At 58.9% G+C, this 201,664-nt stretch carries 205 protein-coding genes, 1 other RNA gene and 1 riboswitch; of the genes, 121 read left to right on the plus strand and 85 right to left on the minus strand.

Going from position 1 to position 201,664, the window contains the following annotated elements; translation table 11 throughout:
- Positions 1–196: 196 nt before the first annotated feature.
- On the minus strand, positions 197–1,477 hold the full coding sequence (locus J7416_RS17395) for a cytochrome c peroxidase (RefSeq protein ID WP_348540291.1): 1,281 nt from the start codon (positions 1,475–1,477) through the stop codon (positions 197–199).
- Between the two features lie 3 nt (positions 1,478–1,480).
- Between J7416_RS17395 and J7416_RS17400 the strand changes: the two genes are divergently transcribed.
- The gene (locus J7416_RS17400; protein WP_209226608.1) at positions 1,481–1,951 is read left to right on the plus strand and encodes a tetratricopeptide repeat protein; all 471 of its coding nucleotides are present in this window, start codon (positions 1,481–1,483) and stop codon (positions 1,949–1,951) included.
- A gap of 4 nt (positions 1,952–1,955) precedes the next feature.
- Here the strand turns inward: J7416_RS17400 and J7416_RS17405 are convergent, their stop codons facing one another.
- The 7 genes from J7416_RS17405 to J7416_RS17435 form a co-directional block, all read right to left on the minus strand.
- A complete protein-coding gene (locus J7416_RS17405) occupies positions 1,956–2,660 on the minus strand; it encodes a phytanoyl-CoA dioxygenase family protein (protein WP_209226610.1) in 705 nt (234 codons plus the stop codon).
- Between the two features lie 69 nt (positions 2,661–2,729).
- Positions 2,730–3,797 (minus strand): TRAP transporter substrate-binding protein DctP, encoded by a 1,068-nt coding sequence (gene dctP, locus J7416_RS17410; RefSeq protein WP_209226612.1) that lies wholly within the window; start codon positions 3,795–3,797, stop codon positions 2,730–2,732.
- A gap of 24 nt (positions 3,798–3,821) precedes the next feature.
- Entirely contained in the window at positions 3,822–5,111 is a 1,290-nt protein-coding gene (locus tag J7416_RS17415; RefSeq protein ID WP_209226613.1) for a TRAP transporter large permease, read from the minus strand.
- Positions 5,112–5,699, minus strand: coding sequence for a TRAP transporter small permease subunit (locus J7416_RS17420; protein ID WP_209226615.1), 588 nt, complete (start codon positions 5,697–5,699; stop codon positions 5,112–5,114).
- Between the two features lie 52 nt (positions 5,700–5,751).
- Complete coding sequence (locus J7416_RS17425) at positions 5,752–6,267, minus strand: flavin reductase family protein (protein WP_209226894.1); 516 nt, start codon at positions 6,265–6,267, stop codon at positions 5,752–5,754.
- Positions 6,267–7,157, minus strand: coding sequence for an aldo/keto reductase (locus J7416_RS17430; RefSeq protein WP_209226616.1), 891 nt, complete (start codon positions 7,155–7,157; stop codon positions 6,267–6,269). The genes J7416_RS17425 and J7416_RS17430 overlap by 1 nt, the downstream gene beginning before the upstream one ends.
- A complete protein-coding gene (locus J7416_RS17435) occupies positions 7,157–8,311 on the minus strand; it encodes an LLM class flavin-dependent oxidoreductase (protein ID WP_209226618.1) in 1,155 nt (384 codons plus the stop codon). Before J7416_RS17435 ends, J7416_RS17430 begins: the two co-directional genes overlap by 1 nt.
- Before the next feature lie 106 nt (positions 8,312–8,417).
- On the opposite strand from J7416_RS17435, the gene J7416_RS17440 reads away from it, so the two are divergent.
- From J7416_RS17440 to J7416_RS17460, 5 genes are all read left to right on the plus strand, one after another.
- Entirely contained in the window at positions 8,418–9,128 is a 711-nt protein-coding gene (locus J7416_RS17440; RefSeq protein WP_209226619.1) for a GntR family transcriptional regulator, read from the plus strand.
- A gap of 12 nt (positions 9,129–9,140) precedes the next feature.
- Positions 9,141–10,238, plus strand: coding sequence for a Gfo/Idh/MocA family oxidoreductase (locus J7416_RS17445; protein WP_209226621.1), 1,098 nt, complete (start codon positions 9,141–9,143; stop codon positions 10,236–10,238).
- A gap of 159 nt (positions 10,239–10,397) precedes the next feature.
- A complete protein-coding gene (locus J7416_RS17450; RefSeq protein ID WP_209226622.1) occupies positions 10,398–11,552 on the plus strand; it encodes a phosphoserine transaminase in 1,155 nt (384 codons plus the stop codon).
- Between the two features lie 58 nt (positions 11,553–11,610).
- Positions 11,611–13,206, plus strand: a complete 1,596-nt coding sequence (serA, locus tag J7416_RS17455) for a phosphoglycerate dehydrogenase (RefSeq protein WP_209226624.1) — start codon at positions 11,611–11,613, stop codon at positions 13,204–13,206.
- A 117-nt stretch (positions 13,207–13,323) separates the two neighbouring features.
- Positions 13,324–14,061 carry a metallophosphoesterase family protein gene (locus tag J7416_RS17460; protein ID WP_209226625.1) on the plus strand — a complete coding sequence of 246 codons (738 nt, stop codon included), beginning with the start codon at positions 13,324–13,326 and terminating at the stop codon, positions 14,059–14,061.
- On the opposite strand, the gene J7416_RS17465 is transcribed toward J7416_RS17460, so the two are convergent.
- The 3 genes from J7416_RS17465 to J7416_RS17475 all read right to left on the minus strand — a co-directional run bounded on the left by J7416_RS17465 (position 14,048) and on the right by J7416_RS17475 (position 17,733).
- Entirely contained in the window at positions 14,048–15,565 is a 1,518-nt protein-coding gene (locus J7416_RS17465; protein WP_209226626.1) for a malonyl-CoA synthase, read from the minus strand. The two genes, J7416_RS17460 and J7416_RS17465, sit on opposite strands and share 14 nt — an antisense overlap.
- An 80-nt stretch (positions 15,566–15,645) precedes the next feature.
- The gene (locus J7416_RS17470) at positions 15,646–16,350 is read right to left on the minus strand and encodes a GntR family transcriptional regulator (RefSeq protein ID WP_209226896.1); all 705 of its coding nucleotides are present in this window, start codon (positions 16,348–16,350) and stop codon (positions 15,646–15,648) included.
- Positions 16,351–16,377: 27 nt separating this feature from the next.
- Positions 16,378–17,733 carry a formimidoylglutamate deiminase gene (locus tag J7416_RS17475; protein WP_209226627.1) on the minus strand — a complete coding sequence of 452 codons (1,356 nt, stop codon included), beginning with the start codon at positions 17,731–17,733 and terminating at the stop codon, positions 16,378–16,380.
- An 81-nt stretch (positions 17,734–17,814) separates the two neighbouring features.
- Here J7416_RS17475 and hutI point away from each other — a divergent pair, with 81 nt between their 5' ends.
- The 5 genes from hutI (at position 17,815) to serB (ending at position 24,002) form a co-directional block, all read left to right on the plus strand.
- Positions 17,815–19,020 carry an imidazolonepropionase gene (gene hutI / locus J7416_RS17480; RefSeq protein ID WP_209226629.1) on the plus strand — a complete coding sequence of 402 codons (1,206 nt, stop codon included), beginning with the start codon at positions 17,815–17,817 and terminating at the stop codon, positions 19,018–19,020.
- The gene (hutH, locus tag J7416_RS17485; RefSeq protein WP_209226630.1) at positions 19,020–20,555 is read left to right on the plus strand and encodes a histidine ammonia-lyase; all 1,536 of its coding nucleotides are present in this window, start codon (positions 19,020–19,022) and stop codon (positions 20,553–20,555) included. Before hutI ends, hutH begins: the two co-directional genes overlap by 1 nt.
- Positions 20,555–21,373: an N-formylglutamate deformylase gene (gene hutG, locus J7416_RS17490; protein ID WP_209226634.1), complete on the plus strand. Its 819-nt coding sequence runs from the start codon at positions 20,555–20,557 to the stop codon at positions 21,371–21,373. Before hutH ends, hutG begins: the two co-directional genes overlap by 1 nt.
- Positions 21,370–23,052, plus strand: coding sequence for a urocanate hydratase (hutU, locus tag J7416_RS17495; protein ID WP_209226636.1), 1,683 nt, complete (start codon positions 21,370–21,372; stop codon positions 23,050–23,052). The genes hutG and hutU overlap by 4 nt, the downstream gene beginning before the upstream one ends.
- Before the next feature lie 68 nt (positions 23,053–23,120).
- On the plus strand, positions 23,121–24,002 hold the full coding sequence (serB, locus tag J7416_RS17500) for a phosphoserine phosphatase SerB (RefSeq protein ID WP_209226637.1): 882 nt from the start codon (positions 23,121–23,123) through the stop codon (positions 24,000–24,002).
- A 32-nt stretch (positions 24,003–24,034) separates the two neighbouring features.
- Here the strand turns inward: serB and J7416_RS17505 are convergent, their stop codons facing one another.
- The gene (locus J7416_RS17505; protein WP_209226639.1) at positions 24,035–24,862 is read right to left on the minus strand and encodes a hypothetical protein; all 828 of its coding nucleotides are present in this window, start codon (positions 24,860–24,862) and stop codon (positions 24,035–24,037) included.
- A 141-nt stretch (positions 24,863–25,003) separates the two neighbouring features.
- On the opposite strand from J7416_RS17505, the gene J7416_RS17510 reads away from it, so the two are divergent.
- The 3 genes from J7416_RS17510 to J7416_RS17520 are packed head-to-tail and all read left to right on the plus strand — an operon-like array spanning position 25,004 to position 26,093.
- Entirely contained in the window at positions 25,004–25,333 is a 330-nt protein-coding gene (locus tag J7416_RS17510) for a metalloregulator ArsR/SmtB family transcription factor (RefSeq protein ID WP_209226640.1), read from the plus strand.
- Positions 25,321–25,749 (plus strand): SRPBCC domain-containing protein, encoded by a 429-nt coding sequence (locus tag J7416_RS17515; protein WP_209226642.1) that lies wholly within the window; start codon positions 25,321–25,323, stop codon positions 25,747–25,749. Before J7416_RS17510 ends, J7416_RS17515 begins: the two co-directional genes overlap by 13 nt.
- A gap of 23 nt (positions 25,750–25,772) precedes the next feature.
- Positions 25,773–26,093 carry a YciI family protein gene (locus tag J7416_RS17520; protein ID WP_209226644.1) on the plus strand — a complete coding sequence of 107 codons (321 nt, stop codon included), beginning with the start codon at positions 25,773–25,775 and terminating at the stop codon, positions 26,091–26,093.
- 3 nt (positions 26,094–26,096) lie between these two features.
- Here the strand turns inward: J7416_RS17520 and J7416_RS17525 are convergent, their stop codons facing one another.
- Positions 26,097–27,095, minus strand: a complete 999-nt coding sequence (locus tag J7416_RS17525; RefSeq protein ID WP_209226645.1) for an asparaginase — start codon at positions 27,093–27,095, stop codon at positions 26,097–26,099.
- A gap of 178 nt (positions 27,096–27,273) precedes the next feature.
- Between J7416_RS17525 and J7416_RS17530 the strand changes: the two genes are divergently transcribed.
- The 4 genes from J7416_RS17530 to J7416_RS17545 all read left to right on the plus strand — a co-directional run bounded on the left by J7416_RS17530 (position 27,274) and on the right by J7416_RS17545 (position 30,394).
- Positions 27,274–27,807, plus strand: coding sequence for an invasion associated locus B family protein (locus J7416_RS17530; protein WP_209226646.1), 534 nt, complete (start codon positions 27,274–27,276; stop codon positions 27,805–27,807).
- A gap of 82 nt (positions 27,808–27,889) precedes the next feature.
- The gene (locus tag J7416_RS17535; protein WP_247744363.1) at positions 27,890–28,267 is read left to right on the plus strand and encodes a lysozyme inhibitor LprI family protein; all 378 of its coding nucleotides are present in this window, start codon (positions 27,890–27,892) and stop codon (positions 28,265–28,267) included.
- A 79-nt stretch (positions 28,268–28,346) separates the two neighbouring features.
- Positions 28,347–29,534 carry a 23S rRNA (adenine(2503)-C(2))-methyltransferase RlmN gene (gene rlmN, locus J7416_RS17540; protein ID WP_209226649.1) on the plus strand — a complete coding sequence of 396 codons (1,188 nt, stop codon included), beginning with the start codon at positions 28,347–28,349 and terminating at the stop codon, positions 29,532–29,534.
- A gap of 233 nt (positions 29,535–29,767) precedes the next feature.
- The gene (locus J7416_RS17545; RefSeq protein WP_209226650.1) at positions 29,768–30,394 is read left to right on the plus strand and encodes a cytochrome P460 family protein; all 627 of its coding nucleotides are present in this window, start codon (positions 29,768–29,770) and stop codon (positions 30,392–30,394) included.
- Positions 30,395–30,401: 7 nt separating this feature from the next.
- Here J7416_RS17545 and J7416_RS17550 read toward each other — a convergent pair whose 3' ends face one another.
- Positions 30,402–30,746, minus strand: a complete 345-nt coding sequence (locus J7416_RS17550; RefSeq protein ID WP_209226652.1) for a hypothetical protein — start codon at positions 30,744–30,746, stop codon at positions 30,402–30,404.
- A complete protein-coding gene (locus J7416_RS17555) occupies positions 30,743–31,660 on the minus strand; it encodes a J domain-containing protein (RefSeq protein WP_209226654.1) in 918 nt (305 codons plus the stop codon). The genes J7416_RS17550 and J7416_RS17555 overlap by 4 nt, the downstream gene beginning before the upstream one ends.
- 147 nt (positions 31,661–31,807) lie before the next feature.
- On the opposite strand from J7416_RS17555, the gene J7416_RS17560 reads away from it, so the two are divergent.
- Positions 31,808–32,191 (plus strand): hypothetical protein, encoded by a 384-nt coding sequence (locus J7416_RS17560; protein ID WP_209226656.1) that lies wholly within the window; start codon positions 31,808–31,810, stop codon positions 32,189–32,191.
- On the opposite strand, the gene J7416_RS17565 is transcribed toward J7416_RS17560, so the two are convergent.
- Complete coding sequence (locus J7416_RS17565; RefSeq protein ID WP_209226657.1) at positions 32,192–33,292, minus strand: cystathionine gamma-lyase; 1,101 nt, start codon at positions 33,290–33,292, stop codon at positions 32,192–32,194.
- 3 nt (positions 33,293–33,295) lie between these two features.
- A complete protein-coding gene (locus J7416_RS17570; RefSeq protein ID WP_209226659.1) occupies positions 33,296–34,138 on the minus strand; it encodes a TIGR00730 family Rossman fold protein in 843 nt (280 codons plus the stop codon).
- A 79-nt stretch (positions 34,139–34,217) separates the two neighbouring features.
- On the opposite strand from J7416_RS17570, the gene J7416_RS17575 reads away from it, so the two are divergent.
- The 3 genes from J7416_RS17575 (at position 34,218) to dapD (ending at position 36,715) form a co-directional block, all read left to right on the plus strand.
- Positions 34,218–35,135: a threonine/serine dehydratase gene (locus J7416_RS17575; protein WP_209226661.1), complete on the plus strand. Its 918-nt coding sequence runs from the start codon at positions 34,218–34,220 to the stop codon at positions 35,133–35,135.
- A gap of 44 nt (positions 35,136–35,179) precedes the next feature.
- The gene (locus J7416_RS17580; protein WP_170427608.1) at positions 35,180–35,779 is read left to right on the plus strand and encodes a GntR family transcriptional regulator; all 600 of its coding nucleotides are present in this window, start codon (positions 35,180–35,182) and stop codon (positions 35,777–35,779) included.
- Positions 35,780–35,887: 108 nt separating this feature from the next.
- A complete protein-coding gene (gene dapD, locus J7416_RS17585) occupies positions 35,888–36,715 on the plus strand; it encodes a 2,3,4,5-tetrahydropyridine-2,6-dicarboxylate N-succinyltransferase (RefSeq protein ID WP_209226662.1) in 828 nt (275 codons plus the stop codon).
- 48 nt (positions 36,716–36,763) lie between these two features.
- Here the strand turns inward: dapD and J7416_RS17590 are convergent, their stop codons facing one another.
- Positions 36,764–37,102: a cupin domain-containing protein gene (locus J7416_RS17590; RefSeq protein WP_209226663.1), complete on the minus strand. Its 339-nt coding sequence runs from the start codon at positions 37,100–37,102 to the stop codon at positions 36,764–36,766.
- 113 nt (positions 37,103–37,215) lie between these two features.
- Here J7416_RS17590 and J7416_RS17595 point away from each other — a divergent pair, with 113 nt between their 5' ends.
- Positions 37,216–37,560, plus strand: a complete 345-nt coding sequence (locus J7416_RS17595; protein WP_170388822.1) for a hypothetical protein — start codon at positions 37,216–37,218, stop codon at positions 37,558–37,560.
- Here the strand turns inward: J7416_RS17595 and J7416_RS17600 are convergent.
- Positions 37,557–38,615, minus strand: a complete 1,059-nt coding sequence (locus J7416_RS17600; RefSeq protein ID WP_209226665.1) for a transporter substrate-binding domain-containing protein — start codon at positions 38,613–38,615, stop codon at positions 37,557–37,559. The genes J7416_RS17595 and J7416_RS17600 overlap by 4 nt on opposite strands.
- Before the next feature lie 209 nt (positions 38,616–38,824).
- On the opposite strand from J7416_RS17600, the gene dapE reads away from it, so the two are divergent.
- Genes dapE through rnr form a run of 3 tightly spaced genes read left to right on the plus strand, consistent with a single transcriptional unit; the run spans position 38,825 to position 42,848 of the window.
- On the plus strand, positions 38,825–39,964 hold the full coding sequence (gene dapE / locus J7416_RS17605; RefSeq protein ID WP_209226667.1) for a succinyl-diaminopimelate desuccinylase: 1,140 nt from the start codon (positions 38,825–38,827) through the stop codon (positions 39,962–39,964).
- Positions 39,965–39,967: 3 nt separating this feature from the next.
- Entirely contained in the window at positions 39,968–40,543 is a 576-nt protein-coding gene (locus J7416_RS17610) for a TIGR04282 family arsenosugar biosynthesis glycosyltransferase (protein ID WP_209226668.1), read from the plus strand.
- Positions 40,544–40,589: 46 nt separating this feature from the next.
- Positions 40,590–42,848 (plus strand): ribonuclease R, encoded by a 2,259-nt coding sequence (gene rnr / locus J7416_RS17615; RefSeq protein ID WP_209226669.1) that lies wholly within the window; start codon positions 40,590–40,592, stop codon positions 42,846–42,848.
- Here the strand turns inward: rnr and J7416_RS17620 are convergent.
- The gene (locus tag J7416_RS17620; RefSeq protein WP_209226671.1) at positions 42,839–43,225 is read right to left on the minus strand and encodes a DUF1801 domain-containing protein; all 387 of its coding nucleotides are present in this window, start codon (positions 43,223–43,225) and stop codon (positions 42,839–42,841) included. The genes rnr and J7416_RS17620 overlap by 10 nt on opposite strands.
- Complete coding sequence (locus J7416_RS17625; protein ID WP_209226672.1) at positions 43,222–43,920, minus strand: glutathione S-transferase family protein; 699 nt, start codon at positions 43,918–43,920, stop codon at positions 43,222–43,224. Before J7416_RS17625 ends, J7416_RS17620 begins: the two co-directional genes overlap by 4 nt.
- Positions 43,921–44,003: 83 nt before the next feature.
- Here J7416_RS17625 and J7416_RS17630 point away from each other — a divergent pair, with 83 nt between their 5' ends.
- Entirely contained in the window at positions 44,004–44,717 is a 714-nt protein-coding gene (locus J7416_RS17630; protein ID WP_209226673.1) for a YafY family protein, read from the plus strand.
- Between the two features lie 63 nt (positions 44,718–44,780).
- Positions 44,781–46,079: a lytic murein transglycosylase gene (locus J7416_RS17635; protein ID WP_247744364.1), complete on the plus strand. Its 1,299-nt coding sequence runs from the start codon at positions 44,781–44,783 to the stop codon at positions 46,077–46,079.
- 191 nt (positions 46,080–46,270) lie between these two features.
- On the opposite strand, the gene J7416_RS17640 is transcribed toward J7416_RS17635, so the two are convergent.
- The 3 genes from J7416_RS17640 to J7416_RS17650 form a co-directional block, all read right to left on the minus strand.
- Positions 46,271–46,873, minus strand: a complete 603-nt coding sequence (locus J7416_RS17640) for a MarC family protein (RefSeq protein WP_209226675.1) — start codon at positions 46,871–46,873, stop codon at positions 46,271–46,273.
- Between the two features lie 186 nt (positions 46,874–47,059).
- Positions 47,060–48,457, minus strand: a complete 1,398-nt coding sequence (locus J7416_RS17645; protein ID WP_209226676.1) for an aspartate aminotransferase family protein — start codon at positions 48,455–48,457, stop codon at positions 47,060–47,062.
- Positions 48,458–48,532: 75 nt separating this feature from the next.
- Positions 48,533–49,216: a GntR family transcriptional regulator gene (locus tag J7416_RS17650; protein WP_247744365.1), complete on the minus strand. Its 684-nt coding sequence runs from the start codon at positions 49,214–49,216 to the stop codon at positions 48,533–48,535.
- A 140-nt stretch (positions 49,217–49,356) separates the two neighbouring features.
- On the opposite strand from J7416_RS17650, the gene J7416_RS17655 reads away from it, so the two are divergent.
- From J7416_RS17655 to J7416_RS17675, 5 genes are all read left to right on the plus strand, one after another.
- Entirely contained in the window at positions 49,357–50,442 is a 1,086-nt protein-coding gene (locus J7416_RS17655; protein WP_209226677.1) for a polyamine ABC transporter substrate-binding protein, read from the plus strand.
- A 69-nt stretch (positions 50,443–50,511) separates the two neighbouring features.
- On the plus strand, positions 50,512–51,639 hold the full coding sequence (locus J7416_RS17660; RefSeq protein ID WP_209226678.1) for an ABC transporter ATP-binding protein: 1,128 nt from the start codon (positions 50,512–50,514) through the stop codon (positions 51,637–51,639).
- Positions 51,639–52,529 carry an ABC transporter permease subunit gene (locus J7416_RS17665; RefSeq protein WP_209226680.1) on the plus strand — a complete coding sequence of 297 codons (891 nt, stop codon included), beginning with the start codon at positions 51,639–51,641 and terminating at the stop codon, positions 52,527–52,529. Before J7416_RS17660 ends, J7416_RS17665 begins: the two co-directional genes overlap by 1 nt.
- A complete protein-coding gene (locus J7416_RS17670; RefSeq protein ID WP_209226681.1) occupies positions 52,526–53,344 on the plus strand; it encodes an ABC transporter permease in 819 nt (272 codons plus the stop codon). The genes J7416_RS17665 and J7416_RS17670 overlap by 4 nt, the downstream gene beginning before the upstream one ends.
- Positions 53,341–54,651, plus strand: a complete 1,311-nt coding sequence (locus J7416_RS17675) for an FAD-binding oxidoreductase (RefSeq protein WP_209226682.1) — start codon at positions 53,341–53,343, stop codon at positions 54,649–54,651. The genes J7416_RS17670 and J7416_RS17675 overlap by 4 nt, the downstream gene beginning before the upstream one ends.
- Here J7416_RS17675 and J7416_RS17680 read toward each other — a convergent pair.
- Genes J7416_RS17680 through J7416_RS17690 form a run of 3 tightly spaced genes read right to left on the minus strand, consistent with a single transcriptional unit; the run spans position 54,648 to position 57,415 of the window.
- Positions 54,648–55,514 carry an aminoglycoside phosphotransferase family protein gene (locus J7416_RS17680; protein WP_348540292.1) on the minus strand — a complete coding sequence of 289 codons (867 nt, stop codon included), beginning with the start codon at positions 55,512–55,514 and terminating at the stop codon, positions 54,648–54,650. The genes J7416_RS17675 and J7416_RS17680 overlap by 4 nt on opposite strands.
- A gap of 60 nt (positions 55,515–55,574) precedes the next feature.
- Positions 55,575–56,234 (minus strand): flagellar hook capping FlgD N-terminal domain-containing protein, encoded by a 660-nt coding sequence (locus tag J7416_RS17685; RefSeq protein ID WP_209226683.1) that lies wholly within the window; start codon positions 56,232–56,234, stop codon positions 55,575–55,577.
- A gap of 2 nt (positions 56,235–56,236) precedes the next feature.
- Complete coding sequence (locus J7416_RS17690; RefSeq protein ID WP_209226685.1) at positions 56,237–57,415, minus strand: flagellar hook-length control protein FliK; 1,179 nt, start codon at positions 57,413–57,415, stop codon at positions 56,237–56,239.
- Between the two features lie 111 nt (positions 57,416–57,526).
- Here J7416_RS17690 and J7416_RS17695 point away from each other — a divergent pair, with 111 nt between their 5' ends.
- The 6 genes from J7416_RS17695 to J7416_RS17720 all read left to right on the plus strand — a co-directional run bounded on the left by J7416_RS17695 (position 57,527) and on the right by J7416_RS17720 (position 61,213).
- Positions 57,527–57,814, plus strand: coding sequence for a rod-binding protein (locus J7416_RS17695; protein ID WP_209226686.1), 288 nt, complete (start codon positions 57,527–57,529; stop codon positions 57,812–57,814).
- Positions 57,792–58,151: a flagellar export chaperone FlgN gene (locus J7416_RS17700; RefSeq protein WP_209226687.1), complete on the plus strand. Its 360-nt coding sequence runs from the start codon at positions 57,792–57,794 to the stop codon at positions 58,149–58,151. The genes J7416_RS17695 and J7416_RS17700 overlap by 23 nt, the downstream gene beginning before the upstream one ends.
- A 209-nt stretch (positions 58,152–58,360) precedes the next feature.
- Positions 58,361–59,572 carry a flagellin gene (locus J7416_RS17705; RefSeq protein WP_209226689.1) on the plus strand — a complete coding sequence of 404 codons (1,212 nt, stop codon included), beginning with the start codon at positions 58,361–58,363 and terminating at the stop codon, positions 59,570–59,572.
- 77 nt (positions 59,573–59,649) lie between these two features.
- Complete coding sequence (flaF, locus tag J7416_RS17710; RefSeq protein WP_209226690.1) at positions 59,650–60,024, plus strand: flagellar biosynthesis regulator FlaF; 375 nt, start codon at positions 59,650–59,652, stop codon at positions 60,022–60,024.
- Complete coding sequence (gene flbT, locus J7416_RS17715) at positions 60,024–60,425, plus strand: flagellar biosynthesis repressor FlbT (protein ID WP_209226691.1); 402 nt, start codon at positions 60,024–60,026, stop codon at positions 60,423–60,425. The genes flaF and flbT overlap by 1 nt, the downstream gene beginning before the upstream one ends.
- Positions 60,422–61,213 carry a DUF1217 domain-containing protein gene (locus tag J7416_RS17720; RefSeq protein WP_209226693.1) on the plus strand — a complete coding sequence of 264 codons (792 nt, stop codon included), beginning with the start codon at positions 60,422–60,424 and terminating at the stop codon, positions 61,211–61,213. The genes flbT and J7416_RS17720 overlap by 4 nt, the downstream gene beginning before the upstream one ends.
- 51 nt (positions 61,214–61,264) lie before the next feature.
- On the opposite strand, the gene J7416_RS17725 is transcribed toward J7416_RS17720, so the two are convergent.
- The 3 genes from J7416_RS17725 to J7416_RS17735 all read right to left on the minus strand — a co-directional run bounded on the left by J7416_RS17725 (position 61,265) and on the right by J7416_RS17735 (position 63,899).
- Positions 61,265–62,836, minus strand: coding sequence for a DUF427 domain-containing protein (locus J7416_RS17725; RefSeq protein WP_209226694.1), 1,572 nt, complete (start codon positions 62,834–62,836; stop codon positions 61,265–61,267).
- 105 nt (positions 62,837–62,941) lie between these two features.
- Positions 62,942–63,643, minus strand: coding sequence for a helix-turn-helix domain-containing protein (locus J7416_RS17730; RefSeq protein ID WP_209226696.1), 702 nt, complete (start codon positions 63,641–63,643; stop codon positions 62,942–62,944).
- On the minus strand, positions 63,615–63,899 hold the full coding sequence (locus tag J7416_RS17735; RefSeq protein WP_209226697.1) for a hypothetical protein: 285 nt from the start codon (positions 63,897–63,899) through the stop codon (positions 63,615–63,617). The genes J7416_RS17730 and J7416_RS17735 overlap by 29 nt, the downstream gene beginning before the upstream one ends.
- Positions 63,900–64,076: 177 nt before the next feature.
- Between J7416_RS17735 and J7416_RS17740 the strand changes: the two genes are divergently transcribed.
- The 4 genes from J7416_RS17740 to J7416_RS17755 all read left to right on the plus strand — a co-directional run bounded on the left by J7416_RS17740 (position 64,077) and on the right by J7416_RS17755 (position 68,007).
- A complete protein-coding gene (locus J7416_RS17740) occupies positions 64,077–64,544 on the plus strand; it encodes a hypothetical protein (protein WP_209226699.1) in 468 nt (155 codons plus the stop codon).
- Positions 64,545–64,654: 110 nt separating this feature from the next.
- Positions 64,655–65,272, plus strand: coding sequence for a ribonuclease HII (locus J7416_RS17745; RefSeq protein WP_209226700.1), 618 nt, complete (start codon positions 64,655–64,657; stop codon positions 65,270–65,272).
- A 107-nt stretch (positions 65,273–65,379) separates the two neighbouring features.
- Positions 65,380–66,480 (plus strand): site-specific DNA-methyltransferase, encoded by a 1,101-nt coding sequence (locus tag J7416_RS17750; protein ID WP_209226702.1) that lies wholly within the window; start codon positions 65,380–65,382, stop codon positions 66,478–66,480.
- A gap of 144 nt (positions 66,481–66,624) precedes the next feature.
- Positions 66,625–68,007, plus strand: coding sequence for an adenylate/guanylate cyclase domain-containing protein (locus J7416_RS17755; protein WP_209226704.1), 1,383 nt, complete (start codon positions 66,625–66,627; stop codon positions 68,005–68,007).
- Between the two features lie 80 nt (positions 68,008–68,087).
- On the opposite strand, the gene J7416_RS17760 is transcribed toward J7416_RS17755, so the two are convergent.
- Together J7416_RS17760 and mutY are read right to left on the minus strand one after the other, a co-directional pair.
- The gene (locus J7416_RS17760; RefSeq protein ID WP_209226705.1) at positions 68,088–69,224 is read right to left on the minus strand and encodes an alkane 1-monooxygenase; all 1,137 of its coding nucleotides are present in this window, start codon (positions 69,222–69,224) and stop codon (positions 68,088–68,090) included.
- A gap of 58 nt (positions 69,225–69,282) precedes the next feature.
- On the minus strand, positions 69,283–70,338 hold the full coding sequence (gene mutY, locus J7416_RS17765) for an A/G-specific adenine glycosylase (protein ID WP_209226707.1): 1,056 nt from the start codon (positions 70,336–70,338) through the stop codon (positions 69,283–69,285).
- Between the two features lie 81 nt (positions 70,339–70,419).
- Here mutY and J7416_RS17770 point away from each other — a divergent pair, with 81 nt between their 5' ends.
- Positions 70,420–70,926, plus strand: coding sequence for a DciA family protein (locus J7416_RS17770; protein WP_209226709.1), 507 nt, complete (start codon positions 70,420–70,422; stop codon positions 70,924–70,926).
- A gap of 14 nt (positions 70,927–70,940) precedes the next feature.
- Complete coding sequence (locus tag J7416_RS17775) at positions 70,941–71,603, plus strand: DsbA family protein (RefSeq protein WP_209226710.1); 663 nt, start codon at positions 70,941–70,943, stop codon at positions 71,601–71,603.
- A gap of 35 nt (positions 71,604–71,638) precedes the next feature.
- On the opposite strand, the gene lpxK is transcribed toward J7416_RS17775, so the two are convergent.
- The 4 genes from lpxK to J7416_RS17795 are packed head-to-tail and all read right to left on the minus strand — an operon-like array spanning position 71,639 to position 75,992.
- A complete protein-coding gene (gene lpxK, locus J7416_RS17780; RefSeq protein ID WP_209226712.1) occupies positions 71,639–72,640 on the minus strand; it encodes a tetraacyldisaccharide 4'-kinase in 1,002 nt (333 codons plus the stop codon).
- Complete coding sequence (locus J7416_RS17785) at positions 72,627–73,862, minus strand: glycosyltransferase N-terminal domain-containing protein (RefSeq protein WP_209226713.1); 1,236 nt, start codon at positions 73,860–73,862, stop codon at positions 72,627–72,629. The genes lpxK and J7416_RS17785 overlap by 14 nt, the downstream gene beginning before the upstream one ends.
- Positions 73,859–74,659: a 3'(2'),5'-bisphosphate nucleotidase CysQ gene (locus J7416_RS17790; RefSeq protein WP_209226715.1), complete on the minus strand. Its 801-nt coding sequence runs from the start codon at positions 74,657–74,659 to the stop codon at positions 73,859–73,861. The genes J7416_RS17785 and J7416_RS17790 overlap by 4 nt, the downstream gene beginning before the upstream one ends.
- Positions 74,646–75,992 carry a TldD/PmbA family protein gene (locus tag J7416_RS17795; RefSeq protein WP_209226716.1) on the minus strand — a complete coding sequence of 449 codons (1,347 nt, stop codon included), beginning with the start codon at positions 75,990–75,992 and terminating at the stop codon, positions 74,646–74,648. Before J7416_RS17795 ends, J7416_RS17790 begins: the two co-directional genes overlap by 14 nt.
- 211 nt (positions 75,993–76,203) lie before the next feature.
- Here J7416_RS17795 and J7416_RS17800 point away from each other — a divergent pair, with 211 nt between their 5' ends.
- On the plus strand, positions 76,204–76,884 hold the full coding sequence (locus J7416_RS17800) for an FkbM family methyltransferase (protein WP_209226718.1): 681 nt from the start codon (positions 76,204–76,206) through the stop codon (positions 76,882–76,884).
- A gap of 39 nt (positions 76,885–76,923) precedes the next feature.
- On the opposite strand, the gene J7416_RS17805 is transcribed toward J7416_RS17800, so the two are convergent.
- Positions 76,924–78,447: a DUF2125 domain-containing protein gene (locus tag J7416_RS17805; RefSeq protein ID WP_209226720.1), complete on the minus strand. Its 1,524-nt coding sequence runs from the start codon at positions 78,445–78,447 to the stop codon at positions 76,924–76,926.
- A gap of 138 nt (positions 78,448–78,585) precedes the next feature.
- On the opposite strand from J7416_RS17805, the gene J7416_RS17810 reads away from it, so the two are divergent.
- Genes J7416_RS17810 through J7416_RS17820 form a run of 3 tightly spaced genes read left to right on the plus strand, consistent with a single transcriptional unit; the run spans position 78,586 to position 80,668 of the window.
- Positions 78,586–79,329, plus strand: a complete 744-nt coding sequence (locus J7416_RS17810) for an SDR family oxidoreductase (RefSeq protein WP_209226722.1) — start codon at positions 78,586–78,588, stop codon at positions 79,327–79,329.
- Positions 79,326–79,934, plus strand: a complete 609-nt coding sequence (locus J7416_RS17815; protein WP_209226724.1) for an enoyl-CoA hydratase/isomerase family protein — start codon at positions 79,326–79,328, stop codon at positions 79,932–79,934. The genes J7416_RS17810 and J7416_RS17815 overlap by 4 nt, the downstream gene beginning before the upstream one ends.
- Complete coding sequence (locus tag J7416_RS17820; RefSeq protein WP_209226725.1) at positions 79,931–80,668, plus strand: VOC family protein; 738 nt, start codon at positions 79,931–79,933, stop codon at positions 80,666–80,668. Before J7416_RS17815 ends, J7416_RS17820 begins: the two co-directional genes overlap by 4 nt.
- Here the strand turns inward: J7416_RS17820 and J7416_RS17825 are convergent, their stop codons facing one another.
- The gene (locus J7416_RS17825; RefSeq protein ID WP_209226727.1) at positions 80,669–80,965 is read right to left on the minus strand and encodes an HNH endonuclease; all 297 of its coding nucleotides are present in this window, start codon (positions 80,963–80,965) and stop codon (positions 80,669–80,671) included.
- A gap of 48 nt (positions 80,966–81,013) precedes the next feature.
- Between J7416_RS17825 and J7416_RS17830 the strand changes: the two genes are divergently transcribed.
- Complete coding sequence (locus J7416_RS17830; protein ID WP_209226729.1) at positions 81,014–82,198, plus strand: TIGR03862 family flavoprotein; 1,185 nt, start codon at positions 81,014–81,016, stop codon at positions 82,196–82,198.
- On the opposite strand, the gene holA is transcribed toward J7416_RS17830, so the two are convergent.
- From holA to J7416_RS17850, 4 genes are all read right to left on the minus strand, one after another.
- The gene (gene holA, locus J7416_RS17835; protein WP_209226730.1) at positions 82,195–83,223 is read right to left on the minus strand and encodes a DNA polymerase III subunit delta; all 1,029 of its coding nucleotides are present in this window, start codon (positions 83,221–83,223) and stop codon (positions 82,195–82,197) included. The genes J7416_RS17830 and holA overlap by 4 nt on opposite strands.
- Positions 83,220–83,711: an LPS assembly lipoprotein LptE gene (gene lptE, locus J7416_RS17840; protein ID WP_170427471.1), complete on the minus strand. Its 492-nt coding sequence runs from the start codon at positions 83,709–83,711 to the stop codon at positions 83,220–83,222. Before lptE ends, holA begins: the two co-directional genes overlap by 4 nt.
- Positions 83,698–86,250 carry a leucine--tRNA ligase gene (gene leuS / locus J7416_RS17845; RefSeq protein WP_209226731.1) on the minus strand — a complete coding sequence of 851 codons (2,553 nt, stop codon included), beginning with the start codon at positions 86,248–86,250 and terminating at the stop codon, positions 83,698–83,700. The genes lptE and leuS overlap by 14 nt, the downstream gene beginning before the upstream one ends.
- A gap of 72 nt (positions 86,251–86,322) precedes the next feature.
- Complete coding sequence (locus tag J7416_RS17850) at positions 86,323–86,811, minus strand: DUF3576 domain-containing protein (protein WP_209226733.1); 489 nt, start codon at positions 86,809–86,811, stop codon at positions 86,323–86,325.
- Positions 86,812–87,092: 281 nt separating this feature from the next.
- Between J7416_RS17850 and J7416_RS17855 the strand changes: the two genes are divergently transcribed.
- Both J7416_RS17855 and J7416_RS17860 read left to right on the plus strand, forming a co-directional pair.
- Positions 87,093–88,112, plus strand: coding sequence for a porin (locus tag J7416_RS17855; protein WP_209226734.1), 1,020 nt, complete (start codon positions 87,093–87,095; stop codon positions 88,110–88,112).
- A gap of 102 nt (positions 88,113–88,214) precedes the next feature.
- Positions 88,215–88,874, plus strand: coding sequence for a YggS family pyridoxal phosphate-dependent enzyme (locus J7416_RS17860; protein WP_209226736.1), 660 nt, complete (start codon positions 88,215–88,217; stop codon positions 88,872–88,874).
- On the opposite strand, the gene J7416_RS17865 is transcribed toward J7416_RS17860, so the two are convergent.
- Positions 88,858–89,358, minus strand: a complete 501-nt coding sequence (locus tag J7416_RS17865; protein ID WP_209226738.1) for a L,D-transpeptidase family protein — start codon at positions 89,356–89,358, stop codon at positions 88,858–88,860. The two genes, J7416_RS17860 and J7416_RS17865, sit on opposite strands and share 17 nt — an antisense overlap.
- Positions 89,355–90,449: a GTP cyclohydrolase II gene (gene ribA, locus J7416_RS17870; RefSeq protein WP_209226740.1), complete on the minus strand. Its 1,095-nt coding sequence runs from the start codon at positions 90,447–90,449 to the stop codon at positions 89,355–89,357. Before ribA ends, J7416_RS17865 begins: the two co-directional genes overlap by 4 nt.
- A 160-nt stretch (positions 90,450–90,609) precedes the next feature.
- On the opposite strand from ribA, the gene J7416_RS17875 reads away from it, so the two are divergent.
- Positions 90,610–91,296 carry a response regulator transcription factor gene (locus J7416_RS17875; RefSeq protein WP_058272567.1) on the plus strand — a complete coding sequence of 229 codons (687 nt, stop codon included), beginning with the start codon at positions 90,610–90,612 and terminating at the stop codon, positions 91,294–91,296.
- A 181-nt stretch (positions 91,297–91,477) separates the two neighbouring features.
- On the opposite strand, the gene J7416_RS17880 is transcribed toward J7416_RS17875, so the two are convergent.
- Positions 91,478–91,993 carry a DUF805 domain-containing protein gene (locus tag J7416_RS17880; protein WP_209226742.1) on the minus strand — a complete coding sequence of 172 codons (516 nt, stop codon included), beginning with the start codon at positions 91,991–91,993 and terminating at the stop codon, positions 91,478–91,480.
- A gap of 122 nt (positions 91,994–92,115) precedes the next feature.
- Between J7416_RS17880 and J7416_RS17885 the strand changes: the two genes are divergently transcribed.
- The 5 genes from J7416_RS17885 (at position 92,116) to J7416_RS17905 (ending at position 95,389) form a co-directional block, all read left to right on the plus strand.
- Positions 92,116–92,565, plus strand: coding sequence for a phosphate-starvation-inducible PsiE family protein (locus J7416_RS17885; RefSeq protein WP_209226744.1), 450 nt, complete (start codon positions 92,116–92,118; stop codon positions 92,563–92,565).
- A gap of 190 nt (positions 92,566–92,755) precedes the next feature.
- Positions 92,756–93,544 (plus strand): exodeoxyribonuclease III, encoded by a 789-nt coding sequence (locus J7416_RS17890; protein WP_209226750.1) that lies wholly within the window; start codon positions 92,756–92,758, stop codon positions 93,542–93,544.
- 76 nt (positions 93,545–93,620) lie between these two features.
- Positions 93,621–94,538 (plus strand): thioredoxin, encoded by a 918-nt coding sequence (gene trxA, locus J7416_RS17895; protein WP_209226752.1) that lies wholly within the window; start codon positions 93,621–93,623, stop codon positions 94,536–94,538.
- 27 nt (positions 94,539–94,565) lie between these two features.
- The gene (locus J7416_RS17900) at positions 94,566–95,207 is read left to right on the plus strand and encodes an LON peptidase substrate-binding domain-containing protein (protein WP_209226753.1); all 642 of its coding nucleotides are present in this window, start codon (positions 94,566–94,568) and stop codon (positions 95,205–95,207) included.
- Entirely contained in the window at positions 95,204–95,389 is a 186-nt protein-coding gene (locus J7416_RS17905) for a Trm112 family protein (protein WP_209226755.1), read from the plus strand. The genes J7416_RS17900 and J7416_RS17905 overlap by 4 nt, the downstream gene beginning before the upstream one ends.
- Here J7416_RS17905 and J7416_RS17910 read toward each other — a convergent pair.
- A complete protein-coding gene (locus tag J7416_RS17910; RefSeq protein WP_247744366.1) occupies positions 95,386–96,648 on the minus strand; it encodes an FAD-dependent monooxygenase in 1,263 nt (420 codons plus the stop codon). The genes J7416_RS17905 and J7416_RS17910 overlap by 4 nt on opposite strands.
- A 54-nt stretch (positions 96,649–96,702) precedes the next feature.
- Between J7416_RS17910 and J7416_RS17915 the strand changes: the two genes are divergently transcribed.
- From J7416_RS17915 to J7416_RS17930, 4 genes are all read left to right on the plus strand, one after another.
- Positions 96,703–98,031, plus strand: coding sequence for an amidase family protein (locus J7416_RS17915; RefSeq protein ID WP_209226759.1), 1,329 nt, complete (start codon positions 96,703–96,705; stop codon positions 98,029–98,031).
- Positions 98,032–98,139: 108 nt separating this feature from the next.
- Positions 98,140–99,321, plus strand: a complete 1,182-nt coding sequence (locus tag J7416_RS17920; RefSeq protein ID WP_209226761.1) for an aminotransferase class I/II-fold pyridoxal phosphate-dependent enzyme — start codon at positions 98,140–98,142, stop codon at positions 99,319–99,321.
- Between the two features lie 14 nt (positions 99,322–99,335).
- Positions 99,336–102,224, plus strand: coding sequence for a DNA translocase FtsK (locus J7416_RS17925; RefSeq protein ID WP_209226762.1), 2,889 nt, complete (start codon positions 99,336–99,338; stop codon positions 102,222–102,224).
- A gap of 40 nt (positions 102,225–102,264) precedes the next feature.
- Positions 102,265–102,861, plus strand: coding sequence for an outer membrane lipoprotein carrier protein LolA (locus J7416_RS17930; RefSeq protein ID WP_209226764.1), 597 nt, complete (start codon positions 102,265–102,267; stop codon positions 102,859–102,861).
- Positions 102,862–102,873: 12 nt separating this feature from the next.
- On the opposite strand, the gene J7416_RS17935 is transcribed toward J7416_RS17930, so the two are convergent.
- Both J7416_RS17935 and J7416_RS17940 read right to left on the minus strand, forming a co-directional pair.
- Positions 102,874–103,455 carry a lytic transglycosylase gene (locus tag J7416_RS17935; protein WP_170427439.1) on the minus strand — a complete coding sequence of 194 codons (582 nt, stop codon included), beginning with the start codon at positions 103,453–103,455 and terminating at the stop codon, positions 102,874–102,876.
- A gap of 60 nt (positions 103,456–103,515) precedes the next feature.
- A complete protein-coding gene (locus J7416_RS17940) occupies positions 103,516–104,397 on the minus strand; it encodes an AEC family transporter (protein WP_209226768.1) in 882 nt (293 codons plus the stop codon).
- An 80-nt stretch (positions 104,398–104,477) separates the two neighbouring features.
- Between J7416_RS17940 and hspQ the strand changes: the two genes are divergently transcribed.
- Positions 104,478–104,804 carry a heat shock protein HspQ gene (hspQ, locus tag J7416_RS17945; protein WP_170427435.1) on the plus strand — a complete coding sequence of 109 codons (327 nt, stop codon included), beginning with the start codon at positions 104,478–104,480 and terminating at the stop codon, positions 104,802–104,804.
- A gap of 34 nt (positions 104,805–104,838) precedes the next feature.
- Here the strand turns inward: hspQ and J7416_RS17950 are convergent, their stop codons facing one another.
- The 3 genes from J7416_RS17950 to J7416_RS17960 form a co-directional block, all read right to left on the minus strand.
- Entirely contained in the window at positions 104,839–106,416 is a 1,578-nt protein-coding gene (locus J7416_RS17950; protein WP_209226770.1) for a gamma-glutamyltransferase family protein, read from the minus strand.
- A 209-nt stretch (positions 106,417–106,625) separates the two neighbouring features.
- Positions 106,626–107,069, minus strand: coding sequence for an ATP-binding protein (locus J7416_RS17955; protein ID WP_209226774.1), 444 nt, complete (start codon positions 107,067–107,069; stop codon positions 106,626–106,628).
- 27 nt (positions 107,070–107,096) lie between these two features.
- Positions 107,097–107,435, minus strand: coding sequence for an STAS domain-containing protein (locus J7416_RS17960; protein ID WP_209226775.1), 339 nt, complete (start codon positions 107,433–107,435; stop codon positions 107,097–107,099).
- Positions 107,436–107,536: 101 nt separating this feature from the next.
- Between J7416_RS17960 and J7416_RS17965 the strand changes: the two genes are divergently transcribed.
- Positions 107,537–108,709 carry an acetyl-CoA C-acyltransferase gene (locus tag J7416_RS17965; protein WP_209226777.1) on the plus strand — a complete coding sequence of 391 codons (1,173 nt, stop codon included), beginning with the start codon at positions 107,537–107,539 and terminating at the stop codon, positions 108,707–108,709.
- A gap of 53 nt (positions 108,710–108,762) precedes the next feature.
- Entirely contained in the window at positions 108,763–109,215 is a 453-nt protein-coding gene (locus tag J7416_RS17970) for a GAF domain-containing protein (RefSeq protein WP_209226778.1), read from the plus strand.
- 47 nt (positions 109,216–109,262) lie between these two features.
- On the opposite strand, the gene J7416_RS17975 is transcribed toward J7416_RS17970, so the two are convergent.
- Together J7416_RS17975 and J7416_RS17980 are read right to left on the minus strand one after the other, a co-directional pair.
- On the minus strand, positions 109,263–109,652 hold the full coding sequence (locus J7416_RS17975; RefSeq protein ID WP_209226780.1) for an SHOCT domain-containing protein: 390 nt from the start codon (positions 109,650–109,652) through the stop codon (positions 109,263–109,265).
- A gap of 109 nt (positions 109,653–109,761) precedes the next feature.
- Positions 109,762–110,064: a DUF1294 domain-containing protein gene (locus J7416_RS17980; RefSeq protein WP_247744367.1), complete on the minus strand. Its 303-nt coding sequence runs from the start codon at positions 110,062–110,064 to the stop codon at positions 109,762–109,764.
- A 96-nt stretch (positions 110,065–110,160) separates the two neighbouring features.
- Between J7416_RS17980 and J7416_RS17985 the strand changes: the two genes are divergently transcribed.
- The 10 genes from J7416_RS17985 to rarD all read left to right on the plus strand — a co-directional run bounded on the left by J7416_RS17985 (position 110,161) and on the right by rarD (position 121,240).
- Positions 110,161–110,730 carry an XRE family transcriptional regulator gene (locus J7416_RS17985; RefSeq protein ID WP_209226781.1) on the plus strand — a complete coding sequence of 190 codons (570 nt, stop codon included), beginning with the start codon at positions 110,161–110,163 and terminating at the stop codon, positions 110,728–110,730.
- A complete protein-coding gene (locus J7416_RS17990; protein ID WP_209226783.1) occupies positions 110,730–111,353 on the plus strand; it encodes a LysE family transporter in 624 nt (207 codons plus the stop codon). Before J7416_RS17985 ends, J7416_RS17990 begins: the two co-directional genes overlap by 1 nt.
- Positions 111,354–111,357: 4 nt before the next feature.
- Positions 111,358–111,738: a GFA family protein gene (locus J7416_RS17995; protein ID WP_209226785.1), complete on the plus strand. Its 381-nt coding sequence runs from the start codon at positions 111,358–111,360 to the stop codon at positions 111,736–111,738.
- A gap of 15 nt (positions 111,739–111,753) precedes the next feature.
- A complete protein-coding gene (locus J7416_RS18000; protein WP_209226786.1) occupies positions 111,754–114,204 on the plus strand; it encodes an FAD-dependent oxidoreductase in 2,451 nt (816 codons plus the stop codon).
- An 18-nt stretch (positions 114,205–114,222) separates the two neighbouring features.
- Positions 114,223–114,699 carry a cupin domain-containing protein gene (locus J7416_RS18005; RefSeq protein WP_209226787.1) on the plus strand — a complete coding sequence of 159 codons (477 nt, stop codon included), beginning with the start codon at positions 114,223–114,225 and terminating at the stop codon, positions 114,697–114,699.
- A gap of 3 nt (positions 114,700–114,702) precedes the next feature.
- Complete coding sequence (locus tag J7416_RS18010) at positions 114,703–115,755, plus strand: alcohol dehydrogenase family protein (RefSeq protein ID WP_209226789.1); 1,053 nt, start codon at positions 114,703–114,705, stop codon at positions 115,753–115,755.
- A 12-nt stretch (positions 115,756–115,767) separates the two neighbouring features.
- A complete protein-coding gene (locus tag J7416_RS18015; RefSeq protein ID WP_209226790.1) occupies positions 115,768–116,661 on the plus strand; it encodes a homocysteine S-methyltransferase family protein in 894 nt (297 codons plus the stop codon).
- Positions 116,662–116,671: 10 nt separating this feature from the next.
- Positions 116,672–117,646: a helix-turn-helix domain-containing protein gene (locus tag J7416_RS18020; RefSeq protein ID WP_209226792.1), complete on the plus strand. Its 975-nt coding sequence runs from the start codon at positions 116,672–116,674 to the stop codon at positions 117,644–117,646.
- An 89-nt stretch (positions 117,647–117,735) separates the two neighbouring features.
- Complete coding sequence (locus J7416_RS18025; RefSeq protein ID WP_209226793.1) at positions 117,736–120,189, plus strand: FAD-dependent oxidoreductase; 2,454 nt, start codon at positions 117,736–117,738, stop codon at positions 120,187–120,189.
- A 145-nt stretch (positions 120,190–120,334) separates the two neighbouring features.
- Positions 120,335–121,240, plus strand: a complete 906-nt coding sequence (gene rarD, locus J7416_RS18030) for an EamA family transporter RarD (RefSeq protein WP_209226794.1) — start codon at positions 120,335–120,337, stop codon at positions 121,238–121,240.
- Here the strand turns inward: rarD and J7416_RS18035 are convergent.
- Together J7416_RS18035 and J7416_RS18040 are read right to left on the minus strand one after the other, a co-directional pair.
- Positions 121,231–121,941 (minus strand): SGNH/GDSL hydrolase family protein, encoded by a 711-nt coding sequence (locus tag J7416_RS18035; RefSeq protein WP_209226796.1) that lies wholly within the window; start codon positions 121,939–121,941, stop codon positions 121,231–121,233. The two genes, rarD and J7416_RS18035, sit on opposite strands and share 10 nt — an antisense overlap.
- 2 nt (positions 121,942–121,943) lie before the next feature.
- Positions 121,944–122,354 (minus strand): nuclear transport factor 2 family protein, encoded by a 411-nt coding sequence (locus tag J7416_RS18040; protein ID WP_209226798.1) that lies wholly within the window; start codon positions 122,352–122,354, stop codon positions 121,944–121,946.
- A gap of 96 nt (positions 122,355–122,450) precedes the next feature.
- Between J7416_RS18040 and J7416_RS18045 the strand changes: the two genes are divergently transcribed.
- On the plus strand, positions 122,451–123,098 hold the full coding sequence (locus tag J7416_RS18045; RefSeq protein ID WP_209226799.1) for an RluA family pseudouridine synthase: 648 nt from the start codon (positions 122,451–122,453) through the stop codon (positions 123,096–123,098).
- A 2-nt stretch (positions 123,099–123,100) separates the two neighbouring features.
- Here the strand turns inward: J7416_RS18045 and J7416_RS18050 are convergent, their stop codons facing one another.
- Positions 123,101–123,286 carry a hypothetical protein gene (locus J7416_RS18050; protein ID WP_209226801.1) on the minus strand — a complete coding sequence of 62 codons (186 nt, stop codon included), beginning with the start codon at positions 123,284–123,286 and terminating at the stop codon, positions 123,101–123,103.
- 103 nt (positions 123,287–123,389) lie between these two features.
- Between J7416_RS18050 and J7416_RS18055 the strand changes: the two genes are divergently transcribed.
- The 4 genes from J7416_RS18055 (at position 123,390) to J7416_RS18070 (ending at position 126,365) form a co-directional block, all read left to right on the plus strand.
- On the plus strand, positions 123,390–124,079 hold the full coding sequence (locus J7416_RS18055) for a YafY family protein (RefSeq protein ID WP_209226802.1): 690 nt from the start codon (positions 123,390–123,392) through the stop codon (positions 124,077–124,079).
- A gap of 108 nt (positions 124,080–124,187) precedes the next feature.
- A complete protein-coding gene (locus tag J7416_RS18060) occupies positions 124,188–124,859 on the plus strand; it encodes an OmpA family protein (RefSeq protein WP_209226803.1) in 672 nt (223 codons plus the stop codon).
- A 113-nt stretch (positions 124,860–124,972) separates the two neighbouring features.
- Positions 124,973–125,515, plus strand: a complete 543-nt coding sequence (locus J7416_RS18065) for an NAD(P)H-dependent oxidoreductase (RefSeq protein ID WP_209226804.1) — start codon at positions 124,973–124,975, stop codon at positions 125,513–125,515.
- Between the two features lie 49 nt (positions 125,516–125,564).
- Positions 125,565–126,365, plus strand: coding sequence for an acyl dehydratase (locus tag J7416_RS18070; protein WP_209226806.1), 801 nt, complete (start codon positions 125,565–125,567; stop codon positions 126,363–126,365).
- Here J7416_RS18070 and J7416_RS18075 read toward each other — a convergent pair.
- Positions 126,357–127,397 carry an FAD-dependent oxidoreductase gene (locus tag J7416_RS18075; RefSeq protein ID WP_209226807.1) on the minus strand — a complete coding sequence of 347 codons (1,041 nt, stop codon included), beginning with the start codon at positions 127,395–127,397 and terminating at the stop codon, positions 126,357–126,359. The genes J7416_RS18070 and J7416_RS18075 overlap by 9 nt on opposite strands.
- Before the next feature lie 49 nt (positions 127,398–127,446).
- On the opposite strand from J7416_RS18075, the gene mnmD reads away from it, so the two are divergent.
- Positions 127,447–128,112, plus strand: coding sequence for a tRNA (5-methylaminomethyl-2-thiouridine)(34)-methyltransferase MnmD (gene mnmD / locus J7416_RS18080; protein ID WP_209226809.1), 666 nt, complete (start codon positions 127,447–127,449; stop codon positions 128,110–128,112).
- On the plus strand, positions 128,109–128,978 hold the full coding sequence (locus tag J7416_RS18085; protein ID WP_348540294.1) for a DMT family transporter: 870 nt from the start codon (positions 128,109–128,111) through the stop codon (positions 128,976–128,978). The genes mnmD and J7416_RS18085 overlap by 4 nt, the downstream gene beginning before the upstream one ends.
- Here J7416_RS18085 and J7416_RS18090 read toward each other — a convergent pair.
- Positions 128,952–130,916 (minus strand): lytic transglycosylase domain-containing protein, encoded by a 1,965-nt coding sequence (locus tag J7416_RS18090; RefSeq protein ID WP_209226810.1) that lies wholly within the window; start codon positions 130,914–130,916, stop codon positions 128,952–128,954. The two genes, J7416_RS18085 and J7416_RS18090, sit on opposite strands and share 27 nt — an antisense overlap.
- A gap of 133 nt (positions 130,917–131,049) precedes the next feature.
- Here J7416_RS18090 and dapA point away from each other — a divergent pair, with 133 nt between their 5' ends.
- Positions 131,050–131,922, plus strand: a complete 873-nt coding sequence (dapA, locus tag J7416_RS18095) for a 4-hydroxy-tetrahydrodipicolinate synthase (RefSeq protein ID WP_209226812.1) — start codon at positions 131,050–131,052, stop codon at positions 131,920–131,922.
- A gap of 129 nt (positions 131,923–132,051) precedes the next feature.
- Here dapA and J7416_RS18100 read toward each other — a convergent pair whose 3' ends face one another.
- From J7416_RS18100 to J7416_RS18125, 6 genes are all read right to left on the minus strand, one after another.
- Positions 132,052–132,924, minus strand: coding sequence for a DmsC/YnfH family molybdoenzyme membrane anchor subunit (locus J7416_RS18100; RefSeq protein WP_209226814.1), 873 nt, complete (start codon positions 132,922–132,924; stop codon positions 132,052–132,054).
- A complete protein-coding gene (locus tag J7416_RS18105; RefSeq protein ID WP_209226816.1) occupies positions 132,924–133,673 on the minus strand; it encodes a 4Fe-4S dicluster domain-containing protein in 750 nt (249 codons plus the stop codon). Before J7416_RS18105 ends, J7416_RS18100 begins: the two co-directional genes overlap by 1 nt.
- 91 nt (positions 133,674–133,764) lie before the next feature.
- Complete coding sequence (locus tag J7416_RS18110) at positions 133,765–136,578, minus strand: molybdopterin oxidoreductase family protein (RefSeq protein WP_209226817.1); 2,814 nt, start codon at positions 136,576–136,578, stop codon at positions 133,765–133,767.
- A gap of 78 nt (positions 136,579–136,656) precedes the next feature.
- Positions 136,657–137,679, minus strand: a complete 1,023-nt coding sequence (pta, locus tag J7416_RS18115; RefSeq protein WP_209226818.1) for a phosphate acetyltransferase — start codon at positions 137,677–137,679, stop codon at positions 136,657–136,659.
- A 4-nt stretch (positions 137,680–137,683) separates the two neighbouring features.
- Positions 137,684–139,462, minus strand: coding sequence for a sulfoacetaldehyde acetyltransferase (gene xsc / locus J7416_RS18120; protein ID WP_209226820.1), 1,779 nt, complete (start codon positions 139,460–139,462; stop codon positions 137,684–137,686).
- Positions 139,463–139,586: 124 nt separating this feature from the next.
- Complete coding sequence (locus J7416_RS18125; protein WP_209226821.1) at positions 139,587–141,047, minus strand: PLP-dependent aminotransferase family protein; 1,461 nt, start codon at positions 141,045–141,047, stop codon at positions 139,587–139,589.
- Between the two features lie 134 nt (positions 141,048–141,181).
- On the opposite strand from J7416_RS18125, the gene J7416_RS18130 reads away from it, so the two are divergent.
- Both J7416_RS18130 and J7416_RS18135 read left to right on the plus strand, forming a co-directional pair.
- Positions 141,182–141,490 (plus strand): metalloregulator ArsR/SmtB family transcription factor, encoded by a 309-nt coding sequence (locus tag J7416_RS18130; protein ID WP_209226822.1) that lies wholly within the window; start codon positions 141,182–141,184, stop codon positions 141,488–141,490.
- A complete protein-coding gene (locus J7416_RS18135) occupies positions 141,483–142,514 on the plus strand; it encodes a permease (protein WP_209226823.1) in 1,032 nt (343 codons plus the stop codon). The genes J7416_RS18130 and J7416_RS18135 overlap by 8 nt, the downstream gene beginning before the upstream one ends.
- A 37-nt stretch (positions 142,515–142,551) precedes the next feature.
- Here J7416_RS18135 and J7416_RS18140 read toward each other — a convergent pair whose 3' ends face one another.
- Entirely contained in the window at positions 142,552–142,941 is a 390-nt protein-coding gene (locus J7416_RS18140; RefSeq protein WP_209226825.1) for a hypothetical protein, read from the minus strand.
- Positions 142,942–142,993: 52 nt separating this feature from the next.
- Positions 142,994–143,755 (minus strand): DUF1013 domain-containing protein, encoded by a 762-nt coding sequence (locus tag J7416_RS18145; RefSeq protein WP_209226827.1) that lies wholly within the window; start codon positions 143,753–143,755, stop codon positions 142,994–142,996.
- Between the two features lie 130 nt (positions 143,756–143,885).
- On the opposite strand from J7416_RS18145, the gene J7416_RS18150 reads away from it, so the two are divergent.
- Positions 143,886–144,527, plus strand: coding sequence for a ribonuclease T2 (locus tag J7416_RS18150; protein ID WP_209226830.1), 642 nt, complete (start codon positions 143,886–143,888; stop codon positions 144,525–144,527).
- Here J7416_RS18150 and J7416_RS18155 read toward each other — a convergent pair.
- A complete protein-coding gene (locus J7416_RS18155) occupies positions 144,524–145,012 on the minus strand; it encodes a hypothetical protein (RefSeq protein ID WP_209226831.1) in 489 nt (162 codons plus the stop codon). The genes J7416_RS18150 and J7416_RS18155 overlap by 4 nt on opposite strands.
- Positions 145,013–145,207: 195 nt before the next feature.
- Here J7416_RS18155 and J7416_RS18160 point away from each other — a divergent pair, with 195 nt between their 5' ends.
- A complete protein-coding gene (locus J7416_RS18160; protein ID WP_209226832.1) occupies positions 145,208–145,705 on the plus strand; it encodes a lactoylglutathione lyase family protein in 498 nt (165 codons plus the stop codon).
- 70 nt (positions 145,706–145,775) lie between these two features.
- Here J7416_RS18160 and recR read toward each other — a convergent pair whose 3' ends face one another.
- From recR to J7416_RS18180, 4 genes are all read right to left on the minus strand, one after another.
- Positions 145,776–146,369 carry a recombination mediator RecR gene (gene recR / locus J7416_RS18165; RefSeq protein ID WP_209226834.1) on the minus strand — a complete coding sequence of 198 codons (594 nt, stop codon included), beginning with the start codon at positions 146,367–146,369 and terminating at the stop codon, positions 145,776–145,778.
- Between the two features lie 61 nt (positions 146,370–146,430).
- Positions 146,431–146,775, minus strand: a complete 345-nt coding sequence (locus J7416_RS18170; protein WP_209226835.1) for a YbaB/EbfC family nucleoid-associated protein — start codon at positions 146,773–146,775, stop codon at positions 146,431–146,433.
- A 10-nt stretch (positions 146,776–146,785) separates the two neighbouring features.
- Positions 146,786–147,073, minus strand: a complete 288-nt coding sequence (locus tag J7416_RS18175) for a hypothetical protein (protein ID WP_247744368.1) — start codon at positions 147,071–147,073, stop codon at positions 146,786–146,788.
- Between the two features lie 86 nt (positions 147,074–147,159).
- The gene (locus J7416_RS18180; RefSeq protein WP_209226837.1) at positions 147,160–148,911 is read right to left on the minus strand and encodes a DNA polymerase III subunit gamma/tau; all 1,752 of its coding nucleotides are present in this window, start codon (positions 148,909–148,911) and stop codon (positions 147,160–147,162) included.
- 146 nt (positions 148,912–149,057) lie between these two features.
- Between J7416_RS18180 and J7416_RS18185 the strand changes: the two genes are divergently transcribed.
- The gene (locus tag J7416_RS18185) at positions 149,058–149,555 is read left to right on the plus strand and encodes a protein-tyrosine phosphatase family protein (RefSeq protein ID WP_209226839.1); all 498 of its coding nucleotides are present in this window, start codon (positions 149,058–149,060) and stop codon (positions 149,553–149,555) included.
- A 7-nt stretch (positions 149,556–149,562) separates the two neighbouring features.
- Here J7416_RS18185 and J7416_RS18190 read toward each other — a convergent pair whose 3' ends face one another.
- Positions 149,563–149,970, minus strand: a complete 408-nt coding sequence (locus J7416_RS18190; protein WP_209226840.1) for a hypothetical protein — start codon at positions 149,968–149,970, stop codon at positions 149,563–149,565.
- Positions 149,971–150,053: 83 nt separating this feature from the next.
- Positions 150,054–150,274: riboswitch (cobalamin riboswitch) on the minus strand.
- Between the two features lie 143 nt (positions 150,275–150,417).
- Between J7416_RS18190 and J7416_RS18195 the strand changes: the two genes are divergently transcribed.
- A complete protein-coding gene (locus tag J7416_RS18195; RefSeq protein WP_209226841.1) occupies positions 150,418–151,287 on the plus strand; it encodes an alpha/beta fold hydrolase in 870 nt (289 codons plus the stop codon).
- Here the strand turns inward: J7416_RS18195 and rsgA are convergent.
- The 3 genes from rsgA to J7416_RS18210 all read right to left on the minus strand — a co-directional run bounded on the left by rsgA (position 151,284) and on the right by J7416_RS18210 (position 154,430).
- A complete protein-coding gene (gene rsgA / locus J7416_RS18200; RefSeq protein ID WP_209226843.1) occupies positions 151,284–152,312 on the minus strand; it encodes a ribosome small subunit-dependent GTPase A in 1,029 nt (342 codons plus the stop codon). The genes J7416_RS18195 and rsgA overlap by 4 nt on opposite strands.
- Positions 152,313–152,471: 159 nt before the next feature.
- Positions 152,472–152,570, minus strand: an RNA gene (gene ffs / locus J7416_RS18205) — signal recognition particle sRNA small type.
- 39 nt (positions 152,571–152,609) lie between these two features.
- Positions 152,610–154,430: a bifunctional 2',3'-cyclic-nucleotide 2'-phosphodiesterase/3'-nucleotidase gene (locus tag J7416_RS18210; RefSeq protein ID WP_348540295.1), complete on the minus strand. Its 1,821-nt coding sequence runs from the start codon at positions 154,428–154,430 to the stop codon at positions 152,610–152,612.
- Between the two features lie 201 nt (positions 154,431–154,631).
- On the opposite strand from J7416_RS18210, the gene nudC reads away from it, so the two are divergent.
- Genes nudC through J7416_RS18225 form a run of 3 tightly spaced genes read left to right on the plus strand, consistent with a single transcriptional unit; the run spans position 154,632 to position 156,620 of the window.
- Positions 154,632–155,612 (plus strand): NAD(+) diphosphatase, encoded by a 981-nt coding sequence (gene nudC / locus J7416_RS18215; RefSeq protein WP_209226849.1) that lies wholly within the window; start codon positions 154,632–154,634, stop codon positions 155,610–155,612.
- Positions 155,613–155,652: 40 nt separating this feature from the next.
- The gene (locus J7416_RS18220) at positions 155,653–156,120 is read left to right on the plus strand and encodes an SRPBCC family protein (protein ID WP_209226850.1); all 468 of its coding nucleotides are present in this window, start codon (positions 155,653–155,655) and stop codon (positions 156,118–156,120) included.
- Between the two features lie 32 nt (positions 156,121–156,152).
- Positions 156,153–156,620, plus strand: a complete 468-nt coding sequence (locus J7416_RS18225) for a GNAT family N-acetyltransferase (RefSeq protein WP_209226851.1) — start codon at positions 156,153–156,155, stop codon at positions 156,618–156,620.
- A gap of 12 nt (positions 156,621–156,632) precedes the next feature.
- Here J7416_RS18225 and J7416_RS18230 read toward each other — a convergent pair whose 3' ends face one another.
- On the minus strand, positions 156,633–157,466 hold the full coding sequence (locus J7416_RS18230) for a prephenate dehydratase (RefSeq protein ID WP_209226853.1): 834 nt from the start codon (positions 157,464–157,466) through the stop codon (positions 156,633–156,635).
- A gap of 120 nt (positions 157,467–157,586) precedes the next feature.
- On the opposite strand from J7416_RS18230, the gene J7416_RS18235 reads away from it, so the two are divergent.
- The 5 genes from J7416_RS18235 to J7416_RS18255 all read left to right on the plus strand — a co-directional run bounded on the left by J7416_RS18235 (position 157,587) and on the right by J7416_RS18255 (position 163,950).
- Positions 157,587–158,093, plus strand: coding sequence for a cytochrome c family protein (locus tag J7416_RS18235; RefSeq protein WP_209226854.1), 507 nt, complete (start codon positions 157,587–157,589; stop codon positions 158,091–158,093).
- A 176-nt stretch (positions 158,094–158,269) separates the two neighbouring features.
- The gene (locus J7416_RS18240) at positions 158,270–160,174 is read left to right on the plus strand and encodes an extracellular solute-binding protein (protein WP_209226856.1); all 1,905 of its coding nucleotides are present in this window, start codon (positions 158,270–158,272) and stop codon (positions 160,172–160,174) included.
- Positions 160,175–160,183: 9 nt separating this feature from the next.
- The gene (locus J7416_RS18245; RefSeq protein WP_170427380.1) at positions 160,184–161,269 is read left to right on the plus strand and encodes a microcin C ABC transporter permease YejB; all 1,086 of its coding nucleotides are present in this window, start codon (positions 160,184–160,186) and stop codon (positions 161,267–161,269) included.
- The gene (locus tag J7416_RS18250) at positions 161,270–162,376 is read left to right on the plus strand and encodes an ABC transporter permease (protein WP_209226857.1); all 1,107 of its coding nucleotides are present in this window, start codon (positions 161,270–161,272) and stop codon (positions 162,374–162,376) included.
- Complete coding sequence (locus J7416_RS18255; RefSeq protein ID WP_209226858.1) at positions 162,373–163,950, plus strand: ABC transporter ATP-binding protein; 1,578 nt, start codon at positions 162,373–162,375, stop codon at positions 163,948–163,950. Before J7416_RS18250 ends, J7416_RS18255 begins: the two co-directional genes overlap by 4 nt.
- A gap of 20 nt (positions 163,951–163,970) precedes the next feature.
- On the opposite strand, the gene J7416_RS18260 is transcribed toward J7416_RS18255, so the two are convergent.
- Entirely contained in the window at positions 163,971–165,899 is a 1,929-nt protein-coding gene (locus tag J7416_RS18260) for an elongation factor G (protein ID WP_209226859.1), read from the minus strand.
- A 178-nt stretch (positions 165,900–166,077) separates the two neighbouring features.
- The gene (gene hemN / locus J7416_RS18265; RefSeq protein ID WP_209226861.1) at positions 166,078–167,433 is read right to left on the minus strand and encodes an oxygen-independent coproporphyrinogen III oxidase; all 1,356 of its coding nucleotides are present in this window, start codon (positions 167,431–167,433) and stop codon (positions 166,078–166,080) included.
- Positions 167,434–167,497: 64 nt separating this feature from the next.
- On the opposite strand from hemN, the gene J7416_RS18270 reads away from it, so the two are divergent.
- Together J7416_RS18270 and J7416_RS18275 are read left to right on the plus strand one after the other, a co-directional pair.
- A complete protein-coding gene (locus J7416_RS18270; protein ID WP_209226862.1) occupies positions 167,498–168,238 on the plus strand; it encodes a transcriptional regulator FnrL in 741 nt (246 codons plus the stop codon).
- 64 nt (positions 168,239–168,302) lie between these two features.
- The gene (locus J7416_RS18275; protein WP_209226863.1) at positions 168,303–168,557 is read left to right on the plus strand and encodes a GlsB/YeaQ/YmgE family stress response membrane protein; all 255 of its coding nucleotides are present in this window, start codon (positions 168,303–168,305) and stop codon (positions 168,555–168,557) included.
- 37 nt (positions 168,558–168,594) lie between these two features.
- On the opposite strand, the gene J7416_RS18280 is transcribed toward J7416_RS18275, so the two are convergent.
- Positions 168,595–169,434, minus strand: a complete 840-nt coding sequence (locus J7416_RS18280; protein WP_209226864.1) for a universal stress protein — start codon at positions 169,432–169,434, stop codon at positions 168,595–168,597.
- Positions 169,435–169,631: 197 nt separating this feature from the next.
- Here J7416_RS18280 and ccoN point away from each other — a divergent pair, with 197 nt between their 5' ends.
- The 10 genes from ccoN (at position 169,632) to nusG (ending at position 178,702) form a co-directional block, all read left to right on the plus strand.
- Positions 169,632–171,239, plus strand: a complete 1,608-nt coding sequence (gene ccoN, locus J7416_RS18285) for a cytochrome-c oxidase, cbb3-type subunit I (protein WP_209226865.1) — start codon at positions 169,632–169,634, stop codon at positions 171,237–171,239.
- A 14-nt stretch (positions 171,240–171,253) separates the two neighbouring features.
- Entirely contained in the window at positions 171,254–171,982 is a 729-nt protein-coding gene (ccoO, locus tag J7416_RS18290; RefSeq protein WP_209226867.1) for a cytochrome-c oxidase, cbb3-type subunit II, read from the plus strand.
- Positions 171,983–171,993: 11 nt separating this feature from the next.
- Entirely contained in the window at positions 171,994–172,179 is a 186-nt protein-coding gene (locus J7416_RS18295) for a cbb3-type cytochrome c oxidase subunit 3 (RefSeq protein WP_170468069.1), read from the plus strand.
- The gene (gene ccoP / locus J7416_RS18300; protein WP_209226868.1) at positions 172,176–173,039 is read left to right on the plus strand and encodes a cytochrome-c oxidase, cbb3-type subunit III; all 864 of its coding nucleotides are present in this window, start codon (positions 172,176–172,178) and stop codon (positions 173,037–173,039) included. Before J7416_RS18295 ends, ccoP begins: the two co-directional genes overlap by 4 nt.
- 429 nt (positions 173,040–173,468) lie before the next feature.
- Positions 173,469–174,896, plus strand: a complete 1,428-nt coding sequence (ccoG, locus tag J7416_RS18305; protein ID WP_209226869.1) for a cytochrome c oxidase accessory protein CcoG — start codon at positions 173,469–173,471, stop codon at positions 174,894–174,896.
- Position 174,897: 1 nt separating this feature from the next.
- On the plus strand, positions 174,898–175,356 hold the full coding sequence (locus tag J7416_RS18310) for a FixH family protein (protein WP_209226871.1): 459 nt from the start codon (positions 174,898–174,900) through the stop codon (positions 175,354–175,356).
- A 3-nt stretch (positions 175,357–175,359) separates the two neighbouring features.
- A complete protein-coding gene (locus J7416_RS18315; RefSeq protein WP_209226872.1) occupies positions 175,360–177,537 on the plus strand; it encodes a heavy metal translocating P-type ATPase in 2,178 nt (725 codons plus the stop codon).
- Between the two features lie 5 nt (positions 177,538–177,542).
- A complete protein-coding gene (gene ccoS, locus J7416_RS18320; RefSeq protein WP_209226875.1) occupies positions 177,543–177,701 on the plus strand; it encodes a cbb3-type cytochrome oxidase assembly protein CcoS in 159 nt (52 codons plus the stop codon).
- A 68-nt stretch (positions 177,702–177,769) separates the two neighbouring features.
- Positions 177,770–177,967, plus strand: a complete 198-nt coding sequence (gene secE, locus J7416_RS18325; protein ID WP_170427365.1) for a preprotein translocase subunit SecE — start codon at positions 177,770–177,772, stop codon at positions 177,965–177,967.
- 201 nt (positions 177,968–178,168) lie between these two features.
- The gene (nusG, locus tag J7416_RS18330; protein ID WP_170533167.1) at positions 178,169–178,702 is read left to right on the plus strand and encodes a transcription termination/antitermination protein NusG; all 534 of its coding nucleotides are present in this window, start codon (positions 178,169–178,171) and stop codon (positions 178,700–178,702) included.
- A gap of 109 nt (positions 178,703–178,811) precedes the next feature.
- Here the strand turns inward: nusG and J7416_RS18335 are convergent, their stop codons facing one another.
- The 3 genes from J7416_RS18335 to J7416_RS18345 all read right to left on the minus strand — a co-directional run bounded on the left by J7416_RS18335 (position 178,812) and on the right by J7416_RS18345 (position 181,890).
- Positions 178,812–179,576, minus strand: a complete 765-nt coding sequence (locus J7416_RS18335; protein WP_209226877.1) for a hypothetical protein — start codon at positions 179,574–179,576, stop codon at positions 178,812–178,814.
- Positions 179,573–180,430, minus strand: a complete 858-nt coding sequence (locus J7416_RS18340) for a hypothetical protein (protein ID WP_209226878.1) — start codon at positions 180,428–180,430, stop codon at positions 179,573–179,575. The genes J7416_RS18335 and J7416_RS18340 overlap by 4 nt, the downstream gene beginning before the upstream one ends.
- A 218-nt stretch (positions 180,431–180,648) precedes the next feature.
- On the minus strand, positions 180,649–181,890 hold the full coding sequence (locus tag J7416_RS18345; protein WP_209226879.1) for a peptidoglycan-binding domain-containing protein: 1,242 nt from the start codon (positions 181,888–181,890) through the stop codon (positions 180,649–180,651).
- Between the two features lie 386 nt (positions 181,891–182,276).
- On the opposite strand from J7416_RS18345, the gene rplK reads away from it, so the two are divergent.
- Together rplK and rplA are read left to right on the plus strand one after the other, a co-directional pair.
- The gene (gene rplK / locus J7416_RS18350) at positions 182,277–182,726 is read left to right on the plus strand and encodes a 50S ribosomal protein L11 (RefSeq protein ID WP_010440985.1); all 450 of its coding nucleotides are present in this window, start codon (positions 182,277–182,279) and stop codon (positions 182,724–182,726) included.
- Between the two features lies 1 nt (position 182,727).
- Positions 182,728–183,426 carry a 50S ribosomal protein L1 gene (rplA, locus tag J7416_RS18355; RefSeq protein WP_209226881.1) on the plus strand — a complete coding sequence of 233 codons (699 nt, stop codon included), beginning with the start codon at positions 182,728–182,730 and terminating at the stop codon, positions 183,424–183,426.
- Between the two features lie 137 nt (positions 183,427–183,563).
- On the opposite strand, the gene J7416_RS18360 is transcribed toward rplA, so the two are convergent.
- On the minus strand, positions 183,564–184,565 hold the full coding sequence (locus J7416_RS18360; RefSeq protein ID WP_209226882.1) for a Hint domain-containing protein: 1,002 nt from the start codon (positions 184,563–184,565) through the stop codon (positions 183,564–183,566).
- 195 nt (positions 184,566–184,760) lie between these two features.
- Entirely contained in the window at positions 184,761–185,735 is a 975-nt protein-coding gene (locus J7416_RS18365; protein WP_209226883.1) for a phosphotransferase, read from the minus strand.
- Positions 185,736–186,136: 401 nt separating this feature from the next.
- On the opposite strand from J7416_RS18365, the gene rplJ reads away from it, so the two are divergent.
- From rplJ to J7416_RS18395, 6 genes are all read left to right on the plus strand, one after another.
- On the plus strand, positions 186,137–186,655 hold the full coding sequence (rplJ, locus tag J7416_RS18370) for a 50S ribosomal protein L10 (protein WP_170375385.1): 519 nt from the start codon (positions 186,137–186,139) through the stop codon (positions 186,653–186,655).
- Positions 186,656–186,734: 79 nt separating this feature from the next.
- Positions 186,735–187,109, plus strand: a complete 375-nt coding sequence (gene rplL, locus J7416_RS18375; protein WP_155142436.1) for a 50S ribosomal protein L7/L12 — start codon at positions 186,735–186,737, stop codon at positions 187,107–187,109.
- 249 nt (positions 187,110–187,358) lie between these two features.
- A complete protein-coding gene (rpoB, locus tag J7416_RS18380; protein WP_209226884.1) occupies positions 187,359–191,495 on the plus strand; it encodes a DNA-directed RNA polymerase subunit beta in 4,137 nt (1,378 codons plus the stop codon).
- A gap of 50 nt (positions 191,496–191,545) precedes the next feature.
- Positions 191,546–195,787, plus strand: a complete 4,242-nt coding sequence (gene rpoC / locus J7416_RS18385) for a DNA-directed RNA polymerase subunit beta' (protein ID WP_209226886.1) — start codon at positions 191,546–191,548, stop codon at positions 195,785–195,787.
- A gap of 67 nt (positions 195,788–195,854) precedes the next feature.
- Positions 195,855–196,349, plus strand: a complete 495-nt coding sequence (locus J7416_RS18390) for a macro domain-containing protein (RefSeq protein WP_209226889.1) — start codon at positions 195,855–195,857, stop codon at positions 196,347–196,349.
- Between the two features lie 87 nt (positions 196,350–196,436).
- Positions 196,437–197,306, plus strand: coding sequence for a DMT family transporter (locus J7416_RS18395; RefSeq protein WP_209226891.1), 870 nt, complete (start codon positions 196,437–196,439; stop codon positions 197,304–197,306).
- Here the strand turns inward: J7416_RS18395 and J7416_RS18400 are convergent.
- Complete coding sequence (locus J7416_RS18400; RefSeq protein WP_209226914.1) at positions 197,291–198,097, minus strand: putative rhamnosyl transferase; 807 nt, start codon at positions 198,095–198,097, stop codon at positions 197,291–197,293. The genes J7416_RS18395 and J7416_RS18400 overlap by 16 nt on opposite strands.
- 386 nt (positions 198,098–198,483) lie before the next feature.
- On the opposite strand from J7416_RS18400, the gene rpsL reads away from it, so the two are divergent.
- The 4 genes from rpsL to J7416_RS18420 form a co-directional block, all read left to right on the plus strand.
- Positions 198,484–198,855: a 30S ribosomal protein S12 gene (gene rpsL, locus J7416_RS18405; protein ID WP_005621086.1), complete on the plus strand. Its 372-nt coding sequence runs from the start codon at positions 198,484–198,486 to the stop codon at positions 198,853–198,855.
- Between the two features lie 15 nt (positions 198,856–198,870).
- Positions 198,871–199,341, plus strand: coding sequence for a 30S ribosomal protein S7 (gene rpsG / locus J7416_RS18410; protein WP_039529242.1), 471 nt, complete (start codon positions 198,871–198,873; stop codon positions 199,339–199,341).
- A gap of 18 nt (positions 199,342–199,359) precedes the next feature.
- The gene (gene fusA / locus J7416_RS18415) at positions 199,360–201,477 is read left to right on the plus strand and encodes an elongation factor G (protein WP_209226892.1); all 2,118 of its coding nucleotides are present in this window, start codon (positions 199,360–199,362) and stop codon (positions 201,475–201,477) included.
- A 60-nt stretch (positions 201,478–201,537) separates the two neighbouring features.
- A partial coding sequence (locus J7416_RS18420) for a GTP-binding protein (RefSeq protein ID WP_231739787.1) occupies positions 201,538–201,664 on the plus strand: 127 nt, incomplete at its 3' end.

Genomic DNA, 201,664 nt, shown 5'->3' on the forward strand with positions numbered 1-201,664 from the left:
GGGACCGCCCCTACACCCGCGAACAGGCCTGCTTCCCCCCAGGCTCCATGGGCGTCGACAAATACTGGTCCCCCGTCAACCGCGTCGACAACGCATACGGAGACAGAAACCTCATCTGCACATGCCCCCCAATGGACGCATACCAAGAAGCCGCTGAGTAAACCAAAACCCCCGCCAAAAAAGCGGGGGTTTTTTCTTAGGGCACGAAGCTTTCGGGCACGCCGAATGGCGGGGTGTCCACGCTGGTGCCGGTCAGAGCATGCATGAAAGCGACAAGGCTATCGATTTCGGCGTCTGAAAGATCCAGCGGAGCGATGTCGATCTTGTTGCGCACCCTCTGCATCTCGATCTGGTCCTGCCAGATGACGAAATCGGCCTTCTGCAACCAGGGAACATCGGGCAAAGCGGCGGTCTGGGGTGCCCAGTTCATAAAGCTGCCTACAGGGTCCAGGTGGTGACGGATCATGCTGTCCAAGTCCGGGAACGCGCCGTTATGGCCATAGGGTGCCGTCAGGGCCACATTGCGCAGCATGGGTGTACGGAAGCGATAGGCATCCTCGAGCCGGTTGCTTTCACCCATACGGCCAACGTCACGTGCATAAGGATCCCACTGCCGGGTTCGACCCGGACCAAATGGCGGCAAAGCCAAGGCGTGGAATTCCTGATCCGACATCAACGGGCCGGAATGGCAGGTGGCACAGCGCGCCTTGCCATAAAACAGATCCATTCCGTCCTTTTGTGCTGGGGAAAGCGCACTGTCATCGCCTGCAAGGTATTGGTCGAACGGGCTGTCTGTGCTGCGCCATTCGACTGCCATGAAGGCGGCCAGAGCGTTCGCGATCTGCGTGATCGTGATGTCTTCGGTCGTTTCGACCCCGTCAAAGGCCGCTACGATTGCCGGGCCATAGCGTGGGTCAGTGCGCACGCGTTTGGCCAGAATTGGCCAACCCTTGTCGATACGATCATGGACGGCACCGGTGACCTGGTTTTCGGCTACATTCCCGGCCATCTCGAACTGAGCCGTCAAAGGGAACAACGCCTGCGCGGCGAGCAGAGAATTCAACCCCTCGGGCAGCCACTCCTGTGCTGGGGAGTTGAATCCGTTGCCATAGACATCCGAGATGCTTAGCCGCCCATCATGAAAGACGGTGTGAATGTCCCTGGCTCCAAGGTTCCACAGCCCCGGAGAGTTGCGGGGGATGCGCTTGCGGATCTTGTCCGCGCCAACCCCCGGCGTGCGGTCGGGACCAAGCCCCTGACCTCCTTCGCCGATCCCCAGCGATAACCCGTCCGAAGTGCCGAAATCCGGATGGTGGCAATGAGCGCAACTGATGTTCTGATTTCCCGACAGGATCGGGTCGTAAAACAGTTGATGACCGATGGCCGCCTGTTCCATATCAAAGGGGATGAAGTCACTATCGGTTAACGGGCGCGGCACATCCTGCGCGGCCGCCGTTCCCGCCAACAAGAAGGCCACCCCATGCGTCAGATTGTATTTGCCCTTTTTTGTCTTGCGACCCCCGCTTTGGCCGAGTTGGAAAAAGCCCGCGACATGATGGAGGCCGGAGAGTTCGAAGCCGCGCGTGAAGAACTGCTGCCAGCCGCCCGGTCGGGCAATGCCGAGGCCGAAGAATTGATCGGAGTGATGTATGGTCTTGGGCTGGGTGTCGAGCAAGATTACGAAAGGGCGTTCGAATGGTACCTGCGCGCCTCGATGAAAGGGCATCCCGGGGCGCAGTCCGGCGTCGGCTGGTATTATGAGTTGGGTCTGGGCATGCCTGCGCCCGATCTGGTTCGGGCCTATATGTGGTACACGCTCAGCGCCATTGGTGGCGATCCCGATGCGGCGATCAGCCTTGAGGAAGTGGTCAAGAAGATGTCGCCGGAGCAGATTGAAAGGGCGCATGTTCTGGTCAGTGATTACAAAGGGTGGATGTACCCGTTTAGATGATCGGTCAAACCTTCAACGGTTTTGCGAACCGCTTGGGGGCGTTGGTTGCAGGGTCGATAATCGGACCAGACGAATACTGGCACACAAATGCGCGGCGCGGGTTTTGCGTTGTATTGGCACCCGAACTGTGCAGCGTCAGGCTGGAAAAGGCCACGATAGTGCCCGCCTTGCAGGTCATCGGCGTTCCCGTCTCGGATCCGAAATACCCGTTGAGTTCGTTGCTGTCGTCCTGCCATTCGTGCCGGTCCAGGCCGGGCTCGGCGTCCAGGTCGCGCGGCAAGATATAAACACAGCCGTTTTCTTCGGTGGCGTCGTCAACGGCGATCCAGACGGTCAGATAGGGTGTGTGGTCAAATCCGACGTAAGCCCCGTCCTGATGCCATGCGAAACTGGCCCCTTTGCCCGCGCCTTTCACCACAAACTGTTCGTTGAACAGCATCGGGTCAGCGATCCCGCACGCGGACGTGATCTCGGCGATTTTGTCGCCCAGCAGAAACTCTTCGAGCGATGGGAATTCCGCGTGTCTGTGGCGCAGGAAACGGCGCGCATCCCCAAGTCCGATCTTGTGCACGTCTCCGCCCCCATCATGGGCAGGTTCTTCCAATAGCGTGTCGCAGGTGCTGCGCAGCATCTGCAAATCTTCCGCGTTCAGTGCGTTCTCAAAGATCAGATAGCCTTGGCGGCGAAATGCATCGGTCTGGTCGAGCATGTGGATCACTCCGGCGCGGTTGGGTTGAGTGCGCGCGACACAGGCCGCGCGCAACTGTTTCAGGCTGGCTTACTGGGTTTCAGCAGCACGGGTTGCGGCAATCTCGGCCTCTGCCTCGGCAACGGCTGCAACCAAAGCGTCATAAGCAGCTTCGCCGCCGTCTACATTCGCTTTGAACCAGTCATAAACGGGTGCTGCGGCTTCTTTGAACGCTGCTTTTTCTTCTGGTGTCGGCACGTAAAGGTCGCCGCCTTCGGCCACGAATTCCTCATAAGCTTGGATCGACTTGCGCTTGGGCGAGGCGAACGTGGCCTGCTGCAGCTGATAGAACCCGTCGACTACGACATTGCGCAGCTCGGGCGGCATCGACATGAACTTCTCGTTGTTCATAAACCACAGCGCACCCATATAGGCGTGCCCGTCAAGCGTGACGTATTTCAGACCGGCATCCGGGAACTTCATACCCATGATGTCGGTGATCCCGTTCTTGGAGCCTTCGACAACACCGGTCTGGAAGCTGGTGAACAGCTCTGGCCACGGGATCGGGGTAGGGGATGCACCAAGTGCCTTCACCAATTCCTGCGGCAGGTCGGCGACCACGGTGCGGATTTTCAGGCCTTCCATGTCCTCGGGGCTGGTCACACGGCGCTGGGTGTTGGCAAAGTTGCGCCAGCCGCCGGTGTTGCCGATGGTCATCAGACGCAATGCACCGCCCGAGTTTTCGGCGACCATTTCCTGCATCTTGGTCACAAAGGGCGACCCGTTGGCCAGTGCGGCCTCGGCGACGCGGTCATCGGACATCAGATAGGGCAGGTCGAGCACCTGAACGAAGGGGAAGATGCCCGACGTGCCGCCCGAGGTCTGGATCACGATATCGATCTGACCCTCAGCCACACCCTGCAGACACTCGGCCCCGTTCGAGCACAACTGCGTACCGATGAACAACTCGACCTCGATTGCACCGTTAGATGCGGCCTCGACATAGTTTTTGAAGACGACCAGACCGTCATAGTCCTCGTCGTTTTCGTTCGAGTTTGCAGTTGCGCGCAGGGTATAGTCGGCGGCTGTCGCGGCCATGGCGGACGCGGCCACCAGCGACGTGGCCACCGCTGCGGTTTTGATGAAAGATCTGAGCATGCGTTTCCTCCCTTTGGGTCTCAGTCAGTTTGCAAATCCCGTTATCCTCGGGATCGTCATGGATATTGCGGGGACATAGGTGATCAGGAAGATCACTATGATTTCGACAGCCAGGAACGGCAGGATTGCCTTGGCGATGGTTTCCACTTTCTCGCGTGACACGGCGGCGGCTACGAACAACACCAGACCCATGGGCGGTGTGGCCAGACCAACGGTCAGGTTGACGCTCATGATAATGGCGAAATGGATCGGGTCCACGCCGAGGCTGGTGAAGATTGGACCAAGGATCGGACCCAGGATGATGATCGCAGGGCCAGCGTCCAGGAACATGCCGACGATGAAAAGCAACAGGTTGATCAGGAACAGCAGGATCAGCGGGTTTTCAGACAGGCTGAGGATCAGCGAAGCCAGCTGCTCTGGCGCGTGGCTGAGGCTGACAACCGTTTTGAAGGCCATCGCAGCACCGACGAGCAACAGAACAACAGCCGAAGTCAGGCCTGCGTTGCTGAGAATTTCGGGCACCTCTTTCAGGGTCAGCGTCCGAAGGACAAAGAACCCGATGATAAAGGCATACCCCACGGCAACCGCAGCTGCCTCGGTCGGGGTGAAGATACCGCCCAGAATACCGCCCAGAATGATGACCGGAGTCATGAGCGGGAAAAAGGCCTTGAGGCTGGCCTGGCGACGTTCGCCCCAAGTGTACTTTCGGCTGGCGACGGGGAAGTCATATTTGTCGGCCATAAACTTGATCATCAGCATCAGGCCAACGCCCACCATCACGCCGGGTACAATTCCGGCAAGGAACAGCGCCGCGACGCTTTCGCCCATGACATAGGCGTAGATGATCATTATGCCCGAGGGCGGGATGATCGGTCCGATCACCGAACTTGCTGCCGTGATAGCGGCGGCGAAGCGACGGGTGTATCCCTGTTTCTCCATCGCCGGGATCAGCATCGACCCCAGCGCCGAGGTGTCGGCCACTGCCGAACCGGACAGGCCCGCAAACAGGATCGAGCTGAGGACGTTCACATGCGCCAAACCACCGCGCAGGTGCCCCATCAGGGCCTGACTGAACTCAACCAGCCGCAGCGTAATACCGCCGCGGTTCATCAGCTCTCCGGCCAGCATGAAGAAGGGGATCGCCATCAGTGGAAAGCTGTCCATACCGTTGTAGACATTGCGATACAGAAGCGTGATGTCGTTTGTCTGACCGTTCAGCCACAGCAATATGCCAGGGGCTGCCAGCAACGCGAAAAAGACCGGCAGGCCGATCAGCAGAAACACCAGAAACGTGGGCAGGAACCATATCAGCATTTATTCGGCCCCCACTGGTGCGTCCGCAATGTCGGGCAGCAGATGACCGCCGCCCAAAAGTGTTATGAAGGCGCGCAGGATCAGTTCGATATTCACGGATATCAGCAGGATCACCCCGACCAGCAACGAGGCCATCATCCAACTGCGCGGAATGCGGTACCATTCGTCAAAGCCGAAGGATGTGGGCAGATACAGCGCAGCAGTGGCAAATTTTCCGCCAAAGCCCGTGACCTCGGCCCAACCGATGTTCGCGGCGACCAGAAGGACGGCCAGTGATACCAGCAAAAGCAGAATGTTCAGAATCTGCCCAATAGCGCGCGGCAGCATAAGCGGCACCATGTCGATGGCGACAAACCCGCCGCGCCTGAAGGCTGTGGGGGCCATCAGGCCGGTCATCCATAGCATGCAGAACCGAGCCGCCTCATCCGGCCAGGGCAATGCGTTGCCCAGAACGTATCGGAAGAAGACTTGAATCAGAATTGCGACCACCATGAGTGCAATCGCAACGACACCAACCGCGCGGCCCAATCGCAGCACGGTTTCATTAACAAACGCAATCGGCGCAAGCACCGACGTCAATCCGCCCATGCGGATCCTCCCTTTTCAGCCGCGGGTTTTCCCCGCGACAGTTATCCCGCGCTTATTGATGCGCGAATTGGCCGAGCTTTCCGGCATAGAAGGTCAACGCGTCTCCGTCCGCCATACTGGCACGCAGGACCTTTCCAACAACAATGACATGATCGCCCGCATCGTGATAGGCGTGCTGTTCACATTCAAACCGCGCCAGACAGTCCGGCAAAAGCGGCGTTCCGTTTTCGCAGCGGTCGTGCGTGATCTCTTTCAGCGCATAGGCATCTTTCGAGCATCCAAAGCACAACTCGGCCTGTTCAGCGGACAGGACGTGAACGCTGAAATGGCGCGCTTCGTGGAAATAGCGGAACCGGCGCGAGTTGCGGTCGCCCGCCCACATGATCAGTGGCGGATCCAGCGACAGCGAGGAAAAACTGTTCGCCGTGATGCAGATCGGGCCGTCGGCGCTGTCACAGGTGACGATGGTGACGCCGGTGGCAAAGCGGCCAAAGGCGTCGCGCAGGGTGCGGGTGTCGTCCTTGTGGGGGACGAATGTATGGGTCATGTCCTTTGAGATTGCATTCATCATGGTACCTCTTGCCCCAGCGCCGCCTCATACAGGCGGAACCAGCTCTCGCGATCCAATTTGACTTTCAGCGCATCCGAGATCCGCTTGATGCGGTCCAGATTGTTGGTGCCCAGAACCGGCAGGATGCCCGCGGGATGCGCCAGCAGGAACGCAATCGCAACGGCTGCGCGGTCTACACCGAATTCTTCCCCGATCTCATCCGCGACAACGCCGACCGGAGGGTTGCCGGCCATCAACAGCCCGCCGCCCAGTGGCGACCAGGCCATCACCGGCTGGCCGTGCTGCTGGTGAAACGCCAGATCGCCGTTTGTGAAGGGGCTGATCTCGCCCAGCGAAATCTCGATCTGGTTGGTAACCAGAGGGGTCTTCATTGCCGATTGCAGCAGGTTCCAGTCCCATGGGCGGAAATTGGAAACACCCACCGCGCGCACCTTGCCGCTAGCGACCACTTCGTCCAAAGCAGCGCCGGTTTCATTGTGGTCCATGAACGGGTCAGGGCGGTGGATCAGCAGCAGGTCAATGTGATCGATGGCCATCTCCGACAAAGAGGTTTCGACCGATTTCAGGATATGACCCCGCGACGTGTCATAGTATTTGACCTTCGCATGCGAGTACCGGCCGCAAGGGGCAACGATATCGCACTTGGTGACGATCTCCATATTCTGGCGCAGCGCGGGGTTATCCCGCAATGCAGCCCCCAGAACGGCCTCGGCATTGTAGTCGCCGTAGATGTCGGCCTGATCGAAGGTGGTGATACCCTGATCCAGACAGGCCTGAATCTTGGCCTCGACATGGGCCGCGGATGTATCCGTGTCGTCGCCCAAGCGCCACATGCCATAGACAAGGCGGCTCATTTCCAGCGAGTCAGAAAGTTTCACACGTTGCATCAGCGACGAACTCCGTTGCCCAGCGGCGTGGCCGGGGTATTTGCAGGGACCCTTCCGTAAGCTTCGGGAAGGGAGCAGGTTTTCAGGTTTGGCAGGACACGGCTGCCGAAATGGCGGGCTTCGTCCATGTGCGGATAGCCCGAGAAGATAAAGGCGCGAATGCCCATCTTCTGATATTCTTCGATCTTGGTCATCACCTGATCGGTCGACCCGACCAGCGCCGCGCCGCAGCCTGAACGCGCCCGACCGACACCGGTCCAGAGGCCGGGTTCGACATAACCATACTCATCCGCCAGATCGCGGTTCTTGGACTGGTGCGCGACGCCCAGCGACGTCGAATCCAAAGCCCGCTCGCGAATGGCGCGGCCGTATTCATCATCCAGCTTCGAGACAATGTAGTCGGCGTATTCCTGCGCCTCGGCTTCGGTGTCGCGGACAATCATGTGCACGCGCAGGCCGTAATCCAGGGTCCGGTTGTAGTTCTCGGCCACCGCGTGCACGGCCTTCATCCGCTCAGCCAGTTGATCCTTGGTCTCGGGCCACATCAGGTAGACGTCGCAATGCTCGCCACACAGGTCCAAGGCGGATGGGGAGTAGCCACCGAAATACAGCAACGGGCCGCCGGTCTGATACGGTTTTGCCGGGTCTGTTGTCAGACCCGAGAAGTTATAGACCTCGCCCGCATGGTTGATCTCATCCTGAGTCCAGGCCTGTTTCAGAATCTCAACCACTTCGCGCGAACGCTGATAGCGGAAGGCGCTGTCGGCTTTCTCGCCGGGGAAATCGGAGGAGATGATGTTGACCGTCAGCCGCCCCTTCAGCATGTGGTCCAATGTTGCGATGGTACGCGCCAGCATGATCGGCTGCATCTCGCCGCAGCGCACAGCGGCCAGCATGTTGATCTTTTCGGTGATCGGTGCGCACCCCGCGACAAAACTCAACGTGTCCTGACCAACCTGATAGGAAGACGGGCAGAGGATGTTGCGAAAGCCTTGCGCCTCGGCCTCTTTCACGATGCCCGAGCAGTGGTCCCAGCTGGATCGCAGATCGCCATCCGGCACGCCCAGAAACTGATAATCGTCCGAGCACAGCGCCGCGAACCACGAAACTTCGGCCGCGTCCAGATCGGGGGAAGTGATGGGGACGATGGTCATTTGATTCGTTCTCCGGTCGGCTGTGACTTTCCTCTTGCGTAGCAATCACATTGATGTAGATCAATGGTGTATCAATTTTTCCTGCGACTGAGTGAAGCGCCCGAAGATGTCCTCTGCCAACCGAAACCCGAACGCCTTGCCGGTTTACGTTCAGATCGCCGAGCTGCTGATCCGCGACATCGCTGCCGGGCGTTTGATTTCCGGCGAGCGTCTGCCGCCCGAGCGGGAGTTGGCAGCAGACCTGAACGTGTCTGTCGGGACGTTGCGAAAATCGCTCGCCGAGCTTGAGAAAAAGGGCATGCTGGAGCGTATTCAGGGGTCGGGCAACTATGTCCGCGACACCGGGACGCAAAATAGTGTCTATGGGATGTTCCGGCTGGAACTGCCCGAAGGCGGTGGCCTGCCGCGCGCGGATATCCTGTCCGTCGACCAGGTGAAAAAACCAATCGACCTGCCCGAATTTGGCGCGTCAGACAGCGGGTCCCGCGTGCGTCGGATGCGTTATCTGAATGACACAATTATCGCGGTCGAGGAAATCTGGCTGGACGATTCCGCCGGACGCATCGATCAGCATCTGTTGTCCGACTCGCTCTATCGGTACTACCAACATCAGTTAGGCTTCTGGATTACCCGTGCGGAAGACAGGGTCTCGCTTGGGGCGTTGCCAGACTGGACGCCCCCTGATTTCACCAAACCGGCCGGTGAAACGGTCGGTTACATCGAACGGTTCAGCTGGTCGGAACGACCTGAACCTGTTGAGTTTTCAAAAACATGGTTCGACCCGGATCGGGCCACCTATGTCCAACGACTGAAGTAAAAGGAACTGCGCATGACCCGGACCATTCACTACGGGCTGATCGGATGCGGTATGATGGGGCAGGAACATCTGCACAATATTGCCTTGCTGGACGACACGCGCGTTTCGGCGATTTTTGAGCCTGATGCCGAGATGGCCCAGGTCGCACAAGAGATCGCGCCAGACGCAGTGATGGTGTCGTCAGTGGCCGAATTGCTGGCAGTCGAAGACCTGGATTGCATCGTCATCGTCAGCCCCAACCATGTGCACGTCGATCAGATCGAAGAAATCGCCCGCGCGCGTCCATTGCCATTGCTGGTCGAGAAACCTCTGTTCACCGACCCCGCGGACGCAGAGCGGCTTGAAGCGATCCAGCGCGATTATCCGCACCCGATCTGGGTGGCGATGGAATACCGCTATATGCCCCCCATTGCCGCGCTGATTGCTGAGGCGCAGGCGACAGGCGGTGTAAAAATGCTGTCGATCCGCGAGCATCGGTTCCCGTTTCTGGAAAAGGTCGGGAACTGGAATCGGTTCAACCGCAACACCGGGGGCACCTTTGTCGAGAAATGCTGTCATTTCTTCGACCTTATGCGCCTGATCCTGCAATCGGACCCGGTGCGCGTCACCGCAAGTGGCGGGCAGGCGGTGAACCATCTGGACGAGGCGTATGAGGGCGAAACGCCAGACATCCTCGACCACGGTTACGTCATTGTCGATTTCTCCTCGGGCGCACGGGCGATGCTGGAGCTGTGCATGTTCGCCGAAGGATCGCGGTATCAAGAGGAGATCTCGGCCATCGGTCCCGATGCCAAGATCGAAGCGCTGGTTCCGGGGCCGGGTAGGTTCTGGCCGGAACATCTGGGTGAACCGCCGGTGCCACAGGTGATCGTCAGCCCGCGCGATCCCAAAGGGCCGATCACCAAGGATATTCCCGTCGATCCGCGCCTGCTGGCCGCCGGGGATCACAACGGTTCGACCTTCTATCAGCATCAGGGGTTTTTGGCGGTTCTGCGGGGTGAGAAAGAACAACCGGACGTAACCCTTCAGGATGGGCTCTGGGCTGTTCGCATCGGGCTGGCCGCGCAAGAAGCGCTTGAGACCGGAGAGACCGTCCGCTTCAATTCATGAAGCGGATAGGAAACTCACGTTCCAGATACGCACAGGATCGGGTGTCGTTTTTGGCGCCCGATGCGTCTTTTCCGCTTGCTGAGCGTATTCCGACGCAATAGCTCTGTTTGTGGGACACCCCTCCCCAACGAGGGGCGTGTATCTGGAAGGGTAATACAGATGAGTATTCAACAACCGGCAACGCGGCCGGCGAATCCGCGTTTTTCCTCTGGCCCCTGCGCCAAGCCCCCCACATTTGATCTGACCAAACTGGCCGATGCCGCGCTGGGCCGGTCGCACCGTGCGGCTGTCGGCAAGGACAAGCTGAAGGCGGCCATTGAAGGCACGCGTGAGGTGCTTGGCATTCCGGCAGATTACAAGATCGGCATCGTTCCCGCCTCAGACACCGGCGCGGTAGAGATGGCTCTGTGGTCGCTGCTGGGCGAGCGCAAGGTCGAGATGCTGGCTTGGGAAAGCTTTGGCTCCGGTTGGGTCACCGACGTGGTCAAGCAGCTAAAGATCGACGCCGAGGTGAAAACCGCGGATTACGGTCAGCTGGTTGATCTGGCCTCGGTCGATTTCGCCAATGACGTCGTGTTTACGTGGAACGGCACAACCTCGGGCGTGCGGGTTCCAAACGGCGACTGGATTGCCGATGACCGTCAGGGTCTGACGATTTGTGACGCGACATCGGCAGCTTTTGCGATGGACCTGCCTTGGGACAAACTGGATGTGACCACCTTCAGCTGGCAGAAAGTGCTGGGTGGAGAGGCGGCCCACGGCATGCTGATCTTGTCGCCCCGCGCGGTGGAGCGGCTGGAAAGCTATACCCCCGCATGGCCCCTGCCCAAGATTTTCCGCCTGACCAAGGGCGGCAAGCTGATCGACGGTATTTTCACCGGCGCAACGATCAACACACCCTCGATGCTGGCGGTTGAGGATTACCTGTTCGCGCTGGACTGGGCGCGCTCGGTTGGTGGGCTGCAGGGCCTGATCGCGCGGGCCGACGCCAATGCCGGTGCGGTGCATGCGTTCTGCGATCAGAACGATTGGATCGCCAACCTGGCCGAGGATGCAGCGACGCAGTCGAACACATCCGTATGTCTGAAATTCACCGACACGCGTATTCAGGACGGTGCGACATTCGCCAAGGCCGTAGCTAAGCGGCTTGAGGCCGAGAAAATCGCGCTGGACATCGGTGCCTATCGCGACGCGCCTGCGGGTCTGCGTATCTGGTGCGGCGGCACGGTCGAAACCTCGGATATCGAGGCGATGTTGCCGTGGCTCGCCTGGGCCTTCGAGGCTGAAATTGCGGCACAATCCGAAGCCGCCTGATCTTTTTCACCGGGCCGCGCGGGCCCGGACCTTTCATACAATTCAAGGACCAGAGAATATGGCCCCCAAAGTACTCGTATCTGACAAGCTCAGCGAAACCGCCGTGCAAATCTTCCGCGATCGCGGCATCGACGTGGATTTCATGCCCGATCTGGGTAAGGACAAAGACAAGCTGGCTGAGGTGATTGGTCAGTATGATGGCCTAGCCATCCGGTCGGCCACCAAGGTCACGCCGAACATTCTGGAAAAAGCCGACAAGCTGAAGGTCATCGGTCGCGCCGGGATCGGCACCGACAATATCGACAAGGACGCGGCGTCGAAAAAAGGCGTGATCGTGATGAACACGCCGTTCGGCAACATGATCACCACCGCCGAACACGCGATCGCGATGATGTTCGCCGTGGCGCGGCAGATCCCCGAGGCCAGCACCTCGACCCATGCGGGCAAATGGGAAAAGTCCAAGTTCATGGGGATTGAGCTGACCAACAAGACCCTCGGCGTCATCGGTGCGGGCAACATCGGCGGTATCGTCTGTGAACGTGCTTTGGGCCTGAAGATGAAGGTCGTTGCCTACGATCCCTATCTGGGTGAGGAGAAAGCCGCGCAAATGGGCGTGGAAAAGGTCGAACTGGACGAGCTGTTGGCCCGGGCTGACTTCATCACCCTGCACGTTCCGTTGACCGACCAGACCAGCAACATCCTGAGCCGCGAAAATCTGGCCAAAACCAAGCCCGGTGTGCGCATCGTAAACTGCGCGCGTGGCGGGCTGGTCGACGAAGAAGCGCTGGCCGAGATGCTGCAATCCGGCCACGTGGCTGGCGCGGCCTTTGATGTGTTCAGCGTGGAACCGGCCAAAGACAACCCACTGTTCAACCTGCCTAACGTGGTCTGCACCCCCCACCTGGGCGCTGCAACGACCGAGGCGCAGGAAAACGTGGCGCTGCAGGTGGCCGAGCAGATCTCGAACTACCTGCTGACCGGCGCGGTGGAAAACGCGCTGAACATGCCCAGCGTAACGGCCGAAGAGGCCAAGGTCATGGGCCCGTGGATCAAGCTGGCAGGTCACTTGGGCAGCTTCATCGGCCAAATGACCGATGAGCCGGTCAAGGCGATCAACATCCTGTATGACGGTGTCGCGGCCGAGATGAATCTGGCCGCCCTGAACTGTGCCGTCGTTGCCGGGATCATGAAAAAATTCAATCCCGAAGTGAACATGGTGTCGGCCCCGGTTGTTGCCAAAGAACGTGGCATCCAGATTTCGACCACCAATCAGGACAAATCCGGCGCGTTCGAAGGGTATATCAAGGTGACTGTTGTGACCGACAAACGCGAACGCTCGATCGGTGGCACGGTGTTCAGCGATGGGAAACCCCGGTTCATCCAGATCAAGGGTATCAATATCGACGCCGAAATTGGCGCGCATATGCTCTACACCACCAACGAAGATGTCCCCGGCATCATCGGTGCGCTGGGTCAGACCATGGGCGAAAACGACGTCAACATCGCCAACTTTACGCTGGGCCGGGCCGAGGCGGGCGGCGAAGCAATCGCGCTGCTCTATGTCGACGAACCGGTGCCCGCCGAAGCCCGCGCGAAACTGGCAGAAACGGGTCTGTTCACGCAGATCAAACCGCTGCAATTTGACGTAGCCTGAGTTTGGCCTGATAATTGTGACTTGAACAATGCCCGCGCAAAAAATGCGCGGGCATTGTCTTTTCTCTGCAATCGAGTTGTTGCACAAAGCGCTTATTGATTTCAGCGAGGCTTTGCTTTGAGCACTCCGATTTACGCAGTTGGCGATATTCACGGTCAGTTGGGCATGCTACACACGGCCCTCGCCGCGATCGAGGCAGATGGCGGCCCGGACGCGCGGATCGTGTTTTTGGGCGATTACGTGGATCGCGGCCCGAACAGTCGCGAGGTGCTGGACCTGCTAATCGAAGGACAACGCGCCGGGCGGAATTGGGTCATGGTCAAAGGCAACCACGACCGCATGATGGCCCGCTTTGTTGAGCGTTGTGAGATCGCGGACAAACATTTGCCGATAACTCTGAACTGGCTGCACCCGCGGTTGGGCGGGCGTGAAACACTGGCCTCTTACGGCGTCGAAGTAACCGACACGGACCGCATCTTTCAGGTCCACGAACGCGCGCTTGCGGCCGTTCCACAGGCTCACATCGAGTTTGTGAATGGTTTGTCCAACTTTCATAAGGAAGGTGAGCTACTGTTTGTCCATGCGGGGATCAAGCCGGGCGTTCCACTGGATCAGCAGACCGAAGACGACCTTGTCTGGATAAGACAGGAGTTCCTGCGCGATGCCCGCCCGCATCCCTGGTTGATCGTGCACGGCCATACCCCCGTGGACCGGGCCGAACATTGCGGCAAACGTATCAATCTGGATGCAGGCGCGGGCTATGGCCGACCCCTTGCAACGGCGGTCTTCGAAGGGCGTGAGTGCTGGCTGCTAACCGATGCAGGCCGGGTCAGATTAGAGCCTAATTTGAGGTAAAACGCGCTTTGTAGCGGTCCCGCAGGGCGTTTTTCTGCACCTTACCCATCGTGTTTCTGGGCAGCTCGTCCAGCAAAATCAGCTCGCGGGGGTGCTTGAATCGAGCCAATTCGTTTTGAACGGTCGACATAATTGCCTCGACGTCCGGAGACTGATCCGGCTCGGCCACCAGAATACCCAGGACTGTTTCGCCAAAATCCGGGTGTGGAACGCCGATCACCGCGCTTTCCAGCACGCCGGGTTGGTCGTCCAGCACCAGCTCAATCTCTTTGGGATAGATGTTGAACCCGCCCGAGATGATCAGATCTTTGCCGCGCCCGACGATATGGACATAGCCATCTTCGTCCACGCGCCCCAGATCGCCTGTGATGAAAAACCCGTCTTCGCGCAATTCCGCGGCTGTTTTCTCGGGCATTTGCCAATATCCTTCGAAAACATTGGGCCCACGCACTTCAATCATGCCGATTTCGCCTTGCGGTAGGGTCTCGCCTGTCTCGGGGTCGGTCACCTTCAGATCAACATCGGGCAAGGGGAACCCCACGGTTCCCGCGCGGCGTTCGCCGTCATAGGGGTTCGAAGTGTTCATGTTGGTTTCCGTCATGCCGTAGCGTTCCAGAATGCGGTGGCCGGTTCGGTCTTCGAACCTTTCATGGGTCTCGGCCAGAAGTGGGGCCGAGCCCGAGATGAACAGCCGCATATGGCGCGTCAGATCGCCCGTGAACTGTTCATCCGCCAGCAATCGGGTGTAGAAGGTCGGCACTCCCATCATCGATGTCGCGTTGGGCATCAGGCGCAGGATGTCATCCAGGTCAAATTTCGGAAGAAAGATCATCGATCCACCCGACGCCAGAATGACGTTCGTCGCCACAAACAGCCCGTGGGTGTGAAAGATCGGCAAGGCATGCAGCAACACGTCATCCTTGGTGAACCGCCATTCCTGCACCAGAGTTTCGGCATTGGACAACAGGTTGGCCTGCGTCAGCATCGCGCCCTTGGACCGACCCGTTGTGCCCGAAGTATAGAGGAATGCGGCCAGATCATCTTCGGATCGCTTTACGGGCTCGAACGCGGGCAGCATCCCCAATGCACGGCGCATCAGACTGCCGGACCCGTCGGCGTTTAGTGTCTCTAACCTTGCGTTTTGTGCCTGTGCGATCGGGGCAAGATCAGCTTGATTGGCGGCATCACACACCACCAACGCCGCGCCGCTGTTTTCGATGAAGTAGCTGAGTTCGGCGGACTTATAGGCGGTGTTCAATGGCAGAAAGATCAACCCGGCTTGCGCGCAGGCGGCATAGAGTGCCAGCGCTTCTGGAGATTTTTCGACCTGAACGGCGACCCGGTCTCCGGGCTGCAGTTCGAAACCGTTCAGGGCGTTGGCGATCCGTGACGCCATGTCCAGAAAATCCGCATGACTCAGTGTTTGGCCGTCCGGCAGATATAAAAACGGTGTGTCCTGACCCGCGTGAATGCCAAACAGTTGATCATAGAGAGGGTTGCCCATCCCGCCATTCCTTCGCGCCGAACCAAATTGCGCTGAATCTGGCGCGGATTAGCAGCACGGTAAAGCGGAAAACGTTCAAATCAGAACTGAGTGGTCATGCGGTACCCGGCGGCGAAGTACATCTTTGCAAAGGTAACCGGCTGCTCCTCAAGCCACGTGATCCGTTCACCCGTAAACACCGGTTCGCCGACCGGAAGGTCCAGAAAGCCGGCGACTGTCTCATCGGCGCGACTTGCCAGAAAACTCAACTCGACATTGGTGAAAGGCACCGTCTGGATCAGCCACTCATTAGGGCCTATTGCGGCAAAATCAGCGTCGATGACTTGCGGGACCGAGGCTATGACGATCCAGCGATCCTCGAATTGGAACGGCGTGTTGCCGTTGAAATGCATGCAGCGCACATGCATGACGTTTTGATCCGATGTCAGCGCCAGGCGCGCGCGCAACCAATCAGGCGCAGGTTCCACACCCGAGGACACCAACGCATAGCGATAGGTGCCGCCCATAGCCTCGACCTCGTCCCGAACCATGGGGATTGTGAAGCGGGCTTGCCGCTGCGGTGCGCTTAGAACCCGCGTTCCGGCCTTGCGACGACGTTCCAGATAGCCCTCATCCGCCAGCTCGCGCAGCGCGCGGTTCACGGTTGTTCGGGTGCAGGAAAACTCGACTGCCAGTTCCTGCTCATTGGGCAACAGGGACTCCGGCTGCCACTGGCCCGACCGGATGCGTGCCAGAACGGTTTCTTTGATGTCCCTGTAGCTGGTGTTGTCACTCGATTGGGTCATGCGGCCTTTTTCCATGGTTCTGTCCGTTTAGACATCGGCCAGAAGATCGGCAATCGCAGCTTTGTAGGCAGGGATAATGCTGTCCCGTTCGATGTGGCGACCCTGCTGCACCATATGCCGCCCCGCCGACCACAGATCGGTCACCAATCCGTCGGGGGCAGCAAAACACAGCCCGTCTAACAATTGCTGATCAGTCAGGGCGTAGAGCGTGGGGTGGGAGCGGTCAATCGCGACCAGATCGGCCAGTTTGCCGACCGCGATTTCGCCCGCATTTCGGTCCAACGCCTGCGCGCCGCCACGGGCCGCTCCGGTATAGAGTGCGTGGCCAACCGAGCCTTCGTCCTTGACCAGCACGGTGCGCGCGTGATCGCGCAGGCGTTGAGAATACTCTAGGGTTCGCAGCTCTTCGGGTAGAGAAATGCGTATATTAGAGTCTGATCCGATCCCAAATCGCCCACCTGCGTCGACATAAACAGATCCGTTGAAGATCCCGTCGCCCAGGTTGGACTCGGTGATCGGACACAGGCCTGCAACCGCATCGGATTGTGCTACTGCGCGCGTCTCATCATCGGTCATGTGCGTCGCGTGGATCAGGCACCAGCGATGATCGACGTCGAAATTACCCATCAGCCACGCCACAGGCCGCTGACCCAGCGCGGCCTCGACATCGGCCACCTCTTTGAGTTGTTCAGCGATGTGGATATGGATTGGGCCTGTCGGCGAAGCCTCCAGCGCCCTTTGCAAATCCGTGGGAGATATTGCACGCAAGGAATGCGGAGCGATCCCGATGGCCGAATCCATGTGGGGCAGGGTCGAGCGGCACTCTTCGACCAAATCCAGGAACTCATCCACCGAGTTGCCAAAGCGTAACTGGCCGCCCGCCAAGGATTGCTGTTCGACACCGCCATAGGTGTAAAGCACCGGAAGGTGCGTCAGTCCGATTCCGGTTTGTGCCGCGGCGGCGAAGATGCGCTGGCTTAACTCGGACGTCTGCGCATAGCGCGCCCCGCCCGGCCGGTGGTGGACATAATGGAACTCTCCGACCGAGGCGTAGCCAGCTTCTTGCATCTCAAGGTAAACCAACGCGGCTATGGCTTCGATGTGCTCGGGCGTCAGCCGTTCGAGGAATCGGTACATCAGGGTGCGCCAGGTCCAAAAGCTCTCGCGCCCGGCGGCGCGCACTTCGGTCATACCGGCCATGGCCCGCTGAAACGCGTGGCTGTGCAGGTTTCCAAGCGCGGGCAGTAGCACATCAACCTGCGTGTCAGCGGGCTGTGCTGAAACCCCGATATCAAGTGTCTGTATGTGTCCCTTGTCGATTTCCACCCGCAGGTTGCTGACCCAGTCAGAACCTAACAAAGCGGTTTTGGCGTGGATCGTCATCGTGTTCCCAATTTGTGTAGACTTTAACTTTTTATACGTATACGAAAAATCCAATCGCAAAGGGAGCCCAAAAGAATCGGCATGGCAAAAAAATCTGTCCTCTTAGGCAAGCAGGTGGCGACCATGAGTGGTGGGTCGCAACCTTATGGGATGGTTCAGGACGCGGCGCTGGCCGTTGATGGTGACAAGATTGCCTGGGTCGGGCCACGCAGCGCGTTGCCCGCCGAATATTCTGATTGGTCTGTTGAGGATTTCGGTGACAGGCTGATCACACCTGCCCTGATTGATGCACACACCCATGTCGTCTTTGGTGGAAACCGGGCGGTCGAGTTTGAGATGCGCCTGAACGGAGCATCTTACGAAGAGATCGCGCGTGCAGGCGGCGGAATTTTGTCTACGGTCAAGGCAACTCGTGCGGCCAGTGAAGATGCGCCGCTGAACGATGCTCTGACGCGCGTCGATGCTTTGCTGGCCGAGGGTGTGGCCTGTATCGAGGTCAAGTCGGGCTACGGCCTCGACGTCGAAACCGAACTCAAAATGCTACGAGTGGCCCGCCGGATCGGGCAGGCACGCCCTGTTCGCGTGAAAACCAGCTTTCTGGGTGCCCATGCGGTGCCGCCCGAATACGCGGAACGCGCGGACGACTATATCCGCGATGTCTGTATCCCGACCCTGCGGCGGGCGCATGAAGAGGGGCTGGTGGACGCTGTCGACGGGTTCTGCGAAGGCATCGCGTTCAACACCGCGCAGATCGCTGAGGTCTTTGATGTCGCGAAAGAACTGAACCTCCCGGTCAAACTGCACGCCGAACAGCTTTCGAACCTTGGAGGGGCGGCATTGGCGGCCTCATACGGCGCGCTGTCCGCGGATCATATCGAGTATCTGGATGAGGATGGCGTCTCTGCAATGGCGCAGGCGGGTACCGTCGGCGTACTGTTGCCGGGGGCGTTCTACACGCTGCGCGAAACGCAGGTTCCGCCGGTCGATTTGTTGCGCCAATACGGGGTGCCGATTGCGCTGGCAACGGACTGCAACCCTGGGTCTTCTCCGCTGACCTCGTTGTTGCTGACGATGAATATGGCCTGCACGCTGTTCCGCCTCACACCCGAGGAGGCACTGGCTGGCGTCACCTGCCATGCGGCGCAAGCCCTGGGGTTGGAGGACACTGGACTATTGGCTGCGGGCCAGCGCGCGGATCTGGCCGTTTGGGACGTCTCTCACCCGGCCGAGCTGTCCTACCGCATCGGCTTTAATCCCCTGCACAAACGCATTTTCGGAGGCGTGTGATGAAAACCCTCTCGCTGATGCCCGGTCAGGTGACGCTGTCGGAATTGGCCGAAGTCTATTGGTCAGAGCCCCCCGTGTCGCTGGATCCGCGGTGCAAACCGCAGGTCGACGCCGCGGCCAAACGGATTTTGGAGGCCGCTACAGGCGAACAGCCGGTCTATGGGGTCAATACAGGCTTCGGCAAACTGGCCAGCCACAAGATCGCGGCCAAAGATACCTCGACCTTGCAGCGCAATCTGATCCTCAGCCATTGTTGTGGCGTCGGACCGGCCGTGACGCGCCGCGTGACGCGCCTGATGATGACGCTGAAGCTGCTTTCGTTCGGGCGCGGGGCCTCTGGCGTCCGGTGGGAGCTGATTGAACTGTTGCAACAGATGTTGGCCAAAGGCGTGACCCCGGTGATCCCGGCGCAGGGATCGGTGGGGGCATCTGGCGACCTTGCACCTCTGGCACATATGACGGCGGTGATCATCGGTGAAGGTGAAGCAGAGGTTGACGGCACTATCCTGCCTGGCGCGCAAGCGCTGAATTCCGCTGGATTAGAGCCGATTCAATTGGGCCCCAAGGAAGGGCTGGCCTTTATCAACGGAACGCAATTCTCAACCGCTTTTGCCCTGGCCGGATTGTTCGAAGCCTGGCGTGCCGCGCAGAGCGCGCTGGTCATCTCGGCCCTTTCCACAGATGCGATCATGGGGTCTACGGCCCCGTTGCAACCCGAAATCCATACGCTGCGTGGCCACCGTGGACAGACCGAGGCCGCCAGTGCCATGCGCGCTGCACTGGCCGGGTCTGAGATCCGCGAAAGCCATCGGGATGGCGACACGCGTGTGCAGGACCCGTATTGTATCCGGTGCCAGCCACAGGTCACGGGCGCAGCCATGGACGTCATGCGGCAGGCCGCGGCAACGCTGGAGGTCGAGGCGAACGCCGCCACCGATAACCCTCTGGTTCTGACCGAGGCCGGGAAGATTGTCTCCGGTGGTAATTTCCATGCCGAGCCTGTGGGTTTTGCCGCTGACATGATCGCGCTGGCTGTGTCTGAGGTCGGCGCAATTGCGCAACGGCGTATTGCTTTGATGGTGGATCCGGCGCTCAGCTTTGATCTGCCGCCGTTCCTGACGCCGGACCCGGGTCTGAACTCGGGCCTGATGATTGCCGAGGTGACTACGGCCGCGCTGATGAGTGAGAACAAACATCTGGCCAACCCCTGCGTGACGGACAGCACGCCGACGTCAGCGAACCAAGAGGACCACGTGTCTATGGCCGCGCACGGTGCGCGACGGCTGACGCGAATGGTCGAGAACCTGACCTATATCCTGGGGGTCGAGCTGTTATGCGCCGCGCAAGGTGTCGAGTTCCGCACGCCATTGGAGACGAGTACGCCGTTGCAACAGGTCATTAATAGGTTGCGAGCGGACATTCCCGCCTTGACCGAAGATCGCTATCTGGCCCCCGAACTTGAGACCGCAAAACGGTTAGTGGCCGAAGGCGATATCCTCGGGGCCGTGGGCACCGAAATGCCGGAGCTGGCCTGATGAAGGTGTTCAGCGTTCACCGCGGCGACGGTCCTATTGTGCTGGGGCAACCCCATGGGGGAACGCATGTGCCGGATGATATAGCCGCACGTCTGAACGACGTCGGGCGCGGTCTGGCGGACACGGATTGGCACATAAACAGGCTCTATGACGGACTATTGGATGATGTGACCGTCGTTCAATCGCATGTTCATCGCTACGTTATTGATGCGAACCGAGACCCGGCCGGAGGCTCGCTGTATCACGGTCAAAACACGACAACGCTTGTGCCTCTGACCGATTTCGACGGGCAACCGATCTGGAAAGTTGGTCAGGAACCGTCTGACGATGAGGTCGAGGACCGGAGACAGACGTTCCACGCGCCCTATCACGCTGCGCTGCGCGACGAGTTGGACCGTGTGCAAAGCAAGTATGGTGTAGCGATCCTGTTCGATTGCCATTCGATCCGCTCGCTGATCCCCTTCCTGTTTGATGGGGAGTTGCCGGTGTTCAACACCGGAACCAACGGTGGGCAGACATGCGACCCGGCTATTGAACAGGCGGTGCACGACACGGCTAGCCGCGCCGACGGGTTCACCTCGGTCCTGAATGGCCGGTTTCGTGGCGGCTGGACCACGCGTCACTACGGTCGCCCGACCGAGGGCGTCCACGCCATTCAAATGGAGATCGCGCAACGCGCATACATGGATGAATCGCCCCCATGGGGGTGGCGTGCGGACCGTGCCGCGCAACTCCGTCCCCATTTGAAAACGATGCTGACCCGTCTCAATGACCTTGCCCTCTCGGGCGCACTGACCGCACAAGGAGCCCAGAAATGAGCGATCCGCGTAAGAACACCCGCGACATCTATCCGCCGACCGGACCCGAGTTGAACGCCAAAAGCTGGGTGACCGAGGCACCGTTGCGGATGCTGATGAACAACCTGCACCCGGATGTGGCCGAGAACCCGCACGAGTTGGTGGTCTATGGCGGCATTGGTCGGGCCGCGCGGACCTGGAAGGATTTCGACACTATTGTTGCCGGTTTGAAGGATTTGGAAGAGGACGAGACGCTGATCGTCCAGTCCGGCAAACCAGTCGCGATCATCCGAACGCATAAGGATGCGCCGCGCGTGTTGATCGCCAATTCGAACCTTGTGCCGCATTGGGCAACCTGGGATCATTTCAACGAGCTCGATAAAAAGGGTCTGATGATGTACGGCCAGATGACGGCTGGCTCGTGGATCTATATCGGCACGCAGGGTATTGTTCAGGGCACCTATGAGACTTTTGCCGAGGCTGGGCGTCAGCACTATGACGGTGATCTGACCGGCAAGTGGATACTGACCGGCGGCTTGGGTGGCATGGGTGGCGCGCAACCGCTGGCTGCCGTGTTTGCCGGAGCCTGCTGTCTGGCTGTCGAATGCAACCCGGACAGCATCGATTTTCGTCTGCGCACGAAATACCTGGATGAAAAGGCGGAAACGCTGGATGAGGCGCTTGAAATGATCGACCGCTGGACCAAGGCGGGCGAGGCGAAGTCGGTCGGCCTGCTGGGCAACGCGGCGGAGGTGTTCCCCGAGATTTACCGCCGCATGGCCGCAGGTGGCATGCGCCCGGATATCGTCACCGATCAGACCAGCGCGCATGATCCGATCAACGGCTATTTGCCGTTGGGCTGGACCATGGGAGAGTGGCGCGAAAAGCGTGAAACAGAGCCTAAAGCGGTGGAAAAAGCCGCGCGCGCGTCGATGAAACAGCACGTGGCCGCGATGGTGGACTTTTGGAACGCGGGCGTGCCGACGCTGGATTATGGCAACAACATCCGGCAAGTGGCGCAGGACGAAGGGCTTGAGAATGCGTTCGCCTTCCCTGGTTTTGTGCCGGCCTACATCCGCCCGCTGTTCTGCAAGGGGATCGGCCCGTTCCGGTGGTGTGCCCTGTCGGGCGACCCCGAGGATATCTACAAGACCGATGCCAAGATGAAAGAGTTGTTCCCCGAGAATGAGCACCTGCATCGCTGGCTCGACATGGCACAAGAGCGGATCGCGTTTCAGGGCCTGCCCGCGCGGATTTGCTGGATCGGGCTGGGTGACCGCCACCGCGCTGGGCTGGCCTTCAACGAGATGGTGGCAAAGGGCGAGTTGGAAGCGCCAGTTGTGATCGGCCGCGACCATCTGGACTCGGGGTCGGTTGCCAGCCCCAATCGCGAGACCGAGGCGATGCTGGATGGCTCGGATGCCGTGAGCGATTGGCCTTTGCTGAACGCGCTGATCAACACGGCCAGCGGGGCGACGTGGGTGTCCCTGCATCATGGCGGCGGTGTTGGAATGGGCTTTAGCCAACATGCGGGCGTCGTGATCTGTGCTGATGGCACCGAGGATGCCGCCCGGCGGTTGGAACGGGTCCTCTGGAACGACCCGGCCTCGGGTGTCTGGCGTCATGCGGATGCGGGCTATGACATTGCCAAGGATTGCGCGCGTGCACATGGGCTGCGTCTGCCGGGTATTTTGGGGTAGTTCCAAACTGTCTCTGGCGAAAATGCTGCACCTGCGATATGCGCAGGTGAGCTTGCCGGAGATCGAAGATGTACGTTGCCACCCTGTTAACCGCCCCTACCGCACCCAACCTCGACCCGTCTCTTGTCGAGTCCCTGCGGAACGCTTGGGGTGGTGGCGAGATTCAGTGGCTCAGCCCGGACGAAGCGGCCGAGTTTTCCGTGCCTGAGACGCCCGATAACCTGTGGGATGTCTGGGCGGACCTGCAGCGGATGAGCGTGGACCTTGTTGTTCAGCCCGCTGAGGGACGCCGAAAAAAGATGCTGCTGGCCGATATGGACAGCACCATGATCCAGCAGGAATGCATTGACGAACTGGCCGATGAGGCCGGAGTTGGAGACCGGGTCAAGGACATCACCGCGCGCGCCATGAACGGCGAGCTGGACTTTGAAGGTGCGCTGACCGAACGGGTGGGTTTGCTGAAAGGTCTGGATGAGGCGGTGATCGGCAAGGTGCTGAACGAACGTATCACCCTGATGCCCGGCGGTAAGGAACTGGTGGCCACGATGCGCGCGAATGGCAGTTACGCCGCCCTCGTTTCAGGCGGGTTCACCGCATTTACGGCCAAGGTGGCCGAGGTGCTGGGTTTTGATGAAAACCGCGCCAACACGCTGCTGGTCGAAGATGGCAAGCTGACCGGTGACGTACAACGCCCGATTCTGGGCAAACAGGCCAAGGTGGACGCGTTGGAGCAGATCACCAAGCGGCTGGGCCTGTCCGAAGAGGATGTCATCGCCGTGGGCGACGGGGCCAATGATCTGGGCATGTTGAGCCGGGCCGGAACCGGCGTGGCGCTGCACGCCAAACCCTCAGTTGCGGCGCAGTGTGATATTCGGATCAATTTCGGTGATCTGACGGCCCTGCTTTATCTGCAAGGCTATTCAAAGGCCGATTTCCCCGGCGTGGAGTGACCAGCAGCCAAGCTTGACCAGGTGTCCGTTCTCTAGCGTCGTCTGGCCGAGTATTTTTGTTGCAACTGCCCCGGATTCCAATACCTCTCAAGGTCGTCCTCACTATATCCAAGCCGGGTTGCAAGATCGAAAACAGCGTCCAGCAATTGCTGATCCACGGTATCAATGGTTGTCGGAAGGATTTTCTGCGATTTGTCGACCGGTTTGGACGTCACGTTATAGTCCGCCTCACCACCAAAATCCGTCAAGAAGGCCGAGAGTTTGGGATCGTCGGGATTGTAAAGCTCTTCGAACCGGTAAAGGCCGATAAAGCCGTCGCGCTCATATTGATCGAGGGCGAACTGATTGATTTCCAGCCAGTTGAAAAGGTTTTTCTCATATGGGGAAAACTCTGCCGCGTTTTGCGCAACTTTTTTGAAATGCACGGTTGGGTCTTCGGGGTGAATGACGGCGATTTTTTCTGTCCTGCGGCCACGTGGAACGCCTGGGACAAAGATACCGTGCGTGGCATGTGAGGTGGCGGTTTCAAACGGGTTTCGAACCACATGCGCAAAACCAAGTTGGTCTTTAAACCGATCCGCGAAATACGGCAGCCAGGCGTAACAGGTCCAGCCAACGTCAATGTAGGATGTGCCGCTGGCCAGAAGATCCTCGATGGCAATGAGTTTGCGCTGAATCGGGACATGCTTACCAAGCACACCAAAATAACTGCGTGGGCGTCGGAACACGTGGCGGGCAAAATAGTCCGGTCCCAGCGGTTCATGCTCAACAACCGTTTCGAGCAGGGCCGACTGCAGGACTGACGCGATGTTTTGGGTCGATGTGCGGCCGGTGGAGAGAAGAAAACGGACGTGAGCCATCTTGGTACCTGTACTTTTTATGGTGGCGACCATGGCGCGGTGACTGCGGGAAATCAACCGCTAAAGGCGGTCCATCGGGCCTTTGCGGTACGGCTTAAAGTGGGCCTTCCCTTTATTTAACAAGTATGTTAAACAGTGGTCATGAACACACTTCTGACCACATTTTCCGCGTTGTCTGACGCCACCCGCTTCTCGATTGTCGAGCAGCTGATGCAGGACGGCGAGCTGCCCGCCGGTGACCTGATCGAAGGGCGGGGAATGTCGGGCGCTGCAATCTCGCGCCATCTGAAAGTGCTGCGCGAGGCCGGGCTGGTGCAACAGCGCGTGCAGGGCACGCAGCGGATGTATTCTATCCAACCCGACGGGCTGCGCGCGATCGCCGAATGGACCATTTCCAAGCGTCAGTTCTGGGAAAACAGCCTCGATCGTCTGGGTGACCTCATTGAAAGGGAAAATTCATGGCCGACCTGAAACTGGAACGTGAGTTCCGCACCTCGCCAGAAAACCTGTTTGCATGGATCAGCGATGGCGAAAAGCTGTTGCAGTGGTGGGGTCCAGAGGGGCTGCATGTGCCGGAACATGATCTGGATTTCTCGCGCCTTGGGCCATGGTACTCGGTCATGGTGAATGAAGAAGGCCAGCGATACAAAGTGTCGGGTCAGGTGACCCATGTCGATCCGCCTAAATCGGTCGGATTCACCTGGGGGTGGCATGATGATCAGGACCAGCGTGGCGCTGAAAGCCACGTGACGCTGACAGTCGAACCGGCGGGGGAGGGAGCCCGCCTGATTCTGGATCACCGCGACCTTGGCGATGATGAGATCGCAGCCAACCACAATTCTGGTTGGACATCGTCGCTGCGCAAGCTCGAAGCGCAATTTCAATAGGTTTTCATCACGGAGGAAGAGAAATGCCCCAATATTTGTTTGTCTATCACGGTGGAACCACGCCGACCGACCCGGCCGAAGTCGAAGCGACCATGGCCGCCTGGGGTGCGTGGTTCCAGAACATGGGCGACGCTCTGGATATCCCCGGCAATCCGGTAGGTCAGTCCTATACGGTCAGTTCGGGCGGCGTCGTTGACAATGGCGGGGCCAATCCGGCCTCGGGCTTTACGGTTATCAAAGCCGACAGCATCGACGCCGCGACCGAGATGGCCAAAGGCTGCCCCATGGTCGTCAACGGTTCGGGCTCGGTCGAGGTGGCCGAGGTGCACGAGATCGAGATGTGAGCCTTAGCCGGGAAACCCCGGCGCAGGTTTGATCACGCCACATTCAATCCCACGACGGGAATACTGGATCGCGTTCATGAATTTGCGGGTGGCCGGGTGTTCGGCCTCCAGCACCCCGAGGCTGACCAGAATGGCGGCAATTGCGCATTCGCTGGCGCGGGTCGTGCCGTCGGTAATTTTCAGTGCAACGCCCAGCTTTTTCTCAGGAATGATGGCGACGAACACCGCCTCGGCTCCGGTCTTGATCGCGGCGCGACCGTTCATTGCGCGCATCAGTTCGGTGCACGCGCGGCTTTCACCGGCGACCAGTTCAGGATGTTTGACCATGGCGGCGGTCAGTTGCTGGGCTGCATCGCTGGCCCGGTCTGATCGGTCGGCGGCTGAGGCAAACCACGCCATTGAGCGCGCAAGACCTGTCAAAGAGGTTGCAAAATTGGGCGCTGAACAGCCGTCGATGCCGTAGGCCGGGCTGGTCTCACCGGTTGTTTCTTCAATAGCGGACAAGCAGGCCTGTTGAACGGGATGATCAATCTCAAGGTATTCCGGCCCGGCCCCCATATGCTGGGCCACGGTCAGAAAACCGCAATGCTTGCCCGAACAGTTGTTGTGAATTTGACAGGGCGTGTCGTCGGCAAGGATCAGCCCGTCCCGCGCTGCCATGTCATCAGGTTCCTGCGGGCCGCACCGCAGATCGTGCTCTGCCAGCCCAAGGTGATCCAGCCACGCGGTGACGCGATCGGTGTGAATATGCGCACCGTTGTGTGAGGCGCAGGCCAACGCCAGATGTTCGCTGTTCAGGCCATACTTGGCAGCGGCACCAGATGTAATCAACGGCAGCCCCTGGATCATTTTTGCTGAAGACCGGGGATAAATCACTGCGTTCGGATCACCCCAGCTTTGAACGATTTGGCCGCTGTCATCACAGATCACCGCATGGCCAAGATGCAGGCTTTCCAGCAATGGGCCACGCCATAGTTCTGTCATTGGTACTGGCTGCGTCATCTGGCCCCTCCTGAATATGCGCAAAATTCTGCCAATCGCCCTTTCGCCTGTGGCGAAACCTGCGTTAGTGTGTGTATGTCGACAATCATCGGAATACGCAACTTACAGACGAACCGGCAGAGTTCGAACGCATCTCCGATGGGTATGAGGTATTAGGTCGAGCTAGGAGGCTGGACAGATGGGATCAAAACTCGTCCGTATGATCGCGGGCCTGTGCGTGGCAGGGATGGCCACAACCGCAATCGCTCAGCAGGCGACAAGCACAAATCGCGTGGCGGCGAAAACGGATTGGAGCGTTTTCGTCGAAGACGATCCCACCGAATGCTGGAGCGTGTCTGCCCCCAAAGAAACCGTAAACACGCGCGGTGGTCGCGTGGTTTCGGTGCGCCGCAGTGATATCCTGTTGTTCGTGTTCTACCGCCCGAATGCCGAGGTCAAAGGTCAGGTGACCTTTACCGGCGGCTATCCTTTCGCCTCTGGGTCGACCGTCAATCTTGAGATCGACGGAACCCAGTTCGAGTTGATCACCGAAGGGGAATGGGCCTGGCCAGCAACTGAAGGCGAAGACCTGAAGGTTGTTGCAGCCATGAAACGCGGGACCGAGGCTGTTTTGACCGCGCGATCCGAGCGTGGCACGCAGACCAAGGACACGTTCTCTTTGCTGGGCTTCACGGCCGCGATTGAAGACGCGGAAAAACGCTGCACCAATTAATCCCAACGGAACTCAAGCCATCTTGTGCGATCCTGTGTTAGCCTCGCGCTTATTCTGATCGTTTTGATTCATGAGGTCCGCCATGCGTTTCGCCGTTCTTCTTTGTTTTGCCCCGCTTGCGGCATTTGCCGATCCCACGCTGGAATGCTCGGACGCGGGCTCGCAGGTTGAGATCGGCGCTTGCGTGTCCAAAATGGAAGACCGCGTAAACCAAGCGGTGGCAGAAAGTTACTCATTTGCTCTGGCCGCAGTGCAAGAGCTGGATGAGGTAACCGGGCGCGTTGTTGCGCAGCCTGCCCTGGAAGCCGCACAAGCCGCGTGGGAGGCTTATCGCGATACGCAATGCGAGGCAGTCGGCGCCTGGTTCGGCGGCGGATCAGGCACGGGTATTGGAATTACGTCCTGTCGGGTGGATCTGGGGCGCGCGCGTGTCGACGAATTGCTGCGTATGGCAGATTAAGCGTCACGATTTCTTTTGATCTTTGCGCGCGATCCTATATAGAGGCGCATCCCAAGCCAGAATCCGTTGAGACAAGCCCATGTCGCCCAAAGCGCCGATCACTCAAGACGTCATGACCATCCCCCGCAAATTGCCGGAGGGGAAGGTGAACCTTGTGGGTCTGACCCGTGATCAGCTGCGCGAAGCACTGATCGAACACGGCACGCCGGAAAAACAGGCCAAGATGCGAACCGGGCAGATCTGGCAATGGATCTACCAATGGGGCGTGCGCGACTTTGCCGAGATGACCAATCTGGCCAAAGCCTATCGTGCCCAGCTGGCGGAAACGTTTGTCATCGAAATCCCCGAGGTTGTGACGCGTCAGGTGTCCGAGGATGGCACGCGCAAGTATTTGTGCCGTATTGCCGGCGGGCATGAGGTCGAGGTCGTCTATATCCCTGAAGAAGATCGCGGCACGCTGTGTATCTCGTCTCAGGTCGGCTGCACGCTGACCTGTTCCTTCTGCCACACGGGCACGCAGAAACTAGTGCGCAACCTGACGGCCGCTGAAATTGTCGGTCAGGTGATGATGGCCCGCGACGATATTGAGGAATGGCCCGTCCCAGGCGCGCCAAAGGATGAAACCCGCCTGCTGTCGAACATCGTTCTGATGGGAATGGGCGAGCCGCTCTACAATTTTGAAAACGTCCGCGATGCGATGAAGATCGCAATGGACCCCGAGGGGATTTCTCTGTCACGCCGCCGGATCACTCTGTCAACCTCGGGCGTCGTGCCTGAAATCGCGCGCACGGCCGAGGAAATCGGTTGTCTGCTGGCGATTTCCTTCCACGCCACAACGGATGAAACCCGCGACGTGCTGGTGCCGATCAACAAGCGCTGGAACATCGAAGAGCTGCTGCAAGCGTTGGCCAGCTACCCCAAGGCCTCGAACTCCGAGCGGATCACGTTTGAATACGTCATGCTGGACGGTGTGAATGACAGCGATGAGGATGCGCACCGTCTGATCGCGCATATCAAGCGCCATAACATCCCCGCAAAGATCAACCTGATCCCGTTCAATGAATGGCCCGGAGCGCCCTACAAGCGCAGTTCGAACAACCGCATCCGGGCCTTTGCCAATATCATTTATCAGGCCGGATATGCTTCCCCCATCCGCAAAACACGGGGCGAGGACATCATGGCCGCATGTGGCCAGCTGAAGTCGGCCACCGAGCGGGCGCGTAAATCACGCAAGCAGATCGCAGCCGAAGCAGGCCTGCAAAACTAATCCGCCCAAGATTTGTGCAATGCGCGGACAGAAATTAATATTCTGTCCGCTGTCATTTGTATGCGAGATTTGATATGTTTTAGGGGCTGAAATCGGGTGTTGTTGCCTCACGTCTGCGCACAAAGCGGTGAGGTCCACCAGCCGATTGTGGCGCGTTTGTTCATGGCCGCTACTTTTGAGTTACCTTTTTCGCGGCGTTCAGGCGAACCTTATAAACCAGGTGGGCCAAGTAAATGTTTTACCAATTTAAAAAGTCGTTTTCGACATCTCTTGTGGCCGTGTTCCTTGCGGGTATTGTCGCGCATGGGGTAGGGGCGCAATCCAGTGGTGAGGATGCGCACCTCGCCATCGAAAACCCTGCAGAATTGTCCAAGGAAGATGCCCTGCGCATCTATGAGTCCCTGCAGCGGCGGATGGAGCGTGGCTATGCTGCCGCGCAATTGGATCAGCTGATCAACTATCAGGCGTGGCCGCTGTTTAACGATGCTCCGTACATCTCGGCGACGCACGGTCAGCGCTATGTGAACAGCTATGCAAATCGCATGGCGCACAACTATGGCACTCTGGCCGAAGGTGAAAAACTGCCGATGGGCTCGGTGCTGGCCAAAGACAGTGTCACCGTGACAGATGAGGGCAATATTCATCCCGGTGCATTGTTCGTGATGGAAAAACTCGCCGAAGGTGCCAACCCGGATACAGCGGATTGGCGTTATATCATGGTGATGCCAGATGGGTCGCTGTTCGGTGACACGATGGGCGCACGTGCCGCTGCGGTTGCCTATTGCCATGCTTGCCACGAAGCGGTGGCCGACCGGGATTACACGTTCTTCGTGCCCGAGGATTACGCAGTCGGAAACTGAGCGCCGATCACCTGCGGCCAAACCGGGCGGTGCCGATAACCTCAATCAAGGTTTGGCGCACCGGTTCGGGCTGCGCCTCGACCGCGCTCAGCACCTCGCGCAGTTCCGCGCGCAGGCCGTGCATCTGGTCGATCAGAGAGATCATCATCGACAGCGCATCGGGTTCCATTTCGTATTGATCATGCAGCTCGCAGGCCAACTCCAACCGCGCAACATCCAGACTGTGATACACAAGCCCCTGATCTGTTTGTTCGGGGATGACGATCTCAGCGGCCAGATATTCGGTCAGGCGAGACGATGTCAGACGGGTGACAGTTGAGATCAGCTGTTCTTCGGTCAGGGTGCGGGTCATGACGGCATTCCTTTCCGTGGATCATAGCTGTGGGTTTCGCGCCATGTCTCCATGAATTTCTTCAATTCATCATCGATCTGGTCAGGCATCGCGATCGTCAGTTCGATCAATTGGTCTCCGCGATCGGACGAACCGCGCTTTTTGACCCCCTTGCCACGCAGGCGCAGGGTCTTGCCACTGCTGGTACCGGCCGGAACGCTGACATTGACGCCTCCATCAATGGTGGGTGCCGGCACTTTACCGCCCAGAACAGCCTCGTCGATGGTGATCGGCAGAGTGATGTGGATGTCGTCGCCCTGACGGTCGAAGACAGGGTGCTTGGCGACCGAGACCGTGACCAGAGCATCGCCCGGAGGTCCCTCGCCAAAACCCGGATCCCCCTTGCCGCGCAGGCGGATCGTTTGCCCGTCAGTGATGCCCGCCGGGATCTTAACTTCGATCCGGTCACCATCGGGCAGGGTCAGTTTTTGACTCGCACCGAATACCGCATCCAGAAAGCTGATCTGCAGACTGTAGTTGCGGTTGTGTCCCGGCGCATGAAATTCGTGGGTGCGCTGACCGTATCCCCCGCGACCCCGCATGAATTCGGCGAAGATGTCCGACATATCGTCCGGGTCCGCAGTGCGTCCACGATAGGGGTTTCCTGCGGCCTCGGCATAGTCACGATAATACTGTTGTTGCGGGCGTTCCTGACCCGAGGCATCAATCTCACCCCTGTCGTACTGCCCCCGCTTTTCCGGGTCTTTTAGCAGATCATAGGCTGCGGCAGCGGCCTTGAATTTGGCCTCGGCTTCGGCATCGCCCGGTTTCAGGTCGGGGTGGCATTCCTTGGCGATGCGCCGATAGGCCTTTTTGATCTCGGCATCGGTGGCGTCTTTGGTAACACCAAGGACGGAATAGGGATCGTCGCTCATCTCACCTCTCGCGGGTCGGGCTGAACAGGATGGTTTTATCATGCGTTTTCAAAGGGCCAAAAGGAAGAGGCTTTTGAAACCGCTCGCAAATTCCTGCGGGTCTGTTAACATATGCATGTTTTCAAGTGAACGCTGACGGAGATCCCCATGACACGCAGACTCAAGTCCATTCTGGCCCTGTTGGCCGGTAATGCCATCGGGTTGTTGCTTGCCGCGATATTGTTGCCGGAATTTGCGATCCGACCGATCTCGTTCATCGTGGTGGTGATCGTCTTTACGCTGGTCCAGTGGATTGCCGAACCGTTGATCCTGAAGCTGGGCGAGAAACGCGCCCCGGCGATTAAGGGCGGGATTGCCCTGATCGTGACTTTCGTTGGCCTTCTGGTCACCGATCTGGTCACCAACGGGCTGACGGTTGGCGGAATTTCCAACCTGCTGGCGGCGACGCTTCTGGTCTGGCTGGGCGCATTGATCGCCAGCGTGGTGCTGCCGATCTATGTGTTCAAGGAATTGCGCGAGCCCAAGAAGTAATTACAGCGCGTTCAGGTTGGTTTCGAAGGCCTGCCACAGTTCTTCGACCGGTTCGCATCCAACCGAGAGCCTCACGAAACCCGGATCAACGTCGTCACCCCAGCGGGCGCGGCGTTCGGCCGAGCTGTGGACGCCACCAAAAGACGTGGCAGGTCGCAGCAGAGGGCAGGCGTTGATAAAGCTCTCGGCTTTTTCTTCAGAATCTAACGTGATCGACAGCAGGAACCCGAACCGGGTCGTCTGTGCTTTGGCCAGCGCGTGCGACGGGTCGCCCGGCAGGCCGGGATAGCGGATGGCTTTAACCGCCGGGTGATCGACCAGCCGTTCCGCCAGAACCTGCGCTGATGAGCACATACGATCGAACCGTACATCCAGCGTTTCCAGCCCACGATGCAGCAGCCATGCCTCATGCGGGCCGGGGATCGCACCGGATACGCGTCGCCACTCTTCCACCCGTTCCATGATTTTCTCGTCATGGCTGGCGACATGCCCCATCAGCAGGTCCGAATGCCCGCCCATCGCCTTGGTGTCCGAGGCAACCACAACGTCGATACCCATATCCAGTGGGCGTTGGCCTAGCGGGGTCATGGTCGTGTTGTCGGCGATGGTGATCCCTCCGGCCGCGCGTACGGCAGAGGCGATGGCAGGCAGGTTCATCATGTCCAGCCCGGGGTTCGAAGGACTTTCCAGAAAGACCACATCGAACCCTTCGAAACCGCCCTGATCAAACGCGGTCGTTGGGCGTTCGGTGACCAAGACGCCGAGGTTCGACAGGAACCGGTCGGCCAGCAGCCGCGTGACATAGTAGCCGTCCGCCGGGATCAGGACGCGGGACCCTGCTTTGACCGTCGCAAACAACGCGGCCGAGATTGCACCCATGCCCGACGGAAAAGTCAGGCAAGGCGCGTTTTCCAGATGGGCCAGCACGTGTTCCAGATGCACCCATGTCGGGTTGTCGACTCGGCCGTAGGTTGGGTGGCCATCCGGCGCGCCCGGCAGGTGATACATGCTGCTTTGCGTCAGCGGCAGAGCCACGGATTCACCCTTGGACAATGCATTGCCGCGCAGGTGCAGCATCTGACCGGTCTTGGGCTTCGTCATGCCTCAGCGTCCTGGAATTTCGTCGCGGGCAGGGGCGGGTTCCCAGTTCTCAATGATGTCGACCGCCTCTTGCGCGGTGTCGACAAAGCGGAACAGGTCCAGATCCTCGTCCGAGATCGTGCCTGCATCCGCCAGTGCCGCCCAATTGATGACCTTTTCCCAGAATTCCCGGCCGAACAGCAGGAAGGGCACACGCTCCATCCGACCGGTTTGGATAAGGGTCAGGGATTCGAACAGCTCGTCCATCGTGCCAAAGCCGCCGGGGAAGATGGTGATGGCACGGGCGCGCATCAGGAAGTGCATCTTGCGGATGGCGAAGTAGTGGAAGTTAAAGCTGAGATCAGGCGTGACGTAAAGGTTGGGTGCCTGCTCGTGCGGCAGCACGATGTTCAACCCGATGGAACAGCCACCTGCATCTTGCGCGCCCCGGTTCCCGGCCTCCATCACGCCGGGACCGCCACCGGTAACGATCACGTTTTCGCGGCAACCGGTTTCGTTGGATTTCTCGGTCATCAGCCGCGCAAACTCGCGGGCTTCGTCGTAATACTCGGACAGATTGGCCAGCGTTTCCGTGCGGGCGGTGTGTTTCTTGGACGGTTCAGGGATCCGTGCGCCGCCGAACATGACGATGGTCGAAGTGATTTCACGCTCGGACATGATCATTTCAGGTTTCAGCAATTCCAGCTGCAGGCGCACGGGGCGCAGTTCGTCCCGACACAGAAAATCGTCATCTGCAAAGGCAAGGCGATAAGCGGATGAGCGCGTCTGCGGCGTGTCCGGCACCTCGCTCGCGGTCGAGCGGTCGGTCTGTGCGTCGCGGAATGGGCTCAGGCGGTCTTCTCTCATCGGTGATGGTTCCCTGCTTGCGTGTTCCTAAAACAGCTATAGGGTTCGCGGGCAGAGTGCCAGTCACGGAAGTACAAGAATGAATTGGAAGAACGAAATTTCCGCAGCCGCCGAACGGATCGATGGATATGCGCAGGTTACACCCGTGATGGAGTGCCGTGTGCCCGGGTTGGATGACCCGATTGAGATGAAGCTGGAGCACATGCAGCACACCGGCAGCTTCAAGGCGCGCGGGGCGTTCAACACTTTGCTGAGTCATAAAGTGCCCGAGGCGGGCGTTGTGGCTGCATCAGGCGGCAACCACGGCGCAGCGGCGGCTTATGCGGCACAAACGCTGGGCCATCCGGCCAAGATCTTTGTGCCCGAGCTTGCGGGACCCTCCAAGATCGCCCTGATCGAACAGACCGGCGCGGACCTGACGGTGGTGCAGGGCGAATACGCCAACGCCCTGAATGCCGCGCAGGAACACGAGGCAGCAAGCGGTGCAATGCAAATCCATGCCTATGATGCCGCCGCAACCGTTGCAGGGCAGGGGACGTGTTTCCGGGAATGGGACGCGCAAGGATTGCAGGCTGACACTGTTCTGGTCGCTGTCGGCGGTGGTGGTCTGATCGCGGGGGCTCTTGCCTGGTTTGACGGCGCAAGAAAGGTCGTCGCGGTCGAGCCCGAAACCTCTTGCGCGCTGAATGCGGCGTTGCAAGCGGGCGAGCCTGTGGACGTCTCGGTGTCAGGGATTGCAGCCAATGCGCTGGGCGCCCGGAGGATCGGCAGCATCTGTTTCGGTCTGGCGCAAGGCATGACCTCGGTGCTGGTGTCGGACGATGCAATTGCAGAGGCGCAGCAGCTATTGTGGCGCAGCCATCGCATTCTGGTTGAGCCCGCAGGCGCGACCGCATTGGCCGCTTTGACCTCGGGCGCTTACAGGCCGCAGCCGGGTGAACGCGTGGCGGTTCTGGTTTGCGGTGGAAATATCTCTCCTGATCCGTTTTTGGAGTGAATTATCGGCTTGTGGAAGCAGGTTAAGAATTTTATCGATAATCTATGACCGCCACGATCGCCGACTCAATCTACCAGAACCTCAGCCAGAAAATCATCACCGGCGAATTGCTGGCCGGTGAAAAGCTGCGTCAGGATCATATTGCGCGCGCCTTTGACACCAGCCACGTCCCGGTGCGCGAGGCGTTGCTGCGGCTTGAGGCGCATGGCCTTGCCCAAAGCGAGCCGCGCAGGGGTATGCGTGTCACGGCGCTGGATCCGGCTGAGGTGCGCGAAGTGATCGAGATGCGCGTGGCGTTGGAGTCGCTGGCCTTGCAGCACTCGGTCCAGAATATGTCGCCCGGCGCGATCAAACTGGCGGACGAGGCGCGCATCGCGTGTGACGCGGCGCAGACGATGCCCGATTGGGAGGCGCGCAACCGCGCCTTTCACCGCGCAATCCTGACGCCCTGCGGGTTGCCGCGCCTGTTGCATGCCATTGATGACCTGCACATCGCCAGCGCACGCCACCTGTTTGCCCATTGGCGCCCCAAATGGGTACAGCGCGCAGACAGCGATCATGCGGCCATTGTTCAGGCCCTGAAACGCAAGGATACAACGACCGCCGTTTCGATTTTGACGCGTCATATCCGGCGGGCCAGCTGATCCACAGCGATCTGGACGCAATTTGGTCTTTCTGCGTCGCATTGCACCGCGAGGTGCAGTTGCGTATAGGCCAAACAAACGTGAACAGATTCTGCAGGGAGCAACCCGATGTCCAACGCGCAACTGGAAACCGCTATCGAGGCCGCCTGGGAGGCGCGCGATACTATTACGCCCGCCACCACCGGTGAACAGCGCGAAGCGATCGAGGATACGCTGAACGCGCTGGACAGTGGCTCGCTGCGTGTTGCCGAAAAGCTTGAGAACGGCGATTGGCATGTGAACCAGTGGGCCAAGAAAGCGGTTCTGCTGGGCTTCCGCATCAAGGACATGGAAATTCAGTCGGGCGGTCCGCAGGACGGCGGCTGGTGGGACAAGGTGGACAGCAAGTTCGCCGGTTGGGGCGAAAACCAGTGGCGCGCCGCGGGCTTCCGCGCGGTTCCGAACTGCGTGGTTCGCAAGTCGGCTTACGTCGCACCCGGCGTTGTGCTGATGCCGTCCTTCGTGAACCTGGGCGCCTATGTCGACGAGGGCACCATGGTTGATACCTGGGCCACTGTTGGTTCATGTGCACAGATCGGCAAGAACGTGCACCTGTCGGGCGGCGTCGGCATCGGCGGCGTGCTGGAACCGATGCAGGCTGGCCCGACCATCATCGAGGACAACTGCTTTATCGGTGCGCGCTCCGAAGTGGTCGAAGGCTGTATCGTTCGCGAAGGCTCGGTTCTGGGCATGGGCGTGTTCATCGGCAAATCGACCAAGATCGTCGATCGTGAAACCGGCGAAGTCATGTATGGCGAAGTACCGCCCTACTCGGTGGTTGTTGCGGGCTCGATGCCGTCGAAGAACAACGTCAGCCTTTACTGCGCCGTGATCGTGAAGCGGGTTGACGAAAAGACTCGGTCGAAAACCGGCATCAACGAACTGCTGCGCGACTAAGTTTCGAGCAGCCCGAATACAGGCCGCAGCAACGCGCTGCGGCCTTTTTTATTTGCCTTTGATCGGATAGCGATCCGGTTCCTCGAACACGTCGATGACGCGGGTTCCGGCCTTGATCGTGCCACCGTGCTCGACACCGGACGGGATCGAATAGCTGTCTCCGGGGCGGTAGGTCTTGGTGGCCTCGCCGATTGTAAGTTCGACCTCACCCTCAATCACCGTGCCCCATTGCGCCTTATGCGAATGCAAGGGCAGTTCGAAGTCCTTGAGAAACGTGAAGAACGCGACCAGACCGGCGTCTGAGCGGATCACGGCAGTTTGCACGACTTCCTCTGGGAACGGCACGTCGAGGGCTGGAAAGTCCGTGATGAAATCGGGATAGGCCATAAAAGTATCCTTTTCGGTCTGAACTGGTTTTGGGGGCACTATGGACGCGCAGCATCCGTCCTGCAATTCCCGGCTGCTTGACCGCGCGCGGGTGCGGGGCTATGGCCCCCTGCATGGAAAAGCAAAAGAAACCGTCCCGTCAGCAAGTCTATACATTGCTCGTTCAGATCGGCCGCAAAGACGGCGATGGCCTGCCCGAAGGTGCGACCGGGGCGGCGTTGATGTGCTTTGCCAGCGGTGTGGATGAGGCCGAGGCGGTGCGCGAAACCGTTGCGATCCTGAAACAGGCCGATACCGCGCCTTTGGATGTCACCGGTTATGGCACCCTGGCTGAACGTGAAGCGCAGGGCCACGATATCGACCCTGACGAACGTGCCCTGATGCAGCGTGCTTTGGACGAAAATGCCGTGATCGTGGCGCAGATGACCCCGTTTTTCGGGGACGAGGAACCGGCTTAGTTCCGCACCCCGAACCACTTGCGGTAAATCTCGTCATAGGTCCCGTCTTCGCGCAGCGCCAGAAGCGCCTGGTTGACGTCCTCGACCAGAGGTGAGCCGGTCGGGAAGGCGATCCCATAGTTTTCTCGAAGGAAGATACCGCCGGTCATGGTGGCAATCCGGCGGCCGTCATGCGACGCGAAATAGGACAATATTGGCGCGTCAAAGACGACTGCATCCAGCTCTTTCTCACGGAAAGCGGCCAGCATGCTGTCCAGATCTCCATAGCCGTTGAATTCAACTTCGCGACGGTTCAGGAAACTGGCCGCTGTCGAGCCCGAAATAGTGCCGACTTGTTTGCCGTAAAGATCATTGACCGAATTCACATTGCCGCTGATGGCCTCGATGGTCATCACTGATGCGATACGTGCCGTGAAGACTGAAACGATGAACAGCGATGACACCACGAGGATGACGCCGAGCAACCGGCCAAACGGCGTGCGTGGCATACGTTCTTCAAAGCCGCCATTAACAACCAGATTCAGCGCCCACCAGAACGACGGGAACCACGCCTCGTTCAGCTTGCGGTCAAAATAAGGCTGGGCGCGGCGCTCAAAGCTCCACATCAGCATGCCGCCACCCAACAGGATGGCAAAGGCCAGACCGATGGCCAGGAACAGTTCAGCCGACAATAGCGCCTGCAGCAGTGAGGGCGAGCGCGCGGATTCCGAGGGTACCATGATTTGCAACCCGGCCTCGAAGATGGGCTGGCTAAAGTCCATCTGTGTTTCCCGCGCCGCCGTGATTGAGATATTGGCCACGGCCAAATCGGCGCTGCCGTCCTGAACGGCCCCCAGCATGTCGCCAAATGACTCGACGCGGTTGACCGCATAGTCCCAATTCAGTGCCTCGGCCAAAGCCTGCAACAGGTCCATCGAAAAACCGGTTTGGGCCTCGTCCTCGACATAGGAAAACGGGGGGCGGGTCACGGTCGTGACCGAAAGTGTCTGTGCCTGGCTTTGCTGCGCAAGAACGGCGAAAGTCAGGCAGATCCATACGAAAAGCGCGCGTAGCATCGTTGAGTCACCTGTTTCGCGGCCCTCTAACGCAGATTTGAAAGGTGCAGCAAGGTGTCCGCGGGGTAAACCTTCAAGTTTTATTGGGGTTTCAATCGGAGAACATTGGAAAAAAGCATACGCATTTCGCTGCTCGGGGGTTGGCAATTGGTGCAATTCGTTGAATCTGTGCGCGAACCCGTACAGGAACGAAGAAAAAGGGCACGCAAATGACAGATCCGGTGAAGTTGACGGCAGACCTGATCCGTTGCCCATCAGTCACACCCGAAGAGGGCGGAGCGCTGGTTTTATTGGAGAACCTTCTGTCCGGCGCGGGGTTCGATTGTACCCGCGTGGACCGGGGGGGTGTCAGCAACCTGTTTGCACGATGGGGTGACAAAGGGCACGCGCGCAGCTTTGGGTTCAATGGCCATACCGATGTCGTCCCGGTCGGGGATGAAGCCGCCTGGACGATGCCGCCATTCGGCGCGGAAATCCGTGATGGTGTGATGTTTGGCCGCGGGACCACGGATATGAAATCCGGTGTCGCGGCCTTTGCAGCGGCGGCTGTGGATTTCGTGAGCGATACGCCTCCTGACGGGGCGATAATTCTTGCGATCACGGGTGACGAAGAAGGCGACGCCATCGACGGCACCACAGCGTTGCTGGATTATATGACCGAGGCCGGAGAGCAGATGTCCGCCTGTCTGGTGGGCGAGCCGACTTGCCCCAATACCATGGGCGAGATGATGAAGATCGGGCGTCGCGGGTCGATGACCGCGTGGTTCACCGTGACCGGGGTACAGGGCCATTCGGCCTATCCGCACCGGGCCAAGAACCCTCTGCCAGCTATGGCGCGGCTGATGCACCAACTGGCCAGCCACGAACTGGATCAGGGCACGGATCACTTTGATGCCTCGACCCTGGCCGTTGTGACCATCGACACGGGCAATGCCGCCACCAATGTGATTCCGGCGCAGTGTTCCGGCGCGGTCAATATTCGCTTTAACGATCTGCACTCGGGGGCCAGCCTCAGCGAGTGGCTGCAGGCCGAAGCTGATGCGGTCGCTGAAACCTACGGTGTCGAGATTGATGTCCGCATCAAGATCTCAGGCGAAAGCTTCCTGACTCCGCCCGGCCCCTTGTCCGACTTGGTCGCACAGGCCGTCGAGGCCGAGACAGGCGTGCGCCCCGAGATGTCGACCACCGGGGGCACATCCGACGCGCGGTTCGTCAAAAACCACTGCCCGGTGGTCGAGTTTGGCCTCGTGGGCCGCACGATGCATCAGGTCGACGAATGTGTTGAGGTGGCGCAGATTGAACAACTCAAGGCGATTTATTCGCGTATCCTTCGGGACTACTTTGCCTGATTCATGCAACGCACGCTGGTTATCATGGTGAAAGAGCCTCGCCCGGGCCGGGTCAAGACCCGGCTGGGGCGCGACGTTGGCATGGTTGGGGCCGCGTGGTGGTTCCGCCACCAAACGCGCGCGCTGATCCGGCGGTTGCGAGACCCGCGGTGGCAGATCGTGCTGGCCGTCGCACCCGATCGCGAGGGGCTGACCAGCCGGATATGGCCCGCCGATCTGCCACGTGCCGCGCAGGGGCGCGGTGATCTGGGGGATCGCATGGGGCGGATGCTGCGGGGGATGCCGCCCGGGCCGGTCTGTCTGATCGGAGCGGATATCCCGGGGATCACGCGCGGCCATATCGCCCGGGCGTTTTCGGGACTGGGGCGGGCTCAATTCGTCTTTGGCCCCGCGCCGGACGGGGGCTATTGGCTGGTCGGTGCGCAGCGATACGTGGCCTTGCCGACAAGCCTGTTCCGCAATGTGCGCTGGTCCACCGAAACCGCTCTGGCCGACACTTTGGCCTCGGTGCCCGGATGTCGGGTGGCTTTGCTGGATCATCTGCGCGACGTTGATACGGTCGCCGACCTGAAGCCCTGAGCTTTTTGGTCATGACGCGGTCGCATACCCGTGATAGGCCGGAAGTATGACTCGCATTCCCACCAAGCAGGAGGTCCTGGACTGGATCTCGGCGAACCCCACCCTGACCTCGAAACGCGATATCGCCAAGGCCTTTGGTATTAAGGGCGCGGATCGGATCGATCTGAAACGCATTCTCAAAGAGCTTGAGGCCGAAGGTCATCTGGAAAAGCGCAAGCGCAGCTATCGCGACCCGGATCGTCTGCCGCCGGTCAGCGTGCTGCAGGTGAAGGCACCCAATGATGATGGCGACCTGTTTGCGCGCCCGCTGGAATGGCATGGCGAAGGGGTCGAGCCGATTGTTCTGCTGATCACCCGCGCCAGTGATCCCGCTTTGGGCGAAGGCGACCGAATTCTGGCCCGCCTGACCGTGGTGCACGAAGAAGACCACAATTATGAGGCGCGCCTGATCCGCCGTATTGGCACTAATCCCCGCAAGATTGTGGGTATCTTCCGCAAAGGGGCCGAAGGCGGGCGGATCGTGCCCATCGACAAGACGGGTCAGACCGAGTGGCTGGTCCATGACGGTGCAGTGCTGGGCGCGAAAGACGGCGAGTTGGTCGAGGCTGAACAGGCCGGACCCAAGAACCGCATGGGCCTGCCTCGTGCGCGGATTGTGGAACGGTTGGGCGATCCGTCGGCTCCTAAGGCCGTCTCGCTGATTGCGATCCACCAGCACGGCATCCCGGATGATTTCCCCGACAAGGTGATTGCCGAGGCCGACAAGGCCAAACCCGTCGGACTGAAGGGCCGCGAAGACCTGCGGGACATGCCGCTGTTGACCATCGACCCCTCGGATGCGCGGGACCACGACGACGCGTGCTATGCCCACGCCGATGACGACCCCAAGAACCCCGGCGGCCATGTAATCTGGGTTGCCATTGCCGACGTGGCCGCTTATGTGCAGCCCGGCACTGCGCTGGATCGCGAGGCGCGCAAACGCGGCAACTCCAGCTATTTCCCGGATCGGGTCGTGCCGATGCTGCCGGACCGTTTGTCCGGTGATCTTTGCTCGCTGCACGAGGGCGTCCCGCGCGCCTGTATCGCCGTGCGGATGCAAATCGACGCGGACGGCAACAAGATCGGTCATCGTTTTGTGCGCGGCCTTATGCGCTCGGCCGCATCGCTGCATTATGCTGAGGTGCAGGAGGCCATCGACGGCAATTCTAATGACCGCACCGGGCCTTTGTTAGAGCCTGTTTTGAAGCCTTTGTACGCTGCCTATGCCGCGTTGAAAAAGGCGCGTTCCGTGCGTCAGCCGCTGGAGCTGGACCTGCCGGAACGCCAGATCGTTCTCAGCGATAAAGGCGAGGTTGAAAGCGTCGCCTTCCGCGAACGATTAGATGCGCACAAGCTGATCGAGGAATTCATGATCCTCGCTAACGTGGCGGCGGCCGAGACGTTGATCGCCAAACGTCGCCCGCTGCTGTTCCGCGTGCACGAAGAACCGGCGCCCGAGAAACTGGAAAGCCTGCGGGAAACGGCGCAGGCGGCCGGGCTGAATCTGGCGAAAGGACAGGTGCTGCAAACCCGTCACCTGAACGCGCTGTTGAACGCTGCTGCCGGGACTGAGGATGCCGAGCTGATAAACCTGACTACCCTGCGGTCGATGGCGCAGGCCTACTATAACCCAGAGAATTTCGGTCATTTCGGGCTGGCCCTGCGGAACTATGCGCATTTCACCTCACCCATTCGCCGCTATGCCGACCTGATCGTGCACCGCGCGCTGATCTCGGCACATGGCTGGGGCAAGGACGGTCTGACCGAGGATGAGATCATGCGGCTGGATGAGACCGCGACACATATCTCGGATACCGAGCGCCGTTCGATGATGGCTGAACGGGATACAACCGACCGCTATCTGGCCGCCTATCTGAGCGAGCGTGTGGGCAATGAGTTCACCGGTCGGATCAGCGGCATTGCCCGCTTCGGGGCTTTCGTGAAGATGGACGAAACCGGCGCGGATGGTCTGGTGCCAGTGCGTTCGCTTGGGCGCGAGTTCTTCCATTTCGACCGAGAGGCCGGGACACTGATGGGGTCAGATACCGGCCTGATCATCGCCATCGGTCAGCGTGTTACAGTACGTCTGACCGAAGCGACGCCGGTCACCGGCGGGCTGGAGCTAGAGCTTTTGTCCATCGATGATCAGGCCCTACCGCGCGGACGCGGCCCCGCCAAACGATCCACCCGGCGCAAAGCCGTCAGCACCAAGCGCAAGAAGGACAAGATAAAGCGCAAGGTCGAACGCAAACGCCGTCAAAGGTGATAGGTCAGCGCCCGCGCAATTAACCAGCCGTGGCGGGTGTCATCGATCTGATCAGGGTCGTCAAACAGGACGGCCCGATTGCCTTCCAGCCGATCCTCGTCTGGAAATGCGGATGTGAAATCCCCCATCAATCGGCTCTGACAATGGACGAACAGGGCAAAAGACGCCTGTTTGTGCCCGCCGAGCCGGATGGTTGACCCTTTCGGAGCCAGATAGGCGGGCTGTCCCCAGCGCAACGCCTCGGTCAAAGGCTGCGCATCTGGCAAAGCCTGCGCGGTGTCGAACACCAGTTCTCTCAAGGCCAGAGCACCTTTGCGGGTGTCTTCGGGCAAGGCGTCAAAGGCGGCTTCAACCGCGGGATCGTCAAAAGGTCTCATGACAGCGGTATCGTTTGTTCCAACCGGTCTACATAATCGTTCAACAGCCTATCCTGTTTGATCCGCCGGGTCAGCGGGGTTTCTGCTGGTGTCGCGCGCATGGCACCCAGGATTGGTCCCACGCTCATATCCGCAGCTGTGGGGGTTTCGCCCAGCAGGAACGGCGATTGCCAGAGGAATGCCGAGATCGCCTCGAGGTCGCGTTCCAACCTGTCGGTCCGCTCGGCGTCCGAGAACCGCGATACACCCTGTCCGTCCAGACGCTTCAACACGGATTTGCGGATCGCGCCTGAGATCGGTTTGCGGATGAGAGACGGGATTTCACTAAAGAACATCTCTCGCAGGATCGGCCAGACGGCATCATTGCCCCAGCGGTCCAGCACCACATGGTGATAGATATGTTCCTCGGCCATGCGGATCAGCGCGCGGGACTGCGCCTTTTGAATGTCGGTGAGACCGTGGTCAAAATCAGCGCCCTGCGCCTCAAGCCAGTCGCGGATCAAGTCACTGTCGGGCACAAGGCGGTCCGGCGTACGCAGGACTGGCAGCTTATGGTGGGGCATCTTGCCCGGGTTCAGCAGATCGGATCGCTGCCAGCTTTGGCCAGAGCGCTGCAACATATAGGCGGACTTGACGCAAAAAGGGCTGGCGCTGAACAGGCCAAAGGCTGCGGGAAATGTCAAAAGAGTCAGCATCGGGGCCTCCGGGATTGGGGATGTCCGATAAATAGCGCCGCCTGATGACAGATATTGTCATTAGGTTTAGGCTAATCTGCGCTATGTCCCGTACCGCCCGCCTATTCCAATTGATGCAAGCCCTGCGCTCTGGCCCGTCACCCAAGACGTCCCAACAACTGGCCCAGGATCTGGGCGTGTCACCTCGCACCGTTCACCGCGATATCGAGTCCCTGCGCGGGCTTGGGGCGGTCATCGACGGAGAGGCCGGGTTTGGGTTCACGCTGATCGAAGATGCCACTCTGCCGCCTCTTGGGTTCACCGATGATGAGCTGGAGGCGCTGGTTCTGGGGCTGCGCGAGGTTCAGGCTATTGGCGATCCCGGTCTGTCCGATGCGGCCGGCAACGTGCTGCGCAAGCTACAGGGCCGCCTGCCACAACGCCAATCGCATCGCCTGAGCCATGCCGTCCTGACGGCGACGCGATTTGACCGCCCGGCCAAGCCGACGATCGCGGTTGCCGACCTGCGCCAGGCCACGTGGGACGAGCGTACGATCGAGTTCGCCTATACAGATGCCAAGGGCGACGACACCCGCCGCAAGGTCAATCCGCTGAGCATAGTCTATATGGACCGCGCCAGCGTCCTGATTTCCTGGTGCCACCTGCGCCAAGACTTCCGAGTCTTCCGGCTGGACCGGATCCGGGAAATGTCTGTGGCGGATGAAAGCTTTAGGCCAAACCGTATCCCTTTGTTGCGCGAAGCACTGGCCCGTATTCGCGCTGAACATGAAGCAAAAGATCGCGAGCGGGAAAGCTGAACGCTTTGGAAAATGCCGATTCTGCGCTATCCTTGGTATGAGCAGTAATCAGGAAAATTCGGAATGCGTAAATGCATAGGTGGCGTCATGACCGCCGCATTATGGGCATCCATCGTGCAGGCGGAATCAATCAACACATTAAGCGGGTCTCAGGCCATACAGCTGGCATCAGCTGGTGTAGTCGTGTCGATCCGGCCGGTTATTCGGCCCTCAGCTAAGGAGTACCGGGTGTCAGTGGAAGGGAATGCGCGGTTCCAGGCATGGCTTGGAGCGTTTCGCGAGCGGGCGGTCGAACAAGGCATTTCAGTTGCAACACTGGACCGGTCGCTGGCAGGGCTGACATATGACAAGGACGTCATCCGGCGAGACCGCAATCAGGCCGAGTTCTCAAAACCGATTTGGGAGTATCTGGATTCTGCCGTTTCCGACACGCGCGTCCGAAATGGTCGCGCAGGGTTGCAAGAGTATTCCGAGGCTTTGACCCGGATCGAAGCGACATACGGCGTCGAGAAAGAGGTCGTAACGGCGATCTGGGGGCTTGAAACCTCGTTCGGAACCTATCGGGGCAGTGATCAAACCCTCCGCTCACTGGCGACGCTGGCGTTTGACGCAAGACGCGCGCAGTTTTTTGAAACTCAGTTAGTCGCGGCTTTGCAGATCATCCAAGCCGGTGACATTAACCCGAACAAGATGGTAGGCAGCTGGGCTGGCGCGATGGGGCACACGCAATTCATGCCGACGTCCTATCTGGACCATGCCGTTGATTTTGACGGCGACGGTCGCCGCGATATCTGGTCCGAAGACCCAACGGATGCGCTGGCTTCGGCGGCGGCTTATCTGGCGCGCCATGGCTGGACCAAAGGGCAACCCTGGGGCGTTGAGGTAACGCTCCCCAAAGGCTTTAACTTTGCTATGGCACGACGCGATCACACTCTGCTGCCCTCAGAATGGGCCGCGCGCGGGGTGGTGGCTGTAAACGGTACGGCCATCGCAGATCACGGGCAGGCAGCGATCCTGTTGCCGGCGGGCGGGCAAGGCGTCGCGCTGATGATCTTCGACAATTTCAAAGTGATCGAAAAGTACAACGGCGCCGACGCTTACGTAATCGGTATCGGCCACCTGTCCGACCGTCTGGCCGGGCGCGCGCCGTTCGAGGCCGATTGGCCACGCGGTGACCGTGTGCTGAGCTTTACCGAAAAGAAAGAGCTTCAGACCCGCCTAACTGAAGCCGGTTTTGACACCCAGGGCATCGACGGTCGCACCGGACCAAACACGACCAAGGCAGTTCGGGCGTATCAACTGGCACAGGGACTGCTGCCAGACGGCTATGCCAGTTTGAGGCTATTGGAGCGGTTGCGTTGACTGAATAAGCGTTTGGAAGATTTGTTGATTTGAGACCGTTATGCGGACAAAACAGACATACTAGGTGATAGCTTTCTAAATCGTGTGACGGTCAGTTTATACCAATTTGGAAGCGGTGCCTGTTGTCATATGCACCGGCAAATGGAATTGGCGCAGGGCCCAATACTGCCCTGAGGGCCGTTGAAGTGCAGTCATAAAATTCCCAATGCTCGGGCGCCGTCAACCATGATTTCCACTGCAAGGGCAGCTACTAGAATTGCAAACAGCTTCTCCAACAGGCCGATCACCGCGTGTGGAATGAATGCGCCAAGCCGACCTGCTCCCAATAGGACCAAGATGTCCAGCACAGCTATGATCACTATCGCAACTGCGACATTCGCCAAGGCCGCCATATCAGTCGCTTCTGCCGAGAAGGTCACCAGCGCAACGATCCCGACAGGATTTAGTATGAGTGGCAGACCAATTGGCGAAACAGCGAGATCAACAGGATCCTGCGTTTCCGACGACTCTTCGCTATTCGATTCTAGAATTAACCGAATAGAGAACAGCAGTAGAATAAGCCCGCCAGACAGTCCAAGAGAACCGATGCTGAAATGCAGGATTGACTGCAACCATGCTCCCAATACCAACAGAGTTAATCCCGAGCCAACAGCAGTTGCAACGCCGACAAACGCCACCTTGTCTCGCGTTTTCAGGTCATATTCTTCTGTTTTTTCGATGAAGACCAACATTGCCTTGAGCGGTCCCATTCCCACCAGGAATGTCAGAAGAAGCTCGCTCCAGCTGATTTCCATGATGTTACCTTCTTCATCTTCGCACGCAAATTCGGCGGCAACCTAACAGAAGGTTAAACGCAAACAAGGAGCGTTCCGCAAAACACCTCCGCTGTGGGTGCAAAGCGGACACTCTCATTTGGTTAATTTCCGAATAAAAAAGGCGGCTGTTGCAGCCGCCTTCACGTAAACCCTCAAACTGGTCGGCTATGACGCCGACTTCATCAGCCCCTGCGCGATGATCTCAGCCTGTGCTTCGTCAAGCGATTTGCGAATTCGCACGAACATCTCGTCGATATCAGCAGGGGTCAGGATCAGAGGCGGCGAGATAATCATCCGGTCGCCAACATGGCGCATGATCAGGTTGTTGGCGAAACAGCGGTCACGGCAGATGTATCCGACTGTGCCGGGTTCGGACGCGAATTTCGCCCGGCTGGCCTTGTCCGGAGTCAGCGCGATCGAGGCCATCATGCCGACGATCTTGGCCTCACCGACCAGCGGGTGGTCGGCCAGCGCCTCCCATTTCTCTTTCAGATAGGGGGCCGCCACATCGCGGACGTTGTCCACGATGCACTCTTCTTCGAGGATGCGCAGGTTTTCCAGCGCGACCGCCGCAGCGACCGGGTGGCCGGAATAGGTATAGCCGTGGTTGAACTCGGTGCCGCCAATCACCTCGGCGATCTCGTCATTCACGATGGACCCGCCGATGGGCGCATAGCCCGAACTCAGGCCCTTGGCGATCGTCATGATGTGCGGCTTGATTCCAACAGTCTGGGACCCGAACCAGTTTCCGGTCCGACCAAAGCCGCAGATGACCTCATCAGCGATCAAAAGGATATCGTATTTGTCACAGATGCGCTGAACCTCAGGCCAATAGCTGTCGGGCGCTACGATTACGCCACCCGCACCTTGGACGGGTTCCGCGATAAAGGCTGCGACGCGATCTTCGCCCAGTTCTAGAATGGCCTCTTCCAACTCGCGCGCGCGGGCCAGACCGAATTCTTCGGGGGTCATGTCGCCGCCCTCAGCCCACCAGTTTGGTTGATTGATGTGGTGAATGTTGGGGATCGGGATACCGCCCTGCGCGTGCATCCCGGCCATGCCGCCCAAAGACGCCGACCCCACAGAGGATCCATGATAGGCGTTCTTGCGGCTGATGATGATATTCTTGTCCGGATGGCCCTTTTCGGCCCAGTAAGTGCGCACCAGACGGATGTTGGTGTCATTCGCCTCGGACCCGCCTGCGGCAAAGAAGACGTGGTTCAGATCACCCGGCGCCAACTCGGCGATTTTAGCCGCCAGCGCGATTGCCGGAACATGGGTCGTTTTGAAGAACGTGTTGTAATATGGCAGTTCGCGCATCTGACGGGCGGCAACCTCGGCCAGTTCATCGCGGCCGTAGCCGATATTGACGCACCAAAGGCCCGCCATTGCGTCCAAAATCTCTTCGCCTTCACTGTCCGTCAGGTACACACCTTTTGCACGTGTGATGACGCGTGCGCCTTCTTTGCCCAATGACCCATTGGCAGAAAACGGATGCATGTGATGCGCCGCATCCAAAGCCTGCAACTCGGCGGTTGGCATGTGATTGGTGATGGTCGACATCAGAGAATCTCCTGCAAAAGCGGTTGCCCATCACAATATGATCAAATTTCCTACTGTCAATCGAATCGGATTGAATCAGACGTCCATCAACGCGTCCGACATCAGTTCCATCCCTTGTTCAATGTCCTGTGCAGTCGCTTTTGCGACTTTGTCAGCATCCCTGGCGCGCAGAGCCGAGAGGATATCCTTGTGCCGATCCGGCAGGCTGTGCGTGCCAAATCGTCCGCACACAACGCGCAGGGAAGGGCCGAACCGAAGCCACAATCGCTCGGCCAGATCGTTTAGGATCGGAGCATTCGCATGGGCATAGAGCGTTTGGTGAAACTGATGGTTCAGGCGCAGATAGCCGCTGACGTCGCCATCGGCGATGGTCTGATCAAGACGTTGATCGAGTTGCTCTAGCCGGTCGATATCATCGGTCGTCACCGTTGCAGTTGCGCGTCTGGAAAGCTCTGATTCTATTGATATTCTCGCAAAAATCATCTGTTCAACGTCGGCATTGGACAGCAACGGAACGCTGACCCGCCGGTTGCCCTGAAACACAAGGGCACCATCGGAAATCAACCGCCGAATCGCCTCGCGGACTGGGGTCATCCCGACGCCCAGCGAATCGGTCAAACCCTGTATCGTTACAGGCTGTCCAGGGACCAGCTCCCCGTACATGATCTGAGATCTGAGGGTTTGGTACACCTGCTCGTGCGCGGGTTTCTTTCCTTCGCCTGTCTTGGCGTCAGATGCATTTTTTTTGATCAAATCCAAGTAGCTTACCCTGTTTCGCTTGGTGTCGACTTGCCAGACGCCTGACCTCGTGAAACCATACGATGGATCGGGGGAAAACGCAAAACTTGATCAAATCCGAAAAAACGGGAAAATACCCGGACACTTGCAGGGAGAGAATTATGTCAATCAAAACGCTGACGATGACAGCGATCGTCGCGCTGGGGACTTCGGCGGCTTTTGCCGAAGAGGTGCGCGTCTATAACTGGTCCGACTATATTGATGAGGACCTTCTGAAAAAATTCGAAGAAGAAACCGGCCTGACACTGATTTACGACGTGTTCGACAGCAATGAAGTTCTGGAAACGAAAATGCTGGCGGGTGGTTCGGGCTACGACGTGGTGGTTCCGACCGGCACCTTCCTTCAGCGCCAGATTCAAGCCGGCGCCTTTCAACCGCTGGATAAGTCTCAGTTGTCGAATGCGGGCAATCTGTGGGATGTAATTCAGGACCGGACAGCGGGTTACGATCCCGACAACGCCTATTCGATCAACTATATGTGGGGCACCACCGGCCTGGGTGTGAACGTTGCCAAAGTCAAAGAGGTGCTTGGCGAAGATGTTGCGCTGAACAGTATGGACCTGGTTCTCAAGCCTGAGAATATGGAAAAACTGGCATCATGTGGCGTACATTTCCTGGATGCGCCGACCGAGATCATTCCAATGACGCTGCAGTATATTGGCGAAGATCCCGACAGCCATGACACGGACGTCATTGCAAAAACCGAGGAAATGCTGGCAGCCGTTCGCCCCTACATTCAGAAATTCCACAGCTCGGAGTATATCAACGCCCTGGCCAATGGCGATATCTGTGTAGCCGTGGGCTGGTCGGGCGACATTCTGCAAGCGCGTGACCGTGCCGCCGAGGCCGACAACGGCGTGGAGATTGAATACCATCCGTTCGCGGAAGGATCGCTGATGTGGTTCGACCAGATGGCAGTTCCGGCAGATGCGCCGAATCCGGAAGGCGCACATAAGTTCCTGAACTTCATTCTGGATGCCAACAACATGGCCGCAGCGTCGAACTACGTTTACTACGCCAACGGCAACAAAGCCTCGCAGGAGTTCCTGGAGGAAGACGTGATTGGCGATCCGGCTATCTATCCGGATGAGACGACGATGCAGAACCTCTACATCACCACGCCCTATCCGGCAAAAACTCAGCGGGTTGTGACCCGTCTGTGGACCAAAATCAAATCGGGCACCTGATCCGAAGTATCTGAGCAAGGCGGCCTGACCGCCTTGCCCATTCAATCAGATTGTCGAACGGGGGCCGTTTTGAACACTACCGTCTTTGCGCCGTGGGAAGAACCGCAGGCGAAACCCTTGATCCAGTTCCAGAATGTCACCAAGCGGTTTGGCGAGTTTACGGCGATCGACAATCTGTCATTGGATATTTTTGAAAAAGAATTCTTCGCTTTGCTGGGTCCGTCCGGCTGCGGCAAAACCACGATGATGCGGATGCTTGCGGGGTTTGAAACGCCCACAGAAGGTCACATCATACTGGGCGGCCAGGATATCGATCCGATCCCGCCAAACAAGCGGGCGGTGAACATGATGTTCCAGTCCTACGCTTTGTTTCCACATCTCAGCATCTGGGAAAACATCGCTTTTGGTTTGCGGCGGGACAACATGCCCAAGCGTGATCTGGAAGACCGCGTCGAAGAGATGCTGCGCCTGACTAGACTGGAACAATTCGCCCGCCGCAAGCCGCATCAGATTTCGGGTGGTCAACGTCAGCGGGTCGCTTTGGCGCGATCTTTGGCCAAGGCCCCGAAACTGCTGTTGCTGGACGAACCGTTGGGCGCGCTGGATAAGAAACTGCGGCAGGATACCCAGTTCGAACTGATGGATATTCAGGAAAAGACCGGCACCACCTTTGTGATCGTGACCCATGATCAGGAAGAGGCGATGACCGTCGCCAGCCGCGTCGCTGTGATGGATCAGGGCAAACTGATGCAGGTCGCGACGCCGGACAAGATTTACGAGAACCCCAACTCGGTCTATGTGGCCGATTTCATCGGCGACGTGAACATCATCGAGGGTCGCACGACTGCAAACGGGGACGAAACCTATCAGATCGACTGGGCCGAGGGGCAGGCGCCTCTGACCGCGACATCGGCAAAAGGGTTCTCGAACGGGCAGGCCTGTCATATTGCGATCCGACCTGAAAAGGTGACCATTTCGGCTGATCGCCCGGCGGATGCCGTCAATGCCGTGCAGGGCAAAGTGCATGACATCGCTTATCTGGGGAACCTGTCAACCTATCATGTCGAACTGCCCAACGGCACGATCATCAAGGCGCAAACGGCCAACACACGCCGTATCTCGCGCCGCTCTTTCACATGGGAAGACCCGGTCTGGCTGTCCTGGACGGCAACGGCTGCGGTGCTGCTGGACAACTGATGCGCCGCGCCCTTCTGATCGCTGTCCCCTATGTCTGGCTGCTGGCGCTGTTTTTGGTGCCCTTCTTCATCGTACTGAAAATATCGCTCTCGGACATTGAACTTGCCATTCCGCCTTACACACCGACACTGGACCTGTCGCAGGGTTGGGCGGGTATAAAGGAATTCTTCAGCCAACTGGATTTCGAAAACTATGTCTGGCTGACCGAAGATGACCTGTATTGGAAAGCCTACCTCTCCAGCGTCAAGATCGCGGTGATTTCAACCGCTCTGACCTTGCTTGTGGGGTACCCGATTGCCTACGGCATGGCCCGTGCACCGCAGGAATGGCGGCCAACGCTGATGATGCTGGTGATCCTGCCATTCTGGACCTCGTTTCTGATCCGCGTTTACGCATGGATGGGGATCCTGTCGAACGAAGGATACCTGAATCAGATCTTGCTGTGGCTGGGTATCATCTCGGCCCCGCTGACTATTCTGAACACCAACACGGCCGTCTATATCGGTATCGTCTACACCTATCTTCCGTTCATGATCCTGCCGATTTATGCAGCGCTGGAACGCATGGACGAATCCCTGATCGAAGCGGCCGAGGATCTGGGTTGTTCCCGCATTCAAGCGTTCTGGCTGGTGACCATTCCCCTGTCGCGCCCGGGTATCATTGCGGGGTGTTTCCTTGTCATGATCCCGGTGATTGGTGAGTTCGTGATCCCCTCGCTTCTGGGTGGATCGGGTACGCTGATGATCGGTAAAGTTCTGTGGGAAGAATTCTTCTCGAACCGAGACTGGCCGGTCGCCAGTGCCGTTGCGGTGGTGCTGTTGCTGATCCTGGTGATCCCGATCGTATTGTTCCAGCGCAACCAGCAAAAACAAACGGAGGCCGACCAATGAACAGGCTCAGCTGGTTCAATGCGGTGTCTCTGACACTTGGGTTCGCGTTTCTGTACATCCCGATGATCATCCTGATTATATTCAGCTTTAACGAAAGCAAGCTGGTAACCGTTTGGGCCGGGTTCTCGACCAAATGGTATGGCGAACTGGCCCAGAACGAGGCGTTTCTGGACGCGGCATGGGTTACGATCCGGGTGGCAGTCTTTTCCTCGACGCTGGCAACCATTCTTGGAACGGCCGCCGCCTATGTGCTGGTGCGAGGTGGGCGGTTTTTCGGCCGGACGCTGTTCTCGGGCATGATCTACGCGCCGCTGGTGATGCCCGAAGTTATCACCGGTTTGTCTCTGCTACTTCTGTTTATTGGCATTGGGCTTGACCGGGGCATTCTGACCATTGTTTTGGCACATACGACCTTTTCGATGTGCTTCGTGTCGGTCGTTGTGTCCTCGCGTTTGGTTTCGTTCGACAAATCGCTGGAAGAAGCCGCCCTTGATCTGGGCTGTTCGCCCGCTCAGGCGTTTCGCCTTGTGACCCTTCCGATCATCGCGCCGGCCGTGATTTCGGGTTGGTTGCTGGCGTTCACTCTGTCGCTGGATGATCTGGTCATCGCGTCCTTCACCTCGGGCCCGTCGGCGACGACGCTGCCGATCAAGATCTTCTCGGCGGTGCGTCTGGGTGTCAGCCCAGAGATCAACGCGCTATCCACGCTCATGATCGCAGTGGTGACTGTCGGGGTCATAACCGCCTCATTGGTCACGAAGCGCGCGATGGTGCGGCAAAAGCAGGATGAGCTTGCCGCAGCGCGCACCGAATGAAACGCCTGTTCCCGGACTATACCTATGGCCCCGGACCGCGTCAGAACTGTTGGTGGGACGAAACAATCCCAACACCCGACTGGCCTGTCCAAAGCGGTGATCTGAGCGTCGATGTCGCCGTCATTGGCGGCGGGTTCACAGGTCTTTCGGCAGCGTTGCATCTGGCCGAGGCGGGTACATCCGTCGCAGTTTTAGAGGCCGGAACCCCAGGATGGGGGGCCTCGGGTCGCAATGGCGGGTTCTGCTGTCTCGGCGGCTCAAAGTTAGGTCAAACGGCACTGGCGCGCCGTTACGGAGACGAGGCTGCGCGGTTCTATGGGCAGGCAGAGATCGACGCGGTTCAGCTTGTGAAAGATCTTTTGTCGCTGCATGGGATCGACGCGGATACGCATTCCAAAGGTGAAACCCAACTGGCCCATTCCGCGCGGGCGATGGAACATCTGCGGCGTGGCGCTGAGGCGACAGGCACCTTGCACGAAGCGCATGAGTTGCGTGGCCTAGGTCTTGGGGGTGCCTTTCATGGTGCCTATACAAACCCGGTTGGATTTGCCCTCAACCCCAGAAAATACCTTTTTGGGTTGGCGCGGACGGCGCAGTCACTGGGAGTGCACGTTTACCAGAAGACGGCGGCTGAACAGATTGGCAAAACGCGGTCTGGTTTCGAGGTTCAAACCGCATCTGGCCGAGTGCGCGCCGCGAATGTGCTGATCTGTACGAATGGGTATTCCAGCGAGGACGTGCCGCCGTGGATGTCGGGGCGTTACATGCCCGCGCAGTCCACGGTTCTGGTGACTCGGCCTCTGTCGGACGCGGAGCTGCAAGCGCAGGGATGGACCTCAGAGCAGATGAGTTATGACACCCGCAACCTGCTGCATTACTTTCGTTTGATGCCCGATCGGCGGTTCCTGTTTGGTATGCGCGGCGGCTTGCGGTCTTCGCCCGGGGCCGAAGCGGCCATCCGTAAGACCGTGCAGCGGGATTTTCATACCATGTTCCCCCAATGGAAAGCGGTCGAAGTGACCCACATGTGGTCGGGCATGGTGTGCATGTCGCGCAAACTGACGCCCTTTGTCGGCCAGGTCCCAGACAATCCGGGCATGTTCGCTGCCTTTGCCTATCACGGGAACGGGGTGGCAATGGGAACGTATTGCGGGCGGGCTCTTGCCCAAATGGTCAGGGGTCGCGAGGCTGAGTTGCCTCTCCCGATCACGCAGGCTCCGCCACGCTTTCCCTTCGGAGGGTGGCGGCGTGTTTTGATGCCGCCTGTTTATGCCGCCATGGCGATCGCGGACCGTTTTAGCCTTTAAAGCGCGGCGACTTCCAGTTCCAGGCTCCGCGCGTAGTCCGCCGCACCGTTTTCCATACGCCACAAGCAATAGGCCGCCATCCGCCACGCATACCACGGGCGCAATTCCCGAAACCGCGCGACCGTTTCGGGAACGCCATATGCGTTCAGAAACAGCGCTTCTTCGGTTTGGGTAAGTGGGCTGCCTCGATACAGGCACTGCATGGCAGGCGACAGGAACATCGCGATGTCCTCGCACGGATCGCCCCACGCCGGGCATTGCCAGTCAATCAGTGTCATGCCGGTTGGCGCGACAAGGATGTTCCCGGCAACAGTGTCCGCATGGATCAGGCAGGTGTGCTTGGTTGCAGGGACATGTCCCGCAGGGCGAAGTTTGGCCACAAGAGCCCGTGTGTCCGACGTACACGCGTTCAGAATCTGTTCTGCGTGGTCGGCCAAATCCGCACTGCCATTGCATCCCTTCGGCGCTTGGATCCGTAGCTCGAGTTCATGCAAACTGCGCAGCAATGTGGCGACGCCTTCGGGGTTTTTGCGCCAGGGCGATCCGGGGGCGTGATCGTAAAACACCCAATGGCCGCTCTTGTGCGCGCCGGCTGCGCGCAGGCGCGGCACAAAACCGGTGGGTTCAAGCGCGCGGAGGCATTCTGCTTCTAGTTCGGGGTCGTTGCGAAACAACGGATTGCGCGGTGTCGCACGGTACAGTTTCAGCACCTTGTCGCCGCCGCCGCCCAGCACTTTCCAGACCTGATTGGTGCGCCCGCCGTATAATATCTGAAACGCGACGCCGGGGCCGACAAGGTCCCGGTCACGCAGGTCGTCAACCAGATCAGAAGGAGGATAGGTTGTGGCAGGCAGGAGGGTCACCAATGCAGTTAGCGAGTCGATTTCGCCAAGCTTTGGACTGTCCCGCCCGCCAGATCAAGTTCAGGATCTGACCCCTGTGACAGCCGATGCGTCAACAACCTGTCCGCTTTCCAGTGTCAGCATCACTTTGTTGTCGGAAATCTGCGCTTCGACGACGTGGTTGTAGGCTGAAGCCAATTCTTCGGACAACAGCTTGTCGCCATCAAAGCTCTCCAACGTGGCCGAATAACTCCCGGCTGGCAGCGGCTGCCCGTCGCTGCCTGTTCCCGCCCAGATCATTTTCTGGTCGGTTTTGGGCACAGAAATTCGGTCGATGATTGCGCCTTCGCTGTCGCGGATAACCATGACCGCCTTGTCCGCTGCCGGGTCGGGCTTGGCAAACAGGGTCACGGGCGCACCTGCGAATCTGAACGCTGAAGGAGTGCGCACGTCCATTCCGACCCACTTGCCGAGTTTGTCCAGATTTCCGCCCCCCAGAGCCTGACCAAGCGCCGATAACAAGTCGTTGGTTTGAACCTGTTGTTCTACCATCGAGAATTGCGCCAGTTGCGATGCGTATTCCGATGCGTCCAGGGGCTTGAGAGGATCCTGATTCTGCGCCTGTACCGTCAGCATTTTCAGGAAAGTTTCAAAATCTGAAGCCAGACCAGTGGTTTTTTCCCCGTTTGAACTTTGGTTCGGGGCGGGTGTCGCGGTGTTGGATTGGGTCGGGGAAATCATTGTCACACCCTCATGTCGATGCGGCCGACAAGGCCGGTTCTGGTTACAGGTTCCACAAGAGCTGTCGGGTCGGCCAGTTGGGCTGCGCCGCCGAGCGGCCTGTTTTCCTGATCCGCTCGGTCATGGCTGTCCCCCGAAGAGGTGCCGAGGTCGAAGGACAAATCACCCAGCCCGAAATTCCTGAACTCCTCTTCCAGAACCGACAGGTGTCGGCGCATCATGTCCAACGTCTCGGGGCGTTCGGCTGAAATCGTCAGATGTACCCCGTCATCGCGACCGTTCAGAACGATGGATACGCGTCCCAGCTCTTCGGGGTTCAAGGCAATCTCGACCGTGCCGGAGTTTGGCTGAGCCGTGACTACCGCCGCCATTTGCCCGGCGACCGCGCGGGCCACCTCGGCGCGAGCGGTAGGTGTCATATTGTGAATCGCAGGTGAGGTCTCTCGACCGGTCGAAACGGGTGCTTCGGTCCTGAGCGGCGTGATCTCTTCGACGTCCAAACCGGCGTTCCGATCACCCTGAATGCTCGGTTTTTCGGACGCGAACAGCTGCATCTGCGCGATGCTGGGTACGCGTTCTGTTTTCGGTGCCTGTTGGCGTTCAATTTGAGCGGCTGCGGATTGATCTGCGGTGTGCGGGCGTCGAGGCGAGCGCCGGGTCAAATCGGCGGCTTCTTTCGTTTGACGTTCGGTCGTGCGGGGCACCACAGATGCCACTTCGGCCTTTGGCGAGTCAGGAGTGGTCTCTCGAGGCTGATGTGCGGGCATATCATTCGCCAAAGCCCGTGTGGATTGGCGTTTCTCCGCTGCCTGGGCGAGCTCCAAGACCTGCGGCGCTTGATCGCGAGCAACAGGAGCGGTGACCAGTATGGGAGTGGGCTCGGGGTCGGTCTTTGGAACCGATTTTTCAGGATCGTTCCGCGGCGGAATCTGTTCGGCCAGTTCAGGAGCGGCATCAGCCTCGTCCGATTCGGGCTCTGACATGGCGTCTGTTTCGGCCTCAACCTCCGGTTCGGCTTCAGCAATATTCAGCCCTATGCGCGGGTCCTTGCTGTCATCACTGTTCTGATCAAGCACGGCCGCGAATGCCATGCCGGTATCGTCCCCCGACTCAGAACTGCTGTCTTGAGATTTGGGAATGGCGGTCGGCGAGGATGTCACCACTGAAAGAGTGTTGGGCATTTTGCTCCGGCTCCGATTGTGTGACCGGATAATTGCCCGCAGGAAGTTACGTTTATTTTAACCGCTTTCTTCTTTGATCGTGAAAGTTCGATGCAATTTTCGGAGAAAGCGATGAAGGTTTCAGCGCCCATACCAACGCCTCAACAATCGGCGTATTCACAGAAACTGCGGGCCGCTGCTGTTGAGCTTGAGGCCGCGTTTCTGGGTGAGATGTTGAAATCCGCCGGGTTGGGTCAGGCCCGCCAATCCTTTGGCGGCGGTGCAGGCGAGGACCAGTTTGCGTCTTTTCTAGTGCAGCATCAGGCCCGCGCGTTGGCCCAGTCCGGCGGGGTCGGCCTGTCCGAAATCCTGTTTCAATCCATGATGGAGAAAGCCAATGCCGACGACACCGGAAACTAGTCTTGTAAAGTCCCTTGAAGAGGTTCTGGATCTTGAGCGAACTGCGCTGGTTGAGGGCGATCTGGACCGCCTGCACCACACGGCACCAGAAAAGGAAAAACTGATTGGTGCACTCAACGATCTTGAGGTCTTGGACAGTGACGAGTTGATACGCCTGCAGAAAAAAGTCGAGCGGAACCAGGCCCTGCTCAACAGTGCGGCCGAAGGGATTCGCGCTGTCGCCGATCGCATGGCCGAACTTCGGCGCGTGCGACAGGAATTCAGCACCTATGGCGCCGACGGCCAACGCAGCGGATACGCCGTCAGGCATCATGCAAAACTGGAAAAGCGGGCGTAGCTACAGGTTTGATTCAAATCCTAAACTTCTGACTTTCGCGCTTTAGCACTCCGTTAGGGGATCAAGGTCAAAAGTGTTCGTGCACCTGAAACAGCAGGTGGCGCGAACAGCCCGACGGCGGATCGCACCGATCAGAAAGACGTGAAAGCCCGCACAAGTGGCGGGGTGAGCATGGGCGCAAAAGGCCCGAACGGAAAAGGATGACAGATATGTCCAGCATTCTGACAAACAATGGCGCAATGGTTGCGCTGCAAACACTCAAGTCGGTCAACAAAGATCTCGGCGCGACCCGAAACGCGATCTCGACGGGTAAGGACGTTGCAACTGCCAAAGACAACTCGGCTGTTTGGGCGATCTCCAAGGTCATGGAATCGGATGTCAAAGGTTTCAATGCGATCAAGGACAGCCTGGCACTGGGCGAATCCACCGTGGCGGTTGCGCGTAACGCCTCCGAAACGGTTACCGATCTGCTGTCTCAGATGAAAAGCAAGATCGTTGCGGCGCAGGAAGACAACGTAGATCGCGACAAGATCAACGACGATGTCACTGCATTGAAGGATCAGATCAACTCGGTGGTGAATGCCGCGCAATTCAACGGCTTGAATCTGGTCGACGGGTCAGCCGGGTCCGCGTCGATCCTTGCGTCGCTTGACCGGGACAGTTCTGGCAACGTGACGGCGTCTTCCATCACCGTTGCGGGTCAGAACCTTTCGACCGGTGGTTACACCGCGGCTCAGGTCTTTGACGGGTCGACCGGCTCTTCCACCGGCAATGACCGCGTTGGCGCAACGATTGACAACGGTGCAACCTCGGCAACCGCGCTGGTGACCGATGAATCCAGCGGTGCATTCGCTGCGGGCGACAAGGTTGTCGTAGCGATCGACGATCAGGTCGTATCCTACACGGTTTCCGCAACGGATGCGGCCGCCGCTACAACCGGTGACATCGTTGCAGTGGGTCTGAAGGCGAAGATTGAGGAACTGGGTATCAACGGTCTGACCGTCGATTATGACTCGGGCACCGCAGGCACCTTGTCTGTTGCCAACGCCACCGGCACTGACATCTCGTTCTCGGCTCAGTACGTAAACGCGGGTTCGGGTGGTCTTGGTGCGTTGACCGGTATTGATGTTTCGACTGGTGCAGGGGCAACTGCGGCGCTTGCCACAATCGAAACGCTGATCGACACGTCGATCGACGCTTCGGCCGCTTTCGGTTCTTCGCAGGGCCGGATCGAGACGCAGAAAGAGTTCATTTCGAACCTGGCGGACTCGTTCAAATCGGGCATCGGCTCTTTGGTTGATGCGGATATGGAAGAGACCTCGGCGCGTCTACAGGCCCTTCAGGTTCAGCAGCAGCTGGCGACCCAGTCGCTGTCGATCGCCAACCAGGCACCGCAGTCGATCCTGTCACTGTTCCGCTAAGTTATGGAACCCGGTCGGGGCGCGGCAACGCGCCCCGATATTGACCGCCAAGTGGCGGATTACTGGAAGGATTTCACGTGACACCGCAAGCTATTGCCCAGCGCGCCTATGCACAGACCGCCGCACCGACGCGCACCCCGCGCGATACAGAATATGAAGCGATTTCCAAGATTACCCACAGGCTCAAAGCCGCCGCTGCCCGGCAAGCGGCAGATTTTGGCGGGTTCGTTCAGGCCCTGCACGAAAACCGCCGTCTGTGGACCGTTTTGGCCAGTGGAGTAACCGATTCCGAAAACGGTCTGCCCAACGATTTGCGGGCCCGCATTTTCTATCTGGCCGAATTTACCGAACAGCACAGCAGTCAGGTTCTTGGGAATAAGGCCTCGGTTGAACCGCTGCTTGAGATCAACATGGCGGTTCTGCGTGGTCTGCGACAGATGGGGGCCACGTAATGGCAGGATTGGTGCTGAAACTGGCCCCGAAAGAGAGGGTTCTGATCAACGGTGTGGTCGTGGAAAACGGGGACCGCCGCAGCCGGTTCTCGATCATGACGCCCGAGGCAAATGTCTTGCGTCTGCGGGACGCGATTCACCCTGAAGAAGTGAATACGCCGGTTCGGCGCGTTTGCTATGCCACGCAACTTGTCTTGTCAGGCGACACAGAGCCAGACCGCGCCCGCCAACAATTGTTGCGCCGGGTCGAGGAACTGAGCCAGGTTTTCACGGATGCCGACAGTCGTCGCGTGCTGGCCGAAGCGACCGAAGCTCTGCTGGATGAGCAGTTCTACAAATGCCTCAAGGCCTTGCGTGCACTGCTGCCGCGCGAAGAACGCCTGATGGCTTATCAACAATGACGTTCCAACCGGTCATACCGTCCGGCGGGCTGGTTGGCTGGCGGTTTCTGCAACGGACCTATGACGCGCAACTGGAGAGTTTCTCGACCTCTGCGGTCAACAAGCGGGACAGCGAGTATTTTCTGGAGAACATAAAAAAGGTTCAGACAGCCGAAGACCTGGTATCAGATCGCCGGTTGCTGCAGGTCGCGCTGGGGGCCTTTGGGTTAGAGGGCGATCTGGATAACCGCTTTTTCATCCAGAAAATCCTGTCCGATGGAACCAAGGCGGAGGACGCGCTGTCGAACCGCTTGTCCGATAAACGATACCGTCAGTTCTCGGATGCGTTTGGGTTCGGGCCGGGCGAAGTACGCAAAACCGGACTGATCACCAATATGGAAGAGATTGCGCGAGACAACGTGGTGTCGCGGTTCGAAGTTGCTGTGGGTGAGACAGATGAAACCATGCGTATCTCGCTCTATGCCCAGCACGCGCTGAGCGATCTTGCCGCAAAAGGGGGCAGCAAGGACACCAAATGGTTCGACTTGATGAGCTTGCCGCCGCTGCGGCGCATGATGGAGACTGCGTTAGGCTTGCCCACGAGTTTCGGTCAACTGAATATCGACAGGCAGCTTGAGGTGTTCAAGGATCGGTTGTCCGGTTTGACGGGATCCGATGATTTGGCCCAGTTCAACGACAAAGCCGCCAGAGAGCAGCTAACGGATCAATTCCTGGCCCGAAGCCAGATTGCTCAGCTTGAAAACGTGGTGTCACCCGCACAAACCGCACTGATCCTTCTGGGCGGCTAAGTTGCACGGGTGAGGCTCTGACAAAAGCCACACGGCAATAAAACTCGGGTCTTACCCGTCCAGAACAGCATCTGCGGAAGTTCTGAGCGCGTAAGACGTCACCGGCTGCGATACGTTGTGCAGCTTGACATCGCCAAGCGGCAGGGCGTTGGCACAGGCTGGAAGAATGTCGGCTGAAACGACAATCCGGTGGTTCTTGGTCTTACCGTATTCTCCCAAACGCGCGGCGATGTTTGCGGCTTGCCCGATCACGGTAAAGTCCAACCGCTCACGCGAGCCGACATTGCCATAGGTTACGCGACCATAGGCGACGCCGATCGAACAATCGCAATGCGTATCCGAGCCCGACTGATGCAACTCTCCCAGCTTTTCGACGATACTGATGGCGCTGCGCTGGGCATTGCCGCGGGCCGAAATCGAGTCCTCACCGGCTGGGAAGACGGCCAGAACAGCGTCTCCGATGAACTTCAGAACCTCGCCGCCGTTTTCGTGGACAATGCCCGATACCGTTTCGAAAAAATCATTCAGAAGGTTGATGTATGCGGTGCGGCCCAGGCGTTCCTCGAGGCTGGTCGAGTTGCGCAGGTCGCAGAACATGATGGCGGCGTCGATCTCATCGCCGTCGCCGCGTCGGATCTCACCGCCCAGCACGCGCGCGCCCGAGCGTTTGCCCACGTAGGTTTCAAGCAGGACCTGCGCGTTTTCGCGCTGCATGAAAACTTCGTAAAACCGGGCAATGACCTGAGAGCATTCGAAAACAAGGCCCAGGTTTTCCGTGGTGAACCCATCCGGATGATCGCAGGTCAAGGTCAGAACATTGGTGCGACCGTCAGAAAAGGGCAGGGGCATGGCCACATAGTCGGTCGCGCCTTTTGCCCGCAGATCCTCCATGATCGGAAAGCTGTTATGGGGGTTGTCCGCATTCAGCCGCTGGCGCACGCCGCCCAGACCGTTCGATACATGGCGCAGAGGGCTGTTGATATAGGCCGGGTGATCGTGGATTTCATAAGTGGGAACATTGGTCGAAATCTCAGCCTCGCCCTTTTCCCAGATATAGTGCTTGCCCGCGATCAGCGGATGCAGGGACCAGGTCAGTATGCTGAGCCGTTGAATGGCGATCCCGTGTTCCAGCATTTTCTCGGCCAGAGCCTGAGTGAACGCCTCAGGTGTGTCATTTTCCGACGCTCCGCGCATCAGCCAGTCAATCAATGGACCGCTGATATTGCCATCCTCGGGGTCCCGCAGGGTGTTATCGCCCAAATCAATCTTGGTATAGGCATTGGGCATGAACCCGATATGGCCCTGAATCACAACGCTTTCAGGCAGCGCTTCTTCGTAGGCCCAGACGGAATTGGCCAACCGCTCGCCACCGAGGATCACGTCGTGATAGGTCGCTGTGCCCTTAAAGGGACAAAAGGTCTGCAATTCGGTCTCATCACTGAGCGCAATGCGCACGTCTTCGCGCGGGATGTAGATCGTCGGCGGAAGCCGCGTTTCATACATCACCTTGGCATTGCTGCTTTCGGCCAACAGAACCTGATCCCGGTAAATGGCAATCTTACCGTTCAACCGTTCGACTGAGATCCCATAGCCTTTTGGTCTTGGAGTGGCGTGCACGTTCATCGTCATCCTCCCTGGCGCGGGTCTATATAGGATGGGCTTTGAAACGCGGTTTTCCAAGAGGTGATCCCGGCATTTTTACCGCACATCAGCTGTGCGATCGCAAGCTCAGACCATCTGGATCACATCTTTTTCGATGGACAGCATATAGCCCTTCTTGGCGATGTTCTTGACCAGTAACTCGCTGACCATCTGATTGCCCAAGGCGTCGCGAAGGCGTTTGATCCGCGTCGCGCCGGCGGCCTCGTCACAATCGGCGGCGCTTTTGCCCGAGATCATCGCCTCGATCTGAGCACCAGACAGAACTTCGTCATCCAACCGGGATTCGGCCAGGACCGACAGGGTCTCCATCGCGGCTGGGGTCAACTTAAAGTCCATGTTGTTCATATAGACGGTGTTTTCCTCGCGGCTGATCAACAGAGAGGTCACCTGAATTCCGGTGCGTTCGATCTGAGCCATCCGGCGGTTCAACAAGACTAGCATCACCAGAAACACCAATGCAGCCACAAGCATCGCGCTGGCAAAGACCAGCAGCACGTAGATCACCATTCGGTAGCTCGCCAATGTATCGGCAAAGGCGGTGCCGGACTGCGCCAGGATCTCAAGCAGGCGAATCTCGGTCTGCGAGGTCAGGTCGCTTTCGACGAACAACCACTCGACCCGCGCATTGAAGGCGTTGGCGTCTGGCAGGGTCCAGAACAGAAAGACGGCGGCTGTGATCAGGATCAAAACGATTGCCGCGATACCCGCGCCGACCAGCCGTGTGCCTGATCGCCGTGCGTCAGTAACGGAGATAGAATTGTCCGGCATTGGCCTTCCTTTTATCCAATCCTTCCGGCCCGAAAACGGACATGACATTCAGCAATGTCCAGCCAGATGCGCTGAGGCGTTGTGAGACCTCTTGCTGGGCCTGGCCCTTGTCACAGGCCGAAACCTGCATCACGCCATAGTGCAGCCGCAGCGGATTGTCCTGCTTGGCCTTGTAATCCGCGTAGCACTCGGCCGCGGCCGCGGTGCCAAGCGATATCAGGGCCGCAGTGGCCAGAGAAGAGAGGATCGGTTTCATAGGCTGCATCCTGCGCATGGGTTTGCCGGATATTCAATAACCCAAGGGGTTTGAGGCGGCTGATATTGGATAACACTGCCCCGTTATTGCTTGTCTGAGGGGGACAGACCCAACGTCGGTGCATCACGTTTGCGGTCTGTGCCGGATCGCCCCTAAACACCAGGAAGGACACGCATCATGCACCGGAAGTTCATCGCCCTTGTCGTTGCCACCGCAATCACAATCACTGGCGTCTCGGCCTCACAGGCGCGGGCGGCGGATGCCAAGGATATTCTTGGCGGGCTTGCCGCCATCGCGATCATTGGCGCGGGGGTCCATTACTATAACAAGGAACAGCGCAAGCAGCGGGCGTCGCGCCAACAGACCTATACGCAGCAACCTTATGTCGCGCGGCCCAACTATCCGGTGCGGCCATTGCCGCAGCATGTTGCGCGCTATGACCTGCCGCAGCAATGTCTGCGCAACTACAATGCGTACTCGAACAATCAACCGCTTCTGGCGCCGAATTGCCTCAAGAAGCATTACAAACACGCCAATAGCCTGCCGCAAGAGTGCAAGGTCGGTTTCTGGAATGGCAAAAAGGTGAAGCGGGCATACGAACCCGCATGCCTGCGCCAGCAAGGATACCGCGTCGTTTACAAGTAATCACTTTCGAGCAGGAGCGGTGCCACAGAAGCGCCGCGCGGGAGAGGGCGGCGCAAGCTGCCCTCTCTTTTTGTCTTGCGATATGGCGCGAAACGCGGTTTTCGGTGGTTATGACAAGTCCGGATTATTCGATTGAGCAGGCAGCGGTGGCACAAGGTTATGTGCGGATTGCCGGTGTGGATGAGGTTGGCCGCGGACCTTTGGCCGGGCCTGTGGTTGCAGCGGCCGTTGTTCTGAACCCAGAAGATATTCCTGAGGGGCTAAACGATTCCAAGAAGCTGACGGCCAAACGGCGAGTTGCATTGGATGCTGCTGTGCGCGACCGGGCCGAGTTCGCCATTGCTGAGGCTTCGGTGGCTGAGATTGACGAACACAACATCTTACGAGCCTCGCATCTGGCGATGGAACGCGCGGTCGCCGCCTTGGACCCTCCGCCGGATTACCTGCTGATCGACGGCAACATGATCCCGCGCGGGCTGACGATCCCGGCGCAGGCGGTTGTCAAAGGCGACGCGCATTCGGTGTCGATTGCGGCGGCTTCGATCATCGCGAAAAACTGGCGCGATCAACTGATGGTGGATTTGGCGCAACAGCATCCCGGCTATGGATGGGAAAAGAATGCAGGCTATCCGTCAAAACAACACAGAGAAGCGCTGCAAAATCTCGGGGTGACCCCACATCATAGGCGTTCCTTCAAGCCGGTACACAATATCTTGTATCAAGAGTAAATCGTAAGTCGCTGATTCAAAAAAGAAATTGACGGCGAATCGTCTTTGACTCATCCTTGTCTCAACCAAATGAGCGCAAAAGCGCCGTGGATACTTGAGGCAGTACAATGACAACAACCACCAAAAAGGGCGCAAAAGCGCTCCCTTTAAACACGATTCTATCCGGGGACTGCATCGATGTGATGAACAGTCTGCCCGAGGCGTCGGTTGACCTGATTTTCGCAGATCCCCCTTACAATCTGCAACTCAAAGGTCAGTTGCACCGCCCGGATAATAGTCAGGTGGACGCGGTTGATGATCACTGGGATCAGTTCTCAAGCTTTGGGGCGTATGACCAGTTCACCCGCGAATGGCTGAAGGCCGCGCATCGCCTGCTGAAACCGAATGGCGCGATTTGGGTGATCGGCTCATACCACAACATTTTCCGAGTTGGTTCGGCCCTGCAGGACGAAGGCTACTGGATTCTGAATGACGTCGTGTGGCGCAAGTCCAACCCGATGCCGAACTTCCGAGGCAAGCGCTTTACCAATGCGCATGAGACGATGATCTGGGCGTCCAAGCGCGAAGGTGCGAAATACACATTCAACTACGAAGCTCTGAAGGCGCTTAACGAAGGCGTGCAGATGCGCAGCGACTGGGTGCTGCCGATCTGCACCGGGCATGAACGTCTGAAAGACGACAACGGCGACAAAGCGCATCCGACGCAAAAGCCTGAATCGTTGCTGCACCGTGTTCTGATTGGTTCGACCAATCCGGGCGACGTGGTGCTGGACCCGTTCTTTGGAACAGGCACGACCGGTGCCGTTGCCAAGATGCTAGGTCGCGAATTCATCGGGATCGAGCGCGAAGAAAGCTATCGCAAGGTCGCCGAAAAGCGCATCGCCAAGGTCCGCAAGTTCGACCGCGAAGCGCTAGAGGTCAGCGCCAGCAAACGCGCCGAGCCGCGCGTTCCCTTTGGCCAACTGGTCGAACGCGGCATGCTGCGCCCGGGTGAAGAACTCTATTCCATGAACCAGCGCCACAAGGCCAAGGTGCGTGCGGACGGCACGCTGGTTGGGAACAACGTCAAAGGCTCGATCCACCAGGTGGGCGCGCAGCTGGAAAACGCGCCGTCTTGCAATGGCTGGACGTACTGGTGCTTCAAGCGCGACGGTAAAACGGTGCCGATCGACGTTCTGCGCCAGCAAATCCGGGCCGAGATGAACTGATTTCACGAACACCGCCGGTGCCTGTGGCCTGACACAAGGCACTTAGCCTTGCCCCGCCGATCTCGGCGGGGTCTTTTGTTTTGTTGCCCTGCCGGTTCCGATATGAGAGTCCTTGTCCTGCTGCGCACGGAAGGAGCCTCGGCCATGTCGGATACCACAGCCAGCGAATCCCGTCTTGAACGGTTCTCAATCACCAAGCCGGATGTGTACGATCTAGACAACAAGTACACTGAAGCCGCGTTGGAACGGCACAAGCGCGAAGGGCTGGAACTGGCCGTCCGCGCACGCTGGATCGCGATGGGCCTGACCGGCATTCTGCTGGTATACCTGAACCCGCATTGGGAGGTGCTGTGGTACCACTTCATCCTGCTGTTGATCTGCGCGAATGGCTGGCTGATCCAGCGCGCCGGTCGAGTGGGGCAGTCGCGGGTCGAGCTGTTGCTAATCTTCGTAGACCTGCTGATCATGACCTTGGGGATGATCGTACCCAACCCGTTCAGCGATGACGTGCGGCCACTGGCCATGCAGTACCGGTTCGATAACTTCCAGTATTTCTTCATCATTCTGGCGGCTGGCACGCTGGCCTATTCCTGGCGAACGGTTGTCGCCATCGGGTCGTGGACCGTGATGATGTGGACCGCGGGCTGGGTGATTGCATGGTGGGTGGCAACGCCGATCCCCGGTATCAGCGAGCGTGTGGCCGAAGCGCTGGTGGGTTATCCGGATGTCGCGGAATCGCTGGACCCGAACAGTTTCATGCCAGAGCTGCGCATTCAGCAGGTCATCGTTTTCATGATGGTTGCTGTCACGCTTGGCATTTCAATGCGGCGGCTCAACCGGTTGTTGATGACCAATGCTGGGTTAGAGAGAGAGCGGGCGAACCTGTCGCGGTATTTCTCGCCGAACGTCGTGGACGAGCTAAGCCAGAACGACGAACCCCTCAAGCAGGTCCGTAAGGAAAACATAGCTGTCCTGTTCATCGACATTGTCGGCTTTACCCGGTTTGCCGCAGGTCGTGATCCCTATGATGTGATCGAGGTTCTGCGCGGCTTCCACGCCCGCATGGAGACCGAGGTGTTCCGCCATCATGGCACTTTGGACAAATACCTGGGCGATGGGCTGATGGCCACGTTTGGCACGCCAGTACCGACGCCGCTGGATGCCACCAACGCGGTCGCCTGCGCACGTGATATGGTCGGCGTGATCGACCGCTGGAATCTTGAACGGCGACGCGCGGGGGAGCCTGAGATTCACGTGGGGATCGGTGTGCACTATGGGTCTGTGGTTTTGGGCGACATCGGGGCGAACCGGTTGGAATTTGCGGTGATCGGGGATGCTGTGAATGTCTCGGCCAAGCTTGAGGCGCTGACCCGCGATCTTGGAGCGCGGGTGGTGCTGAGCGATGCGGTACGCGCGCAACTGGAGCAAGAAGGCAACACCGCCGCCGAACTGATGGTGGGTTTTGCCAAACACCCAAACCAACCTGTGCGCGGGGTTCAGACCCCTATGGATATTTGGGCGAGCTAGGTGGGCTCCCGCCGATCTGATACGCATCCGAGATGCGGGTCATCCCGTTGGGCCGGGCAGCGCGCTGGCGCGCGCTGCGGTCAGGGTCGTGGCAACGGGTTCAACGATTTGTTGTATGGCATCCAATCGGTGACTTCGGGGTAGTGCTGACGCCGCCATGCCCGAACGCGGGGGTTCATGACGCGACGCCAAAGCGGCGGGATCATCGCAGCGACGGTCATTACCGGATAACCATAGGGCAGTTGGGGCGCAGTGTCTTCGGAATGGTGCTGCAACAACGGAAAGCGCCGGTTGGGTTTGTAGTGATGGTCAGAATGACGCTGAAGGTTGATCAGCAGCCAGTTCGACGCTTTTTGCGAGGCGTTCCACGAATGGCGCGGTTGGACGTGTTCGTATTTGCCGTCACCAAGGTGCTTGCGCGTCAGACCGTAGTGTTCGACGTAATTCACAAGCTCCAGCTGCCATATGGCGACACCCGCTTGAAGTAGGAAGAAGGCAACGCCGGACCATCCTCCGATCAAGCAAGCCAGCACAAGCATGGCCGCCTGCAGCGCCCAATACCGCCAGAACGGGTTGGCCAGATCGGTCCAGGGGCGCTGCTTGCGCGCCAGTTTGTCCTTTTCCGCTTGAAAGCCGGAGGCGAGGCATTGCCACAGCACACGTGGGTAGAAGCGGTGAAAGCCTTCGTTGTACCGTGCGGTGACCGGATCGCGTGGTGTGCCGACATAACGGTGATGGACCAGAAGATGTTCGGACCGGAAGTGTGAATACAACACCATCGCCAGCAGAATGTCGCCAAGCCAGCGTTCGAACCGGCCTTTTTGGTGCATCAACTCGTGGCTGTAGTTGATGCCGATTGTGCCTGAGATCACGCCCATGCCGAAGAACAGGCCTATCTTGGCCAGGACTGACAGATGATCGGTATTTGTCGCGTACCAGATCAGACCAAAAAGCGTGAAAAACTGAACCGGCACCCAAGCTTTGGTTAGCAGGATGTACCATTTCAGAACGCCGTCAGATGTGTCAGGATTTGCGTTTTCAAGGTTCAGACCAGTCAACCGATCCAATACCGCAAAGGCCCACCATGTAGAAAGCGGTACCAATACCACCCACCAGCCGCCCGCGTAGGCGGTGATCCAAATCAACGGGATCAGCAGGAAGGACACCCAGAACGGCAGGGCTGCTTGCCAGCGTGACAGACTGTCTGATGCGATCATTTAGCGCTCCGAACAATTGTGGTCAGATTAGACCCTGCAAGCGTTCTGGCACAATGGGTTACGTCGCGCGCCAGAGATCATACGCTTTGCGCATCACTGTGGGCAGGTCACTGGGGCGGAATCTATGTTTATCGATGACGACCATGTCCTCATGTGGCTGGTCGGTGGGCAGATTGGCCGTCCAGATGCGCAGGATCAGGTGGAAATGGGTAAAGGTGTGGCGCACCTCGCCGGACAAAAGCTGCCAATCCGTTGAGAATGGTGGGCTTTCAACAGGCGCTTCAGACCACTCGGATCCCGGCCAGCCCAGCATTCCGCCCAGCAGGCCTTTGTCGGGACGGCGTTCCAGCAGAAAGGCTCCGTCGCTGCCTTGGGCGATATAGACATGGCCGTATCGGGTGGGCTTGGGCTTTTTTGGGGTTTTGCGCGGTAGTTCGGCTTGGGTGCCCGCCAAACGCGCCGCGCAAGGATCGCGGAGCGGGCAGATGCCGCAGGCCGGCGATTTCGGCGTGCAAATCGTGGCCCCCAGATCCATGACCGCCTGGGCATAGTCCCCGGGGCGAAGGCCCGGCGTCAACGCGGCGGCCTTGTCTTTGAGCAGCGGCTTTGAGCCAGGCAGCGGGTCGTGGATGTTGTAAAGGCGAGACATCACCCGTTCGACATTGCCGTCCAGCACGGTTTCGGGTTGATCAAAGGCAATGGCCGAGATCGCAGCTGCGGTATAGGGACCGATCCCCGGCAGTTTTAGCAGCGCGTCGTAAGTGTTTGGGAACTGTCCACTGTATTCTTCGGCCACGACTCGGGCGCATTTCAGCAGGTTCCGCGCGCGGGCGTAATACCCCAGACCAGCCCATTCCCCCATAACCTGATCATCCGGGGCCGCGGCCAGCGCCGCGACCGTGGGCCAGCGTGTGGTAAAGCGCATGAAATAGTCACGTACGGCCGCAACAGTGGTCTGCTGCAGCATGACCTCGGACAGCCAGACTCGATAGGGGTCGGGCAACACTCCGGCGACCCGGTCTGCTGGACCGACACGCCAGGGCATCTCGCGGGCGTGGCGGTCGTACCAGTGCAGCAGAGCGCCGCTCACGTCGAATTCAGCAGAGTCACGCAAGTTTTATCTATCTCCCTGTCGGGTTTCGCTGGCGCCCGGTGTCCTGCCCTTTACAATAGCGGCGCAGGAGTTGGAAACCAGATGCAGCGCAGACGTTCTTCGACCCGCGGGTTCAAACGCACCGCGACATTGCTGAACGACCAGATCAGGCGCGCCGGTGAAAGCCGGGGTTTCGCCGTGTCGCGCTTGTTGACCCATTGGTCTGAAATCGTGGGGCAGGACATGGCTGCCATCGCGCGGCCCGTGAACGTGGGCTATGGCAAGGGTGGAATTGGTGCCACGCTGACGGTGCTGACCACCGGCCCGCAGGCCCCATTGCTGGAAATGCAAAAGGAACAGCTGCGCGGCAAGGTGAACGCGGTTTACGGCTATAACGCCATCAGCCGGGTCCGCATCACACAGACCGCTCCGACAGGATTTGCCGAGGGGCAGGCCAGTTTCGACCACAAGCCGAAACAGGCGAAACCCAAGATCGAACCAGAAATCGAAGCCGAGGCGAACCGGACGGCGCAGGATGTCACAGATAGTGATCTGCGTGCCGCCCTTGAACGTCTGGGCCGTAACGTTTTATCCAAGCAAAAACGCTGAGAAAGGGCTGAGACATGAGCCGTATTGCAACCGGAATTTGTGCGGCCGTTGCCGTGGCCGCAGGCGGCTATTGGCTGTCGCTGTCGAATTCCAACACGACGTATCCGCTGATCAGCAGCGCCGAGGCGCAAGAGGCGGACCTGGACACCTCGACCATCGTCGAGATGACCTTGGGTGCCGAAGATGCGCCGGTCGAGATCATCGAATATGCGTCCTATACCTGCCCGCATTGCGCGAACTTCCACAACGGGGCGTTCAAGCAGCTCAAGAAGGACTTTATCGACACCGGCAAGGTGAAGTTCATATATCGCGAAGTCTATTTTGACCGGTATGGCCTGTGGGCCTCGATGGTGGCGCGGTGTGGCGGACCCGAAAAGTTCTTTGGCATCTCGGACCTGATCTATCAGGGCCAGTCCGAATGGACCCAAGCCGGTGGTCCCGCCGAAATCGTGGACGAACTGCGCAAGATCGGGCGACTGGCCGGAATTGACAATGAACAGCTAGAGGCTTGCCTGCAAGACGGTACTCGCGCCCAGACACTGGTGGCCTGGTATCAGGAAAACGCCGAGCGTGACGGCGTTCAGGCGACGCCGTCCTTTGTCGTGAACGGCGAGAAGGTCGACAACCAGTCTTACGAAGACTTCAAGGCGCTGATCGAAAACGAACTGGGCAGCTAAAAGCCTGCGTGACCGGCTCTTGACGGGCCGGTCACCTATTTCGGCGCTGGGGCGACCTGCAGCAGCATCTGCTTCACCTCATCAGCCGCCTCAATTTTCAGACGTACCGGTAGTGTAATGACCTTGCTGCGAAACGCGGCGGGTAAGCGCACGGCGTCTTTTTCCGTCGTGACCATCTGCGCGCCCAACAACCGCGCCTCGTTTTCAAGTCGGGTCATCAAAGCAGGCGTTAGGGGCTGGTGATCGTCCAGCGCCTCGGCTCGCAATAACGTGGACCCTTGCTGGCGCAGCGTTTGAAAGAACTTCTCGGGATGGCCGATACCCGCAAAGGCGAGTACGGGCGTATCGCTCCAGTCCATGCCGGTTTGCAGAGGCTCAACCGCGCCGGTCACATGCGCAACCGGCAGTTTCCGACCCCAGCGTTCGGCAAATTGGGCCTGCGCGTCTGAATCGCCCAACGACAAAACCAGATCGGCGCGCTTGAGGCCGATGTCGACGGGTTCGCGCAGTGGCCCGGCAGGCAGGCACAAGCCGTTTCCAAATCCGCGCGCTGCATCCACAACGATGACCGAGAAATCCTTGGCCACCGAAGGGTTCTGAAACCCGTCATCCAATACGATGACCGTCGCTCCGGCCTCAGCCGCGGCCTTTGCGCCGGCAGCGCGGTCCTTTGCGACCCAGACATCGGCAAAAGCGGCCAGCAAGAGCGGCTCATCCCCCACCTGCGCGGCAGTGTGTTTGCTTGGATCGACGCGCACAGGCCCTTCGAGCGAACCGCCGTGCCCGCGGGTTACAACATGCGTATCATGCCAGGCATCGCGCAATTGCTCGATCATCCAGATGACGGTCGGTGTCTTACCCGTGCCACCCGCGTTCAGATTGCCGATGCAAATGACGGGAACACCAGGATTAAACCCCGGTTCAGAGGCGATCCGGCGGGCCGTAGCCCCGGCATAGAGCCGCCCGAGCGGCGACAGAATCCGCGCACGAAAATCCAGCTGGTCCGGCGCTGTGTTCCAGAAATCAGGTGCTCGCATCGCCGCCGCCCCGCTGATCCAGATAGTCCTGCACCAAATCGATCAGGTGATCCGCCTGCGGGGCACCTTCAGTTACAATCTGCCACCCGGCCAAAGCCATGTTGGCGGCCTGATCCGGTGCCAAAAGCTCGACCACAGCATCGCCCAGTTCGGTGGCGGTTCTGACCGAACGCGCCGCGCCCGCCCTGTCCAGTTGATCGTAAAGCTGTTGTTGGCCGTGCACAAATGGCCCGTGAATTACGGCTGACCCAAGCGCTGTTGCGACCAATGGGTCCGCCCCCGCAGCGCCACGCTCAAGAGACGTGCCCATGAAGGTGACAGGAGATACCCTTTGCCACAGCCCCAGATCCTCTGGCGCGGCGGACAGGATCACTTGTGTCATGTCCTCGATCATACCGCTTTCGTCCCAATTGGTGCAACGAAGGTCCATCGTCTCAAGGCGGCGGTGCAGCGGACCGGCTTCGGTGATGTCTGCCACGTGCAGCACCAACGCAAGCCGTGGCAGCATGCGCATCGCCTGCCTGTGCGCGCTGAGGACCGAGATGAACTCTTTGTCCTGCACCCATGCCGCCAGCCACACGGGTCGGCCGGACAAAGCGTGGTTCACTTCGATCAGTTCATCCTCAGGCCAGGGCCTCGGGTTGGGGCTGATGTGAAGGGGCGGGGCTTCTTTCACCTTGGTCGAGGAGATGCCAAGTCTGCGTATCTGGCGCGCGCTTTCCGGGGTCGGGCAGATGATCGTGCGAAAGCAGTCGATCGTGTACCGGGTGATGTCCGGCAGCCAGCGTCCGCCCCGCGCGGTGCGCACATCCGCTTCCGCTTCGATCAGGATCAGGGGGATGCCGCGTTCTTCGGCGCGGGTGATAACGTTTGGCATAAGGCCGCCGCCGACCCACATTCCGACATCCGGTCGCCAGTGGTCCAGAAACGCGCGTGCTGCCCCGGTCTGTTCGGTCGGCAGATTGACCAACGGATACCCGCTGTTGGCCCAGCGGGTCAGGTCTGCGTCAGGAGGCGCTGTCAGAACGATCGACAGTGTCGGGCGCGCGTGCTGCAGCCGTTGGCAAAAGTCGATAATCGCCCGATGCCGCGCATGAGAGTTTATGTGCAGCCACAGAACCTCGCCGTCGGGTCGCGGTATGTCGCGGTAGCTGGCGGCATTCTGCATACCCCATGACAGCACGCGATATGCGGCAAGACTTAATGAGCGTGATTTGCTCATGATGCGATTCCAGGGCTTTCTGGTTCGAGTTTCTCTGACAGTAGCCCAAATACTTCTGATCCGGCAGCGATCACACCGTTCAGGCGTGGATGCGGGTTGTTGAACCGCAGCGGCTGCCCGGTCCGGTCCGAGCATTGACCGGTGGCCTCGCGGATGATCAGATCACCGGCGGCGATGTCCCATTCCCAGCTGGGCCGGAGTGTCATCATCCCGTCAAATCGCCCTTGCGCGACAAGGGCCATGCGATAGGCCAGCGACGGGCGATAGTTCCGTTTGAACTCGGGCACTTGCCCGTGACGCCAATGGCGGGGCTGCAAATTCGGTTTCGCGGCCAGAACCTCGGCGATTTCAAGCGCGTTGATTGCGCTGACCCGGATCGTTTCACCGTTCAGCGTTGCCCCCTGACCTTTCGCGGCAGCATACAACAGGTCGCGTCGTGGCAGGTATATCACGGCCGCCGTGACTTCGCCCCGGTCCGCGATGGCCAGAGAATGTGCCCAGGTTCGCGATCCTTCGGCAAAACTGCGGGTGCCGTCGATCGGATCAATGATGAACACGCGATCCCTGGCAAGCCGGTCCGCGGAATCTTCGGTCTCTTCGCTCAGCCAGCCATAGCCCGGTCGCGCGGCGGGCAGCTTTTGCTCCAGCATCGCGTTCACAGCCAGATCAGCCTCGGTTACGGGACCGGCACCGTCAGGTTTGTCCCAACGCTGCGCAGTGCTGCCGGAATACCGTGTGGCGATCTTTCCCGCCTCAAGAGCGGCCTCTGTCAGCAGGTGCAGGTCAGTTGCCGGCAAGTGTCATTCCTTCGATCAGAACCGAGGGCACAACGCGGGACAGATAGGTGCGTGCGTCATTGGCGGGGATTATACGTTTGAGCATGTCGCGCAAGTTCCCCGCGATGGTGCATTCGTTGACCGGATGCGTGATCTCTCCGTTCTCGACCCAGAACCCCGAGGCCCCACGCGAGTAGTCGCCGGTATTGGGGTTGATTGTCGATCCGATCATCGAGGTGACAAGCAGCCCCGTACCCATGTCGCGCAGCAAATCGGCCCGGCTGCTCTCGCCTTGTGTCAGGCTCAGGTTCCAGTTGCTGGGCGATGGCGGTCCCGAGACGCCGCGTGCGGCGTTGCCGGTTGAAGCCATGTCCAGCTTGCGCCCGCTGGACAGGTCCAGCGTCCAGCCGGTCAGTACGCCATTCTCGACGATCGCCCTGCGCTGCGTCGGCAGGCCCTCTGCATCAAACGGTCGAGAGCCCGAAATGCGTGGACGGTGTGGGTCTTCGATCAGAGACAGATGTTCGGGCAGCACCTGCGCACCCAGACTGTCTTTAAGCCATGAGGCGCCGCGGGCAATGGCCGCGCCGTTGCTGGCCGCAAGCAGATGGCCGATCAACGAAGATGAGATGCGTTCGTCAAACAGAACCGGGAAAGCTCCGGTGGCTGGCTTCTGGGCGCCGACCAAAGCAACAGCGCGCTCGCCCGCGCTCTGGCCAATTTCGTCTGCGCTGCGCAGGTCGCTTTGGAAGGTGCGGCTGTCGCCGTCATAATCCCGCTCCATCCCGGTTCCTTCGCCCGAAATGGCAACACACGAGGTCGAGCGACTGCTGCGGGCATAGCCACCAGAAAAGCCGTTCGTGGCGGCCAGATGGACCCTGTGCGTGCCATAGGCCGCGGCGGCATCAGAGACTTGTGAAACGCCGTGAACCGCCAGAGCCGCAGCTTCGGCAGTCAAAGCGTCCTGCATCAAAGCGTCTGCCGAAGGTTCCGGTGTTGGATCGAACTGCTCAAGCGCGTCGATGTCCCAGTCTTTGGCCAACTGCCGGGGATCGGCCAGACCGGTGAACGGGTCTTCGGGCGCTTCACTGGCCATGGCAACTGCACGTTGCGCCATCGCCGTCAGCGTTTCAGGACGGCTGTCCGAACTTGAGACGATTGCCTGACGTTTTCCCAAAAAGACGCGAAGCCCCAGATCAGTGCCTTCGGACCTTTCCGCATGCTCCAGCGCTCCACCGCGCACTTCGACCGAAACCGACGTGCCGTCCACGACAATCGCATCCGCAGCTTCGGCCCCGGCTTTGCGGGCCGCGTCCAGCAATTCATGGCTGATTTCTTCGGGTGTGCGGGTCATGTGGCCTCCGGTATGGTTGCATTTGACCTAGCCTTCCGCTTCGCGTCTCGCAAGGGCTACCGGGGAAAGCAATCACATGGGTTTTGCCTCACTCTGCAAAATCCCGGCATCTGCTATCAACACACGGTTCCTTGATTGAGGTTTTTCACTACTTGTTCAATAAAGTCAGGGCTCCTTGATTTTGAGGCAACACGAACGGGCAGTGACCAATATGCATGACAATCTAAGCCTGCGCGGCGTTGAGATACCCGACGACCCGCAGATTATTACCCAGAAAGTCAAACGATCCATCCTTGCCGAGCGTTACGAAAAGGACGAGGTCAACGGGCTGCCAAAGTTCATCGATCCCAAGGACAGAGTTGTCGAACTTGGGGCGGGGATCGGCTTTGTTTCCTCTTTTCTGGTCACGCAAATGGGTGTGCGGCACGTCATGTGTATCGAGGCCAATCCGGTCCTGTGCGGCTTTATCGGCCGCGTGCATGAGGCCAATGACATTTCGGGCGTAGACGTCCTGAATGCCGTCGCACGGACCGATGGGCAGGAAACGGGAACTGCCAGATTCTATGTGCGGGAACCGTTTTGGTCATCGTCTCTGGATCAGTCGCCGGACTATGTGAAAGAGATCGACGTTCCCGAACATCAATTGTCCGATCTTTTGCGCGACTTCGACGCCAATGTTCTGATCGTCGACATTGAAGGGGGCGAGGCGCATTTGTTCGACGGGGCAGACCTTGCGAACGTGCAGAAAGTCTACCTTGAGGTGCACACGCGCAAGATTGGTATGCGCGGTATCAAAAAGTGTTTTGATGATTTGTCAGCGCTTGGGTTTGCATATGATCAGCGCGTCAGCTGCGGCGGCTCGGTCTTGTTTCGACGCGTTCGCGGCCGCTAGCAAGGGTTGGGAAGGCAGCAGTGCCGCCTTCCCGCATGATTACTTGATGCGTTGGCCGTTCGCCAGAATCTGACCGTCCGCAGTGAATTCGATTTCCGAATTCAGCGTGTCTGGCGCGTCACCAGGCACTGCCATCAGCCCCATCATCATCCGTGCGCCCATTGCATCGCTATCGGATACCAGCCCCATACCAATCAGCTTGTCGATCAGAGCGTTGGCACCCACCAGCGTCAGCTTGGCCACACCGGTCGGTGTGGGCATGCCACCGAACTCTTCGGTATTTGTGTTGTCGAAGGTGAAATCGCCTTCACCGGTCAATTTCGCTCCGACCAAAGAGACAAGCAGTTCATTGATCTTGAGCGAGTGCAGTTCGCCCGGCTCCAACTCCGACGCATCCAGTTCTTCAACTGCGGCCGGATCAAAGATGTTCATCAGTACTTTGGCGGTTCCGGTGGCGTCCAGTGCAATGGTCGCGGGGTCACGCGGCAGGGCCTCTGCCGGGTCAAACATGCTCCACAACACGTCCGACATGGTGAAATCGGTCAGGTTCATTGCAAAGCCGAACGGTTGGATTTCTTCGGATTCCTGAATAGGAATCTCGAATTTGAAACCGGCGTTCTCCATGGCGATTTCGATCGGGAAGGGCAAGTCGGCCGTGGTCACAGCAACCTTTGCGCTGTTTTGTTCGATATCATAAGCAAGACGCTCAGCGTCGATGCTGGCACCGAACTTGCCGCCTTGGGATTCGCTGCCGACCGAGAAGGCCTCTCCTTCGCTGGTTCCGGCCATCGCGGTCTGGCCAGACCCATAGGTGAACAGCCCCGAGAATGAGAAGCCTGCTTTGTAAAAGGCTTCGGGGTCCGAGATGTCGAAATCAGACGGGATAACGTTTGTGCCTTCAAACGCCAGATCGCTCATCGAGCCGTCGATCTTGCCGGTGTCGTCGCTTTCGGGGTCCTGGAACGCCAGATCGTATGTCAGGCCCGCCGCGGTAAATGTCTGGTCGACGTCACGGTTCTCGCCAATCTTCATGCGAGAACTGCCAGACAGATCGGTCATGCCAACATTCACGGCAAGCGCATCGCCGGGCATTTCTTCGCCGTCTACGGTCACGCCGTTCAGTTTGATCCCCAGAGCGTCGGCCGAATAGTCATAGGTCATGTCCTCTTTCGAGCCGGAAACGACCATAGTCATACCCGTTTGCGAATAGTCGATGTTGACCGAGAACTCCTCACCCTCGCCTTCGCCGGATACGGTCATCGGGAAACTCTCGGGGAAGCCAATGTTGACCGTGCCGTCGCCGTTTTCAGTCAGCGTCATTTCAGGAACGACCATGCGGAAGGTTGCGTCCTCTTCCGGGATGTCCATCGAGACCGTCATGTCGGCAATTGTGGTGACATCGCCTGCAACGGATTCGCTGCCCGAAACGGTGTACCCCATCTGACCCAGATAGGCTTTCCAGTCATTCCAGACATCCTGTGAGGTCAGATCGGCAAGAGCGCCTTGTGTGATAACGGCATAAGCCAAAACAGCACCGCAGCTGCGGCGAAGGAAAACGGACATTACAGTACCCTTCTAGATAAATTTGCCGGCATCGTCGTGGTTGTGGACCCGGGCGTCAAGGGGCAAGGACTGGACCATTTCCCCATTGACGGGGTAGAGATTCACACAATTTCAAGCCGATGGAGGTAAAGGAACCTAATGCAGGGAAAAACCGTACTGATAACTGGGGCCAGCCGGGGCATCGGAGCTGAGGCCGGGCGCGAATTTGCCGCAGCCGGAGCGAACGTGGCGCTGGTCGCCCGCAGCCGGGATCGGATCGATGCGCTGGCCGCTGCGCTGGGTGACAACGCAATCGCGTTGCAATGCGACGTCAGTGATTTTGCGCAAGTTGAACAAGCGGTCGCGGATTGTGTTGATCGGTTCGGTGGGCTGGATGTTCTGGTCGGAAATGCCGGTGTCATCGATCCGATCTTTCACATGACAAACGCCGATGTCGCAGCCTGGGACAAGGCGATCGACATCAATCTGAAGGGCGTCTTCTACGGAATGCGTGCCGCTCTGCCCATCATGCGTGCAGCGGGGGGTGGTACGATCCTGACCGTATCTTCCGGCGCGGCCTCGAACCCGGTTGAGGCTTGGAGCCACTATTGCGCCTCGAAAGCTGGGGCGAAGATGCTGACGGAATGCCTGCACCTAGAGGAATCAATCCACGGCATCCGCGCCATGGGTCTTTCGCCGGGCACGGTGGCGACCGAAATGCAGCGTGTCATCAAGGCCAGCGGTATCAATGCGGTCAGCCAACTGGATTGGAGTGACCATATCCCGGCGGACTGGCCCGCGAAGGCGTTGTTGTGGATGTGCACGGCGGATGCGGATGAGTTTCTGGGCACTGAAATTTCGCTGCGGCGCGAGGACATACGACAAAGGGTTGGACTGACGTGATCGAGCTGAACAAAGAAGATGGGTTGTGGATCGTCACGCTGAACAACCCCGGTAAGGCCAATGCCCTGACCGGAGCGATGCTGACCGAGTTGGCCGAGATTGCCGAAGCTGCAACCGAGGCCCGCGCGTTGATCCTGACCGGAGCAGGCAGCGTATTCAGCGCCGGGGCCGACCTGGCCGAGGCGCGTACCGGGCTTGCGACCTCGGACGTGTGGGAGCGTTTGTCCGGCGCGATCGCAGCGCTGCCGTGCCTGACGGTTGCTGCTTTGAACGGAACCCTTGCTGGCGGCGCAAATGGCATGGTGCTGGCCTGCGACCTTCGCATCGCCGTCCCATCGGCCAAGTTCTTCTATCCCGTCATGAAGCTGGGGTTCTTGCCCCAACCCTCTGACCCTGCGCGCATGGCGGCCCTGATCGGTCCGGCCCGCACCAAAATGATCCTGATGGCCGGGCAAAAGATAACAGCCGACGAGGCTTATGTTTTTGGGTTGGTAGACCGCGTTGTGGCCCCTGATGAGTTGATGCAGACGGCCCGTGATCTTGTCGCTGACAGCATTGCTGCAGAACCACGGATCGCGGCTGGCATCGCCGAGCTCTGCGCATGAGGTTGTCTGGTTTGCGGCTGCGCGTCGCTGATACCGAGAAACTGGCAGCGTTCTACACGGGTGTTCTGGGCATGTCGGTTAAGCAACAAGGGGTCAGCCTGCGGGTGGGCTATCCGGGGCAGGATGCCGATTTGCTTTTGATGCCTGGTGGCGGGGGCTACACGCATGACACAGGCCAGCGCTACTGGAAGATCGGGATCACAGTGCCAGATGTCGATCTGGCGGCCGCGTTCCTGCGCGGCAAAGGGATCGAAGTCTCGGACCCCAAGCAATTTCTGGACATCGGCTATATGTGCCACCTCAAAGACCCCGAGGGCTTTGTGATTGAATTGCTGCAGCACGATTTCGAAGGGAACCGTCCGGAAAATGCTGCGGACCCCGATGCGCCCTTTGCCGAGGCCTGCATCGGCCAGATCACTCTGCGCACCGGATATATTGCAGCAGAAGATGCGTTTTGTCGGGCGCAGGGCATGCGTCTGCTTTCAATGCAGGATGTCGCGCCATACGGATTCGACCTGCATTTTTACGCTTTCACTGACGACGTGCCGCCAAACGCCGATCTGTGGGCCGTGGAGAATCGCGAGTGGCTTTGGAAACGCGCCTATACAACGCTCGAATTTCAGCACGTCGCAGGTGCCCGGTTTGCCAACGTGCCGGATTATCGCGGGTTAGAGGTTGAGGGGCTTGCTGCACCCACGCGGGATGCCTTTGGTGATCCGGTAAATCCCGGCTGATCAGCGTCCACGCCGCTTGCCCGGTACTTTCGATCGAAACCCGGGTGGGCGTTTGCGAACCCAGTTCAGGAACTTCTCCAGCCGGGGATGGGCACGCAGGGCCTCGACCGTGTTGAAATTGCGGGCCAGTTCCGCTTCGGTCAGGGTTGCGTGCACCTCTTTATGGCAGATCTGATGCAGCAGGACCGTGGGTCCGCCCTTGCCACCTTTGAGTTTTGGGATCAGATGGTGCAGGCTGCCAGCCCCATCGGGGATCGGGCGGTCGCAAAGCGGGCAGATCGGATCGCTGTTCGTCATGGCATGAACAAAGTTGCGCCGGGTGGTGCGAAAGGCAAGAGGGCAGGGATGGCACAGGCATTGGTGATCGGCGGCGGACCCGCAGGCCTGATGGCAGCCGAAGAACTGGCCGCAGCCGGGCACGCCGTTCTGGTGGCTGAGGCCAAGCCATCGCTGGCAAGAAAATTTCTGATGGCGGGGAAGTCTGGGCTGAACCTGACCAAAGACGAGCCGTTTGAGACGTTGTTGTCGTCCTATTCCGAGGCCGCAGACTGGCTGCGGCCAATGATTGCCGAATTCGACGCCGCGGACGTGCAAACATGGGCGCAGGGGCTTGGGCAAGAGTTGTTCACCGGTTCAACCGGTCGCGTGTTTCCGAAAGTGATGAAAGCCTCGCCGCTTTTGCGGGCATGGCTCGAGCGGTTGGACGCGGCGGGTGTGCAGTTTAGAACGCGCTGGCGTTGGTTGGGCTGGGATGATGGTCAGGCCATCTTTGATACGCCCGACGGCCGGCAAGGTTTCAACGCGGATGTGACAGTTCTGGCGTTGGGCGGGGCAAGCTGGGCGCGGTTGGGATCGGACGGAGCATGGGCACCTCTGCTTCGTGACAAAGGCGTGGCGCTTTCGCCATTCGCGCCCGCGAACTCAGCCATTTCTGTCGACTGGAGCCCGCATATGCAGCCTCATTTTGGCGCGGCGCTCAAGTCAGTCCGCTGGATGGCCGGAGAACTGGAAAGCCGGGGCGAGGCCGTGATTTCCGCAACCGGGCTAGAGGGCGGGGGGCTATATTCTCTGACCCCGGCCCTACGCGCCGGAGCGGACCTGTTTGTCGATCTTGTGCCGGATGTGACCGCATCCGATTTGCAAAACCGATTGGCAGCAAAGAGTTCGAAAACCACAGTGTCACAATGGTTGAAAAAGTCATTGAAACTGCCGCCGCAAAAGATCGCGCTGTTTCATGAGATGTCAAAGCGCTACGCAACGCCCAAAGGCCAAGAGACAAACGCGCTGAAACAATTGCCGATCTTTGGTGCAGGGTTGCGCCCGCTGGATGAGGCGATCTCGACTTCGGGTGGCGTACCGCGCGCGGCAATGGATGACGGGCTGATGCTGACCGCATGCCCCGGCGTGTTCTGCGCGGGCGAGATGCTGGATTGGGAGGCTCCGACCGGGGGCTATTTGCTGACCGCTTGTCTGGCAACGGGGCGTTGGGCCGGGCGTAACGCCGCGGCTTGGTTGGATCGGACCGCCTAGCGTGTGCGCGCCAGCATCGCCAGCCGGATCATTGCCCGTTCAACCAAGGCCATCGCGGGTGCTGTTTGCCCCGCAGAACGCAGCGACAGATCTGTGTCTGTGAGCACGGTTAAAGCGGTTTGCAATTTCGGCGCGCCCCATCCCTGCGCCTGACGCAGAATGCGGTCGCGACGCTTGCCGTAGACCGGCGGGCGCAGCTTGCCGATTCCCTGTGCCGCTCCTCCGGGGTCGGAGGCGCAGGCATAAAGTGTCCGAAAATGTCGAGTCGCGCCGATACAAAAGCTGACCGCATTGGTACCTTGCGATTGCAGGCGCCGGATCAGCGGACCGATCTCACCCGCGCGGCCCTCGGCGACCACGTTCAGAACGTCATCCAATGCGGCTTCGGTCGAGCGAGGGGCGCAGGCTTCGATATCTTCGATCGTCAGTTCCGAACTGTCCCCGCGTTTGTAAAGCGACAGCTTCTCAATGGTTTGAGTGAAATCACCAGGGCTGATTCCGGTCGCCAGTTCGGAAATCGCCGACATCGAGTCGCGCGGGATATTCTGTAAACCGGCCTCGGACAGAATCCGTTCCACCTCGGCGCGCGATGGAGGGTCGTCATAGATTCCGACTGCATAAGCCGAAGGGTGTGTCTCGAACGCTTTGCGGATTTTTGAACTGGGTTTGAGCTGCCCTGCCGTCACGATGATTTGGGCGTCGCCGGGGACCCAATCCTCCAAAGCGGCCAGAATCGCAGGTGCGGCTGTGTCGGTTGTGTCTTCAACAAATACCGCGCGCGGGCCGGGAAAGAAGCCGACCGCCTTAACCGCATCCAGCAACAAGGCGGGATCACCTCGCAAGTCGGCCCCGGGCAGCCGGGTCAAACGCATTTCCTCTTCGGCATTTGCGCCCAGCAAGGCGGCCAGGACCTGCTGCCGCTTTAACGCGACCCGCATCGCATCTGCGCCGTAAATCAGCAGCCCCGTCTTGTCCGCATCGGGTTTTGAGAAATACCCATCGGCCTCGCGCGGGCTCAGCTTCATGCGGAAAGGCCCGGTGTGGCGTATAGGCGGGTGATGATCTGGTCTGACAACAGCACCATCAGGCGCTCGGTCGCGTCGCGTTCACTGGCCAGAGTCGACACAGTGGACCCCGCAGCGGAGTATCCCACGAAATCGGTGACCGTGCCCGAAGCAAGAATCTGCCCGGTTGCGTTCGACCTAAGCGCATAGTTCGCCGTTCCATTGATCGTCAGACGGTTCGTTTCGTTCGTGGTGGTGATCGCCGCCGCCACCGTTGAGGTCGAAACCGAAACGTCGAGGTTGTATTCGCTGCCGGAAGTCGCGCTGCGTCCCAGCTTTTGTTCCAAATCTTCGACCAGAAGGTAGCTGGTGACAGTGTTCGGTTCAGACACGGCCACGCGGCCAAAAAGCGCCGAGCCTGCTCCGCCCGGAGCGTACACAGGCTCAAACCCGCAGGCGGCAAGCGCCAGCGGCATCAGCAACAGGGTTCTTCGATCAAACGACGACATTCACGATCCGGCCCGGTACAACGATCACTTTCTTCGGAGCAGCGCCATCCAGCGCCTTTTGCACAGCTTCGGTGCTGAGCGCGATTTTTTCAACCTCGTCCTTGGCCATATCCTTGGCAACGCTGATTTCCGCACGGCGCTTGCCGTTGATCTGGATCGGCAGTGTCACGGTGTCGTCGACCAGCATCGCCTCGTCGGCGACGGGCCAGGGGGCAGTGGCGACCAGTCCTTCTCCGCCCAACAGTTGCCACAGCTCTTCAGACAGGTGCGGGGTCATGGGCGACATCAGCTGTGCCAGCGTCTTGGCCGCTTCGCGCTTGGCCACGGTTCCGGCCTTGGATTTGGCCAGAGTGTTGGTGAACGCATAAAGCTTGGCGATCGAGGCGTTGAAGCCGAACGATTCCACACCGCCGGACACATCATGGATGGCTTTGTGCATCTCACGCAGCAGGGTTTCATCCTCGGCATTGGCCGGGACGTCCGAATCGGCAATCTCTGAGGCGATGCGATGCACGCGGCTGAGGTGCTTGAATGCGGCTTCCGCCCCGGATGCGGTCCACTCGACATCCCGCTCAGGCGGCGAATCGGACAGGACGAACCAACGCGCGGTATCAGCGCCAAAGGCCGAGATAATGTTGACCGGGTCGACCACGTTCTTCTTGGATTTGGACATCTTGGCCGAGGGGATGATCTCGACCTCGGTGCCGTCCGCCAGTTTGCCGTCGGTCACGTCTTCGGGCAGGTGATAGACCGGGCGGCCATTGGCGTCGCGGGTTTGATAGATCTCATGCGTTACCATGCCTTGGGTGAACAACGCATTGAACGGCTCAATGGCCTTTTTCGGCAGATGGCCGGTAATGTTCATCGCCCGCGCGAAGAAACGGGAATAGAGCAGGTGCAGAATCGCATGTTCGATCCCGCCGATATACTGGTCGACATTCATCCAGTATTCGGCTTCGGCCAGATCGGTCGGGGTTTCAGCACGCGGGGCAGTGAAACGGGCATAGTACCAAGACGAATCGACGAACGTGTCCATTGTATCGGTTTCGCGCTTGGCGGGCGCTCCACATGACGGGCATGGGGTATCGCGCCAGTTCGGATGGCGGTCCAGCGGGTTGCCAGGGATTGAGAAGTCGATGGGTTTGCCGTTGCCATCATCATAAGGCAGCTCAATCGGCAGGTTCTCTTTCTTCTCGGGCACTGTTCCGCATTTTTCGCAGTGAACAACGGGAATCGGGCAGCCCCAATAGCGCTGGCGGCTCAGACCCCAGTCACGCAGACGGAATTTGGTGACGCCTTCGCCCCAACCGGCCTTTTCGGCGAAATCGACGGTGGCGTTGATGGCCTCGTCGCCGGTGGCCTCGGTCAGGCCCGCGAAATGGTTCACCCAACGGACTTTTTCAGTCTTTGGCGGGACGAAAGCAATCTTGTCGACCGGCGTGTCATCATCCAGCGCAAAGAAGGTATCGACCACGGGCAGGCCGTATTTGCGGCAGAAATCAAGATCGCGCTGGTCATGTGCCGGGCAGGCAAAGATCGCGCCGGTGCCGTAATCCATTAGGATAAAGTTCGCGATCCAGACCGGCAGTTCCCAGTTCGGGTCCAGCGGATGTTTCACGCGGATGCCGGTGTCGTAGCCCAGCTTTTCAGCGGTCTCGATGGCCTCTTCCGTGGTCCCGCCCTTGCGGCATTCGGCAACAAAGTCAGCAACTTCCGGGTTTTCGGCCTCTAGCTGCTTGGCAATCGGGTGATCCGGTGAGATGCCGACAAAGGACGCACCCAACAGCGTATCGGGGCGCGTTGTGTAGACGGTGATCGGCTCACCTCCGTCCGTGCGTTCAAAGCCAAATTGCAGGCCGCGCGACTTGCCGATCCAGTTTTCCTGCATCAGCCGCACCTTGGCGGGCCAGTTGTCCAGTGTATCCAGCGCGTCCAGCAATTCCTCGGAATAGTCGCTGATTTTAAAGAACCACTGAGTCAGCTCTCGGCGTTCCACAAGCGCACCCGAGCGCCAGCCGCGCCCGTTTTCCACTTGTTCGTTGGCCAGAACGGTCATGTCGACCGGGTCCCAATTGACCACAGCGTTCTTACGATAAACCAAACCAGCCTCAAGCATATCAAGGAACAGCGCTTGCTGCTGGCCATAATACTCCGGGTCACAGGTGGCGAATTCGCGGGACCAGTCGATGGAAAGCCCCAGAGGCTTCATCTGCCCGCGCATGTCGGCAATGTTGCCGTAGGTCCAGTCTTTGGGGTGACCGCCAATTGCCATTGCCGCGTTTTCCGCAGGCATCCCGAAGGCATCCCAGCCCATCGGGTGCAGCACGTTGTGCCCGGTGGCCAGCTTATGACGCGCGATCACGTCGCCCATGGTATAGTTGCGCACATGCCCCATATGGATCCGGCCCGAGGGATAGGGAAACATCTCAAGCACGTAGTATTTCGGCTTGTCCACCTTGTGGCTGGCAGTGAAGATTCCGGCCTTGTCCCAGGCTTCCTGCCATTTTGCTTCGATTTCGTTGGCCGAGTAGCGCGACATGGTGCGGTCCTTCGTGAATGAAAACGCCGGGCATGAACCCGGCGTGGTAATATTGTGATTTTCGGCGGGTGGCTAGAGCTTGTTGTCCGCAATGCGCAACTGACGGGCGCGATTCAGGATCGCATCCTCGACCGCTCGCGTCGTTGCGGCACTGACCGGAGCGCCCCCGTTGGATTGCAGAGCAACCGACAGAGACCGCGCAGCCAATGCCGGGTCACTTATATGTACGGTTGCCCGGTACGAGCGGCCACCACCCGGCGGTGTGCCGTAACCCGTTACAATAACGCCGGTAAACGGATCGACTTCCTGAACAGGCAGAAAGTTCAGGACATCCAGTGAGGCTGCCCAGAGATAGCGGTTCACATTCACGATCTGCTCGGCATTGCCGCGGTCGAACACATCCCAGATGGTCGTACGCTCGGGATCGTTAAGCTCTCGTTCAGCCGAGCTGGTGCTGTCTGTATTCAGCAGATCGGGATTCGGTGCAGCACCCCGATTCTGTCCGCAGGCCGACACGGCAGCAGTCATTATGATCAAACCGAAAATCGTCTGCAGGCGCATTGTCGACTGGTCCTGTTTCACTTGGTCTACTTTGTTCAGTGTTACTCCTAGACAAGGTCCAGTTCAGCAACAACCCTATTCTTCTTACATATGCTGGCGCGGTACGCAGATAAGGCTCCAAATAAGACTGTGGCATCCTTGCACCAATTTGTGGCCAATGCGTGCTGCACGTTTAAGGCAAGCTTGCGTGAAGGGGGCAAAAAAAGCGAAACGGTTCCCGTGCTGAGACATGTGCTGAGGCATGTGTCGAGTAGAAAAACTTTGAAACCGAGGGAAACAAGATGAAAAAAGTTCTCTTCGCATCGACCGCTCTGATCGCAACCGCAAGTGTTGCAGCGGCCGACGTACGCTTCAGCGGCTATGGCCGCTTTGGTATTGGTTACCTGGAAGACCGCACCGGTACCGTAACCAACATCGACACCACAACCACTCCGCCGACCACCGGCACCGCGACTGTCGACACCGACAACACCATCCTGGTCTCGCGCTTCCGTCTGAACATCGACGGCGTTGTAGAAACCGACGGTGGCGTTGAGTTCTCGGCTCGTGTTCGTCTGCAGGCTGACGAAAACGCCGGCAACGGCGAAGCAAACGCAGCTGGCCTGAACGGCGCACGCTTCTCGGTCATCTTCGGCGGTCTGCGTGTTGACGCGGGCAACGTTGCTGGCGCATTCGACAACCTGGCAAACTACTACGGTAACGAGCCTGGCCTGGAAAACTTCATCGGTCAGTACTCCGGTGTTGACTATAGCTTCCTGGGTTACTCGTCGACCGGTTCGGGTTCGAACGCTGTGTTCTTCCAGTACGCAGTTGGCGACTTCGCCTTTGGCGCATCGTACGACCAAGCAACTTTCGCAGTTGACGGCGTTCCGCAGGACGGCGACCGCTGGGACATCAGCGCGACCTACAGCTTCGCGAACGTAACCGCTGCTCTGGCCTACGGTCAGACCAAAGCGAACGTAGCCGCAGCAAGCGAAAAGCAGTCGCTGACCGTTCTGACCCTGGGTGCAGAATTCGGTGACTTCTCGGGTACGATCTTCGTCGCGGACGACGATGTTGTAAACGACGCACGCAACGGCACCGCATACGGTCTGTCGGCAGCCTACAACCTGGGCGCTGCTACCACCCTGACCTTCGCTTACGGTGACGGTTCGGCTGATGACGACCTGCAGCAGTACGGTATTGGTGCCATCTACGACCTGGGTGGCGGTGCATCGCTGCGCGGTGGTATCGGCAACCAGAAGCGTGGCGACGGCGACAGCCAGCTGCGCGCTGACTTCGGTGCTCAGTTCAACTTCTAAGTTGACCTGAACCACAAGGTATTAGGGCAGGTCTTCGGACCTGCCCTTTTCTTTTGCGCAGACTTGGTGTTTTTCTGCCGTCAAAGCACAGAGAGGAAACCCATGTCGCTGCACGACATTACTGCCCGAATCGCCAAAGCCGAAGCTGCCGCAGGACGCCCAGCGGGTTCGACCAAACTGATTGCCGTTTCAAAGGTGCAGCCCAACGAACGCGTCGCGGCTGTTCTGGAGCAGGGGCATCGTTGTTTTGGCGAAAACAGGGTGCAAGAGGCCGCGGGCAAATGGCCTGAATTCAAACAGCGGTTTTCGGACATCGACCTGCATCTGATCGGACCGTTGCAGACCAACAAAGCCCGTCAGGCGATGGAGCTGTTTAACGCGATCCATTCCGTCGACCGACCGAAACTGGCCAGAACGCTTGCACGGCTGGCTCAGGAATTCGGGAATTGCCCGGACTTGTTCATTCAGGTCAACACCGGAGAAGAAGAGCAGAAAGCGGGTATCATGCCTGCCGATGCAGACGAATTTGTCGCCGAATGCCGAGACTTGGATTTACCGGTCCAAGGGCTGATGGCGATCCCACCGGTGGACGAAGAACCCTCACTACACTTTGCTTTGTTGGCAAAGATCGCCGAACGCAATGGCTTGTCAGGCTTGTCGATGGGAATGAGTGGTGATTTCGAACAGGCCATCGCACTGGGCGCGACCCATGTGCGCGTCGGCTCGGCCATCTTTGGCGCGCGTGTCAGGCCTGAGGGATAATCAGCCGCGTTCCGGGCAAGACCCGGCTCGCGATCCAGCGCAGATGGTCGCGTCGAAATGCGATGCAGCCCTCGGTTGGAAAGCCGGGGCGGCGCCATTGATGAAGAAAGATTGCAGATCCGCGCCCCGGCACGGCGTTCGGCCAGTTCCAGTCGGTGATCAGCACAAGATCATACAACGGGTCCGCGCGCCTTAGCTTTTCGTGGCTGTGGCCGTAAGGTGCGCTTACCAACTGATTGTACTGATCGTCTGCGCTGTCGTCTGACCATAAATCTCGGGGGCCGATGGGCGTGGCCCACGCGGTCGGGGCCGACAGCCTGTCGGGTCGAAACAGCATTCCCACAATTCTGTGCACACCGGTGGGCGTTGCCCCATCGCCTTCGCGTTTGTCCCGAGACAGGCCGCCCTTTCCGATAGAGCAGGGAAAAACACGACCGGCAAAGCGAACGCCACGCTGGGTTAGCACCAGATCATCAGGGGTCAAAGCAAATGGCCTGATTTCGCAGCCTTGGTCGCCAGGTACCCCCGGTTATGAGCTGTTTCGCCAACTTTCAGCGGCACACGCTCGGTCACGGCGATGCCCGTCTTTTCCATCATCGCGATTTTAGCCGGGTTATTTGTCAGCAACCGAACCGAGCTGAAGCCCAATTCCTTCAGAATGTCCGAGCCCAAACGGAAATCACGCTCGTCATCTTCGAATCCCAACCGGTGATTGGCTTCGACCGTGTCGAAACCCTGATCCTGCAGGAAATAGGCACGCATCTTGTTGGCCAGACCAATCCCGCGGCCTTCTTGGTTGAGATACAGCAACACGCCGGCCCCTTCAGTGCCCATCTGCGCAAGCGCTCCGCGCAGTTGCGGACCGCAGTCGCACTTGAGGCTGCCCATCAGGTCACCGGTGAAACAAGCCGAGTGCAAACGGGCCAGAACAGGTTTGCTGCGGTCGGGGCGGCCGATCTCGACGGCGTAATGCTCTTCCCCGCCATCTTCGGGGCGGAAAACATGCAGGCGCCCGGCCTCGGACACTTCCATCGGCAAACGGGCTGCAGCGATGGCGTGCAGAGCGCTGCGATCGGCCAGATGCGGTGCGGCGCGCGTGTGGTCGATACAGGTCAGACCGTGGGTGGCGGCAAAGTTGCGACCATCCTCAACGGGCACCACCACGGCGGCGGGCAGCAGGCGAGCGGATTTGGTCAGTGCGATTGCGATACGATGCAGGTTGGCGCTGCCCTGTCTTTCAGTCATCAGGGGGCCTTTCATCGGCGCATTCAGGTCGTCAGACGGATCGGCGACTGCCTGAACCCAGGCGATGTCTGCGTCGGGCGGAATGATCATCCGTGCCAGATCACCATCATAGGCGCGTGCCTTCAGCGTTTCCGCCCGTCGCACGGTGACGGCGACCACCGGCTGACCTTCGAGGCTGCGTAAATCCGCGAGTCGCTGCGCGCTCAGAGTTTCTGACGCGATGGCCAGAACGCTGAAACCTGTGTCATCTGTCAGCACCACAGGAACGCCCATTCGCAGATCAGCCCGTGCGCGGGCCAGCAATTCCGAAATATCCGGGATAAGACTCATCTATGTTACCCTATAACGTGTAGGTGTCCTCTAACCTGATCAGAGGGAAATGTGAAACATTTCCTCTACGTCAGACACATGGACGTGAGACCACTGCAGTAAAACTTGTTGATTGCGAAATCTGTACGCAAATGGTGGAAAAGGCTTAGGAGGACCGCACATGGCTCAGCTCAAGAAAATCCTGCTGGTGGATGATGACGAAGACCTGCGCGAGGCGCTCAGCGAGCAACTTGTGATGACCGAAGATTTCGACGTGTTCGAAGCCGCAGACGGTCAATCCGCGATGGAACGCGCCCGCGAGGCGATTTACGACCTGGTCATTCTCGATGTGGGTCTTCCGGACACCGATGGACGCGAGCTGTGCCGATTGATGCGCAAACAAGGCGTCAAAAGCCCGATTCTGATGCTGACAGGCCATGACAGCGACGCAGACACGATTCTGGGCCTGGACGCTGGCGCCAATGACTATGTTTCCAAGCCGTTCAAATTTCCGGTTCTTCTGGCCCGCATCCGTGCCCAGCTGCGCCAGCACGAACAGTCTGAGGACGCGGTCTTTGTTCTGGGGCCGTACACCTTCAAACCGGCGATGAAGATGTTGATCACCGAAGAGGATCGCAAGATTCGCCTGACCGAGAAAGAAACGAACATTCTCAAGTTCCTCTACCGCTCGGCCGATGGGGTGGTTGCCCGCGACGTGCTGCTGCACGAGGTCTGGGGCTACAACGCAGGGGTCACGACCCATACGCTTGAAACCCACATCTATCGCCTGCGTCAGAAGATCGAGCCTGACCCATCGAATGCACGCCTTTTGGTCACAGAATCGGGCGGATATCGCTTGGTCTCGTAACTCCGGGTGGAATGACGTGGATCAAAGTGATACTCTGGATGTGTAACTAGATTACTCCCATCCCGCGCATGTCCGGGTTAAGACATGCACCTCCCTGTTGGACTGCCGGGCCTTATGGCCCGGCTTTTTTTGGGGCGAGCTGCTGTGAATGAATGTCCGGTTTGCGCCCAATTTTCAGCTCTCAAGGTATTGGTCCATAGCGGTTTTCTTCCTCTTGTGTAGGACGGCTCAGCCAGAAAATCATCAAAATCGCTAAAATCAATTGTACGATAACTGCAAGCGCTACCCCACCTAGTCCCAAGATAGCTACTGCCGCCCCTAACTCTTCAGGATCGTCACCCGCAGCCCCGGTCGCAGAAAATGCCATAATACCAAGCATCAATCCAACGGATAATACCAATGATACTGCCAATGGTAGAAGCAAGTACCACCCAGGACGACCTGTATCATGCAAACGTCGCCAACCTGCTGCGAGCAACGGAAAGAAAACCGCTATCGAGAACAGGCTATACAAGGGCTGACCAGCTATTCCACTTTCTGGTTCACTTCCAAAGAAGATACTATCCAGTACAGAGAAAGCTACGCTCCCTAGCACAACAAATAGGAAAAACCACCAATACTCCGGACGTCGTGCGCGGCCGCTGAAGGTTATGTATTTTGATAGGCACGTCGAAATCGCATTTGTGAACGCATTCAATTGGGGGGCTCCCGCTTCAATAGACCTAACCTGACTATTACCTGATGATGTTATATCATGTTAGAAGCAAGAAAAGCGGGATCAGATTGAGATCCTTCAGCAATTGAGTAGTGGAACGAATTATGGCTAACGACGACCATGACCTTCACGTAGAGCTGGATCCCAATCACGAAGACCCGGTGATTCGAGTTGCAAATGTTGTCGTCCGGCAGATGACGCGCGGCCTTTCCATACTGATGGTTTTGGTCATTGGTTGGACGATACTTGATGCATTCGTCACCTTTGGGATTCATCTTGTTGAAAAACCGACGCTGCTCATCGATGGGGAAGACCTGCTCATAGTTCTGGGAGCTGTATTGTCAGTCCTTATCGCAATCGAAGTCTATACAAACGCGGCGCTATACCTTACTTCCAACGTCATACATGTAAGGCTAGTTCTTGCCACCGGGCTTATGGCAGTTGCTCGGAAAGTGATAACCTTCGATTACAAGACAATGGACGCAACCCATATAGCAGCCTATGCCGGATTGGCACTAGCCTTGGGCATAGCATATTGGTTGGCTGAGAAGTAATTTGTAAATTATTCAGATGACGTCAGAGAAAAACTGACCCATGGCACAGGCGAACTGACGCTGCGTTGGCGGCAATCTCGACTGCAAACGTCAGCTTAGTCCGCTTAGCTGTTCTTCCGCGATCGTTTCCTATGGCACCCCATCTCTCACCACGCTAACCTCGCGCCCAATCGCGACAGAGGAATCCCCCATGCCCTTTACCCTTGCCACCTGGAACATCAACTCGGTCCGTCTGCGAGAGCCTATCGTGCTGAAATTGCTGCAGGAAGAGGCTCCGGATGTTCTTTGCCTGCAGGAGTGTAAATCTCCGGTCGAAAAAATCCCCACCGAAGGGTTCGCCGAATTGGGCTATACCCACATGGTTGCGCGTGGCCAGAAAGGGTACAACGGCGTCGCGATCCTGTCGCGCATCCCCATGGAGGAGGTGGGTGACAAGGATTTTGCCGGTCTCGGCCATGCCCGCCACATCGCGGGACGGCTGGAGAATGGTGTGACCATTCACAATTTTTACGTCCCTGCAGGCGGCGATGTCCCGGATCGCGAAAAGAACGAGAAGTTCGGCCAAAAGCTCGACTATCTCACCGATATGCGCGACTGGTTTCACGCCGAGAAGCCCGAGAAGTCCATTCTGGTAGGAGATCTGAACATCGCCCCGCGGGAAGACGATGTCTGGTCGCACAAGCAACTGCTCAAGGTCGTGTCGCACACGCCGATCGAAGTGGAACACTTGGCCGAGACCCAAGACGCGGGTGGTTGGGTCGATGTCACCCGGCAGGATATCCCCGAGGGGCAGCTGTACAGTTGGTGGTCTTATCGTGCGCGCGACTGGGACGCAGCCGACAAGGGGCGGCGGTTGGATCATGTCTGGGCAACGCCTGATGTTTCGAACGCGGGGCATTCCAGCCGGATCTTGCGCGACGCACGTGGCTGGGAAAAACCCAGCGATCACGCGCCGGTCTTTGCGACATTCGACCTGTGAACCTGAAACTCTACTATTGGTTTCTGCCCCTCGGGGTTGCATATAGAGGCCAAATTCGAACGAAAGAGTGAATGCCATGGACCTTCTGAACACCGCAGCCGGAACGGATACTGCCGACCTGATCAAAGACGGATCCGAGGCCACCTTTATGGCCGATGTTGTTGAGGCCTCGCAGGAAACCCCTGTGATTGTCGACTTCTGGGCGCCCTGGTGTGGCCCGTGCAAGACGCTGGGCCCCTTGTTGGAAGAGGCCGTGACCGCCGCAAAAGGCGCGGTGAAGATGGTCAAGATCAACGTCGATGAGGCGCAGATGATCGCGTCTCAGATGCGTATTCAGTCGATCCCGACCGTCTATGCCTTCTTCAAGGGGCAGCCGGTCGACGGGTTTCAGGGTGCCGTGCCGGGGTCCGAGATCAAGGCGTTTGTGGATCGGGTGATCGAGGCCGCAGGCGGTGAAAGCCCCGGAGGGCAATTGGACGACGCCGTTCAGGCCGCCGAAGAAATGCTGGCCGAAGGTGCCGCCGTTGATGCGGCCCAGACCTTTGCGGCGATTTTGGGCGAAGACCCGAACCACGCGGCCGCTTATGGCGGTTTGGTGCGCGCGCATATCGCATCGGATGATTTGGAACAGGCCGAGGCCATTCTGAATGGTGCACCGGCCGAGATTTCGACATCGCCCGAGGTCGAAGCGGCTCATGCGCAGCTTGAACTGGCAAAGCAAGCCGCCGACGCGGGACCTGTAGGCGAATTGAAAGCCGCAGTGGAAGCCGACGCAGACAATCATCAGGCCCGTTTCGATCTTGCGCAGGCCTTGCACGCCAATGGCGAGGTTGAAGAGGCCGTCGCGCAGTTGCTGGAGCTGTTCCGCCGGGATCGCGAATGGAATGACGGCGCGGCCAAGGCACAGCTTTTCACGATTTTCGATGCGCTCAAGCCGAATGATCCGGTGGTTCTGAACGGACGGCGAAAACTCAGCTCGATGATATTTGCCTAAACCCTGATCAGAGCTACACTCGGGTACATGATGCATCCCGCTGATCTGCCGGAGACGGTCTCCGTTTTCCCATTGCCCGGGGCGCTGTTGCTGCCCCGGTCTCGCTTGCCGCTGCATATCTTTGAGCCGCGCTATCTTCAAATGTTGGACGACGCGCTGAAAACGCCCGAGCGGTTGATTGGTATGGTGCAGCCGAACCCAACCCTGTCTGACGACAGCAAGCTGCATCTGATTGGCTGCGCGGGCCGCGTAACGCAATTTTCGGAAACCGAAGATGGCCGGTATTTGATCACGCTGACCGGTATTTCCCGTTTTCGCATCAAGTCCGAGCTGGACGCGTTTACCCCCTATCGTCGCTGCGCCGTGTCGTGGGACGGCTTTGAGCGCGACTTGGGCAAGGCCGAGGCGGACGACGCCTTTGATCGGTCTCGGTTTTTGAACCTGCTCGAACGCTTCTTTTCTTCTCGCCAGCTGTCTACAGATTGGGACACTTTGAAGGACGCTGATGATGAGCTGTTGGTGAATTCTCTGTCGATGCTGCTGGATTTCGACCCGGAAGAGAAACAAGCCCTGCTCGAAGCACCTTGCCTTCGCACCCGTCGCGAGACATTGGTGACACTGATTGAGTTCGCCATGCGCGGCGGATCGAGCGAGGAAAAACTGCAATGACCGAAGTCGAACACCCTTTTGACCGCCACATGCTTGAGGCGCTGATCTGCCCTCAGACGCACACCACGCTGCACTACGACGCAGAAAATCAGGAGCTGGTGTCGAAAGCTGCCGGTCTTGCGTTTCCGATCCGCAATGGCATTCCGGTCATGCTTGTGGATGAAGCGCGCGAACTGGACTAAATCGCGCGCCCTTGCAGCAGTTTCGGCAGGTCTCCGGTCAGCCCGGCGGCCTCGCGCACGAAGCCGCGGCGCAGGTTGGGAAATGACCCGACGATCCCCATTCCGATATCGCGCCCCATGCGCAGAATGGGATTGTCGTTAGAAAACAGCTTGTTGAACACATCCGTCGCCATTGCCAGCGATGCCGTGTCGAACCGCCTCCATTCCTGGTAGCGTTCCAGAACCAGAATCGAGCCGATATCTTCACCTCGCCGCCCTGCAAGTGTCAGAACCTCAGCCAGGGCGCCCACATCGCGCAGGCCCGCGTTCAGCCCCTGACCTGCGATCGGGTGCATCCCATGGGCAGCATCTCCGACCAGGGCCAAGCGGCCCCCGATAAAGGAATTGGCAATTGTCAGGTTCAGCGGATAGGTGAAGCGGGCTCCGGCCAGTCGGATGTCCCCCAGAAAATCACCAAAGCGCGGACGCAGGACTTGTAGGTACTCGTCCTCGGGCATGGTGTTGATACGTTGCGCCATCTCGGTCTGTTCGCTCCAGACGATCGAGCTGCGGTTTCCTGTCAGAGGCAGAATGGCCAGAGGTCCGGGGGGCATGAAGAACTGATGCGCGATGCCGTGGTGCGGCAGGTCGTGTTCGATGGCGCAGACCAGTGCGGTTTGGCCATAATCCCAGCCCGTGCGCTTGATCCCAGCCCGAGCGGCAGTGCCACTGCGGCGTCCGTCGCACCCCACCAGCAGCCCACCCGTCACGGTGCTGCCGTCGTCCAGCGTCAGTGTAATGCCCGTATCGTCCACGGTCTGCGCGACAACGGATTTGCCGCTGATCTGTGTGATGCCTTTCTGATCTGCCATCGCATCCAGAAATGCGCGGCGCAGGTGGCGGTCTTCGACCATATAACCCATCGGGCCTTCTTCGATCTCGGCGTGGTCGAAATGCAGGAAAAACGGCGAAGGACCAGCGCCGGCATGGCCATCGGTCACCTTGATCTCAAGCATTGGCTGGGCGTGGTCGGCCACACGATCCCAGACACCGATGGCGTCCAGCAATCGCTGCGAGGCCAAAGCCAGCGCATAGGCGCGCCCGTCAAAGGCTGCGTTTTTGCGGGCTTTTTCGGCCAAGGCGTCGATCACGGTGACGGAATGACCGGTCTGGGCCAGTGCCAAGGCCAAAGCCGGGCCATTCAGGCCGCCGCCTACGATCAGGATATCCGAGCTATGTTCCATGGCCTGCAATATGCGCGACCTTTCGGGATTGTCCATGTGCGGTCCTGTCGCTACCGTCGCCCAAAGTGCTTTTTCTTAAGGGGGGCGGGTATGCAGGACTGGCTTACCATGACGGCGTGTGATCTTGGCCGTGGCATCGGCATGGGGCAGATTGATCCGGTAGAACTGACCGAGGCCTATCTGTCTGCTATCGACGCACATCCCCATCGTGATCGCATCTATGCGCGCGTGACCCATGACCGGGCCCGGGCCGAGGCCCAAGCCGCAAAAGAAAGAGCCAATTTGGGCCTTCGGCGTTCCCTGCTGGATGGTGTGCCGATCAGCTGGAAGGACCTGTTCGACACTGCCGGAACCGCAACTGAGGCCGGCTCGGCCTTGCTGAAAGGGCGTGTCCCCGAGGCGGACGCCGTCGTCGTGCGTAATGCGACAGCCATGGGCGCGGTCTGTCTGGGCAAGACTCATATGAGCGAACTGGCGTTCTCGGGCCTTGGGCTGAATCCGATCACCGGAACACCTCCGTGTGTCGACGATGAAGAGGCTGTGCCCGGTGGGTCCTCTTCCGGCGCGGCGGCGTCGGTGGCATGGGGACTGGCTGCGGGTGGTATCGGGTCGGATACAGGTGGATCGGTTCGCATCCCTTCGGCCTGGAACAATTTGGTCGGCCTGAAAACCACGGCCGGACGCGTTAGCCTTGAGGGGACCGTGCCCCTGTGCCTGCGGTTCGACACCGTCGGCCCGCTGGCCCGCTCGGTCGAGGATGCAGCCCATATGTTGGCTTTGCTGGAAGGCGGTTCTCCACCAGACCTGCGGGGGGGCGATCTTAAGGGCCGCCGCTTTGCCAACCTGCAGACCGTTGCACAGGATGACCTGAGAGAAGCGCCGGGGCAGGCATTTAATGAAGCTATCGACCGTTTGACCGCCGCAGGGGCCGAGATCGTGCCGCTTGAAGTGCCGGAGCTGAAAGACGCCATAGTGTTGTCGGGTATCCTGTACACCACCGAGGCTTATGGGCTGTGGCGCGATGTAATCGAAGCCAACCCGGACGCCATGTACCCCGAGATTCTGGCGCGGTTTCGCGCGGGCCAAAATGCGACCGGTGCAGATTACATTGCTGCATGGTCCAAGCTGAAATCCTGCCGGGCCGCGTGGGACGCTGCGACATCCGGTTTTGATGCGGTGCTGGCGCCCACAGCGCCCATCCTGCCACCGAATTTGGACCGGTTGATGAGCGACCATGACTACTATGTCACCGAAAATCTGCTGGCCCTGCGCAACACGCGGATCGGAAATCTGATGGGGCTGGCGGCGCTGACGCTGCCAACCGGCACCCCGGGTTGCGGGCTGATGATGATGGGCTATCCGGGGTCCGAAGAGGCCTTGCTCAGGCTTGGATCAGCGGCCGAGGCGGCATTGGCCTGAATGCCACAATCCCCTGATTCGCCGTCTCTTTGTCTGGACGAAACCGGGCGTGATCTGTAACCTGCTTGGAAAACGGGGCGAAATGACCCCGACATTGAGGCAGTAGTTATGAACTTCCCCGAGCGGTTTTCGAACCTACCGGAATATGCATTCCCGCGTCTGCGCACCCTGTTGGATCATCATCAGGCGGGTGGTGAAGTGATTCACATGACCATTGGCGCGCCAATGCACGATTTCCCCGCATGGGTCACGGATGTGATCACCGAAAACGCGGCCGGGTTTCAGGGCTATCCGCCCAATGAAGGCTCGCCCGAGTTGCGCGCGGCAATCACCGGTTGGATTGGCCGCCGTTACGGCGTGTCTTTGGACCCCGACACGAATGTCATGGCGCTGAACGGCACGCGCGAGGGGCTTTATAACGCAGCAATGGCGCTGTGCCCCGAGCAGAAGAATGGCGAAAAGCCCGTTATCCTCTGCCCAAACCCGTTTTATCAGGTCTACATGGTGGCCTCGCTGTCGGTCCGTGCCGATCCGGTTTTTGTGCCCGCGACCGCCGCCACCGGTCACCTGCCGGACTATGCTGGACTGCCCAAGGACGTGCTGAACCGTACGGTTGCGGCTTACATCTGTTCGCCCGCAAACCCGCAGGGTGCCGTTGCCTCGCGCGACTATTGGGCCGAACTGATCCAACTGGCTGAGACGTATGATTTTCGCATCTTTGCGGATGAATGCTATTCCGAGATTTTTCGCGATGAGGCACCGACGGGTGTTCTGACGGTCGCAAAGGACCTCGGAGCCGATCCTGAACGGATCACTCTGTTCAACTCGCTGTCCAAGCGTTCCAACCTGGCCGGGCTGCGCTCGGGCCTGATTGCTGGCGGTCCCGAAACGATCAAACGGGTCAAGCAGTTGCGGAACTACGCGGGCGCACCTTTGCCGCTGCCTTTACAGGCTGCTGCCGCCAAGGTTTGGGCGGATGAGGCGCATGTGGTCGAGAACCGCGCGCTCTATCAGGAAAAGTACACAATCGCGGACGAGGTTTTCGCCGGTGTACAGGGCTATATGCCGCCCGAGGCCGGGTTTTTCCTGTGGCTGCCAGTCGAAAACGGCGAGGAAACCACATTACGGCTGTGGCAGGAGACCGGAGTTCGGGTCTTGCCGGGTGCATATCTTTCTCAAGGTGATCCGGGGCAAAACCCGGGCGAGCAATTTATCCGGGTCGCGATGGTGGCCCCAAAAACAGAGTTGCGGCAGGGGCTGATCACGCTCCGCGACTGCATCTATTCGTGAGGTACGAGGGCAAAATGGCATCATATAACGCGCGCAACCGCGATCCATTGCTGGACAGCACGACTCAGGCCGCCATCGAGCGGCGCAGCAAGGAGTTGATTGGGATCGCCCTGATCCTGCTGGGGCTGGCTTCAGCCGCGATGATCTGGTCCTACACTCCGGATGATCCAAACTGGATGGTGTCGACCGATGCGCCGGTGCAGAACTGGATGGGGCGGATTGGCGCCTCGATCGCCGCGCCGTTGTTCATGATCGTCGGCTGGGGCAGTTGGAGCATTGCGCTGGTGCTGATCGGCTGGGGCGTGCGATTTGCTGGTCATTTTGGCGAAGAACGCGCCGTTGCCCGTCTGATCTTTGCCCCGATCTGGATTGCCGTTGTATCTGTTTATGCAGCCACTCTGGTACCGGGCGACGCCTGGCGTACAACCCACAGCTTTGGCTTGGGTGGTCTGTTTGGTGACACCGTGATGGGGGCTTTGCTGACGCTGCTGCCGATTTCGTCGCATTTCATGGTCAAACTGATGTCTCTGGCGATGGCTACCGGGATGTTGGCGCTTGGAACATTTGTTCTTGGCTTTACCAAGGCCGATGTCCGCAAAGGCGCGCGGGCCTTCCTGCTGGGTCTTGTGATGGCCTACGACATGCTGATGAACCTGCTGGGGCGGGGGGCTTCGGCCACCGCGCAGGCGGCCCGCGATCGCAGGACGCAGTGGGAAGAACGCAAGGCCGCGCGCGCCGAGGCGGTGTTTGACGACGATTTGGCCTATGCAGACCCGATTTTCGAAGAGCCGGAACTGGAAGTCGAACCCGAGCCTGCCAAACCCGGTCTATTGGCGCGGATGCCCAGCCTGATCCGCCGTCCTGAACCGATGCCAGAGCCGGAACTGATCGACCGCGAACCGGTCGCAGGGTTTGATGAGATGCCGGGCGAAGACCGAATTCGCTCGAAGATCTCCGCTGCTGTGCGCAACCGCAAGGTGGCCGTTGGTGAGATGGCGCCCGAGCATGACCCGAACCTGCCGCTGACCAAAGGCCGCGGTCGGGGGCCGGATCCGTTGATTCTGAATTCTGGGGCGGGGGAATTGCCGCCTGAACCGCCGGTGACCTCGGTCGGCCTGCCGCCCGAACCAATGCTGACGGCTGACCCTGCGCCTGAGTGGCAGCAGGAGCCACTGCACCAGGACTTTGCGCCTGAGCCGGATTTCGAGGGCGAGGCCGTGTTCGAGGACGCACCCGAACCCGCGCCTGCCCCGCGTCCGGCAATAAAGATCCCGGTGGCCGAGCCGCGCAAGCCGGTGGTCGCACAGCCTGTGCGCCGGACGCCTCCGCCATCGCGGCGTGCACAGGCCGAGGCGCAGCCAACCTTGTCTTTTGAAGAACGTCACTCGGATTTCGAACTGCCGCCGCTGAACCTGTTGTCCAACCCGGCCAGCATTCAGCGCCATCACCTCAGCGATGAGGCGTTGGAAGAAAACGCGCGGATGCTGGAAAACGTGCTGGATGACTATGGCGTGAAGGGTGAGATCGTTAGTGTCCGGCCCGGTCCGGTTGTCACCATGTATGAACTTGAACCGGCCCCAGGTCTGAAAGCCAGCCGTGTTATCGGATTGGCCGACGATATCGCACGGTCGATGTCCGCATTGTCGGCGCGGGTTTCGACCTTGCCGGGGCGGTCGGTCATCGGCATCGAACTGCCGAACGAAAACCGCGAGATGGTGGTGCTGCGCGAAATCCTCGCCAGCCGTGACTTTGGCGATGGCAATCACGCGCTACCTTTGGCGCTGGGAAAGGATATTGGTGGTGAGTCCGTTGTGGCAAACCTAGCCAAGATGCCTCACCTGCTGATCGCGGGGACGACCGGTTCCGGTAAGTCGGTCGCGATCAACACGATGATCCTGTCGCTGCTGTATAAGCTGTCGCCGGATGAATGCCGCCTGATCATGATCGACCCCAAGATGCTGGAACTGTCGGTTTATGATGGCATCCCACATCTGCTGTCACCGGTTGTGACCGACCCGAAAAAGGCGGTTGTCGCCCTGAAATGGGTCGTGGGCGAGATGGAAGACCGCTATCGCAAGATGTCCAAGATGGGCGTCCGCAACATCGCCGGGTACAATGGTCGCGTGAAAGACGCGCTGGCCAAGGGCGAGTTGTTCAGCCGCACGGTCCAAACCGGCTTTGACGATGAAACCGGAGAACCAACGTTCGAGACGGAAGAATTCGCGCCCGAAGCGATGCCCTACATCGTCGTCATCGTCGATGAGATGGCCGACCTGATGATGGTCGCGGGCAAAGAGATCGAAGCTTGCATCCAGCGTCTGGCGCAGATGGCCCGGGCCTCGGGCATTCACCTGATCATGGCCACGCAGCGTCCGTCGGTTGACGTCATCACCGGTACGATCAAGGCGAACTTCCCGACCCGGATTTCGTTCCAGGTGACGTCGAAAGTCGACAGCCGTACCATTCTGGGCGAGATGGGTGCCGAGCAACTGCTGGGGCAGGGCGACATGCTCTATATGGCTGGCGGCGCCAAGATCACCCGCTGCCATGGTCCGTTTGTATCGGACGAAGAGGTCGAAGAAATCGTCAACCACCTGAAACAGTTCGGCCCGCCGGATTACGTTGGTGGAGTGGTCGATGGCCCGGCTGAGGAAAAGGCTGACAATATCGACGCTGTTCTGGGCCTGAACACCGGTGGCAACACCAACGGCGAAGACGCCCTGTACGATCAGGCGGTGGCGATTGTGATCAAGGATCGCAAATGCTCAACCTCTTACATCCAGCGGAAACTTGCCATCGGCTATAACAAAGCTGCGCGACTTGTTGAGCAGATGGAGGATGAAGGCGTTGTTTCGTCGGCAAATCACGTCGGTAAGCGGGAAATCCTCGTCCCCGAGCAGTAGGATATTTAATAACAAGGGCAAAGCGCTTATCTGATGTCACATGAAACAGATTGCTTTTGCCCTTGCCCTGACGCTGGCTGCACCCGCCGCCTGGGCCGCTGAAAAACTGCCATTGTCGCAGATCTCAAACTACCTGAACGGCCTAAAGACCGTTGAGACGACATTCACTCAGGTAAATGACGACGGCTCGCTGAGCACCGGTAAGCTCTGGATGGAGCGGCCCGGCAAGATGCGGTTCGAATACGATCCGCCCAACAGTGCCGTGGTTCTGGCGCGTGCAGGAACGGTGCAGATTTTCGATCCCAAATCTAATCAACCGCCCGAGCAATACCCGCTGAAGCGCACGCCGTTGTCGCTGGTGCTGGCGCGAAATGTGAACCTTGGGCAGGCCAATATGGTCGTTGGGCACGACTTTGACGGCACGGCCACGGTTGTTACTGCTCAGGATCCTAAGAACCCCGAATCCGGACGGATTGAGTTGATGTTTACCGGGGACCCGATCGAGCTGCGCAAATGGGTGATTCACGACAATGCGGGCAGTCAGACCACCGTTCTGCTGGGGCAGCTGACGACAGGCGAGAATATCAGGAACGACCTGTTCTCGAGCTCGAAGAGAAGCGGGTCAGGCAATCGCTGACCCGCTGATTGATCAGTGCCGGCAGCTTGCCAGCTGCGCCTGATACAGCTTGGCCCGTGCATCCACGTCATTGGCGACGTTCAGCAACCAGGTTTTGCCGTAGTGGCTGCCACGGGCATAGCCAGTGTGGCCCTCGTGATAAGCCAGATACTGGTTCCGCGTATCGGTGGGGTGGATGCCATTCCGCTGGTAGCTTTTATTCATGTACCAGCCAATGAAATCCGAAGCATCACGGATGCGGTCCCGCTTGGCGCGGCGCTTGCCGGTTTCCTTGCGATATTCGTCCCATGTGCCGTCCAGTGCCTGACTGAACCCATAGGCGCTGCTTTGGCGGCCCATCGGGATCACGCCCAACACATATTGGTGCGGTGTGCGCGCATCGTGCTTGTAGCGGCTTTCCTGATAGATGGTCGCCATCTGAACGTGAACAGGGACGCCCCATTTCCGTTCGGTGCTTTTGAAGGCCTTGATAAAATCAGGCCGTTCGCGCGCAATGCTGCACGCGTCATTCAATCTGCTCGGCGGCTGTTTCGACCCGCCGCCACAGGATGCCAAAAGAAGCACCCCTAGGAGTACGAAAAGAATTCTGCTCATGTGCCTCGTGCCTTTTTTCTTTATTGTAGCGCAGATTGAGAGTTTAGGAAATCACAATCGTTACAGAACAATAGCTAGAATTATAGGCAAGGCGCCCACGGACAGCACGGTCGACACCATAACCATCCCGGCAACAGCATCTGAATCCGCGTCAAATCGTTCAGCCAGCAGATAGGCGGTGACGGCGACCGGGGTGCACATCTGTAAAACCATGACGCCGAAGGCAATTGCGTCCAGGTCAAAGGCGCGGGCAATTGCCCACCCGAGGGCAAAACAGACCACCAGTTTCAACGCCGACAACCAGATCGCCTGACCCAGTTTTTGTGTCGTCAGGCGTGCAATAGCGACCCCGACGGTAATCAGCATCATCGGGATGGCCATCTGGCCCAAGAGCTCGAGCGTATTGGTCAGAAACAGAGGCGTCTGCCAATCTTGCCACAGGAACAAAGCGCCAAGAAGGGTCGCCCAAACCATCGGTTCGCGCGCGACCTTGCCGAATGCGCCCTTTCCGGCGACAAGATAGATGCCATAAGTGAATGAAAACAGCGCGGTAATAGCCAGAAAGATGACAGCAAACCCCAAACCTGCCTGCCCAAAGGCAAAGATGCACAGCGGCAGACCCAGATTGCCGGTGTTGCCAAAGATGAGCGGCGCAAGATAGGTCCGGCGGTCCAGACCTGACAGCCGGACAAATACGCCAAACACCATGGCCAGAGCCACATGGCCCGCAATCGCAGCCAGTGTGAAACGGGTTAATTCGCCCCCCGGAATCTCGGTTTGCATCAGCGCCACAAAGATCAGGCTGGGTACGGCCAGCGTCACGGCAAGGCGCGTTACGAACTCCAAACGGTATTCGAAACCCAGCTTGACCCAGGTGAATCCGATGCCCGCCAGCAGGAAAACCGGAGCCACGATTTCGAACACTGTCAGTAAGAGGTTCACAGACTGTTTCCTTTAATTTCCGATCAATGATTGGCATTTCGGCCCGGAAAGAGGTAGTAACATCCTTGGGGGCTGAGAATATGTTGACTACAAATGCCAAGTACCGCCTGGGACAGGTGGTCCGCCATAAAAAACATCCCTTCCGGGGGGTGATTTTTGACGTGGATCCGGAATTTTCCAACACTGAAGAGTGGTACCAGGCCATTCCCGAGGACAGCCGCCCCATCAAGGATCAGCCGTTTTATCATCTGCTCGCAGAAAACGACCAATCCTTCTATGTGGCTTATGTTTCAGAACAAAATCTGGTTGCGGACCAATCCGGTGAGCCGGTAGAGCATCCGGATATTCCTGATATGTTTGGTCCTTTCGAGAATGGCGCGTACCCGCTGCATTTTAATTTGAATTAAGTGATACGGTGCGCTGCTTTGCGCACCCAGTTGGTCAATAACCCAGTGCACAACCATCTTTTCTGGGGTCGCTTGCGCCCTCCAGAACACCGTCTGTGCGGATTCGGATTGCCTGAGCGCCGCCGAGGGGCGTTTCCGGAACCTGAACGCTGTGCCCCAAATCTGACAATTGTTGAGATGTGCTTGGCGGAATTCCGCGCTCAAGCTTCAAAACGCCGCCATCGGCAAAGGCGCGCGGGGCGTCGAAACTGGCCTGCAGGCCCAGGTCGTGATCCGTGAGATTGGACAGCAGTCGCGCGTGCCCCGTGGGTTGAAACGCGCCGCCCATCACACCGAAGGGCATCATCACCCGACCATCTTGTTTCAGCATCCCCGGAATGATCGTATGCATGGGGCGTTTGCCCGGACCCATCTCATTTGGGTGTCCGGCCTGAAGATTAAAGCCGCTGCCGCGGTTTTGCAGCAGGATCCCGTACTTCTCCGAGGCGATGCCGGACCCAAAGCTATGGAAAATGGAATAGATCAGCGAAACGGCCATGCGATCCCGATCAACGACAGTGATATAGACCGTATCCTTGTGAACGGACTCAGTCAGCGGCGCGGCTGCGGGCATGGCATATTTGGGGTCGATCAGCGCCGCCAGTTTGTCGGCCACAGTCTGGTCCAGAAACCGTTCTGCGTGGGTCGTGTGATCCGGATCGGCAATGAACCGATTGCGCGCATCATAAGCGAGCTTTGAGGCTTCGGCCTCAATATGAACGCGCTCGGCGCTGAATGGATCAAGCCGACTTAGGTCGAAATTCTTGAGAATATTGAGCAGCAGGATCGCAGTCGCCCCCTGACCGTTTGGCGGATGTTCGACCAGATCGATGCCATTATATGTGCCGCTGACAGGCTGGGTCTCGGTGCATTGGGTGGCCAGAAAATCCTCGGCCGTGTGACCTCCGCCCATCGCGTTTAAGGCGTCGATCATGTCCTGCGCGATCTCGCCCGCATAGAACGCGTCGCGGCCATGGCGCGCGATTTGGCGCAGAACCTCTGCCTGCCCAGGTGATCTAAAGACCTGGCCGATGGTTGGGACGCTGCCGTCAATCAGATAGTGGTCTCGCGCAGCGCCCTGCAGAGTTGGCGCGCCGATCTGCCAATCAAAGGCGACCCGCGGTGCTACTGGCACACCGGCCTCGGCATAGTGGATGGCGGGCTGCAATATGGCCTGCAACCCCAGCCGCCCTTCGGTTTCAGCCAGATGGCAGAACGCATCAATGGCACCAGGAATGGTCACAGCGTCTGTCGTGTTCAGGGGTACAGTATCCAGCCCTTGGGCGCGCAACCGATCCGCATCGGCCGCTGCCGGCGCGCGACCAGAGCCATTCAGAGCACGGACCTGATCTTCGCCTGCGCGATTGAACAAAACAAAGCAATCACCGCCGATACCGGTCATTTGCGGCTCGCAAATGCCCAAAAGCACGGCACCTGCAATCGCTGCGTCCATTGCGTTTCCACCTTCGGCGAGGATGTTCAGGGCAACCTGCGCGGCCAATGGGTGCGACGTGGCGCACATGCCTTCGGTTGCGAAAACTTCGGACCGACCCGGAGTGTGAAAATCCCTCATGCTTTGTCTTCCCCTTTTGAACGCGCCGAAGGTAAAGCGCGGTCCGAAATTGTCTAGTCACATCAAGGAGAAGTTCCTCGGCACCTGTCACTGGGTGGGGGCTGTGATACATGGCGCCGAGGGAAGCTATCTGAGCTACGGATACTGTTTTGCCGATGGTTTGCGGCGCGGCAATGGTGCGAAAAGGGCGTTTATGTGGCCTTTTTTGGTCAGTCGCCGCCATTGGGAAAGTCGAACCGCAGGGACAAAAGGTTGCACCCGTCGCTGCGCTCATAGCGAATATCGCTGGTCAATTCGTGGATCAGGAACCAGCCGAAACCTCCTTCGGGTAACTCATCTATCGATGAACCCAAACTGGCGGGAACGCCGTCGGGCACCCGAAACCCAGGTAAGGGATTGCCAGTGTCCGAAATCAGGATATCCAACCAGTTCTGGTGCAAGCGGCAATGCACTTTGACCTTTGCTGGCGTGATGCCCGCATAGGCATGTTCGACGACGTTGTTGATCGCCTCTGCCAGGGCGATCTTCACATCGCCCGCCTGATGCGCAGGCAAGCCCTGCACCTCAAGACCCTTGCTGAGCTGGGCGATACCAGCACTGGCTTCGGTTTCGGTCGCAGTAAAGCTGAGGTCCAAGCTGTTCCCGTTACTCATGGCATCGCGCCTATTCAATCCGTGGTTTCACTCGGTCGTCGAGGCCAGAGCATCGTCCAGCGTTGGATAGAGATTGAAAACCGTATCCATCCGAGTCAGACGAAACACCTTTTCGACAAACGGGTTCAGCCCGGCCAAGTCGAGGCGACGGTCGCGGCCAAGCTGCTTCATTGATGCGACGATGGCCCCAAGGCCGCTTGAGTCGATGAATTCGACGCCTGTCAGGTCCAGAACAACGCGCGCCGCACCGCCTTCAGCTTCGGTACGCATGTCTTCTTTGAATTGGATGGCCATAGCCGCGTCAATCCGGTCGGAATGCACGGTGATGATTTGGGTTGTGTCTGTTGTCGTACTGCTCAGGGCCATGCGCGCCGCTTCTCTAAACTGAAAATCGCTCGTAGAAATACGCTAGACGGCAATTCTTACCATTCGGTATCCATCTCTCGAAAAAACAGAGGAGCATCCAGATGAAGCAAGTCGTAATCGCAGGGGCCGCGCGCACTCCGATGGGTGGATTCCAGGGGATGTTTGACTCGGTGAAAGCCGCTGATCTTGGCGGTGTGGCGATCAAGGCCGCATTGCAAGGGGCGGGGACCGAGACTGTCGACGAAGTTCTGATGGGCTGCGTTTTGCCTGCCGGGCAGGGGCAGGCCCCCGCGCGGCAGGCCGGTTTTGCGGCGGGGTTGGGTCAGGAGGTTCCTGCCACGACGCTGAACAAAATGTGCGGCTCAGGCATGAAGGCTGCGATGATGGCCTTTGACCAGATTGCGTTGGGGCATGCGGGCACGATGATCGCCGGTGGTATGGAGAGCATGACGAATGCACCCTACCTGTTACCCAAAATGCGCGACGGCGCGCGGTTGGGTCATACGCAGGCGATGGATCATATGTTCCTGGACGGGCTCGAGGACGCCTATGACAAAGGCCGCCTGATGGGCACATTCGCCGAAGATTGTGCCGAGGCCTACCAGTTCACGCGCGAGGCACAGGACGAATATGCGCTTCGTTCGTTGTCAAACGCGTTGGCTGCGCAGGAAAACGGCGCTTTCGCGGATGAAATCACCCCGGTGTCGGTCCGCACCCGCAAGGGCGAGGTGACACAGGGTGCTGATGAACAGCCCCTTTCGGCGCGACCCGAGAAGATTCCCACACTCAAACCCGCATTCCGAAAGGACGGCACAGTGACGGCGGCAAATTCGTCGTCCATCTCGGATGGTGCCGCGGCGCTGGTACTGGCGTCCGAGGACGCCGCCGAGGCGCAGGGGCTGACCGTTCGCGCCCGCATTGTCGGTCACGCCAGCCATGCTCAGGCACCGGGACTTTTCACAACCGCGCCTGTACCAGCTGCGCAGAAACTGTTGGCCAAGATCGGCTGGTCAAAAGACGACGTCGATCTTTGGGAAGTCAACGAAGCCTTTGCTGTCGTGCCCATGGCCTTCATGCACGAGATGGGCTTGTCCCGCGATATCGTCAACGTGAACGGCGGCGCCTGCGCCCTTGGTCACCCAATCGGTGCATCTGGCGCACGCATTATGGTCACTTTGCTGAACGCGTTGGAAAAGCGAAACCTCAAGCGCGGTGTGGCGGCTATCTGCATCGGCGGCGGAGAAGGAACGGCTGTCGCCATCGAACGCGTTTGACGCTTCACCTTTTTCCAAATACTCCGGCGCAGACCCTTGCCAAGAGTTCCGACATGACAGCCGACTACGACACGCTTGCCAAAACCATTGCAGCCCTGACCGAGGGCGAAACCGACGACGTGGCCTTGATGGCGACAATCGCGTGCGAGGTGCACCATGCCGATGACCGTTTCGACTGGACGGGATTTTACCGCGTGACCGAGCCGGGATTGCTGAAAATCGGTCCTTATCAGGGTGGTCACGGGTGTTTGGTCATACCGTTCGACCGGGGTGTTTGCGGTGCTGCGGCGCGTACGGGTGAGGTACAGCTTGTACCAGACGTGGACGCGTTCCCCGGCCATATCGCCTGTGCTTCTTCGACTCGGTCCGAGTTGGTGCTGCCAGTGCACAATGCCGCGGGCAAGGTCATTGCCGTATTCGATATCGACAGCGATCAGCCTGACGCGTTCAATGATCAGGACGCCGACAAACTGGCTGAAATTCTATCTGGCGTATTCACTAAATAGTATAGGCCGGGGAAGACCCCCGGCCTTTTCGTTTCTGGTTGAGGTTGTCAGGCGCTGAGGATTTTGGCCTTTTGCGCCTCAAATTCCTCATCCGTCAGCACGCCTTTGTCCTTAAGCGCTGAAAGACGCTCTAACTCGTCTGCCGTGGACACGGTTGCAACCGAGCGAATGTAGTCCTTTTGCGCCTGTTCCATTTGATCCATGGCTTCGACGTTGTGCTGGTGCATCCGCTCGCCCCGGATCAGCACATAGGCCAGAACACCCAGCCACGGGATCAGGATCACAAACGCGATCCACAGTGCTTTGGCACCGCCACTCAGGTCCTTTGAGCGAAAGACATCGGCCACAACCGAAACCATCACCCAGAACCAGGCCACCATCAGGAACAGCCAGAAGATTGACCAGATTATGTCGAAAAAACCGATACCGTTGTCCATCTCTTATCCAACCCTTTGCGATTAGGTAAATTTTTCGTTCAGATAACGTAGTATTGTAACAGACAGCTTTCCGATTGGTTAGTCTGGTATGCATGGTCGCGAATTTGTCTTAGAAGAGGGTGGCAAACTCGTAGGTCGACAGGACATAAATCAGAACGACCTGCATGCTGGTTATTCCGAAAAGATAATATGAAAACAGCTTCTTGCGCGTTTTGTGCCGGAATATCCAGCGCCCAACCAACGCGCCGGGACTGCCGCCCAACGCAGCCAGCCACAAGAGTTTTCGTTCAGGAATACGCCTTTTCCGTTTGCCCGCCCTCAGCTTGTCCCAGCCAAAGGCCAGCAGAGTCAGGCCGTTTACGACCCACAGATAAATCACTGCAATCCACATGAGGAACGGATAGCGAAGCAAAGCTGTACGCCCAAGTGAAAAAATCCTTGGAATTTTCACAGAATCAATGCACCGTGAAAAACGAAGACAAAATTTCACAGACAGCCGGAGCGTTCAGTGAACAGCCAAGCCCCGCACAGTGCCACACTCGGAGCCGATCTGCGTGCGTTGCGAAAAGCGCGCGGGCTGACGTTGAGCGAGATCGCGGCCCAACTGGGCCGTTCGGTCGGGTGGCTTAGCCAAGTCGAGCGTGACATGTCCGATCCATCGATATCGGACCTGCGCCAGATCGCTGAAAGCTTGGGCGTGCCGATGTCGATGTTGTTTGCGCACGCGGCCGCCCCGGCAGAAGAACAAGGGTACGTTGTCAGGGCCGGAACGCGCCGCCCTATGGGGTCGGGCGAAGAAGGGTTGATCGAAGAACTGTTATCGCCCGATCTGACCGATGACTTCGAAATGGTGCATTCGACGTTCAAACCGCGCTCAAAAATGCAGACCCCTGCCAATCGCCCCACTCAGGAAGTTGGCTACATGGTTTCCGGTCGATTGGAGCTGACGATTGGAGGTCATCAGTTTTCGGTGGGTCCCGGTGACAGCTTTCGTATCAAACATGAACCCTATCAGTGGGCTAATCCCTACGATGAGCCCGCTGTGGCCATCTGGGTCATCGCCCCGCCGGTATACTGATGAGCTTTGAGGCCTGGACCATATTCGCACTGTTCTGGGTGGTGTTCGTGACCACTCCCGGGCCGAATGCCGTCAATTGCATCTCGAACGGGATGAGCTTGCCGTTTCCAAAGGCAATGCTTGGAGTATTGGCGATCCTGACGCAGGCCAGCGCGTTTCTGATCTTGTCTGCGCTTGGCGTGACCGCCCTGATCGCGGCATCTCCTACAGGGTTTTTCATCGCTAAACTGGTGGGGGCAGGGTTCCTGATCTGGGTTGGTATCCGAGGGTGGATGAATGCCACACGTCCAGCCCCCGCGACAGAAAGACCAGCGCGCCATGTCTACCTGCACGCGCTGGCGGTTGCGACGATCAACCCCAAAAGCGTGGCGGGGTACCTTGCGGCCTTTTCACAGTTCGTCCAGCCAGACGTGCCGATCTGGCAGCAGATGGCTGTCATCATGCCAACTGCGCTGATCATTACCACGCTCAGCTATACCGGCTTTACCCTTCTGGGCGCTCTGATGGGTAAGGCTGCGCTGGGCGCTGTGTTCAACACCTGGGTGCGCCGGGTCATGGCCGCCTGTTTCATCATCTATGGCGTGTTGCTGGGTGCCAGCACCACGCCCGCAGCGAGGGGGTAGTCAAATGCAAACCGGTTCCTGCCTTTGCGGCGCGGTTGCCTTCACGATTGACGGAGAGCTTTCACCGCCATCCGCCTGCCACTGCGGCCAATGCCGCAAGCAATCGGGGCATTATTGGTCTTCAACAGTGACCCATCAGGACAACCTGAGTTTCACCGCAAGCGACACGCTGCGTTGGTTCCGTGCGTCAGACATAGCCCGGCGTGGCTTTTGCAGCGACTGCGGGTCTTTCCTGTTCTGGCAGCACAATGACGAAGACACAATTTCGATTTCCATGGGGGCGTTCGACACGCCTACCGGACTAAACCTCGCCCGGCACATCTTTGTGGCTGACAAGGGCGACTACTACGACATCACGGACGATCTGCCCCAACGGGCACAGTAACAGGGATCAAAACCAATGAGCGATTTTCCGACAAAAGCCCGCGTGGTGATTATCGGCGGCGGTGTAGTGGGGGCCTCCTCGCTTTACCATCTGGCCAAGAAGGGCTGGACCGATTGTGTGCTGCTGGAAAAGAACGAGCTGACTGCAGGCTCGACCTGGCACGCGGCGGGTAACGTTCCAACCTTTTCGACCTCGTGGGCGATCATGAACATGCAGCGATACTCGACCGAGCTGTATTCGCGGCTGGGTGAAGAGGTCGACTATCCGATGAACTATCACGTCTCGGGTTCCATCCGTCTGGCGCACAGCAAAGAGCGGATGCAGGAGTTCGAGCGGGCGATGTCGATGGGTCGCTATCAAGGCATCCCAATGGAGATGTGGACCCCGGAAGAGGCCAAGGCGCGCTATCCGTTCCTGGAAACACACGATCTGGAAGGTGTTCTGTATGACCCGACCGATGGTGACATTGACCCGGCGCAGCTGACGCAGGCGCTGGCCAAGGGTGCCCGCGACATGGGCCAGAAGATCATCCGTTTCTGCCCGGCAACCGGCGTCACCCAGCACGACGACGGCACCTGGACCGTCCATACGGACAAAGGCGATATCGACTGCGATTACGTGGTCAATGCCGCCGGTTACTACGCGCAACGTGTGGGTGAGTGGTTCAAGCCCTTCGGCGGCCGTACCGTGCCCGCGATGGTGATGAGCCACCAGTATCTGCTGACCGACGAGATCCCCGAGGTCGAAGAATGGTCCAAGGAAAATGGCGGTAAGAAGCTGCCTTTGCTGCGCGACGTGGATATCTCGTACTACCTGCGGCAGGAGAAGCACGGCTTTAACCTTGGTCCCTATGAGCCGAACTGCAAGGGCCACTGGATGACCGAAGATGACCCGATGCCCGAGGATTTCTCGTTCCAGCTGTGGAATGACGATCTGGACCGTATCGAGGACATCGTGACCGACGCGATGGAGCGGGTGCCGCTGATGGCAACCTCGGGTGTTGGCCGTGTGATCAACGGCCCGATCCCCTATGCACCGGATGGTCTGCCGCTGATTGGTCCGATGCCGGGCGTCCGGAACGCGTTCGAGGCGCACACCTTCACCTTCGGCATCGCTCAGGGTGGTGGTGCAGGCAAGGTGCTGGCCGAATGGATCGTCGATGGCGCAACCGAATGGGATATGTGGGCCGTCGATCCGCGTCGATACACCGATTACACAGATCAGGATTACTGCAACCAGAAAGGTCTGGAGGTTTATGGCAACGAATACGCCATGCACTTCCCCCATCACGAATGGCCTGCGGCGCGCGACAAGAAACTGTCGCCGGTGCATGACAAGGTCAAAGCGCTGGGCGGCGTGATGGGTGCCTATAACGGGTGGGAGCGGGCCAATTGGTTCGCCAAGCCGGGCGATGACACATCGCTTGAGGCGACCCATACCTGGGGTCGATCCGGCCCATGGGAGCAGCGTGTCAAAGAAGAATGCGAGGCCGTGCGAGACGATTGTGGAGTGCTGGATCTGCCAGGCTTCTCGCGCTTCATGGTCAAGGGAGAGGGCGCCGCTGAGGCGTTGCGCGGCCTCGCAACCGGTGGGTTGCCAAAGGTCGGCCGGATGAACCTCATCTACATCTCTGACGACCGTGGCCGCATTCTGACCGAGATGTCCTGCATTCGTTTGGGCGAGGATGAGTTCGTCATGATCACCGCCGCAACCGCGCAGTGGCATGACCGTGATATCCTGATGAACGCGATGCCCGCCAGCGTTTCGATTGAGGACGTCACCACGACCCGCGACACTTTGATCGTCACCGGCCCGAAATCGCGCGAGATCTTGTCGACAATGACGGATGCGGATCTGACCTCGGGCTGGTTGACCCATCAGTCTGCAACCGTTGCAGGCCAGCCCGCCTACCTGATCCGCGTGTCCTTTGCGGGTGAGCTAGGATGGGAAGTTCACGCTCTGAACGAGCATATGCCCGCGATCTATGACGCGATCATTGATGCCGGTGCCAAGCCGTTCGGGATGTACGCTCTGAACTCGCTGCGGATCGAAAAAGGGTACCGTGCCTGGAAGGGCGACCTGTCGACTGACTACTCGCTGCTGGAAGGTGGGCTTGGGCGGTTCGTGAAACTGGACAAACCGCAGAATTTCCCGGGCAAGGCAGCAATTCTGAACGAAAAGCAGCAGGGCGTGAAGAAGTCGTTTGTCACGCTGACCGTAGACGCGGGCGATTGCGACGCGCCGTATATGTCCTGCATCTGGCAGGGCGATCAGATTGTGGGCGAGACCACCTCGGGCGCATGGGGCTACCGCGTTGGCAAATCCATCGCGCTGGGCATGATCAAGGCCGAGCTTGCGAACCCCGGTACCGAGCTTGAGGTCGAAATCTACGGCCAAAAGTGCCGCGCTGTGGTAGAGCAGGATCAGCCGCTCTGGGATCCCGAGAACGAGCGGTTGCGCGCTTAACCTCTTGCGGAGACCGCCATGAGCAAACGATACGCCAAATTGGGGCCTGGTGAGGGCCCCAACTATGATTGGGAAAATGACCATACCTTTGTGAAGGTTTCCGGTCAGGACACGGATGGCGCATATACGCTGATGGAAGACAATCTGAAGGCCAGCTTCGCGCTTGGCCTTCATCGCCATGAGAAGCATGCCGAGACCTTCTATTTTCTCGAAGGTGAGGTGGATTTCTATATCGATGGCGACTGGCATCGGTGCACACCGGGCACAACGATCCATGTCCCGCCCGGAGTACCCCATGCATGCCGCGTCGCGAACGCAGCGCCCGCCCGAATGCTGATGATTTTTCAGCCCTCAGGGTTTGACGGATTTCTGGCCGAACTGGCAACGATGAATGAGGCTGATTTCGCGGACGACGCGACAATGGCCGCGTTGAATGCAAAATATGACATTGTCCCGATGGGGCCTGTGCCAGCACATCCAGACGACAAAGGCTAAAGCATGACAATTCCAACCACGATGGCAGGCGTTTACCTCACGCGTCACGGTGGTCCCGAAGTGCTTGAATGGCGCGACGATATTCCGGTGCCAACACCTGGCGCGGGGCAGGTTTTGGTGCGGGTCGCGGCTGCGGGTGTCAACAACACCGATATCAACACGCGGATCGGTTGGTACTCTTCAGACGTGACCGGTGCAACCGACGACGTCGATCAGGACGTCGATGCAGGCGGCTGGGGCGGGGCCTTGGCCTTTCCACGCATCCAGGGCGGAGACTTATGTGGCATCGTCGAACTGGCAGGGCCCGAAACCGGGTTCAAGGTTGGGCAACGGGTGACCTGCCCAATCAACCTGCCGCGACCGCGCCCTGGAAGTCCGACGGGCTTTATTGCCTTGGGGTCCGAGGTCGACGGGGCCTTTGCCCAATACTGCCTTGTTGAGGCAGACGACCTGTATGACGTCACCACTTCCCCGCTTTCAGACGTCGAGATCGCTGCAATCCCGTGCGCTTTTGGCACCGCAGAAAACCTTCTGACCCGCGCCGGTGTCACCTCTGGGCAAAAAGTTCTGATCACCGGGGCATCTGGCGGGGTGGGGCTGGCCGCCGTGCAACTGGCGGCACTACGCGGCGCCTCGGTTTGGGGTGTCACCAGCCCGGCCAAGGCCGATGTGGTCAAGGCGCAGGGCGCATCAGGCACATATGACCGCAATGCACCGCTTCCCAATGACATGTTCGACGTGGTGATTGACGTGGTGGGCGGCCCGGCGTGGCCCGGCCTGATCCTGGCTCTGAAACCCGGAGGGCACTATGCCGTTTCGGGCGCGATCGCCGGTCCGATTGTCGAGGCCGATCTGCGCGACATCTATCTGCGGGACATCACCATTCACGGCTGCACGCATCAGGCCTTTGACGTCTTTGGTCGCCTTGTCGAGATGATGAATTCGGGTCGCATCAAGCCTTTGGTTTCCAAAACCTATCCGCTAAGAGACATCGCCAAAGCGCAAGAGGATTTTCAGTCCAAAGCGCTGCCGGGAAAACTCGTACTTGTTCCGTAGGGAGATTGGCACATGGCGGACATCACACTTCTGGATGGCTCGATCGGGCAGGAACTGGTCAAACGTAGCGGTGACAGGGCAACCCCGCTGTGGTCAACGCGCGTGATGATGGACTACCCGGATCTGGTCGGAGACGTTCACGCAGACTATTTCCGCCGCGGTGCGACCGTTGCGACGACCAACACGTACGCAGTTCACCGGTCACGACTGGATCGTGTCGGGTTGCAAGATCAATTGGCCGATTTGATTGGCGTGGCCGTGTCGCAGGCCTGCCGGGCTCGGGACGGTAGCACGGGGCGCGTCGCCGGGGCGCTGGGCCCATTGCTGGCGTCGTACCGGCCCGATTTGAAGCCTGATGTCGAACAGGCCGCTGAAAAGTTTGCGGAAATCGTTCAACTCATGGCCAACGATGTCGATCTGTTTCTGATCGAGACAGTCTCTTCCCTGCAGGAAGCCGAAGGTGCCCTGCGTGGCACTGAAAAGATTGAAAAACCCGTTTGGCTCGCACTTACGGTGATGGACGACGACGGCACGCGTCTGCGATCCGGCGAGCCGCTTTCGGACGTCGCGCCGCTGGTGGAGCGGTTCAATCCTGAAGCTGTTTTGATTAACTGCTCGCGACCCGAAGCCATTCCGGCGGCTTTGGACATTCTGGCCACGATGGGACGGCCTTTTGGAGCCTATGCGAATGGGTTTACTGAGATTTCAGAGGGCTTTCTGAAAGATGCACCAACCGTTGACGCCTTGGAACAACGGCAAGATCTTGGACCCAGAGTTTACGCCGATCACGCCATGGCCTGGGTAAACCAAGGCGCTACGATCGTCGGCGGATGCTGCGAAGTTGGTCCTGACCACATCGAGGCCCTCGCCAACAGCCTGCGCGCCGCCGGACACCGGATCGTCTGAGAGGAGCGCGATGCCCGCAACGCCAAATACTTCGGCCGTCAACCGACAGCACCATTTCGACATCTTGGTTGCGCCCGGCTACGTGCTGTTGGAGCTAGCGTCGTTGGTCGAAGTGTTGCGTCTGGCAAACCGCGTCTGCCCGAACCCACCTTTCACCTTTACCTACCGCTCGCTGCGGGGGGGGGCGATCGCCAGCAGCAGCGACGCGACGGTACAGACCGAGCGCATCCCAGCGCATCCCAAGGCAGACTATCTGTTTGTCATTGGTAACTCTGACCCAGACCACCCGGACCTGTCGCTGGGGCGGATTGTATCGGACTATACATTCCGCGGCGCACAGGTCTTTCTGCTGGCCGAAGCGGCAAGCCGCTATATCGATGAGCACGGCACCGAGGATATGTCGACCCATTGGGAAAACGCCTCCTTTCTGCGCGAACGACGAGCCCGCTTCGAGGCAAAGCTGTCCATTGCAACCGAACAAGGCGCCGTGGTGACCTGCGCCGGGATGGAGGCCACGACCGACGTGGCCCTGGCCGTGATCGGGCGTCACATTTCCGGACCGACCCGAATGACGGTGGCTGACATAATGTTGCACGAAAACATCCGCGATTTCTCGTCCTTGCAGCCGTTTTCGGGGTCAAAAACCACTGCCACCGGGGATGCGAAGCTGGACCAGTGTATCAAGCTGATGCAGGCGAACATCGAAGATCCGCTGCCGATTAACGAAATCGTCCAGACGCTGAAGCTGTCGAACCGGTCACTGGAGCGCAAGTTCAAAACCTATTTCGGGACCACTCCCAACGGGTTCTACCGCGAAATGCGGCTGGCCAAGGCGAACAACCTTTTACTGAACACAACAATGAGTGTTCGGGAAATCGGCCTTGCCTGTGGTTTCCCCAATGGGTTTTCGTCGGTTTACAAGAGCTTTTTCGGCGTCACGCCCTTTGTCCTGAGGCGGGAAAAACGGCAAGTCAAACAGCGGTGATTTTTGCGAATGCGCTGACGTTTTTCATGCATTCTGCGTCGCTCTTTCGTGGCATTTTGGGTGGAAACTCATAAGGCGGAGTCATCAGAATGGCTGATCTTCCAAACAAGGCCCGCGTGGTCATCATCGGTGGCGGTGTCATCGGATGTTCGGTGGCATATCACCTGACCAAAAAGGGCTGGAAAGACGTGGTGCTGCTGGAGCGTAAGCAGCTGACAAGCGGCACGACCTGGCATGCGGCGGGCCTGATCGCGCAGCTGCGTGCGACGGCGAACATGACCAAGCTGGCGAAGTACAGCCAGGAACTCTACGGTTCGCTCGAGGAAGAGACCGGCGTTGCCACGGGGTTCAAGCGCTGTGGGTCGATCACCGTTGCGCTCTCGGAAGAGCGTAAAGAAGAGATCTATCGTCAAGCTGCCATGGCGCGCGCCTTTGGTGTTGAGGTCGAAGAGATCTCGAACGAGCGTGTGCAGGAGCTGTATCCGCATATCAACCTCGAAGGCGTCAAAGGGGCCGTGTACCTGCCGCTGGACGGTCAGGGTGACCCTGCCAATATCGCGCTTGCGCTGGCCAAAGGTGCCCGCCAGCGCGGCGGTATCGTCAAGGAACGCGTGAAAGTCACCGACATCGTCAAGCAGGGCCGCAAAGTCACAGGTGTTGACTGGGTTGCCGACGACGGCAGCGCGTCGGGTCACATTGAATGCGATATGGTGGTGAACTGCGCGGGTATGTGGGGCCACGAAGTGGGCCGCATGGCCGGCACCAACGTTCCACTGCATGCGTGCGAACATTTCTATATTGTGACCGAGAATATTGACGGCTTGACCCAACTGCCGGTTCTGCGCGTCCCGGATGAATATGCGTATTACAAAGAAGACGCTGGCAAAATCCTGTTGGGCGCATTCGAGCCGGAATCAAAGCCATGGGCGATGGATGGCATTCCTGAGTCGTTTGAATTCGATCAGTTGCAGGAAGATTTCGACCATTTTGAGCCAATTCTGGAAAAGGCGGTCGACCGTATGCCGATGCTGGCCGAAGCGGGGATTCACACGTTCTTCAACGGGCCCGAGTCTTTCACTCCGGACGATGCCTATCACCTCGGGCTCGCACCCGAGATGGACAATGTCTGGGTTGCTGCGGGCTTCAACTCGATCGGTATCCAATCCGCTGGTGGTGCGGGCATGGCACTGGCCGAGTGGATGGATAGCGGGGAAAAACCTTTCGATCTGGGCGATGTGGATATCAGCAGGATGCAACCGTTTCAGGGCAACAAGAAGTACCTGTTCGAACGCTCTAAAGAGACACTGGGCCTGCTCTATGCCGATCACTTCCCCTATCGCCAAAAGGCCACCGCGCGCGGCGTGCGCCGCACGCCGTTCCACCACCATCTGCTGGAACAGGGCGCGGTCATGGGCGAACTGGCGGGTTGGGAACGCGCCAACTGGTTCGCCAATGAAGGACAAGAGCGGGAATACCAGTACAGCTGGAAACGCCAGAACTGGTTCGAGAACTCGGCCGCGGAACATAAAGCCGTGCGCGAGAATGTCGGTATGTACGACATGTCCTCGTTCGGTAAAATCCGTGTCGATGGGCCGGATGCGGAAGCGTTCATGAACTATGTCGGTGGCGGCGATTACTCGGTCCCCAATGGCAAGATCGTCTATACCCAGTTCCTCAACCGGGCAGGCGGGATCGAGGCCGACGTGACCGTCACCCGCCTGACCGAAAACGCCTATCTGGTGGTGACCCCTGCAGCGACCCGTCTGGCCGATCAGACGTGGATGCAGCGCCATGCGGGCAACTTCAACGTCGTCATCACCGATGTCACGGCGGGTGAGGGTGTTCTGGCGATCATGGGCCCAAATGCGCGCGCGCTGCTTGAGAAAGTATCGCCCAACGATTTCACCAACGCGACCAACCCGTTCGGCACCGCGCAGGAAATCGAGATTGGCATGGGCCTGGCCCGGGCCCATCGCGTGACTTACGTGGGTGAGCTCGGCTGGGAAATCTATGTCTCATCCGACATGGCAGGTCACGTGTTCGAAACCCTGCACGAGGCCGGGCAGGACATGGGGCTGAAGCTGTGCGGCATGCACATGATGGACAGCGCCCGGATCGAAAAGGGCTTCCGCCACTTCGGCCACGACATCACCTGCGAGGACCACGTCGTCGATGCCGGGCTTGGCTTTGCCGTCAAAGTCGACAAGGGCAGCGATTTCATCGGTCGTGAGGCCGTGATCGCACGCAAGGAAAGCGGGCCGCATAACCGCCTTGTTCAGTTCAAGCTGACCGACCCGGAACCGCTGCTGTTCCATAACGAGCCGATCATCCGGGACGGAGCGTACGTGGGTTACCTGTCCTCGGGCAACTATGGCCACACGTTGGGTGGCGCAATTGGCCTGGGTTATGTGCCGTGCGAAGGCGAAAAGACGGCAGACGTTCTGGCCTCGACCTATGAGATCGACGTCTGCGGTGTGAAGGTGAAAGCCGAAGCGTCGCTTAAGCCGATGTACGATCCGAAATCGGAACGCGTTAAAGTGTAACGCTGAATGTTGGGAAACGGGGCGCTTCGGCGCCCCTTTTTTGTTGAACCCATCAATTTTGTTGATGTGAGAGTTCACGGTTTTCGCAGTTTTCAAACCCGCCTGACCTGCCGTAAAGACAAACGGTATCAGCCGGAGGCCAAAGATGGCGGAAGTCGCGACACCCCCACAGAACGAGGACACGCCCAAAGGTCTTGCCCTTGCGGTGACGGCCTACACGTTGTGGGGTTTTCTGCCGCTTTACATGAAAGCATTGGCCCATATCGGTCCGGTCGAAATCGTGGCGCATCGGATTGTCTGGTCGGTGCCGGTGGCGGGGTTGTTGCTGATAGCGCTGGGTCGAACCAAAGACCTAAAGGCCGCTTTGCAGAACCCGAAGATGCTGGGTATGGCGTGCCTGACGGCCGCTTTGATCTCGGTGAATTGGGCCATTTATGTCTGGGCCATCGCCAGTGGAAATGCCTTGGACGCTGCGCTGGGCTACTACATCAACCCGCTGTTTAGCATCGCCTTGGGAGCGATCCTGCTGCGTGAACCATTGACCCGGACGCAATTGGTCGCGGTCGGATTGGCTGCTTTGGGCGTGCTGGTATTGGTGGTCGAGGCAGGCAGCCTTCCGTGGGCGGCGCTGGGATTGACTGTCAGTTGGGGATTTTATGCGTTCTTCAAACGCTCGTTGCCAATCGGTCCAAATCAGGGCTTTTTGCTAGAGGTGCTGATCCTGTTGATCCCGGCTTTGGTCTATATCACTTGGCTGGGCGCGCAGGGAACCGGCCATTTTGGCATGGCGGTTCAGGATACCGCGCTGCTGGCGTGTGCGGGTATCGTTACCGCGGTTCCGCTGCTGGTTTACGCGAACGGGGCCAAACTGGTTCGGCTGTCCACTATGGGAATTCTTCAATACATTGCGCCGACGATGATCTTTATCACCGCGATCACCTTGTTCGGTGAGCACATCGACCGGGGCCGTATGATCGCCTTCCCGCTGATATGGGCGGCGCTGATTGTCTATACGATCCCGATGATCCGCCAGATGAAGCGTCAGACCTGACGGATCAGATCCGCCGCCGCATCTGCCCATAAACGATACGCTTTTGGGCTGGGGTGATACCCGTCAGGGGCCGCAAGGGCCGGGTCATCTGGGAAGGTCACAGACAGGTGGCGCGCCTCAGGAAACGTTGCAGCGACCTGTTGCAGTCCCTGATCCAATCGTGCGGCTTGACGCCCGAGCACCCAGGCTAACGGCTGCGGCAGCGCCGGAAATCGGTCCATTTGCGGTACGGCCGTGACGACGACACGGCGGACGCCCAGGGCATTCGTCAGTTGATCCAGCAATTGGGTCTGCAGCAGGGTAAATCTTTGTTGCGTAACGGCACGAGTGACATCGTTCACGCCCAAGGCCGTCACGGCTGCATCAAAGCGGCCCTCAAGCCGTTGCAGCCGCTCCAGCGTATCTTGTGTCGTGTGACCGGTTGTGGCCTCCAACCGCCACTCGACGCTGTAGTGGCGGGCCAGTCGCTCCACCAGAAAACCCGAAAGTGCTTGTTGCTGACGACCTGCCCCGACACCCGCCGCCGAGCTGTCGCCCGTGATCAGCAGCCGTAGCCGGGGACCGCGTCCCTTTCGCCCTTCGCGCGGACCCAAAGGTTCAGGCAGCTGTTGGGCATTCCGGCGCACGGATATCGCCTGTGCTGCCAAAACCGGCAACAGCGGGACGCGCAAGATCTGATCGGCGGCAATAGGGGCGGGCATGGTTAGCTGAGTGCGTTTTTGTATTCCAGGAATCGCGGGTCTTTCATCACCCGGGCCATCATCGCTTCGCGCAGCGCGCCAATGGTTTTATAGGGGCGCATAGCGACCTCGAAGGTTTCGATTAACCCATCGTCGTTCAATGTGATCAGATCAACACCAACAGCGTCCAAGTCACCGACCTTGCACTGAAACTCTAGCGCCCAGTCGTTGCCATCTCCCATGATACGGCGATAGCGGAAGTCCGAAAACACCTGTCCCACATGGCCCAAAACGGCGGCCACCGGTTCGCGCCCGGTCCAGGTGCTATAGTATGTAGGCGGTGAAAACCGCACGTTTTCCGCCAGCAACTCATGGATCAGGCTTTCATCGCCTTTGGCAACAACCTCTTGCATGCGCGCGATTGTGGGGTGCATGGTCTCTCCTCCGCTTTGGCCTGAGAGTTGCTGAACTGATCCGTTCAGGCAAGCCCGACGTTGCGGGAAGTCGTGCCCTGCGTTAGGCAGGCGCGCATGAGCGAGACCTATGATCCCCCGAAAACGCCGTTGGATGTGCTGCATGAGGATGCGCAACTGATTGTGGTGAACAAGCCTTCGGGGTTGTTGTCCGTACCAGGGCGCGGAGAGCATCTGGCCGATTGCCTGCTGACGCGCGTTCAGGCGGCGTTTCCGCAGGCTTTGTTGGTGCATCGGCTGGATCGGGACACATCCGGCGTCATGGTTTTTGCCCAAACACCGCATGCGCAACGGCATCTGAGCATGCAGTTCGAGAAACGTCAGACTCGCAAGACCTATGTCGCGCGGGTGTGGGGGCGTATCGAAGCAAAGACCGGAACAGTTGATCTGCCGCTGATCGTGGATTGGCCCAACCGTCCGCGCCAGATGGTCTGTCATGAGACTGGTAAGCCCGCCGTCACAGATTGGCGGGTCGTCAAATACGAAGGTGAGACGACGCGTGTCCGGCTGTTCCCGAAAACAGGCAGGTCTCATCAGTTGCGCGTCCATATGCAGGCGCTGGGTCATCCCATTTTGGGTGACCCGTTCTATGCAGACGGACCCGCGCGCGAATTCCCGCGGCTGATGCTGCATTCCGAAGAGTTGCGCCTGAAAAGTCCCGAGGGCGGAGTTTCAATGAAATTCCGCGCCCCGGCTGACTTCTGATCTTATGCGGTGCTGGTCCACAGCATCTTGAGATTGCCCAGCGAAAACCGTTTTGTCCGTTTCGGTGGGGCGCAGGGCTGACGGGCGGCCATGATCTCTCGTTCGATCTCGAACGCGCGCAGGTTGTGATCCTGTGCCCAACGGTCCAGTTTCAGTGTCATCATCACGTGATTGTCGCGGCTTGGCATGATCGGCCTCCTTTGGTCTGTTTCCCAAAGATCGCTGATCACTCCTGACACCACCTTGTCAGGGGGGTGTGCTAGAGTGTCAGCAGACTGTCCGGAGACCCTCATGCGCCGATCGACCCGCTTGTTTGAAATCATTCAAATTCTGCGCTCAGCCGAAGCACCGGTAACGGCCGCGGCTTTGGCGGAAAAGCTCGAAGTCTCTGCGCGCACGGTCTACCGCGATATCGCGGCGTTGCAGGCACAGCGCACCCCGATTGAAGGTGAGGCTGGGGTCGGGTATCTGATGCGCCGCGGGTATGACCTGCCGCCGTTGAATTTCGATGCTGAAGAGGTCGAGGCCTTGTGGGTTGGTCTGTCGATGCTGGCACGGACCGGTGACAGTACTTTGCAACAGGCGGCAGATCGGGTGTGTCGCAAGATCGACGCGCTGCGGGCCCCTGCCGATTGGTTGCAGGTCGCCCCTTGGGGCGCACCGATGGACGACCCGGCCAAGGGGTGCGTCCCTGTTGTAAACTACCGCGAAGCCATCCGGGACGAGCGCAAGATCCGCATCACCTACGTCAATGCCGAAGGTGAACGGAGTGAACGGATCGTCCGGCCGGTCGCCCTGATCTATCACATCGAATGCACCATGCTGGCTGCGTGGTGCGAGTTGAGGAATGGGTTCCGGCATTTTCGCACGGATCGTATCTGGGCCTGCGAGCTGACCCAAGATCACTTCTGCGGACAAGGCGAGCCCCTGCGCGCGATCTGGCAAGACCAGAACCACTGGGATTCTGTCGAGCGGCGGTAAATCGCCGACTTCAAATGATTGTTGCTTGAGCCTATGTGGGGGTAACGCGATATACTGCGTCAACTAAAGCGGGTCCGGCGAACGGACCCCCGAGCAGAAGGTGAATTCATGACGATTTCCAAGAGTGTTCTTGCCGCCGGGCTGGGTTCTGCCCTGTTTTTAGGGGCCTGTACTGACCCCGGTACGTTGAACCTGCCATCCGATCCGAACCAGAACACCAGACAAGGTGCGATTCTGGGCGGTATTGTGGGGGCTGGCGTCGGGGCAATCGCGAATGGCTCTGATCCGCTTCTGGGTGCTGCAGCAGGGGCCGCGATTGGTGCCGCCGGCGGCGGTTTGATCGGCAACCAACTGGATCGGCAAGCTGCCGAGTTGCGCCAACAATTGGCCAACCAGGGGATCACCATCACCAACGCGGGTGACCGCCTGATCGTCACCGTGCCGAACGACATCACCTTTGACACAGACAGCGCAACCGTACGTCCGGCTCTGCGGGCGGATCTCGTGCGCGTGGGGCAAAACCTGGTCAACTATCCCAACTCTAACGTGCAGGTCATTGGCCATACCGACAGCGACGGCGACGCCACTTATAACCAAGGCCTGTCCGAGCGCCGGGCCCAGTCGGTTGCCGATATTCTTCAGGCCAATGGCGTAAGCGGTGCGCGCCTTTCGACCGTTGGCTTGGGTGAAAACCGACCTGTCGCCTCGAACCTGACCCCAGAGGGCAAGGCACAAAACCGCCGGGTCGATATCGAGATCATTCCCAACGGGAACACATAATGGCAGGGGCACCTTCGGGTGCCCTTTTTCGCACATTGACTGCGCGTCATCCGGGCTTTGGTCCTCGCAAGACTTGAGCTAGCTATTGGGAAACACCACAGCGGAGTTTCCCAATGTCTGAACCCATTCTGCTGAGCCTGTCCGGCTCGTTGCGCCAAAGTGCCACCAATCGCAAATTGTTGCGCGAAGCGGCGCGGTTGTTCGAACCCGGTACGCATATCGAAGCTGATCTGAACCTGCCTTTGTATGATGGCGATCTCGAGGATGGCGAGGGCATTCCCGAAGCCGTGCAAACCTTGTCCGAGCAGATCGCGCAGGCGCACGCGGTGATCATTTCCACCCCGGAATACAACAAGGGCCCATCGGGTGTTCTGAAAAACGCGCTGGACTGGGTCAGCCGCACCGATTGCCGCCCCTGGGCTGACAAGCCGGTGGCCGTGATGTCGGCTGCGGCCGGGCGCTCAGGTGGTGAGCGGGCGCAGATGATCTTGCGCAGCTATATGGTGCCGTTTCAACCTCGCATCCTGCAGGGGCCTGAAATCCATCTGGCCAGCAGTTCGGACGAGTTTGACGAGCAAGGCAAACTGCGCAGCGAACGCTATGAGAATTCGTTGCGGACACTGATGCAGAAACTGCGGGCCGAGGCCGGGTTCTGATCGCTTCACGCCGCTTGCCGGGTCGCATTGGTCTGCCTAGTCTGCCGCTATGACTCAGGAAATGCAGACCGATGTGATGGACCCGGCCCGCGCCGCCGCGCTGCAGGCGGCACTGGGGTTTCAGGAACGGATTGAGGCGGGCGACCCGTTGCCACCCTTTTTCCACCAGCTGTACTTCTGGTCACCACAGCTACCTGAAGATTTGGGTCGGGACGGGCATCCGAAGGTCGGGGGCGGTCTGATCCCAGACATGGGCCTGCCGCGCCGGATGTGGGCCGGGGGTCGTCTGCAGTTTCACAAACCGCTGGTCGCGGGTTCACCGGCCCAGCGGGCGTCCGTGCAAGAAAGCGCAACCTCAAAAACCGGGCGAACAGGACCTCTGGGCTTTGTCACCTTGCGGCATGAGGTTTCACAGGACGACCATCTTTGCCTGACCGAATGGCAAGATCTGGTTTATCGGCAAGACCCTTCAAAGACGGACATCAAACCCACTCCCCCCGTGGCGCGTACGGATGAAACCGATCAGCGTGAGGTCGCTTTCGACTCCACGCTTCTGTTCCGCTACTCGGCGCTGACCTTTAACGGGCACCGTATCCATTATGATCTGGACTATGCCCGCGACGTCGAAGGCTATGACGGGCTGGTTGTCCATGGCCCGCTGCTAGCCCAGCTTCTGATGCTGTTTGCCGAAGACCTGATGGGACCGCTGGCCGAGTTTTCATTCCGCGCGTCGTCGCCGTTGATGCATTTCGAAACGGCCACCTTGTGTCGGAACGGTCAGGCGATGTGGGTGCGCGGACCCGATGGCCGACAATGCATGACCGCCGAGGCGCTGCTGCGGTCAGAGTGACGCCTCGGGCCGAAAATCACCCGGGATCGTGTCGCGGTTGTCCAGAACCAGATCGGCCATGACCTCGGCTACTTTCGGGGCCATGCCAAAGCCGATCTTGAAGCCTCCGTTGGCGATGAACTGTCCCTCATGCAAGGGATGCGCGCCCAACATCGGCGCACGGCTTTTGCTGCGCGGGCGCACACCTGCCCATCGTTCGATGACCTCTGCGCCGTGCAGAACCGGAACCGCTCGCATGGCGCGGTCCAACACATCGTCTAACGCTGCGTCCGTGCTGGTCGGGTCGTCATAGTCTCTTTCTGAGGTCGAGCCGATCGCCAATGTGCCATCCGCATGGGGAATGAAATGGATCGCGTCCGCAAACAACTGAGGCACCTCACCCGCGTCGAACCGTAACAGCGCGGCTTGTCCTTTGACGCCATTGCCGACAGTTTTGTCCAACGCGTCGCTTAACTCCTGCAACCCGGCCAATCCGGTCGCGTGGACGACCTGCCCCTGGTCCGGCGCTTCGGTCGCGACCTCGACGCCCATCACAGCCAAAGCCGCCACCAGCGCGGCACAGGCGCGGCGGGGATGCATGCGGGCGCTCAGGGTGTCGTGGATGACAAAGCTTGTGGGGCTGGGCGGGCACCAGGCGCCGACCTCAGCGGTTTCGACCACCCGCCATTCTGCGCGACCCTGCCACAGATCTGCCGCCGTGCCCGCACGGGCACGGGCCAAGTCAAGCGTGCGATCATCGGCGATAGGCTGCAGCCGGCCCAGCCTTGCATATCCGGGTGAAACTCCACCCGTCGTCTCGACCTGTTTCCAGAACGGTTCAGCCATGATCAGGCTGTCGAACTGAAAGGCCTTCTTCGCATTCCAGTTCTCGGGCACGTGCGGGGCCAGCGCGCCGACCAGACCGCCGCTGGACCCCGCCCCGGGGCCAAACGGATCGACGACCTGAACCTTGGCGCCGCGCCGGGCGCAGGTCCATGCGATGGACAGGCCAAAGATGCCAGCCCCACGCACCGTCACATCGACCATTGCCATTCCCCTTTTCCTTGTTCAGTGTCGCGCCGCTTAGCTACAGGATTCCCCGATGGCAGACCAGCGTGCCGAACTGACTTGGACCGAGGATCAGATCCCCGTCTCGGATCGTTTTGACGACCCGTATTTTTCGTTGCAAAACGGGCTGCAAGAGACGCGGCACGTGTTTCTGGCAGGCAATGACCTGCCCGCGCGGTTCGCGTCCGGTTTTCACATAGCCGAGCTGGGCTTTGGCACCGGCCTGAACATGCTGACCGTCTGGTCGGAATGGGAGAAGGCGGGCCACACCACGCCCTTGTCCTATACCAGTTTTGAAGCGTTCCCGATGGACACAGAGGATATGGACCGCGCGCTGGCGGCCTTTCCCGAACTCGCGCCGTGGTCGGAACGGTTCCTGGCGCAATGGCAGGGCGGGACCTGCGATCTGGGCACGCTGCGGCTGGAGGTTGTTGAAGGCGATGCGCGCCAAACCTTGCCCGCATGGGTGGGTTCGGCGGATGCGTGGTTTTTGGACGGGTTCTCTCCAGCCAAAAACCCCGAGCTTTGGGGCGCGGATCTGATGCAGCACGTCGCCGATCACACCGCAGCAGGAGGTACGGCGGCCACTTATACAGCTGCGGGTTTCGTGCGGCGCGGATTGGAGGAAGCCGGGTTCGTCGTTACCCGCACATCCGGCTATGGCCGCAAACGCCATATGACGCGCGCGGTGAAACAGTGACACAGCAGAATAACACACGCGCTGGTATTGCGCTGATGATCGGGGCGACCATCGTCTTTGCACTGCAAGACGGTATCTCGCGCCATCTGGCCGGTACGTACAACACCTACATGGTGGTGATGGTACGGTACTGGTTCTTTGCAGCCTTCGTGATCGCCTTGGCCGCCCGCGCACCCGGAGGGCTGAAGGCAACCACCCGGACCAGCCAGCTCAAACTGCAGATCTTCCGCGGTGTGCTTTTGGCCGCCGAGATCTGCGTCGCCGTATTTAGTTTCACGGTTCTTGGCCTGATCGACGCGATGGCCGTGTTTATCTGCTACCCGTTGCTGGTTGCCGCACTCAGCGGGCCGGTACTGGGTGAACAGGTTGGGTGGCGGCGTTGGGCTGCGATCGGTGTCGGTTGTATCGGGGTCCTGATCATCCTGCAGCCCGGTGTTGGCGTGTTCAACCCTTGGGCCATTGTCCCGCTGATTTCTGCTTTGATGTTCGCGGTCTACGGATTGCTGACGCGCTATGCGTCGCGTCGCGACAGTACGGCCACCAGCTTTTTCTGGACGGGTGTCAGCGGTGCGGTCGCCATGACTCTGGTTGGCATGTGGTTCTGGGAGCCGATGGAACAAGCCGACTGGGCCTGGATGGCCCTGCTATGCGTGAGCGGCGTTCTGGGGCACTGGCTGCTGATCAAATGCTATGAAATGGCCGAGGCCAGCGCGGTGCAACCCTTCGCCTATTTCCATCTGGTCTGGAGCGCCATTCTTGGCATCTCTGTCTTTGGCGAGACGCTGCGCCCCGAGGTGGTTATGGGCGCAGCGCTGGTTGTGGCCGCTGGTCTGTTCACCCTATGGCGCGAAAGACGCCAACGTTGAGCCGACCAGTTCCTGCGAAAATGGAATGGGCAGAGCAGGCTCGCCCAAGCGGGCGCGATAGACCGGCAGACTTTCCGCCACGCGCATCACATAGTTTCGGGTTTCGCTGAACGGAATCGTCTCGATCCAATCAACCACGTCGATCTCACCCGCGCGCGGATCGCCATAGCGCGCCATCCACGAGATCGGGCGGCGCGGACCAGCGTTATACCCTGCCGACATCATTACGACGTTGCCGTTGAAATCGGCGGCGAGGCCCGACAGGTAGTTCGCGCCTAGCTTGGCATTGTATTGCCAGTCCGAGGTCAGGTTGTTCGTTTTGTGGCCGCTTAGAATGCCCAGTTCCTTGGCAACCAGCTTGGCCGTGGCGGGCATGACCTGCATCAGCCCGCGCGCGCCTGCACCGCTGACAACAACCGGATCAAATTCGCTTTCTCGGCGCGCGATGGCCAGCGTCATCTCTTTGGCCATGGGCAGCCCCATGTCGGCAACCGGGTGAACCGGATAGTAAGCCGCGGGCAGAACCGTGCCATACGTTGCTGCGCGTTTGGCGATCATCACGGCCAGATGCGGCTGTTTCAGTTCGATCACCAGATCGCCAAGCTGATTGGCCTGAACCGGGTCCAGCTCTTCGACCAGGTGGGTCAGGAAACGTTCCGACAGATTGTCTTCACCCGCCTTCAGCAACAGCAGCCCGGCCTCCAGCACGCTGGAGTTCGAAAACTCAGCCTGTTTCCAATGCGGAGCGCGTCGCGGGTTGGCCAATTCGCTATCAAAAGGCCGCCCGATCTGTTCTGCGGCCAGCAGGCCATAGAAAGACGTCTGGTAATCCGCGCCGGTCGCATAGGCGTCATACGCCTTGTCGGCATCGCCTTGCGCTGCATAAGCGCGCCCCAACCAGTATCCGCCACGCCCTTTCGAGATCGGAGATTTCACCGCGCCCGAGAAATTCTGGAAATGCCGGACGGCCGTGGCCGGATCGTTCAGTTTGCGCAAGGCAAGAAAGCCGGAAAGCCACTCCAGATCTGCATAGCCATAACCCATTTCAGGCGTCATGTGGTGATTGGCGGCAATATCGTACGCACGGCTGGGGTCGCCATTTCGCATCTCGAGCCGGGCCAGACGTCGCCGTCCTTCGGCCCATTTGTCCGGTTCGCCCAAGGCATCAGGATCGGTCGAGCGTGCCAGCATCAGGTCGATTGCGCTGTCGTCCAGTTCTTTCCTGTCGCGCCAGACAAACCTGTCAAAGGCCAATCCGGGTGAATCTGCCAGTGATTTCGGAACCGCGGCCACTTTGCCGTCGACGCCCGGCTGCCGTTTCTGCAGGGCGATCCGCGCCTCGGCCAGCTTACGCTGGTCCGAGTCGACCAATGGCAGCATCTGTCCCGCGCTAATCAGATGATTGTCCCATAGCATCCGGTCCAAACGCGCGGCGTGATGGGGTTTCAGCAGCTTACCGAAATTTTCCAGATAGTCTTTCTGCAGGCCGGACCCCATGGGCATCGTCCGCCAGGCGGTGACGATATCCGCCTCAGCGTCGCCCTGGCGACCTTTGGCCTTCAGCGCGACCGCATAGTTCAACGCGCCTTCGGCAGTCTGCGGTGGCACATCGGCATAGAACTTCAGAACCCGGTCCGGGTCTGCCCCGGTGAACACCGGCTCGCTCTTGCGGCGCAGCCAGGCCAGGCCCGGCCAATCCGGGCGGCGGTCCAGAAACACCAGAACATCGCCAGAGCTTCCAAATCCTTCACGCAGCCAGTGCCAGACAATGATGTCCCGCGTCACCGACCCGCGCGTACCGGACACGCGCAGGGCTGCATTCCAGTCGCCCTTGCGCATTTCATTCATACCTGCTCGCAGATCACCAGCTGCGTCGGACCGCACCTGTGTGCCCGAAACCAGAATCGCGGCTACCAAAACCGCCAGAAAGCGTGTCATCCCTTGCATTCCCCAACAAACCAAGGATAGAGCCATTCAGGATAAACCTTGCGCCGTCGGGATCAACTCAAGAAAGCGATATTCCTGATCTTCCGCGACGCAAAAAATACAAACTGCACCAAAGGAGCGTGTCATGTTCAAAGGCTCTATGCCAGCCCTCGTCACCCCGTTCGAAAACGGCGAGTTGGATTTGGATACGCTCAAACGTTTGGTCGAATGGCAGATTCAGGAAGGCTCGACCGGGCTGGTCCCTGTTGGAACCACTGGTGAAAGCCCGACGCTGAGCCATGAAGAGCATGAGACCGTCGTGGCAGAGGTTGTCAAAGCTGCTGCTGGTCGCGTTCCCGTTATTGCCGGTGCCGGGTCAAACAACACGGTTGAGGCCATTCGCTTTGTCCGATTCGCCGAGCAGGTTGGCGCGGCGGCTGCCCTGGTCGTGACGCCCTATTACAACAAGCCGACTCAGAAGGGTCTGCTGATGCACTTCCGTGCGCTGCATGATTGTGCGGACATCCCGATCATCATCTACAACATCCCCGGCCGGTCGGTCATCGACATGACCCCCGAAACCATGGGCGAGCTTGCAAAACTGCCGCGTATCATCGGTGTGAAAGACGCCACCGGTGATCTGGTGCGCGTCAGCCAGCAGCGCGCAAGCTGTGGCGCGGACTTTTGCCAGTTGTCCGGCGAGGATGCGACGGCACTTGGATTCAATGCGCATGGTGGCGTTGGCTGTATCTCGGTCACGGCGAACGTTGCACCCAAGCTGTGTGCCGAATTCCAGCAGGCTACGCTAGACGGCGATTACGCCAAAGCGCTCGAGTATCAGGACCGCCTGATGCCGCTGCACGAAGCGATTTTCATCGAGCCCGGGCTCGTTGGTGCGAAGTATGCGCTCAGCAAATTGGGGTTGTGCAGTGAAGAAGTGCGCTCACCCCTGGCCGGTTTGGAGGCCAGCACCAAATCCGCAATTGATGCGGCTATGGCTCACGCTGGACTGCTCTGACTCAATCTCAAAAAAAAGAAAGGCGGCCTCGAACTTCGAGCGCCGCCCTTTTTTGTGCCGGATCCAGACTTCATCTGGCAAAAAATATCCCGGGGGAGGCGCGGCTTGCCGCGACGGGGGCAGAGCCCCCTACCGTTTCCCGTAGTACAACCCAACCACGTGTTCGGCTTGGGCAAAGAACAGCCAGCGCGAGGTGGCAACGCCCGCCAGATGTGAAGCCACGGCCAACAGAGCCAGGAAGTGGCTGAACGGCAAAAGCAACAGCACGATCGGCAGGACAAAGGCCAATACGAACGCGATGATGCGCAGCTTTTCGGCATGTTTGCGGCCAACGACGTGTACGAATTCACGTAGCAGATAGTTGGTTCCCGTGTGTGGCGGCTCGAAGGCGCGTACGGTGCCGCGATCACCAAGACCCGTTGCGGTGCCTAAATTGGTGCCCGACTCCGCCAGTGCTGTGTCGCCCTTTTTCCAATACAGGATCTGCACCAGCGCAGCGACCAGCAACAGCGGCAACGCGATGCGTGTTTGTCCGGCCAACAGCGCGCCGCCTGCAAGGCTGAAGCTCAGGAACATGGCCGGTGTCAGGTTCATGTTCCAGCGCGGAATGGTCTTGAGCTGCGTATAAATCATTGAGGTCGTAAAGACGGTACCCAGCGAGAAAAGCGTGCCGATCCAGCCCAAAAGGCTCCACCGTTGGTCCAGAAAGACGACGCCGATGGCATAAAGCCCCATAACAATCAGCGCGATGACTGCGCACCAGCCCTCGCGGCTGAGCCAGCTGGATCGCCATTGGGTAAAGGCTTTCCATGCCCGTTCCGGGTGGCCTAGGTGGAACGTAGAGGCCACGAGCCCGCCCACCGCCAGCGCATAGGCGATAGCAAAAAACACAAAGGCAACCCAACCCGAGACGTCCGGCAGGCCCAGGCCCAGAAAGCACAGAAGGCCAAAGCCAAGCCCCGACAGGGTTGTGAAGATGATAACTGAGGGTGCAGGATGCATCAGAGCTTCTCCAGAGTCTTGTCCAGCCAGCCAAGGAACCCTTTGGGCTCTTCAGCGACCGGGGCCAACAGCGGCGCGAGGATGTCGATTTGGTCTTCGACATTGTCCTTGGGGCGCGGCGGCAGGTATTTGTTGACGGGCTTGGTGCCCATTTCGGGCATCAGGTCCATGCCCCCCCGGTCAGCGACCAGTTTGCTGACATCGCTGTCCGGATCGCCAAGATCGCCAAAGTGACGGGCTCCGGCCGGGCAGGTGCGTACGCAGGACGGAACGCGGTCAACTTCGGGCAGGTTTTCGTTATAAATCCGGTCGACGCAGAGCGTGCATTTCTTCATCACGCCTTCGGCCTGATCCAGTTCCCGCGCGCCGTAAGGGCAGGCCCACGCGCACAGGCCACAGCCGATGCAGTCACTTTCGTTCACCAGAACGATGCCATCCTCGACCCGTTTGTAGCTGGCCCCGGTGGGGCAAACGGTGACGCAGGGTGCGTCATCGCAATGCAGACAGGATTTGGGGAAATGAATCAGTTGGGCGTGACCTTCGGCGGGCTGTACCTCGTAGGAATGCACCCGGTTCAGGAAGGTGCCGGATGGATTCGCTCCATAGGCATCCTGATCGGACAGGGGCGCGCCGTAGTTTTCGGTGTTCCAGCCTTTGCACGAGATCACGCAGGCATGGCAGCCAACGCAAGTGTCCAGGTCGATGACCAGACCCATTTTGCGGTCAGTGGAAGTGGGGAGCTGGGTCATGACTGCCTTGCCTCTGCTTTAGTGGTGAGGGCGGGCTGGGGCTCTGCCCCAGACCCCGGGATATTTTTGGCCAGATGAAGAGCGGATCGGATCATTTGCCCACCTTCCATGCCAGGTCTTTAGGGCCTTTGCCGACCGGGGATTTGATCGGAGCGAATTCCGGCTGACTTTCTGCATCCGAAGGCGGCGCGGCCTTTTCGATTTTGACTTTGAGGTCAAACCAAGCCGCCTGACCGGTGATCGGGTCAGAATTCGCCCACCGCAAGCCATCGCCCTTGGGCGGCAGAAGCTCGTGGATCAGGTGGTTTAACAAAAAGCCTTTGGTGGCTTCGGGTGCGTCCTCTTGCAGGGCCCAGGCACCTTTGCGTTTGCCGATGGCATTCCAGGTCCAGACGGTGTTTTCGTTCAGCGCCGCCATTTCCATGACAGGCACCGTGATCTCGCCATGCGGAGAGGTCACCTTGGCCCAATCGCCGTCTTGCAACCCATGTTCCCGCATCAGCTTGGTCGGTACGTAGAGCGGGTTGCGACCGTGCAGCTGGCGCAGCCACGCGTTCTGTGTGCCCCAGCTGTGATACATCGCCATTGGGCGCTGAGTCAGGGCGTTCACGGTGAAGCCTTCGTTGCCGGTCTGGTCGGTTTCATACCAGATCGGCATCGGGTCCAGGGTTTCCTTGATGCGGTCCCGCAGGTGTTCCGGAGGCTGGCGTTCGCCATGTCCTTCGGCGGCCAACTGGAATTTCCGCATTGGTTCGGAATACAGCTGGAACAGGTAGGGCTGCGGACTGTCATAGATGCCCATACCGACGGCCCAATCCTGATAGGCGGTGTTCCAAGGTTTGTAGTAGTCCGCGCCTTCCGGGATGTGTGCCACGTAAAAACCGTCGTTTTCGATATAGCGGTTCAACTGGTCGGGGTTGACCTCGCCACGGCCTTCCTTGTCACCGTTTTCACCCCGGAAACCTGCAAGCGGGCCAATGCCGGGTTTGCGCTCGTGATTGACGATGTAGTCGGCGTAATCCACCCATTTGGCGGAACCGTCTTCGTGGGTGAAACCGGGCAGCTCCAACCGGTTGGCCAGTTCGATCAGCGCCGACTGGAAACCTTTGACATCCCGGTCGGGTTCGATCACCGGCCAGCGGATTGCGTCGGCTGCGGCATCCGCCTCGCAGATCGGGCGGTCTAGCAGTGAGATACAGTCGTGACGCTCAAGATAAGTGGTGTCGGGCAGGATCAGGTCGGCATAGGCCACCATTTCCGAGGAATAGGCGTCGGAATAGATGATATGCGGGATCACATAATCGCCGTTCTCATCCTTGTCCGTCAGCATATCCATGACACCCTTGGTGTTCATGGTCGAGTTCCACGACATGTTGGCCATATACATGAACAGCGTGTCGATCTTATAGGGATCACCCGCATGGGCGTTCGAGATCACCATGTGCATCAGCCCGTGGCTGGACATCGGGTTTTCCCAAGTGAACGCTTTGTCGATCCGCGCCGGGCTGCCGTCTGCTTTCAACGCCAGATCGTCCGGTCCCTGAACAAAGCCCAGATGCGGGCCGTCCAGCGGTGTATTCGGTGTCACCTTGCAATGCGGCTTGGGGTGCGCCTCGACCGGTTTGGGGTAGGGCGGTTTAAAGCGGAAGCCGCCGGGAACCTCGACCGTGCCGAGGATGATCTGCAGGACATGCAGTGCGCGGCAGGTCTGGAAGCCGTTGGCATGGGCCGATACGCCACGCATTGAGTGCATTGCGACGGGGCGGCCGATCATCTTGGTGTGCTTTTCGCCGCGGAAATCGGTCCATTCGCGATCCAGCTCGAACGCCTCGTCAAAGGCAACACGGGCCAGCTCGCCCGCGATGGCACGGATACGCTTGGCAGGGATACCGCATTTCTCGGCCACGGCCTCGGGCGCGTATTCGTCACTCAGATACCGTTCGGCCATCAGGTGGAAAACCGGGCGGTGGGTGACGCCATCCTTTTCGTAGGTCGCCGACAGGTCAGGGCGGACGCCCGGTTTGTCGAATGCCGTCAGCTCGCGCGTGTTGCGGTCAACGACCAGTGGTTTGCCGTCCTCATCGCGCAGGAACAGACCTTTGGTCGGTCCTTCGGAGGCGTCAACCAAAACCGGCGCATTGGTGTAGCGGCTGAGGTAGTCCAGGTCGATCTTACCCGCCTTCATCAGCACGTGAATCATCGACAGGATGAACAAGCCGTCGGTGCCGGGTGTGATTCCGACCCAATCATCCGCAACGGCGTTATAGCCGGAACGGATCGGGTTGACGCCGATCACACGTGCGCCGCGTGCCTTGATCTTGCCGATGCCCATCTTGATCGGGTTCGAATCGTGGTCCTCGGCCACACCGAACAACATGAACAGCTTTGTGTGGTCCCAGTCCGGTTGGCCGAATTCCCAGAACGCCCCGCCCATCGTGTAGATGCCGCCAGCGGCCATGTTGACCGAGCAGAACCCGCCATGGGCCGCGTAGTTGCAGGTTCCAAAGTTCTGGGCCCAGAAGCTGGTGAAGCTTTGGCTCTGGTCGCGGCCGGTAAAAAACGCCAGCCGTTCGGGGTTGTCTTCGCGGATTGGCTTGAGCCAGCCAACGGCGATGTCCAGCGCCTCATCCCAGCTGATCTCTTCGAACTCGCCCGAACCGCGGGGACCGACGCGTTTCAGCGGCGCGCGCAGACGCGAGGGCGCGTTGACCTGCATGATCCCCGCCGAACCTTTGGCGCACAACACGCCTTTGTTGACCGGGTGATCGCGGTTGCCTTCGATATAGGCAACCTTACCGTCTTTCATGTGCACATTGATCCCGCAGCGACAGGCGCACATGTAGCAGGTGGTTTTTCTGACCTCGTCAGAGACCTTGGGAGAGGTATTAATGATTGGCTGGTTCATTTCTGGTCCCTGTGGCTTTTGATCCGATCAGTCTTTGCAAAGGCGAATGATCGGAACACTATTTCGCTTGAGCCGGATTTACGAGACGTCTGTCCGGGATTGGGATGATTCCGCCTGTACGGCCGTCACCGCGATCATGTGCAGAACATCCTCGGCCGAGCATCCGCGTGAAAGGTCATTGGCCGGCTTTGCAAGCCCCTGAAGGATGGGGCCAATCGCTTCGGCCCCGCCGATACGCTGGGCGATCTTGTAGCCCAGGTTGCCCGCATCAAGGTTGGGGAAGACGAAAACGTTCGCCTCGCCGCGCAGGGGCGAATCCTTGGCCTTTTTGGCGGCCACTTCGGGGACGAAGGCGGCGTCGAATTGCAGCTCGCCATCGATCAGCAGATCCGGGTCGGCGGATTTTGCAATCTCTAGCGCTTCGGAGACCTTGCTGATCTTGGGATGTTTTGCGCTGCCTTTGGTCGAAAAGGACAGCATCGCAACGCGGGGCGTCTCATGCGTCAGCGCCTCGTATGACGCGGCAGAGGCCCGGGCAATTTCGGCCAGTTCCTGTTCGTTTGGATCAACAACCAGACCGCAATCGGCAAAGATATGTGCGCCCTGAACCGTGTGATGGTCGCGGCAGTACAGCATCAGGAAAAAGCTGGAGACCATGGCCGAGCTCGGAGCTTTGCCGATGATCTGCAACGCGGCGCGTACCGTGGCAGATGTGGTTTCAACAGCCCCGCCAACGGTTCCGTCAGCAACGCCCATATGCACCAGCATCGCAGCGTAGTTCAGGCGGTGTTTGATTTCCTCGGCGGCCTTTTCAGGCGTCATGCCCTTATGTTTGCGCCGCTCATACAGCTCGGTTGCAAAATCCTCGGCATGGGGGGAATCCGACGGATCATGGATTTCGATACCGTCCACATCCTGACCGGCCTGTTCGGCCAGAAGTTCAGCTACTTTGGCTTTGTCACCTACAAGAATGATGCGTGCGACACCTTCTTTGCGGGCTTTCAAAGCGCCTTCAACAACACGTGGATCATCGCCCTCAGCAAGGGCGATGATCTTGTCGGAGCTGCTGGCAGCTCCGAGAATTGTGCGCAGTGGCTTCACGCGCTTATGCCTCGACCTGCGGGGTCATGTCCGAAGCGTCGATGCCTGCAACCGGAACGGGCTTCTTCATCGCGTCGCGACGGAAGGGCTCACCCAGTTCCTGGTTGATCAGAGCTTCGATCAGAGTGGTGATACCGTTCTTCTGATCTTCGATCGCCTGGTTCAGCGCATCGGTCAGCTCTTCCTGGGTGCGGGCGACAACGCCTTTCAGGCCACAGGCTTGCGCGATTCCGGCATAGGAAACCTGAGTGTCCAGCTCGGTGCCGACGAAGTTGTCGTCGAACCACAGGGTCGAGTTACGCTTTTCCGCGCCCCACTGGTAGTTGCGGAAGACGATCTGGGTCACAGCAGGCCATTCCGAACGACCAATTGCGGTCAGTTCGTTCACGGCGATACCAAACGCACCGTCACCGGCGAAGCCGACAACCGGAACGTCCGGCTGACCGATTTTCGCGCCAACGATGGCAGGCAGGCCGTAGCCACAGGGGCCGAACAGGCCAGGTGCCAGGTACTTGCGGCCTTCTTCGAAGGACGGGTAGGCGTTACCGATGGCGCAGTTGTTGCCGATGTCGGACGAGATGATCGCCTCTTTCGGCAGTGCGGCCTGAATCGCGCGCCATGCCATACGGGGGCTCATCCAGTCAGGCTTGGCTGCGCGTGCACGCTCGTTCCAGGTGGTGCCCGGATCGTCGTCTTCGTGCGTCATCGAGGTCAGTTCCTGCGCCCATGCGGATTTCTTCTGGGCGATACGGTCCTTACGCTCTTGGCGGCCTTCGTCACCCGCGGTGTCGCTCAGGCGGGACAGGATGCCGTTGGCCACTTTGGCCGCGTCGCCGATGATGCCGACGCTGACGTCTTTGGTCAGGCCAATGCGGTCAGGGTTGATGTCGACCTGAATGATCTTCGCATCTGCAGGCCAGTAGTTGATGCCATAGCCGGGCAGGGTCGAGAACGGGTTCAGACGGGTGCCAAGAGCCAGAACAACGTCCGCTTCCGAGATCAGCTCCATACCGGCTTTCGAGCCGTTATAGCCCAGCGGGCCAGCAAACAGCGGGTGCGAGCCGGGGAAAGCGTCGTTGTGCTGGTAGCCAACGCAGACCGGAGCGTCCAGACGCTCGGCCAGAGCTTTCGACGCTTCGATGCCGCCTTCGGCCAGAACAACACCGGCACCGTTCAGGATGACCGGGTTCTTCGCGTTCGACAGCATTTCGGCCGCCGCAGCAACCGCATCTTCGCCACCCGAAGGACGTTCGAATTCAACGATCTTGGGCAGTTCGATGTCGACAACCTGGGTCCACATGTCGCGCGGGATGTTCAGCTGAGCCGGGGCGCTGGCGCGCTTGGCGTTCATGATCACGCGGTTCAGAACTTCGGCAACACGCGAGGGGTCGCGTACTTCTTCCTGGTAGGCAACGCAGTCCGCGAACATGCGCATCTGCTCCATCTCCTGAAAGCCGCCCTGACCAATGGTTTTGTTGGCGGCCTGCGGAGTGACCAGCAGAACCGGAGTGTGGTTCCAGTATGCGGTTTTGACAGCTGTGACGAAGTTGGTGATGCCGGGGCCGTTTTGCGCGATCATCATCGACATTTTGCCGGTGGCGCGGGTGTAGCCGTCAGCCATCATGCCGCCAGAACCTTCGTGGGCGCAGTCCCAAAAGTTGATTCCAGCTTTCGGGAACAGGTCCGAAATTGGCATCATAGCCGAGCCGATGATACCGAACGCATGTTCGATACCGTGCATTTGCAGTACCTTAACAAAGGCCTCTTCAGTGGTCATTTTCATCTGAGTGTTCTCCGCACAATTGAGGAAAGGTTCGGGCACAGCACCCGCCTTTGGTACGGTTTTGGCGCATGGGGCCAAGCGGCGTTAGGGCCAGAACGTTAACCGGGATAGGTCCAGAAACCTGTCAGGCAGATCGGATGGCATCCGCGATCAGTTTTACCCCCGGCGCAATGCGATCCCGACTGATAGACGAGTAGCCGAGGCGGAAAAAATTCCGCGGCTGTTGCGGGCCTTTGAAGAACGGCGCGCCGGGTTCTATATGGACGCTCTGACTTTGCAGATCGCGCGCAAGGCGGGTGGTGTCGACATGTTCGGGTGCTGACATCCACAGGGATGACCCGCCCATAATGCCCCGACCGGCGACAGTCAGGCCGTGCTGCTCGACCGCGATATCCAGCGCCTCGCGCCGAAGAGCAAGGGTTTTGGACATACGTCGAATCTGAGCATCGTAGTGACCCAGTGACAGGAAATAGGCCGCTGTGCGCTGAATGTGACCCGGCGGGTGCCGTAAAACCAGCGACCGCAGGGCGCGGGCTTCGCGGATAAAGGGCTCGGACCCGACAATGTAGCCAAGGCGCAATCCGGGGAACAGCGACTTCGAGAAGCTGCCCACATAGATCACCCGACCGTCGCGGTCCATGGACTTGAGCGCGGGCGACGGCGCGCCAAGGAAGGACAATTCGAATTCATAATCATCCTCGACCACCATGGCGTCCAGCTCGCGTGCGCGGCGCAGCAGTTCATTCCGCCGATCGACTGGCATGGTCGCGGTTGTCGGGCTTTGGTGGCTGGGCGTGGTAAATATCACGTCTGTCTCGTCCGGCAGCATCTCGGGCGGCAGCCCATCGCGGTCCACCGGCACCGACGTAATCTTGCAATCGGATCGGTTCAGCAAATCCCGCAGCGCATAGTAACAGGGGTCTTCGATCACCGCCGTGCGGTTGCGGTTCAACAGGATACGCGAGGCCAGCCATAAGGCGTTCTGCGCGCCCATCGTGATCAGGATCTCTTCGGGACGGGCCGCGATGCCGCGGCGGGGCAAGGTATGGCGCGCAATAAACTCGATCAAAAGCGGATCGTCCTGATCCACATAGTCCCCGGTCAGCGATGCGAAATCCTTGTGCCCCAGAGCCCGCACCGCACATAGACGCCAATTCGCGTGATCAAACAGTTTGCGATCGGCCTGACCGTAGATGAAGGGGTAACGGTATTCGCGCCAATCACTGGGTTTGGTCAGCACATCGCCCCCGGAAAACTTGCGCGCCAGGGCTGAACTCCAGTCGACGTTTTCGTCCCGTTTCTGAACCGGCGTGTATTTTGGTGGAACCGGCGCGTTGTGCGACACGAAGTACCCCGATCGCCCTTTGGCCGTCAGGTAATCATTGGCCAGCAATTCGGTATAGGCCAGCGTCACCGTGATCCGACTGACCCCCAGATGCGCCGCCAGTTTGCGAGACGAGGGTAGTTTTTCTCCAACATGGAAGCGTCCCGACAGAATACCTTCGGCGATCATCTGCTGGATCTGTGCCTGCAGAGTGCCTTTTCCGTTCAGCTCAAGAAAGAATGTGTCGACCGATATGCCCATGGGGCCTTATAGGGTGGACTTAAGTTGAGAGCAATCTGGACTTAACGCTTCCGTGACTCTTCTTGAACAAAACCGTTGACGTTGGAAAATGATTACCCTAAATAACTAGAAATCTAGTTTATTGGAGTATGCAGATGTGGGAAACAGCTGCCGCAGGGTTTTCAGCCATGGGCTCAGAGGCTCGGCTAAAGGTTCTCAAGACATTGGTTCGGGCCGGCCAGACCGGTCTGACGGTGGGAGAGATTCAGGACAGAACAGGCATCGCGCCTTCGACACTCGCCCATCACCTGCGCTTTCTCGCAGCTGGTGGGGTCGTTGAACAGGAAAAAGTTGGGCGTAGCACCATCAACCGCGCGAACTATGACGAACTGCGAAGCCTCGCACAGTTCATCCTCAGCGAATGCTGCGTAGACGAAGTAGGAAAGGTCGCGAACGATGGCTGAGCTGACACAAAACCCGAAGGCACCGGCGAAAGTTGCCGTTGACCTGATCAAGACCCCCTGGGCCCTTATCGTGGCCATTCTGGCACTGGTTGCCATTCTGGACCCCGGGAACTGGCCTGAGGTTGTTACGTTCGCGGTAAAGGCGCTGGCCCATACTGGCCAATACATCCTGTTTGCGGTGCTTCTGCTGTCTTACCTCAAGGCAACGGGTGCCGAGGTCATGGTCGCGCGCGCGTTCGAAGGGCGTGAGACCCGTATGATCTTTCTGGCCGCGCTGTTCGGTGGGCTTGCCCCATTTTGTTCCTGCGAGGTGATCCCGTTTATCGCCGGTCTGCTTGCGCTCGGCGCGCCTTTGTCGGCGGTCATGGCGTTCTGGCTGAGCTCACCACTGATTGACCCACCGACCCTTCTGATCACCGCGGGTGCTTTGGGGTGGCCCTTTGCAATCGGCAAGGCCATTGCCGCGGTTGCGCTGGGTCTTTTCGGTGGATTTGCTGTGCGCGCGCTGATGCGCAGCGGGGCTTTTGCCCAGCCTCTGCGTGAATACAAGCCAGCCAGCTGCTGTGGGTGTGGACCCAAACAGGACGACAAGCCCGTCTGGAAGTTCTGGCAAGAACCCGAGCGCCGTCAGAGGTTCCGGTCAGAGTTCGTTCACAACGGTTTGTTCCTGCTGAAATGGCTGGCTTTGGCCTATGTGCTCGAGGCGCTGCTGGTTAGCTATGTTCCCGCCGATCTGATCGCGCGCGTTGTTGGCGGCGAAGGCGTTGTGCCCATCGTCATCGCGGCACTGGTCGGGATGCCCGCCTACCTGAACTCGTACGTCGCGCCGCCGCTTCTGGCAGGGCTGACGGAACAAGGGATGAGCGCGGGCGCTGCGATGTCTTTCATGGTCGCAGGCGCAGTCAGCTCAATCCCGGCCATGGCCGCCGTCTGGTCACTGGTGAAACCGAGGGTCTTTGCGACCTACCTGGCGCTGGGGATCACAGGGGCCATCATCTCTGGCATTGTGTTCCAGATGATCTGAACAAAACAACGCCCGGTGTTTTCGCCGGGCGTCGTTTTTAACTGGCTTTGCAATGGCGCGGTAGCTTGAACCGGTACCTCGCCTCGCCACTGTCGACGTAAACACGTTTTTCGATGCAGGCCGTTGTACCAACCGTTTGCGAAATCGGAGCCTCGGTCGAGGTGATCGACGTTGCCGATCCGTCTGGCAATCTGACCGACGCGATAACGCCGTTCTTGAGATCACCGTTGATTGGAGTGGCCGACAGGACATCGACCGTCATGAAGGCCTCGTGCTCATGCTCACCACTGTCGTTGAGGATCAGCAACCCGGCGGCGACTATGATCAGGCTTACACCACCGAGAATGGGCAAGCCCCAGGTTTTCGCAAAAGCATAGATCGAAACGGCGCGGTGCGGTCCAAACAGTTTGGAAAGAACGTTCAGCATGGGATTCTCGTGCAAAAAGCCCCGGTCCGTTCAGGCCGGGGCCGTCTGTGCATCAGGGGCGCAGATCGTCTTCGTCTTCGTCGTCCGCACCACCTTTGGGCAAGTTGAAGAAGCTGTCGGCATCGATAACCGACTCTTCTTCTTTCTCTGCCTCAGGCTCATCCGACAGCGAGAAGGTCTCCAGACCTTCGATGGCCGTTGGGATCTTGGGTGCGGCGTCCATTTCCAGCGATTGCTCGGTCGAGACCAGCTTGCGGCGCTCGTCATCGCTCATGACGCCGCCTTCAGCTGCTTTCTTGGCGGCTGCCTTCTGGACGATGGCGTCCAGCTCGGACTGCTTACACAGGCCAAGGGCAACCGGATCGATCGGTTGCATGTTGGCGATGTTCCAGTGGGTGCGCTCGCGGATCGACTGGATGGTCGGCTTAGTGGTGCCCACCAGCTTGGCGATCTGGCCGTCGCTGAGTTCGGGGTGGAACTTGACCAGCCACAGGATCGAGTTCGGGCGATCCTGACGCTTGGACAGAGGCGTGTAACGCGGGCCACGGCGCTTTTCCTCACCCGACGCGGCCGGGTTGAACTTGAGCTTCAGCTTGTGCAGCGGGTTGTTCTGCGCCGTGTCGATCTCTTCTTGGGTCAGCTGGTTGTTGGCGATGGGGTCAAATCCTTTGACGCCCGCAGCCACGTCACCGTCTGCAATGCCCTGCACTTCAAGCTCGTGCATGCCTACGAAATCCGCGATCTGCTTGAAGCTGATCGTGGTGTTGTCCACCAGCCATACGGCTGTTGCCTTGGCCATAAGCGGTTTTGCCATCAGCCCGTCTCCTATAAATACATCTGTCCCGTCGCCGGAATTCGGCGGCCCCGTGGTCTTGGGGCAGGTTTCCGTTGTCGGGGAACTTGGCCCGTATATAGTCGCGCTGAGGCAAGAAGGGAAGAGGCGAATGCGCCAAGGGTTTCTGGGGTTGGTTTTGGGACTGTTCGGTGCGCTAGCCGCGCAGGCCGATGGCGAAAAGGCAGGTGAGTTTGATTACTATGTCCTGTCGCTCAGCTGGTCGCCGAATTGGTGCGCACGCGAGGGTGATGCGCGCAGGTCTGATCAATGCGATGCGCGCCACGACCACGGGTGGATTCTGCACGGGCTTTGGCCCCAGTATCATCAGGGCTGGCCTGCGTTCTGCCGCACGCCCGAAGCCCCACCGTCGCGCGCGATGACCCGCGAAATGACGGATATTCAGGGCTCGTCAGGATTGGCCTGGCATCAGTGGAAAAAACACGGAACCTGTTCAGGACTGTCGGCGCGGGACTACTTTGCTCTGTCTCGGCAGGCCTATGGGATGGTTGAACGCCCGCAGGTGTTCCGCAAACTGGATACGTCAGTCAAACTTCCCGCATCTGTCGTGGAAGAAGCGTTTCTCAATGCCAATCCCGGCCTCAAACGCGACATGGTTACCGTAACCTGCAAGCAAGGCTATATCGAAGAGGTCCGCCTGTGCCTGTCCCGCGACCTCGATCCTGTCCCCTGCGGGCGCGACGTGATCAAGGACTGCGCAGCCAAGGACGCACTATTTGATCCGATTCGTTAGAGTTTCCGGTTCTGGCAATCCCGCGCGTATTCCAGCGCTTTGGCGGTGCCTTTCAGATCAATCGCCATGACCACTTCACCTGCCGGATTATAGACCGTCATGGTTTTGTTTTGGGCAATCGCATTCACGAAGCTGCGGTCAGTAAAAAACACCGTCGCGCCGGGCACGTCGCGCTGATTGAAGCCGATCGCAGTGGCGTCATAGCTTTTGCCGTCCAGATCGAACCGGATCGGATAGCTCTCACCCTGTTTAATGTCGCCCCACGCCTTGTTGTAGACGGCGAAATAGCCGCGATTGTCCAGCGCGTCATAGCCCAGCCGCACGACCGAGAGGTCCTGATACACCGTCTGGATCAGACACCCGTTTCCAAGCGCAGGGTCCATCATGATGTTCCAACCTTCGACAAAGCCCTTGTCGATGAGGTCTTGGGCTAGGGCCGAGGTGGCGGTGAAAGCGGCAAGGGTGAGGGCGAGAAGGCGTGTCATAACGGTTCCCAATATCAAATGGTTAGGGCCACAATCATAGTACACGTCGGGTGCAGGTGGCAAAGGCCATTCTCGACTGATGCGGCTGCGAAAGAAGACCTGTGCGCCTGGCGGAACCCGGCTGTGCCTCGCCGGTCAGGCGATTGAAACTAGACTGCGACACTATAGTTTTCATTATAAACCAAGGAGTGAGTCATGCCACAACATCCAAGAACATTCTCTCACATTGGATTGTCCGTCCCTGACGTTGACGAGGCTGTAAAGTTCTATTCCGAAGTCCTTGGCTTCTATGTAATCATGCCGCCAACGGACGTGGTAGAGGATGATACGGATATCGGTGTTATGTGCACTGATGTGTTTGGTCCGGAATGGAAAAAACTACGTATTGCTCATCTCGCGACGGCTGATCGGATCGGGTTCGAGCTTTTCGAATTTCACGGGAATTATGTACCGGAAAACAATATCGACTTTCGCCAGAATGGTACGTTCCATTTTTGCATCCAAGACCCGGATGTCGAAGGCCTGGTAGAAAAAATCGTTGCAGCGGGTGGCAAACAACGGATGCCGATCCGATACTATTATCCCGGAGAGAAACCCTATCGCATGGTCTATGTCGAAGACCCATTTGGAATCGTCTTCGAGATATACAGCCATTCCTATGAATTGACTTATTCGTCAGGTGCTTACACCTGAGAAGCGGAACAGACTTTGGTGTGCAACCGGAAGGGGCAAGAGCGTTCTGTTTGTTGTCGTATCGCACGGCTCAGAGCTCTTTTCGCGCCCTCAGCGCAGCCGAAATCGTTCCGTCATCCAAATAGTCCAACTCGCCCCCGATCGGCACGCCCTGCGCCAGTGAGGTCAGGCGGACCTGTCCCTCTAGTTGATCGGCGATGTAATGGGCGGTGGTCTGGCCATCGACTGTGGCATTCAGGGCAAGAATAACTTCGGAAATCCCTTCTGCCAGTACCCTGTCCTTGAGGCGGGGAATGCGCAGCTCGTCCGGGCCGACCCCGTCCAAGGCCGACAGTGTTCCGCCCAGCACGTGGTAGCGGCCTTTGAAGACGCCTGCGCGCTCCATCGCCCAGAGGTCGGCAACGTCCTCTACCACGCAGAGTTCTCCGGTTGAGCGGGCCTCGCTATTGCAGATGTCGCAGATATCGGCGGTGCCGACATTGCCGCAGTTCAAACATTCACGAGCGGTTACGGCCACTTGTTGCATCGCGTCCGACAAAGGCGTCAGCAGCAGGCCGCGTTTGCGGATCAGGTGCAGTACGGCACGGCGGGCTGAGCGCGGGCCGAGGCCCGGCAGCTTGGCCATCAGGTCGATCAGATTGTCGATGTCGCTGTTCGAACTCACGGCCTGCCCTGTGGTCCGCCGAAGGACGCCTCCGGCGGGAGTATTTTAGAAAAGATGAAGATCAGAATGGCAGCTTGATATCTTTTGGCAAGCCCATGCTTTCGGTCAGCTTGGCCATTTCTTCCTGCGACCGTTCAGCGGCTTTGGTTTGCGCATCTTTGATGGCGGCCAGAATCAGGTCTTCGACGACTTCTTTGTCGTCGCCGTTGAAGATAGACGGGTCGATATCGAGACCTTTCAGCTCGCCTTTGGCCGTGGCAGTGGCCTTGACCAGACCTGCACCGGATTCGCCGACAACCATCATGTTGTTCAGCTCTTCCTGCATATCCGTCATCTTGGTCTGCAAATCCTGCGCGGATTTCATCATCTTGGCCATATCGCCCAGACCGCCGAGTCCTTTGAGCATTGGTTTTCTCCTAGTTGCGGGGGCGCAGTGCGCCGTGAATGAGTGTGGCACATATTGCAATTGCAAGGCCGACGAACAAGAGGGGAGATCCAATACAACCTTCGCGCATAGCTTCCCATCTGACATCATCCAGAACTGGGCCGTAGTAATTTGCAGCAACCGTGATGGAGGCCAGAAACCAGAACGCGGCTGTTGCCCATTTCAGAATGCGCCGCCTAGTTTTGAACGCAACCACACTGAGGGCCAGAATTACAAGCCCTAGCGGAGTGACGGTCAACGCGACGAGTTCATCTACCATCGAAGCTGGACCTGATGCAGGGTCCCAGAGTGGCCTCTCTTTGTCGCAGACCTCAGCCGCCGCCTCTGTTGCGATAAGCGTGAGTATCAATCCTCCTCGAATGGATCCCATTCGTCTTCGACCTCAGGCAGGGCTTCGGTTTCAACCTTGGCGGCGCGTTCTTCGGGTGTTTCGATCCGTTTGATGCGGGCTTTAGGGAATTGCATCAGAACGGCCTGAACCAGCGGGTGCTGTTCGGCCTGTGCTTTTAGCGCCAGATCGGCTGCGTCGCGGATTTCGGCGATCGTGGCGGCATCCCCGTCCGCGACGATTGAGACAGCCCACCTGTTTCCGGTCCAACGCTGCAGGGCCGAGCCGAGCCGTTGAGCCAGATCGGTCGGGGCGTTGTCCGTCGGGGTAAACTCGATCCGGCCCGGGGAATACGAGACGAGACGCACACCGTTTTCGACTTCGACCAGCAGCTTGACGTCCCGATTGGTGCGGATCAGTTCCACCACGTGTTCGAAGGTCGGAAATCGGGCCAGCGCGGTCTGGACGTCCTGAGCCAGTGCTGCTGTTGGTGCGCCCGCCGGTCCGCGCTGTGGCGCAACCTGTGTCGATGACGTCGCCTGTACCGCGGCATGAGACGGCACAGCGACACCCCCGCCCGGGCCACCGTTTGGCGGCGGTGGTGGCGCATCTTGCAGTCGTTTGATCAACTCTTCCGGGCTGGGCAGATCTGCCACGTGGGTCAGGCGGATCACCGCCATTTCAGCCGCCATCATCGCGTTGGGCGCGGCGGACACCTCCTCCAGCGCTTTCAACAGCATTTGCCACATCCGGGTCAAAACGCGCATTGGCAGCGCCTCGGCCATTTGCTGGCCGCGTGCACGCTCGTCGGGTGAGACGGTGGGGTCTTCGGCAGCGTCCGGCGTAATTTTGACGACGGACACCCAGTGAGTGATTTCCGCGAGATCGCGCAGTACAGCCAACGGGTCGGCCCCTTCGGCGTATTGACCGCTTAACTCAGTCAAGGCACCCGCCGCGTCGCCGCGCAGGATCATGTCCATCAGGTCCAATACGCGGCCCCGGTCGGCAAGACCCAGCATCGCCCGCACCTGATCGGCACTGGTTTCGCCCGCACCGTGGCTGATCGCCTGATCCAGCAGCGAGGTCGCATCGCGGGCCGATCCCTCAGCCGCGCGGGTGATCAGGGCCAGCGCATCGTCGGCGATCTGTGCCCCTTCGGCGGCCGCGATCTTGTTCAAAAGGCCGATCATGTCCTCGGGTTCGATCCGGCGCAGGTCGAAGCGTTGGCAACGCGACAGGACGGTCACCGGAACCTTGCGGATCTCGGTCGTCGCAAAGATGAATTTCACATGCTCAGGCGGTTCTTCCAACGTCTTGAGCAGCGCGTTGAAGGCGCTGGTCGAGAGCATGTGAACTTCGTCGATGATGTAGATTTTGTAGCGGGCAGACGCAGCGCGATACCGAACACTGTCGATGATCTCGCGGATATCATTCACACCGGTGCGGCTGGCGGCGTCCATTTCCATCACGTCGACATGACGGCCCTCCATGATGGCCACGCAATGTTCGCACTTGCCACAGGGCTCGGTCGTCGGGCCGCCGTTGCCATCCGGCCCGATGCAGTTCATTCCCTTGGCAATGATCCGCGCCGTGGTCGTTTTGCCGGTGCCGCGAATGCCGGTCATGATGAAGGCCTGCGCGATCCGATCCGCCTCAAACGCGTTTTTCAGCGTGCGCACCATTGCGTCCTGTCCAACCAGATCTGCAAAGGTCTCGGGGCGGTACTTGCGGGCAAGAACCTGATAGGCGGTGCTGGGCGTTTCGGTCATATCTGCTCTGTCGGATTCGTAACAGGGATGCAGCGTAGAGACCCGCGTCGCCCGCGTCCACAGCAGGGTTGTAGGAATTTCGGTTTGGTTTGTATTGAAGGAAGGAAGTGACCAACGAATCCCGCCATGCACGAAGGAGCACCGCTTTGGCAGAATTCGAAATCCATGCCCTCGACGTTGGCCCCGGCCAACTGGCGCTGTCGCCCTTGCCCGGCGCGGGCGGTGCCTATGACCACGATCTGAGTGTGGTGCGCAATTGGGACCCTGATCTTGTGATTTCCATGACCACCGAAGCTGAAATGCAGCAGGCCGGAGCGGCTGGTTTTGGCGACGATGTTCAAAGTGTCTCTGCGGGATGGCAGCACCTGCCGATTGAAGACTTCGGAGCGCCGCCCCCGACGATTCAGGCCCTTTGGCCCGAGACCAGCGCTTCGGCCCGGCAGGTTTTGGCCCGTGGCGGGCGCGTGTTGGTCCATTGCCGGGGTGGCTGCGGACGGTCCGGCATGGTCGTGCTGAGGTTGATGATCGAAAGCGGTGAGGCGCCCGCGCAAGCCCTTGCGCGCCTGCGCGCGACTCGGCCTTGCGCCGTGGAAACCGTCCCGCAGATGGATTGGGCCATGCATCTGACCCAGCACAGTCCGTGAGGGCCGATCAGGCCGGAATTTGCTGTGCGGTTTCTTGCGACGGACGTGGTGCCAAAGCCTGCGCCTCAAGCATGGCGCAGGGTGCAGTGGTCAACGCACCCGCTGGCAAGATGGCAAAATCCGCCCCGAACATCATATCCGCATAGTCCTCCAACGTTTCGGCGGAGTCTTCGGCATTTGCCCCGCAATAGACCCTGATCCGGGCCGGGCTGGCGCGAAAGCGCGCTGTGCAACCCTCGCCGCAATGGCTTAACTGGCTTGATCCGTCCATTTCGAATTCGTTCGTGGTCACCGGCTGTGCCGCGGCCATCGCCTGAGTAATGGCGCGCGCCAATTGGGCCAGCGCCGGACAGGGTTTTCCTGTTTTCTGGCACAGAGTCGCCGTGAACTCATGCGTATGTGTCTTCCAGATCATGATGCGCCCTCCGCGCGATGGACGGGGGACGTGGAACAGGTGTCTCAGCTAACTGAAGACCTGCCCGGACACCCCGCCCGAGTTTCGGTTTTGTCTTTGATGGCAGGTCTCCTGACTTGCGGGTCATCGCTTTGCCGACCTTCCCAACCTTTCGGCCAGTGGTATTCCGGCATTGCTCACCGCTTACAGTTGCGGGGGCAGTCGCGGCCTTGGTCCGTTTCGGCATTGCCGGGCAGGACCGCACCGTGTTCCCTTTTCATCCCGCCCCGGTTAAGAGGCGAGAACCATCCCACCATCGCTAGCGGGTCTAGCCGGTTTGAGTCAAGCAACCTGTTTCCCGACGTCCAAACGGACGCTTGGTCACTTTGGAAATCTGTTGACTTTAAGTCGGGAAAAGCGCCGATTGCAGAAAGTGAACCGGACGGTTCAGATGCTTGCGAGGGCGCTATGTTGGACAACACTCGGGCAGTATTGACCGAAGACTTCACATTTCCCGCAGGGGCGGCGACCTTGTCGGCCCGATTGTACACACCTCCATCTACGCCGGACGTTGCCGTTGTGATCCACGGTGCCACGGGCGTGCCGCGTGACTATTACAAGCACTTCGCGCATTGGCTGGCTGCCGAGCAAGGCATGGCAGTTTTGACCTATGATTATCGCGACTTTGGTCATTCCCTGACCGGTCCAATGCGCGATTCACAGGCCACAATGGCGGACTGGGCCCTGATCGACATGCCGGCCGCCCGATCAGAAATGCGACGCAGGTTTCCGTCTGCGCAACACTGGAGCATTGGGCACTCGGTCGGTGGAATGCTGGGTCCAGTTCAACCGGATATCGACCAGATCGACCGCATGATCTGTGTCTGCTCGGGGTTGGTCACACTGTCCGACCACCCTTGGCCGTACCGCGCGCTGGCAACGATGTTCTGGTATGGTCATCCACCATTGCTGGTCAAAGCACTGGGTTACCTGCCAGGCAAGGCATTGGGATTTGGGTCGAACCTGCCTGCGCGCGTGTACTGGCAGTGGCGAAAGTGGTGCACCGACCCGCTGAACTATGTGCCGGAGATCGGCACCAGCTTACCCGAAGCGCGGTGGGCCGCGTCGAAGACACCCGTTGACCTGTTCACGACAGACGATGACCAGGTGGTGCCCCCGAACGCGGTTTGGCGGTTGGCCGATCTCCATGGTCCCAAGGCGCGCAGGCACCAGTTGTCCCCAAAGGAGTTCGGCCTGTCCGAGATCGGCCACATTGGCGCATTTGCGCGTCGCAATGCGGCCGTCTGGCCCCGGCTGATTGCACCAACCAACGGCTAGAGCCTTTTCCGGGACGTCTTGTCCTGCATCACGGACCGCACCATTTTGCCGAACGCTTTGTCGCGCGCCCGCGATTCTGCCACCGTCTCAGAATTTCTCTGATCCTCGCGTCGCAGTTTCTGCCAACGGGCCAGCCGATCTGGGTCCAGCGTTCCTTCGGCGATCGCATTCTGCACGGCGCAGCCCGGTTCGCTTTGATGCTGGCAATCCGAGAAACGGCAGGCATTTGCCAGATCCAGTATGTCGGAAAAAACCTCATCCACGCCGTCTTGCGCATCCAGCAGACGCAGCGCACGCATACCGGGCGTGTCGACCAGCCATCCGCCGTTTCGCATCGGATGCAGCGCCCGGCCCGTCGTCGTGTGTCGACCGCGTGCGTCATCCTCACGTATGCCTGCAGTAGCCTGGTTCAGACCTGTCATGGTGTTGGCCAGTGTCGTTTTGCCGACCCCAGAAGAGCCGACCAGGGCTGCGGTTTGTCCTGCGGGACACCAGGACAACAAGCCCTGAACGTCGCTCGCGTCCAAGGCATTGATCGCAAGCACCGTCAGAAACGGAGCCAGCGCCTCGGCTTGTTTGGCAAAGGCCTTGGGATCGTCGCAGGTGTCAGCTTTGGTTAGAACCACCACCGGATAGCAACCGGCCTGATGCGCCAGCGCCAGATAGCGTTCCAACCGGGCCAGATTGAAATCGGCATTGCACGAGCTGACGATGAACAGCACGTCCACATTGGCTGCGATCAACTGGGCCTCGGCACCTGTGCCAGGGGCCCGACGTTTCAGAAGGCTGCGACGCTCCAGCAGGTGTTGAACCCTGCACTGGTCGTCGGCAAGGACCCAGTCGCCGACGGCATAATCACCTGTGGGTCGACCCGGACTCAGCAGAGGTGTTTCACCCTCTGTGCCCGCACCGATCAGGCGGTCACGGTGAACAGCGATAATGCGAAATGGAACGCATGCAGGATTGGCCGCGTGCTGCGCGGCAAAGAAGGGGGACCATCCCAGGTCCGAAAGTATAAGGGACATTGTTCTGCCTGTTTTCAGGAACAGCAATCCAACCGGATGGCATACGCGCATCCAGAGGTAATGTGGTCAGGCAGGTGCGAGAATTGGGTTCAGAAACGCTCTGCCCGAAGGGTATTTGCTACAATCATAAAAGCCCTCCTGCGGCTGAAGTTCCGAATTAAGTGAGAGGTTGGACATCGACCCAAGCGGGGCTCGTTGTGGCTGCTTCCTTCCGGACCTGACCAGGTTGGCGAGGCGCTCGCCCGCGCCAACCTCTCAAGGGGTGATATAGGCAAGACCGGCAGGAATGACAACCCGTCACATCAAGAGTTGAATGCGCAGGAACCCATCTGCATCGGTGCCAACAGGTTTCGGATTGAACCGGGTGATCTCAGCCAAATGATCCCGTGACTTGGGGCTGGTACTCAACAAGGCCCGCGCGCCGGGCAAAGGTGCGAATCTGAACGGGCAGTCGCCAAGGCTGAGAGAGTCTGAGGGCAGCTCGCCGGTCAGATAGTCTTTCAGAACCTGCTGGATCGACAAGGACGGAAGGGTGATGGGTTTGGCTTCCGCGACAAACGGGAAATGCCCGCCGCCGCTGGCCCGGTAATTGTTCAAAGCCACAACGAAGCGTTGATTTTCGGTCACCGGACGCTCTTCAAAATGAACATCGCGGACCCGCTTGGATTGCTGATTTATCAGATGTCCCGTCGCGTCGAAACGCGGCGGCACGCTTAGATCAAAAACGTAGCTGAGCCCAAACAGAACATCGAAGTTATGTCCTGCTCGGTCCGCATTGACCAATTCGGTTGGTGCGTCGCGATCTATCTGGTTGAAAACGCCCGCCGACATCTCCAGCCAATCGAAAACCTGCGCGCCAGAGACCTCAACCGCGCGCAATTCGTTCGGAAAGATATTCAGGTCAGCCACATGGCGCATGCGCAATACACCGCGCGGGATGTCCGTATAGAACCGCGGTCCTGCGCGGCCCCCGAATTTCGACGGGGCAGCCGCGGATAGGACCGGCAGGCCTTCGTTGTCTGTGCCCCTCAGGTTCTGTCTTACGGCAGAGGCCTGCGCGTCTGCCAGCACGGCGAGTGCACGATCCTTGGCGCAAAAACTAAAATAGCTGTGCAGGTGCTGATCAGTAAGACCGATAGGTTGTTCGGCGCGTTCCTGGGTGGTGGAATGAAGTTTGGAAAAAAGCGACACAAGCTCTGGGTCCTCAGGCGCGTTGGTGACTGGGCGCAGTTCTGCCTTAGGGGCTGAAACAGACCAGCCTTGTCCTTCAGCGGCTGTCAGCGTCAGGTCGACGATCCCCAGATGCGACCCGGCCGAGCCAGGCATAACGACCGGAATACCGTGTACAAGCCCCCGTTCCGCGTCGACATGCTGTCGCCCTGTATGATCTGCTCCCGGCAGAGTCAGATGGGTATGCCCGGCAATGACGGCATCGATTCCTGCAATTGCGGCCAGTGGGATCACTGCGTTTTCCAAATCAGGCGCTGGTGCCGACGGTCCCAGCCCTGTGTGGGCCAACGCAACGATCACATCGCACCCCTTAGACCGAAGTGCCGTGACGGACTGCCGCGCGCAGTCCAGGATGTCGTGGATCCTGACCTCTTCGTTCAGCCGATGGGATTCCCAATTTCGGGTCTGCGGGGGCAGAACGGAAAAGACGCCGACTTTCAACTCGCGTTTTTTTCCAGCTATCGCAACCTTTTGGGTCAGAACCGCATGGCCTTGCCAGGCCGTTGGATCATTGTGGTAATGGACGTTGCTGCAGATCACCGGGCAAGGGGCCTGCGACAGGATGCGGCCCAGGGCATCCAGACCAAAGCCAAAATCGTGGTTTCCCAGCCCGATCGCATCATAGCCCAACGTCTCAAAGGCCTGCATCAAAGGATGAGGGTGACCAATCTGTTCGACGGCCAGATCGCCCAGTGGTGTGCCTTGGAGTGAATCGCCGTTGTCAAACAGCAAGACTATCGCGCCATCCGCCTCGGCTTGTTCTCGGGCTTCGCGGATCAGACCGGCGGTTCGTGTCAGGCCAATCGTCGGCTCGGGTTTGTTGGAATAGTAGTCAAAACTCCTGAGGTTCATATGCAAATCAGAGGTGGCCAGGATGCGAAGCTGCACAGATGGCAATGTATAGGGTCGTTTCAAAATTCTACTTTTAGCGGATTTGTCCTATTCAATTTCAACAAAAAGATTATTCCGAGCAGATTTCAAGACTTAGCTATCCGCATTCGGTGGAAAACGAGGATTCCGGGCGGAAATCACCGTTGCAACTGTTGGGCCATCATGGCAGCCCTGTGCTCACTAGCCTAAGGATAACTCATGAAAAATGCGGAATATGTGACCTTTGGTGGCTCGGGATTGGATCGCGCGGCACATATTCGTGGCGATGCGGAAAAACTCGGGCAGGCGCAGCAGCATCCTGGCGCAAAATGCTTGTTGTTGTGGCGCGGCAAGGTCCTGGTGCAAGGTGAGGCGCTGGATCAACTCGGGTTTGTTTCCATGACCCACAAGCTGGTTGAAAGCGGCCCGGGTGGATCGGTTGAGCAGCCTGTTTTCCTTGGGATCTCGGATGACGTGCCTTTATTTGCGGCCGATATCTCGGGCTGGGCAGCGGACGGGTTGGATTTGTCAGGTGTCGGTGCTTTTGTGGACCGGAGCGAACAGCAGCACCCCGATTTGCCGCAAGGACATGTTTTTGCCGAGCTTCGCCGCATCATGACCCGGCTTTCGGCGCGCGACGCAGAATTGGCGGCCTCGGCCAAGGCGGTGATCGGCTGGCACGAGACCCACCGCTTCTGTGCCCGCTGTGGCGCTGCCAGCGAACTGGCGCAAGCCGGGTGGCAGCGCAGTTGCCCGTCCTGTGGCGCTCAGCATTTTCCACGCACGGACCCAGTGGTCATCATGCTGATCACCCATGGCGATTCGGTGCTGATGGGGCGATCTCCCGGCTGGCCCGAGGGTATGTATTCGCTGTTGGCCGGATTTGTGGAGCCCGGGGAAACGCTGGAAGCTGCTGTCCGACGCGAAGTGATGGAAGAAGCGGGGGTTCCGGTCGGGGAGGTCAGTTACCTGTCCAGCCAGCCCTGGCCGTTCCCGGCGTCGCTGATGTTTGGCTGCGCGGGCGAGGCGCTGTCACGGGACATCACCATTGATCCGGTTGAAATCGAAGACGCCATGTGGGTCAGCAAATCCGAGATGATGCAGGCCTTTGCGGGTGAGCATCCCACTCTGCTGCCGGCCCGCAAAGGTGCGATTGCGCATTTCCTTCTGCAAAACTGGCTTGCGGATACCCTGGACTGACAAAATACTGAGCTGAACAGCAAGAGACCCCCGAACCCCAATGCAATTCACAGCGCGCGAAGACATCGAAGCCCCCATAAACGCCGTGTTCGAAATGGTCGCCGATTTTGAACGGTTCGAGCGCATTGCGATGCGCCGCGGGATCGAGGTGCGACGGACCTCCGGCCATATGGGGGTGGTACCGGGGACCACGTGGGAGACCGAGTTCAAACTGCGCGGCAAGACACGTCAGATTTCGGTCGAGATGGCGGAATGTGATCCGCCGTCGTTGATGCGGTTCGAAGCCACCAGCAAGGGGATGAACGGCGTCACGACAGTTGAGCTTTTGGCCCTGTCGCAGCGCCGCACACGTCTGAGCGTGGATATGGCTCTGTCGGCCAAGTCTTTGCCTGCAAGGCTGTTCCTGCAATCGCTCAGACTTGGACAATCCCGATTCAAGCGGCAGTTTCAGCTGCGCCTGACCGAATTTGCCCGGGAAATGGAGCAACGCCACATTCACGGTCGCTGACCAAGACCGCCAGAACCTAGGAAGGACTCGCAATGGACAGCATCGAAATCCGCGGAGCGATCCTTGCCGATGCAGAAAGCATCTCGGTTGTATTGCGGGAAATTGCTGCAGCGGGAAAACGCAGTAAACCGAGCGACGTTGATTTCGCGAGACAGCACTATGTGAATGACCCGGACCGTATCAGGTGCTCGATCGCAGTTCACGACGGTCGGATATTGGGGTTTCAGTCCCTGAAATGGGCGGTTGAGGGCAATCCCTATGGAGCGCCGGTCGGGTGGGGCGTTATTGGCACGCATATCCGCCCGTCCGCGGCGCGATGCGGAGTCGGCCGCGCCCTGTTCCGCGAGACACTCCTGGCGGCGCGGGACCATGATCTTCCGGCCATTGATGCCACCATCGCCGCCACAAATGCCGAAGGTCTGGCCTATTACGCGGCGATGGGATTTGTGGACTATCGGCAGGTGGACGGTGCCCGGTGCAAGCGATTCTCCATCACTTAATCCGGGATCGTTTCAGCCGCGCGGTTGGGCGGCCGGGTAGACACCAAGAATTTCGACATTCGTCGTAAAGTGCTCCAGCTCATCCATCGCCAATTGCACGTTGCGATCGTCCGGGTGACCCACGATATCGGCATAAAACTGAGTCGCGGTGAACGACCCGTCGACCATGTAGCTTTCCAGCTTGGTCATGTTGATGCCGTTGGTCGCGAAGCCGCCCATCGCTTTGTAGAGGGCAGCAGGAATGTTGCGGACCTGAAAAACAAAGCTGGTGATCATACCATGCTCACCCCGGCGGCTGTTGTCTGCCTGCCGAGACATCACCAGAAAGCGCGTGGTGTTGTTGTCGCGATCCTCGATATGACGCGCGAGTACGTTCAACCCGTAAATCTCGCCAGCCAACTCGCTGGCCAGAGCGGCCGAGTGCAATTCGCCCTGTTCTGACACCTCGCGCGCAGCGCGTGCGTTGTCAGGGCTGACGCGTCCCCGAATGTTGTGTTCTTTAAGGAATTCGGCGCATTGGGGCAGCAGGACGAGGTGAGAATGCGCCTCGGTCACATCCTCTAACTTGGCTCCGGGCACACCCAGCAGGTTGATGTGCACCCGCACAAAGGCCTCGTCGATGATGTGCAACCCGCTGTGCGGAAGTAGGCGGTGGATATCGGCCACACGCCCATAGGTCGTATTCTCGACCGGCAGCATTGCCAACTCAGCGTCACCCGAGCGCACCGATTCGATCACATCTTCGAAAGTTCGGCAGGGAAGGGCCTCCATATCGGGGCGGGCATTGCGGCAGGCCTCGTGGCTATAGGCGCCGGGTTCTCCCTGAAATGCAATACGTTTGGTCATTTGGTCGATTCCGTGCAACAAGTTCGGTAATTGGGCGTTTAGTCGCGGTGTCTATACCTTGCCTCTTGTCAGGGGAAGCCTTAGACACCCCGCAGACAGCTGAAATGGACACGCGATCAAATGTTCGACACGATGACAGTTACTAAGGCCGCTGCAGGCCTGTTTGGCACCTTCCTGGTGCTGCTTCTGGCAAAATGGGCGGCCGAAGGGCTGTACCATGCGGATGGCCATGGCGAGACGGCCTCGTACATCATCGAAACCGAAAGCTCGGGCGAAAGCGCCGACGGCGAAGAGGTGGTGTTCGAAGACATGCTGGCCGCCGCCGATCCGGATAAAGGCGCCCGCGTCTTCCGCAAGTGCACCGCCTGCCACAAGCTGGAAGACGGCGCAAACGGCACTGGCCCTTACCTCTTCGCGATTGTTGACCGTCCGGTGGCATCTGCAAAAGGGTTCGGCGGCTATTCGGCTGCGATGCAGGCGCATGGCGGCAACTGGACACCCGAAGCGCTGGACGCCTTCTTGGAGCGCCCAAGCGCTTACATCTCGGGCACCAGCATGAGCTTTGCAGGTTTGAGAAAACCGCAAGAGCGTGCAGACCTGATTGCCTATCTGCAGACCATCAAATAAGAATCGACCCGGTTTCGACTGGTTCCAAAGCCGCTGTCCGCAAGACAGCGGCTTTATTTTTTGTCTAAGAAAAACTTCACAAAGTGTTCACGCATTCTAAACTTGAAACTGGCAGGGCTGGTCTTTTAGCTGGTGCCAACAAGATTAGAGACGTCAACGACCAGGGGATGAGCCATATGAAATCCAATCGAGTTTCCGCATTAGTGCGACCACGGGATTTCGGGCGTTTAATTCACATCCTGGCTTTTGGGGCTTTGATATGCGCAGCTGCCGCGACGCAGGTCTTTGCCGAAGAAAAGATCATCAAATCACACGGATTCTCGGAATTCGGTGATCTGAAATACCCCGAGGGGTTCGCGCATTTCGACTATGTGAACCCGGACGCACCGAAAGGTGGAGAGCTTTCCTATGCCGCGCAAGGCACGTTCGACAGCTTTAACCCGTTCACACGGCAGGGCCGCGCCGGTGCACGCTCGGCGGACCAATACGAATCTCTGCTGATCGAATCCTATGATGAACCGGCATCGTACTATGGTCTTCTGGCCGAAAGCCTCGAGTATCCGGAAAGCCAGGATTGGGTGATCTTCAACATGCGACCTGAGGCGCGGTTTTCCGATGGTACCCCGGTTACGGCCGAAGATGTGGTCTTTTCCCATAACCTGCTGTTGGATCAGGGGCTGAAGTCGTACGCCGATGCGGTGCGCAAACGGATCCCACGGGCCGAAGCCCTGGACGAGCATCGTGTCAAGTTCTACTTCGCCCCGGATATCCCGCGCCGGGCGCTGATTTCGCAGGTGGGTGGGACACCGGTGTTTTCAAAGGCATGGTTTGAAGCCGACCCCGAGAATCGCCGCCTGGACAAATCGCGACTTGTTCCCGGTATCGGGTCCGCGCCTTACCTTCTGGATAGCTACGATATCAACCGTCGCATCGTGTATAAGCGGAACCCGGATTACTGGGGTGATCACGTCAACGTAAATGTTGGCCGCAACAACTATGACAAAATCCGTATCGAATACTTCAGCGACTCGATTGCCGCGATGGAGGGGTTCAAGGCGGGGACATTCACGCTACGGCAGGAAAACAACTCGAAAAGCTGGGCGACAGCTTACGATTTCCCCGCGATTGAGAATGGTGCTGTTGTAAGGGCTGAGCTGGAGAACGGGAACGTTCCGTCGGCCAGCGGTTTCATCATGAACCTCGATCGTCCGAAGTTCCAAGACCCACGGATCCGCGAGGCGGTACAGCTGGGGTTCAATTTCGAATGGACCAACGAAAGCCTGCAATATGGCCTGTTCCAGCAACGCAACTCGTTCTGGGAAGGCACGCACCTGGAAGCCAAAGGCTTGCCGGAAGGGCGCGAGCTTGAGGTGCTGCAAAGCCTCGGCGATGCTGTTGATCCCGCGGTTCTGACGGAAGAGCCCGTAGTGGCACATGAATCGCGCGCTGCCCGCCAGAATGACCGTCGGAACCTGCGCGCTGCCATGAAACTGCTGGACGATGCGGGTTGGATCGTTGGCGACGACGGTATTCGGCGCAATGAGGCAGGCGAGGTTCTGTCCATTGAATTCCTGTCGGATCAACCGACCTTCGACCGCATTATCCAACCCTTTGTCGATAACCTGCGCGCCATGGGGATTGATGCGGTCTACAACCGCGTCGACAATGCTCAGTTCACCCTGCGCCGCCGCGACCGCGACTTTGACATGATCTACGGTGGATACCCAACGTCATTGCAGCCATCGACGGGTCTGTATCAACAGTTTGGGACCGAATCCGCGGCGTTTTCCGTGTTCAACCCATCGGGCGCACATGGCCCGGATATCGAACCGCTGATCGACAACATCGTGGCGGCCACTGATAGCGAAGAGCTTTATGCCAATGTTCGCGCCTTGGATCGTGTTCTGCGCGCCAAGCGGATTATGGTCCCGACATGGTATCTGGGCCAATACTGGGTTGCCTATTGGGACATGTACGAATACCCCGAAAACCTGCCGCCATATGCGCTGGGCGTCGAAGACCTCTGGTGGATCAACGCAGAGAAAGAAGCCGAGTTGAAATCTTCAGGCGCCTTGAGGTAATCCGCCCCCATGGGAGCATATATTCTAAGACGCCTGTTGCTGGTGATCCCCACATTGCTGGGGATCATGATCGTCAACTTCACGCTGGTTCAGTTCGTTCCCGGCGGTCCGATTGAACAGATCATTGCCCAGATGGAAGGCGGCGGTGACGTGTTCGAAGGCATCGCCGGTGGCGGCAGTGATATCGAACAGCAAACCGGCGGCGCGAATGACCGCTATATCGGCGCACGAGGTCTGCCGCCCGAGTTTATCGAGGAACTGGAAAAGGAATTCGGCTTCGACAAACCTCCGGTTCAGCGGTTCCTCGACATGATGGGCAACTACCTGACGCTGGACTTTGGTGAGAGCTATTTTCGCTCGATCAGCGTGATCGATCTGGTGCTGGAAAAGATGCCAGTGTCGATCTCATTGGGCCTATGGTCGACCCTGATCGCCTATCTGGTCTCGATCCCGCTGGGCATTCGCAAGGCGATCAAAGACGGATCACAGTTTGACACCTGGACCAGCGGCGCAATCATTGTCGCCTATGCCATCCCTGGCTTCCTGTTCGCCATTCTGCTGCTGGTGTTGTTTGCCGGCGGGTCATACTATCAGATCTTCCCGCTGCGGGGCCTGACGTCGGACAATTGGGACAGCCTGAGCCTGTTCGGAAAGATCGTGGACTACTTCTGGCACATCACGCTGCCGATCATTGCTCTGACAATCTCGGCCTTTGCGACGCTCACGCTGCTGACCAAGAATTCGTTTCTGGATGAGATCAAGAAACAGTATGTCATGACAGCCCGCGCCAAGGGTCTGAGCGAAAGCAAAGTGCTGTATGGCCACGTGTTCCGCAATGCGATGTTGATCGTGATTGCGGGCTTTCCGGCGGTGTTCATTGGCGTGTTCTTTGGTGGCTCGATTATCATCGAGACGATCTTCTCGCTGGATGGTCTGGGTCGATTGGGCTTCGAGGCTGCCGTTGCGCGAGATTATCCGGTGATCTTCGGCACGCTCTTTATTTTTGGCCTGATGGGGTTGGTTGTCGGCATCATCAGCGACCTGATGTATGTGCTGGTTGACCCGCGCATCGACTTCGAAAAGCGGGAGGGGTAAATGGCACTTTCCCCTCTCAACCAGCGCCGCTGGCGCAATTTCCGCCGCAATGGCCGGGCCTTCTGGTCGCTGATCATCTTTTCGGTGCTGTTTGGCCTGTCGCTGTTTGCCGAGTTCATTGCAAACGACAAGCCGATCCTGGTGAAGTACCGGGGTGAGTTCTACACGCCGATTTTCAATTTCTATGCGGAAACCGAGTTTGGCGGCGATTTTCAGACCGAAGCAATCTACCGCGACCCCGAGGTTCAATGCCTGATTGACAGCGGCGGCCTTGAGGAATGCTTTGACGATCCCGAAGGGATCATTGATGAGATCAAGGCCGGCACGTTCCAGGCCGAAGGGTACGAGCGCGGCTGGGCCATCTGGCCGCTGATCCCGTATTCCTTCAACACCAGCGTCGATCGGCCGGGTGCCGCGCCGCTGCCCCCCAATGGTCAGAACCTGTTGGGGACAGATGACACCAAACGCGACGTTCTGGCCCGTGTGATATATGGCTTCCGCCTGTCCATTCTGTTCACGCTGATGGTCACAGGCGTGGCCAGCTTGGTCGGTATCTTTGCCGGAGCGATTCAGGGCTTCTTTGGCGGATGGCTGGATCTGATTTTCCAACGGATCATCGAGATATGGTCCGCGACGCCATCGCTCTATGTGATCATCATCATGTTCGCCATTCTGGGCCGAAGTTTCTGGCTGCTTGTGGCGTTGATGATCCTTTTCAGTTGGACTGGCCTGGTTGGTGTTGTCCGCGCTGAATTCCTGCGGGCGCGAAACCTTGAATACGTCCGCGCTGCGCGCGCGCTGGGTGTGGGCAACATGACCATCATGTTCCGCCATATGCTGCCCAACGCGATGGTTGCCACGCTGACTTTCATGCCGTTCATCGTAACAGGTACGATCGGAGGGCTCGCCTCGCTGGACTTCCTTGGCTTTGGTCTTCCGTCCTCGGCCCCGTCGCTGGGTGAGCTGACTTTGCAAGCCAAGCAGAATCTGCAGGCGCCATGGCTGGCCTTCACCGCCTTCTTCACATTTGCCATCATGCTGTCGCTTCTGGTTTTCATCTTCGAAGGCGTCCGCGATGCGTTTGATCCCAGAAAGACCTTCTCATGAGCCTGTTGGATGTGAACAACCTCAAGGTCTCGTTCCAGCAGGACGGTCAGGTGTCAGCCGCGGTCAAGGGCGTGTCCTTTACCGTGGATCGGGGTGAAACGGTCGCTTTGGTGGGCGAATCCGGGTCTGGAAAATCCGTGACCGCGCTTAGCACTGTGTCGTTGCTGGGCGACAGCGCGATGGTCGAAGGGTCCGTCAGATACGACGGAGATGAGATGATCGGCGCGTCCGAGGCCAAACTGATGGACGTTCGCGGCAACGATATCAGCTTTATCTTCCAAGAGCCGATGACCTCGCTGAACCCGCTGCACACCATCCAAAAGCAGATGGCCGAGTCTCTGGCATTGCATCAGGGCCTGTCAGGCGATGCAGCGCGCGATCGGATTGTTGAGCTGCTGACAAAGGTCGGCATCCGCGACCCCGAAGAACGCCTGGACAGCTATCCGCACCAGCTGTCGGGCGGCCAACGCCAGCGCGTCATGATCGCTCTGGCGCTGGCAAACAAACCTGACATCCTGATTGCGGATGAGCCGACGACGGCGCTGGACGTGACGATTCAGGCGCAGATCCTTGAATTGCTGGCCGAGTTACAGAAGTCAGAAAACATGGGGATGCTGTTTATTACCCACGACCTTGGCATTGTCCGTCGTATCGCGGACCGGGTCTGTGTGATGAAGGATGGCGAGATTGTCGAAACTGGCGCCACGCGCGAGATTTTTGACAACCCTCAGCATCCCTACACACGTAAGCTGCTGGCGGCAGAACCGTCCGGCCACCCTGACCCGGTCGCAGCTGACGCCGAAGAGGTCGCCCGCACCGAACATCTGAAGGTCTGGTTTCCGATCCAGCGCGGTTTCCTGAAACGCACCGTTGGGTATGTGAAGGCCGTCAATGACGCCACCCTCAGCGTGCGTGCCGGTGAGACCTTGGGGATCGTGGGCGAAAGTGGCTCCGGCAAAACCACTTTGGCGCTGGCGATCATGCGGTTGATCGCGTCTGAGGGTGGCATCACATTCCGGGATCAAGACGTGCGCCGCTGGTCCACGCGCGAGTTGCGGCGTTTGCGCAAGGACATGCAGATTGTGTTCCAGGATCCGTTTGGCAGCCTCAGCCCGCGGATGACTTGCCAACAGATCATCGCCGAAGGGTTGGCGATCCACAAAGTTGATCCTCACCGCGCCCCGCGTGAACTGGTGGCCGAAGTGATGGCCGAGGTGGGTTTGGACCCTGCAGCGATGGACCGCTATCCGCACGAGTTTTCAGGCGGTCAGCGCCAGCGCATTGCCATCGCCCGGGCCATGGTTCTGCGGCCCAAACTGCTGGTTCTGGATGAACCGACCAGTGCGTTGGACATGACGGTGCAGGTCCAGATCGTTGACCTGTTGCGCGATCTTCAGCGGAAATACGGGCTAGCCTATTTGTTTATCAGTCACGACCTGAAGGTTGTGCGCGCGATGTCGCATAATGTGATCGTCATGCGGAACGGAGACGTGATCGAGATGGGCTCGGCCGAGGATCTGTTCGAAAACGCGCAAACGGATTACACCCGCGAGCTTATCGCGGCGGCGGGCTGACACCAGCCCGCCCCGAATTTTCAGGCGGTTGCCTTTTCCCGAGCGGCTGATTTGGGGACCGGCCCGCGCAACTCTTCGTAATGATCGAAGCTTAGCTTGACCCAACCGGTGCCGCGTGTGGCGCTAGCGAGGGTGCGGTGCAACTCGTCTTCGGCCACGGCAGGCAGCTGGGCGCTAAAGATCTCCCAACCCGAAGCATTGGGGTTGCCCTCAAAACCCAAAACCTGACCCTGCAGTGAGCTGATCGTGGGCACCAGATCGCCAACAAAATCCGACGGCAGGTGAATCTCGGCGTTCAGGATGGGTTGCAAAACCACTGGTTTCGCCTGCGGCAACGCCTCGCGCACCGCGTTCTTGCCAGCGGTGCGGAACGCATAGTCTGAGCTGTCGACGTTGTGATGTTTGCCGTCGTTCAGGGTCACTTTGACGTCGACCACAGGGAACCCTTCGGGCCCCTGCGCCAGCGCGTCTTTGGCACCGTGTTCGACCGAAGGGATATAGTTGCGGGGAACGGCCCCGCCTTTGACCACCTCTTGGAACTCGAACCCTGCGCCACGCGGGGTAGGCGCGATCGAGATCACGACGTCGGCAAATTGCCCCGCGCCGCCTGACTGCTTGCGGTGGCGATGGCGGTGCTCGACAGGCGCGCGGATCGTTTCGCGATAGGCGGTTTCGACCCGTTCGGTATCGATTTCAATCCCAAAATCCTCGGCCAACTTGGCGCTGATGCGACGCATGTGCTGGGGCCCTTGTGATCCCAGGACCGCGTGACCGCTCAATTCATCCTGTTCCAGATGCAATCCGGGATCGATCTCTGCCAACCGGGACAGCGCGTTCGACAGGCGCACATCGTCGCGTTCATGCGTTGGGGATACGACCTGCCGGTGAGCCGCAGGATGAGACTCGGCCCATTCCGGCAAAGGCGTTGCACCGTTGCTGTCATAAATGTTGCCGGGATTAAGATGATCAGACTTTACAGCAAGCCCGATCTGCCCTGCCGGCAGTTCCGAGATCTGGGTCTTGGCGTCCAACGTGGTCAGATTGCCGACTGTCTCACCGCCCAAGGCCTCATGTGCCTTTACGCCCTTGCCCAGCCCGCGCAGGACAATGATCTTGCCGATATGTTTTTTGACATCCGCGAAGCCTGCAATGGCGCGTGCATTTTCCTCGGCCTCGTCGCGCCCCGCGGCGATGTCGAACTCGGGCGCTTCGTGTCGCAGTGCTTTCATCAGCCGTGTCAGCCCGTTCCCGTGACTGGCCGAGCCCAGACAAGCCGGGATCAATTGGTGGTTTTGCAGGACCTGCGCCGCCAGATCATATATTTCCTCGCTTGGCGGTTGTTTGTCCTCGATCAGCTGTTCCAACAAGTGGTCGTCAAAGTCGGAAAGCGTTTCCAGCAGTTCCGTCCGGGCTTCCTGCTCGCGGTCCTCGACCGATTGTGGCAGTTCGATCAGGGCCGAGGGTTGCCCCTCCTGATACTTCCAGGCGCGTTCAGAAATCAGGTCAACTGCGCCGATGATCGTGTCACCATCGCGGATAGGGACCTGCCGCAAGGCGATGTGATGAGTGCAATAGGTCTGTAGGGCCGCGATGATGTCGCGAATGCGGCCATTGGGGCTGTCCATGCGGTTGATGAACAGGAAGCAGGGGATTCCGGCCTCTTCCACCAAACGCAGATAAGGGGCGCACAGCACGGCGGCGTCGGGGTCAGGTGGTACGACGACAACGGCCGCGTCCGAGATCGCCATCGCAGGCCCAACATAAGCCAGCGTATCGCTGCCTCCGTTCACGTCTACGGCGCACCAGGGTTCGCCCAAATAAGAAAAACCGTGCAGATGCACGGTTCCGGATACGTCGAATGTGGTTGGCCGGCCATCGAGGCGGCTGATGGCCTCGACCAGTGTTGTTTTGCCCGATTGGCTGGGGCCGAGGACGGAAAAAACGCGCATGGATGCTGTCCCTCTTTCAAGTTGCAGAACGGCTGCACGAAAAGGGCGGTCGAGCGCGAATGCGTCGGCACATGCTGTCTGGTATTTTGCCTGCCTCGGGCGCGGGGCGGATGTTCACCCGCCCCCTGAGTGTGGGGAAAACCCACCCTCCGCGTCAAGTCTTGTCCCTGTTGTGGGGTCAGATCGCCGAACTGTGGCCTGCCTTGCTGAGGTCATAGGCATCAAAGCTGCGGGCGATCATCCGGGTCAGCGGGCGGGCTTCCGGGGGAATGTAAAGACCGTCGTCAGTGATGCTGAGCAGCCCGTCAAAGGCAGAGTTCGCGGCTTCGTACATTCCCTGCAACTCGGCCGGGGAAATGGCATGGTCACGCAGGATCTCGGCCGAGTTGATGCGGAAATCGCACATCAACGCTTCGATCAGACGAGCGCGCAGGATGTCCTGACCCTTGAACAGGTGTCCGCGCGAGATCGAAAACTGCCCCTCGCGGATCGCCTTTGTGTGCGCCGAGGTCGCCGGGGCGTTCTGCGCATAGCCTTGCGGGAATTTCGAGATTGAGCTGGCGCCCACCCCAATCAAAACCTCAGCCTGATCGTCGGTGTAGCCCTGGAAGTTGCGTTTCAACCGGCCTGCCTTCAGCGCATGCGTCAGCCCGTCATCCTGCGTCGCAAAGTGGTCGATCCCGATCTCGGCGTAATTGTCCCACAGGAACAGACGCCGGGCTGTATCGAACAGGTCCAGGCGGTCTTCGGGTGTGGGCAGGGCATCCGTAGGAATCAATTGCTGCCGTTTGGCCATCCACGGCACATGAGCGTAACCGTATAGCGCGACCCGATCAGGGCTGAGCGACAGCAGCTTCTGCACGCTCTCGGTCATCTTCGCTTTGGTCTGATGCGGCAAGCCGTAAAGGATGTCGGCATTCAGGCTTGTGATACCCCGCGCGCGGATCATGTCTGCGGCTTGACGCGTGGTGTCATAACTTTGGATGCGACCGATGGTTTTCTGGATGTCGTCGTCAAAATCCTGCACACCGATCGAGGCGCGGTTCATGCCTGCTTCGGCCAGCGCGTCCAGGCGGGCTTCGTCGATTTCATTGGGGTCGATTTCCACCGAAAACTCGGCATCCGGTCCAAGGGGCACAATCTCGAGGATTCGCGCGGCCAGATCCCGCATCAGGTCCGGGCTCAGCAAGGTTGGTGTGCCACCGCCCCAATGAAGGCGGGACAAGGTCACGCCTTCGGGCAGGTGGGCGGCCAGCAAATCCAGCTCGGCTTTCAGGACGTCCACATAGGCAACCACCGGGCTGTCGGTCTGAGTCCCCTGGGTGCGGCAGGCGCAAAACCAGCATAGCCTGCGGCAGAACGGAACATGGACATATAGCGACACGGAACTGCCGGGTTTGATGCCAGAAATCCAGTCGCCAAAATGACTTGGCCCCACATCATTGCTGAAATGCGGGGCGGTGGGATAGCTTGTGTAACGCGGGACTTTCGCGTCAAATAGTCCAAGCTTTGCCAATTGCGGTTTCACTATCATAGCGATACCGTTAAGGCACCGTCGATACAGATACCTTGACTGAGATCAAGTGGAAGCGCGAACGATGTTAAAAGCTCAATTTGACCATACCAACTGTTCGGACTGTCCAATCCGGCACCGCGCAGTTTGCGCGCATTGCGATGCCGATGAGTTGGAAGAGCTTGAAGACATCAAGTATTACCGCACCTTCGAGGCGGGTCAGACGATTATCTGGTCTGGCGATCAGATGAATTTTGTGGGCTCTGTCGTGTCAGGGATCGCTTCGTTGACGCAGACGATGGAAGACGGGCGTACGCAAATGGTTGGTCTGCTGCTGCCCAGCGACTTTGTCGGGCGACCGGGGCGCGAGGCCGCGCCTTATGATGTGCAGGCCACGACCGATGTGGTCATGTGCTGCTTTCGCAAGAAACCGTTCGAAGACCTGATGAATACCACCCCGCACATCGCCCATCGCCTGCTTCAGATGACGCTGGACGAACTGGACGCCGCGCGCGAATGGATGCTGGTGCTGGGGCGCAAAACGGCGCGCGAAAAGATCGCGAGCCTGTTGTCTATCATTGCCCGCCGAGATGCCTCGATCACACCAAAGGACAAGCCTGCGTCCATCGTGTTCGACCTGCCGCTGACGCGTGAGGCGATGGCAGATTATCTGGGTCTGACCCTTGAAACCGTCAGCCGCCAGATCTCGGCCCTCAAGAAAGACGGGGTCATTCTGCTGGAAGGCAAGCGCCACGTGACGATCCCGGATATGCGCCGCCTGATGGAAGAGGCGGGCGACGATTCGGATGGCGGGTTCCTGGTTTAAACCTGTTCTCTGAGAGTTTTCCGTGGTTTACTGGCCTGGTGAATGAACCAGTCAGGAGATTGGCATGGAATTCAGTAGCCTTTTGGCAATGCTCATCATCGGCTGCATCGCCGGGTGGCTTTCGGGCAAGATCATGGAAGGCCGCGGCTTTGGCCTGATCGGTAACGTGATCGTTGGGATCATTGGCGCATTTCTTGCGGGCATGATCTTTCCGGCGTTGGGTTTTTCTGTCGGTGGCGGTGTTTTATCGTCGATCTTTTTTGCGACGATCGGTGCAGTGATCTTGCTGTTCGTGATTGGACTGATCAAACGTGTTTGAGCCACCCGCCGGAGCGGGTGGCCTGTAGCTCTCTTTGTCAGTGTGCCAAAAAGACCGGAACTGAGGCTTGTTCCAGCATGTTGCGGGTGGCCCCGCCTAGGATCGCCTCGCGGAACCGCGAATGGCCGTAAGCGCCCATGACAATCATGTCCGCCTCGCTGTCGGCAGCGTGCCGATTCAGGATGTCCGAGACGCGGGTCATGGTTTTGCTCAGCACGTCGATTTCGCATTTTGCCCCATGGCGGGCCAGCATCTGAGACAACAGCCCACCCGGGTCAGAACGATCCGGGCCGTGGCGCGGCGGGTCGATGACAACGATCCGAACCACATCAGCCTGAACCAGGAACGGCAGCGCGCGACGAATGGCGCGCATGGCTTCGACGCTTTCGTTCCAGCCGATCAGAATCGTACTGGGGCGCTGGAAAGGCGTCGCGTCTTCCGGTGTGACAAGAACAGGTGCGTGGCCTTCGAACATAGCTGCTTCGACAATCGGTTCAGCCTCCGCCCCGCGGTCTTTGCCGTAAGGTTGCGGCAGGACGACCAGATCGGAGAACCGGGCGCGATGAGCGACGTGACGGCCAATATCAGCGATCTGGGCGACACCGCTTTCCGCAGACCAGCGCACTCCTGATTTACCCAGGACGTCCTTGGTGTGCACCAACAGCTCGTCGGCCTCGGCATTGGCCCGGCTCAGGGTCTCTTGCAGGACCAGGGCATTCGCACCCGCGTAATAGTACCCGGCCTGGCTGCGATCCACCCCAAGGCACAGCGCTTCGGCATGGGCGTCCTGTCCATCCGCCAGTGCGACCATTTGAGCCAAAGCGGACTTAGATTGTTCCGCGTCCGTTACGACTGTGAGAAGAGATTTGTAAGCCATCTTGACCTCTTGCCTTGAGGATTGAGTCACCTGCGACCACGCAGCTCATCCTTAAGGCTTAGGATTGTCACAGATTTCGGCGTATTGTCTTGACACAGATCAAAGCAAGTCTGGCCGCTGTGGGACACAACAGCGACCAGTCAAAAAGGTCCCGCGACCAAACAAGAATCGCGCGGGGCATGGCAAAGGGACGCAATATGTCAAATTACATCAAGCTGATCGTGCTTGGTCTGATCGCGATATTCGCGGCGATCGGAACCAACTATGCACGCGATTTGGCGTATCAGGTGCATGCAATTCTGGTGATGCTGATCGCCGGTGGTTTGTTCATCTGGACGCTGAGAAACACGGATGAGCCAGATATCCTCGTGGACCGCTCGGCCGAATACATGGACGATGTTATCCGCTATGGCGTGATCGCAACCGCCTTTTGGGGCGTCGTCGGGTTCATCGCAGGGACGTTCATCGCCTTTCAGCTCGCCTTTCCGGTGCTGAACTTCGAATGGGCTCAAGGGTACCTGAACTTTGGTCGTCTGCGCCCGCTGCATACATCGGCGGTGATTTTTGCGTTTGGCGGTAACGCGTTGATTGCGACATCGTTCTACGTGGTCCAGCGCACCAGCGCTGCGCGGCTTTGGGGCGGCAACCTCGCGTGGTTTGTTTTCTGGGGTTACCAGCTGTTCATCGTGCTGGCCGCAACCGGCTATGTTCTGGGCGGAACGCAGTCCAAGGAATATGCAGAACCCGAATGGTACGTTGACCTGTGGCTGACCATAGTCTGGGTTGCTTACCTGGCCGTGTTCCTGGGCACGATCGTCAAGCGGAAAGAGCCGCATATCTACGTGGCGAACTGGTTCTACCTGGCGTTTATTGTGACCGTTGCGATGCTGCACCTGGTCAACAACATGACCATCCCGGTCAGCATCTGGGGCTCTAAATCGGTTATCGTCTGGTCGGGCGTTCAGGATGCCATGATCCAGTGGTGGTACGGCCACAACGCCGTGGGCTTTTTCCTGACTGCGGGCTTCCTGGGGATGATGTACTACTTCATTCCGAAACAGGCCGAACGTCCCGTATTCTCGTACAAGCTGTCGATCATCCACTTTTGGGCGCTGATCTTCCTGTACATCTGGGCTGGTCCGCACCACCTGCACTATACCGCGCTTCCTGACTGGGCCTCGACGCTGGGCATGGTGTTCTCGATCATCCTTTGGATGCCGTCCTGGGGTGGTATGATCAACGGTCTGATGACCCTGTCGGGTGCATGGGACAAGCTGCGCACCGACCCGGTGATCCGGATGATGGTGATCTCGGTCGGCTTCTACGGCATGTCCACGTTTGAGGGTCCGATGATGTCGATCCGTGCCGTGAACAGCCTGTCTCACTACACCGACTGGACCATTGGCCACGTACACTCGGGCGCGCTGGGCTGGAACGGCATGATCACCTTTGGTGCGCTGTACTTCCTGGTGCCGGTCCTGTGGAAACGTGATCGCCTGTATTCGCTGCAGATGGTCAGCTGGCACTTCTGGCTCGCCACCATCGGCATCGTGCTCTACGCGGCGTCGATGTGGGTCACTGGTATCATGGAAGGCCTGATGTGGCGTGAAGTGGATGCCAATGGCTTCCTGGTGAACTCGTTCGCCGACACCGTGGCGGCCAAGTTCCCGATGTATGTGGTGCGTGCGCTGGGCGGTGTTCTCTACGTCGCTGGTGGCGTGATCATGTGCTACAACCTGTGGATGACTGTGCGGAAAGCGCCGGCCAAAGAAGCCAGCCTGTCCGTCGCGGTCCCGGCTGAATAAGGAGGGCCGGAGCAATGGCAATTCTCGACAAACATAAGATCCTCGAGACCAACGCGACCCTCCTGCTGATCTTCAGCTTCCTGGTCGTGACCATCGGTGGCATCGTTCAGATCACCCCGCTGTTCTATCTTGAGAACACCATCGAGAAGGTGGAGGGCATGCGCCCTTACACCCCTCTCGAAATGGCGGGGCGCGAGATTTATCTGCGCGAAGGCTGCTATGTCTGCCACAGCCAGATGATCCGCCCGATGCGGGACGAGGTCGAACGCTATGGTCACTACTCGCTGGCGGCCGAGTCGATGTATGACCACCCGTTCCAGTGGGGGTCCAAGCGGACCGGGCCTGATCTGGCGCGTGTCGGTGGTCGTTATTCGGATGACTGGCATGTGCGCCACCTGCGGGATGCGCAATCGGTTGTGCCGGAATCGGTGATGCCCAAATACGGCTTCCTGGAACAGCGCAAGATCGACGGTCGTTACATTGGTGACATCATGGCGGCAAACGCTGTGGTCGGAACCCCGTATACCGAAGAGATGCTGGAAAACGCCGCTGCGGACTTCCGTGCGCAGGCCGATCCGGACAGCGACTTTGACGGGTTGCTGGAACGGTATGGCGACAAGGTCAACATCCGCAACTTTGACGGCCAGCCCGATCTGACCGAAGCGGACGCGCTGATCGCCTATCTGCAGATGCTGGGTACTTTGGTTGATTTCTCGACCTTCACCCCGGATCCGAGCCGCTAAAGGAGGGTGTGATGGAAGAATACACAATCCTAAGGCAATTCGCGGATAGCTGGATGCTGTTGCTGCTGTTTGTCTTCTTCATTGGCATTGTGGTCTGGGTTTTCCGCCCCGGTGCCAGCAAGGAGTACAAAGACACCGCCAACATCCCGTTCCGGCACGAAGACAAACCCGCCGAACCCGAGGAGGCGAGGAAATGAGCAAACCATCTGAAAAACTGCCGGGCGATCCAAAAACAACCGGACACACCTGGGACGGAATCGAGGAATTCGACAACCCGATGCCGCGTTGGTGGCTGTGGACCTTCTACGCCACGATCTTCTGGGGCTTGATCTACACGATCATGTACCCGGCGTGGCCTCTGGTACAGTCGGCAACAGCCGGTGTTCTGGGCTGGTCTTCCCGCGCCCTGGTTCAGGAAGAACTGGTCGAGTTCGAAGAGGCAAATGCCCCTTGGAACGCTAAGCTGGTTGAAACCCCGCTCGAGGACATCTCAAAGGACCCGGAATTGCAGCAATACGCTGTGAATGCGGGTAGTGCCGTGTTCCGGACATGGTGTGCCCAGTGCCATGGCTCGGGTGCTCAAGGCGCGGCAGGGTTCCCGAACCTGCTGGATGATGCATGGCTGTGGGGCGGTTCGCTCGAGGATATCGAGTACACGGTTGCCTATGGGATCCGGAATGAAGAAAGCGATGATGCGCGCTATTCCGAGATGCCGGCCTTTGGTGAAATCCTTGAAAAGGATGAGATCACCCAAGTGGTCCAGTACGTGATGTCCCTGACCAATGCGCAGACCGACGATGCCGCTGCGCAGGCGGGCAAGGTTGTCTTCGAAGACAACTGCGCAGTCTGCCACGGCGAAGACGGCAAGGGTGACGTCACACAGGGTGCACCAAACCTGACGGATGCGATCTGGCTTTACGGTGGCAGCCAAGAGGCGCTGACCGAGACGGTTGTCTATAGCCGCTTTGGCGTAATGCCCCCGTGGGAAAATCGCCTGACCGATGCGCAGATCCGTGCGGTTACTGCCTATGTCCACCAGTTGGGTGGCGGTCAGTAAGGTTACAAGAATACCTTCGGACGGTTCGCCGCCCGAAGGTTAAGGCACCGGCTGTTCCATCTGTTCGCGCGTTTCCTGAACAGCCGGTGCTTATTCCTCATCCTACAATTCGTGCTTTTGTCGGTCCAGCCGTCGGCCTCTGTCCTCTTGCGCTGCCCACACGTTTCGTGGCGCGGCATTTTGTCGGACAAGTGGATGGCCCGACCACCTGCCTATTCGGTCCCTTGAGCTGGAAATGCACCGATTTGCCTTGTTTACAGCCCATTTGGCAGGTTCATGCGTCCCAAAAAACTGTTGGGTGCTAAGGGGGGCGAACTGGTAAGCTGTGACAAAAGGTGTCTGTACGATGCGCTTTTGACCCATGTCAAAGTGACTACCTTTGTGATCTGGAAGAAGACGCTGTGACAAAGCCACATCTGGAGCCAGCCCGTGAGCGATTCCGACCCCGCACCTAGCCTATACGCCGCAAGAGAGCCCATTTTCCCAAGGCGCGTTTCCGGGCCGTTCAGAAACCTGAAATGGATCATCCTCGCGGTCACCCTGGGCATTTACTACATCACGCCCTGGATCAGGTGGGACAGGGGGCCCAGCCTTCCCGATCAGGCGGTGCTTTTGGATTTGGCAAACCGTCGTTTCTATTTCTTCTGGATCGAAATCTGGCCGCACGAATTCTATTTCGTTGCGGGTCTTCTGATCATGGCCGGTCTTGGCCTGTTCCTGTTCACCTCGGCGCTGGGTCGCGTGTGGTGCGGCTATGCCTGTCCACAGACAGTCTGGACTGATTTGTTTATCCTTGTCGAGCGATGGATCGAAGGGGATCGCAATGCCCGCTTGCGCTTGCATCGGCAGGAAAAGATGGACCTTCGCAAGGCGCGTTTGCGTCTGACCAAGTGGACGGCTTGGCTGCTGATCGGTCTGGCGACCGGCGGGGCCTGGGTGTTTTACTTTGCGGATGCGCCGACGCTTGCGCGCGATCTGGTCACCGGAAACGCGCATCCTGTCGCGTATACCACCATGCTGATCCTGACGGGAACGACTTTCCTGTTCGGTGGGTTTGCACGTGAACAGATCTGCATCTACGCGTGTCCTTGGCCGCGCATTCAGGCCGCGATGATGGATGAAGACACCCTCGTTGTCGGTTACCGTGAGTGGCGGGGTGAGCCGCGGGGCAAAGGCAAGCGAACCGCTGATTCCGAATTGGGAGACTGCATCGACTGTATGGCCTGCGTGAACGTTTGCCCCGTTGGCATCGACATTCGAGACGGCCAGCAGTTGGAGTGCATCACCTGCGCCCTGTGTATCGACGCTTGCGACGACATGATGGACAAGATCGGCAAGCCCCGCGGTCTGATTGACTATATGGCGCTGAGCGATGAGACGCGCGAGCGCGAAGGCCAACCGCCCAAGAGCGTCTGGAAACACATCCTGCGCCCCCGGACCATCATGTACACGGCTCTGTGGTCGCTGGTGGGCGTTGCACTGCTGTTTGCTCTGTTCATTCGTTCGGATATCGAGGTCACCGTGGCGCCGGTGCGTAACCCGACATTCGTGACTATGTCGGATGGGACGATCCGCAACACCTATGACGTGCGGCTGCGCAACAAGCATGGCGAGGATCGGCTGTTCAAGCTGTCTCTGACCGGTGATCCGGCGATGCGCCTCGTGATCGAGGGTACCCAGCTTGATACAGTGAACGTGACCGCCGATACTGCACAGCTAGAGCGGGTCTATATCATCGCGTCCAAAGACACCGATCCGGCAGCGGCCGACACGACGCCCGTGCGGATCTGGATCGAAGACCTGCAAAGCGGCGAGCGCGCTTACAAGGACACGACGTTCAATGGACGAGGAAACTGATATGGCAGAGCGTCAATTTACCGGCAAACACGCCCTAGCGGTTTTTGTCGCCGCGTTCGGGGTGATCATCGCCGTCAACCTCGTGCTGGCCTACAGCGCCGTGAAAACCTTTCCGGGGCTTGAGGTTAAGAACTCTTATGTCGCCAGTCAGGAGTTCAACGAACGCCTGAAGGTTCAACAGGAACTGGGTTGGGAGATTCGGGCCGAAACCACGGGTGGTCTTCTGATCCTGCACATCACAGACCAGTCCGGTGCCCCGGTTCAGGTGGCCGAACTGCAGGCGGTTGTTGGCCGTGCGACCCATGTGAAAGATGATTTCAGCCCCGATTTCACCTTTGACGGTAACGCCTATTCTACGCCAGCGACGCTGGGCAAAGGGAACTGGAACATTCGTCTGGTGGCCAAGGACAGCAACGGTGCCGAATTTGCGCAGCGTGTACCGTTGTATGTGAAAGGGTAGGGGATGACGGCTCAGCTCAGCTCAGGTACGGCGGCCTGTCCGGGTTGCATCGCCACCCCGGCGGAACCGGCGCGGCCTATTCCTGAGGATGTGCAGATTGCCTTGTCTCTGCCGGGCATTCACTGCTCGGCCTGTATCGCGAATGTTGAACGCGAGCTGAATGCCCATCCGGGGGTCGAGGATGCGCGGGTCAATCTGACCCTCAAGCGGGCCATGATCAAAGCTGCACCGGAAACGCGCGCCGCTGATCTGATCCCGGTGCTGGAACGGGCAGGTTATGAGGCGCATGAGCTGGACCCGGGCGCGCTGTCGGCCACGCAGGCGGACAAAGCGGGGCGCGACTTGCTGATGCGGTTGGCGGTGGCCGGGTTCGCCTCGATGAACGTGATGTTGCTGTCCGTGTCGGTCTGGTCCGGAGCCACGGACGCAACGCGTGATATGTTCCACTGGATCTCGGCGGCAATCGCCTTGCCCGCAATTGCCTTTTCCGGGCAGCCCTTCTTTGCCAACGCTTGGAGCGCTCTGCGCGTGCGCCGTCTGAATATGGACGTGCCGATCGTGCTGGCAATCCTGCTGGCGCTGGTCACATCCCTGTGGGAGACAGCGCTTAGCGGCAAACACGCCTATTTTGACGCGGCTCTGACGCTGACCTTCTTCCTGCTGGCCGGGCGGTATCTGGACTATCGCACCCGTGCTGCGGCGCGTTCCGCGGCCGAAGAGTTGACCGCGCTTGAAGTCCCCCGTGCAATTCGTCTGGTGGACGGTGTGGAACAAGAGGTCTCAGTTACAAGCCTCGCTGTGGGTGATCTGGTGCTTGTGCGCCCGGGCGGACGTATGCCTGTGGACGGGCAGATCGTATCCGGCACCTCGGAGCTTGACCGGTCTTTGTTGACCGGGGAAACCCTGCCGATCTTTGCCGAAGCCGGGCTGGTCGTCAGCGCGGGCGAGGTCAACCTGACCGGGCCGCTGACCATTCGTGCAACCGCAGTAGGCGAGGATACGTCCCTGCACCGAATGGCCGATCTGGTGGCCATCGCAGAATCGGGCCGGTCCCGGTACACGTCGCTGGCGGATAAGGCCGCCAAGCTATACGCACCGGGGGTCCATATCCTGTCCGCGCTCAGTTTCGTTGGTTGGTATATCTATTCCGGCGATGTCCGCACCGCGCTGAACATTGCCGCGGCGGTTCTGATTATTACATGTCCCTGTGCGCTGGGGCTGGCCGTGCCTGCCGTGACAACGGCGGCTTCGGGCCGGTTGTTCCGCAAGGGGATGCTGATCAAACACGCCACCGCGCTCGAGCGTTTGGCCGAGGTAGATACGGTTGTCTTCGACAAGACCGGAACGCTGACCTCCGGCACGCCTGAGCTGACCAACCTCGGCGATCATTCCCGCGCCGATCTTGAAGTCGCGTTGGCGCTGGCCGAGGCGTCTTCGCACCCCTTGTCCGTGTCGCTTGCCAAATCGGCCAGGGACGCAGGTATCAAACCCGCTCGCGTCGAAGATGTGGTCGAAGTGCCGGGCTACGGCACCGAAGGCACCTACCGTGGCCAGCTCGTCCGGCTTGGTCGTGCCGGATGGACGGGCGGTGACGAGGGGAACCAGACAGCAGCCTGGCTGGCCATTGCGGGTCAGACACCCGCGGCGTTCCTGTTCGCGGACTCATTGCGCCCAGGCGCGGCTGAGGCTGTACACGCGTTTCGCGACGCCGGGAAAGAGGTCATCCTGATCTCAGGCGATACCAAGGGTGCGGTTCAGGCTCTGGCTGGCAAGCTGGGCATTGAAACTTGGATTTCCGAGGCTTTGCCCCAAGACAAGGCAGCGCATGTACAGGCACTCAGCGACAAGGGGCGTCATGTGCTGATGGTGGGTGACGGGTTGAACGATACAGCCGCGCTTGCTGCGGCGCATGTGTCGATTTCTCCGGCATCGGCGCTGGATGCGGCGCGGGTTGCGTCGGATATCGTACTGCTGGGCAACGACCTGTCGCCGATTGCCGACGCCTGTGACACGGCGGTCAAGGCAACGAAACGGATTCGCGAGAACTTTCGCATTGCCACGGTTTACAATATTATCGCGGTACCCTTGGCCGTGGCCGGGCTTGCCACGCCGTTGATCGCGGCTTTGGCGATGTCGACCTCGTCCATCACAGTGTCTCTGAACGCCCTGCGCCTGAGGTAGTTGATATGGAAGTTCTGGCCTATCTGATACCGATTTCCCTGTTTCTGGGCGGGGTTGGCCTTATGGCGTTTGTCTACACGGTTCGATCAAACCAGTATGACGACCCTGAAGGCGATGCGCGTCGCATCCTCAGCGATGAATGGGACGACAAGCCCAAGCCCTGAGTGCCCTTGAAATTGCCGCAATGCCCGGTTATGTCCGGCCTATCCGCTAGCAGAGAGAACCAAGCCAAATGGCAACCACAAACCCGATCCAGTTCATTCAGCAAGTCCGTGCCGAAGTTTCCAAGGTCGTCTGGCCGACCCGGCGCGAAGTTCTGCTGACCACGGTCATGGTGTTCATCATGGCGGCACTAACGGCTGTGTTCTTTGCGTTGGTCGATCTGGGCATTCGCGGCGGCCTGCAGCTGATCCTGGGTGCATTCGGCTGAGTCTGCAAGGGCGGGGTGGAAACGCCACTGCCCTCTTGCACAGCGCGCGATGTCAGAGTAGTTGACACGGTACTATTCGGAATGGGCGTGCGGCGATTCGGGCTGCGCGCCGCTTTTTATTCCGGGTCACGTGATGGAATTTCAATGATGGATGCGTCCGGCCAAATGGACGCTCCGAAGACAAACAAGGACGACAGGTTCATGGCGAAACGGTGGTATTCGGTCAGCGTTCTTTCGAATTTCGAAAAGAAGATCGCAGAGCAGATCCGCACGTCCGTGGCCGAGCAGGGCCTTGAGGACGACATCGACGAAGTGCTGGTGCCCACCGAAGAGGTGATCGAAGTACGCCGCGGCAAGAAGGTCACGACCGAGCGTCGTTTCATGCCCGGCTACGTTCTGGTGCACATGGAAATGTCGGATCAGGGGTATCACCTGATCAACTCAATCAACCGGGTCACCGGCTTTCTGGGCCCTCAGGGCCGCCCGATGCCGATGCGCGACGCTGAGGTGAACCAGATCCTCAACCGTGTTCAGGAAGGCGAAGAAGCGCCAAAGCTGATGATCACCTTCGAGGTTGGCGAGAAGGTCAAGGTCAACGACGGCCCGTTCGAGGATTTCGACGGCATGGTCGAAGGCGTGGACGACGAAGCTCAGAAGCTGAAGGTCTCGGTTTCGATCTTCGGCCGCGAAACTCCGGTCGAGCTGGACTTTACGCAGGTCACCAAGCAGAGCTAAGGCTTCTTCCCAATCGTTTTCAACGCCGCGATGCCACGAGCACCGCGGCGTTTTTGTTTTGGCGAAACCAACTTTCGAACCAGCGGATTAACGGCAGAGAAAGCGTTTGTTAGGGGCGACCCGGGATCAGATCTTGCTGCTGAAGAACCGTGAGTATGTCGAGAATTGTGGAGGGGCTGATATCAACTGACCCGTCTAGAAAAACGCCTAGGCCACCATCTCCGATCTCGCGCGGGCCGCCCTTGTCATAAACAGGATCAAGGGACGCAAGCTCTGCCGGAAGCTCGGGGCACAACGGGGTGTCGTTCAACACAAGATCGACTGCGGCCAGCATCAACTCTTTGACGGACTCCAGGGTGTCGTCTTCCAACAGTTGCTCTCGCTGCGCGTCTGGCGCCGTAAGCGTCAGGTCAATGAGTTTGAAAAAGGCGCAGTTGTCGCGCAGTTCGACAGTCGCTTCGGTGGACATATTGGCAGCGATAGCTCTTTTTTCCTCACCGCGCTGAAAGTCGCGGTCGCCGGTGCGGCTGCATTCAAAGATCGTGACGGTGACCGCCCCATCCAGATCGATTGTAGCATCCTTGGCTTTGAAACTTAGGTCATCCAGCCGAACTTGTAGGCCGCAATTGTCGACGATCGCGTTGTCGGCCAGCCGCTCGGGCACCATCTTTTGCATTTCCCGGAGGTCGAGAAGCGCACCCACCCCGATCCGAGTTGGCGCGGCGGCGGTGAGGTTCAGATCAAGTGTGTATGGCAGTTCCGTGTCTCGTACCGGCAGCGTTGCGTCGATCAGAAAATCGACCTGCTCGGCTCCGGGGGCGCGGGCGTTCAAGGTCGCGGCAATCAAGGCCGGGATCATCAACCAAAGTCTCATTCGGTAAACTCCAACACGCCCAGCTCTTTCAGACCCGCGAGAACTTCAACAATTGTCTCGGCGCTGACATCCGCCGACCCGACAACGGCTGCTCCCATCCCGCCGGGCGCAATTTCACGGGTGCCACCGGATTCGTAGATCGGGTCCAGAACCGCGAACTCCGAAGGCAGGGGCGGGCAGACTGGGTTTGCGGCCAGGAACTCTCCGCCTTTTTCCAGCACAGCTTGGTTTATGCGGTTGGTCAGGCCAAAAAGATTGCTCACGCCTCCGATGAAACCACGCGGGCTGAGATCTACGCTTTCGATACTGAAAGTAAGGCATTGGCCCTGTACTTCGGCCTTGGCAACCGCGGTTGCATCTACAGTAGCCCCGAAATACCGAATTCCGGGTTCCTCATTCCGTTTGCACCGAGTGAATTGGGCGCGGGCTGATCCCTCAACCTTCACAGTTTGACCTATGGCGGTGACGTCTCGAACCTCGAGGTAAATCTGACGTTTGCAGCTTTCCTCAAGCGGGCCTGTCAGTATCTGAGGCGCTTTTTCCTGCAAGCCCCGCAAGTCCATGAACGCCCGCAGTCGCAAACGGGTTGGACTGGATTCCTCCAGACCGCCGTAGACCGTGAAAGGAACAGGAATATCGCGCAGAGGAACTTCTTTGGTCAGCTTGATCTGGAAGCGACCGGCATAGGTGGCAGGATCGATCCCTTTTGCGGTGGATGACGAAGTTTGAGCGGCGCTATCAGTTTGTGCTGCGGTGGCTGCCGCACTTTGGTCTTGGGCCTTGCTGCCGCAACCGGGCAGCAAAGCAAATAGTGTGCAGATCAGTAGCCCCTTGTTCAGGCGAGATGACGCCATTCCAGACCGCCCCTTTTGTAACCAAGCTGTTCCAAGATACCTGTCGGCGGCTCTTTAGCAACTCATGCTTTTGAATTACTGAATACAATATGTGGAATTGGAGTAGTGTCAGTGCGCAAGCAACGTGGCTTTGGTTCACCAAGCCAACGCCCCTGATTCAAAAACGACGCCGCGATGCAATCTGCACCGCGGCGCTCTTAATTCAACAGATCTTTCGTCTACTGAGTTTGCGTGACAGCCGCGCGCAAAAGTTGCGGGCGGTCTGACTGCGAGGGCAGGAATACCGCCTGTGATCCCGCGTCCAGGGCGGAAAGGCTTGCATCGTACCATTGCAGGGCCAGATCACGACGCTCTTGCACGCCGAAGCCTTCGCGCAGGTGGTGGCCGATCAACTCACCGTAGGCCGGCTCACCCATGGCAACCAGCATCAGGGCAGAGCCCACAGCAGCGTCCATGTTGTCCTCGCGGTAGCCGATTGCCAGGCAAACCTTGCTGGTTGCGGCCAAGTCCTCGGGGCTTAGCCCAGATTCCAGCGCCAGTTTGCGCATTTGGGTCTCTGCATCCGTTTTTGAGCTGAGTGCTAGCGCGTCGACCTGCGCGGCCAGCATTTCACCATACGAGTTGCACTGCGCAGCCACCTGATCCGGTGTCAGCCCTTGGATATCCTGCATCAGGTCTTCGCCGTGCGACATGGCATAGCTGCGGGCCAGACAAAACTGTTCGCTCAGGGCGAAATCAGGGTCAGACATGTTTGTCAGGGTCGTATAACCGCCATTGGTTGATGTCTGCAGCATCACCCCGCTGCACCGATTGGCGAGCGACGGGCCACCGGTTCCGCCAGAAAACAGGCTTGGCAGAGTGGCAGACGCTGTCTCGGTTGTGTCAGTTTCGGGCTCTGGCGCAGGTGCCGGCTGGGTCACAACAGGGGTCGTGGCAGCGGGCGCAGGTGCGGCTGGCGCCTGAGGTGCAACTGCCAGGGCAGAACCTGAATGGAGATGCTGGCGATATGCCAGCAACAATGGCTGACCGGTCAGCTGCGTTGTGGCCTGACCTCCGCTGGTCGCCCAATAGTAGGCCTGCATCAGGAAATCGCGCTGATACGTCTGAAAATCATAGCCGTTTATCGGATAGCCCATCGACGCCTGATAGCGTTCGATTGCTGACCGCGTCCCCCGGCCGACCTGACCATCAACCCGCCCGGCATTGTAGCCGAAATAGTTCAATGCCGTCTGGGTCTGCGCACCTTGCGTGGTCGACGGTATGCCCGGACGGTAAGTCCGGGTCGACCGCGTTGTTCTCTGGGCTTTTTTCTTCTGCTGGTCCTGTCCAATCGCATAACCCAGCACGCCGCCGACAACGGCACCACCAATAAAGTCACCCGCATCCGCCTGCGCAGTCTGTGGTGCTGTGGCCCCCAAAGAGAACGCCAGGCCAAGCGTCAGAATAAACCGAATGATCATAATAAACCTCCACCAAAACAACAAATTTTGCCCACTATAGCACATCCATGCGTCTCAAAGTGATTTCTGATCGCCATTCCAATGGGCGTATAGAGACCCAAGCATTTTTGCTTTGATATTGCGTTCTTAGCGGCGGGTGGGAAAACGATGTGCCCGGTTGCCGCAATTTTTTCGGCCTGTTCGGCCCACCTCAGGGCTCGATTCGAAAATTGCGGACAGAGTCGGAGTGGTGCACTTGCCAACCCCCAGATTCCCCTATAAACGCCGCCTCTATCGTCTTAGGGCGAGATTCTCTTGTGGGAGGTTGCTGGGATCGCGATCCCGGGCCGGACCACGCAACATAAACCGGGTGGAACGCGTTTCACCTACGTTGAAAGGAAAACCAAATGGCTAAGAAGCTTGCTGGTACAATGAAACTGCAGGTTCCTGCAGGTCAGGCGAACCCGTCGCCGCCAGTTGGTCCGGCGCTGGGTCAGCGCGGCATCAACATCATGGAATTCTGCAAGGCGTTCAACGCCAAGACCGCAGACATGGAGCCCGGCGCTCCGTGCCCGACCGTGATCACCTACTATCAGGACAAGTCCTTCACCATGGACATCAAGACGCCGCCCGCGTCTTACTACCTGAAAAAAGCAGCTGGTCTGAAGCCGGTTGGTAAGCGTAACCGTCCTCGTGGCGCGGAAAACCCAGGTCGCGAGACCGTGGCAACCGTAACCTCGAAGCAGGTTCGCGAAATCGCCGAAGCCAAAATGAAAGATCTGAACGCCAACGACGTCGAAGGCGCAATGCAGATCATCCTGGGCTCGGCCCGCTCTATGGGCATCGAGGTGAAGTAAGATGGCAAAACTTGGTAAACGCACCCGCGCCGCGCGCGAAGCTATCGCCGGCAAGGAAAACCTGTCGATCGAAGAAGCTGTTGCCCTGGTCAAAGCCAACGCAACCTCGAAATTCGACGAGACCATCGAAATCGCTCTGAACCTGGGCGTTGACACCCGTCACGCAGACCAAATGGTTCGCGGCGTTGTCGGCCTGCCGAACGGCACCGGTAAAGCGATGCGTGTTGCTGTTTTTGCGCGTGGCCCGAAAGCTGACGAAGCAAAAGAAGCTGGCGCAGATATCGTTGGCGCAGAAGACCTGATGGAAACCATCCAGGGCGGCACCATCGAATTCGATCGCTGCATTGCCACCCCGGACATGATGCCGATCGTTGGCCGTCTGGGTAAGGTTCTGGGCCCCCGCAACCTGATGCCGAACCCCAAAGTTGGCACCGTGACCATGGACGTGAAAGCGGCCGTGGAAGCAGCCAAAGGTGGTGAAGTTCAGTTCAAGGCGGAAAAAGGCGGCGTTGTACACGCTGGCGTTGGCAAAGCGTCCTTCGACGAAGCCAAGCTGGCTGAAAACGTTCGTGCTTTCGTCTCGGCTGTGGCCAAGGCCAAGCCGTCGGGCGCCAAAGGCACCTACATGAAAAAAATCGCGCTGAGCTCGACCATGGGCCCGGGCGTGACTTTGGACGTGGCAGCCGCAGCGGGCGAATAAGCCTTACTGCATCACAGTCAGAATTTGATCCCGGGTGGTGCAAGCTGCCCGGGTTTTCTTTTGTCCGGAAACCGCATGAAGGTCGTGCTCAAACGGTCAGCGCTTAGCTGGAGCTGTTTGTGCCTGGCTGCGAAGGCTTACATATATGCGCGCAGCACGCCCGCCTCGCGCGCGCTGATCGTGGGGGCTGCGGTGCGTTGGAACGCGTTGCTGGCATCCTCGATCGACGGGAACAGCGCCAGGATTTCCGACCGCTGCGGCGAGGACAGCGCGTATTTCGCGTTGTCGCCGAAATAATAGCTTTCCGTCAGCGCACCGTTCGAGCGGACAATGTGATGCCGGTCGAACATGAAATGCGTATAGGTGATGCGGTCCGTCTGTCGGATCGAAACCCCCGGAAGGCCGCACAGATGCTTGGCGGCCACGAACACCTCGGATGATCCAAAAAGCATGTCTGTGGCCGGAGATCCGATCAGTATCCGGTGCTGTTGTGAGACCACAAGCTCTTGCGTGTTTCCGATTGCACCGGCCTCAATCACCACCGGGGCAAAGGGGCCGTTGCCGTGAACCTCGGTTGTCGCGATCCAGAGGATCGGTTGAAACCCGCCGTCCCGGGTCCAGACGAGTTGGCCCTTTTTCAGGTCCTGAACTGCGACCGCACCGTCTGCGGTTTCGATCAGGGTTCCCGGTCCAAAGCACGTGACATAGTCGGTATAGGGCGACGACCCGGCATTGGACCCGCCGGTTTTGATGTAGGACGTCCCGCTGTCCAAAGGCGCGGAGGTCGCAAAGCCCCAGACGTCCTGCGTAACCCCGTTCTGTGAGAATACATATATGGTGATCTCTGGCCCGGTCGGGTTTAGGTCGTCGTCCAAGGCTTGCACCGTAATTATCGACTCGGATTCGACCTGGGTGCCGTTCGCGACAATGCCACCGCCATCGGTGATGATGTGGCCTGTTGGAAGGTCATCGTCAAAAACGTCAGGGCTGCCGGCGGTATCGTCCAGCGTGATGGTGGTTCCGGTTCCGCCCGTATAGGTAAAGATGGTGCCGTCCGGTGTGTCCGAGTTGTTGATGATCGAACCCCCGACCACGATGTCGTTTGCGTCTGCGGTATCCGGGACAAAATCAGCAATCATGCTGGAGCTGTCCTGGGCAAAAAAACTGCGGAGAACCATCTAAGCGATTTACCTTCTGTATTGCGTTTTTTGCCGGCCCAAATCGAAAAGGGCCGAGTGCGTTAAGGCTTGGGATAACGTTTTTGGGGATGGTCCGGTCAACTAAGATTTGCGCGATGTCGCTCACAATCCTGTCATGCGGATGGATCAGCCATCTCAGGGGTGTCGGAACGAGACTTGAAGGCGATCACCCAGCCTGTTCCGTCGATCTTTTTCAAACGCGCTGCAGTCGTGATCTGTGCGCCACAGGGCCAGCCAGTCTTTCAAAAGGCGTCCGCGAATACAGTAATCCAGGATTTCGACATTGATGGGGTGCCGGTAAAGGCGAAAGAACATGTCCTTGTTTCTTGTGAGGATACCGCTGCGGTCTACGTCCGATGCATGGGTTTGCCGAAAGATATCAGCCTTTAGGAAATCAACGATATCATACACGGCAAGTTTGTCGCGGGCCTCGGTGAAATCCAGGCCAATTGTTTTGCCCTGTCCGACGATCAGGTTTTGGCCGTGAAAGTCGCCATGCGAAAAGACCCGAAGGTCCTCGATACCCTTCAGGCGGGCACCTTCGGCAAGCATATTCTCCACCATGGCCCGGCTTTGGTGCGCGATGTCGCGCGGGACCGCCTGTATCAGCTCGCTCAGGCTGTCCGTCATCCAGCGCGGTTTGAAGGCATAGCGGGTCGGAGGGTAACGGGCGTGCAGATCGTGCAGCCATGACCCGGCCCGGCGATAGACTTGGGCGACCTGCTTGTCATCTGCGCTGTTGTAAATCAGGTCAACGGCGGTCGGTCGGTCAATATACTCGGTCACCAGAAATGATCCGCCCGGTGACAGATAGACAGGTCTGACAACACGCGAGGTTTCATTGCCGTCGAAATACTGATGCAGGGCGCTCAGCAGTTCGAATTCGCTTTTCAGCCGGTCTGTGGTGGGCGACGTGGTGTCGATTTTGAGCGCGAAGGCCTGGGATGGTGTGTGCAAAACCACAACCGAGCGGGTGTCTGCGAAAGCATGGGAGCGGTAGATACAGTCATAGCCGGTTACTGGGGCCTGCAGGCACGTATCGCAAAATTCGCGGATATACGCTTTGACATGGGTGTCTTCCTCGGGGGAAAGGGGCAAAATTTCAGCCAATGGTGCTGTCCTGCATCCGGGTAACGGGTTATGGGACAGGATAGCAGCACGGCTATTATGTCAACGGCTTCCGGGCGCCTGTACACAAGGCCGATTGGGATCTCATTGCAGCCTCAGAAACCGTAATTTACCTCTTGGAAACCGGCCCCATCTGCCCTAAGTAAGGCTACGAAGTAAAGCGTGCGATTCGTCGTGCGCTTTATTTTGTTTCGTCCAAGACGGTGGGTGGTGCCATATGGCCCCTTAATTCCCTGCCTGAGACGGGTAAGACCAAAGAATTCTGAGGGTCCAACCCTCGGGCGCATTTTGGCCAATCCCGTAACAACGGACCTGAACGCCGGGGTTTCGACCGCGGCAAATATGAGCCGGGGTGAGATATCGCCCCAAACTTGGAGAGAACTGTGGATAGAGCCCAGAAAGAGAAAGTGGTCGAGGAACTCGGCCAAATCTTCGAAAGCTCTGGCGTCGTAGTGGTTGCTCACTACGCCGGTCTGACAGTTGCCGAGATGCAGGACCTTCGCGCACGTGCTCGTGACGCGGGTGGCTCCGTGCGTGTTGCCAAGAACAGGCTCGCCAAAATCGCCCTTGAGGGTAAGCCGTGTGAAAGCATGGCCGACCTGCTGACGGGGATGACCGTTCTGACCTATTCCGAGGACCCTGTGGCAGCAGCCAAAGTGGCCGAGGACTTCGCCAAAGAGAACCAAAAGTTCGAAATCCTTGGCGGTGCAATGGGCGAGAACGCTCTGGACCGGGCTGGTGTTACAGCCGTGTCGAAAATGCCGTCGCGTGAAGAGCTTATTGCTACGATCGCTGGTATGCTTGGCGCGCCTGCTTCGAACATCGCCGGTGCAATTGGCGCACCTGCAAGCAACATCGCAAGCATCCTTTCCACCATCGAAGAGAAGGCGGAAGCTGCGTAAGCGGTTGGCACTGAATGATCTGCGTGGGGAAATATCCCTGACGTTGGAACACACACTGTAAACGGAAAGAGCTGATAAAATGGCTGATCTGAAAGCACTCGCAGAAAGCATCGTGGGTCTGACCCTGCTGGAAGCACAAGAACTGAAAACCATCCTCAAAGACGAGTACGGCATCGAGCCCGCAGCTGGCGGCGCCGTAATGGTCGCAGCTGGTGGCGACGCCGGTGGCGCAGCTGAGGAAGAAAAAACCGAATTCGACGTCGTTCTGAAGAACGCCGGCGCATCGAAAATCAACGTCATCAAAGAAGTTCGCGGCATCACCGGCCTGGGCCTGAAAGAAGCCAAGGAACTGGTCGAAGCCGGCGGCAAGATCAAAGAAGGCGTGGACAAAGCAGAAGCAGAAGACATCAAAGGCAAGCTGGAAGCAGCTGGCGCCGAAGTCGAGCTGGCCTAAGCTTAGTCTCTGGTGCATCGCTGATGTGCCGAAAAATTTGGCTGGGTCCGGAGAAATCCGGGTCCAGCCGAACCTGTCTTAGAAAGGGCCTCATCACGGGGGCGTTTTCTAAGACGCGGTTCGCGGATCGGGAGGCTGCCTTCGGGACGGTGGCCATGAATTGATCCGGACGTGTCGTCTCGAATGTGCAAGATGCCGGGGCCCGACGGTGTCTTTGCCCGCTGAGAACATCGAAAGGTGACATCTGACATGGCTCAAACGTTCCTTGGCCAGAAACGTCTTCGTAAATATTACGGCAAAATCCGCGAAGTTTTGGAAATGCCGAACCTCATTGAGGTCCAGAAATCTTCTTATGATCTTTTCCTGCGCTCCGGCGATGCAGAGCAGCCCACAGACGGCGAAGGCATCAAAGGTGTGTTCCAGTCGGTTTTCCCGATCAAGGATTTCAACGAAACCTCCGTTCTGGAGTTCGTGAAATACGATCTGGAAAAACCCAAATATGACGTCGAAGAGTGCATGCAGCGCGACATGACCTACAGCGCGCCGCTGAAGGTCACTCTGCGTCTGATCGTGTTTGATGTCGATGAGGACACCGGCGCGAAATCGGTCAAAGACATCAAAGAACAGGACGTGTTCATGGGCGATATGCCCCTGATGACGCCGAACGGCACGTTCATCGTGAACGGCACCGAGCGTGTGATCGTGTCCCAGATGCACCGTTCGCCCGGTGTGTTCTTTGACCACGACAAGGGCAAAACCCACTCTTCGGGCAAGCTGCTGTTTGCCTGCCGCATCATCCCGTATCGCGGCAGCTGGCTGGACTTTGAGTTCGACGCCAAAGACATCGTTTACGCCCGTATCGACCGCCGTCGTAAGCTGCCTGTGACCACCCTGCTGTACGCGCTGGGCCTGGATCAGGAAGCGATCATGGACGCGTATTACAACACCGTGTCCTACAAGCTGGACAAGAAAAAGGGCTGGATCACGCCGTTCTTCCCCGAGCGTGTGCGCGGCACCCGTCCGACCTATGACCTGATCGACGCGAAATCTGGTGAAGTTATTGCCGAAGCTGGCAAAAAGGTAACTCCGCGCGCGGTGAAGAAGCTGATCGACGAGGGCGTTGTCACCGACTTGTTGGTCCCGTTCGATAACATCGTCGGCAAATTTGTCGCCAAGGACATCATCAACGAAGAAACCGGCGCGATCTATGTCGAGGCCGGAGATGAACTGACCCTGGAATACGACAAAGATGGCGATCTGATCGGTGGCACCGTCAAGGATCTGATGGATGCGGGCATCACCGACATCCCGGTTCTGGACATCGATAACGTCAATGTTGGTCCATACATGCGCAACACCATGGCGCAGGACAAGAACATGGGCCGCGAAAGCGCGCTGATGGACATCTACCGCGTTATGCGTCCGGGTGAGCCGCCCACCGTCGAGGCTGCGTCGGCCCTGTTCGACACGCTGTTCTTCGACAGCGAGCGCTATGACCTGTCCGCCGTTGGCCGCGTGAAGATGAACATGCGTCTGGCTCTGGACGCGCCGGACACCCTGCGCACGCTGCGCCGCGAAGACATCGTGGCGTGCATCAAGGCGCTGGTTGAGCTGCGTGACGGTAAAGGCGATGTGGACGATATCGACCACCTCGGCAACCGTCGTGTCCGTTCGGTCGGCGAACTGATGGAAAACCAGTACCGCGTTGGTCTGCTGCGCATGGAGCGCGCGATCAAAGAGCGTATGTCGTCGGTCGAGATCGACACCGTCATGCCTCAGGACCTGATCAACGCGAAACCGGCTGCTGCTGCTGTCCGCGAATTCTTCGGCTCGTCGCAGCTGTCGCAGTTCATGGACCAGACCAACCCGCTTTCGGAAGTCACCCACAAACGCCGTCTCTCGGCGCTTGGCCCCGGTGGTCTGACGCGTGAGCGTGCGGGCTTTGAGGTGCGCGACGTACACCCGACCCATTATGGCCGGATGTGCCCGATTGAAACGCCGGAAGGTCCGAACATCGGTCTGATCAACTCGCTGGCCACATTCGCCCGCGTGAACAAGTACGGCTTCATCGAAACACCGTACCGCGTCGTCAAAGACGCCGAGGTGACCGATGAGGTTCATTACATGTCCGCGACCGAGGAAATGCGTCACACCGTGGCGCAGGCGAACGCGACGCTGGATGCGGATGGCAAGTTTATCAACGATCTGGTGTCGACCCGTCAGGCCGGTGACTACACTCTGGCCCCGCGCGAGAATGTTGACCTGATCGACGTGTCGCCGAAACAGCTGGTTTCGGTCGCTGCATCGCTGATCCCGTTCCTTGAAAATGACGACGCCAACCGCGCTCTGATGGGCTCGAACATGCAACGTCAGGCGGTTCCGCTGCTGCGCGCCGAAGCGCCGCTGGTCGGTACCGGGATCGAGGAAAAGGTCGCGATCGACTCAGGCGCTGCGATTCAGGCGAAACGCGCCGGTATCATCGACCAAGTCGATGCCCAGCGTATCGTTATCCGCGCCACCGAAGATCTGGAACTGGGCGACGCTGGCGTTGACATCTACCGTCTGCGCAAATTCCAGCGTTCGAACCAGAACACCTGTATCAACCAGCGTCCGCTGATCAAGGTGGGTGACACCGTCCAGAAGGGCGAGGTCATCGCCGACGGTCCGTCGACCGATATGGGTGAATTGGCCCTGGGTAAGAACGTGGTCGTCGCGTTCATGCCTTGGAACGGTTACAACTACGAAGACTCGATCCTGATCTCGGAACGTATCGCGCGTGACGACGTCTTTACCTCGGTCCATATCGAGGAATTCGAAGTCGCCGCCCGTGACACCAAGCTGGGCCCGGAAGAGATCACCCGCGACATCCCGAACGTCGGTGAAGAAGCGCTGCGCAACCTCGACGAGGCCGGCATCGTTTACATCGGTGCGGATGTTGAGCCGGGCGATATTCTGGTCGGCAAGATCACTCCGAAGGGCGAAAGCCCGATGACCCCGGAAGAAAAGCTGCTGCGCGCCATCTTCGGTGAAAAAGCATCTGACGTGCGCGACACCTCGCTGCGCGTGAAGCCGGGGGATTACGGTACGGTCGTTGAGGTCCGCGTCTTCAACCGTCACGGCGTCGAAAAAGACGAGCGTGCGCTGCAGATCGAGCGTGAGGAAGTCGAACGTCTGGCCCGTGACCGGGACGACGAGCTGGCGATCCTTGACCGCAACATCTATGCGCGTCTGCAGGGCCTGATCCTGGGTAAAACCGCTGTCAAAGGCCCGAAAGGCGTCAAGGCGGGGTCGGTGATCACCGAGGAGCTGCTGGAAACCCTGACCCGTGGTCAGTGGTGGCAGCTGGCGCTGGAAGGTGAGCAAGACGCACAGATCGTTGAAGCTCTGAACGAGCAGTACGAAGTGCAAAAGCGTGCTCTGGACGCCCGTTTCGAAGACAAGGTCGAGAAAGTCCGCCGTGGCGACGACCTGCCGCCGGGTGTGATGAAGATGGTCAAAGTCTTCATCGCGGTGAAGCGTAAGTTGCAGCCGGGCGACAAGATGGCCGGTCGTCACGGGAACAAAGGTGTGATCTCCAAGGTTGTTCCGATGGAAGACATGCCCTTCCTGGCCGATGGTACTCCGGTTGACTTCTGTCTGAACCCGCTGGGTGTGCCTTCGCGTATGAACGTTGGTCAGATCCTGGAAACCCACATGGGTTGGGCCGCACGCGGTCTGGGTCTGAACATCGACGATGCTCTGGGTGAATACCGCCGGTCCGGCGACCTGACCCCGGTGCGCGAAGCGATGAAGCTGGCCTATGGCGAGAATGTCTACGAAGAAGGCATCACCGGTCTGGACGAAGATGGCCTGATCGAGGCTGCGGGCAACGTGACCCGCGGTGTTCCGATCGCAACCCCGGTCTTCGACGGTGCCAAAGAGGCTGACGTCAACGACGCACTGGTGCGTGCGGGCTTCTCGGAAAGCGGTCAGTCGATCCTGTTCGACGGCCGTACCGGTGAGCAGTTCGCGCGTCCGGTGACCGTGGGCATCAAGTACCTGCTGAAACTGCACCACCTGGTGGATGACAAGATCCACGCGCGTTCGACCGGGCCGTACAGCCTGGTGACCCAGCAGCCGCTGGGTGGTAAGGCGCAGTTCGGTGGTCAGCGCTTTGGTGAGATGGAAGTCTGGGCTCTGGAAGCTTACGGCGCCGCCTACACCCTGCAGGAGATGCTCACCGTGAAATCGGATGACGTCGCCGGCCGGACTAAGGTCTATGAGTCGATCGTCAAGGGCGAGGATAACTTCGAAGCGGGCGTACCGGAATCGTTCAACGTTCTGGTGAAAGAAGTCCGTGGCCTCGGCCTGAATATGGAACTCCTGGATGCGGAGGTTGAGGAGTAAGGGCGCTGCCCTTTCTCCCGTCCCCCCTTCCGCAAGATTTGAGGTAACAAATGAACCAGGAAATCACCAACAACCCGTTCAACCCGCTGACGCCCCCGAAGGTTTTCGACGAGATCAAGGTCTCGCTGGCGAGCCCTGAGCGGATCCTGTCTTGGTCTTATGGCGAGATCAAGAAACCCGAAACCATCAACTACCGGACGTTCAAACCCGAGCGTGACGGCCTGTTCTGCGCGCGTATCTTTGGCCCGATCAAAGACTACGAGTGTCTGTGCGGCAAATATAAGCGGATGAAGTATCGCGGCGTTGTCTGCGAGAAATGCGGTGTGGAAGTCACTCTGCAGAAAGTCCGCCGCGAGCGTATGGGCCACATCGAACTGGCCGCGCCCGTTGCACATATCTGGTTCCTGAAGTCGCTGCCGTCCCGCATCGGTCTGATGCTGGACATGACGCTGCGCGATCTGGAACGCGTTTTGTACTTTGAAAACTACGTCGTCATCGAGCCCGGTCTGACCGACCTGACCTATGGCCAGATGCTGACCGAAGAAGAGTACATGGACGCGCAGGATGCCTATGGCATGGACGCGTTCACCGCCAATATCGGCGCTGAAGCCATCCGTGAGATGCTGGCCCAGATCGATCTGGAAGCAGAAGCCGAGCAGCTGCGCGCTGATCTGGCCGAAGCAACCGGCGAGCTGAAGCCCAAGAAGATCATCAAGCGTCTGAAGGTTGTTGAATCCTTCCTCGAGTCGGGCAACCGGCCCGAGTGGATGGTGATGACCGTAATCCCGGTCATTCCGCCGGAACTGCGTCCGTTGGTTCCGCTGGATGGTGGCCGTTTCGCGACGTCTGATCTGAACGACCTGTATCGCCGCGTCATCAACCGGAACAACCGTCTGAAGCGTCTGATCGAGCTGCGCGCGCCTGACATCATCGTTCGTAACGAAAAGCGGATGCTGCAGGAATCCGTTGACGCTCTGTTCGACAACGGCCGTCGTGGCCGCGTGATCACCGGCGCCAACAAGCGCCCGCTGAAATCGCTGTCGGACATGCTGAAGGGCAAGCAGGGCCGCTTCCGTCAGAACCTTCTGGGTAAGCGCGTCGACTTCTCGGGCCGTTCGGTCATTGTGACTGGTCCGGAGTTGAAGCTGCACCAATGTGGTCTGCCCAAGAAGATGGCGCTGGAGCTGTTCAAGCCGTTCATCTACTCGCGCCTTGAAGCCAAGGGTCTGTCTTCGACCGTGAAACAGGCGAAGAAGCTGGTCGAGAAAGAGCGTCCCGAAGTGTGGGATATCCTCGACGAGGTGATCCGCGAACACCCTGTCATGCTGAACCGTGCGCCGACGCTGCACCGTCTTGGCATTCAGGCGTTCGAGCCCGTTCTGATCGAAGGTAAAGCCATCCAGCTGCACCCGCTGGTCTGTTCGGCCTTTAACGCCGACTTCGACGGAGACCAGATGGCCGTTCACGTCCCGCTGAGCCTTGAGGCCCAGCTGGAAGCCCGTGTTCTCATGATGTCAACGAACAACGTTCTGTCGCCTGCAAACGGCGCGCCGATCATCGTTCCGTCGCAGGATATGATCCTGGGTCTCTACTATGTGACCCTGGAGCGCGAAGGCATGCCGGGTGAAGGCAAAGTCTTTGGCTCGATCGACGAAGTGCAACACGCGCTGGATTCGGGCGAAGTGCACCTGCACTCGAAAATCACCGCGCGGATCACGCAGATCGACGACGAGGGCAACGAAGTTCAGAAGCGTTACGAAACCACTCCGGGCCGTCTGCGCCTGGGTGCGTTGCTGCCGATGAACAACAAAGCGCCGTTCGAGCTGGTCAACCGGCTGCTGCGGAAGAAAGAAGTGCAGCAGGTTATCGACACTGTCTACCGTTACTGCGGTCAGAAAGAGTCGGTTATCTTCTGTGACCAGATCATGTCGATGGGCTTCAAAGAAGCGTTCAAGGCGGGCATTTCGTTCGGTAAGGACGACATGGTCATCCCGAACGACAAGTGGGGCATCGTTGATGACACCCGCGATCAGGTGAAGGACTTTGAACAGCAGTACATGGACGGCCTGATCACTCAGGGCGAAAAGTACAACAAAGTTGTCGATGCCTGGTCGAAGTGTAACGATCGCGTCACCGAAGCGATGATGAGCACGATCTCGGACGTTGCCAAGGCCGAAGACGGGTCTGACATGGAGCCGAACTCGGTCTACATGATGGCCCACTCGGGTGCGCGTGGCTCGGTTACTCAGATGAAACAGCTGGGCGGTATGCGCGGCCTGATGGCCAAGCCGAACGGTGACATCATCGAGACGCCGATCATCTCGAACTTTAAAGAAGGTCTGACCGTTCTCGAGTACTTCAACTCGACCCACGGTGCCCGTAAGGGTCTGTCGGATACCGCTCTGAAGACGGCGAATTCGGGTTACCTGACCCGTCGTCTGGTGGACGTGGCGCAAGACTGTATTGTTCGTGAGATCGACTGTGGCACCGAGCGTGCGATCACTGCCGAGGCAGCCGTCAACGACGGTGAGGTTGTCGCCTCGCTGGCCGAACGTGTGCTGGGTCGTGTGGCGGCTGACGACGTTTTGCGTCCGGGCACCGATGAGGTGATCGTGGCCGCTGGTCAGTTGATCGACGAACGTATGGCCGACACCATTGACGAGGCCGGTATCGCGTCGATGCGCATCCGCTCGCCTCTGACCTGTGAGTCCGAGGAAGGCGTTTGTGCAACCTGCTACGGTCGTGACCTTGCACGCGGTACCATGGTGAACACAGGTGAAGCTGTCGGCATCATCGCCGCGCAGTCGATCGGTGAACCCGGTACTCAGCTGACCATGCGGACCTTCCACATCGGTGGTGTTGCGCAAGGTGGTCAACAGTCGTTCCAGGAAGCCAGCCAGGAAGGTGTCGTATCCTTCGAGAACCCGCAGATCCTGGTCAATGCCGCAGGCGAGAGCCTGGTCATGGGCCGGAACATGAAGCTGGTGATCAAGGACGAGCATGGTGAAGAGCGTGCCAGCCACAAGCTGGGCTACGGCTCCAAGCTGTTCGTCAAGGACGGCACCAAAGTGGCCCGCGGCGACAAGCTGTTCGAGTGGGATCCCTACACCCTGCCGATCATCGCCGAGAAAGCGGGTACCGCGAAATACGTTGACCTTGTTTCGGGCCTTGCTGTCCGCGACGAGACCGACGAAGCAACCGGTATGACCCAGAAGATCGTGATCGACTGGCGCGCAGCCCCCAAAGGCAGCGACCTCAAGCCCGAGATCATTCTGGTCGGTGAAGATGGCGAGCCGGTCCGCAACGACGCGGGCAACCCGGTTCACTATCCGATGTCGGTGGACGCGATCCTGTCGGTCGAAGACGGTCAGAAGGTCGAAGCCGGTGACGTTGTCGCGCGTATCCCGCGTGAAGGTGCCAAGACCAAGGACATCACCGGTGGTCTGCCGCGTGTGGCCGAACTGTTCGAAGCCCGCCGTCCGAAAGATCACGCGATCATCGCAGAAGCCGATGGTTACGTGCGCTTTGGCCGCGACTACAAGAACAAGCGCCGCATCAGCATCGAACCGGCTGACGAGTCCATGGAGACCATCGAGTACATGGTGCCCAAGGGCAAGCACATCCCGGTCGCCGAAGGGGACTTCATCCAGAAGGGTGAATACCTGATGGACGGTAACCCGGCTCCGCATGATATCTTGTCCATCATGGGTGTCGAAGCGCTGGCGGATTACATGATCGACGAGGTGCAGGACGTCTATCGTCTGCAGGGCGTTAAGATCAACGACAAGCACATCGAGGTCATCGTGCGCCAGATGCTGCAGAAGTGGGAGATCTTGGACTCAGGCGACACCACCCTGCTGAAAGGCGAGCATGTCGACAAGCAAGAGTTCGACGCAGCCAACGAGAAGACCCTCTCGCGTGGCGGCCGTCCGGCTCAGGGCGAGCCGATCCTCTTGGGGATCACCAAAGCCTCGCTGCAGACGCGTTCGTTCATCTCGGCGGCGTCGTTCCAAGAAACCACCCGCGTGCTGACCGAAGCTTCGGTTCAGGGCAAAAAGGACAAGTTGGTTGGCTTGAAAGAGAACGTCATCGTCGGTCGCCTGATCCCCGCCGGTACCGGTGGTGCGACCCAGGCTGTGCGTCAGGTTGCCCAAGGCCGCGACAACGTCGTGATCGAAGCCCGCCGGGAAGAGGCCGAAGCCGCCGCAGCCCTGGCAGCCCCGGTCATGGACGACGACCTGGTTGGCGACGAGCTGGACGTTCTGGTGGAAACACCGGAAAGCCGCGAGTAAGCTACCTAGAAGACTAACGATCAGGCCCCGCGAATTCGCGGGGCCTTTTCTTTTGCCGGGTCGTGATATGCTGAACGCAATTGAGAACCGTTTCCAAGGGGGCATGATGCCAACCATCAAAGGTGATCTGATCCAACTGGCCCTGGATGGTGAGTTCGATGTCATCGTCCATGGCTGCAACTGTTTCCACGCGATGGGCGCCGGTATCGCGCGGGTGATAGCTGCAGAATTCCCCAGCGCCTTCGAGGCCGACCAGCGAACGGAATACGGAGTTCGATCGAAACTCGGGACAATTTCCGCAGCCCGGATTCTGCGGGAGACAGCAGATTTTACGGTGGTAAACGCGTATACCCAGTTTCATTGGGACGGAGTGGGACGGCTCGTGGATTACGACGCGATCTCAAGCTGTTTTGGCGCTGTTGCAACCGCCTATCCTAAAGCCCGGATAGGTTATCCGATGATCGGCGCGGGCCTGGCCGGCGGGGATTGGGCCGAGATCGCGCCGCGCATAGATGCCGCCCTTGCGGGCCTGGAACATAACCTTGTTGTGTTACCCGACTGAACCCACCCCAGCCGGTTGCGTATTGACAACGCACATGAGCTCACGACCAATGTGCTGAGTTTCGTTAAGGTATTGGAACCGGAAATTATGGCACCCAACGTGAAGGGCGCGATGCTGATGATGGGCAGCATGGCCGCCTTTACTGTCAATGACGCGATGATCAAAGTTGCAGGCGCCGAACTGCCTCTGTTTCAGATGGTCGCCATGCGCGGAGCATTGGCGACGGTTCTGGTTTTCCTGCTGGCGCGCCACCTCGGCGCTTTGCACCTGAATTTTCCGCGCCATGACAAATGGTTGGTCGCAGCGCGCTGTCTGGCGGAACTGTCGGCCACCTTTTTCTTTTTGACCGCACTGCTGCATATGCCACTGGCCAATGTGACAGCTGTTCTTCAGGCCCTGCCTTTGACGGTTACTTTAGGTGCGGTGCTGTTTTTCGGCGAACATATCGGATGGCGGAGAATTCTGGCAATCGGGACGGGGTTCGTGGGCATGTTGTTGATTGTCCGACCGGGGCCCGACGGATTCAGCATCTATGCGGTCTACGCCTTGATCGCTGTGGCATCTGTCACGGTTCGTGACCTTATTACCCGACGCATGTCGATCCACGTCCCATCGCTGGCTGTAACGCTGGCGACGTCGCTCTCGATCACCCTGGCGGCTGGTGTCGCGACAGCGGTCACGGGGTGGCAACCGGTACCGCTTGGCGCAGGTGTATTGGTCGCCTGCGCGGCCGTGTTTGTACTGACCGGGTATCTGTGCAGCGTGATGGTGATGCGCGTGGGCGATGTCGGGTTTGTTGCGCCGTTTCGGTACTCCAGCCTGGTCTGGGCGCTCGCGCTGGGTTGGTTGGTCTTCGGAGATTGGCCGGACACGATCACCATGCTGGGCGCGGTTCTGGTAGTTGCTGCAGGGTTGTTCACCTTGTTCCGTGAACGGCACTCTCAAGCGGCCGAGTGAACGCGCCGGACAGCGTCTTGTTGAATGCCAAAGCGTGCGATGAACTCACCCTCTTGTTCCGGGGTCAGGGGAGACAGCTCGGTTTTGTTGGCGCGGGCATGGGGTGAGTCGTTGAATGCGTTCAATGTCCGAACCCACATCGGCGCATCGGGATAGCTGATCACTGGCATGAAGCGACCGATTTTGTGGTGGGTAAAGCTCATGATCGTGTGCTTGCACCCACCGGCGATATACATGCCCAGGCCAACACCCAACAGTGACCGGAACACTTGCGAGGCGCGGATGCCATCGGGGCCAAACCGCGCAAGGAACCCGCTGTTGAAATCCAGGCCAATCGTCCGGTTGTATTCAGCCAACCCCTTTGCGTCCTGGGCGGCAAAGCGCAGACGTTCGACCAGATCAACAGAGACCGCATCGTCGTCATCATGTCGAAACTGAATGCAGGGCTGGTCCGGGTTGGTTCGCGCGCTGTGCAGAACATCTTTGACAACCGGTCGGTGCCGGGCAGGCGCGCGCTTGATGATACGGATCTGCTTGATGTCCGAGGTGAGGTCATAGAGCCGCTCCATCGAATTTTTGGGCAGGCACTCACCGATCAACACCAATAGTTCAAAGTCTTCGTCGGTTTGTTCGCGAAAGCAGGGCAGGGTGGTGGTTTCGAACAAACGAAACCGTTCTTCCAGCCGGGCCGGATTATACAGGTACTGGCGCCGTTCCTCGACTGTGGCGTGTTCGACCTGATAGCCGCCGATCGCGGGATAGGAAAAGCGGCACAGGCCAATGACTTGCATGTTTCGTCCGTCGTATATTATCCGGGTCACTATGCCGGTCCTCTGGAAAACCCGCAACGCCAGAGTCATGCTGCAGACAGGCTTTGGGTGCTGGCAAAGCAGCCATAACCGGTTGGTCGGGGATGTGCTGTTGACACTCGGGCCGACTCCCCCTATTACGCGCGTCATCTCGGTACCGGGGGCCGCCCCATAACCGATTTCAGTAATGAACTGGTCAAGACCCGGACAATTTTGCCGTTCGCGTCCTCTGATAACCAACCGCGACGTTCACCTCGGAATGGGAACGCTCGCGGGTTTTGCGCTTGTGGACGCATAAGTGCAGCGAATTTAACCGCACGCAATGCGCGTGCATGTCATGTGTGTTGCAAAACGGGGAAGAAACCGGAATGCCAACTATTCAACAGCTGATCCGCAAGCCGCGGCAGCCCAAAGTAAAACGCTCGAAGTCCATGCACCTGGAGCAGTGCCCGCAGAAACGCGGCGTCTGCACCCGCGTGTACACCACCACACCGAAAAAGCCGAACTCGGCTATGCGTAAGGTTGCCAAGGTGCGCCTGACCAACGGGTTCGAGGTCATCTCGTACATCCCCGGTGAAAGCCACAACCTGCAGGAACACTCGGTTGTTCTGATCCGTGGCGGCCGTGTAAAAGACCTTCCCGGTGTGCGTTACCACATCCTGCGCGGTGTTCTGGATACTCAGGGCGTCAAAGATCGTAAGCAACGTCGTTCGAAATACGGCGCGAAGCGTCCCAAGTAAGAAGGAGAGGCTGATATGTCACGTCGTCACGCCGCCGAAAAACGCGAAGTCCTGCCTGACGCCAAATTTGGCGACAAGGTACTGACCAAATTCATGAACAACCTGATGATCGACGGCAAGAAGTCGGTCGCAGAGCGCATCGTCTACAACGCGTTTGACCGCGTTGAGAACAAGATCAAGCGCGCTCCTGTCGAAGTGTTCCACGAAGCGCTCGACAACATCAAACCGTCGGTCGAGGTTCGCTCGCGCCGGGTTGGTGGTGCAACCTATCAGGTTCCGGTCGAAGTGCGCCCCGAGCGCCGCGAAGCACTGGCCATCCGCTGGCTGATCACTGCTGCGCGCGGCCGCAACGAAAACACCATGGAAGAACGCCTCGCCGGTGAACTGCTGGACGCTGTACAGTCCCGCGGTACTGCCGTTAAGAAGCGCGAAGACACCCACAAGATGGCCGAGGCGAACAAAGCCTTCAGCCATTACCGCTGGTAATTCTAGAGGCTTATCCAAATGGCACGCGAATATCCGCTCGAACTGTACCGTAACTTCGGTATCATGGCGCACATCGACGCAGGTAAGACCACCTGCTCGGAGCGTATCCTGTATTACACTGGTAAATCCCACAACATCGGTGAGGTGCACGATGGTGCAGCCACCATGGACTGGATGGAGCAGGAGCAGGAACGCGGCATCACCATCACTTCGGCTGCGACCACCACCTTCTGGGAACGCACCGAAGACGGTAAAACCGCTGAAACTCCTAAGCACCGCCTGAACATCATCGACACCCCCGGCCACGTTGACTTCACCATCGAAGTTGAACGCTCGCTGGCGGTTCTCGACGGTGCCGTCTGCGTTCTGGACGCAAACGCCGGTGTTGAACCCCAGACCGAAACCGTGTGGCGTCAGGCTGACCGCTACAAGGTTCCGCGTATGGTTTTCGTCAACAAGATGGACAAGATCGGCGCTGACTTCTTCAACTGCGTCAACATGATCGAAGACCGCACCGGCGCACGTGCTGTTCCGGTTGGTATTCCGATCGGTGCCGAGTCCGAGCTGGAAGGTCTGATCGACCTGGTCACCATGGAAGAGTGGCTGTGGCAGGGCGAAGATCTGGGCGCAAGCTGGATCAAAGCACCTGTCCGCGACAGCCTGAAAGACATGGCTGACGAATGGCGCGGCAAAATGATCGAAGCGGCCGTCGAAATGGACGACGACGCGATGATGGAATACCTGGAAGGCAATGAGCCCGACGTTGAGACCCTGCGCGCCCTGCTGCGCAAAGGTACTCTGGAAATCGCGTTCGTTCCGGTTCTGGGTGGTTCGGCGTTCAAGAACAAAGGCGTTCAGCCGCTGCTCAACGCTGTGATCGACTATCTGCCCAGCCCGCTGGACGTTGTTGATTACATGGGCTTCAAACCCGGCGACGAGGAAGAAGTTCGTGACATCGCCCGTCGTGCCGATGACAACATGGCTTTCTCGGGTCTGGCGTTCAAAATCATGAACGACCCCTTTGTTGGCTCGCTGACCTTCACCCGGATCTACTCGGGCACCATGAACAAGGGTGACTCGATCCTGAACTCGACCAAAGGTAAGAAAGAGCGCATCGGTCGTATGATGATGATGCACTCGAACAACCGGGAAGAGATCGAAGAAGCGTTTGCAGGCGACATCATCGCGCTGGCGGGTCTGAAAGACACCACCACCGGTGACACCCTGTGTGATGCGAAGGATCCGGTGGTTCTGGAAACCATGACCTTCCCCGATCCGGTGATCGAGATCGCGGTTGAGCCCAAAACCAAGGGCGACCAGGAGAAGATGTCCCAGGGTCTGGCCCGTCTGGCCGCCGAAGACCCGTCCTTCCGCGTGGAAACCGACCTGGAATCGGGTCAGACCATCATGAAGGGCATGGGCGAACTTCACCTGGACATCCTGGTTGACCGTCTGAAGCGCGAGTTCAAGGTTGAAGCGAACATCGGTGCACCGCAGGTGGCCTATCGCGAAACCATCTCGATGCCGGTCGAGCACACCTACACCCACAAGAAACAGTCGGGTGGTTCGGGTCAGTTCGCGGAAGTCAAGCTGGAGATCCAGCCGACCGAAGCGGGCGAAGGCTATTCGTTCGAAAGCCGCATCGTTGGTGGTGCTGTTCCGAAGGAATACATCCCGGGTGTTGAAAAAGGCATCAACTCGGTCATGGACAGCGGCCCGCTGGCCGGCTTCCCTGTGATCGACTTCAAGGTTGCCCTGCTGGACGGTAAGTTCCACGACGTTGACTCGAGCGTTCTGGCGTTCGAAATCGCATCGCGGATGTGTATGCGTGAAGGCATGCGCAAAGCAGGCGCGAAGCTGCTGGAACCGATCATGAAGGTCGAAGTGATCACCCCGGAAGAATACACCGGCGGTATCATCGGCGACCTGACTTCGCGTCGGGGACAGGTGTCGGGCCAGGAACCGCGCGGCAACGCCATCGCAATCGATGCGAATGTTCCGCTGGCGAACATGTTCGGCTACATCAACACTCTGCGTTCGATGTCGTCGGGCCGCGCCCAGTTCACCATGCAGTTCTCGCACTACGATCCGGTTCCGCAGAACATCTCGGACGAGATCCAGGCGAAATACGCATAAGCGAAGATTTGAGGGAGCTCCGTTCAGGGGCTCCCTTCATTACCGAAAAAGGAGGCCATCATGGCAAAGGAAAAGTTTGAGCGTACAAAACCGCACGTCAACATCGGCACGATTGGCCACGTTGACCATGGTAAAACGACGCTGACCGCAGCGATCACCAAGTATTTCGGTGACTTCAAAGCGTATG

Origin of the sequence: Ruegeria sp. R14_0 (assembly GCF_017743975.1) — a bacterium.
Lineage (GTDB): Bacteria > Pseudomonadota > Alphaproteobacteria > Rhodobacterales > Rhodobacteraceae > Ruegeria.

Coding starts and splice junctions, on each gene's coding strand:
- J7416_RS17725 (WP_209226694.1), bottom strand. CDS start 62,836: ATGAACGTGCACGCCACTCCAAGACCAAAAGGCTATGGGATCTCAGTC.
- J7416_RS18060 (WP_209226803.1), top strand. CDS start 124,188: ATGACGATTTCCAAGAGTGTTCTTGCCGCCGGGCTGGGTTCTGCCCTG.
- holA (WP_209226730.1), bottom strand. CDS start 83,223: ATGAAGCTGAGCCCGCGCGAGGCCGATGGGTATTTCTCAAAACCCGAT.
- xsc (WP_209226820.1), bottom strand. CDS start 139,462: ATGAAAATGACCACTGAAGAGGCCTTTGTTAAGGTACTGCAAATGCAC.
- J7416_RS17885 (WP_209226744.1), top strand. CDS start 92,116: ATGGCTAACGACGACCATGACCTTCACGTAGAGCTGGATCCCAATCAC.
- J7416_RS17695 (WP_209226686.1), top strand. CDS start 57,527: ATGAAGGTTTCAGCGCCCATACCAACGCCTCAACAATCGGCGTATTCA.
- nudC (WP_209226849.1), top strand. CDS start 154,632: ATGAAAAATGCGGAATATGTGACCTTTGGTGGCTCGGGATTGGATCGC.
- rsgA (WP_209226843.1), bottom strand. CDS start 152,312: ATGTCCCTTATACTTTCGGACCTGGGATGGTCCCCCTTCTTTGCCGCG.
- J7416_RS17510 (WP_209226640.1), top strand. CDS start 25,004: ATGAACACACTTCTGACCACATTTTCCGCGTTGTCTGACGCCACCCGC.
- J7416_RS17630 (WP_209226673.1), top strand. CDS start 44,004: ATGTCCCGTACCGCCCGCCTATTCCAATTGATGCAAGCCCTGCGCTCT.
- J7416_RS18045 (WP_209226799.1), top strand. CDS start 122,451: ATGAGCGAGACCTATGATCCCCCGAAAACGCCGTTGGATGTGCTGCAT.
- J7416_RS17685 (WP_209226683.1), bottom strand. CDS start 56,234: ATGATTTCCCCGACCCAATCCAACACCGCGACACCCGCCCCGAACCAA.
- J7416_RS17535 (WP_247744363.1), top strand. CDS start 27,890: ATGCGTTTCGCCGTTCTTCTTTGTTTTGCCCCGCTTGCGGCATTTGCC.
- leuS (WP_209226731.1), bottom strand. CDS start 86,250: ATGTCGCGCTACTCGGCCAACGAAATCGAAGCAAAATGGCAGGAAGCC.
- rplA (WP_209226881.1), top strand. CDS start 182,728: ATGGCAAAACTTGGTAAACGCACCCGCGCCGCGCGCGAAGCTATCGCC.
- J7416_RS17990 (WP_209226783.1), top strand. CDS start 110,730: ATGAGCTTTGAGGCCTGGACCATATTCGCACTGTTCTGGGTGGTGTTC.
- J7416_RS18140 (WP_209226825.1), bottom strand. CDS start 142,941: ATGCTGAACGTTCTTTCCAAACTGTTTGGACCGCACCGCGCCGTTTCG.
- J7416_RS17595 (WP_170388822.1), top strand. CDS start 37,216: ATGGAAAAGCAAAAGAAACCGTCCCGTCAGCAAGTCTATACATTGCTC.
- J7416_RS18125 (WP_209226821.1), bottom strand. CDS start 141,047: ATGGGCATATCGGTCGACACATTCTTTCTTGAGCTGAACGGAAAAGGC.
- J7416_RS17565 (WP_209226657.1), bottom strand. CDS start 33,292: ATGACGAAGCCCAAGACCGGTCAGATGCTGCACCTGCGCGGCAATGCA.
- J7416_RS17925 (WP_209226762.1), top strand. CDS start 99,336: ATGGCATCATATAACGCGCGCAACCGCGATCCATTGCTGGACAGCACG.
- J7416_RS17545 (WP_209226650.1), top strand. CDS start 29,768: ATGTTTTACCAATTTAAAAAGTCGTTTTCGACATCTCTTGTGGCCGTG.
- J7416_RS17905 (WP_209226755.1), top strand. CDS start 95,204: ATGACCGAAGTCGAACACCCTTTTGACCGCCACATGCTTGAGGCGCTG.
- J7416_RS17425 (WP_209226894.1), bottom strand. CDS start 6,267: ATGAATGCAATCTCAAAGGACATGACCCATACATTCGTCCCCCACAAG.
- J7416_RS18190 (WP_209226840.1), bottom strand. CDS start 149,970: ATGATCTGGAAGACACATACGCATGAGTTCACGGCGACTCTGTGCCAG.
- J7416_RS17530 (WP_209226646.1), top strand. CDS start 27,274: ATGGGATCAAAACTCGTCCGTATGATCGCGGGCCTGTGCGTGGCAGGG.
- J7416_RS17590 (WP_209226663.1), bottom strand. CDS start 37,102: ATGGCCTATCCCGATTTCATCACGGACTTTCCAGCCCTCGACGTGCCG.
- J7416_RS18130 (WP_209226822.1), top strand. CDS start 141,182: ATGTGGGAAACAGCTGCCGCAGGGTTTTCAGCCATGGGCTCAGAGGCT.
- J7416_RS17800 (WP_209226718.1), top strand. CDS start 76,204: ATGCATGACAATCTAAGCCTGCGCGGCGTTGAGATACCCGACGACCCG.
- J7416_RS18395 (WP_209226891.1), top strand. CDS start 196,437: ATGGCACCCAACGTGAAGGGCGCGATGCTGATGATGGGCAGCATGGCC.
- J7416_RS17900 (WP_209226753.1), top strand. CDS start 94,566: ATGATGCATCCCGCTGATCTGCCGGAGACGGTCTCCGTTTTCCCATTG.
- J7416_RS17785 (WP_209226713.1), bottom strand. CDS start 73,862: ATGAGCAAATCACGCTCATTAAGTCTTGCCGCATATCGCGTGCTGTCA.
- hutI (WP_209226629.1), top strand. CDS start 17,815: ATGGCAAAAAAATCTGTCCTCTTAGGCAAGCAGGTGGCGACCATGAGT.
- J7416_RS18145 (WP_209226827.1), bottom strand. CDS start 143,755: ATGGCAAAACCGCTTATGGCCAAGGCAACAGCCGTATGGCTGGTGGAC.
- J7416_RS18390 (WP_209226889.1), top strand. CDS start 195,855: ATGCTGAACGCAATTGAGAACCGTTTCCAAGGGGGCATGATGCCAACC.
- J7416_RS17975 (WP_209226780.1), bottom strand. CDS start 109,652: ATGGACAACGGTATCGGTTTTTTCGACATAATCTGGTCAATCTTCTGG.
- J7416_RS18055 (WP_209226802.1), top strand. CDS start 123,390: ATGCGCCGATCGACCCGCTTGTTTGAAATCATTCAAATTCTGCGCTCA.
- J7416_RS18175 (WP_247744368.1), bottom strand. CDS start 147,073: ATGGTAGATGAACTCGTCGCGTTGACCGTCACTCCGCTAGGGCTTGTA.
- J7416_RS17670 (WP_209226681.1), top strand. CDS start 52,526: ATGAACAGGCTCAGCTGGTTCAATGCGGTGTCTCTGACACTTGGGTTC.
- J7416_RS18360 (WP_209226882.1), bottom strand. CDS start 184,565: ATGATTGCTGATTTTGTCCCGGATACCGCAGACGCAAACGACATCGTG.
- J7416_RS18070 (WP_209226806.1), top strand. CDS start 125,565: ATGACTCAGGAAATGCAGACCGATGTGATGGACCCGGCCCGCGCCGCC.
- J7416_RS18270 (WP_209226862.1), top strand. CDS start 167,498: ATGTTAAAAGCTCAATTTGACCATACCAACTGTTCGGACTGTCCAATC.
- J7416_RS18100 (WP_209226814.1), bottom strand. CDS start 132,924: ATGCATCCTGCACCCTCAGTTATCATCTTCACAACCCTGTCGGGGCTT.
- J7416_RS18255 (WP_209226858.1), top strand. CDS start 162,373: ATGAGCCTGTTGGATGTGAACAACCTCAAGGTCTCGTTCCAGCAGGAC.
- J7416_RS17950 (WP_209226770.1), bottom strand. CDS start 106,416: ATGAGGGATTTTCACACTCCGGGTCGGTCCGAAGTTTTCGCAACCGAA.
- J7416_RS17610 (WP_209226668.1), top strand. CDS start 39,968: ATGCAACGCACGCTGGTTATCATGGTGAAAGAGCCTCGCCCGGGCCGG.
- J7416_RS17465 (WP_209226626.1), bottom strand. CDS start 15,565: ATGGGCAACCCTCTCTATGATCAACTGTTTGGCATTCACGCGGGTCAG.
- hutU (WP_209226636.1), top strand. CDS start 21,370: ATGAGCGATCCGCGTAAGAACACCCGCGACATCTATCCGCCGACCGGA.
- J7416_RS17970 (WP_209226778.1), top strand. CDS start 108,763: ATGACAGCCGACTACGACACGCTTGCCAAAACCATTGCAGCCCTGACC.
- lpxK (WP_209226712.1), bottom strand. CDS start 72,640: ATGCGAGCACCTGATTTCTGGAACACAGCGCCGGACCAGCTGGATTTT.
- J7416_RS17600 (WP_209226665.1), bottom strand. CDS start 38,615: ATGCTACGCGCGCTTTTCGTATGGATCTGCCTGACTTTCGCCGTTCTT.
- J7416_RS18090 (WP_209226810.1), bottom strand. CDS start 130,916: ATGACACGCTTTCTGGCGGTTTTGGTAGCCGCGATTCTGGTTTCGGGC.
- J7416_RS18235 (WP_209226854.1), top strand. CDS start 157,587: ATGTTCGACACGATGACAGTTACTAAGGCCGCTGCAGGCCTGTTTGGC.
- J7416_RS18335 (WP_209226877.1), bottom strand. CDS start 179,576: ATGAGACTTTGGTTGATGATCCCGGCCTTGATTGCCGCGACCTTGAAC.
- J7416_RS17440 (WP_209226619.1), top strand. CDS start 8,418: ATGTCCTCTGCCAACCGAAACCCGAACGCCTTGCCGGTTTACGTTCAG.
- J7416_RS17430 (WP_209226616.1), bottom strand. CDS start 7,157: ATGCAACGTGTGAAACTTTCTGACTCGCTGGAAATGAGCCGCCTTGTC.
- serA (WP_209226624.1), top strand. CDS start 11,611: ATGGCCCCCAAAGTACTCGTATCTGACAAGCTCAGCGAAACCGCCGTG.
- J7416_RS17575 (WP_209226661.1), top strand. CDS start 34,218: ATGAATTGGAAGAACGAAATTTCCGCAGCCGCCGAACGGATCGATGGA.
- J7416_RS18240 (WP_209226856.1), top strand. CDS start 158,270: ATGAAATCCAATCGAGTTTCCGCATTAGTGCGACCACGGGATTTCGGG.
- hutH (WP_209226630.1), top strand. CDS start 19,020: ATGAAAACCCTCTCGCTGATGCCCGGTCAGGTGACGCTGTCGGAATTG.
- nusG (WP_170533167.1), top strand. CDS start 178,169: ATGGCGAAACGGTGGTATTCGGTCAGCGTTCTTTCGAATTTCGAAAAG.
- J7416_RS17805 (WP_209226720.1), bottom strand. CDS start 78,447: ATGTCCGTTTTCCTTCGCCGCAGCTGCGGTGCTGTTTTGGCTTATGCC.
- J7416_RS18040 (WP_209226798.1), bottom strand. CDS start 122,354: ATGCACCCCACAATCGCGCGCATGCAAGAGGTTGTTGCCAAAGGCGAT.
- ccoS (WP_209226875.1), top strand. CDS start 177,543: ATGGAAGTTCTGGCCTATCTGATACCGATTTCCCTGTTTCTGGGCGGG.
- serB (WP_209226637.1), top strand. CDS start 23,121: ATGTACGTTGCCACCCTGTTAACCGCCCCTACCGCACCCAACCTCGAC.
- J7416_RS18135 (WP_209226823.1), top strand. CDS start 141,483: ATGGCTGAGCTGACACAAAACCCGAAGGCACCGGCGAAAGTTGCCGTT.
- J7416_RS17435 (WP_209226618.1), bottom strand. CDS start 8,311: ATGACCATCGTCCCCATCACTTCCCCCGATCTGGACGCGGCCGAAGTT.
- J7416_RS17965 (WP_209226777.1), top strand. CDS start 107,537: ATGAAGCAAGTCGTAATCGCAGGGGCCGCGCGCACTCCGATGGGTGGA.
- J7416_RS17820 (WP_209226725.1), top strand. CDS start 79,931: ATGAGGTTGTCTGGTTTGCGGCTGCGCGTCGCTGATACCGAGAAACTG.
- J7416_RS18065 (WP_209226804.1), top strand. CDS start 124,973: ATGTCTGAACCCATTCTGCTGAGCCTGTCCGGCTCGTTGCGCCAAAGT.
- J7416_RS17920 (WP_209226761.1), top strand. CDS start 98,140: ATGAACTTCCCCGAGCGGTTTTCGAACCTACCGGAATATGCATTCCCG.
- J7416_RS17470 (WP_209226896.1), bottom strand. CDS start 16,350: ATGACCCAATCGAGTGACAACACCAGCTACAGGGACATCAAAGAAACC.
- J7416_RS18260 (WP_209226859.1), bottom strand. CDS start 165,899: ATGCGCGTTTTTTCCGTCCTCGGCCCCAGCCAATCGGGCAAAACAACA.
- dapD (WP_209226662.1), top strand. CDS start 35,888: ATGTCCAACGCGCAACTGGAAACCGCTATCGAGGCCGCCTGGGAGGCG.
- rpsG (WP_039529242.1), top strand. CDS start 198,871: ATGTCACGTCGTCACGCCGCCGAAAAACGCGAAGTCCTGCCTGACGCC.
- rarD (WP_209226794.1), top strand. CDS start 120,335: ATGGCGGAAGTCGCGACACCCCCACAGAACGAGGACACGCCCAAAGGT.
- rnr (WP_209226669.1), top strand. CDS start 40,590: ATGACTCGCATTCCCACCAAGCAGGAGGTCCTGGACTGGATCTCGGCG.
- rpoC (WP_209226886.1), top strand. CDS start 191,546: ATGAACCAGGAAATCACCAACAACCCGTTCAACCCGCTGACGCCCCCG.
- J7416_RS17915 (WP_209226759.1), top strand. CDS start 96,703: ATGCAGGACTGGCTTACCATGACGGCGTGTGATCTTGGCCGTGGCATC.
- J7416_RS18005 (WP_209226787.1), top strand. CDS start 114,223: ATGAGCAAACGATACGCCAAATTGGGGCCTGGTGAGGGCCCCAACTAT.
- J7416_RS17960 (WP_209226775.1), bottom strand. CDS start 107,435: ATGGCCCTGAGCAGTACGACAACAGACACAACCCAAATCATCACCGTG.
- J7416_RS18310 (WP_209226871.1), top strand. CDS start 174,898: ATGGCAGAGCGTCAATTTACCGGCAAACACGCCCTAGCGGTTTTTGTC.
- J7416_RS17795 (WP_209226716.1), bottom strand. CDS start 75,992: ATGACCCGCACACCCGAAGAAATCAGCCATGAATTGCTGGACGCGGCC.
- J7416_RS18315 (WP_209226872.1), top strand. CDS start 175,360: ATGACGGCTCAGCTCAGCTCAGGTACGGCGGCCTGTCCGGGTTGCATC.
- J7416_RS18180 (WP_209226837.1), bottom strand. CDS start 148,911: ATGACCGAAACGCCCAGCACCGCCTATCAGGTTCTTGCCCGCAAGTAC.
- rpsL (WP_005621086.1), top strand. CDS start 198,484: ATGCCAACTATTCAACAGCTGATCCGCAAGCCGCGGCAGCCCAAAGTA.
- J7416_RS17770 (WP_209226709.1), top strand. CDS start 70,420: ATGCAGCGCAGACGTTCTTCGACCCGCGGGTTCAAACGCACCGCGACA.
- J7416_RS17875 (WP_058272567.1), top strand. CDS start 90,610: ATGGCTCAGCTCAAGAAAATCCTGCTGGTGGATGATGACGAAGACCTG.
- J7416_RS18225 (WP_209226851.1), top strand. CDS start 156,153: ATGGACAGCATCGAAATCCGCGGAGCGATCCTTGCCGATGCAGAAAGC.
- J7416_RS18245 (WP_170427380.1), top strand. CDS start 160,184: ATGGGAGCATATATTCTAAGACGCCTGTTGCTGGTGATCCCCACATTG.
- J7416_RS17525 (WP_209226645.1), bottom strand. CDS start 27,095: ATGACGCAGCCAGTACCAATGACAGAACTATGGCGTGGCCCATTGCTG.
- J7416_RS18050 (WP_209226801.1), bottom strand. CDS start 123,286: ATGCCAAGCCGCGACAATCACGTGATGATGACACTGAAACTGGACCGT.
- J7416_RS18250 (WP_209226857.1), top strand. CDS start 161,270: ATGGCACTTTCCCCTCTCAACCAGCGCCGCTGGCGCAATTTCCGCCGC.
- J7416_RS17450 (WP_209226622.1), top strand. CDS start 10,398: ATGAGTATTCAACAACCGGCAACGCGGCCGGCGAATCCGCGTTTTTCC.
- J7416_RS17640 (WP_209226675.1), bottom strand. CDS start 46,873: ATGGAAATCAGCTGGAGCGAGCTTCTTCTGACATTCCTGGTGGGAATG.
- J7416_RS17550 (WP_209226652.1), bottom strand. CDS start 30,746: ATGACCCGCACCCTGACCGAAGAACAGCTGATCTCAACTGTCACCCGT.
- J7416_RS17415 (WP_209226613.1), bottom strand. CDS start 5,111: ATGCTGATATGGTTCCTGCCCACGTTTCTGGTGTTTCTGCTGATCGGC.
- J7416_RS18195 (WP_209226841.1), top strand. CDS start 150,418: ATGTTGGACAACACTCGGGCAGTATTGACCGAAGACTTCACATTTCCC.
- J7416_RS17690 (WP_209226685.1), bottom strand. CDS start 57,415: ATGCCCAACACTCTTTCAGTGGTGACATCCTCGCCGACCGCCATTCCC.
- mnmD (WP_209226809.1), top strand. CDS start 127,447: ATGGCAGACCAGCGTGCCGAACTGACTTGGACCGAGGATCAGATCCCC.
- J7416_RS17860 (WP_209226736.1), top strand. CDS start 88,215: ATGTCGCTGCACGACATTACTGCCCGAATCGCCAAAGCCGAAGCTGCC.
- J7416_RS17825 (WP_209226727.1), bottom strand. CDS start 80,965: ATGACGAACAGCGATCCGATCTGCCCGCTTTGCGACCGCCCGATCCCC.
- J7416_RS18020 (WP_209226792.1), top strand. CDS start 116,672: ATGCCCGCAACGCCAAATACTTCGGCCGTCAACCGACAGCACCATTTC.
- J7416_RS17580 (WP_170427608.1), top strand. CDS start 35,180: ATGACCGCCACGATCGCCGACTCAATCTACCAGAACCTCAGCCAGAAA.
- J7416_RS17935 (WP_170427439.1), bottom strand. CDS start 103,455: ATGAGCAGAATTCTTTTCGTACTCCTAGGGGTGCTTCTTTTGGCATCC.
- J7416_RS17635 (WP_247744364.1), top strand. CDS start 44,781: ATGCGTAAATGCATAGGTGGCGTCATGACCGCCGCATTATGGGCATCC.
- J7416_RS18010 (WP_209226789.1), top strand. CDS start 114,703: ATGACAATTCCAACCACGATGGCAGGCGTTTACCTCACGCGTCACGGT.
- J7416_RS17995 (WP_209226785.1), top strand. CDS start 111,358: ATGCAAACCGGTTCCTGCCTTTGCGGCGCGGTTGCCTTCACGATTGAC.
- hspQ (WP_170427435.1), top strand. CDS start 104,478: ATGTTGACTACAAATGCCAAGTACCGCCTGGGACAGGTGGTCCGCCAT.
- J7416_RS17850 (WP_209226733.1), bottom strand. CDS start 86,811: ATGCGCCTGCAGACGATTTTCGGTTTGATCATAATGACTGCTGCCGTG.
- J7416_RS17740 (WP_209226699.1), top strand. CDS start 64,077: ATGCACCGGAAGTTCATCGCCCTTGTCGTTGCCACCGCAATCACAATC.
- J7416_RS18025 (WP_209226793.1), top strand. CDS start 117,736: ATGGCTGATCTTCCAAACAAGGCCCGCGTGGTCATCATCGGTGGCGGT.
- J7416_RS17515 (WP_209226642.1), top strand. CDS start 25,321: ATGGCCGACCTGAAACTGGAACGTGAGTTCCGCACCTCGCCAGAAAAC.
- ccoO (WP_209226867.1), top strand. CDS start 171,254: ATGGCAATTCTCGACAAACATAAGATCCTCGAGACCAACGCGACCCTC.
- J7416_RS17665 (WP_209226680.1), top strand. CDS start 51,639: ATGCGCCGCGCCCTTCTGATCGCTGTCCCCTATGTCTGGCTGCTGGCG.
- J7416_RS17720 (WP_209226693.1), top strand. CDS start 60,422: ATGACGTTCCAACCGGTCATACCGTCCGGCGGGCTGGTTGGCTGGCGG.
- J7416_RS17400 (WP_209226608.1), top strand. CDS start 1,481: ATGCGTCAGATTGTATTTGCCCTTTTTTGTCTTGCGACCCCCGCTTTG.
- J7416_RS17625 (WP_209226672.1), bottom strand. CDS start 43,920: ATGCTGACTCTTTTGACATTTCCCGCAGCCTTTGGCCTGTTCAGCGCC.
- lptE (WP_170427471.1), bottom strand. CDS start 83,711: ATGTCGTCGTTTGATCGAAGAACCCTGTTGCTGATGCCGCTGGCGCTT.
- J7416_RS17830 (WP_209226729.1), top strand. CDS start 81,014: ATGGCACAGGCATTGGTGATCGGCGGCGGACCCGCAGGCCTGATGGCA.
- J7416_RS18110 (WP_209226817.1), bottom strand. CDS start 136,578: ATGAACCAGCCAATCATTAATACCTCTCCCAAGGTCTCTGACGAGGTC.
- dapE (WP_209226667.1), top strand. CDS start 38,825: ATGACAGATCCGGTGAAGTTGACGGCAGACCTGATCCGTTGCCCATCA.
- J7416_RS17910 (WP_247744366.1), bottom strand. CDS start 96,648: ATGGACAATCCCGAAAGGTCGCGCATATTGCAGGCCATGGAACATAGC.
- J7416_RS18035 (WP_209226796.1), bottom strand. CDS start 121,941: ATGCCCGCCCCTATTGCCGCCGATCAGATCTTGCGCGTCCCGCTGTTG.
- flbT (WP_209226691.1), top strand. CDS start 60,024: ATGGCAGGATTGGTGCTGAAACTGGCCCCGAAAGAGAGGGTTCTGATC.
- J7416_RS18015 (WP_209226790.1), top strand. CDS start 115,768: ATGGCGGACATCACACTTCTGGATGGCTCGATCGGGCAGGAACTGGTC.
- J7416_RS17405 (WP_209226610.1), bottom strand. CDS start 2,660: ATGCTCGACCAGACCGATGCATTTCGCCGCCAAGGCTATCTGATCTTT.
- rpoB (WP_209226884.1), top strand. CDS start 187,359: ATGGCTCAAACGTTCCTTGGCCAGAAACGTCTTCGTAAATATTACGGC.
- hemN (WP_209226861.1), bottom strand. CDS start 167,433: ATGATAGTGAAACCGCAATTGGCAAAGCTTGGACTATTTGACGCGAAA.
- J7416_RS18275 (WP_209226863.1), top strand. CDS start 168,303: ATGGAATTCAGTAGCCTTTTGGCAATGCTCATCATCGGCTGCATCGCC.
- J7416_RS17620 (WP_209226671.1), bottom strand. CDS start 43,225: ATGAGACCTTTTGACGATCCCGCGGTTGAAGCCGCCTTTGACGCCTTG.
- J7416_RS17745 (WP_209226700.1), top strand. CDS start 64,655: ATGACAAGTCCGGATTATTCGATTGAGCAGGCAGCGGTGGCACAAGGT.
- J7416_RS17760 (WP_209226705.1), bottom strand. CDS start 69,224: ATGATCGCATCAGACAGTCTGTCACGCTGGCAAGCAGCCCTGCCGTTC.
- J7416_RS18155 (WP_209226831.1), bottom strand. CDS start 145,012: ATGACACGCCTTCTCGCCCTCACCCTTGCCGCTTTCACCGCCACCTCG.
- J7416_RS18160 (WP_209226832.1), top strand. CDS start 145,208: ATGCCACAACATCCAAGAACATTCTCTCACATTGGATTGTCCGTCCCT.
- J7416_RS17645 (WP_209226676.1), bottom strand. CDS start 48,457: ATGTCGACCATCACCAATCACATGCCAACCGCCGAGTTGCAGGCTTTG.
- J7416_RS17445 (WP_209226621.1), top strand. CDS start 9,141: ATGACCCGGACCATTCACTACGGGCTGATCGGATGCGGTATGATGGGG.
- J7416_RS17555 (WP_209226654.1), bottom strand. CDS start 31,660: ATGAGCGACGATCCCTATTCCGTCCTTGGTGTTACCAAAGACGCCACC.
- rplL (WP_155142436.1), top strand. CDS start 186,735: ATGGCTGATCTGAAAGCACTCGCAGAAAGCATCGTGGGTCTGACCCTG.
- J7416_RS18295 (WP_170468069.1), top strand. CDS start 171,994: ATGGAAGAATACACAATCCTAAGGCAATTCGCGGATAGCTGGATGCTG.
- J7416_RS17955 (WP_209226774.1), bottom strand. CDS start 107,069: ATGAGTAACGGGAACAGCTTGGACCTCAGCTTTACTGCGACCGAAACC.
- rplK (WP_010440985.1), top strand. CDS start 182,277: ATGGCTAAGAAGCTTGCTGGTACAATGAAACTGCAGGTTCCTGCAGGT.
- J7416_RS18075 (WP_209226807.1), bottom strand. CDS start 127,397: ATGGCAATGGTCGATGTGACGGTGCGTGGGGCTGGCATCTTTGGCCTG.
- J7416_RS17675 (WP_209226682.1), top strand. CDS start 53,341: ATGAAACGCCTGTTCCCGGACTATACCTATGGCCCCGGACCGCGTCAG.
- ccoP (WP_209226868.1), top strand. CDS start 172,176: ATGAGCAAACCATCTGAAAAACTGCCGGGCGATCCAAAAACAACCGGA.
- secE (WP_170427365.1), top strand. CDS start 177,770: ATGGCAACCACAAACCCGATCCAGTTCATTCAGCAAGTCCGTGCCGAA.
- J7416_RS18400 (WP_209226914.1), bottom strand. CDS start 198,097: ATGCAAGTCATTGGCCTGTGCCGCTTTTCCTATCCCGCGATCGGCGGC.
- J7416_RS18105 (WP_209226816.1), bottom strand. CDS start 133,673: ATGACCCAGCTCCCCACTTCCACTGACCGCAAAATGGGTCTGGTCATC.
- J7416_RS18000 (WP_209226786.1), top strand. CDS start 111,754: ATGAGCGATTTTCCGACAAAAGCCCGCGTGGTGATTATCGGCGGCGGT.
- dctP (WP_209226612.1), bottom strand. CDS start 3,797: ATGCTCAGATCTTTCATCAAAACCGCAGCGGTGGCCACGTCGCTGGTG.
- J7416_RS17700 (WP_209226687.1), top strand. CDS start 57,792: ATGCCGACGACACCGGAAACTAGTCTTGTAAAGTCCCTTGAAGAGGTT.
- J7416_RS18340 (WP_209226878.1), bottom strand. CDS start 180,430: ATGGCGTCATCTCGCCTGAACAAGGGGCTACTGATCTGCACACTATTT.
- fusA (WP_209226892.1), top strand. CDS start 199,360: ATGGCACGCGAATATCCGCTCGAACTGTACCGTAACTTCGGTATCATG.
- J7416_RS17655 (WP_209226677.1), top strand. CDS start 49,357: ATGTCAATCAAAACGCTGACGATGACAGCGATCGTCGCGCTGGGGACT.
- J7416_RS18220 (WP_209226850.1), top strand. CDS start 155,653: ATGCAATTCACAGCGCGCGAAGACATCGAAGCCCCCATAAACGCCGTG.
- ribA (WP_209226740.1), bottom strand. CDS start 90,449: ATGAGTCTTATCCCGGATATTTCGGAATTGCTGGCCCGCGCACGGGCT.
- J7416_RS18170 (WP_209226835.1), bottom strand. CDS start 146,775: ATGCTCAAAGGACTCGGCGGTCTGGGCGATATGGCCAAGATGATGAAA.
- J7416_RS17855 (WP_209226734.1), top strand. CDS start 87,093: ATGAAAAAAGTTCTCTTCGCATCGACCGCTCTGATCGCAACCGCAAGT.
- J7416_RS17505 (WP_209226639.1), bottom strand. CDS start 24,862: ATGGCTCACGTCCGTTTTCTTCTCTCCACCGGCCGCACATCGACCCAA.
- J7416_RS17750 (WP_209226702.1), top strand. CDS start 65,380: ATGACAACAACCACCAAAAAGGGCGCAAAAGCGCTCCCTTTAAACACG.
- J7416_RS17775 (WP_209226710.1), top strand. CDS start 70,941: ATGAGCCGTATTGCAACCGGAATTTGTGCGGCCGTTGCCGTGGCCGCA.
- J7416_RS17755 (WP_209226704.1), top strand. CDS start 66,625: ATGTCGGATACCACAGCCAGCGAATCCCGTCTTGAACGGTTCTCAATC.
- ccoN (WP_209226865.1), top strand. CDS start 169,632: ATGTCAAATTACATCAAGCTGATCGTGCTTGGTCTGATCGCGATATTC.
- J7416_RS17735 (WP_209226697.1), bottom strand. CDS start 63,899: ATGAAACCGATCCTCTCTTCTCTGGCCACTGCGGCCCTGATATCGCTT.
- J7416_RS17570 (WP_209226659.1), bottom strand. CDS start 34,138: ATGAGAGAAGACCGCCTGAGCCCATTCCGCGACGCACAGACCGACCGC.
- J7416_RS18345 (WP_209226879.1), bottom strand. CDS start 181,890: ATGATCATTCGGTTTATTCTGACGCTTGGCCTGGCGTTCTCTTTGGGG.
- hutG (WP_209226634.1), top strand. CDS start 20,555: ATGAAGGTGTTCAGCGTTCACCGCGGCGACGGTCCTATTGTGCTGGGG.
- J7416_RS18280 (WP_209226864.1), bottom strand. CDS start 169,434: ATGGCTTACAAATCTCTTCTCACAGTCGTAACGGACGCGGAACAATCT.
- J7416_RS17810 (WP_209226722.1), top strand. CDS start 78,586: ATGCAGGGAAAAACCGTACTGATAACTGGGGCCAGCCGGGGCATCGGA.
- J7416_RS18230 (WP_209226853.1), bottom strand. CDS start 157,466: ATGACCAAACGTATTGCATTTCAGGGAGAACCCGGCGCCTATAGCCAC.
- J7416_RS17705 (WP_209226689.1), top strand. CDS start 58,361: ATGTCCAGCATTCTGACAAACAATGGCGCAATGGTTGCGCTGCAAACA.
- J7416_RS17730 (WP_209226696.1), bottom strand. CDS start 63,643: ATGCCGGACAATTCTATCTCCGTTACTGACGCACGGCGATCAGGCACA.
- J7416_RS17930 (WP_209226764.1), top strand. CDS start 102,265: ATGAAACAGATTGCTTTTGCCCTTGCCCTGACGCTGGCTGCACCCGCC.
- J7416_RS17520 (WP_209226644.1), top strand. CDS start 25,773: ATGCCCCAATATTTGTTTGTCTATCACGGTGGAACCACGCCGACCGAC.
- dapA (WP_209226812.1), top strand. CDS start 131,050: ATGTTCAAAGGCTCTATGCCAGCCCTCGTCACCCCGTTCGAAAACGGC.
- J7416_RS17560 (WP_209226656.1), top strand. CDS start 31,808: ATGACACGCAGACTCAAGTCCATTCTGGCCCTGTTGGCCGGTAATGCC.
- J7416_RS17420 (WP_209226615.1), bottom strand. CDS start 5,699: ATGGGCGGATTGACGTCGGTGCTTGCGCCGATTGCGTTTGTTAATGAA.
- rlmN (WP_209226649.1), top strand. CDS start 28,347: ATGTCGCCCAAAGCGCCGATCACTCAAGACGTCATGACCATCCCCCGC.
- J7416_RS17890 (WP_209226750.1), top strand. CDS start 92,756: ATGCCCTTTACCCTTGCCACCTGGAACATCAACTCGGTCCGTCTGCGA.
- J7416_RS18150 (WP_209226830.1), top strand. CDS start 143,886: ATGCGCCAAGGGTTTCTGGGGTTGGTTTTGGGACTGTTCGGTGCGCTA.
- trxA (WP_209226752.1), top strand. CDS start 93,621: ATGGACCTTCTGAACACCGCAGCCGGAACGGATACTGCCGACCTGATC.
- J7416_RS17475 (WP_209226627.1), bottom strand. CDS start 17,733: ATGACGATCCACGCCAAAACCGCTTTGTTAGGTTCTGACTGGGTCAGC.